Genomic DNA, 230,686 nt, shown 5'->3' with positions numbered 1-230,686 from the left:
CGGGTCGTTATCCAGATACCCCTGCTCCTGCATCATGCGTTCGGTATACACCGCCCAACCTTCGGCGAACATGCCCGAGCGCAGTACTGCGCGTAGCGTGGAGGGGAATTTGCCCGAGTGCCAGCCTTCCAGGTAATGGCCAGGGGTGCCTTCGTGAATGCTGAGCAGGTGGATCATGCGGCTGTTGTATTCGCGCAGGAAGGAATCGACCTGCTTCTCGTTCCAGTCGTCGGGAATCGGCGACACCGCATAAAAGGTCTTGAGATGCTTGTCGAGCGGGCCGGGCGAATCGCAGTACGCCACCGCCACTCCGCGCTGGAATTCCGGCATCAGGATGATGTCCACCGGCGAATCGGGTAGCGTCATCAAATCCTTCTGACGCACGAACTCGGTGGACTGCGCCAGTGCAGCCTTGGCAGCGTCCACCACCTTGTCGCGTGCCGGCTTGTCGGCATAGGCCAGTCCCAGCGCTGCTTCGATGGCGGCCTGCTGCTGATCGTCGCTGGGGGCAGCGGGCAGTTTCGGTGCGCCGGGCTTGTCCTTGAGCACCGTGCGGGCGATGCCGTACATCTCGCTGCGCACACGCTTGAGTTCGGACTCTGCGCGCTGCTTGATGTCGGCGCGCGACAGCGACGACAGCAGCGCGAATTTCAGCTTCTGATCGTAAATCTGCGCACCGACGCGGAAATCGCCCTTGGCATTGGGCACCAGCACGGTGTCCAGCCAGGTCTGCTGCTCGGCCACGGCCTTGCGCAGCTTGTCGATGGCCGCTTGCGCGCGCGCGGCTTCGATCGGGCCGAGCTGGCCGATGTTGGGTGCGATGAAGGTATCGACGATGCTGAGGATGCCCTTGTTCTGCTTGGCCACCGTCTCGGCGTGGATCTTCGGCACGCGGGCCGGGTCCAGGTTCTCGCGCGCCTGCGCAAAGATGCCGGGAATCTTCTCCATGCGCTGGGTGGCGGAGGTCAGCCGCTCGGGCAGCGGCGCGAACTCGCGCGCCATCAGGCCGTACAGCGCACTGCCGGCCAGTCCGTTGTAGACCTGCGGGTCCCAGGCCCAGCTCTGCAGCACCTCGGTGTTCCAGATTTCCGATTGCAGCTGATTGCGCAGGATCGCGGCATCGACCTGGTTCTCGCGCGACAGCTTGGCCACCTCGATGGCATCCAGCTCGGCCAGCAGTTGTTTGCCCGCATCCAGGCTGTGCTGACGGCCGGCGGTGCTCAGGTCGTCGATCTGGGTGTCGAAGCGGTGATCGCCGGTCTGGGTGGCGGTGACCGGCGACAGCTGCATCCAGGTGTCGAGTGCACGCTTGGGCAGTGCGGCAAAGCGCGCGTCCGGCGTCTGCGCCTCCTGGGTGCTGGCATCACTGGTGCCGGCGCGCGGTGATTCGGGCTGCTGCTGGCAGGCGCTGAGGCCGGCGAGCAGGGCGAGGACGAGCAGGCGTTGACGCATGGTGGATTCCGATCGAAGCAATCCGCCAGCATAGGCATGTGTGCGCTTGTCCGCATCCGCCATTGGTTTAGAGTGGCCTGATTCCAAGGAGGATCACCATGCACTACGCCGGTAGCTGTCATTGCGGACGCATCGCGTTCGATCTTCAGACCGATGCGCCGATCACCGAGGCGTACGACTGCAATTGTTCGCTGTGCCGTCGCCGCGGCGGCCTGCTGTGGTTCGGGACGCGCACGCAATTGCGTCTGCAGAGTGAGCCGGAGGCGCTGGGAACCTACCGCTTCAATCAACATCATCTCGACCATCATCATTGCCCGCACTGCGGCATTGCCCCGTTCAGCGAGGGCATGAATCCCCGAACCGGCGAGGCAAGTGTGGCGGTCAATGTGCGCTGCCTTCCCACTCTGGATCTGACCGCGTTGCAGGTACATGCGGTCGATGGAGCCAGCCGATGAGGCGCGGCGTGCAGCGTTACGCGGTCGGGTTGCTGCTGGGCTGGGCACTGAGTGGGTGCGCCAGGCACTCGGCGGAGATGGCCGCAGACGGCGGTGCTCCGGCGCCGGCACCGCCCGCCGCGCAAGGCAATGCATTGGCGTATGAGCATGATGTGCGCATCGAGCTGCCCGCCGACCAGATCGGCCAACGCATCGTGGCGGTGCGCAATGCCTGCCAGGCGGCACAGTTTGGCGACTGCGCGTTGCTGGCGGTCGAACAAACGGGTGGTCGCGACCCCAGCGGCAGCGTCAGCGTGCGGCTGGCGCCAGATGGCATCGAGCCGATGGTGCAACTGGCCGGCCAGCACGGCGATGTCGCTGCGCGCAGCACGCGCGCCGAGGACCTGGCGCAGCAGATCGCCGACACCGGCCTGGCGCAGGCGCGTTTGCAGAAAGAACACGCACGCTTGCTGGAATTGCAGCAACGCCGCGATCTGGCGGTGACCGATCTGCTGGCATTGTCCAAGCGCCTGGCCGAAATCGAAGCCGAGGCGCAACAGACGCAGCAAGAAGCGGCGCAGCAACAACGCCGTGTGCGCACGCAACTGCTCACGCTCAACTTCCGCAGCACCGGTGGCGAGCAGGGCAGGGGCGAGATTGCCGAAGCGGGCGCCGAGTTCGGCCAGGTGTTCGCGTCCAGCGTGGCCTTCGTGATACGCGCGGTTGCGGCATTGCTGCCGGTCGCCGTGGTCGCGGTGATTGCCGGCTGGTTGCTGCTGCAGGCCTGGCGCTGGCGTGCGCGGCGGCGCCGCATTGCGCGGTGACGTCGAGAAGCTGCCGGGCTCAGCGCAGCATTTTTGGTCCAGTGGTCAAGCTGGTCGGCGATGCTGCACCAGCTTGCACGTGCTCAGCTTTATTTAGAAAGCGAGAGTGCTTGTGCGCGCCGCCTGCCTGACGCAGGCGGCATTGCAGCGAACGCTGTGATGCAACACCGCTGAGCGAGGACCGCGCGTGCGCCATGGCCGCGCAGTCGTCGCTGCGGCGCGCTCAGCCTTCGTCGACTTCGTATTCGACAAACACGTCCAGTTGCAGCGCCAGTTCCTGCACGGCATCGCGCACCTTCTGCGCGGTGGCTTCGTTGCCGGCTTCCACTTCGAACTCGTGGCTGCCCGGACCTTCGTCGTCGGACAGACCGGCCGAGCTGGAATCGTCGTCGTCCAGATGCGGCATCAGATCGTCCACTTCCTCCACGTGCTCGATGCCTTCGATGCTTTGCAGCAGATTGGCAATGGCACGCGCGTCGTCGTCGGTGCCGGTGATACGCATGCGAAGAGTTGGCATGGGAATGTCCTAGGGGTTGGGGAGCTAAAGCCTAGGCATCGACAGGAAAAAACGAGGTGATGGTGCGCGTTAGAGGCTCCATCGACTGTGTAGCCCAACGAGCGCTTTCCCCGCTCGACATGAAGCCCCTCTCCCGTCGGGAGAGGGGTTGGGGTGAGGGTACGGGGCGAAGCCTCTGTGTCGTCTAACTGCACGAGGCTTCGCTCGTACCCTCATCCGCCCCTTCGGGGCACCTTCTCCCGGAGGGAGAAGGGACAGCCGATCCAGACTTCGCTGCTGCTGCTTCGGGCACCTTCTCCCATGAAGGAGGCAATGTCCCGGCGGCAGAAGGAGTGATCGCGCCGCGTTGTATGCGAAGACGATTCCTGCGCGACCTCATTCCGACGCCGACGCTTTGCGCGATCGTCGACCCACACGCGCCTCACTCAAGGTCTCGCTTTCCGGCAACGTCACCAACTCGGCCGGCAGCGCCGGCATCGGCGTGCGTTCGTCCAGTGCTTCGCGTTTGAGCCAGTCGATAAAGGCCGTCGCCGCAGGACTGGGAACGCGATGGCTGGGGTGCACGATGTAGTAGGCGTAGCGGGCCTTGAGGGTGGGGCCGGGCAGGCGCACCAGCTCGTAACGCTGCAGATACGGTTGCGCGATGTGCTTGCGCGCCAGCACTGCACCCAGGCCATAGACTGCGGCGCGCATGGCGTCGGTGCTGTCGTTGAAGGTGTGCATTGGCGGCAGCGTGGTGCCGCGCACCTGCGCGGCGCGGAACCAGTCGCGCCAGCCTTGCGGCGACATGTCGCTCAGCAGCGGCAATTGCGCGATCTGCGCCGGCATACGCAGTGCGGCGACCTCCGGCAAGGACGGCGACGCAACCGGAAACAGCTCGTCGTCCATCAGATGATGCGAGGTCAACCCGGGCCATGCGCCCTGGCCATAGCGGATGCCCAGATCCGGGCCGCCTTCTTCGAAGCGCGAAAACGCCGCGTCCGATTGCAGGTCCATGCGGATATGCGGGTGTGCGCGACAAAAGCGCGGCAGCCGCGGCAACAGCCAGCAATACGACAGCGAACGCAGTGTGGTCACGCGCAGCGGGATGGCGTCTTCGCGTGGATGCAGGTTGCCGGCCACCGCGGCGATCTCGGCCAGCGCGGCACTGGCGGCATCGGCCAGTTGACGCCCCTCGGCGGTGAGCTTGACCCCGCGTGGCAGTCGCTGGAACAAGGTTGCGCCAAGCAACGCTTCGAGCTTGCGTACGTGGTGGCTGACCGCACTGGCAGTGAGGTGCAGCTCTTCGGCGGCATGCGCGAAGTTCTGGTGGCGCGCAGCGGCGACAAACACGCCCAGCGCAGGTAACAGGGTCGGACGCAGATTCATCGAGGCATGAGTGAGATTTGTGGCTCGCCTCGATATTACGCGCTTGTCGTGCCTGCGGTTGCAACCGATGCTGCATTACCCCTTAGCGATGATCGTGCCATGTCCGTTTGCCTGCCTGGTGTTGTTTCCTGCGGTTTCAGCACATCAAGGCAGCGTCCGGAGGCACGTTCATGAGTGCGCAACCGTCGACACAGCCGGGAGCGGTAACACGCGAATGGCGCACCCCGCTGGAACTGGGTTTCCTCGGCATCGTCTGGGGCTGCTCGTTCCTGTTCATGCGCGTAGCCGCGCCCAAGTTCGGCACCGTGGTGTTGGTGGAAATTCGCCTGGCGCTGGGTGCGTTGGTGCTGTTGCCGTTCCTGTGGCTGGCGCGCGAGCGCTTCCCCTTGCAGCGCTGGCCGATGCTGGCAGCGATCGGCGTGCTCAACTCTGCATTGCCGTTTTTGTTGTTCGCCTGGGGTGCGCAACACGCGCCGGCCGCGGTCGGTGCGATCTGCAATGCAATGACGGTGTTGTTCACCGCATTGATCGCGTTTCTGTTTTTCGGCGAGAAGATCGGCACGCGTCGCGCGCTGGCGTTGCTGATCGGTTTCATCGGCGTGCTGGTGTTGGCCACCGGCAAGTCGGCTGGATTGAGCGTGGGGCCTGCGGCGCTGGCTGGCGCCACCGCGTCGCTGCTGTACGGCATCGGCTACAACCTGGTGAAGCGCCATATGGGCGATCTGCCACCTGCCGCATCGGCGGCATCCACGCTGGGCTGCAGCGCCTTGCTGCTGGCACCGCTGGCGTGGTGGCAGTGGCCGACCACGCCGGTGCCGGCGGTGGCCTGGGCCTGCGCCACCGCACTCGGTGTGGTGTGCACCGGGTTGGCGTTTTTGATGTATTACCGGTTGATCCAGCGCATCGGCCCGGCGCGCGCTTCCACGGTGACCTATCTGGTGCCGGTGTTCGGCGCATTACTGGCGTGGTCGCTGCTGGGCGAGCCGTTGACCTGGACCATGCTGGTGGCCGCGGTGCTGATCCTGGGCAGCGTGGCCTTCAGTCAGCGCGCCCGCTGAGCAAGCGCGGTGTCGCGGCCTGCTCTTTAAAGCTTTTGCGATTCCCGATTCCCGATTCCCGATTCAACTCGCCGGCGGCGCGCGCACCGGCAACGGCACATTGCACAGATCGATATGTCCGGCAGGGCGTTTGTAGAAATCGTCCTTGCGATTGCGGCGCGCTTCGGCCACATCGCGGAAGGTCTGGCTGTCGGTGCGCAACAACTGCAATGGCGTGCGCTCGGGCAGCGGCACTTCGCTGGCCAGGCGAATGGCACGGATCGGTGCGCGTTGCGCAGGGTCTTCGTAGAAACCCATCGGGTCCGGGCCGCGTGGCGTCACGCTCAATAATTCCATGCCTTTGACCACGCGGCCGACCACGGTGATGTTGCGGTCCAGTTGGCGCGGCGATTGCCCGGTGACCACGTACAACTCGGCGCCGATGCTGCTGTCTTCGTCGTTGTTGCGGCCTGCGCCCAGCGTGCCGTAGCAATGCGCCAGCCAGGTCTTGCCGGTGGCGCTGTCGCGCCCGACCGGAAAGCCATCGACAAAGCCCACCTGCGGCGCCCAGCCATCGCTGTCGGGCAGGCGCTGGAAATCCAGGCCCTGCGATGCGCGTTCGAACTCGGCCGGCAGATGCGTCTTCGCCGAGCCCAGCGATTTGGCCTTGGCCGGCGTTTCGCCATCCGGGTCGCCGAACTGCACCACGAAGTTGTCCTGCGAGCGATAGATGGTCAACCCGTCCCAGAAGCGCTCGTGCGCCAGGGTGTGGATGTTGCCCACATGCGCGGGCGCAAATTGCGGCGCCAGTTCGATGATCACCCGGCCTCCGTCCAGTTCCATGTACAGCGTGCGGTCCGGGTCGAGCACACGCCATGCGCTGGCCGGCGAGCTGTCCAGAATCTGTTGCGGGCTGCGATAGGCCGCATTGGCGGCAGCGGGCAACAACAACGCGAGCAGGCAGGCAGAAGCCAAGTTGCGCAGGAGCATGAAGGCAGCCAAGCGGAGAAGGTGACTGATTCTTGCCGACCACGCGCCAAGACGCAAAGCGCGTGCGCCACATAGCACGACGCCGGCGAGTGTGCCGGCGTCGTGTCATCGATCGATTGCCTACTGCAATGCGGAGTGAAAGTTGCGGGCATACAGCGGCATCTCAACGCTGCATGCCGGGTGGTGCACGCTTACGAATTACGCACGTGCGGGCTGGTGTGGTGATCGGTCGCGCTGTGGTCGTTGCGGAACAGCGGGACCAGCTGCCACAACGCAGAGACGCCGACCAGCGTGTAAACCACACGCGACAGCAGCGCGTCCTGCCCGCCAAACAGCGTGGCGACCAGATCGAACTGGAACAGGCCGACCAGGCCCCAGTTGATGCCGCCGATGATAAGAAGCACCAGGGTGATGACGTTGATCGCTTTCATGCAGGCAGTCCATGTGGGTTGAGAGCCCTCAGAATCTGCAGGCAGCGCGCAACAGCTCGTGAGCGTGCGCGCGGGGATGACGGTGTTACGCACGCCACGATCACATCGCGCGGACGCGCCTGGAACCGGTACGTGTGTTTGCGCCAGCCAGTGATGCGGTGGATGCGCGCTTCAGCGTGCCGGTTTGCGCTTGACGTACAACTGCTTGCGCACCCGCGCGACCACCTCGCCCGCACGGTTGTGCACGTCGTTTTCGAACCAGCGCAAATGTTTTTCGCCGCTGGCCGTGGCCTGGCGCACTTCGGCGAGCATGCTGTCGTCGATGACGAAATCCGCGCTCACCGTGCCGCGCCCGGGTTTGATGAACTCGATGCTGCCGGCCTTGTCCCAGACGTAGTAGTCGCGCCCCAGGTTCTGCATGGTCAGCAGCATCCAGAACGGGTCGGTCATTGCGAACAGGCTGCCGCCGAAATGGGTGCCGACGTAGTTGCGATTCCACGGGCGCTGGCGCAGCTCCACGCGTGCATAGCGGTAATCGGCCGACAGCACGGTGACGTGGATGCCGGCGAACAGATACGGCGGCCACAGGTTGATGCCGAGCTTGAACAGTGAAGCGCGCATGCGGACCAGGTTCCATGGCAAAGGCAGATGCGCAGCATAACATTCGCATGCGTATGGAGGCATGCCGCAGGTCGACATTGAAGTGGTCGTGTCCGTGCTGCGAGCCGATCCAGACGGCGCGTCATCGCCGGCCGAGCAGTCGCGCGGTGTGCCGGCTGCTTGGTGCACACCCGGGCAAGGGGCCCGCCGTTGCGGGGCACCCTTCGTAGGAGCGGACCTGGCCGAGACGGCGCGCTACCCGGGAACACCTTATCGGCGACTGGCGGGTAACGCCTCGTCGCGGCCGGGTCCGCTCCTACGTGTCCATGTGACGCCGCAGCGCCATCGGCTGTCAGAACACCAACGACGACATCTTGCGGCGATAGCGGCCAACCAGATCTTCGTCCTCGATCACGCGGAATGCATCAATCAGGCTGCGACGCGGCAGGTTGTCGTCGAAGGTGCGGTCCTGCCGCAGCATTTCCAGAAACTGCTCCAGCGCAGCTTCATCATTGCCGTCGAGCAGATGGCGCACGCCGAGCAAGTGGCGCGCACGCAGGTCGGCGCCGTTGGCGGCCACGGCGGCCTGCAGCGCGTCCGCATCCGGCGCGTCTTTCAGGACGTTGGCAAAGCTCAGCCGCGCCTTGGCACGCACCGCGCGGTCGTCGGTGGCCAGGTTGGCGGGCAGGGCGTCGATCAGCTGCTCGGCCTCGGCGGTGTCGCCGGTCTTGAGCAGTGCCAGCGCCAGGTCAAGCTTCAACTCGTCCTTGTCCGGCTCGGCGGCGATCGCCTCGCGCAGCGCGGCGGCCTGGTCCTGCGGGTCGAGCGGCACCGGCGGGAGTTCTTCGACCACCTGCGCCTCGGCCGGCAACACACCATGCTGGGTCAGGAATTCACGGATCTGGCCTTCCGGCATCGCGCCGGGGAAACCATCCACCAGCTCGCCGCCCTTGACCAGGAAGACCGTCGGCACCGAGCGGATCTGGAACGCGGCGGCGATCTGCTGTTCCTTGTCCACATCGACCTTGGCCAGCTCGAACGCACCGTTGTAGTCGGCGGCGAGCTTTTCCAGGATCGGCGTCAGCGACTTGCACGGGCCGCACCAGGTGGCCCAGAAATCCACCAGTACCGGTGTCGTCAACGATTTCTGCAGGACCTCGGTCTCGAAGGTGTCGGTGGTGGCATCGAATACGTGCGGCTTGTCGGACATGGGCTTCCTGAAAAGATGACGGCAACAGTGGGACGTAATGGTGGCAAACCCGGCCGACACAAGGCTGGCCGGGATCGGGCCTACCGGACCATGGTCGGTGATCGTCAGGCCGGTCATGACAAGGCTGGCCGAGGCCGGCGACAACCAAACCGCCAGCACTCGGGGCGGCCGATATCAGGCCTGCCGATATCAGGTAAGGGGTTCACGCCACCCGCCCCCGGCACCACAATGCCGCGTCATGGCGGCGCAACCTGCGCCCCGCGTTGGAGCAAGACAATGGCGAGCATCGATGGCACGCAGCGCTACCTGGGCCTGATCGCGGCAACCGTGTTCGTGCTGGCGGTGGCCGGCTTCGGGCTGGCATTGCCCGGCTATCTGCAGGCCAGCCACCCGGTGGCGTTATTGGGCGCAGAGGGCGTTCCGCACGCGCTGGGCTTCAATCTGCTGGCGTTCGCGCTGGTGGGTGGGTTGGGCATGGCCACCGGCATCAGTCTGCTGGCGCGCATGCCGGCAAAATCCGGCTGGAGCCTGCGCGTGGGCGGGCAGTTGATCGTGCTGGCAGGTTTGGCGTTCCTGGGCATGGGCCTGCTGCCGCTGGATCCCACCGACCTGGATGGCCGCGCCAGCCAGGCCCACGCCACCGCTTGGCTGCTGTGGGCGGTGGCGTTCGTGCCGGCCATGCTGTTGATCGCCGCCGCGCTGCTCAACCAGTCCGATACCCGCGCGTTGGCGTGGCTGAGTCTGGGCGCCGGGCTGCTGGTGGCGGTGCTGGCATTCGGGCCGCCGGGGTTACTGCGCCAGGCAATCGCCCAGCGTGTGGCGTTCCTGGCCTGGGTAGGCTGGCTGGCGGTTGCCGGCTGGAGCTGGCCGGCCAAACCCGCCTTCTGAGGCGCGCGTTTGGAGCGCCTGCTGCACTGCGGTACCCTGTGCCGCTTTGCACCGCCCGAGCATCCGCTCCCAATGTCCACCGTCGAACCGAACGTCTACGACCCGCAGCAGGTCGAAACCTCCGCCCAGCAGTTCTGGGATGCCACCCGCGCCTTTCAGGTCGATGAGAACTCGGACAAACCGAAGTTCTATTGCCTGTCGATGCTGCCGTACCCGTCCGGTGCGCTGCATATGGGCCATGTGCGCAACTACACCATTTCCGATGTGGTCAGCCGCTACAAGCGCATGACCGGCCACAACGTGATGCAGCCGATGGGCTGGGATGCGTTCGGGTTGCCGGCGGAAAACGCCGCGATCAAGAACAAGACCGCGCCGGCCAAGTGGACCTACGCCAACATCGAGCACATGCGCGGGCAGCTCAAGTCGCTGGGCTACGCCATCGACTGGTCGCGCGAGTTCGCCACCTGCTCGCCGGACTATTACGTGCACGAGCAGCGCATGTTCACCCGGCTGATGCGCAAGGGCCTGGCCTACCGTCGCAACGCGGTGGTGAACTGGGACCCGATCGACCAGACCGTGCTGGCCAACGAGCAGGTGATCGACGGCCGCGGCTGGCGCTCCGGCGCATTGGTGGAAAAACGCGAGATTCCGCAGTGGTTCCTGCGCATCACCGATTACGCGCAAGAGCTGCTCGACGGCCTGGATCAGCTGGACGGCTGGCCGGATTCGGTCAAGACCATGCAGCGCAACTGGATCGGCCGCTCGGAAGGGCTGGAGATCCAGTTCGACGTGCGCGATACCGATGGCGCGCCGCTGGATCCGCTGCGCGTGTTCACCACCCGCCCGGACACGCTGATGGGCGTGACCTTCGTGTCGATCGCCGCCGAGCATCCGCTGGCGTTGCATGCGGCCAAATCCAATCCGGAACTGGCCGCGCTGCTGGAAACGCTCAAGCACGGCGGCGTCTCCGAAGCCGAACTGGAAACCCAGGAAAAACGCGGCATGGCCACCGGCCTGACCGCAGTACATCCGATCAGCGGCGAGCAGGTGCCGGTGTGGGTGGCCAACTTCGTGCTGATGGGCTACGGCACCGGCGCGGTGATGGCCGTACCCGGCCACGACCAGCGCGATTTCGAATTCGCCAACAAGTACGCCTTGCCGATCGTGCAGGTGGTCAAGCTGCGCGAGCCGCGCAATGAAGACGAGCAGACCTGGGACGCCACCCAGTGGCGCGACTGGTACACCGACAAGAGCCGCGAACTGGAGCTGATCAATTCGGCCGAATTCGACGGGCTGGATTTCGGCGGCGCCTTCGAAGCGCTGGCCGAGCGCTTCGAGCGCAAGGGCCAGGGCCAGCGCCGGGTCAATTACCGCCTACGCGACTGGGGCGTGAGCCGCCAGCGCTACTGGGGCTGCCCGATTCCGGTGATCTATTGCGCCAAGTGCGGCGCGGTGCCGGTGCCGGAAGACCAGCTGCCGGTGGTGCTGCCGGAAAACGTGGAGTTTGCCGGTACCGGTTCGCCGATCAAGACCGACCCCACCTGGCGCCAGACCACCTGCCCGGAGTGCGGCGGCCCGGCCGAGCGCGAGACCGACACCTTCGACACCTTCATGGAGTCGAGCTGGTACGTGGCGCGCTACACCAGCCCCAACGCACGCGACATGGTCGACCGCCGCGCCAACTACTGGATGCCGGCCGACCTGTACGTGGGCGGCATCGAGCACGCGATCCTGCACCTGATGTATTTCCGCTTCTATCACAAGCTCATGCGCGACGCGCGGCTGGTGGACAGCGACGAGCCGGTGACCAACCTGCTGACCCAGGGCATGGTCATCGCCGACACCTTCTATCGCGATGCCGACAACGGCGGCAAGGACTGGATCAATCCGGCCGATGTCGAGATCCAGCGCGATGAGCGCGGCCGCGTCACCGGCGCGGTGCTGATCGCCGATGGCCAGCCGGTGCACATCGGCGGCACCGAGAAGATGTCCAAGTCCAAGAACAACGGCGTGGACCCGCAGTCGATGGTGGCCAAGTACGGCGCCGACACGGTGCGCCTGTTCTCGATGTTCGCCGCCCCGCCGGAGCAGTCGCTGGAATGGAACGAGGCCGGCGTCGATGGCATGGCGCGCTTCATGCGCCGGCTGTGGGTGCAGGTGCACAAGCATGTGGGCGAGGGCGCTGCCGCTGCATTGGATGTCGCCAGCCTGAGCGCCGAGCAGAAGGCGATCCGCCGCAAGACCCACGAAACCATCGGCAAGGTCAGCGACGACTACGGCCGCCGCCACAGCTTCAATACCGCCATTGCGGCGGTGATGGAGCTCTCCAACGCGCTGGCCAAGTTCGACGACGCCAGCGACCAGGGCAGGGCAGTGCGTCAGGAAGCGCTGGAAGCGATGGTGCTGCTGCTCAACCCGATCACCCCGCATGCCAGCCACGCGCTGTGGCAGGTGCTTGGCCGTGGCGAAACGTTGCTGGAAGATGTGGCGTTTCCGCAGGTCGATGCCGCCGCGCTGGTACGCGACGCGCTGACCCTGGCGGTGCAGATCAACGGCAAGTTGCGCGGCACCATCGAGGTGGCTGCCGATGCCGGGCGCGAGCAACTCGAAGCGCTGGCGCAGGCCGAGCCGAACGCGGCTAAGTTCCTGGAAGGGATGAGCGTGCGCAAGATCATCATCGTGCCCGGCAAGATCGTGAACATCGTGGCGGGGTGATGGGTTCTGATTGGTCGGGTCGCAGGCGCCGTTCCGGGTAGTTCGCCGGATCGGCGTGGCGGCGCGTAGGTTAGGTTGATGCGGCGGTTTCAGGTAATTCCTGCACTGGCGCAGGCTAAGGGCGCTGCGGTCGTTCTTGTCGATTCATTTCACTGGCGCGTGGCGACGCGTTTGTCATTACCGGCCGCCGCAGGTTTTCTGCGGCGCTCTCAAGCCCCATTCACGCGGTGTCGGTCAGGCTAGCCGCCTGTTGCCGCCGCCGGGGCGCTCATCCAGACTGTGCCCATGATTCGATTTCCTATTGCCTTCGCTGCGTCCCTCGTGCTCGTCTCGAGCCTCACCGCCTGCGGCTTCCATCTGCGCAATTCGCTGGCGTTGCCGCCGGACACGCCAGCGGTCAAGGTGCAGTCTGCAGTGCAGTACAGCGAGCTGGCCAAGTTGCTGCGGCGTGGCCTCAAGGCCGCCGGCGCCACCCTGGCCGACGAAGACGCCAAGACCGGCTTTGCGCAGGTGCAGGTGTTGTCCGAGCGCTGGGGCGATCTGCCGATCGCCATCGACAGCCAGGGCCGTGCGCAGGAATACAGCCTGCGCTACGCCGCCATCTTCACCGTCACCACCGCCAATGGCGCGGTGCTGGTGCCGCAGCAGGTGATCGAGCTCTCGCGCGACTACGTGTCGCCGCCGGTGGATGCCACCGGTACCGCGACCGAGCGCGAGATCCTCGCCGACGAATTGCGCAAGGACATGTCGGCCTCGATCCTGCGTCGCATCGACAGCGTGGTGCGCGCACGCGTGCAGCGTGGCGAGACGCTGGAAAGCACGCCGACCGCGCCGCTGCCGCAGGCTCCCACGCCGCCAGTGCAGCCGACCACGCCTGAGTCGAGCGTGCCGGCCTCGTTGCCGCCTGCGTCGAACAACTAAGCGTCGCGCGCTTTCGCAGTCATGGAACTCCGCCCCGAGCAGCTTGCCGGCCAGTCCAACCAGCCGTTGCAGCCGGTCTATCTGATCGCCGGCCCCGAGACGCTGCGCGTGCTGGAGGCGGCCGATGCGGTGCGCGCCCGAGCGCGCGCCGAAGGCATTAGCGAACGCGAAGTCTTCGACGCCGATGGCCGCGAGTTCGACTGGAACCAGCTGGATGCGACCTTCAACGCGCCTAGCCTGTTCAGTCCGCGCCGGCTGGTGGAAATACGCCTGCCTAGCGGCAAGCCAGGTAAGGACGGTGCCGATGTCATCACCCGCTTCTGCGCCAATCCGCCGCCGGACGTGGTGCTGCTGATCACCGCCAACGACTGGAGCAAGGCGCACCAGGGCAAGTGGGCCGATGCGGTCGGCCGCATCGGCACCATCTCGGTGGCCTGGGCGATCAAGCCGCACGAATTGTCCGACTGGATCGAGCGCCGCCTGCGCAGCCACGGCCTGCGTGCGGACGCTGCCGCGGTGCAGCGCCTCAGCGAGCGGGTGGAAGGCAATCTGCTCGCCGCCGCGCAGGAAATCGACAAGCTGGTACTACTGGCCGACGGCAAGGTGCTGGACCTGGAGGCGATGGAGTCACTGGTCGCCGATGCCGCCCGCTACGACGTGTTCCGCCTGGCCGAAACCACCTTCTCCGGGCAGCCGGCTGCGGTGATCCGCATGCTCGCCGGCTTGCGCGCCGAGGGTGAAGCGGTGGCCGCGCTGATGCCGATCCTGATCAAGGAGCTGCTGCGCACCGCATCGCTGGCGAAAGTGCAGGCCAACGGCGGCAACCTCGCTGCTGAAATGAAGGCGCAAGGCCTGTGGGAATCGCGCCAGGCCCCGTTCAAGCGCGCGCTGCAACGGCACCCCGAACCGCGCCGCTGGGAACGCTTCGTCGCCGAAGCCGGGCTGGTCGATCGCATGGCCAAAGGCCGCGCCGACGGCGACGCCTGGGTCGGCCTGGAACGCCTGCTGGTGGCAGTGGCCGAAGCGCGTGCGGTGAGATTGCTGGCGTGACGGCCGGCGATGCTGCCACCGGAGCCCATGCCTCCGCCAACAGCGACGCGCGATCGGCCTCCGGACACAGCGCAACACCCGGCCAGGCCGCGCAAGTGGTCGCCTCCATCAGCGGCGCTCCCACCGCGCCGAACCCTCGCTCTTTCCATTCCCCAATCCCGATTCCCGATTCCCGGCTCCACCTCTACTACGGCGGCACCTTCGACCCGATCCATCTGGGCCACCTCGCCATCGCCCGCGCCGCGCGCGATGAACTGGGCGCGCGCGTGCATCTGGTGCCAGCCGCAGACCCGCCGCATCGCACCGCACCCGGCGCCACTGCCGCGCAGCGCGCACGCATGCTGGAACTGGCGCTCGCCGACACGCCCGGGCTGGTGCTCGACACCCGCGAACTGCGCCGCGCCAGCCAGGGCGGCGCACCGTCCTACACCGTCGACACCTTGCGCGAACTGCGCGACGAACTCGGCCCTGCGACGCCGATCGCCTGGTTGCTGGGCGCCGATGCCTTTGTCGGTCTGAGCAACTGGCATCGGTGGGAGGCGCTGTTCGAGCTGGCGCATTTCGTCGTTGCCGAGCGTCCAGGCGTCCCGCTGGATCTGGCCGATATGCCGCAGCTTGCCCAGGCAGTGCAGGGCAGATGGGCTGCCAGCGCCAGCGAACTGGGCGCCGCCCCGGCCGGCCGCCTATGGCGGTTGCATCAATCGCTGCGTGGCGAATCGGCCAGCGCGGTGCGTTCGCGCATCGCCACCGGCGGCGACTGGCAGGTGCTGGTTCCGCCGTCGGTGGCAGCGTTTATCGCGCGCGAATGCCTTTACGGCAGCGTGCAGCCGTCTAGCTGAACACGCATCCGGCCGGACCGGCCTATAATTCACACTAATTCCATCGAGTTGCCCGCTTTGACCACCCAAGCCCAAGTCATCAAGACCTCCATTCCGAACCCGCCGCCGTCCGTGCCGGCCCTGTTGGCCACCGTGCGCGAGGCCGTGGAGGAGCTGAAAGCCAAGGACGTGGTCGAAATCGATGTGCGTGGCAAGTCCAGCGTCTGCGATTACATGGTGGTCGCCTCGGGCACCTCGACCCGCCACGTCAAGTCGATCGCCGAAGAAGTGGTCAAGTTCGCCAAGCGTCTGGACGTGATGCCGCTGGGCGTGGAAGGCGAGCGCGAAGCCGAATGGGTGCTGGTCGACCTGGGCGATGTGGTGGTGCACGTGATGCTGCCGCGCGTGCGCGAGTTCTACGCGTTGGAGCGCCTGTGGACTGTAGGCGACCAGCGTCCGGACGATGTGGATGCCGATCCCGAGGAATAACTGACCCACGGTATGGCCAGAAAATCCCAAGCCCAGACAGAGACACCTGCCTCGCCGGCGCTGCAGCAACTGCGCAGCCAGCCGGCGCAGGCCGCCGCGCAGCCGTTGTCGCCGGCGCGCAAACGCTTCGACCGCTTGCTGCGCGATCTGGAGCGTCATCGCAACGAACTGCAGGCCTGGCAAACAGCGCTCACGCGTTGGCGCGAGCGCTATCACACCGAACTGCAGCCCTTGCTCGATCATCGGCGCGCTGCCGATGTGGCGCTGGTCGAGGAACTCGATCGCGCGCATGCCACGGTCAAGTTGGGCAAGGCCGATCGCGAATTTCTGTCGGAGTTGCTGTGCGATATCGCCGGCCCGCTGATCGAATCGGGACATGAAGTGCTGCGGCCGATCTACGATCGCCATAGCGCCGTCGGCTACGACCAGGAAGTCTCCGAATCCGATGCGCTGATGAAGCAGATTCTCGGCCATGCCTATGGGCTGGATGCCGACGAACTGGACGGAATCGAATCGCCCGAAGAACTCTTCGACCGTGTCAGCGAGCGGCTCGAGCAGGAACACGCGCAACAACAACAGCGCAACACCCAGCGCCGCAAGCGTGCCGAGAAGAAAGCGGTTGCCGGGAATGCCGAGCCGCCACCGTTGCGCGAGTTGTACCGCAAGCTGGCCGGCAATCTGCATCCGGACCGCGCCAAGGACCCCGACGACCACGCCTCGCGCACCATCCTGATGCAACGGCTCAATGCGGCTTACAAGGCCGGCGATCTGCTCGGCCTGCTCGAACTGCAGGCCGAGATCGGTCTGCTGGATGCGCAAGGGGTGGATGCGATGAGCGCGGCGCGGCTGCAGGATTACAACCGCGAACTGGACCGGCAGTGCAAGGAGTTGCAACAGCAGGTGCAGGAGCAGTCGGAGAACTTTTGCGCAGAATATGCTCTGGACCTGCCGTCGCGGCTCAAGCCCGAGCGACTGGGTAAATTGATGGCCCAACTCAAGCGCGACGTCGAAGACGATCTGATGGAAGCGCGCCAGGGCCTGCGCGAACTGGCCGACCCGCAATCGCTCAAGCGCTGGCTGAAGCTGCAGCGCGCCATGTCGAGCGCGCAAGACGCGCCCTGGTTCTGATCACGGGACTGAGCGTGGTTTTCAGGTTGCACCCACGCCACTGCTGGTGAGCGCGCGTGCTGTGCGCAGTCTCGGTCGGAGACGCTGCCCGTTGTGCAGATGAGACGAGTGCATGCACGGCACTGTGCCGGCTGCTGGGTCGATGCCACTGCCGAACGGCTGCTTGTCCGTTCGGCTGCGGTGGCCTGGGCTAATTTCTTATATATGCCGGCTTATAAAAACCGGCCTACAACAGGCAGGCTCCCAATTGCAGGCCCACGACAGCAGGCTCACAACGGCCCGCGCTCCCACGGCCCGGTGATCGCCAACGTAATCCCCGGCGTCTGGATGTTGACGAACAAAGTGCGCGCCAATGGATCCCAGCACGCGCCGCAGAACTCGGTGCCGCGGTAATCGCCTTCGGCAATGGTCTTGCCGGCATCGGCGATCTGTTGCGACGTCAGCTGCACATTGTTCTTGGCCAGATAGAACGATTCGCCGCCACGGGTGAGCCCGAGCAGGCGCGCGCCGGGACCGTATTCGTCCGGACTCTCCCCGCCGTCTTCGCACAGCACCACGCCACCGCGTGCGCTGACGGTGACGTTGTCCGGGTTGTGCGCGGCCAGCTGGTTGCCGCTGACGAACAGTGCGCTCAAGCGTTGCGTAAACAGATCCAGCACCCATACCGCGCCGTTGCCGTAACCGCGCCGGCCCTGTGCATCCACGCCGGTGCTGTTGTCGACGATGAACAGTTTGCCGTAGCTGTACCAGATGCCTTCGCCACGGCTCATGCGCAGCGCGCCGTCGGCCCAGGCCTGCGCACACGGCCCGCTCAGGGTGTCGTTGGCGCCGATATCGGGAAAGCCGGCCGGTGCGGCGATGCCATCCAGATCGGGCTCGGAAATATCCACCCATTCCAGCTGGAACTGCTGGCCGATGCTGGCGACGGTGAGGTCGGCATTGCGCCGCCCACGCACGCGTGCGGCCTGCAGCCGGCCGCCATTTTCCAGTGAGCCATTGCGGCCGCGACGGTCGTTTGGGATGAAGCGATACAGGCCGGCCTTGTTGCGGTCGTCTTCGGTGAGATAGACGATGCCGGTGCGCGGATCGATCGCCACCGCTTCATGGCTGAAGCGGCCCAGCCCGACCAGCGGGCGGCCGGTGGTGCGCTGGCTGTCCGGGTCTACCTCGAACACGTAGCCGTGCTTGCGGCCTGTGCTGGAGACCGCATTGGTCTTGATCTCTTCGCAGCTCAGCCACGTGCCCCACGGCGTGGGGCCACCGGCGCAGTTGACCAGCGTGCCGCCCAGGCTCGGCTCCAGGCTGCCCCAACCGCGGCGACCGTAGCTCAAGGTGGTGGTGCCGCCACCGGCCAGTTGGGTGCCGCTGACGATGCCGGTGTCGTACATCGCTGGTGCGCGGAACGGCGTGGTAGCGCCGCGCTCGTGGTTGCGGATCAGCACATATTCCAGACCGCGCAGCGGGTCGCTGCCGGGGCGCCAGTCGGGCCGACGCAGGCCGACCACGGCCATGCCGTCATGACGGTCGGGGCAGGGCTGGCCATCGTCCATGCGATCGCCGCTCCAGCCGAACGAGCGGTAGCTGAAACCGCGCGGCAGCTGCAGCAGCGGCAGCCCGGTGCTCTGGTCGGCGACCGGGGCGAGCGGGCCATAGCGGCTGGGTACGGGTGCCAGCTGCAACGGTGGGGAGGTGCTGGTGGCGGCCTGGGCCTGGCGCGATTGCAGCGCGCTCAAGCTGCCAAGCGCACCGGCGGCCATGACGGCTGCGCTGCCCTTGAGCACCTGGCGGCGGGCGGGATCGAAAATCGGCATCGAACGACTCCTGCTGGCTGGGTAGTGCGCCGACGCTAGATGCCCGCTGTAACCGCACCATGACACCGCTGTGATCGACGTGGTTCCGATGCCCGGGCTGTGACGCGGATATCATGTCGTGATGAAATGCCGACTCATCGCTACCGGCGAGCGCGCACCGGCCTGGGTGGCGCAGGGCTTTGCCGAATATCAGAAACGTCTTTCGCACTGGATGCCGCTGGAGCTGGTCGAGATCGAACCCGGCCTGCGCGGCAAGGGCCGCGACGCGCAACGCGCCACCGACGACGAAGGCCGCCGCGTGCTCGCCGCGCTGCCCAAGAACGCCTACGTGGTGGCGCTCGATATCCCGGGTCGCCCGCTCAGTTCGGAGCAGCTCGCCCAACGCATGGAGCACTGGCGCGGGCAGGGTCGCGATCTGGCATTCCTGATCGGCGGCCCCGAAGGTCACTCCGCCGATGTGCTGAAAACAGCCAGCGAGAGCTGGTCGATCGGCCCGTTGACCCTGCCGCACATGCTGGTGCGCCTGATCGTCGCCGAGCAGCTGTATCGCGCTGCGGCGATGTTGGCCAATCATCCGTATCACCGCGCGTGAGTGGTGACCAAGATTTTGCGGTGTGCCAATAGCCGGTGCTGTTGCCTGTCGTGGTGACCAGCCGGTCAACGCTGCAATGGATCGTGTGTGCTGCTGATATTGCATCGCGAGCCCTCGTCAGGAGGCTGTGCCCGACAATTGGAAATCCATTGCACGAGCACCTGCTCCAAGAGCGCTTCCATGCCGGTCTGATGCGGCGCACTGCTTGAATGCGGCGACTCGAAGCCCGAGTCGCCGCACCCGAGTACCACTCAATTCAACGAAAAACTCACCGGCACCAGGCCATATGCCTGCACGGCCTGGCCATTCTGCATCGCCGGCTGGAAACGCCAACTGCGCAGCACCTGGCTACGTGCAGCCAGATCGAGTGCGCGATGGCCGCTGCTGGTCTGGACGCTCACTTCGGCCGGGCGCCCATCGGTACCGACCAACACGCGCAGCAGCACCGTGCCTTGCTGCCCGGCACGCAATGCGGCCACCGGGTAACCCGGCGCCGGTGAGCTCAGATACTGCAGTTGGCCTGCCTCGACCGGGCCGCTGGGTGCGGCAATGGCCGGAGCGCTGTCAGCTATCGCGTCGGAGACAGCGGGCAAGGCAAGCGCTGCGCTGTCCACCAACGGTGCCTGATTCACCACTGGTGTTTGCACCTGTACCTGCACCGGCACGGTGGTCGGCGGTGTCTGCGTCGCCTGTGGCTTGAACTTCACTTCGATTGGGAACACCGCTGGCGGGGCGGGTGGCGTTGGGACCGTCATCGGCATGACCCAACGCTCTTTGGGCGTAGGCTGCTGCGGAATCGCCCGGTACGAGAGCGGAATCAGCAACAGCCCGCCGGCCAGTAAATGCAACGCCACGGCCGTACTCATCGCCAGAACGCGCGAGCTGTCGATGCCTGTGGATCGGGAAGAAACCTTCGATTGCGTGAGAACCATCATCCACCTCCTCAACGGAACTGCGGAACGGACCAGCGCGACCCGGACGCACACCACCATCCGGTGACGTAGGTTTACCGCGACCTTTGTGTGGACACAAGTGATTTCGCAGCGCCGGCGATGGCTCGCTGATTGACTCCGGGCGTATCGATTCGGGCTGCTTGGCTGGTGCGGCAGACTCGCGTACGACGACAGGCCGTTGCAGGTGACACGGCAAGGCGAGGCAGCAGAATTTTCGGTTTTCCCAAAAAAAAACTGCCCTCAGGAGAGGGCAGTCAGAAAAACCAGATCACGCTCGGTTTCGATCCGGTCAACGCCCCAATTCGAACGTCACATCCAGGTTGATCGACAGCGTGCTTTCGCCCGGTGCGACCGGGGTGTCCATCTCGACCTTGGCCGAGCGCATCGAGGCGGCCATCATCATCGGGCGCACGCCGCCACCGCTGCGGCCTTCGGAGATGCTGACGATGCGGCGCACCTTCAGGCCGAGCGACTTGGCGTAGGTGTCGGCGCGGGCCTGGGCCTTCTTCAGTGCGGCCACGCGTGCTTCGTCGTAGACCGGCTCGGGCTGGTCGATCGAGAAGCTGGGGCCGTTGATGTCGTTGGCGCCCTGGGCGACCAGGGCGTCGAGCACCTTGCCCAGGCGGGTGATGTCGCGGACCTTGAGGTTGACCGTGTTGCTGGCCTGGTAGCCGTTGATCTTGGGCGCTTCGTTTTCTTTGTAGGTGTACTGCGGGCTGAGGTTGATGCCGCTGGTCTGCACATCCTTGTCGGCGATGCCGGCGGCCTTGACGGCGGCCAGCACCTTGTTCATCTGCTCGGCGTTCTGGCGCATGGCGGCGTTGCCGTCGGCAGCCTGGGTGACCACGCCGGCAGACAGCGTGGCGATGTCCGGCACGCGCTTGGCTTCTGCTTCGGCCGACACATTGAGCAAGGTGCCGTCGTTGGGAATGGTGTAACTCGACGCAGGTTGAGCATGGGCGGTCATGGCGGTTCCGGCAGCGATCGAGAGGGCCAGCAACAACGGCTTGAAGGTGGTACGCATGAGATCTCCTTGTCTGTGTGCAGAGCGTGTTGTGAGTTCGATGAACATGTTGTGAGTCGAACGCGACCACTGTGTCCCATGCAAGCAAGCGGGCGAGCATGGGCAACAGGTATGCTGGAAGGATGCTTTATCTCGCCTCCCGGTCGCCGCGCCGACAAGAACTCCTGCAACGCCTGGATGTGCCGTTCCAGACCTTGCAACTGGACATGCCCGAGCTGCGCGCGCCCGACGAATCGCCCGCGCACTACGTGCAACGCGTTGCGCTGGACAAGGCGCGCGCCGGGCTGGCGCAGGTGCAGGCCAGCGACCCCGATGCGATCGTGCTGGGCTCCGATACCGAGGTGGTGTTGGGCGAGCGGGTGTTCGGCAAGCCGGTCGATGTGGCCGATGCGATCGCGATGTTGAGCTTGCTGTCAGGGCGCACCCACCAGGTGCTCACGGCGGTGGTTCTAGTCTGCGCACAACGTGCCCCGGCACAGGCGTTGGTGGTATCGGAGGTCACGTTCGACACGCTCGATGCTGCGCAGATCGCCGCCTATGCGGCCTGCGGCGAGCCGATGGGCAAGGCCGGCGCTTACGCGATCCAGGGACGCGCCGAACGTTTTATCAGCCATCTGTCCGGTAGCTATTCCGGCGTGATGGGATTGCCCTTATTTCACACCTCGCAGTTGCTCACAGCCTTCGGAGCGCATTGATGTCGGAAGAGATTTTGGTCAACGTCACTCCGCGCGAGACCCGCGTGGCGGTGATCGAGAACGGCATGCTGCAGGAACTGCATATCGAGCGCGGTTGGCGCCGTGGCGTGGTCGGCAATATCTACAAGGGCAAGGTGCAGCGGGTGATGCCCGGCATGCAGGCGGCGTTCGTGGAACTGGGCCTGGAGCGCGCCGCGTTCCTGCACGCCAACGACGTGATCCGCCCGGCGCCGGCGCCGGCCAGCGTTGTCGATACCGAAGAGACCCCGATTCCGCCGCCGCCGGCGGCCTCGGTGCCGATCGTGGAGCTGTTGCGCGACGGCCAGGACATCGTGGTGCAGGTGGTCAAGGACCCGATCGGCACCAAGGGCGCGCGGCTGACCACCCAGATCAGCATTCCCTCGCGCTATCTGGTGCTGCTGCCGCAGTCAAAGATCGTCGGGGTGTCGGCGCGGATCGAAGACGAGGCCGAGCGGCTGCGCCTGAAGACCATCGTCAGCGAGGTCTCGGCCCAGCACGGCGGCTTTGGTTACATCATCCGTACCAATGCCGAAGGCCAGCCGGCCGAGGCGCTGGCCGAGGACATCGCCTATCTGTCGCGGGTCTGGAACGTGGTGGAGCGGCGCGGCCGCGAAGCGCCGCCGTGCAGCATCATCTATGAAGACCTGAGCCTGCCGCTGCGTGCGGTGCGCGATCTGATCCGCCGCGACGTGGAGAAGGTCAAGGTCGATTCCAACGAAACCTTCGTGCAGCTGCAGGCGTTCGTGGCCAAGTACATGCCGGTGCTGGCCGAGCGGCTGGAGCTGTATACCGGCGACCGGCCGATCTTCGACCTGTACGGGGTCGAGGACGAGATCGGGCGCGCGCTGAACAAGCAGGTGCCGCTCAAGTCCGGTGGCTATCTGGTGATCGACCAGACCGAGGCGATGACCACCATCGACGTCAACACCGGTTCGTTCGTCGGCCAGCGCAATCTCGAGGAAACCGTGTTCCGCACCAACCTGGAAGCCGCGCAAGCGGTGGCGCGGCAGCTGCGGCTGCGCCACCTGGGCGGGATCATCATCATCGACTTCATCGACATGGACGACGCCGAGCATCGCCGCCAGGTACTGCGCACGCTGGAAAAGGCGCTGGCACGCGATCACGCCAAGACCACGGTGTACGAATTCTCGCCGCTGGGCCTGGTCGAGATGACCCGCAAGCGCACCGTCGAAAGCCTGGAGCGGCAGCTGTCGGAAACCTGCGGCCAGTGCAGCGGGCGCGGCACCATCAAGACCGCCGAGACGGTGACCTACGAGATCTTCCGCGAGATCACCCGTGCGGTGCGCCAATTCGATGCGGCGCGGCTGCTGGTGATCGCCTCGTCCAAAGTGGTGGCGCGCATCACCGACGAAGAATCGGCGGCGGTGGCCGAGCTGGAGGAGTTTCTGGGCAAGAGCATCCGCTTCCAGTCCGACGACCAGTATCTGCAGGAGCAGTTCGATGTGGTGTTGCTGTGAGGCTGGGAATGGAGAGTCGGGAATCGGGAATGGGGATGGAGCGAAAGTCGCTCTGCGGGTTACTGCCGACATCTTTAGAATGGCGGCGCGCGCAAGTGGATGATCGTGCGTGTGGCGCGTTTTCTGCTCCTGCGATTCCCCATTTCCCACTCCCCATTCCCGGCCGTTAATGCCCACCCCGCTGCGCCGCCGTCTGCGTCTGTTTCGCCGCTATGCGATCACCGCCACCGCACTCGTGCTGGTGGCGATCGCATTGCTGGTGGGTGCGGCCAGCCAGGCGTTGCCGCTTGCTGAGCAGCGGCCGCAGCAGATCGCCGCGTGGCTGAGTCAGCGCGCCGGCCAGCCCATTGCCTTCGATCGCCTGCAGACCGAGTGGACCCGACGCGGTCCGCTGTTGCGGCTGGATGGGTTGCGGATCGGCCCGCATGGCGAAGTGCGCGTGGGCCAGGCCGAAATCCTGCTGGCGATGTACGCCGGCCTGTTGCCCGGCCATTCGCTGACCGAAGTCCGCCTGCGTGGTCTGGCACTGACGCTGCAGCGTAGCGATGACGGCCTGTGGTCGGTGCAGGGCTTGCCGGCCGCGCGACGTGCCGACCCCTTGGAAGCCTTGCGTCGCCTCGGCGAAATCCAGGTAGCCGAGGCGCGTTTGCATGTGACCGCGCCTTCGATCGGCCTGGACACCACGTTGCCGCGCATCGATCTGCGTCTGCGTGTCAGCGGTTCGACGGTGAAAGTCGGCAGCCACGCATGGATCGATGTGCAGCGCGCACCGTTGACCACCGTGCTGGAGTTCGATCGCAACAGCGGCGACGGCAGCGCCTATGCGCAAGCCGACCCCGCAGATCTGGCCGCGTGGGCCTCGTTGCTGCACGTCGGCGGCATGCGTGTGGATGGCGGCGGCGGACGGCTGCAGGCGTGGGCACAACTGCGTGCGCGCCGCATCACTGGTGTCACCGTGGATGCCGATCTTCAACAGGTGCGCTTGTCCGGTGCCGCACTACCGGATGAAACCGCACGCCGCACGCTGGTGTGGGAGCGGCTGCAGGCACGCGCGCGCTGGCAGACCATCGAAGGCGGCTGGCGGGTGGATGCGCCGCTGCTGCGGCTCGGCCAGGCGGCCAAATTGCAGCAGTTGGATGGGCTGAGCATCGCTGGCGGGCGCCGTTACGCGGTGGTCGGCAAACATGTGGATGTCTCCGGTCTGATCGCAGCGGCGGCATTGAGCGACCACCTGTCGCCCACCTTGCGGCGCTGGTTGAGTTTGTCCAAACCCCAGCTGCGCGTGACCGACCTGCAGGTTGCAGGCGAGCAGGGCGGTGCACTGCGCGCGCAGGGCCGGATCGAAGAATTGGCGTTTCTACCGGTGGGCAACGCGCCCGGCATCAGCGGTTTGCGCGGGCAGATCGATGGCGATGCGCAGGCGGTCGAGCTGGATACCGCGCCCGATGCCACGGTGCGTTTCGACTGGCCGACCGGCTTCGGGGTGGTGCATGAGATCCAGCTGGCCGGCAAGCTCGTCGGCTGGCGCGACGGCGCCGGCTGGCAGGTCGCCACGCCGGCCTTGCGGGTGCAGGCCAAGGATTACGGCGCCAATGTGCGCGGCGGGCTGTGGTTCCAGAACGATGGCAGCCGCCCGCGCATCCAGTTGGCGACGCAACTGGACGATGTCGCCTTGCCGGTGGCGCGCAAATTCTGGATCCGCTCGAAGATGAGCAAGCCCGCCATCGACTGGCTGGACAAGGCGGTGGCCGGCGGCGTGATCACCGGCGGCACCGGCCTGGTCAGCGGCGATCTGGACGACTGGCCGTTCGAAGGTAACGACGGGCGCTTCGAAGCGTTCGGCCATATTCGCGACGGCGTGATCCCCTTCAATCCCGAGTGGCCGGCGATGGAGCAGGTGCAGGCCGATCTGAGCTTCCTCGGCAACGGCTTCTCCCTGCAGGGAAGTGGCGAGCTGGCCGGTGCGCCAATCACCCGGCTTGAGGCCGGCATTCCCAATTTCGCCACCTCCGAACTCTATGTGCGCGCCTCCACCCAGGCCGACGCCACGCAGCTGCTGAGCATGCTGCGCAAAAGTCCGTTGGAGCGTCGCTACGGCGACACATTGCGCAATCTCACGGTGTCGGGCCCGGCAACGGTGACGTTCGATCTGCTGCGTCCGCTACGCAGCAAGGGCGTGGGCGGGCATCTGCAGGGCACGGTGGCACTGCAGGGCGCCAAGCTGGCCGATGCGCGCTGGAATCTGGCCTTCGACCAGGTCAGCGGCCAAGCCGACTACCGCGACACCGGCTTTGCCGCCGAGCAGTTGAGGGTGCAGCACCAGGGCCGCAGCGGCGAGTTGTCCTTGCGTGCCGGCGGCTTCGTGCAGGACCCGAAGCAGGCGTTCGAAGCGCGCTTTGCCGCGACGCTGGATGCCAAGGAGTTGTTCGACCGCGCGCCACAGATGGAATGGCTGCGCCCCTACGTGCACGGCAGCGCGCCCTGGCAGGTGGGCGTGGATGTGCCGCTGCCGCCGCCGGGCCAGACCGATGCGAAGGCGATGTTGAGCCTGCGCTCGGACCTGGTCGGCACCACCCTGGATCTGCCCGCGCCGCTGGACAAGGCGGCCACCCAGCCGCTGGACACCCAGGTCAAGGTGGCTTTGCCGGTCGGCGATGGCGATATCGATGTGGCGTTCGGCAAGCTGGTGGCGCTCAAGGCCAGCAGCCAGGGCAACCAGACCGGCGTGCGCGTGGTGATGGGCACCGACACGGTCAGCGAGCGCCCACCGGCCAACGGATTGATCGTCACCGGCCGCACCGCCTCGCTGGATGCGATCGACTGGATCAGCCTGGCCCGCGGCAGCGGCGAGCCGGAGATGCCGCCGCTGCCGGGCCAGCCGGAGACCAAACAGAGCACCGTGCCACTGCAGCAGGTGGACGTGCAGGCAGACAGACTGCTGATGATCGGCGGCGTGTTCCCGCAGACCCGGCTGCGGCTGCGCCCGACCCGCGACGCGGTGGCGGTGACACTGGACGGGCCGTCGCTGGCCGGCCAGCTCACGGTGCCCAATGCCGACGGCGCCGCCGTGCAGGGCAAGCTGCGCACCGTGCACTGGCAGCCGGTGGTGGTGGCGGCCGAACCGGCCGCGCCCGAGCCGGGCGACCCGCTGGCCGGCGCCCTACCCGAGCCGGCGCGCCGCGCGGTGGCCGAGTTCGACCCGGTGTCGATTCCGCCGTTGTCGCTGGATATCGATGACCTGCAGGTCGGCAAGATGACCCTGGGCGCCGCCATCCTGCGCAGCAGCCGGCTCAGCGACGGCATGCAGGTGGATCAGCTGCAACTGCGCTCCAACGATCAGAGCATTGGTCTGACCGGCGCCTGGCGCGGCAAGGGCGAATCCGCCAGCACCCGGCTATCGGCGCGCGTGGACAGCCGCAATCTCGGCAATCTGCTGCAAAACCTCACCCTGGGCGGTCAGTTGCGCGGCGGCGAAGGCCAGCTGGAACTCAACGCCGGCTGGCAGGGTTCGCCGACCGGCTTTGCGCTCGGTTCGCTGGACGGCGATCTCAAGATCGATGTGCGCAACGGCCAATTGCTGGAAGTGGACCCCGGTGCCGGCCGTGTGCTCGGCCTCCTCAGCGTGGCGCAGTTGCCGCGCCGGCTGATGTTCGACTTCCGCGACTTCTTCTCCAAGGGGCTGGCGTTCAACAAGCTGGCCGGCGAGGTGCGCTTCGGCGATGGTTTCGCGCGCACCGACGCCATCCGCATCGAAGGCCCGGCCGCCGACATCGCCATCCGCGGGCTGACCGACCTGCGTGCGCAGACCTTCGACCAGACCGTGGACGTGAATCCCAAGGCCGGCAACCTGCTGGCCGTTGTCGGCGCCGTGGCCGGTGGCCCGGTCGGCGCGGCGGTGGGCGCGGCCGCCAATGCGGTGCTGAGCAAACCGCTGGGCGCGATCGGTGCCAAGACCTATCACGTCACCGGCCCGTGGAAGGAGCCGCAGGTGGACGTGGTGGAACGCGAAGCGCGCGAGCGTGTGCCAAGCAAACCGAGTTCTTCAAGTGCGCCAGGTGCCAGTTCCAGCAAGCCTGGTGCAGCGCCGCGCTGAGGCGCCCAAACGTGCGGCGCGCCGCGGGTTAGTCGAATGCGCCTAGCCCGCCGAGCGCAATGCTTCCATTCAGTCCGCACACCGCACACCGCACACCGCACACCGTCGCGCTGAGGCGCTGAGGCGTTGAAGCGCCCGCCGGGCAAATCGAATACACCTAGCGCCTTCCAGCCAGCTCTGCACGTGGCGAGCCGCGCCCAGACGCTGACGTGCTCAGTCTGCTGGCGTCCCGTTATCCGCCTCGTCTTCGCTGGCAGCACGCGCGAACATCGGCAGGCGCAGCCGCGAACGGTGGCCCGGCGCCGGCGCTTGATCCGCGCCAGCCACGCCACGGAAATAGCCGCGCTGCCATTTCTCGCGTGCGGCGGCCGATTGCGCATCCGGCAATGCATCCAGAAACCGCGTGCGGCTGTGGGTCCAGTCGGCGTGCTGCCGCGCCAGTTCCGGCGCCTCGGACAGCGGCTGCCACTGCGGTTGCACTTGCTCGATCAGCCGGCGTGGCAGCGGAAACAGATGGCAGAACGGCTCGCCGGCGTCGAAGCGCACCCGCCCGGGCCGGGTGAACTTCCAGTTCATGGTGAAGGTGTACGGGCTCCAGTCGGTTTCGACCATGCCGCTCAAGGCGCCGATGCCGTCCTTGGGCCGGTTCAATGGCCCGGTGACGAACAGATCGATGCCTTCTTCGGTGCGGAACAGGCAGGGCACGTGGAAGGTCAGCACGCCATAGCCGAAGTGGCTGATCGCCGGTGATGCGCTGCCGCCATCGGCAACGATCTGAATGGCGTCCAGGCCATCGCCGCCGTTCCAGCTGGCCGCGAAACTGGCCTGGCACAGCAGCTCCCAGCCATGCGCATTGGCGATCGCCAGCGGCAGGCAACGGTAGGCATAGCGCTGGTCGGTGGCGTCCATCCAGTCGCGCTCGTGCGGGGCGGGGCGGATGTCCAGCGTGTGGCCATCCAGGACGTGGGCAGTGAGCTTCATGCGCGGGCGTCGGCAGGGCAGCGGGCCTGCGATGATAGCCGCGCCGCACGTTCAGCCGAACGACTTGTCTCCCCGGCGTGCGGGCCCCATCCTGATCGCATGACCGATAACGCTCTCACTCTGGCCGAAACCCGGCTGCTGCTTCCTTCCGGCCTGGACACCGGCCATCTCGACCGCACCTTCGGCGCCCTGTTGGGCCCGGGCATCGACTTCGGCGACCTGTATTTCCAGCATTCGCGACGCGAGAGCTGGAGCGTGGAAGACGGCATCGTCAAGGACGGTGCGCATTCCATCGAACAAGGCGTGGGCGTGCGTGCGATTTCCGGCGAAAAGACCGGCTTCGCCTATTCCGACGACATCCAGCGCGAGGCGCTGCTGGAAGCGGCGCAGTCGGCACGTGCGATCTCGCGCGACGGCGGTGCGCAATCCACTCGCACGCTGGTGCGCGGCAGTGGCCGTGCGCTGTACCCGGCCACCGACCCGATCGACGACATGGACAGCGCGACCAAGGTCGAGTTGTTGCGTCGCATCGACCAGTACGTGCGCGCGGCCGACCCGCGCGTCAAACAGGTGATGGTGAGCCTGTCCGGTGGCGTGGACACGGTACTGATCGCGCGCAGCGACGGCGTGCTGGCCGCCGATGTACGCCCGCTGGTGCGCATGAACGTGCAAGTGATCGTCGAACACGGCGGGCGCCGCGAATCCGGCTATTCCGGTGGCGGCGGGCGTTACGGCTATGCCGAGCTGTTCGCCGACGGCCGCCCGGAAGGCTTTGCGCGCGAAGCGCTGCGCCAGGCCCTGGTCAATCTGGATGCGATTCCGGCTCCGGCCGGCGTGATGCAGGTGGTACTCGGCCCCGGCTGGCCCGGCGTGCTGCTGCACGAGGCAGTCGGCCACGGTCTGGAAGGCGACTTCAACCGCAAGGGCACCAGCGTCTACGCCGGCCGCATCGGCGAGCGCGTGGCCTCGCCGGGTGTGACCATCGTCGATGACGGCACCCTGGACGGCCGTCGCGGCTCGCTCAATATCGACGACGAAGGCACGCCCACCCAGTGCACCACGCTGATCGAAGACGGTGTGCTGGTCGGCTACATGCAGGACACCCACAATGCGCGCCTGATGGGCGTGGCGCCGACCGGCAACGGCCGCCGCGAGTCGTTTGCGCACCTGACCATGCCGCGCATGACCAACACCTACATGCGCGCCGGGCAGCACGACCCGCAGGAAATGATCCGCTCGGTGAAGAAGGGCATTTACGCGGTCAACTTCGGCGGCGGCCAGGTCGACATCACCAGCGGCAAGTACGTGTTCTCGGCCACCGAGGCCTACCTGATCGAAGACGGCAAGGTCACCGCGCCGGTCAAGGGCGCCACGCTGATCGGCAACGGACCGGAGACCATGCAGAAGGTGCGCATGATCGGCAATGATCTGGCGCTGGACGAAGGCGTGGGCGTGTGCGGCAAGGACGGGCAGAGCGTGCCGGTCGGCGTCGGCCAGCCCTCGCTGCTGATCGACGGCATCACCGTTGGCGGAACGCAGGCCTGAGATGCGGGGATTCGGGAATGGGGATTCGGGAATCGCAACAGCGGGGGCGTCGGGGCGTGATGCGTCCCGCCTGTGTGGTTCCTCAGTCCTCGGTCCGCGTTTCTTCGCTGTCGGCGTCGTCGCTCTCGTTGAGATCGATGTCGTCGTCGCCGGCATCCACTTCTTCGCCCGCCTGCGTGGACAACTCGCGCAGCACCTGGAACAGCTCGCGGTAGGCGCGCGGCGGCTTGTTCTTGGCCCGCTCGCTGATGGCGTTGCGCACCAGCTGGCGCAGTTGCTGGCGGTCGGCGGCCGGGTAGGCTTCCAGCAATTCGGCCAGGGCCACGTCGCTCTCGGCCAGCAGCCGCTCGCGCCAACGCTCGACGCGGTGGATCGCAGCCACTTCGCGGCGCGCGGTGTCGCTATTGGCATCCAGCGCGTCGCGCAGCGCGTTCAGCGTGGTGTCGTCCTCGCGGCGCATGTGCTTGGCCAGAAACGCCAGCTGCCGCTTGTGCGCGATATGCGAGGTGATGCGCTTGCTCTCTTCGATATGCGGAATCAGCGATTCGGGCACCGGCAACTTGGCCAGCTGCGCCGGGGTGAGCGCCACCAGCTTTTCGCCCAGGTCGAAAATTTCCAGCGCCTCGCGCCGTTGCTGGCTGCGGCTGGCGCCGCGAAATTCACCGGTGTCTTCGTCGCGTCCGCGCATTGCCACTACATCCCGAAACTTGGTTGATAAAAACTCCGGCCTTGAACGGCCGGGCGCCGGCGGAACACTCCGCACTGAATTCAGACACTCCGGCCAACGATGGCCGAGCTTTTGCGGAAGGATCCGCGTTCCTAAGGATAAAGCATTGAACGCACTCTCCTCCGAAACACGTGTCCACGACGACAGCCTGCAGCGTCTTGACGCGCTCACCGACATCTCGCAGCGCCTGCTCGAGCGCGCCCGTGCGGCCGGCGCCACCCAGGCCGAAGTGAGCTGCAGCGAAGAGCGCGGCCTGGACGTCAACGTGCGGCTGGGTGACGTGGAAACGGTGGAATCCACCCGCGACCGCGGTATCGCGGTCACCGTCTACTTCGGCAAGCGCAAGGGCAGCGCCAGCACCGCCGACCTGCAGGATTCCAGCCTGGAATCCACCGTGGCCCAGGCCTGCGCGATCGCCCGCTACACCGAAGACGACGTGGCCGCCGGTCTGGCCGCCCCGGAGCTGATGGCGCGCGACTTTCCCGAACTGGACAGCTGGCACCCGTGGGCGCTGGACGCCGACACCGCGGTGGACCTGGCGCTGGCCTGCGAAACCGCAGGGCGCGATGCCGATGCCCGGATCAGCAATTCCGATGGCGCCTCGGCCAGCACCGGGCTCAGCCTGTCGGTGTATGCCAACTCGCATGGCTTCATCGGCCGCGAGCGCGGCACCCATCATTCGATCAGCTGCGCGCTGATCGCCGGGCAGGGCGACGGCATGCAGCGCGATGGGTGGTACAGCAGCGCGCTGGCACGCGAAGACCTGGAAGCCCCCGAGGCGATCGGCCGCCATGCTGCCGAGCGCACCCTGGCGCGGCTGCAACCGCGTTCACTGCCGACCGGCCAGCTGCCGGTGCTGTTTGCGCCGGAAGTGGCGCGCTCGCTGGTCGGCCATCTGCTTGGCGCGGTCTCCGGCGGCGCGCTGTATCGGCGTGCCAGCTTCCTGCTCGACAGTGTCGGCACCAAGCTGTTCCCGGACTGGTTCAACATCGAGGAGCTGCCGCATCTGCGCCGCGGGCTGCGCTCGGCCGCCTTCGATGGCGAGGGCGTGGCGACGCGGCGTTCGGCGCTGATCACCGATGGCGTGCTGCAGCGGTATGTACTCGGTAGCTATTCGGCACGCAAGCTGGGCCTGCAGACCACCGCCAACGCCGGCGGCGTCCACAACCTGCAGGTCACTGCGAATGCGGGCGATCTGGCCTCGATGATGTCCGGCATGTCGCGTGGTCTACTGGTCACCGAACTGATGGGCAACGGCGTCAATCCGGTGACCGGCGATTACTCGCGCGGCGCCGGTGGTTTCTGGATCGAGAATGGCGTGATCGCCTATCCGGTCGATGGTCTGACTATCGCCGGCAACCTGCGCGAGATGTTCGCCGGCATCGAGGCGGTAGGCAACGATGTGGATCCGCGTTCGCACGTCAAGATCGGTGCGGTGCTGCTCAACCGCATGACGGTGGCAGGCGATAGCTGAGCGCGTCGATCGCAACGACTGGGCTCACCGCTCCCGGCGACTGCCGCGGAGCATCGCGAACGAGACCATGTCTTCCCGCACTGGTGGCTGGCTGAAGGGTTGCTATAGTCCGCCGCACCACAACCATGCATGGGGAGACATAGATGAGCGACTTCGAGTCACACGCTGCACCGCCGCCACCGCCGATCGGCACCAGCTCGCCGTCGGAGGAGCGCACCCTGGCGCTTGCCGCGCATCTGCTCGGCATCCTGACGTCCTTCATCGGCGCGTTGGTGATCTGGCTGATCAGCAAGGACGCCAGCCCGTCCAAGCCGTTTGCCACCGACCAGGCCAAGGAAGCGCTGAATTTCCAGATCACCGTGATCATCGCCTATGTGGCTGCGGTGATCTTGACCATCGTGTCGTTCGGCATTCTGTTCTTTGTGCCGACGCTGGTGTGGATCGCCAATCTGGTGCTGTGCATCCTGGCCGCGGTAAAGGCCAACAACGGCGAGCATTACCGTTATCCGTTCACGCTGCGCCTGATCAAGTAACCGGTTGCAATGCGAAAAACAAAGGCCCGGCAGCGATGCCGGGCCTTTGGCGTTTCAGACGGACTGCTGGATCAGTTCTGCGCCGGGGTGTTTTCGGCGAAGTACTCGTGGCTGTCGGCATTGGTGATCGCCTGGGCCGGGTTGCTGATCGCCAGGCTGCGCGCGCCGGACTGACCGTAGACGCGGTCCTGGGTGCCGGCCACCACGGTGAAGTGGCTGGTCTCGTGCACCAGCGTGCCGGCCTTGGAGTCGGTACCGGTTGTCGACGCACTCCAGAAGGCGTTGCACACATGGATCTCGTACGGCTGGTTCGGATAGACGTAGGCGAAAGCGCTCCGCCAGATCCGCTTCGCAGCTGCAGTTGATCGTCAGCTGGCCGTTGTTCTGGTCCAGCGCGTTGTCGATGTTGACGAAGTTCGAGCTGACCCGGCTGTAGCGTGAGGCGTTGTAGGCGCCGAACCAGGTGGTGTAGCGCGCGCCGGTGCTGCCGCCGTTGAGCTAGGTACGCGCGTTCTGCGAATAATTACGCGCGGCAGTGACGGCACTGGCGGCCTGGTTGGTGCGGGTGGTGCTGCAGTTGAGATAGTTGATGCCGTTGACCACGGCGGTCGGGCCGACTGCGAGCTGGCGTTGCACGCCGCGCCGTGCGCCGTCCAGCCAGACGGTGAGCGGGGTGCTGGTGGCCACGGCCGGCTCGCCGTTGGCCGCCTTCATCAGGCTGCCATCGGACAGTGAGGCGTATTGCAGCGACGAACGGACCTGGATGGTGTAGTTGCCGCTGGTGGACAGATCGTAGGCGCCCGCCAGATCGACCTCGCCCTGCACGCTCTGGCCGGGCTTGAGGATGGTGAAGTCGGCCGCCTTGGGCAGGCCGCGCTTGACCAGGCGCCCGGTGTAGTTCACCGGCGTACCATCGCGGCTGACGTCCAGAATGCCGTTATCCAGTGACTTCAGCGGCAGTTGGTAGGTCGGGACGCGCGCGATCTGGCTGCCGTTGTTGGTAACGGTGACGGCGATCTTGCCTTGGTGCCGCCCTGCCTGATCGGCGACCGGCGCCAGTTCGATGGTCAACGGAACCGGGCCGCGCACGGACTGCGCCTGGGCCGATCCGAGCACGCCAACAACGGCCAACGTGCCTGCTGCAAACGATGCGAGAAAAACATTCTTCACCAGCAACTCTCCATGTGATCGGGGGATGTCCGCTGAACGCGGGCAGACCAACCTAGGCAGGGCGAGCGGGCACGACAAGACAATCGATTAGTGCTGTTTTTGGCCTGCTAATGGCGCTGGAATGGCAAATATGGATAGCGATGGCGACAATTTGGCTCCAAGGTGTGCGTCCATCCACATTTTTAACGCGCGCTGCATAAATTCCCTTGTGAAAATCTATGTAAAGAGAATTTACGTTTTGTGACGAAGAGCTCCGGTTATTCGAGGACGCTCTACGTCTCCACCGTGCGCTGGCGCACGGTGTGCGCAAATGGCGGCGCGATCGCATGATCGATGCATGCATCGCTGCCGCTGGGGAGTAACCACGCAGCGACGTCCGCGTTTGATCGCGTGGGCCGTTTGTATGACTGGGTGGTCGTTCTGAGCGTCGCGCTAGTGCGCGCGGTCCACCGCAAACCGGCCCAGCGTCGCCAGCGTTTCGCCGGGCTGGCCGTAGGGCTGCAGGATGTCCTGCATGCGCGTGGCCAGCTCTGCCAGCTTGGCCTTGGCGCCCTCCATCCCGAGCAGGGCGGGATAGGTGGATTTGGATTGCGCAGCGTCCTTGCCGGCGGTCTTGCCCAGCTGCGCCGAGCTCGATTCCACATCCAGAATGTCGTCGCGGACCTGGAACGCCAGGCCCAGCGCATCGGCAAAGGCGTCCAGGCGCAGCTGGTCGGCATGCGCGGCGCCACCGGTCAACGCGCCCATGCGCACCGCCGCGCGGATCAGCGCGCCGGTCTTGAGTGCGTGCATGCGTTCCAGGTCGCTTAGCGATTGCAGTTGGCCGGTGGCATCGATATCCAGTGCCTGGCCTCCGCACATGCCGGCAGCGCCTGCAGCGCTGGCAAGGCTCTGCAGCCAGCCGACCCGCAGGTCGGCACTCACCGATGCCGAAGCCAATAGTTCGAACGCGCGCGTCTGCAGCGCATCTCCGGCCAGAATCGCCGTGGCTTCATCGAAGGCGATATGTACGGTGGGCTGGCCGCGGCGCAGCGCGTCGTCGTCCATCGCCGGCAGATCGTCGTGCACCAGCGAATAGGCATGGATCAGCTCCACCGCCACGGCAGGGGTGTCCAGGCTGTCTTCGTCGGCGCCGAACAGCGCGCCGGTCGCATACACCAGCAAGGGACGCATGCGCTTGCCGCCGCCCAGTACCGCATGCCGCATGGCGGCGTGCAGGCGCTGCGGGGCCAGCGTGGGGCTGGGCAAGCACGCCTCCAGGCTGCGTTCGGTACGGGCGATCCAGTGATCGAACAACGCCGAACTCACCTCAGCCGCCGTCCGACGACGGCGGTTCGAAGGTTTCGGCCAGATCGGGGCGGGCGGGGTCGGTCAGCATGCGTACGCGCAGTTCGGCGTGTTCCAGTGCCTGCTGGCAATCGCGGTACAAGCCGATGCCACGCTCATAGGCCATGAGCGATTGCTCCAGGCTCTGGTCGCCGACTTCCATCTTCTGCACCAGTTGCTCGAGTTCTTCCAGCGACTGTTCGAAGCGGGCAACCGGGGATGTTTCGTTCAAGGACTTCTTGGCCATCGTTAAAGTGTGCGGCGCGCGCGCAGGCGGGTCAATTCGCAGCTGCATTGCTGCGCCATTGCAGATAGGCGCCATTGGCCTGCAGCCAGTCATTCAATGCGGCCGAGATGATGCGATCGCCGGCTGCGAGTACCTGGTCGCCGGCCCACAGGATCGGCAGGCGTTCGCGTTCCCAGGGAGGCAGATCCAGTTCCTGCAGCAGGTGCTTGAGTCGATGCGACTGTGGGCGTTGCGGCAACACGATGCGCTCGCCACCGTGGCGTGCTTGCACCAGCAACGGTGGTGCAAAGCGCAGGCCGGGGACGCCGTGTAACTGCAACTGCGCGCCATCGGGCAGGTGCAGCGGCGCCTGGCCATCCCAGTGCGTCTGCCACTGCGGCGGCCATGCGGTGTGTGGGCAAAGTAAATACAGACACTGGCGCCAGCGACGCACCTCGACCTGTTGCCAGGCAAAACAGGCTTGCCGGTCCGGGGCGTGGTTGTCGATTTCCTGCTCCAACGCGGCCACGCCGTGTGCGGGTAGCGGAGGTGCATTTGCAGCAGTCACCCAAGCGCGTAGCAGGCGTGGCTGGCGTGCTGCGGGCTGTGCACGCAGCCGCTGCAGATCCAGCGCGCCGGTTGCGGTCAGCATGCCGGGCAGCAGCGCGATGTCCTCTTGCAGCAGCAGGTCGCTGGCATCGGCGCTCAGGTGCGCGCTGCGTGCCAACGCCTCTGCGGCCTGTGGCCAGCGTTGCTGCAGCAAGGGCATCAGCTGGGTGCGCAGGAAGTTGCGGTCGTACCGTGTGTCGGTATTGCTGGGGTCTTCGATCCATTCCAGCCCATGTGCCTGCGCATAGGCCAGCAAGTCGGTGCGTGCATGGTCCAGCAATGGACGCCAGAGCATGCCGCCTGCGAACGGACGCTGCGCGCGCATGGCAGCCAAGCCGTCCGGGCCGGAAGCGCGCAGGGCACGCAGCAGGAAGGTTTCGGCCTGGTCATCGCGATGGTGCGCCAGCGTTAGCCATTCGCCGGGCGTAAGTGTTTCGGCAAACGCGGCGTGGCGCGCATGGCGTGCGGCCGCTTCCAGACCCAGGCCGCTATTGCGCGCGACCTGCACGCGCGCGATCTGCAAGGGAATCTGCAATGCATCGCATTGGCGCTGGCAATGCGCAGCCCATGCATCGGCATCGGCGTGCAAGCCGTGATGCACGTGCACCGCGCGCAAGCCGATGTCGCGATAGCGCGGCGCGGCTGCCAGCAGCTGCAGCAACACGCTCGAATCCATGCCGCCGCTGTAGGCGACAAGGATCGGGCCCGGCGGCGTCGCGGGGAGCGCCAGGGCAGTCATCTGTGCATGCCGATCAAGACAGCGCTGCGGCACGGTGCGACCGGTAGCGGATTGCCACCGCCTGCCAATCGCAACGGCGCAGCGCTGCACATCAACGTTTGGTCGCAGTCTCGAACGCCGCCGATGCCGGCAACTCCACCGGCACGCCGGCGCTGTCGCAGGTGCCGGCCTTGCACAGGCGCTCGCGCAGGCGCGGGGTGGCCTGCACGATGACGTGGTAGATCACGTTCTCTTCCAGCGTGCCGCGGAACGCCGCGCTGCCCGGGCCGGTGGCCCAGATGCCGACGTCTTCGCCGCCATGGCTTTCGGACTTGGTCGGTACCAGCGATTCCTGCATGTAGCTGGGTGCCTCGGTGTCGACGTGGGTCAGATCCGGGCGTCCGGAAGCCGGCTCGCTGCTGCTGGGTTCGTGCGGGTACTTCTTCGGTCCGGCCGGCTGCGCGTTGCTGGCGCCGGTGTGGCCGGGGCCGTTGGCGTAGCTCAGTGTGGTGTAGGGCTGGCCGGCCAGGTCGGTGGCCAGCTGGGTGCGGTCGCCTTCTTCGCCGCCGGTGCCGCGCACCTTGCCCAGTATCGGGTTGCCGCGCACCGGGTAGCCGACGAAGTTGAGCGTATGCGAGTGGTCGGCGGTGACGATGATCAGCGTGTCCGGCGGTGCGGTCTGCACGGCGGCGCGCACCGCTTCGGACAGCGACACCGTCTCGTCGAGCGCGCGGTAGGCGTTGCCGGCATGGTTGGCGTGATCGATACGGCCGCCTTCGACCATCAGCACAAAGCCGTTCGGGTCGCGCGACAGCGACTGGATCGCGGTGCGCGTCATCTCGGTCAGGCTGGGCTCGCCTTGCGGGCTGCGATTGCGGTCGTGGTCGAACTGCATGTGATCCGGCTCGAACAGGCCCAGCAGCGCGGGTGCGCCGGCGGCTGCTTTCAGTTGCTGTTCGTTCCAGACATAGGCGCCTTGCGGATGCGCCTGTTTCCATTCGGCGACCAGATCGCGGCCGTCCAGGCGCAGGCCCACCTTGTCGTCGTATTCCGGATCGCGCTCTTGCACGGTCTGGAACTGGCTGCGTCCGCCGCCCAGCACCACCTGCGGGCCGCGTCCGAAGCGCGCGGTGGACAGCAGTTGCTGGGCGATGTCCTGGCAGCCTGCAGTGCGCGCGGACTCGGGCAGGTCGGTGTCGTTTTCCCAGTTGCGGTCCGGCGAGTGCGCGTAGGTGGCCGCCGGGGTGGCGTGGGTGAGGCGGGTTGTGGTGACAATGCCGGTCGCCATGCCGGCGCTGTCGGCCAGTTGCAGCCAGCTCAGCAGCCCCTTGCCCAGGCTATCGGCGCAGTCGCTGCGGTTGCCGCTGCTGACGCCGATCGCGCCCATGTGCGATTTCACGCCAGTGGTGATCGCGGTCATGGTGCCGGCCGAATCGGGCGTTTGCGAATCGGTGTTGTAGGTCTTGCTGAAAGCGGTCGCCGGGAATTGCTCCCACGACAGCAGGTTCTCTTCGCCCGGCCCGCCCTTGCGCTGGCCATCCAGAATGCGCGCGGCGGCCACCGTGGTCAGGCTCATGCCATCGCCCAGGAACAGGATCACGTTGCGCGCGCGCCCGGCCATCGCGCCATTGCCGGCTGCGCGCGCGGCGCCCGAGCGGTACCACCATTGCGGCGTCTCACCGGCGGGGTGGGTCACCTGCGGCACCTCCACGCGCACGGCGGCAGGCGCGGACGCACTGGTGCCGGTGGTGGAAGCGCAGGCGGCGACACACATGGTGGTCAGGGCGGCGAGGGCAGGCAGGCGGTAACGCATCGGCATCGAACTCGTGACTGAATCAGCGCGCATTATGCCGGGATGCCTGGTGTCACACAGATGACACACCGCTGTTCCAGTCGTGGTCTCGCGGCCAGCGCGGGCCTGAGCTATCGTGCATGCACTCTCCCCCCGGATGATTCGACGCATGACATTGGTCTCGGCCTGGTTGCGCATTCCGTTCTGGCAACGCGTGGTGGCCGGCTTCGTGCTGGGTGCGATCGCCGGAGCGGCCATGGGCCCTGCAGCCGATGTGTGGTTCGGCCCACTCGGCGATCTGTACGTCACCCTGATCAAGATGATCGCGATCCCGCTGGTGTTCTTCGCGGTGATCAATGCGATCTCCTCGCTGCACGGGCAGAAATCCGTCGCCGCACTTGGCGGGCGTACCTTTCTGTGGTTTGTCATCACCGCCGCGCTGGCGGTGGGCGTGGGTCTGGCAGTGGGCACGCTGATGCAGCCCGGCGCCGGCCATTTCAGCCTGAGCGTGGACTCGGCCTGGAAGCCGTGCGATGTGCCCGGCCCGATCAAGGTGCTGCTGGACGTGGTGCCCTCCAACCCGTTCTACGCACTGACCGGCATCGGCACCAAGACCAATGCGGCCGGCGAGACGGTCTTGGCGGCCGGGCGTGGTTCGATCCTGCCGGTGATCTTCTTCGCCGCGCTGCTGGGCTTTGCGATGGTCAAGCTCGGCGAGCGCGTGGCCGTGGCGCGCAAGCTCACCGCGCAACTGAGCGACATCATGATCCAGGTCACCCGCTTCGTGCTGGAGATGACCCCGCTCGGCACCTTCGGGCTGATTGCCAGTCTGGTCGGCAGCTACGGTTTTGCGAAGTTGCTGCCGTTCGGCAATTTCGTACTGGCGCTGTATGTCGCCTGCGCGATTCATATCGTGGTGGTCTACAGCAGCCTGCTGTTGCTGCATGGATTGAATCCGTGGAAGTTCTTCCGTGGTGCGGCGCCGGGCATGCAGGTGGCGTTCGTCAGTTCGTCCAGCTTTGCCGCGATGCCGGTGGCGATGCGCTCGATCACGCATAACCTGGGCGTCAGCAAGGATTACGCCGCGTTCGCGGTGCCGCTGGGTGCCAGCATCAAGATGGATGGCTGCGGCGCGATCTTTCCGGCCTTGTGCGCAGTGTTCATTGCGCAATACACCGGCGTGCCGCTGACTGCCAATCAATACTTCGTGGTGTTGATCGCTTCTGTGCTCGGCAGCTTCGGCACGGCCGGCGTGCCCGGGACCGCGGTGATCATGGCCACGGTGGTGCTCAGTGCGGCCAACCTGCCGCTGGAAGTCATCGGCTATCTGTATGCGATCGACCGCATCCTCGACATGATGCGCACCATGACCAACGTCACCGGGCAGATGCTGGTGCCGGTGCTGGTGGCCAAGGAAACCGGTCTGCTCGATAGGGCCGTTTACGAATCCGCATCGACGAACGTGGGGCTGGAAGATCCGCTGACCGATCGCGCCAGCTCGCAACGCTGACCGCCACCGACCGATGACCGTTGGATTTCCCGCGCTGCGCGATCGGCTGCAGCAGTTGCCTGAGCTGGAAAGCATCGATGGTGTGTTCGTGCAACACGCGTTGCCCGACGATCCGTTCGAGCAGCAGTATCTGGAGATCCGCCGCAAGGAAGGCCGGCTCTATACCGATGCGCAGGTGCGCAGCCTGCCAAGGCCTACCGGCAAGCTCGGTACTACTCTGGAATGGCAGGTGCGCGCGCTGTCCAGCGCCTTGCTGGTGCAGCATCTGCAGGCGCGTGAAGGCGAGGGCGCCATTCTCGAACTGGGTTGCGGCAACGGCTGGCTGTCGCAGTTGCTGGCGCAATCGCTGCAGCGCGACGTCTGCGGTATTGACGTCAATCGCACCGAGCTGACCCAAGCCGCACGCGTGTTCGGCCACGACCAGCGCCTGAGTTTCATCGCCGCCGACATCCAGACCCTGGCGTTGCCGCGCGATCTCTTCGACGTCATCGTGCTACCGGCCTGCATCCAGTATTTCGCCGATCCCGCCGCATTGGTCATCCGTTTGCTCGCACAGCTACGCGACGGCGGCGAACTGCATATCCTGGACAGCCCGCTGTACAAAGACGCGCAACGCGCCAGCGAAAGTGCCGCGCGCAGCCTGCGCTACTTCACCGAGCTGGGTGTGCCCGCCCTGGCCGAGCACTACCATCAACACACTTACGCCACGTTCGATCGGTTTGCAGTGCAATTGCTATTCGACCCGCGATGGCCGAGTGCGCGCCTGCGGCGGATGTTCAAGTTAAAACAGCTGCATTTCCCTTGGTTGTGTTTGCGCAAGCAGGACAACATTGAAGCGATACGCGGTTGATCGAATACCGCGGAACCTCGAATGTCCCTGCGCGCTTCTGTCGCACCTGCATGGCACACTGCCAGCTCATCCATTGACGAGGGCGGGCGGTGATTGGCGAACAGCGTGATCTGACATTTCGTTTTCTGGCCGAACCCAGCGACGTCAACTTCGGCGGCAAGGTGCATGGCGGCGTGGTGATGAAGTGGATCGACCAGGTCGGCTTTGCCGCAGCCAGTGGCTGGAGCGGGCATTACTGCGTCACCGTGGCGGTGGGCGGCATTCGCTTCGTGGCGCCAGTGCGGATCGGGGATCTGGTTGCGGTGTCGGCCAAGCTGGTCTACACCGGGCGCACCAGCATGCATTTCGCCATCGATGTGCGTGCGCGCAGCCCCATGGGCGGCGACTCGCGGCTGTGCACGCATTGCATCATCGTGTTCGTGGCGATGGACCCGGACGGGATCACACCGGTGGCAGTGCCCTCGTGGCAGCCGGACACGCCTGGGGATCAGCGCCTGGCCGAGTACGCTCTCAAGGTGATGGAGCTGAGCAAGGGCATCGAGGACACCATGTCGCATTACAAAGCAGATACCGATCATTGACCCTGCTGCGGCAGCGAGCTGGCTTAGTCGCCATACATTACGTTCCCCGCGATGCATGATCCGCCACATCGCTACCGGCGCCTGGCGCCATCGTGTCTGCGCAGCGTGCGGGATGCGATGTTTTATCACGCCGGCAGGTCGCGCTTGTCGTTGGACCAGCCGGTGATCGGCAGGCGCAGCACCATGACTGCGCCGCCTTGTGGACTGTTATGGGCCTGGATGGAGCCGCGGTGCTCATCGACGATGCGCTGCACGATGGCCAGGCCCAGCCCCGTCCCCTTGCGGCGCCGGGTGAAGAATGGGTCGAACAGGAACGGCAGGTCCTCGGCGGCGAAGCCCGCGCCGCGATCCTGCACACGGCACTCCACCGCGCGATTCCCGTCGTCCTCGATCGTGCTGGCGGTGATGGTCACTTCGGTGCCGGCAGGCGCATGCTGGACCGCGTTCTCGATCAGGTTGACGAACACCTGCAGCAGGCGGCCATGGTTCATCGGCAGCACGCCGTCATAGGCGCTGGCCTGGTTGACGATGACAACGGTCGCTGCGTCGGCAGCCGGGCCGCAGATATGGCCGGCCTCGGCGATCACATTGCCCAGGCGTCCGCTAGTGAATTCCTCGGTTGACGGCCGGCCGTATTCGAGCAGGTCCGTCATCAGCTTGTTTAGTCGGCGTACCTCGCGGCGCAGCACTTCCCGGTGACGGCCGCTTCCGCCGCCGCCGTGGGAACTTGCCTCCATCGCATCCAGGGTCGATGAAATGCCGAACAACGGGTTGCGCACCTCGTGGGCAACGCCGGCCATCAGTGCGCCGATGGCCGCCATGGCCTCGCTACGGCGCAACTCGGCCTGCAGCTTCCCGCGTTCCCGCTCGGACCGTACGCGTTCTGCGATTTCCTGGCGCAGGTCCGCTACCGTCAGTCGCAGTTTCTGTTCGCTGTCTTCCAGCAGCGCTTTGGAGACGGTGCTTTCCTGCAGTCGCGCCACCATCAGGTTGAATTGCCGCGCCAGATCGTCGAACTCGTCCTTGCCGCGTTCGGCGATGCGGTAGCCAAGATTGCCGTCGCCAATGGCCTTGGTACCCGATGCCAGTTTTCGCAATGGCCTGACGACCGTCATGATCAGCAATGCACCCACCACCATCGCAACCAGCAGGTACAGCGGGATCGCATACCCCAGCATGTTCAGCACCCGTACCGCGATGCGGTCCGCTTCCTTCTGCGGTGCCGTCAGCCCCTTGGCTGCCAACGGTTCGATCTCATCGTCGGAGACATCGTCGAGATGATTCTGCAATCTGACAAATTGCCTCGCCAATGCCTCGATAGCGTCCTCGCCCACAAGCAGTTCATCGACACCGCGTCTGATCTGTACACGCAACGCCTCCGCATCATCGCCCAGCCGTCGCTCCTCCGGCGCCAGCGGCAAACGCCGATACTCGGAGATGGCATCGTCGAGGTCGGCGATTCTTTCCAGCAACTCCCGCGTCGTCAGCGCCGTCGTCCTGCGCTCATACGCCGACAGCCAGAATCCGAGTTTCGCTGCCTGTGCTTCCATGTTCGCTATCGCAGCCAGACTGCGCCTTCGCGCTGGTTCGATTGTCGGCGCAGCCGCCACCATGCGATGGTCTGCAAGCGCGTCGATGTCTTTCAACAGCCCGGTGACACGCTCGAACGTGGCGTCGAGTGCGTCTCTTTTATCCATCAGCGCAGCGCCGATACCCGAAAGATTCTTGAAGTCGGTAGCGAGGTGCCTGCCCAGCTCGATTTCCCTGTCGGTGCTGCTCAACTGCATGTAGTTGGCGTGGTAGCGGGAAAAGTCGGCGCTGTCGTTGACGGTTTCCGCGCGGGTATCCGCAAGCGGTTGTGCGATGTACTGCAGCACACCATAGGCATACTCACCGACATTCTTTTCCATCTCGAGGGCAGCGATGCTGAAGGGTGCGTCGATCTGCTCGAGTCTGGTCAGATGGCCGACGACGTCGTCGAGTCCGCGCTGGACGTAGAGCATAGACATCACGCCGAAGGCGACGATGATCGCGATGCCTGCATAGATCTTCGCCTTGACCATGTCGCACTCCTCATGCGCGTGCCAATCTCACCTGTTGAGCGCTCAACCCCGGCATGCGGGCTTAGCCGGTATCGTGTGATGCCGCGCCGATGCCATGCATCTTGATCTTTTGATAGAGAGTACTGCGTGGAATCCCCAGGCGCAGCGCAGCTTGCTCGACCTTGCCTCCCACATCACGCAGAACGCGCTGGATGTGTTGCCGTTCGAGCTGCTGAAGCGTGAGGTCCATCGTATTGGCCGGCACGTCCTGCGCCGCAGGCAGCTCGAAGCGCAGGTCGCGTCGGGTGATGGTGTCCTCATTGCAGAGCAATGCGGCGCGCTCCAGCACATTACGCAGTTCGCGGATATTGCCGGGCCATGCATAGTCGCGCAGCGCCTGTTGCGCGTCATCGGTCAGTTGCACCCGCCGCGCCGGGTCGGTGACTAGGCGTGCCAGCAGCGTGGAAGCGAGCGAGAGTATGTCCTGTTTGCGGTCGCGCAGTGCCGGCATCGTCAACGGAATGCTGCTGATCCGGAAATACAGGTCGCTGCGGAACGTGCCTTCCTTCACCTTGCTGGCAAGGTCGTGGTGGGTGGCGGCAATCAGCCGGATGTCCACTTCGCGCTCGCGCACCGCGCCCATCCGGCGAAAACGTTTTTCTTCCAGCACCTTGAGCAGTTTGGGCTGCACGCGTGGATCGACATCGCCGATCTCATCAAGGAAGACGGTGCCGCCATCGGCGATGTCGAGCATGCCCTGCTTGCTGGTGCTCGCCCCGGTGAACGCGCCTTTTTCGTGGCCGAACAATTCGGTTTCCAGAAACTCCGGCGACAGCCCGGCGCAATTGAGATCCACGAACGGCTCGTCGGCACGCGCGCTGTGGTGATGCAGCCACTTGGCGAGCATGCTCTTGCCGGTGCCGGTCTCTCCAAGAATCAGGATCGGGCTGTCGCTGCCCATCACCTTGCCTGCCTGCTCGGCCAGCATCCGGATGGCGGGGCTATCGCCCAGCAACGGATCCACCCGTTCACGCTGCTCGCGTTTGCTCACCACTTGCTGCTGTCTATGCAGCCGCCGATTGGTCAGCAGCCGCTTCACGATGGCGTGCAGCGCGGGCATCTCGATCGGCTTGGTCAGAAATTGTTCTGCCCCCTGTTTGATCGCCTGCACCGCCAGGTCGATCGATCCGTAGGCTGTCAGCACGATCATGGGCACGTCCGGGTCGATCTGCCTGAAATCGCGAAGCAGGTCGATCGCACTGCCGTCGTGCAGCCGGAAATCGATGACCGCGACATCCGGCGACGATGCCTGGAACAGCTCCCGCGCCCTGCGACAGCTATCGGCATCGATCACGTCGTAGCCACGGGATTCCAGGAAGTCGCGCATGCCAAAACGGATGCTGTCCTCGTCATCGACGATCAGGATTCGGGTTCTTGCCAATCTTTTGTCTCCGGCAGCGCCGCGCGCACGTCAGAACGATAGTTGCATGCGGGCCAACAAGATGTCGGGATTGTCAGTCCGGCCCCGGCGCTCGCTTCGCACATCAATGTAATTGAGCATGATACGCAAGCGATTGTTGACGTAATAGTTGACCCCGACGGTTACGTTGTTTTCCTCGCCCCCCCGTACCCGGCCGTCGTCCAGGTCCAGATGGCTATAGCGTGCGGTCAGTTCCCAGGCGCCGCGAGGCGGCTGTAGCGAAACGCTTCTGAACCTGCCGTTCTTGTACTGGCGCGACTGACCGGTGAGCACCCAGCTGCCCATCACGTACCAGCCTTGCAGCTGCGCATCGGCACTGCCGTGGCTGCGCCTGATGGCAGCACGCATCCATTCGGCCTGCACCGAAACCGGGCCGGCAGTGCCTGCGGCTTCCAGCCCGATGCGATCGATGCGATCGACGTTGTCCAGATCGCCGGTGTTCAAGAATCGGACATCCAGGGCCCTGGACTCCGGTCGCGCATTGAATTTCACCTCGCCGCTGGGACGTTCGATGACGACCGCCGCGCCCAGATGCAGCACTGTTCCGCCGTCGCCGGTGTCGACCGGCACGATGGTGGCTCGTAGCGCGGCGCCACGGCCCCTGTCGCGGCCATCGATGGATCCGCCGAACCCCATGGCAGACAGCGTGTAGCGCCGGCGATTGCGGCTCACGCCCACACCTAACCGCCGCGATGGCGCGAAGGCATCGCTGGCCAAGGCGCGTTCGATCAAGGTGATGTTATTGGAACTGTTCAACTCCTCCAGCCCAAACGGAACCTTGAACTGGCCAAGATCCAGATTGGCCTGCTTCCAGCCGTCGTATCGCAGCGCTACGCCATCGAAGCCTTCCTTGAATGCGCCCTGCTTGTGGGTGCCGCTGTCGGTGACGCTGTAGACGGCGGCGACGTCATAGGCGACCTCGAACGACCAATCGTCATTGAGCTTGCCATCGGCATCGAGCTTGGCACGCCGCAGCAGAAAGGCATCGTCGAGCTGCCTGACGTCGGCCCGGTAGGTCGCGTAATCCAGATGCAGGCGGCCGCCAAAGTGGATCTCGCGTGCGTGCGCCTCCTGCGTCGCTGCCAGGCAAGCCACCGACAGCCAGACAAGCAGCGGCGTGTTCATGCGAGGGTCCCGTGATGCGATTGACCGATGCTCATGGCCGCCGCACCAACACGAAGATGGTGTCCTGCGTCACCAGTGCCCCGTTATCGCTCACCAGCAGAATGTGCTGCGGGTCGATCACGGTCATGCCTTCGAAGTTCTCCGGCCCAGCCGGAAGCATCGCGACGGCGTCGGTCGCACAGCTGCCGTCGCTGCTGCAGGCGGCAAGGTCCAGCCGACGCACGCTGGCGGCGAAGCGGTCCTTGGCGCCTGCCTTGTCGCGTTCAAGCACCAGCAGGCTGCCGTCGGGCAGCACGTCCAGCCCCTTGAGGCGGCTGTCAGGGGAATGCCGCAGGAACGACCAACGCCGGTGTTTCGCGTACACCGTGTGGCGGTCTTCCCGTAGCTCCAGCAGAGGTGACTCGGGCGCTGTCAGAAGACCGTACGCAGGGTGGATCGCCACCGCCTCCAGGCCGCGTCCCTTTTTGCGATAGCGGCTCAGGTCGTCGGCCGGCGAGGGCACCGCCAGCTCGCCCAAAATGGTGCCGATCGGGCTGAAACGCACGATCCGGGAGGGCTTGTCTTCCAGCGCAATAACCAGTTCGGTGTCGCCCGTTACGCCGTTTGCGGCGTTGTTGAGCGCCAGTCCTTCCGCATTGAATGCATCGGACGTCAAACCCGCCTTTGCGTCCACCAGCGCCGCCGAGTGAACGGGCTCCACGCGCACGATCTCATCGCCATCCAGGGTGAGGCGGAAATGGAACACATAGCCGTTGTCGGACAGCGCATAGAGCCGCTGCTCGTCCGCGTCCCAGGCCAGCGCGGACAGCTCGGTGAGAGGAACGTTTCCCACCCGTGTTGTGGGCGGGAAGGTGAAGCGATGCCTATCCGATGGTGCATCGATCTGCGGTGGCGCGGTTTCGGTGTGTGCCGGAACCGCGATCCCGGTGGTGACGTGGGCGTCCTGTGTGCACGTTGTCAGCAGCCCCAGGGTGGCCAGGCCCGCAGTCAAAAGAAGGTTCAAGTGCATGGAAGGGTCCTGTCGGAAATGAGGGACGGTGTGATGCAGCGCGGATGTGCGCCGAGCGACGCGTACGTCATGCCGTCGGTGTCGCGTGCGTGGGAACCACAGCGAGCTTGCGCAGCGCAGGCAGCAACTTGTTGTACTTGGAGACCTGCCGCAGCGCGGCCAAGCTGACGCAGTACTTGGAAGCGCTATTGGTGGGGTGCTGGTGCAGGCGGCGCAGGATCTTGTCGGCGATGCCGTTGGCGTTGCCCGACTTGGTTTCGACGATCACCAGGTCATCGTCGATCCGGCAGGTGCCAGAGGCATCCATGAAGACCATGCCGCGGTCGATCGTCATCCGCTCGCCCCCTTCCTTGGCCACCAGCGTGGTTCTGCGATACCGCATCCAGCAGATGGGTTCGAGCGCCTGCGTCAGGTCGCGTGCGTAGAGGTCGCGATAGGCCGAACGGATCTGCGACTGGGCGCGCTCGCCGAGTACGCCGTACTGGTCCACTGGGCAGGCGATACGACGTTTCTCGGTCTGGCCGCGTTTGCCTTTGAGTTTGATCTCGGCAAAGCACAGGTGTGCATCGACATAGTTGCGCATGCGAATCTTGCAGCGCTGACGCCGGCCACGATGGTGGTCGAAGTAACTGGTATGGCCCGGATCGTCGAAATAGCAGGTGTCGTAGATGAAATCGCGCTTTCCATCGATTTCCAGGATGTCGAACTGGCCGATCAGCTCCGCCCATGCCGGTGCCAGCCGATCTTCGTGCACCACGTACTTGTTGTCGCGCCGTATCAACATCGATGCGGTGGCGTTGAGTCGCTCCAGACCAATGGCGCGGAACTGCTGCTCCGGGCACGTCATGGAGTTGGCGACGGGCGTTTGAGCGCGCGCGGTAATGGCCGCCGCATCACTGTGCGACAGCAAGAGCGGAACCCCATCGGCGAGCCGTTGACGCGGCAAAGCGGGTGGACAGGCAAATGTATTCATGGCGGCTTCCTCAAGGTTTGCGGTAAAAAATCCGCATGCTCACGGTGTCGTTGAGGTAATCGATGGCACGGACTTCGTAGGACACGACGTCCACGCCGAGCCGCTCGGCGATGCTGGCGTTCATCGCAGTCGGATCGGAGAGCGAGTGGATATGGATCTGGTCGAAGGTGATCTTGATGTTCTCGACCGAGCGCACGATCCGCGGGTGATCGAAGACATAGGCGCCCGCCAGCACCAGCACCACCGTGGCCGCAATCAGCGAAAGCGTGGTGCCCTGCACCGAACAGATCACCGCGATGGCAACGCTGCCGAAGAAGTAGGTGATCTCGATCTTGGTGATCGGCTCGGAGCGAAGCGTAAACAGCGCGAGGATGGCGAATAGGCCAAAACCGGCGGCCACACTGAACTGGACGCTCGACAGGATGGTGAGCACCGCAAACACGAAGATGTTGAACAGTGCTGCTGCGGTAACGAGTTCCTTGTCCTGATGGCGGCGGTAGTACATGGCGAAGATCAGCGCCAGCACTGCGGCAATATCGATGCAGAATCGCGAAATCAATTCAAACAACGGTGTGTGGATCAATGTGGATAGCAAGGCTCTACTCCGAGACGGGCGGAATGCCGCGTTTACAGAGTGCAAAGCAGAACGCATGCCAATCCGGTCCTTGGGCCTGAATCAATCCTCGGACGCTTTACAGATCAAGCAGATGCAGCTTTTCGCGGGAGTGTGCCGCGCGTCAGGCGAGCTGTGAGCTGACAGGTGGGGCGTTGGAAATTCCAGGATCTGGACTGGATTCTGGAATCCATAAAACCTGCGGCACTACGGACATGCAGAATCGATCGCTGCTTGTCCGGCGGCTACATCAGCGTGTTTGCAGAACGTTGCCGGCAGGCACCATTCAAGCAGGCCACATCCGCGTGCGTATCGCGAGAGACGCGCACGCGGACAGGGACTGCCTGTGGCGACCTTGCGCTACTGGTGTGGGGTGTTTGCGTTTCAGGGCTAGTAGCCTGCTGCCACTCAGTTAGATCGGGCACTGCACGCCGGGGCAGTGCCATCGCGCCGTGTTCGCCAGCCGTTGGCGAGGTCGTGTGTGTCTGCAAAGCGGGTGACGTGCCGACGTACCGGCAACTCGTCGAACGAGGTCGGCAGGCCGGTTGCAGAGCGGAGTCAGGCCAGGCTACAAAAAGCCCTGCGCTGTCCGTTGCCGCCTGTTGTCAGGCGGACCTGGCTGTGGTTTCCGGCAAATTGCCTAACCCATACCAACAAAAGAGCCGCGGCAATGCCGCGGCTCTTTTGCGCAATATGCTCGGCAATCACAGCACCCGACGCGCCTGGATGAACTTTTCGCTCCAGTAACCGCTGGCCAGCGAATCCACGCGCACGTCCTTGCCGCGGCTGGGCGCGTGCAGGAACTTGCCGTCGCCGACCACCAGGCCGACATGGTCGATGCGGCCACGCCGGCCAAAGAACACCAGATCGCCCGCCTTGAGCGCGGAGGGGTCCTTGATCAGTTCGGCCGATTCGTCGCGGGCGATATCGCGCGAGACGCGCGGCAGGTCGATGCCCAGTGCGGTCTTGAACACATAGCCGACCAGGCCGCTGCAATCGAAGCCTTCGGTGGACTCGCCGCCCCAGACGTAAGGGGTGCCGAGCAGGGCCATGGCGCGCTGCAGGATCACTTGGACACGGCTGTCGGCCACGGCGTTCTGGGCGGCGTTGGCCGCGCTCTGCGAAACGTCGTAATTGGCCAACAGGCGGCTGAGGTCGCCGGCGAACATCGCCGAACGGTCCATCAGCGGAATGGCGTCATTGGCGGCCAGATGCGGCAGCAGGGCGGCCAGGGTTGCGGTGGCAGCGGCGTCGGCGCGGCTGCGGGTTGCGGCTTTCTCGGCGGCGACGGCGCTGTCTGGCGTAGTCGTCTGCGGAACGGATGAAGGAGTGTTGGCGGTCTGTGCCAGAGCGGGAAGGGCTGCGAGCCAAAGAGCGGTGGCGCACAACAGGCGGAGCGGTTTCCGGGGCGGAAGCGGTGCGGCGCCAGGATTGATCTGTTCGTCGTTCGTCACGCGGGAATCACATTTCTGCTGTCGATGCGCGATGATGCCTTGGTGAAAGAATCGTTACGTTCAAAAAAGGTTAAATTTCCGTTCTGTGACTTGTGATGAGCGTCACGTTTCAATGTAAAACACGCTTTGAACCTGAATAATGGTCACGCCAGTAGGCTCCGTCCAGGAAATCCAAGCGGACTGTACCGCCGGTGCTGGGGGCATGCACAAAGCGGCCTTCACCGACATAAATGCCGACATGGGTGACGTTGCCGCTGGAGCCGAAAAACACCAGATCGCCGGTCGCCAACTTTTCGGGCGAAATTCTGGGTCCCTGGATGGCGGCCAGCTCGCGCGAGGTGCGTGGCAGCGCCAACGCCAATACATCCTTGTAGACATAGGCGACCAGGCCGCTGCAGTCGAAACCGGTTTCCGGCGTGTTGCCGCCAAACAGGTAGGGCGTGCCGACCAGGCCCAAGGCGCGCATCAGGATGTTGTTGGCGGCGGCCGGGTCTGCCGGCGGTACCTGCGGCCATACGCGCGCAGTCGGCGCTGGGGCGGCAGCCGAGCGACGCACCGGGGTCTGTGCGCAACCGCCCAACAGCACGAGCAGGCCCAGCAATACACTGGCCGCGACACGACGGGTGTGAGCGGCGAAAACTGGCGTGATAGGCATGGAGCCGGGATAATGGTCGGTTAGAACAGGTCGCCATGATGGCGGCGCACCCGGCGGCCGACAAGCCGTCCTCCACCGTCTGCCACCGGGCAGCCCATTCAGAGCCAGGCATGAAGATCGAAAAAGACAGCGTCGTCCGCTTCCACTACACCGTTTCGGAGATCGGCCAGGAGCCGATCGAGAGCTCCAAGGAACGTGACCCGTTGGCGATCATGATCGGCCACGGCAACATCATTCCGGGCCTGGAAGCGGCCATGATGGACAAAGAGGCCGGCGAGAGCTTCGGCGTGGACGTCAAGGCCACCGAGGCCTACGGCGAATACCGCGAAGGCCTGAGCCAGCGCGTGCCCAAGAAGCACTTCGGCGCCACCAAGCTGGCACCGGGCACCCAGGTGATGCTGCAGACCAACTTCGGCCCGCGCGCAGTGACGGTGCAGAAGGTCGGCATGAGCGTAGTCGACGTGGATCTCAACCACCCGATGGCCGGCAAGGATCTGCACTTCGATGTGGAAATCATCGACGTGCGTGAAGCCACCCAGGAAGAGCGCGACCACGGACATGTGCATGGCGAAGGCGGCCATCACCACTGAGAGCGGTGATTGACACGGTCGCGCTGCCCTCGGGCGGATGTGGCCGGTGTCTGAACTCTGCATGTGCCACGCAGACATGCCGGTTTCTAGACCGTCTCCGCTTCCAGCCAGCGAGGGCTTGCGACGTGTTGCCAGCCACTCCGGGTGACCGCTGTAGGTTAAACGGCCCGCCATCTCGGCGGGCTGTTTGCATTTTGTCGTGCACACCACGCTCCGAGCCTTGATGACACCACGCGATTTTCTGCAGCCCATTGCCGCAACCGAGCGCATCGTCGTGCTGGATGTGCTGCGCGGCTTTGCGCTGCTGGGCATCCTGCTGATGAATATCGAAGCCTTCGTCGGCCCGCTCGATCTGGCGCTCACCGGCGTGGATCCGCATTGGCATGGCATCGATCGTGTTGCCGATGCGCTGGTCTACTTCTTCGTGCAGGGCAAGTTCTACACCTTGTTCGCGTTGTTGTTCGGCATGGGCTTTGCGGTAATGGCGCAGCGCGCCGAGCAGGCCGGGCGCGCGTTTTTCGGCACGTATCTGCGGCGGACCCTTGGGTTGCTGGCGATCGGGCTGGCCCATGCATTGCTGCTGTGGTCCGGCGATATTCTGGTGACCTACGCCTTGCTGGCGTTGCTGTTGCTGGCCACCCGCTCGGTGCCAACGGTGACGCTGCCGTGGGTTGCGGCGCTGGTGTACTGCTGCGCGCCTGGCTTGATGCTGCTGTACGGCGCGGCAGGGACGTTGACGCAGGCCGATCCGGCAGCTGCGGTGGAGTGGAAGGCGGCGATGACCGATGCGGCGCAGCAGGCGGTCGCGAACGTGCAGGCGCAGCGCGCCGCGTACGGCAGCGGCACGTACCTGCAAGCGACGCTGCAGCGCTGGCATGACCTGCAGGAGGCGATGACCGGGCTGAGCATCAATGGCCCGGCGATGCTTGGCATGTTTCTGTTGGGCAGCTGGTTTGTGCGCAGCGGCGCGATTGCGGCGCCTGAGCGCTTTCCACGTCTGTTTCGCACGTTGCGTTATGGCGTGTTGCCGCTCGGGCTGGGCGTGATGCTGGTGAGTTATGCGTTGGAGCCATGGATGGATCCGGCGCGTCTGGACTTGCGTGTGTCGGGCGCCTTCGCGTTGTCGTTGATCGCCGGGCCGCTGATGAGCCTGGGTTACGCCGCATGGGTGGTGCGGCTTGCACCGCGCCTGGCGTGGCTCGCACCGGCCGGGCGCATGGCATTGACCAACTACCTGCTGCAGTCGTTGCTGTGCACGTGGGTGTTCTACGGTTACGGGCTTGGTTATTTCGAGCAGTTGCCGCGCACGTGGCAGCTGCCGTTTGCGCTGGGGTTGTTCGCGCTGCAGGTGGTGCTGAGTCAGCTGTGGCTGCGCTGGTTCCGTTTCGGGCCGATGGAGTGGCTGTGGCGTAGCGTGACCTATCTGCGTGTGCCGCCGATGCGGCGTGGCAGTGCGCGCCTGGAGTGACACGTGTCGTAGCACGCGTATTGCTGCGGGTTGCGCGGCATTGCACTGTGCGTAGTTGCCAGGCCAGGTCTGCAGGCCCAGCACGCAGTGGTGGGCAGGATCGTGACGTATTGCTCGTCACTGCCATGACGACTGGATCGCCGGTGACGGGTTGATTGCGGCCGATTGCGGCCGATAGACAAGCCATGCGCGACCTGCCGTCCGTCCTCACGTCTGGCTCGCGGCAGGGCATGGCATGCTCGCCATCAGCATGAGCACTGCAAGCGAACAACTGATGGCCGATCTGATCACGGGCCGCGCACCTGCGCTGGACCTGCCTGTTTACCGCGCGGAGCGATTCGCATGAGCGCCCGTTACGACTATGACGTGGTGATCCTGGGCGGCGGTTCCGGTGGATTGGCGGCGGCATTTCGCGCGGCAAAACACGGCGCCCGCGTGGCGATCATGGAGCCGAACGAGTTGGGTGGCACCTGCGTCAATCTGGGCTGCGTGCCGAAGAAGGCGATGTGGTTGGCAGCCGATCTTGCCGGAAAAATCGCACTGGCCAGCGCGCTCGGTTTCGATGTGCCGCGGCCGACATTGGCGTGGCAGGAACTGGTCACGCATCGGCAGGGCTACATCGCCAACATCCATGCCAGTTATCGGCGCCGGCTCGATGAGGATGGCGTGGTCGCGATTCCGCAACGCGGCGTGTTGCAGGACCGGCACACACTCATGGGCAGCGACGGCGTGCCTGTGACCGCCGAGCACATCGTGATCGCCACCGGTGCGCATCCACTGCGCCCGGATGTGGACGGTGCCGAGCACGGCGAAGTGTCCGACGATTTCTTCAATCTCTGTCACGCGCCCGCACAGGTGGCGATTGTCGGTGGCGGCTATATCGCGGTGGAAATCGCCGGCTTGCTGCAGGCGCTGGGTAGCCGCGTGCATCTGTTCGTGCAAGGCGAGCGGCTGCTGGAGCGTTTCGATGCCGAACTGACCTTGCAGCTGGCCGACAACCTGCGCCATCTCGGCGTGCGCCTGCATTTCGGATTTTGTACCACCGGCCTGGAGCGCGATGCCGACGGTGGGCTGCGTGTGCATGGACACCCGGCGCATACGAGCGAGCAGGGCAATGATGTCTTCGACAAGGTGTTTTTTGCCGTGGGTCGACGCGCCAATACCGCTGGGCTGGGTCTGGAGGCGGTTGGTATCGCGCTGGGCGAGAAAGGCGAAATCGTGGTGGACGAGGGTCAGACCACCAACGTGCCGAATATTCATGCGATCGGCGATGTCGGCGGCAAGGTCGGGCTGACGCCGGTGGCGATCACGGCCGGTCGCAAGCTGATGGATCGCTTGTTCGGCAATCAGCCGGATGCGCGCATGGATTACGAAGGCGTGCCGAGCGTGGTGTTCTCGCATCCGCCGCTCGGGCATGTTGGACTGACCGAAGAGCAGGCGCGCGAGCGTTACCACGGTGCAGTGCGCGTCTACCGCAGCAACTTCCGCCCGATGCTGCATGCACTGGCCGATTCACCCCAGCGCAGCCTGTTCAAACTGGTGTGCGTGGGCGAGGAAGAGCGCGTGGTCGGCGTGCACCTGCTGGGCGAGAGTGCGGACGAAATACTGCAGGGGTTTGCGGTGGCAGTGAAGATGGGCGCGACCAAGCGCGACTTCGACGAGACCGTGGCGATTCATCCCACTTCGTCCGAAGAGATTGTGTTGATGCATTGAGGTGGTGGTTGCGGCAGCTGTGGCGGTCGTAGCTGCGCGGACGAGAGAAGCAACTCAAAGCCCCTCTCCCCCGGGAGAGGGGTTGGGGTGAGGGTCGGTACAAGCGATGCATCGATCAACCTGGAGCTGGTGTTCAATGTCGGCAGTACCTCTTTCGGCATTGCGTAGCGTTTGACTGCCTTGCTTGTTCAGCCGTGCGTGGCTGCGCCCGTACCCTCACCCCAACCCCTCTCCCGGCGGGAGAGGGGCTTATCCTTAAGTGGCATCCTTGCGTGATGTCCAAGCCTCGCCAAGCAAGTCCTCGTCCGTCTGCCAAACCAGCTGCGCGTTCCGCGTCCAATGGTGCGGCGCTCTCCAGCGAGCAGGCACGACTGCGCATTTTTGAGGTGATCCGCGCGATTCCTTCCGGCCAGATTGCCGGTTACGGCGAAGTCGCGCTGCGTGCCGGCCTTCCTGGTCGGGCGCGGCTGGTGGCGCGCGTGCTCAGCGGCAACGACGATCCGCAGCTGCCCTGGCATCGCGTGCTGCGCAGCGATGGCCGGATTGCGTTGCCGGAAGGCTCGTCCGGCTATCGTGAGCAATGTCAGCGCCTACGTGCGGAAGGCGTGCCGGTGGAACGGGGGCGGGTGCGCCGTGCCAGTGCCGCGCAAACCCTGGATGCGGCTGTGTGGGGGCCTTCATAAGCCTGCCGTTATGATGGTTGGCATTCCGAAGGATGCCGCCATGCCCCAACTGCCGCCCGTCACCAAAGCGTTATTGATCGCCAATATCGGCTTGTTCCTGTTGCAGTGGGCATTGGGCGACCTGGGCGCCGGTGTGCTGCCCTCCGATGCCGCGCTGTCGTCATTGATGTTGTGGCCGATTTCCAACGGCTTCGACGCGTTCTCGCCCGGCGCCAGCTTCATGCCGTGGCAGTTGCTGACATATGCGTTCCTGCATGGCGGTTTCAACCATCTGTTCTTCAACATGCTGGCGCTTTTCATGTTCGGCGCGGCGCTGGAACAGACCTGGGGGCAGAAGCGCTTTCTCACCTATTACCTGGTGTGCGTGGCCGGTGCCGGCGTGTGTCAGCTGCTGATGGCCTGGTTCACCCAGAGTGGCGCGCCCGTGGTGGGTGCCTCGGGCGGTGTGTTCGGCCTGTTGCTGGCGTACGGCATGCTGTTTCCCAATCAGCGGGTGATGCTGCTGTTCCCGCCGATCCCGATGAAGGCGCGCACCTTCGTGATCGTGTTCGGCGCGATCGAGCTGTTTCTGGGCGCGACCGGCTGGCAGCCGGGTGTGGCGCACTTCGCGCATCTGGGCGGCATGCTGTTCGGCTGGTTGATGATCCGTTACTGGCGTGGCCAATCGCCGTTCGGCGGCAGCGGCGGCAAGGGTGGTCGCAAGCCGCCGTTGCGCGTGGTGCGTTGAGAGAGTGGCGGCGGATCAGATAGGCACTGAGCGGTAGGAGCGGCCTTGGCCGCGATGGGGCGTTATCGGTAACGCCTCATCGCGGCCAGGACCGCTCCTACGAAGAGCAGGCCGTGGTTCTTCGGGATGGAAGAACGCGAGTGACAGACAAAAAGAGCGCGGAATCCGCGCTCTTTTTGATTTCCAGTGACTGCGTGTTGATTGCCAGTGACGGGGTCTGGCGCTGAAATCAGCGCCAGATCTTCAACTGCTCGGTATCCACACGCTGCATCGGCTGGCCCGGCTTGCAGGTGAATGCTGCACCGAACTCGGGCAAGTTGGACAGCGGGCCGTTGGTACGCCACTGGCCCGGTGCACGGATATCGGCGCTTGCACGCTGCACTGCTTCGTTCGGCGACAGCTGCTGTGCCCACAGGCCGGCCCAGGCAGTGAAGAACGCCTGCTTGTCGGCCTCGGTGGCGGCCGGCTGGGCCTTGCTGAAGGCCTGCCAGGCCAGTTCGATACCGGCCAGGTCGGCCAGGTTTTCTTCGGCGGTCTGCGCGCCGTTGACCTTGACGTTGGGCACGCCCGGGTACGGATAAGCGGCGAACTGATTGGCCACCTTGCCGGTCAGCAACGTCCAGCTGGTCTTCTCGGCCGGCGTCCACCAGCTGCGCAACTCGCCCTTGGCATCCACCAGCGAGCCCTTGGCGTCGATGGCACGGGTGATTTCGTGTGCCACCAGCGCGCCGTAGGCGCCGTACTGCGCGGCCGGGGTGCTGCCGTTGGTTAGCACCGGTGCCTGCAATACGGCGGCGGTGATGATCAGACGGTTCTGCGCGATGTCGTAGGCCACTGCCGGCTGCTGCGGCAGTACGTCCCAACGGCGGTCGGCGTTGCCCTTGCCGATACGCTTCATTTCTTCGCGGTGACGCCAGGTCGAGGCGATCAGCATGTTGCCGCCGAAGCTGCCGCGGCCCATCGGCTGCACGGTGTAGTCCAGATCGCGACGCGGTGCGCCGACTTCGATCTTCATCGCCGACAGTTTGGCCTTGGCTTCGGCGATCACCTCGCCGTTGCCCCAGCCGGTGCGCTCCAGCGCGGCCAGCTGTGCATCGCGCACCTGGTCGGCAATGGCTTCGGCCTGACGGCGGGTGTCGCTGCTCAGGTAACGCGCCACGTATTCGCGACCGAGCATCGGGCCGGCGGCGATATTGATCGCGTCCAGCACCTGCTGCCAGCGCTGCGGCGGCAATGCATCGCCACGTAGCAGACGGCCGCGGAACTGGTATTCGGCATCGTGGAAGCTCTTGGACAGGTACGGCGCCATCGCATCGCCCACGCGCCAGCGCAGGTAGGCCTTCCACTGGTCCGGCTTGATGCTGACGATCATGCTGTCGAGCTGCTTGAACATGGCCGGGTCGGCCATCGACACCAGGTCGTCCTTGACGCCCTGCGCTTCCAGAAAGTCGGCCAGGCGCAGGTTCTTGTACTGCTTGGTCAGTTCCTTGGTGGCGATCGGGGCGTAGTTGTTGAACGGGTTGTTGATGCCCTGCACGGACCGCGCGCTGCGTGCCAGCGCGGTTTCGATCTGCAGCACCGACGCCGCATCGGCTTCGAGGCGGTCGGCCGGGGTGCCGGTCAGCGCCAGCATCTGCTTGACGTAGCTGCGGTAGCGGCCCATCAGCGCCTGGGTGTCGGCATCGGTGCGGGTGTAGAACGCCGGATCAGGCAGGCCCATGCCGCCTTGCATGAAGTAACCGATATGGCGATCCAGCGCCTTCAGATCCACGTCCGGGCCGAAGTTGAAGCCGACTGGGATACCGACCTGATGCAGCGCGGCGATGGAAGCGGGCACATCCTTGGCCTTCTTGATCGCGTCGATGCGCGCCAGCAAGGGGGCGATGGGGTTGGAGCCGTCCTTTTCGACCGAGGCTTCGTCCAGGCCACTGGCCCAGAAGTCGCCAAGCAGCTTCTGCACGTTGCCCTGCGGGGTCTTCATCGAAGCGTCCAGCAATTCGCGCTGCTGCTGCAGGGCGCGCTCGGACAACTGGCCCAGTGCGGTGACGGCGCCGGTCTGCGGCAACGGATTGGCCTTGAGCCAGCCGGCATTGGCGTAATCGTAGAAATCGGTACACGCCGCCGAGACGGCCGGGGCCTTGGGAGCGGCCTTCTTCTTGCGCGCGGCGTCGGCGTCGGGGGCGGACAGCAGCGTGATCAGGCTGAAGCCAAGAGCGAGGGCAAGCGGACGAATGGTGGGCATCGAGAAGAAGGGTGGCCAGATTGAAGTCGGCGGAGTTTAGCAAGGCTGCGCGTCGTGCAGGCGGGCGCGAGCTGCCGTTCGTCCCCGGTGCCGGCCGCTTGCATGAACGCGACAGGCCCGCGCGGGCGGGCCTGTGCGTGTTGCCGTCGTGTTGAAAGCGCTTGCAGGTGCGTCAGTCGATCCCTTACCAGATCACCACGCGGTCTTTCTCTGGACGCACCATCGCATCGCCTGGCTTGCATGCAAACGCGGTGGCGAACTGCGGCATGTTGGAGGGAGGCGCGATGGCGCGTAGTCTGCTAGGCGCGTGCGGGTTCGATGCCAGATAGACCATCTGCTGTTGATCGCGCATGCGCTGGCGCCAGCTTCGCGCAAAAGCAAGAAAGAAGCGTTGCTCGGGACCGTAGCTGTCGACCGTTTTTGCGCGTTCTGGATGTTGGTGCAGAGCAGTCTGCAAGGCGTCGTAGGCGACGTTGGTGCCGCCCAGATCGGCGATATTTTCGCCAAGGGTGAGCTTGCCATTGACGTGCAGGGTCGGGTGGTCTGGCAGTGGTGTATAGGCGTCGAACTGTTTGACCAACTGCTCGCTGCGTTGTTCGAACTTGCGTCGATCGTCGGCCGTCCACCAGTTGACGTTGTTGCCTGCTCCATCGAACTGGCTGCCCTGATCGTCGAAACCATGGGTGGCCTCGTGGCCGATCACCGCGCCAATGCCGCCGTAGTTCAGTGCATCGTCGGCGTTGGCGTCGAAGTACGGTGGCTGCAGGATCGCCGCCGGGAAATTGATGGAATTGGTGCTGGGGTCGTAATACGCGTTGACGGTCTGCGGAGTCATCTGCCAACGCTTGCGGTCAGTCGGTTTGCCGATCTGAGCGATGTCGTAGCGATAGTTGAATTTGGCGGCCGCCTGCAGATTGCGGTAATACGCGCCGGGGACGATCTCCAGCCCGGACCAGTCGCGCCAGGTATCCGGATAGCCGATCTTGGGCAGGAAGGTGTTCCACTTGGCGATGGCCTTGGCCTTGGTTTCCGCACTCATCCAATCAACGTTCTCGATGCGCGTCTTGAGCGCGGCGCGGACGTTGTCCACCAACTCGCTGGCACGCTGTTTGGCCTCGGGCGTAAACACTTTAGCGACGTAGAGTTGACCCACGCCTTCGCCCATTGCGCCATTGACCGCGCGCAGGACGCGCTTCCAGCGTGGCAGTTGCTCCGGTTGCCCGGAGAGGGTCTTGCCATAGAAGGCAAAGCGGTTGTCGACAAAGGCCTTGCTGAGCTGTGCGGATGCCTCATCGATCGCATGAAAGCGCAGGTAAGCCTGCCATTGCGCAATGGGCGCGTTGGCCAGTTCGTGATCGAACGCAGCGAAAAAGCGCGGCTGCGCCAGCGAGAAGCCCTTGCCGACGTCCACGCCCTGGGTGGCAAAGAAGTCTTTCCACGGAAAGTGCGGCGTGAGCTTGTCCGCTTCGGCGAGGCTGACCAAGTGATATTGGTTCTTGGGCTCACGCGCATCTACCGGCTTCAGCGACGCGGCAGCCAGGCGTGTTTCGAGTGCCAGTACATCCTTTGCCTGCGTCTTGGCCACGTCGGCGGAACTGCCGGTGAGTTCGAACGACTTGGCGATGTAATCGAGATAGGCGGCGCGGATGGATGCGTGCTCTGCGTCGCTGTAGTAGTCCTTGGTCGGCAGACCCAGGCCGCTTTCCTGGGTAAACGCGATCTGCATGTCGGCGTTATGGAAGTCTGCGCTGGCTCCGAAATTGAACACCTGGGCATCGCCTTCGCCATGGCGGCTGATGATGTAACCGGCGACATCCTTGCCTGACTTCAACGCGGCGATCGTGTCCAGCTGTGGCTGGATCGGCTGGGCGCCAGCCGCTTCGATCGCGGCTTCGTCCATGCCGGAGGCGTAGAGCGTACCGATCTTCTGCTCCAGCGAAGTTGTCTGCTTACCCGAGTGCGTAGCGGCAGTTTCAAGAATGTTGCGCTGGATCGCCATGCTTTTTTCGGACAGGATTTCGTCCACGCCCCAACTAGTGCGGTCGGGCGGAATCGGATTGGCTTTCGCCCAGCTGCCATTGACGAATTCGTCCAGGTTCTGACATGCGCCGCCCGCAGGGCCCAATTCGCTGATGTCGAACGCAGGCTTTGCGGCAGCAGCTGCTGCAGGTGTCGGGGCGGCCGCGTTTGCCGGCGCCTTGCTGTGGTCGGCTTCGCGCTTGCAGCCCGCCAGGGCTACAACCAGTGCCAGAGCGAGCGTAGAGGTCTTGATCGGTGACATGGAAGCCCAGTCGCATGAAAGGAAACCGAGCATAAGCGCGTGCGTCTTTGCGAGAGTACGCGTTGAGCTTTGTTGAGGCTTGGTGTTTATGCTCTCGATGGCTGAGTGACGAACTCACGCTTCAAGCACGGATAGATGCGCAGGCAATGCGTTTGTGTGTGCGCAGAAATCCCATCGAAAACGAAGTGGCTGCTGCCTGCGTTGCGTAAACAATCTCGCGCAGTCCGCACGCATCGCGAACGTGCGTTTCGGAAATGCCCAAAAAAACGGGCGACGATCAACCGATCGCCGCCCGCGTTGTTTACTGTTTTCTTGCGATCACGATTACCAGATCACGACCTGCTGATCGCCCTGACGCACCATCGCATCGCCGGCCTTGCACGAGAACGCGGCGGCGAATGCTGGCATGTTCGACGGCGCACCGATGGCGCGGAAGTTGGCCGGCGCGTGCGGGTCGGTCTTCAGGCGCACCACCAGTTCTTCCGGGGTGAAGTTGCGGCGCCACACCGTGGCCCAGTTGAGGAAGAAGCGCTGGTCGCGGGTGATGCCGTCGCTCTTGGGATCGTCCTTGCCGGCGGTGGCGGTCTTCATCGCGTCGTAGGCGGTGTTGAGGCCGCCCAGGTCGGCGATGTTTTCGCCCAGGGTCAGGTCGCCCTTGACCTTGTCGCCGGCCGGGGTGCGATAGCTGTCGAACTGCGCCACCAGCTTGCCGGTGCGCGCCTTGAACGCGTCCAGATCCTTCTGCGTCCACCAACCCGGATCGGCGATGAAGTTGCCATCGGCACCGAAGCGGCTGCCCTGGTCGTCGTAGCCGTGGGTCATCTCATGGCCGATCACCGCGCCGATGCCGCCGTAGTTCATTTCCTCCGGTGCATTCGGGTCGAAGAACGGCGGCTGCAGGATCGCCGCCGGGAACACGATCTCGTTCTGCAGCGGGTTGTAGTACGCATTGACCGTCTGCGGGCTCATGCCCCATTCGGTCTTGTCCACCGGCTTGCCGATCTTGGACAGGTTCCACTTGTAGTTGTATTCGGCCGCAGCCATTACGTTGCCCAGGTAGCTGTCACGGCTGGTGTTCAAGCCATTCCACTCGCGCCACTTTTCCGGGTAGCCGATCTTGGGCGTGAAGCTTTCCCACTTGGCGATCGCCTTGGTCTTGGTCTCCGGGCTCATCCAGTCGAGCTTTTCGATGCGGGCCTTCAGGGCGGTACGCAGATTGGTCACCAGCGTTTCCATCTTGGCCTTGGAATCGGCCGGGAACGCGACCTTGACGTACATCTGGCCCAAGGCTTCACCGGTCTGGCCGTTGATGGTTGCCAGCACGCGCTTCCAACGCGGCTTGATTTCCTTCTGGCCGCGCAGGGTCTTGTTGTAGAACGCGAAGTTCTCGTCCACGAACGGCTGGCTCAGGAACGGCGAGGCGCCATCGACGGTGTGGAAGCGCAGGTAGGCGCGCCAGATCGCCGGGTCGGTGTCGGCGATCATCTTGCTGACTTCCTGATGGAAGGCCGGGATCGCCAGCGAGAACATTTCCGGCGTGGTCACGCCCTGCGACTTGAAGAACTCGGTCCACGACCAGTTCGGAGTCAGCTTGTCGGCCTCGGCCGGCGAGATCGGGTTGTAGGCCAGCGAGGCATCGCGCGACATCTGGGTGCTGGTCTTGGAAACCTTGGCCAGACGGCTTTCGAACGCGACCACCTGCTTGGCCTGCGCAGCGGCATCGGCCGCAGCCACGCCCGACAGCTCCAGCACCTTGGCCACGTGCGCCTGATACGCCTCCAGCTTGGCCTTGTTGGTGGCGCTGGTGTAGTACTCCGGATCCGGCAAGCCCAGGCCGCCCTGCATGGCGTAGGCGATGTTCTGGCTGGACTTCTTGAAGTCCGCCTCGGCGCCGAAGCTGAAGAGTTCGTTGTTGCCCTTGGCCGCGCTGCTGCGCAGATAGTCGACCAGCTTGGCCTGGTCGCTGATGGCGTCGATCGCGGCCAGCTCCGGCTTCAGCGGCTCGATGCCTTGCGCGTTGATCTTGGCTTCGTCCATGCCGGTGGACCACAGGTCGCCGACGATCTTTTCCACGCCGCTGGCGCTGGTGTCGGCGGCGGCCTGTTCGACCAGCTGCTGCTGGACCGCATTGGAGCGCTCGTCGAGCATCTCGAACGCGCCCCAGCTGGTGCGATCGCTCGGCACCGGGTTGGCGGCCAGGAACTTGGCATTGGCATAGGCGTTGAGGTCGGTACAGGCGTTGCCATTGGCATCCAGATCGGCCGCGGTGAACTGGTTCACCGCCGGCAGCTTGCTCTGGTCCAGGGTCAGCGTCTTGGGTGCAGCGGGCGTGGTTGCCGCCGTGTCGGCCGCGGGGGCGGCAGGCGCGGCGTCTTCAGACTTCTTGCAAGCGCTCAGCGCGGTGGCCACGGCCAGGGTCAACGTCAATAAATGAGGTGTTCGAATCACAAAGGGCTCCAGAAGCAGCGGATTGGGAAGCCCCGTCGCCAGGGCCGTGGCCGGCACTCTACGCCTCGCCAGCCGGATGGCATGGTGTCGAAGGTCATGGGTGCGGCGTGTGTAGATGAGTTGGGCTGACGGCTGTTTGGCGTGCTGCTGCTGTTTAGCAGCGTGGCGTGCTTGCGGTGACGCGCTAGCTAGGGAGCCTGCGGCCTTCTCATTCTGCGTCGCGCGGGTGTTTAGTTCGTGTTCTTGGCGGACACGGCCCGCGTCGGCGGTGATGGTGAGCGCACATCGGTGGCGATGATCGCCACTGCGCGAATGGCCGGCCCGGGCAAGCGATGCTATATACGAGCGCATGCCCACCGCCTCCGAACCGTTGGACGCACTGATCATCGGCGCCGGCCACAACGGCCTGGTGTGCGCTGCGTATCTGGCCAAGGCAGGTAAGCGTGTGCTGGTACTGGAAGCGCGCGATGTGGTCGGCGGCGCAGCAGTCACCGAAGAATTTCATCCGGGATTTTGCAATTCAGTGGCGGCGTATACGGTGTCGTTGCTGCAGCCCAAGGTCATCACCGATCTTGCGTTGGAGCGACATGGCCTGCGCGTGGTTGCGCGCCGCATCAACAACTTTCTGCCGCTACCGGATGGTGAGTATCTGCTGGCCGGTGCTGGGCGCACCGCTGCGGAAGTCGCCAAATTCTCCGCACGCGATGCCGCTGCATTGCCTGCCTATGAAGCGCGCCTGGAGCAACTGGCCGATGTCTTGCGTGCGCTGGCATTACAGCCGCCGCCCGATGTCACTGATGGGGGCTGGGTGCAAGCGTTGCCGCAGTTGTGGCGAGCGGGAAAGGTGGGGCTGCAGCTGCAGGGCTTGTCGCTTACGTTACGTCAGGATCTGCTCGATTTATTCACGATTTCCGCAGCCGAGTATCTGGATCGCTGGTTCGAAAGCGCACCAATCAAGGCGCTATTTGGCTTCGACGGCATCGTCGGCAATTACGCCAGCCCGTACACGCCGGGTACGGCGTATGTGTTGCTGCATCACGTGTTCGGGCAGAGCAACGGCGTAAAGGGCGCCTGGGGCCACGCCATCGGTGGCATGGGCGCCATTACGCAGGCAATGGCCGCCAGTGCGCGCGAATCTGGTGCGGACATTCGCACTGGCTATGCGGTGGATCGCGTGCTGGTGGAGCAGGGGCGTGCGGTTGGTGTCCTCACCGCTCACGGAGAGACGATTCGAACGCGTGCAGTGGTTGCCAACGTCAATCCGAAACTGCTCTATCAACGCCTGATGCGTCCAGAAGATGTCCCTGTGCCCACACACGAACGCATGGAGCATTACCGCTGTGGATCAGGCACGTTCCGCATGAACGTGGCGCTCTCTCGCCTGCCGGAATTCACCGCATTGCCAGGTACGGGCGACCATCTCACCGCCGGCATCATTCTCGCGCCGAGTCTGGATTACATGGACCGTGCCTGGCAGGACGCGCGCGCATCCGGATGGTCGCGTGAGCCGGTGGTCGAACTGCTGATTCCCAGCACCTTGGACGACAGCCTGGCACCGCCTGGACAGCACGTGGCCAGCCTGTTTTGCCAGCATGTGGCGCCGCAACTACCCGATGGGCGGCATTGGGACGACCATCGCGACGAGGTCGCCGATCTGATTGCAACGGTGGAGCGCTACGCGCCAGGATTCGCCGCATCGGTGCTGGGCCGGCAGATCCTCAGCCCCCTCGATCTGGAACGCATCTTCGGCTTGATCGGCGGCGACATCTTCCACGGCGCCCTCAGCCTCAATCAGCTATTTTCCGCACGCCCGATGCTGGGGCAGGGCGCCTATCGCGGCGCGATTGCCGGGTTGTATCTGTGCGGCTCCGGTACGCATCCCGGCGGTGGTGTGACCGGCGCGCCTGGGCATAATGCGGCGCGGGTGATTTTGGACAGCTGACGCAGCCGCGTTGGCAGCCAAAAAAAAGCCCCGGAAAGACCGGGGCCGGAGACAGGACGCCTGCAGGGCGAAGGCGAGTGAATACACCTCGCCTTCGCTCGCAATCAAACGATCAGAAATCGTATGAGGCGGTCAGACGCATATAGCGCGGCTGGTTGTAGCTCCACGCTTCGGTGCCAAGTCCATATGTATTGGACACAGTCCGGCGAGTGACTTCGTTGGTGCTGGAGACGCGATTGACCGAACGGTCATTCAGCACATTGAACACATTGAGCGACAACGCCAATTTGTGATCGGCGAAGCCTGGACGATACGTGACGCCCAGATCCAGATTTTTGATCCATGGAGTCTCGCCAGCGCCGCCCGCAGATACAGGTTGACCATAGCAGTAGTGATACGACGAACCATAACCCACCGGATCGTAATTTACCGCTGCAGCGTCAGGGCCGGCGTAATAACCCAGGCACGACTTCGGTGTGCCCGACATCACCCTGACCGTGGCAGATGCCAGCCATTCTGGAGTGAATTGGTAGGCGCCGAACGCCTTCAACTGATGGCGACGATCGTTGGCCAGATTGCCACCGGCGTAGGACATTAGCTGGGCTGCGTCCCAATCCTGGGTTTTGGAAATATCGGCTTGCCCGAGGTCTGACTTCACCTGTCCTTCGGTGTTTCCGTAGAGATGCGACCATGTGTAATCGACGCGGCCATACCACTTTTCATCAAAAGGATGCTCGATAAACAGGTCCACCGCCACGTAGTTGCGCTTGGCCTTGTCCGTAAAGCCCCAATCGGACTGCGACATGCGCAGCTGGGTGTAGCCGGAGCCATCGGTGTTGGCAAGGTTGTAGGTATTGGTCTCGCCAGGGTTGAACATCACGCAACCAGGAATGCTCACGCTGCTGGCATCGCCGCCTGCTGCTTCGAGCGCATCGGACATACGACCGGGATCACAGACATCATCGATCGCGGTCTGCAATTTACGGTAGGTGACTTTGGCGCCTGAATTCCACTTCTCGCCAAGCGTCTTTTCGAAGCCGATCAGGAACTCGTCTTGATACTGCGACTTCAGATCGCTTGGTGCGAACGAGTTCGGATCCGGGGCTTGACCATATTCACCATTAGAGGAAACCGGGCCGGGACCCAGTGCAGTCAGACCGGTCGGCTCGCCGTTGGCGTCGATCCCCGAATACGTGAAATACTCGTTGGTGAACGTCGAGGCGGATGCTCCTCGGATCGCAACCTGATTGGGTAAGGCTAGATAGTAGCGACCGACATTGGCGAACACCTTGAAGGAAGAGTCGCCAAAGACATCCCAGCTCACCCCGACGCGCGGAGCCCACTGGTCACCACTGTCCACGTAAGCCACATGATCGCTGTTGTAGTTAGTGAACTTGTCGTTGCGGATACCCAGCGTGAGGAGCCAGTTATCGTTGACCTGCCACCGATCTTCCAAGTAGTAGGCCTTCTGCTCGACGGCCATGCTGGTAACTGTGGTTAAGATACGGCGGTTCACGAAGTAGCCATTACCTCCGGAGGCGCCGACGCCCAGAGCACCATTGATGGGTTCGCTGGGATCGTCCTGCCTGCCGTAGATCCAGCGATACCCTGGACCACTGGTAAAGACGCCTTCGTCGTAAGCATTGAAGTACATATTATCCACGCCGGCGGTCAAATCACGATTGCCCAGACGATAGTTCAGTTCCAGGCGCAGATTGCGGCTCTTATTGATCGGGTCTGCTGCCTTGACAGTCGTAGTGGCCTGCCCGTTGGTGATGCGCCGACCGCCGGTGATGGCAGGGTCCTGTAGAGTCGAACTGGCGATGTTGGGCAATGCCGAAGCACCGGGGTTGAACTGTTGGTTGTGCTGAGTATCGCGTCCCCACGTTGCATTGAGGGTCAGGTCGTCTGTGATGTAACTGGTGAACTTGACGATATCGACACTGTCTTTGAGCTTGTACGTATCCGTGAACAAGCCAGAAGGGCCCTGATCCGTAAGTGTTGCATAGTCGTAGTTGTTGTATACGCCAGAACGTCGGTCGTTATTTTCGATGCGCGTATATTCTAAAATATTGCTGTCATTAATATTCCAGTCCAGTTTTCCATAGAACTTCGGCGAACTGTTCTCATAATGGCTGCGCCCCTGGTCGCTGGCGGCCGTCGCAATATTGGTGGTTGCTCCGTCGACCTTGTCCGTTTCGCCGGCCACGAACAGGAATAGGCGATCCTCAATCAGCGGGCCACCCGCGTACGCGCTGTAAACGGTCCTGTTCTGCACGTCGCCCTTGCCGCGGCGATAGATCGTCCCGGGCAGGTCATCATCTTCATAACCATAATTCTCCGGAAGTTCGCTATTCGGATACCAAGCATCGCCGCGTGAGCTCGCCAGCGATTTCGGTTCCCATACCGCTTGCGCACCAAAATGCCACTCGTTGGTGCCGCGTTTACCCACTTGGCTGATGACGCCGCCGGTCGAGCGGCCGTACTTCGCGCTGTAGCCGCCCGTATATGTTTCCTGTTGGTCGATTGCGCCGTAGGGGAGGCTGAGCCCGCCGAGGTTGTTGAACGGATTAGTGACATTAACGCCGTTGATGTAATAGGCATTCTCCGTCACACCAGCGCCGCCGAACGAGATGGTGGACCGCGAGCCATTGTTGAAGGCGCCACTTCCGGAAATCGCACCTGGTGCAAGCAACGCAATCGCTTCGGCGCTGCGTCCCAGCGGCAGGGTTGCTAACTGCTCTGAGGTGATCACCGAGCGCGAACTGGTTGAACTGACATCGATCTTCGGCGCATTTGCGGCCGTCACAGTGATCGCGCCGAGCGTCGTTGCGTCGGTGCTGCCGCTGGCAGTTGCGCCAGCAAACGACACCTCTGTGCCGGACCCTACGCGCAGCTGCACATTTTTGCGGGTATCGACGACCTGATCGCCGCGCTTGAGGGTGACGGTATAGGCGCCCACCGGCAGCGAGCCAAGGTTGTAACGGCCATTGGCGTCGATGGTGATCGTGCGGCTGAGGCCGGTGTCGCTCTGCACGACTATGGTGCTGCCCGCTTCAGAGGGAGCGCTACCGTAGATGCTGCCGGTCGTGCTTTGTGCGTAGACCGCACCGTTGGCGAGACACGCGCCGAGCACAACAGCCAGAGCGGTGCGCTTGAGGGCGTGGCGACGAAATTGATTGCTCATTCCTAACCTTTCAACTGGGTATCGGGAGAAGTGGCGGTCATCGAAGAGTCAGATGGCCTTAACCCGAACGTAATGAATCTGTGGGCTGAGTCGCAAGCCTTTTGAATGATTCGTTAATGAAAAGGGCGAGATCCGCACCGAATATGCGGATCTGCGCACAAATTGCCTGGCATGCGAATACCGCCCAGCTTGGGTCACGCAAGTATTCATTTTTGTCAGTGCGCGATGCGGCGTGACATCGAGCGGCTCAACCGAACACTACCTTGCCGCCATATCAGTAACTGATTGTCGCGTGTTGCTGGCTGGTTTCATCTGAAACATGAATTCAAAAAGACCCCGTCAAACGGGGTCTTTTCGATGCATCGCCAACAGGCCTCAGAACCGGACTGTCGTGCCCAGATAAAAGAACCGCCTAACGTTGTCATACAGCGCAGAATTGAAGTCCGAGCCGAAGTAGTTGCGCGGCGGGTCCTTGTCGAAGGCGTTGTCGATGCCCAGGTAGACGTCGATCTTCGAGCCGGGGAACTGGTAGCCGAACTGGAAGTTGTGGTACGTGTACGAGCCGTTCTTGATCGGGCTGGCCGAGCCCGGGTTGCTGTTGTAGCTCTCCGGGGTCACGCGCAGATTGCCGTCCACGTAGTTCATGTCCCACGAGGCGCGCCATTCGTTCCAGTTGTACTTGGTCTGGAACTGCGCACGCCAGCGCGGGTCGGTCACGTAGGTCACGTACTCGTCGTATTCGGCCGGAAAGTCCTGGAACACCCATTCGCGCGACTGGATCAGGCGCGTGCCGACAAAGCGCAGCACCGTATTGCCTTGGCCAATCTGGAAGCGGTAGTCCATTTCCAGGTCCACGCCCACACGCCGCGAGCGCGCCAGGTTTTCGTTGAGCGCCTGCCAGCCGATGATGCTGTGTTCGGGATAGATGCGTCCCTGCGGGTCGGTGAATCCACCCAGCGGGGCGCGCTGCACGAAGCCGCAGAAGCTGTTGTCGATGCCGCCCGGATTGTCCACGCAGCGCGTTGCGTTGGTCTCTGCAGTCACCGTGCCGATTGCGTCCTGCAAGTCGATGCGCCAGTAGTCGATCGACATGCCGAAGCCTTCGAAGAACTCCGGTTGCCAGACCAGACCATACGACAGACTGCGCGCGCGTTCCGGCTTCAACTCCGGATTGCCCCCGCTCACGCCGGGACGGGTCGATGTAAAGGTGTCGATCCAACCGACCGGCACGCCCAGCGCGCTGCAGTTGGCCTGGCGCAATGCCACGTCGCCAGCGGTACCAGGACGATTGGAATTGGTCGGCAGGTAGTTGCAGGGGTCGGCGATGGTGGCGAAGTTTTCACTCTGCGAGTCGTATAGCTCGCCGATGCTGGGTGCACGCACAGCTTGCGCCACGGTGCCGCGCAGACGCAGCGACGGGATGATGGTCCAGTCCAGGCCCACGTTCCAGGTCTTGGTCGAGCCGATGCTGTTGTAGTCCGAATAGCGCCCTGCCACATCCAGCGCCAGTCGATCCACGCCCGGCAGGCCGGCCAGCAACGGAATGGTGCTTTCGACGAAGATTTCCTTGACGGTGTACTCGCCGCCGTTGTTGGGGATGGCGTTGAGGAAGGTCACGCCCGAGGCTGCCAACGGGTCGGTGACTTCCTCGCTCTGCTCCTTGCGGTATTCCACGCCACCGGCAAAACCGATGTCGCCGGCCGGCAGCGACAGCAGGTTGCTGTTGGCTACCGATGCGCTGAACACGGTTTGCTGGATCTTGGCCTGCGCGCGCGCGGTGGTGTTGAACCATGCGGCGGCTTCCGGCGTGACCGCGCCATTGCCGAACACGCTGAAGGGCACGCAGCCTTCGCGTGCCAGCGCCGAATACACGCGGTTGGTGTTGGGGTTGATCGCGGTCGGGTCTAGCGTGGTGCGGCAGACGATGTTGCCGCTGGCATCGCGCGCGGCATCGATACCGGCCTGCCAACGCTCGTTGATGCGGTTGTTGAGGTTGAGGCGGTCGACGGTGGTCTTGCCATAGTTGGCAGACACGTCGTAGGTCCAGTTGTCGGTGAAGTTGCCTTCTGCACCTAGCACGGCGCGATAGGTCTTGCGCTCGATATTTTCGCCGCGACGGCCGGCATCGACGTTGAAGCGGTTCATCAGGATCTGCGTGGCACCGCGCGAATCCATCAGCGCACCGAGTTCCGGGCTGACATACGGATTCTGGCGACGCACGCGCAGCGAACTGTCGAACGCCGGCTGGCCGAAGAATTCCGAATCGGTCTCGCTGTACTTGCCTTCGAAGAACAGGCGATGGTTCTCGCTGATCTCGAAGTTGATCATGGTGTTGACGCTCTTGCGATCGAAGCCGGGCTGCAGGTCGGCCACCGCGTTCAGATCGGCGAAATCGCAGTCCACACATGAGGTGTTGCTCACTACCGTGCCGTTGTAGCGATTGCGGCGGAAGCTGCCGTCGTCGTTGAACAGGTAGCGGTTGCCGTAGCTGGCCGGGTTGCGGAAATCGAACGTGCCCAGGTTGAAGGTGCCACCGTAGGACGTGGAATGGTTGCCGCCCGGGCCGCTGAGTACGTTCTGCGGATTGCTCTCGCTCGGAGGGCGGGTGGGATCGAAATTGGGGTTCTGCACCGACACCAGGTACTCGCGACCGATGGCGCGGTTGCCGCGGCCGAAGCGGTCCTGCTTGCTGTATTCGCCGGACACCGCGATGTTGCCGCGGCCCTCCGCAAAGTCGGTGCCTGCCGAGAAGCTGGCAAAGGAGCGGTTGTAGTTGCCCTCATCGGCCAGGCCGGTCTGCGCGCGCGTCTCGAAGCCGGTGAAGTTCTTCTTGAGGATGAAGTTGACCACGCCGGCCACTGCGTCGGCGCCGTACACGGCCGAGGCGCCACCGGTGATGACTTCGACACGTTCGACCCATTCCACCGGGATCGTGTTGACGTCCACAGCGGTCGAGCCCGGGCTGGAACCCACGTGGCGACGCCCGTTGACCAGCACCAGGGTGCGATCCACGCCCATGCCGCGCAGGTCGAGCAGGCCCAGACCGGCGGTGCCGATGAAGCGGGTGGAATTGCCCAGCGTGTAGCTCGGCGCCAGCGCCGGCATGCGTGCCATCAGGTCGCTGATGGTGGTCGCGCCGGTGGCGCGGATTTCTTCGGCGCTGATCGCGGTGACCGGCGAGGGCGTCACAAAGCCGGTACGCGCGATGCGCGAGCCGGTGACGGTGACCTTGTCCAGATCGGTGGTGCCGGGCGCGACACCGTTTTCTGATTGGGCGGCAGCATGGCCAGCAGAAGCGGCCAGCACGGCGAATAATGCGGTGCTCAAACGATGACGCTGTGCGTGTTGCGGAAGACGACTCGACATGACCTTGCAGATTCCTCGCGGGGAGTTGGCGAAACAGCTGTGCTCGCTGAGCGGCGGCTGAACTTAATCCCGAACGTAACAATTCCTTAATCATGTGTCTATATTTGTGAAATATGTCTTCGCTTGACACATTCGTGTCTGCTTGTGAATTTCTTCAGCGAAGTCGCCAGGGCGGATGTGTCTGGACGAGCCGGTACACTGACCACCTCCATGGCGCAGTACCCGGCGGCGTTTTTCGTCGCTGCCGCTGCGCCCACGACGAATTCAGGTAGGCAATGACGACGATGTTGGAAGGTGTTGTGAGCGTGACCATCGCCCCCGCGCAGGTGTGCCGCGCATGACCGGCGAGCGCAGAATCCCCGCGCATGCGGTACAGGGCGCGCTGGCGCCGCATCCGCGGATCCGCAATGTGATCGCGGTCGGCTCCGGCAAGGGCGGGGTGGGCAAGTCCACCACGGCTGTGAATCTGGCGCTGGCCTTGCGTCAGCAGGGCGCCCGCGTCGGTGTGCTGGACGCGGACATCTACGGACCGAGCGTGCCGGCGATGCTGGGCCTGAGCGGGCGGCCGGACAGCCCGGACAACAAGTCGATCGAGCCGCTGCGCGCGTTCGGCATCGAGGCGATGTCGATCGGCTTGCTGGTCGACCAGGACACGCCGATGATCTGGCGCGGGCCGATGGCGACCTCGGCGTTGACCCAGCTGTTCAACGACACGCTGTGGGACGACCTGGACTACCTGCTGATCGACCTACCGCCAGGCACCGGCGACATCCAGCTGACGCTGTCGCAGAAGATTCCGGTGGCCGGCGCGGTGATCGTCACCACGCCGCAGGACATCGCCACGCTGGATGCGCGCAAGGCCTTGAAGATGTTCGAAAAGGTGGAGGTGCCGGTACTTGGCATCGTGGAGAACATGGCAGTGCACACCTGTTCCAGTTGCGGCCACCGTGAGCATCTGTTCGGCGAAGGCGGCGGCGAGCGCATGGCGGCGCAGTACGGCGTGCCCTTGCTGGGGTCGTTGCCGTTGGAGATCGCGATCCGCGAGCAGGGCGATGCCGGCCAGCCGATTGTCGTTGCCGCGCCCGAGTCGGCAGCAGCCAAGGCCTATCTGGCCGCCGCTGCGCGCCTGACCGAGGAGCTGGGCAAGCGCCCGCGCGCCAGCATTCCGATTTCGGCCTCGTTGCTGTAGCGCGCGGCTCGGCCAGCAGTGCCGGCCGCTTGTTAGAATTCGCCGTCTTCGCGCGGGCCGCTGGGCCCGTCGCCTTCCGTCTTCAAGGAACATCACATGAGCATCAAGAGCGACCGCTGGATCAGGCGCATGGCCGAGCAGCAGGCGATGATCGAGCCGTTCGAACCCGGCCAGATCAAGCACGACGCCGCCGGCCAGCGCATCGTCAGTTTCGGCACTTCCAGCTACGGCTACGACGTGCGCTGCTCGCGCGAGTTCAAGATCTTCACCAACATCAACTCGACGATCGTCGATCCGAAGCATTTCGATCCGGGCAGCTTTGTCGATATCGAATCCGATGTCTGCATCATCCCGCCGAACAGCTTCGCACTGGCGCGCACGGTGGAATACTTCCGCATCCCGCGCGACACCCTGGTGGTGTGCCTGGGCAAAAGCACGTACGCCCGCTGCGGCATCATCGTCAACGTGACCCCGCTGGAGCCGGAGTGGGAAGGCCACGTGACCCTGGAATTCAGCAACACCACGCCGCTGCCGGCGCGCATCTACGCCAACGAAGGCGTGGCGCAGATGCTGTTCTTCCAGTCCGACGAAGTCTGCGAGACCTCGTACAAGGACCGCGGCGGCAAGTATCAGGGCCAGACCGGCGTGACCCTGCCGCGCACCTGATGGGTGGTGCGGCCGTGACCTTGCCTCAGCAGGTCGCGGTCGCGCGTGCGCTCCCAGTAGCGCAGCAGTTGGCGCACGCCAGCGGCGATCAGCAACGCCGGCCACCAGGTCGACACAAGGTTGCCAAGATCGAAACGGGCCAGCCCGAGGTTATCCAGCAGGAATAAGCTGCCCAACGTGATCAGAAACAGGGCAGGAATCAGGCGGTAGCGCATGGCGATGTCCTCGGTAGGTGTGAGCCATGCTGCGCGCGACGCGCGCGCCGATCAGGTGCCGGAAGTCAACAATTGCGGATGACAAAGGTCATGTTGGCAGGGCCGCAAGGCTCGCTGACTGGCTGCTGTGGCCATGTCGCCTGCGGTTGATCGCTAGCCATCAGGTCGTCGACATTTTCAGGGATGCTGGAACCCTGGTTCATACGGGTGCAGTTGGCTAGCGCATGAGGCTTCGCGCGTCCCCTCATCCGCCCCTTCGGGGCACCTTCTCCCGATGGGAGAAGGGATCTCGGCGCTCTGATGACGCGCTGGGCTGATCGACCGCTCACCCCATTCCCAAATCCCAGCTACTTTCCCCGCCCAAACAGCATGCCAACGCCGCAAGCGACCAATGCCGCCGGCCACCACGTGGCGATCAGCCGGCCAAGGCTGACATTGGTCCAGCCCAGGTTATTGGCCAGAAACAGCAGGCCGACGAGGATCAGGATCAGCGCGGCGACGACATTGGATTTCATGCGGAAGGGTGGTTGAAAGACGGGCGCCTATCGTAGCCGTTGCGCCCACGCAGCGACACGCTGTTGCAACGCATCGGGCGCGAAACGTTGCGCGCTGCCGCTGCCCCACACCGGGCCAGGCCAGGCCGCATCGCCCGGGTGCCGGCCGACCAGATGCACGTGCAGCTGCCGCACGATGTTGCCCAGCGCGCCGATATTGAGTTTGGACACCTCGGGCTCGACGCGCAGCAGCTGCGAGAGCTGATTGATCTCGGCCAGCAACAATCGTTGCTGACCACCTTCCAGATCGATCCATTCGCTGACATCGGCCACCTGCGGCACCAGCACGATCCACGGGAAGCGGCTGTCGTCCATCAGCCGCACCTGCGACAGCGGTCCGTCGGCGACGAATACGCTGTCGGCCGCAAGACGCGCATCGAGCTGGAAGCCGCTCGTTCCTGACCTGCTTGGGGCAGATTCGCTTGCTGCGGTCCCGCTCATCCCAGATGCGCTTCGAAGAAGCCCAGAGTGCGCTCCAACGCGCGCTCGGCGCTGTCGGTGTCGTAGTGGTTGGGATCGATGCTGCGGTTGAAGGCGTGGCCGGTCGGATACACGAAGGTTTCCATCTGCGGCAGCTTCTCGCGGTGGGCCTGGATCGCCTCGGGCGGAATGCTGGTATCGCGCTCGCCGAAGTGGAACATCACCGGCGCCTTCGGAGTTTCGTCCAGCAGCTGGGTGTTGCGGCCGCCGTAGTAGCTCACCGAGGGTAGGCCCAGGCGGATTGCCGACAGCAGCGCCACCGAGCCGCCCCAGCAATAGCCCACGGTGCCGACCTTGCCGGCGCGGCTGAGCAGGGTGGCGGCGGATTTGACCACCTCCACCGCGCGCTCCAGGCCGACCGCATTGGCCAGGGCCAGGCCGCGCTGCAGGCTTTCCTGGTCGTAGGGCAGCTGCACGTCTTTTTCTTCCAGATCGAAGAAGGCCGGTGCCAGCACTTCGTAGCCGCGTGCAGCGTAATCATCGGCCACCGCGCGGATATGTTCGTTAACGCCGAAGATCTCCTGGATCACCACCAAACCGCCGCGCGGGCTGGTGGTCGGAGTGGCGTGCCAGGCGGCGACCTGGCCGTCGGGGGTGTCGAGCGTGGTCCAGTGACCCATGAGAATTCCTGATGTGCAGCGAGGGAGGCGCGCATTATCGACCGGACCGGCATCGTGAAAAGTGAGGGTTTCGCAAAGCCGGCCGGGCTGGCGAGGCCCGGCGGTTCAGAGCGTTGCCCCGCACGCCGCTATAATTGCCGCACTCAGGCCCCAGGCCGCTCCGTTCCCCAGGCTCCTGCTTCCATGTCCCAGCTGAACCCCAAAGTCGGCTTCGTCAGCCTTGGCTGCCCGAAGGCGCTCGTCGATTCCGAACGCATCCTCACCCAGCTGCGGGTGGAGGGCTACGACATCGTGCCCAGTTACGACGCCGCCGACGTGGTAGTGGTCAACACGTGCGGCTTCATCGATTCGGCGGTGACCGAGTCGCTGGATGCGATCGGCGAGGCGATGAACGCCAACGGCAAGGTGATCGTCACCGGCTGCCTGGGCAAGCGCCCGGAGCAGATCCGCGAGGCCTATCCGCAGGTGCTGGCGGTGTCCGGCCCGCAGGACTACCAGAGCGTGATGGAGGCGGTGCACGCCGCGTTGCCGCCGCGCCACGACCCGTTCGTGGATCTGGTGCCCGACTACGGCATCAAACTGACCCCGCGCCATTACGCGTACTTGAAGATTTCCGAAGGCTGCAATCACCGTTGCAGCTTTTGCATCATTCCGTCCATGCGCGGCGATCTGGCCTCGCGCCCGGTCGATGAGGTACTGCGCGAAGCAGAGCGCCTGGTGCGCGGCGGGGTCAAGGAATTGCTGGTGGTCTCGCAGGACACCTCGGCCTATGGCGTGGACCTGAAGTACGCCGAGCGCCCGTGGCGCGACCGCATGTATCAGACCCGCATGAAGGCGCTATGCGAAGGTTTGTCGGAGCTGGGCGTGTGGACGCGCCTGCATTACGTCTATCCGTACCCGCACGTGGACGATGTGATTCCGCTGATGGCCGAAGGCAAGCTGCTGCCGTATCTGGACATCCCGTTCCAGCACGCCAGCCCGCGCATCCTCAAGCTGATGAAGCGGCCGGGCGCGGTGGAGAAGACGCTGGAGCGCGTGCAGCGCTGGAAGGCGATGTGCCCGGAGATCACGGTGCGCTCCACTTTCATCGTCGGCTTCCCCGGCGAGACCGATGCCGAGTTCGAATCCTTGCTCGATTTCCTGGACCAGGCGCAGCTCGATCGCGTCGGCGCGTTCGCGTACTCGCCAGTGGAAGGTGCCAGCGCCAACGCGCTGCCGGACCCGGTGCCGGAAGAACTCAAGCAGGAGCGGCTGGCGCGTTTCATGGCCAGGCAGGCGGAGATTTCCGCCGCGCGGCTGGAAGCCAAGATCGGCAGCGTGCAGCAATGCCTGGTCGATGTGATCGAAGACGATATCGCCGTGGCCCGTTCGCGCGCGGACGCACCGGAAATCGATGGGCTGGTGCATATCCAGAATGGCGGCGAGCTTGGATTGAAGATCGGCGATCTGGTCGATGTGGAGATCACCGACAGCGATGAGCACGATTTGTTCGGCGATGCGTTGCCGGCCAATGCCCCGATTCAGCAAGGACGGTCGTTGAATTTGCAGATGGTGTAACCGGTCAGGTGTCGGGACACCGCGGTCCGTAGGAGCGCACTTGTGCGCGACGAGGCGTTATCGATAGCGCCCTGTCGCGCACAAGTGCGCTCCTACAGGTCAGCAAATTCCGCGCGGCTACTGGCTGGCGTAATCAACCGACACCACCACGAAGGTGTGCTTGCCGGACGGCAGCTGCGCTTCGAATTCGTCATCCACGCGTTTTTCAGCAATGCGCGCGCCAGCGGCGAGTCGATGCTGATCCAGCCGCGCCCGGCGTCGGTTTCGTCCGGGCCGACGATGCGGTAGTGCAGCAGGTCGCCGCTGTCGGCGTCTTCCAGCTCGACTTGCGCGCCGAAGAACACCGCGCGCGGATCGGTCGGCGCGGTATCCACCACGCGCAGCGCTTCCAGCCGTTTGCTCAGGTAACGCACGCGTCGGTCGATCTCGCCGAGCTGCTTCTTGCGATAGGTGTATTCGGCATTCTCCGAGCGGTCGCCTTCGGCGGCAGCTGCAGCCAGCGCACGCACCACTTCGGGCCGACGCACGCGCCAAAGATCTTCCAGTTCGGCCTTGAGCCGGGCATGGCCTTCGGGCGTGATCAGCGCGGTGCTTTTTTCGGCAGGCGGGCGCCAGCGGCTCATGGGCGGTGTGTCGGTCGGCGGGGACGCGATGCTAGCGCGCATGACCTGCTTGCGCATCTGCCGCCGCACAGCGAAGCTTTGCGTTCTCGGACACGGACGCCGTCATGCTACTGATGCCGCTGCACAAACCTTGGTCGCGCCAGAACATTCCCTGGGTGACGCTGCTGCTGGTGCTGATCAATGCGGTGGTCTACCTGGGCTATCAGCGCAAGGACGACGCGCTGGTCGAAAACGCGGTGCGCTATTACGTCGATTCCGGGCTGGGTGCGTTGGAGGCGCAAGCCCATGTGCGCTATCTGGAGCAAACCGGCGACGCCAAGCTCCGCGCCGCGCGCAAAGCCAAATTGGACAGCGTGCCCACACGCCAACGCATTGCGTATCTGGCGCATTTGACGATAAACGATGTGGCATTCGCGCAGGCACTGCGCAGCGGCAAGCTCTTCGAGGACGAGGAACGTTTGCGCGAATGGCGCGCATTGCGTGCGCCCTACGATGCGCGCCTTTCCAAGGTGTTTACGCTGCGCCATCTGCAGCGCAGTTCGGAGTGGTCGCCAGCACGGATGCTGACGGCGATATTTCTGCATGGCAGTTTCGATCATTTGCTCGGAAATATACTGTTTCTGCTGGCGCTGGGCACCTTGCTGGAAGGGGCCATCGGCAGCGGCTGGTTTCTGCTGCTGTATCTGCTCGGCGGGTTCGGCGCCAGCGCGGCCAGCCTGTGGTGGCGCTGGGGCGAGCCGGGCGGTGGATTGGGTGCGTCGGGTGCGATTGCCGCATTGATGGGCGCGTTCTGCGTGGTCTGGGGGCGGCGCAAGGTGCGGTTTTTCTACTGGTTTTTCGTGGTGTTCAACTACGTGCGTGGCCCTGCGATTCTGTTGTTGCCGCTATGGTTGGGCTGGGAGCTGTACAGCCTGTTGTCGAGCGACAATGCTGCGGTCGCCTTCGAGGCGCATGCCGGCGGGTTGGTCAGTGGCGCGCTGCTCGGTGCCTTGCTGGTGCTGCTGCGGCGCACTCGTCCCGCCTTCATGGAAGAGAGCGATGCCGTGCTGGTGGACGATCGCTGGGAGCGTGCGCAGCGGCATCTGGGGCGCATGGAAAACGTGGAGGCTGAGCGCCTATTAGCCGAGTTGGCCTGCGAGCAGCCTCACAATCTGGAGGTGGCACTGGCGCGTTATCGCACCGCGCGCAATGCAGGCCATCGCCAGGACAGCTTGCGGCATGCGCAGACGCTGTTACAGCTGCAGACGCATCACGCCGAGCAGACGCGCATCCAGCTGGCGGTCGCTGCCGAGTTGAGCAAGGCCAAGATTGATTGCGCGCTGCCGGCACGGCTGGCCTTGATCGGTGCGTGCATGCGCAATGGGTTGCTGGCCGACGCCGAGCGGCTGTTGAAAGAATGCGAACCCAGTGCGTCGAGCGCGGAGTTGGCGCAGCACTGGTTCGTACTGGCCTTGCGCCACGGCGAGCTGCAGGATGGCGCGCAACGTACGCGCTTGTTGCAGCTGGTGCTGGAGCAGTTTCCGGAGCAAGGCCAAGCCAACAAGGCGCGCTTTCTGCTCGACAATGGGTGAGCCGGTTCGGTTTGCTGGCTTGCTGTGACAAACCGACCATTAGCGCCTATCGATTGCAGAGCGGGTGATCTGCGGTTTGGCTGCAGGGCCCTTGCCCGCCCACCGTCGCGGGACACGCCGCAAGTACGTCCGTGTAGGCTCTTACGCGGCATCCATGCCGCGTAAGGTCCCGCGACGGTGGGCGGGCAAGGACCAGTCAAGATGGTCGGTGTGCATGTTTTCAATAAAGCAGCCGACTAACTTTCTGGTGCGGTGTCCTCGCCGATTGCGGGACCGTGTGGCGGCATGGATGCCGCCACCGAGCCTCCAGGGATGGATTCACGGCGTGTCCCGCGAGCGGTGAGGGCACCGCGCCCTCGGTGATGCGGGTTTGCTGCAGGGCCCTTGCCCGCCCACCATCGCAGGACACGCCGTAAGTACGTCCTTGTAAGCTCTTACGCGGCATCCATGCCGCGTAAGGTCCCGCGACGGTGAGCGGACAAGGACCAATCAAAATGTTCGGCGTGCATGGTCGCGAGCAGTACACGCCGCGAGACTGTCCGATGACGGAAGATCCGATTAGCTCCGTCAAAAAATTTGCCAGCCACTCAAGCCGGTTGAATCGCCACCGCTTTCAGCGCGGCTTGCAGCTTCGCGCGTAGTGCATCGTTTTCGCCCTGATCAAGGGCGTTTTGCAGCACTACACGCGCCTGGTCATCGCGGCCGAAACGTTCGGCCAGTAGCAACCCTGCGTCGAGCGACCACACCGGTAGCATCGCGTCGCGCGGCCATGCGCCGATGGCTGCTAGCAGGCCGTCGGTCGCCAGCTGGAATTGCCCGGCCATCTTGGCGCGCTCGGCCAGCAGCGTGGCTTGCTCAGGCGTCAGCGGTGTAAATGCAGGATTGCTGTCCAGTGCTTCGCGCTGCAAGGCGAGTGCGCGGCGCTCCTGTTTTTCCTGCAGCAAGCGATTGATGTAGTGGCGCGTGTGTTCCTGCAGTTCGTCGTTGCGATGATGTTGGCGCAGCAGACGCTGATACAGCTCATGCACGGCAAGGCTCACCGCACGCGAGCGCACTGCACCACGCAACGCTTGAAAGGCTTCGTCGGCATGTCCGTCGCGCAGGTGCTGCTCTGCTTCGTCTAGCAGGCGTTGATCCGGATCTTCGCGCTCGACTCCCGCGCCACTGCTGGGCACATAGCCGAGTTCTTCGTGGTACTGGTAGACCAGATAGCCCATCAGATGGAAGCTGGCGAACAGGCTCCAGATCGACGCAATCACAACGGTCGCCTCGCGCACGACCGGTGGCAGATATTTCACCGCAATGAACACCGCTGCCGTGCCGCTGCCCTGGATCACATACAGCAGGCCGTAGGCGGCCAGGTACGGCCAGCCGATGCGCAGCGCCATGTCGATCGACACTGCCGGGTTGAGTGCGCGGCGCAGGCTGCCGTCGATGGCCAGCGCAATCATCATGCCGGGCAGCAATAGCTGGACCACCAGATACGCGATGGTCAAGCCGGGCTTGCCGGCCAGCACGCCGGCCGCACCAATGACGATGCCCAGCACAAGCGCCAGCAGGATCAGCCTGAGTACCGCGCTATCGAACGCGTTGTAGCCGAGTCGCGGTGCGTCGGCTTGCCCATCTGCGCTGTGGCGCAGGATGTCGAAGGCATAGGTGTAGGTCGCCATGCCCAGCACGCCGGCGATCAGCAGGCTCAGGATGCCTGGCAACACCAGCAGCGCGCTGCACAGGGTCAGCGCAATCAGCGCGTACAGCGCAGAGCCGCGTAGCGGATAAGTGGCGATGGCAGGAATGCGGGTCCAGAACGGTGCCGGCGCGGCCTGCGCCGCAACCTTGCGTGCGCGAAAACGGTCTTCCATGACGCTCCCCAGGCGTGTGATGTGAAGGGATTGTGCGGTGGCGCGCGTCGCCGTGCAATTGGGATGTAACGGCGCCTGCCTGTTGAGCCCGGTGGTGCACGGCAGCGGGTGGTGGCTTGGCGCGTAGCCGCATGTGGAACGACACGAACTGCCCAAGATCGGGCGTCGGTATCGATGCTTCAATGAGCCGTGCGTTATCGAAGAAAGCGTCTGGCTCGAGGAGCAAGTGATGGCAATTAGAGGGTTTGCAAAGCGATGCCGGCGTTGCGTATGGATATGTGGTCGCGACAAATTGCCGGTCACGCGAACGTTGCCGAAGTCGCGGTCGTGCGGTTCGTCATCCTGATGACGTACGCGCTCCGTGCTTCAGTCGACCGTGCAGCGTCGCGGTCTGAATGACCGGCAGCGTGGAGTCATTGGCCTAGTACGTACTGATCGCAATGCAGGCCTTTACATATCGATATGCGACACGTGCAGTGCTTTAGTAGATGACGTAATGCTCCGGATCTTGGTCATCGGTAGACTGTCGACCCGCCGCAGTCATTGCGGATCTTTCGAGCGACCAGACGCGCCACGTTCGTGGTACTACCGTCGCTCGCATCACAAGGAGTGTCGCTTGAATCCATCCGCCACCGGCAACCCGCAGGTTCGCATTCGCAGCATCGACGTGCTGTCGGACAACTGGTATGTGCTGCGCAAGGTCACCTTTGATTTTCAGCGCAAGGACGGCCGCTGGCAGACCCTGTCGCGCGAGGCCTACGATCGCGGCAATGGCGCTACGATCCTGCTCTACAGTCGCGCCAAGCAGACGGTGATGCTGACCCGCCAGTTCCGCCTGCCCACGCTGCTCAACGGCAATACGGACGGCATGCTGATCGAAGCTTGCGCCGGCTTGCTCGACCAGGACGATGCGCTGACCTGCATCCGCAAGGAAACCGAAGAAGAGACCGGCTACCGGATCGACAGCGTGCGCAAGGTATTCGAGGCGTTCATGAGCCCTGGCTCAGTCACTGAGCGCCTGTACTTTTTCGTCGGCGAATACTTCGATGGCGACAAGGTCAGTGACGGCGGCGGACTCGAAGAAGACGGCGAAGAGATCGAGGTGCTGGAACTGCCGCTCGATACAGCCCTGGCGATGATCGGTTCAGGCGACATCGCCGATGCCAAGACCATCATGTTGCTGCAATACGCCAAGTTGCATGGCGTGTTGGCTTAGCACGATCTCGTGCGCCGCGCGAACGTTTGTCTTTGGCGGTTCCTCAGCGTGTCGCTATTTGCATGCAATGCGCTTGCGCACAGATACGACGCTGCCGCAGACCTGAATTCTGCGGCCGTCGACGCAAGCGATTCTTGTTGCTTGCGTGGCAAAACGTGCCGAGTGCAGGTTCCGCTCTTGAGTAGTGCTGGGTGCAAAGGTGCGCAACTCACAGCATCATGAATCCATGCTCAAAGATCAGCGCACACGTCGCAGCACTTTGTCCTGATCCTCTGGCGGATTGCCGCTGTGGCAATTGTGGCCATCCTGGGCCAGGGCGTAGTCGGTGCGATGCGCATGGCGATCGGAGACGGTGTCTTGTTCGATGCGAAACCCGTAGATATTGGGTCCGATCATCGGATCATTGGGGTCTTCGAAGCTGAGCATTAGGCAGCTGCCGCCTATCTGGTCAACCCACCAGGATCCGACCATGGTTTTGGGTGCGGCATGTCGCGCGGCGCCAGCGATGCAGGTCGTCTTCAATGTGTAGCGTCGGCTGTTGTCGCTTGGTTTTCCTGTCTTGAGGAGAACAAGATCGGCGCGGACGGCTTGGCAGTCTTGCGTGTAGGGCTGCAGTTTGCCGGTATAGCGGCCGGTAAGCAGGTGCTGCTGTTGTAGCGGCCACGTGTCAGTTGGAACTGGTTGCCGGGCAGTGGCCGTTGCCGCCCAAATAACCGTGCTTGCAGTCAGACAGCGGAACAGCAGTGTTGTTGCGTCCTTGCTCATTTGGTGTTGTCTTGTCGTTTTGTGTGCGTGGCTACTCGGCGCTTCCCACCAAAAATACTGCCGAAAATACCGCGCACGATCTGCTGGCCGATCTTGTTGCCCACCGTGCGCGAGGTCTGCTTGGCCATCGCTTCGAGCATGCCCTGGCGGCGGCTGGTGCCGAAGACGGCGTCCTTGACCGCCTTGCCGAAGCCGCTGTCTTGCGCGTCGTCATCCTCGCGCGTACGCGCCGGTGGTGCGGCGTTGTGCTCGGCCACCTGTCCGACGCGGCGCGCGAGCAGTTCGGCGGCCGATTCTCGGTTGATCGCGGCGTCGTAGCGGGTGCCGACCGGGCTGGCGGCACGCACCTGCGCGCGTTCGGTCTCGCTGATGGCGCCCATGCGGCAGCGCGGTGGGGCAATCAGGGTCTGCTGCACCGGCGCGGGCACGCCCTTGCCTTGCAGCGGTGATACCAGCGCCTCGCCGGTGCCCAGGCTGGAGATCGCGGTCGCGACATCAAGCTTGGGATTGGCGACGAAGGTCTGCGCCGCGGTCCTGACCGCTTTCTGGTCACGCGGGGTGTAGGCGCGCAGCGCATGCTGCACGCGATTGCCGAGCTGGCCGAGGATGTTGTCCGGAATATCGTCGGGAAACTGCGAGCAGAAGTACACGCCCACGCCTTTGGAGCGGATCAGCCGCACCACCTGTTCGATACGCTGCACCAGCGCGGCGGGCGCGTCGTCGAACAGCAGATGCGCTTCGTCGAAGACGAACACCAGTTTGGGCTGTTCCAGATCGCCCACCTCGGGCAAATGCTCGAACAGTTCCGACAGCAGCCACAGCAAGAAGGTGGAATACAGCTTCGGCTTGAGCACCAGTTGGTTGGCCGCCAGTATGCCGATCACGCCGCGGCCGTCCGGCGCCACGCGCATCAGTTCGGCCAGCTCAAGTGCGGGTTCGCCAAAGAACTGCTCGCCGCCGTCCTGCGCCAGACGCAGCAAGGAACGCTGGATCGCGGCCACCGATTGGCTGGAGACCAGCCCGTAACTGGTGGACAGCTCCTTGCGTTCTTCCACCACCAACGCCAGCAGCGCGCGTAGGTCGTCCAGATCCAGCAACAGCAGTCCACGGTCGTCGGCCAGCTTGAACACGATATCCAGCACACCGGACTGGGTGTCGTTGAGTTCCAGAATGCGCGCGAGCAGGGTGGGGCCCATTTCGCTGACGGTGGTGCGCACCGGGTGGCCGAGCTTGCCGTACAGATCCCAGAACACCACCGGGTTGGCGGCCGGCGCGTAATCGGTGATGCCCACTTCCGTGGCGCGCTGCAACACGCCGGCTGCGCCGTCGCCTACCACTGCAAGACCGGCCACGTCGCCTTTCACGTCGGCCAGGAACACCGGCACGCCCAGCCGCGAGAAGCCTTCGGCCAGGGTCATCAAGGTGACGGTCTTGCCGGTACCGGTGGCGCCGGCGACCAAACCATGACGGTTGCCGAAGCGTCCTTCCAGCATCACCGCGATGTCGTCGGTGACGCCTTTGCCGAGCAGGAACGAGGCCATTGCGCAGATCCGGTGGGGAAAATGTGATTCTATCTGGCAATGCTCGCTGGCAATTCCGGTGGGGCATCGTGGTGGCACAGCGAGTCCGCATGCCGGCGCGAGACGTCAAAGAGCCATGCCGCCGGGCAACTCGCAGGAGCAACGGGCGCGAATCACGGGAACCAGCCAGCAGCCATTCCAACCACCTAATCCATCGATCAATCTAACGGCCCACTGACCCTGCCGGCGGTGCTGCCTTGCCCCGGTGTCGCCCCGGCAGCTACCCTGCCAGCCTTTCCGCTGTACTGCCTACGATGCCGCTCGCTCATTTTGCTTTGCGCCCATGGCCGGTTCTGGCACTGGTGGCGCTGATGTCTGTCGTCCCCGCTGCCCATGCCATCTCCAAACGCGACACGGAGAAAGCCGCCGTGCTCGATACCCGCATGGCCGCCGCCGAAAAGCGTTATCGCGATGCGCTGGTGCTGGTCAATAACTCCGACCCCAAGGGCAGTGCCGAAGGCGACGCGGCGCTGGAGGACATGGAGGACGTCATCGACGCCTGCATCAAGCAGCGTGGCTGTCTGGTCGCCAATCAACTGGCCACCTACAAGCGTCTGCTGAAGGCGCGCGCCGACGCCGAGGCCCCGGCCGCCGAAGATCCGGAAGACGACGACAGCTTGCTGCAAGCCGACCCGGATCATCTGGGCCCGGCGAACAACGGCGTGCCAGAAGCCGCACGTGCGGCCACGCTGCTCAACGACCAGCGCCACGATTTCGACAAGATGGTGCAGTACAACCCGGCGGTGCAGGCCGGTATCCGCCGCTGGCTGACCGACATGCGCCCGGCGCTGCTGACCAGCTACGAGAACTACAGCAACCTGCGTGGGGTGATGTGGCCGGAGTGGCAGAAGCGCGGCCTGCCCGAGGCGCTGCTGTTCGGCATCATGGCCAAGGAATCCAATGGCAAGGTGCACGCCAGCTCGCGTGCCGGCGCTGCCGGCTTGATGCAGTTCATGCCTGCTACCGGGCGTCGTTTCGGGCTGGGCCCGGACGGCACCGGGTTCGATACGCGTTTCGATGCACGCAGCGCCGCCGAAGCCAGCGCCGCGTATCTCAACGAGCGCATGGCCGGGCTCAACCGCAACATCGAGCTGGCGCTGGCCGCCTACAACGGTGGCGAAGGCCGTGCGGCGCGCGTGTTCTCGCAGAGCGGCGGGCGCGGGTTCTGGGAGCAGGACGTGTACAACCAGTTTCCTGCCGAAACCAAGGACTACGTGCCGATGGTGATCGCCGCGGCCTGGATCTTCCTGCACCCGCGCCAGTACGGCGTGGACTTCGCCAAGCTCGATGCGCAGCCGGCCACGCTCAAGCTGGCCAAGTCGACGACCATCTACGAGCTCACCATTTGCCTGGGCAGCATGGGTACGCGCGACGGCTACATGCGCGCGCTGCGCAACCTCAACCCGCGCTATGAATCCGATGGCTGGATTCCGGCCGGCACCGTCATCAATGCCACCAACCGCATCGCCAGCCTGTACACGCGCTACTGCGTCAGCGGCCCGCGTGCGGACCTGGCGCGCACGCTGATCACTGCCGATCTCAACAGCGCGATCGTGCGCAGCAGCAGCGCCCCCGAGTACGTGCCCAGCGTGGCAGTGGGCGATGTCAGCCCGATGGCGGGCGTGCCGACCACCGTGGCCACCGGCCAGCCGGTCGTCGCCAAGCCAAAGGCCAAGCAGGCGCGCAGCTACACCGTCGCCAAGGGCGACACGCTCGGCCGCGTGGCGAATAAGTACCAGTGCGAGATCAAGACGCTTGCCAAGGCCAATGGGCTGAAGGCGCCGTCGTACGCGCTCAAGCCGGGGCAGAGCATCAAGCTGGCTGGCTGCGATCGCTGACCAGCGCGGGCGGTATCGCGTCGGCGAGTCGCGCGCTGGACCTGGCTCCTGTAGGAGCGGCCCCGGCCGCGATGAAGCCGTCCCGGTAGCTCTAGGGTGGGTGGGCGCGCGCTAAATCGGAGGCTGGGAGTGCGAAACGCGCATGCGCACGAAACGCCATCGAGAACGCCTCATCGCGGCCAAGCCCGCTCCTACAACGGCATCGCTAGCCGCATTTGCTGATCGCTGCATCTGGAGTGCGGGCGGTATCGCGTCGGCGAGTCGCGCGCTGGCCTCGCTCCTGTAGGAGCGGCCCCGGCCGCGATGAAGCCGTCCCGGTAGCTCCGCGGCGGGCGAGAGCGCGCTAAATCGGAGGCTGGGAGTGCGAAACGCGCCTGTGCACGAAACGTCATCGAGAACGCCTCATCGCGGCCAAGCCCGCTCCTACAACGGCATCGCTAGCCGCATTTGCTGATCGCCGCGTTGGGTGTGAAGCCGGGATCGTCGGCGCGCCGCTGTGATCAGCTCACCTGGCGACGTGCGAGTGTCTGGCCTAGCCGCACCGATGTCTCTGCAGCAAGTGCGCCGTCGAGTTTTGCAACGCCTGGCGGGAGCAAGACAATGACGGTCGAGCCGTAATTGAAGCGCGCCATCTCCGCAAAACGCTCCAATACGATTCCCTTGCCGCAGTAATCCTTGCGCGTGATGCGATCGCCATAGCGCGGAATCTCCACGCCGCTCCACACCGTCTCCACGCCCGATACCAGCAGCGCGCCCACCATCACCGAGGCCATCGGGCCGAAGTCGGTGTCGAAGTGGCACACCAGGCGCTCGTTGCGGGCGAACAGGCGCGGCACGTTGCGTACCGCATCCGGGCCCACGCTGAACAAGCGGCCGGGCACGTGCACGGTTTCGCGCAAGGTGCCGGTCCATGGCATATGCACGCGGTGGTAGTCCTTGGGCGAGAGATAGACGGTTGCGAACAGGCCATCGTTGAACGGCAGTGCCGCTTCCGCGTCGCCAAGCAGTTCGGCAGCGGTAAACGACTGCCCCTTGGCCTGGAAAATTCGGCCGTTCTCGATCGGGCCGAGCTGGCTGATACGGCCATCGGCCGGCATCAGCACGGCTGCGAGGTCGGCATCGGGCACGCGTGCGCCCGCCTTCAAGGCGCGGGTGAAGAACGCATTGAAGGTGGGGTAGGCGCGCGGGTCGGGCTCCAGTGCCTCGCTCAGGTCTACGCCGAACTTGCGCGTCACCGTGTCGATCAACCATTGCTTGGTGGACGGCGTATCGGAATAGGCCAGTGCGCGCGCCATCGAGGACAACAGCCGGTGCGGCAGCACGTAGGTCAGGGAAGTGACGAGACTCACGGAGCGGTTACCTTGGTCAGCTGTTGGAGGTCGGCGGCGATCGCCTTGGGGTCGAGCGGGGGACGGATCAAGCCGGCCAGGCGGCCTTGCGGGTCGAGCACGGCGATGCCGGCCGAGTGATCCATGCTGTAGTCGTTGGGATTCTGCGCGAAGCCCTTGCCCGGCACCTTCTGAAACACGAAGCCCAGCGCGGTGGCGAAGCGCTCCAGCGACGGCACATCGGCGGTGGCCGCCAGCGTGTCTTTGTGGAAGGCATGCGCGTATTCGCCCAGGCGAGCGGGCGGATCGCGCTGCGGGTCTACCGAGACGAACAGCACGCGCGGGCGCAGGCCATCCGGAATGCTTGCCCACTGCTGCTGTGCCACCGCCAGATCGGTCAAGGTGGTGGGGCAGACGTCCGGGCAGAAGGTGAAGCCGAGGAACACCAGCGTCCAATGTCCCTTCAACTCACCGGGCACCAGCTGGGTACCATCGGACTGGCGCAGGCTGAACTGCGGCAGGGTGCGTGGCTGCGGATAAAACGTGATGGTCTTGGTGGGCGGCCACGGCGAGCTGGGCGCGGCGCCGAGGAACTTCTGGCCCAGCAACAGCCCCAGGCCGGCGGCCAGCGCCACCAGCAGCACGATGCCGGTATTGCGATTGAACATGGCGGTTTCCACTGCAACGGACGCTCATGATACCGATCCGACCTCTATAATCGTGGGCCGATTCCTCTTTAGTTGTTGCCATGACTGCCGCCGCGGCCGACGAACTGCACACCATCATCGACCTGATCCGCTACGGCACCAGCCGTTTCAATGCAGCCGGTCTGACCTTCGGCCACAGCTACGACAACGCGCTGGACGAGGCCACCCAGCTGGTGCTGCACAGCCTGCATCTGCCGCACGATCTGGGTCCGGCCTATGGCCAGGCGCGTCTGCTGCGCTCGGAAAAAGAGCAGGTACTGGGCTTGTTCGAGCGCCGCATCAGCGAGCGCGTGCCGGCGGCGTATCTGACTGGCGAGGCCTGGTTTGCCGGCCTGAGTTTCAAGAGCGATGCGCGCGCATTGGTGCCGCGCTCGCCGATCGCCGAGCTGATCGAAGCCGGCTTCGAGCCCTGGCTGGGCGGTCGCGAAGTCACCCGTGCGCTGGACCTGTGCACTGGCTCGGGCTGTATCGCGATCGCCATGGGCCACTACAACCCGCAGTGGGACGTGGACGGCGTGGACATCAGCGACGACGCGCTGGCACTGGCGGCCGAAAACAAGGCGCGCCTGCATGCCGACAACGTCACTTTGCTCAAGTCGGACCTGTTCACTGGGCTGGGCGGGCGCCAGTACGACCTGATCGTGACCAATCCGCCGTACGTCACCAACGACGAGACCGATGCGCTGCCGCAGGAGTATTCCTACGAGCCGGAATTGGGCCTGCGTGCGGGCGACGATGGCCTGGACCTGGTGCTGAAGATCCTGCGCGATGCGCCGCAGCACCTCAGCGAAGACGGCTTGCTGATCTGCGAAGTGGGCGAGTCCGAGCAGCATCTGATCAAGCTGCTGCCGGAAGTGGATTTCGCCTGGGTCGAATTCAAGGTCGGGCAGATGGGTATCTTTGCGGTGGAATGCCGCGAATTGATCGCCCACGGCGCACGCATCACCGAGTTGGCCAGTGCGCGCTGAGTCGTCCACACCGCGGCCGCAGCTGAGCGATCTCCTGTTGCTGGTGCCGGTGTCCATCTTCGGTGTGGGCATTCCGCTCGGCTTGCTCGACGTGGTGTACCGCTTGTTCGACCCGATGTACGGCAGCCCCTCGCCACAGCGCTGGTTGAGCGCGGCGGCGGAGATTGGTTTTGGCCTGATGGCGTTTTTCGGCCTTGTTTCGGCCTGGATCGTCGTTGTCAGTTCGGATGCGGCCTTGCGCGCGCATCGGCGCCGCACGCTGATCGTGGCACTCGGCCTGCTGGTCGGAATCGGCGTTGCGCTGTACCTGCTTGCCGATTGGCTGCTTAGCGGGCGTGACGAGCTGGATGTGTTTGTGCTGGTGTTCAGCGGTTTGTTGGCAGTGGCGCCGATGCTGGTGGCGGCACGTCATCTGCCGCGCATCTTGCGCGCCACGCCACCTGCTGCATTGTTGAGAGGATGCCGTCATGGGCAGTAACAGTTTTGGTCGCTTGTTGACGGTCAGTACCTTCGGCGAATCGCATGGGCCGGCGATCGGCTGCGTCATCGACGGCTGCCCTCCGGGCCTGGAGATCGCGCCGGAAGAATTCACCCACGATCTGCAGCGCCGTGCCAGCGGCAAGAGCCGGCACACCTCGGCCCGCCGCGAGGCCGACGAGATCGAGATCCTGTCCGGCGTTTACGAAGGCCGCACCACCGGCACGCCGATCGGCTTGCTGATCCGCAACACCGATCAGCGCAGCAAGGACTACAGCAACATCGCCCAGCAGTTTCGCCCCGGGCATGCGGATTACACCTATTGGCAGAAGTACGGCATCCGTGACCCGCGTGGCGGCGGGCGTTCGTCCGCGCGCGAGACCACCATGCGCGTGGCCGCCGGGGTGATCGCCAAAAAATGGCTCAAGCAGCGCTACGGCGTGCTGGTGCGCGGCTTTTTATCGCAGTTGGGCGAGATCCGTCCGACCGGTTTCGACTGGAATGCGGTCGAAGACAATCCGTTCTTCTGGCCGCATGCCGAGCAGGTGCCGGAGTTGGAAACCTATATGGATGCGCTGCGCAAATCCGGCGATTCGGTCGGCGCGCGCGTGGACGTGGTGGCCGGCGGCGTGCCGCCGGGTTGGGGCGAGCCGATCTACGGCAAGCTCGATGCCGAACTGGCTGCTGCGCTGATGAGCATCAATGCGGTCAAGGGCGTGGAGATCGGCGACGGCTTTGCCAGCGCCGCGCAAAAGGGCACCGAACACCGCGACCTGATCACCCCGGAAGGCTTTCTCAGCAACCATGCCGGCGGCATCCTGGGCGGCATTTCCACCGGCCAGGCGATCACCGCCTCGATGGTGCTCAAGCCGACCTCGAGCCTGCGCCTGCCCGGCGCGACGGTGGATGCCGAGGGCGCCGTGGTGGATGTGATCACCACCGGTCGCCATGACCCCTGTGTAGGCATTCGCGCCACCCCGATCGCCGAGGCGATGATGGCCTTGGTGTTGATGGATCAGGCATTGCGTCATCGCGCCCAGTGCGGCGATGTGGGTGAGGTGTCGCCACGGATTCCCGGTCAACTCGATGTCTGAGTCGCGGCGCGCCAAGGTGTGGGTCAGCCAGCCCCTGTTCGACGATGTCGTCGCGCAGTTGGGCGAGCATTTCGAGCTGATCACCACCGAGCGCGTCACTGCCTATTCGCCGGCCGATCTGGCTGCGCAGCTGGCATCGCTGGATGGTGCGTTGATTACCCTCAACGAGCGTATCGGTGCGGCGGAAATCGCCTCCGCACCGCAGCTGCGCGCGATCGCCAATGTCGGTATGGGCTACAACAATCTGGATCTCGACGCGCTGAGTGCGGCCGGCATCCTGGCCAGCAATACGCCGGACGTGCTGACCGAAACCACTGCCGATCTCGGCTTTGCATTGCTGATGGCCACCGCGCGTCGCATCACCGAATCCGAGCGCCGGTTGCGCGATGGGCAGTGGGGGCAGTGGTCGTTCAAGACCATGCTCGGCGCCGATATCCACGGCAGCACGCTTGGTGTTCTGGGCATGGGCCGGATCGGGCAGGGCATCGCCCGCCGCGGCGCGCACGGTTTCGGCATGCGCGTGCTGTATCACAACCGTAGCCAGTTGCCGGCCGAGACCGAACAAACGCTTGGCGCGCAGTATGTGGATTTCGACACCTTGCTGGCGCAGTCCGATCACCTAGTCCTGGTGCTGCCGTACACCAAGCGGTCGCACCACATCATCGATGCCGCAGCGCTGGGCAAGATGCGCGCCACCGCCACGCTGGTGAACATCGCGCGCGGTGGCCTGGTCGATGAAATCGCGTTGGCCGATGCGCTCGCCAACGGGCGGCTGGCCGGTGCCGGCCTGGATGTCTACGAAGGCGAGCCCGTAGTCCGTCCGGAACTGCTTGCTTTGCATAACGTGGTGCTGACTCCGCATATCGGCAGTGCCAGCCTGGCCACGCGCCGCGCCATGGTGCAGCTGGCGGTGGACAACCTGATTGCCGCGCTGGGCCACGGTCCGCATGCCGGCCATCCGCCAAGCGCACTCAATGCCGATGCGGTGGCCGCTGCCAAACAGGGCGGCGCGCGCGTGGGCGCGAGCGATGGCGAAGCGATCAAAGCCGGCGCGACCAAAACCACCACGACCAAACGATAGGGAACCTCCGCGGCCAGCTTTGGAGGTTCCCCGAACCCACTGCGCAAGCGCGTTCCCCTCTTTCCTCTTTCGATAAAGACAATCTCATGAGCAACGAAAACCGTCGTTTCAACGTCGCGGTCGTGGGCGCCACCGGCGCTGTCGGCGAGACCATGCTGAGCATCCTGGCCGAGCGCAATTTCCCGGTCGCCACCCTGTATGCGCTGGCGTCGTCGCGCTCGGCCGGCGGGCAGGTGGAGTTCAACGGCGGCAAGGTCGATGTGCTGGATCTGGCCGACTTCGATCCCACCGGCGTGGACATCGCACTGTTCTCTGCAGGCGGCAGCGTGTCCAAGGAATACGGCCCCAAGTTCGCCGCTGCCGGCGCGGTGGTGATCGATAATTCCTCCGCGTTCCGTTACGACGACGATGTGCCGTTGGTGGTGTCGGAGGTTAATCCCGAAGCGCTCAAGCAGCGCCCGCGCGGCATCATCGCCAACCCCAATTGCTCGACCATGCAGATGCTGGTCGCGCTGGGCCCGATCCACCGCAAGTACGGCATCGAGCGCATCAACGTGGCGACCTACCAGTCGGTCTCCGGTGGCGGGCGGTCGGCGATGGAAGAACTGGGCAAGCAGACCAGCGAACTGCTGGGCTTCCAGCAGATCGAACCGCAGCGTTTCCCGGTGCAGATCGCCTTCAATCTGATCCCGCACATCGACGACTTCCAGGACAACGGCTACACCAAGGAAGAGATGAAGCTGGTCTGGGAGACCCGCAAGATCCTGGGCGACGAGTCGATCATGGTGAATCCCACTGCGGTGCGTGTCCCGGTGTTCTACGGTCACTCCGAAGCGGTGGCGATCGAAACCCGCGACAAGATCACTGCCGAGCAAGCACGCGCGCTGCTGGAATCATCGCCCGGCATCGAAGTGGTGGATGAGCACAAGCCCGGTGGCTATCCGACCCCGGTCACGCACGCCTCCGGCAAGGACGCGGTATTCGTCGGACGTATCCGTGAGGACCTGTCGCATCCGCGCGGTCTGAATCTGTGGATCGTCTCGGACAACATCCGCAAGGGCGCCGCGCTCAACGCCGTGCAGCTGGCCGAGCTGGTCGCACAGGAAGGCTGAAGCACGGTCGTTCGGTAGGAGCGCACTGGCGCGCGACGGAGCTTTCCCAGTGATGCCTCATCGCGTCAGTAGGAGCGCGCTGGCGCGCGATGAAGCTTTCCCAGTGAAGCCTCATCGCGCACAAGTGCGCTCCTACCCATGCGCTGCCGATGGCCCGCTGCATGGATGCCGCATCGCGACGGCATGTGCACCCCGCGCGAGCTGGCCGACTTTTTCGCTCATTCAGCGGCTATATTGATGCCCATGAAACATAGGGGCGGGGGCGCGATGCGTCCGATACAAGCGATAGGTGCGTTGCTGCTGATGGTCTGCAGTGGCACCGCCATGGCGTTAGGGTTGGGCGATATCCGGGTGCTGTCCAAGCCTGGGCAACCGCTGGTGGCCGAGATTCCGGTCATCTCCAACGAACCGGGCGAACTCGACAACGCCCGTGTAGCGCTGGCATCGGCGACCACCTTTGCGCGGGTTGGCCTGGAGCGCCCGCAGGGATTGGTCAGCAGCCTGCAGTTCCAGTTCGCCCAGGACGCGCGCGGGCGTGCGGTGATCCGCGTGACCAGCAGCCAGGTGGTCGATCAACCGGCGATCAACTTCCTGATCGAAGTGGAGTGGGGCCAGGGTCGGCTGGTACGCGAGTATTCCGCGCTGGTCGATGCGCCCAACACCGCGGCTGCGATCGCAGGGCCGGCCATCGAAGCGCCGCGCGCCGGGGCCAACAACACGATCCCCCGCCAGTCCCCGGTGTCGGCGCCGGCTGCCGCCGGCACCGATCAAAACACTGCCGCTACCGCACCAACTGCACGCCGCAGTGCAAGCGCTGCCGCTGCCGCGCAGGCCGGCGATGCATTGCCTGCGGTGCGCTCCGGCCAGACCTTGTCGGAAATCGCCGCCGCGTGGCGCGCTCCAGCGGGCATTCGCTGGATCAGACCATGCTGGCGTTGTTGCGGACCAACCCCGATGCCTTCATCGGCGGCAACATCAATCGCCTGAAGCAGGGCGCAGTGTTGCGTACGCCGCAGGAAGAGGCGCTGGCACAGGTCGGTGCGGCCGAAGCGGCGGTGATGGTGCGCGAGCAGGCTGCGCAGTGGCGGCAGCCGCGCTCGGCGATTCCGCAGCCGGCCGAAGCCGGCGCGACTGCCGCAACACCGCCCACATCCGCAGCACCTGCTGCGCCCACCACTGCAGGGGCCGGCGCGCGGCTCGAGATCGCCCCGGCAGTGGCGATTCAGACCAACAAGGCCGGCGCCACGTCCGGCACCAGTGCCGAAGGCGAGGGCGAGATGGCGGCCAACCAACAGTTGCAACAGGCCAAGGAAGACATCGCCACCCGCGATGCCGAATTGCAGGATCTACGCACGCGCGTGGCCGATCTGGAAAAGCTCAAGCAGCAACAGCAAGCCTTGATCGCCATGAAGAACACCGATCTGGCGGCCGCGCAGAAGCGCCTGTCGGAGACGCCGGCTGCGGCAGAGCAGGGCGGCGGCTTCCCGCTGTGGTTGATCGGTGGGCTGGTGTTGATCGTTGCGGCCGTGGTCGCATGGCTGGCTGCGCGTCGCCGCAAACCCTCGCCGCTGCCGCCGTTGCCGCGTCGTCAGTTCGACTTCGTGCCTGTGGGTGCTGCAGCCGAGACGGCAGAGCCGCAGGATGCCGAGCTCGCCACGCAGCCCAGCGAATACGACGTGGTGCATGAGACCGAATTCGAGCAGGCCAATTTGCGCGAAGACGAGCGCGCTTACGATGCGCAGCAGCCGCTATCGGAGGTGTTGCGCCGCGAGCCGCTGCTGTCTGAGCCAGCGCCTGCGCCGGTCGTGGTCACCAGCGAGGATTGGCGGTCGTTGCGTGCAACGCCGCCGGCTCCGGCTCCAGTGGCTGTGCCGGAGTACGTCGAGCCTGACAGCGTCAGCGCCTGCGCCGGAACTGGAGCCGGAGCCGGAGCACGCAATCAGCGATCTTCCGCCAGTCGCACCGCCTGCATCGGTTGCCGCCCAGGACAGCCTGGATTTCGCGCAATCTCCGGTGGCTCCCATCGCTCCCGTCGCCGTGCCTGGCGTAGAGACGTACAGGGAATTCAAGTCCGCAGGCCGCGATCGCCTGGAGCTGGCAGTGGCCTATATGGATCTGGGCGACAAGGACACCGCACGCGGTCTGTTGCTGGAAGTCGCCGCCACCGGCGATGAGGCCACCCGTGCCGAAGCGGCCGAATTGCTGGAGCAGTTGACATGAGCCCGGCCATGGACAGCCTTGCTGCAGACAAGCGTGCCGCACGCGAGCGTCGCATCGATTACGTGGAGTTCGCCTCGATCGATCCGGAGGCCAGCCGCGCGTTTTTCGAACAGGTCTTCGGCTGGCAATTTCAGGCCTATGGCCCGGATTACCTGGCCTTCAACGACGGGCGCCTGGACGGTGGTTTCTACCGTGCCACTGCGCCGGCAGCGGCTGAAGCGGGCCCGCTGGTGGTGCTGTATGCCGACGACCTGGCACCAGTGCTCGAGCGCATACGTGCTGCCGGTGGCGAGATCGTCAAGCCGGTGTTCGGCTTCCCGGGTGGCAGCAGATTTCATTTCCGCGAGCCCGGTGGCACGACGCTGGCGGTGTGGTCCGAGCGCGCCGCCGCGCAGGGCGACTGACAAACCACTGCGCTCAGCGTCAGGCGCGCGCAGTTGGTTCTTGGTGCGGCATCGCCGCTCGTCACACTGCGGTGCTTGCGCGCGGTTTGCGCCTCACTGACGATCGCTCGCGACGCTTTGCCGGCCGCGCTTGGTCCGCACACTCAATCGATTCAACAACAGGCAGGTTCCGATGCGTTACGCGCTGGGCGTGGAGTACGACGGCAGCGAGTTTCAAGGCTGGCAGCAATTGGGCGAACACGGCGGGCCGACGGTGCAGGCCAGGTTGCAGGCGGCCCTGTCGTCGGTCGCCGATGCCCCGGTGCAGGTGATCTGCGCAGGCCGCACCGATGCCGGCGTCCACGGCGAATGCCAAGTAGTGCATTTCGACAGTGACGCACGCCGCGACCCGCGCAGCTGGACGTTGGGCACCACCGCGCGGCTGCCGCCCTCGATCGCGGTGCGCTGGTGCGTGCCGGCGGCGGCCGACTTCCATGCGCGGTTTTCCGCACGTGCCCGCCGTTATCGTTATCGTCTGCTCAATCGTCAGATACGCCCCGCGCTGTATCGGCAGACCTTGAGCTGGGAGCGGCGCCCGCTGGATGCAGATGCCATGCACACAGCGGCGCAGGCCTTGTTGGGCGAGAACGACTTCAACGCATTTCGCAGCGTGCAATGCCAGGCGCCGCATGCACGCCGCAACCTGCAGGCCATCAGCGTGCAGCGGATTGGCGAAGTGGTGGAGATGCAGGTCCAGGCCAATGCATTTCTTCATCACATGGTGCGGAATATTGTTGGTTCGCTGATCCTGGTCGGAACCGGAGAACAACCGGTCGACTGGATCGCGACATTGCTGGCCGGACGCGACCGCTCTGTGGCCGGGCCGACGGCGCCGCCACAAGGCCTGGTGTTTGTCGGGCCGTTGTATCCCGCAGAGTGGCATCTGCCTGCTGAGGTCACCCAATGAATCGATCGCTGTACCGCACCCGTATCAAGTTCTGTGGCATGACCCGCGCCGGCGATATTCGACTGGCCGGCGAGCTGGGTGTGGACGCGGTAGGTTTCATCTTTGCGCACGGCAGCCCGCGCCGCGTGGCACCGGCCGAGGCGCGCGCGATGCGCCAGGCCACCGCGCCGATGGTCGATGTGGTGGCGCTGTTCCGCAACAATTCCAAGGAAGAAGTGCGCGAGGTGGTGCGCACCGTGCGCCCGACCTTGCTGCAGTTCCATGGCGAAGAAGACGACGCGTTCTGTCGTAGTTTCAATCTTCCCTATCTCAAGGCCGTGCCGATGGGCAGCACTGGCGTCAATGGCGAAGATGCCAACGCGCGTACCTTGCAGTTGGCCTATCCCAACACTGCCGGCTTCCTGTTCGACAGCCATGCGCCCGGCGCAGGCGGCGGCACCGGCAAGACCTTCGACTGGTCGCGGTTGCCGACCGGCCTGCATCGCCCGTTCCTGCTGGCCGGCGGCATCACGGCCGACAACGTGTTCGACGCGATCGTGGCGACGCTGCCGTGGGGCGTGGACGTGTCCAGCGGCGTGGAGCTGGCGCCCGGCATCAAGGACGGCCACATGATGCGCAAGTTCGTTGAAGAAGTGCGCCGGGCCGATTGCCACGAGATGTCGTGAGATTCGGGATTGGGGAATCGAGATTAGGGATTAGGCAAGCGGAGCTTGGGCTTGTGCCGCTGTTTTGGAGCGCTCGTCGCCGCTACACATTGCTCTTGGTCGCTCGCCTTTCGGGCTAACCATCGCTCAGCCGCTTGCTTCTTGAACGACGCGGTTGCTTGATGGCTGCACTTAGCCGTGCGCGATATCTATTGCAGGTGTCTGCACCTGATCTTCAGTCAGTGCACCGCGTAGCCAACCAGCAAGCCGCTCGATCCGCGGATCCGGATTGCGTTTTGCGGCGCACAACACCCAGCGCCCGCGCGTTGGCGTGAATCCCCAGGGTGCCAGCAGGCGGCCGGCGGCCAGATCCGCTGCAACCAACGGTTGCGGTGCGATTGCGACCCCCAGACCGGCGGCAGCGGCTTCAAGTAAATAGACCAGGTGTTCGAACTCGGTACCGAAGTGCAGCGCCTCGGGTGCCACACCATGCGCCTGCGCCCATTCCGGCCAGGCCTGCGGGCGCGAGCGCGTGTGCAGCAAGGCGTGATCGAGCAGGGCGGCAGGGTCGTTTCCGTCGAGCTGCGTCGTGGATGCAAGCTGCGGGCTCAGCACCGGGCCGATCCATTCCACGCCCAGCTCGTGCACCTGCCAATCGCCGGGCCAGGGCGGTGTGTCCAGCAGCAGCGCCGCATCCAGGCCATCCAGCTCCGGGCCTGGCGCTTGTTCGCTGGCCGACAGATGCAGCCGCACATCCGGCAGGTCCTGCTGCAGCCGGCCCAGGTGCGGAATGACCCAGCGCGCCAGCAGACTGCCCGAACAGCCCAGCACCAGCGGCGTCTCGCTGCCAGGGCGCCTTAACAGCCCAGCCCAGGTCTCGCCGATCAAGGCGAAGCCTTCCCCGGTCGCATCGCGCAAACGCGTGCCCGCTGCCGTCAATACCAGGCCGCGGCCCTGGCGGGAAAACAGGGCAGTTCCAAGTGACTGCTCCAGGGTGCGCACATGCCGGCTGATGGCGCCATGGGTGACGTGTAGTTCCTGCGCAGCCCGGCTGACGCTTTGCAGGCGCGCGGCAGATTCGAAGGCGCGCAAGGCCGCCAGCGGCGGAAGCGGGTAACTCATTGTGTGAGTCCAGGTCACAGGTTGCGGCAATCTTATCGATTTATCGCACCGGCTGGCTGCGCTAAAGTGCGTGCTTCTCGTATGACCGCATTGCTGCAGAGGATTCCCATGTCGGCCCAGCCCATCAGTGACTTTTACGCCTATCCGGACGCTGCCGGCCACTTCGGCAAATTCGGCGGCCGGTTCGTCGCCGAGACCTTGATCGGCCCGTTGCAGGAATTGGCTGCCGCCTACGACCAGGCGCGCCAGGACCCGGCCTTCATCGCCGAATACGACAATGATCTCAAGCATTATGTCGGCCGGCCCAGCCCGATCTATCACGCCGAGCGCCTGAGCCGCGAAGTGGGCGGGGCGCAGATCCTGCTCAAGCGCGAAGACCTCAACCACACCGGCGCGCACAAGATCAACAACACCATCGGCCAGGCCCTGCTGGCCAGCCGCATGGGCAAGACCCGCATCATCGCCGAGACCGGCGCCGGCCAGCATGGCGTGGCCAGCGCCACGGTCGCTGCGCGGCTGGGCCTGGAGTGCGTGGTCTACATGGGCGCCACCGATATCGAACGGCAGAAGATCAACGTCTACCGCATGAAGCTGCTCGGCGCCACGGTGATCCCGGTGACCTCCGGCTCGGCCACGCTCAAAGACGCGCTCAACGAAGCGATGCGCGACTGGGTCACCAATGTGCAGGACACCTTCTACATCATCGGCACCGTCGCCGGCCCGGATCCGTATCCGCGCATGGTGCGCGACTTCAACGCGATTGTCGGCCGCGAAGCGCGCGCGCAGATGCTGGAAGACTACGGCCGTCTGCCGGATGCGCTCAGTGCCTGCGTCGGCGGCGGCAGCAATGCGATCGGCTTGTTCCATGCCTTCCTCAACGACCCGGGCGTCAAGATCTACGGCGCCGAAGCGGCCGGCGACGGTATCGCCACCGGTCGCCATGCCGCCTCGATCGCAGCCGGTCGCCCCGGTGTGCTGCACGGCAACCGCACCTATGTGATCTGCGACGACGACGGCCAGATCACCGAAACCCATTCGATCTCCGCCGGCCTGGATTACCCGGGCGTCGGTCCGGAGCATTCGTTCCTGTCCGACAGTGGCCGCGCGGTCTATCAGGGCATCACCGACGACGAAGCGATGGCCGCGTTCCATCTGCTGGCGCATACCGAGGGCATTCTGGCCGCGCTCGAATCCAGCCATGCGGTGGCGCAGTCGATCAAGCTCGCGCGCGAGATGCCCAAGGACGCATTGATCCTGTGCAACCTGTCCGGCCGTGGCGACAAGGACGTGCACACCATCGCCGCGCGCGAAGGCGTGCAAGTCTGATGCCGCTGCGGCGCGTCACCGTGACCGCGCTAGCCGACCAGCCAGGCGAACAGGACCTGCTGTTCGCCTGGCTCGACCGCTGGGCGCCGCAGATCCGCACGTGCTCGGAAAACACCGGCTGCGGGTGCTGCCTGGACAGTTTCGACGTCGAGGTGGACGCGCAAGCGTTGACCGAACTGCCCGCAGCCATGTACCAGGACATCCATTGATGCGGTCGCACCGCAGCTAATTACTTCAAGGTCTTTCAATGCGTCGTATCGACGAAACCTTCCAACATTTGCGTGCCGATGGCCGCAAGGCGCTCATCCCCTTCATCACCGCCGGCGATCCCTCGCTGGAAGCCACGGTCCCGGTGATGCACGCGCTGGTGCGCGCCGGTGCCGATGTGATCGAACTCGGTGTGCCGTTTTCCGACCCGATGGCCGACGGCCCCACCATCCAACGCAGCTCCGAACGCGCGCTGGGCCGCGGTGCCGGCCTGGCCTATGTGCTGGAAGCGGTGCACGAATTCCGCCGCGAAGACCCCACCACCCCGGTGGTGCTGATGGGCTACCTCAACCCGATCGAGATCCACGGCACCCGGCGCTTTGCCGAAGCCGCCGTCGCCGCCGGCGTGGATGGCTTGCTCTTGGTGGATCTGCCGCCCGAAGAGGCCGCCGAGACCCGCGCCATCTTCACCGAGGTGGGCCTGGCCCTGATCGCGCTGGCCTCGCCGACCACCAGCGAGCAACGTCTGGACATGCTGTGCAGCAGTGCCCAGGGGTATCTGTATTACGTCAGCTTCGCCGGCGTCACTGGCGCTTCGAATCTGCTCGACACCACCGCGGCGGGCGATCGCCTGCGCCAGCTGCGCCTGCGTGCCGGCGCCCCGGTGGTGGCCGGTTTTGGCATCAAGGACGCCGTCAGCGCCGCCGCAATGGCCGTGGATGCCGACGGCGTGGTGGTCGGCAGCGCCCTGGTCGCCGCCCTGGCCGAAGCCCCGGACGTCCGCACCGCCCGCGAATACGCCGAAGCGTTCCTGACCCCGCTGCGCCAGGCACTGGATCATCCCTGAAACCAGGCCAAAGCCCTTCTCGCGTCGATGCACGTGGCTTCGCCCGCACCCTCACCCCAACCCCTCTCGCCCCGCAGGAGAGGGGCTTTGATCCTTCTCCCGTCGGGAGAAGGTGCCCCGCAGGGGCGGATGAGGGTACGGGCGAAGCCACGTGCATCCCAACCACAAGTGCACGCCAACCAGAGTGAGGCGCAGCACAACAAACCGACCTTCACTCCAAACACCCGCGCAACCACCTAGAACCAAGCTCGCAGCTAGTCCTCCGAACTGCCACCAAGTCCCACATTCATCCCCCGCGCTACCTCGCTTTTCCCGCAGCGCGTTGGACTTACGCCCCTCTGCGGCCCGTAAGGCCGCCCTGCATGGATTGTCATACACGCATGAGCTGGCTCAGCAAATTGATGCCCTCCGGCATCCGCACCGAGAACACCCCGGCCAAGAAGCGCAGCGTCCCCGAGGGCCTGTGGGAAAAGTGCAGCAATTGCGGCAGCGCGCTGTACGGCCCCGAGCTCGAGGAAAACCTGGAGGTGTGTCCGAAATGCGACCACCACATGGCAATCCGCGCCCGCGCGCGCCTGGCCGCGTTGTTCGATGTGGATGCCCCGACCACCGAAATCGCCGCCCAGCTGGGCCCGGTCGACGTGCTCAAGTTCAAGGACCAGAAGCGCTACGGCGAGCGTATCAAGGCCAGCCAGAAGGCTAGCGGCGAGTACGACGCATTGATCGCCATGCGCGGCACGCTCAAGGGCAACCCGCTGGTCGCCGCCGCATTCGATTTCGCCTTCATGGGCGGTTCGATGGGCTCGGTGGTCGGCGAGCGCTTCGCGCGTGCCGCCGAAGTGGCGCTGGAAGTCGGCTGCCCGTTCGTATGCTTCTCCGCCAGTGGCGGGGCACGCATGCAGGAAGGCCTGTTCTCGCTGATGCAGATGGCCAAGACCTCCGCCGCGCTCGGCCGCCTGCGCGAAGCCGGCCTGCCGTACATCTCGGTGCTGACCCATCCCACCACCGGTGGCGTGTCGGCCTCGTTCGCGATGCTGGGCGACATCAACATCGCCGAGCCGCATGCCTTGATCGGCTTCGCCGGCCCGCGCGTGATCGAACAGACCGTGCGCGAGACCTTGCCGGAGGGCTTCCAGCGCTCTGAGTTCCTGCTCGACCATGGCGCCATCGATCAGATCTGCGACCGCCGCGACATGCGCGACCGCCTCGCCGATCTGACCGCGATGATGATGCGTCAGCCGCATCCGCAAGAGGCGGTGGCGTGAGGTTGGTATTCGTGCTGGCTGTCCCCGGGAAAAACGTGGTCTGCGACCTGTGGACTTCCGTCGATGGCTGCTCCTTCCAGGCCCCTGCTCCCTGGCCGCAGGTCCCGACGCTTCCGGTCACGGCTCCATGAGCGCCCGCAAGTATTTCGGCACCGACGGCATCCGCGGTCGGGTCGGGCAGGGCGTGATCTCGGCCGATTTCGTGCTGCGGCTGGGCAACGCGCTCGGTCGCGTGCTCACCCAGGGCCGCAGCAAGCGCCCACTGGTGTTGATCGGCAAGGACACCCGCATTTCCGGCTATATGTTCGAAGCCGCACTGGAAGCCGGCCTGGTCGCTGCCGGCGCAGACGTGCAGCTGATCGGTCCGATGCCGACCCCGGCCATCGCGTTCCTGACCAACACGCTGCGCGCCGATGCCGGCGTGGTGATCAGTGCCTCGCACAATCCGCATTACGACAACGGCATCAAGTTCTTTTCCGCCGAAGGCGAAAAGCTCGACGACGCCACCGAAGCGGCGATCGAAGCCGCGCTCGACGAGCCGTTCCACACCGTGGAATCGGAGCGTCTGGGCAAGGCGATCCGCACGCGCGATGCGATCGGCCGTTACATCGAATTCTGCAAGGCCAGCGTGGCGCGCGGCTTCACCCTGCATGGCTTGCGGATGGTGCTGGATTGCGCGCATGGGGCCACGTATCACATCGCGCCGATGCTGTTCCGCGAGCTGGGTGCGGACGTGGTGGTCATCGGTGCCGCACCGGACGGGCTCAATATCAATGACGGCGTCGGCTCCACGCATATCGATAATCTCGCCGCCAAGGTGCGCGAGAGCGGTGCGCAGTTGGGCATCGCCTTCGATGGCGACGGCGATCGCGTGCTGATGGCCGACGACCAGGGCAACCCGGTCGATGGCGACGATCTGCTCTATGTGCTTGCGCGTTCCTGGCAGGCCAGCGGCCGGCTCACCGGCACCGTGGTTGGCACGCTGATGACCAACTACGGCCTGGAACAGGCGCTGGCTGGATTGAGCATCCCGTTCCAGCGCGCCAAGGTCGGCGACCGTTACGTGCACCAGGCGTTGGTGGAAGGTGGCGGCACGCTGGGTGGCGAGACCTCCGGCCATCTGTTGTGCCTGGACCGCGCCACCACCGGCGATGGCATCGTCAGCGCGCTGCAGGTCCCTGAGGCACTGGGGCGCGATGGACAGAGCCTGCGCCAGGCCTTGAGCAGCCTGAGCAAGGTGCCGCAGAAAACAATCAACGTGCGTCTGGATGGCGGCGCTGCCAAAGCGATTGTGGAAGCCGCCGGTGTGCAGCAGGCGCTGCAGCAGGCGCAAGCCGCCGTGCAGGGGCGTGGCCGCGCGTTTCTGCGTCCTTCCGGCACCGAGCCGGTGGTGCGCGTGACGGTGGAAGCCGACGACGCTGGCCTGATGCAGGACACGCTGGACAGACTCTCTGGTGCCGTGCGTGACGCGGCGTGAGTCGCTGATCATTGGCGTGTGCGTGGTCTTTGCCAAGGCCGCGACGTTTTACCTGTTGTATCGCCTGCTGTCCTGAACAGCAGGCCTTCCTTTTGACTCCTCGACTTCGACTGCAGATATCCGTATGAGCGCCCGCATCCCGACCCTGGACATCACCCGTTTCGACAGCGACCGCGACGCCTTCGTCGCCGAGCTTGGTGCGGCCTATCGGCAGTGGGGCTTTGCCGGCATCCGCAATCACGGCATTGCGCAGGCCGATATCGATGGCGCCTACGAGGTGTTCAAGGCGTTCTTCGCACTGCCGGAAGAGGTAAAGCAGCGCTACCACGTCAAAGGCAGCGGTGGCGCGCGCGGCTACACCGCGTTCGGTGTGGAAACGGCCAAGGATTCCAAGCATTTCGATCTGAAGGAGTTCTGGCATATCGGCCGCGAGATTCCGGACGATTCGCCGTATCGCGAGGTAATGACGCCGAACCTGTGGCCCGAAGAGGTGCCCGGTTTCCGCGAACCCGGTTACCGCCTGTACCAGCAGCTCGATCACCTGGGCTCGCGCGTGCTGTCCTCGCTGGCGCTGCATATCGGCCTGCCGCAGGACTATTTCGTCGACAAGACCCACAACGGCAATTCGATCCTGCGGCCGATCCACTACCCGCCGATCACCAGCGACGACATCCCCAACGTGCGTGCCGGCGCGCATGGCGACATCAACTTCATCACCTTGCTGGTCGGTGCCAGCGCGGCCGGTCTAGAAGTGCGTTCCAACGATGGCGAGTGGGTGCCATTCACAGCGGATGCCGACACCATCGTGGTCAATATCGGCGACATGCTGCAACGCCTGACCAACCATGTGTACCCGTCCACCATCCATCGCGTGGTCAATCCGCCGGGCGAAGCAGCGCGCAAGCCGCGTTACTCGGTGCCGTTCTTTCTACACCCGAATCCGGACTTCCTGATCGACGTGCTGCCTTCGTGCATCACTGCCGAAAACCCGAGTCGCTATCCCGAGCCGATCACCGCACACGGCTTCCTGGAAGAGCGTCTGCGCGAGATCAAGCTGAAGTAATCCAGCACGCGGTCCCTATCAGCGCGCGCAGCGAATAGCCGCGCTCGCAACACGGGTAATGACGGACACCACAGTTCTGTTCAAAACATTCCGCTCGCGTCTGGTTAAAGCTTGCGTTCACCTCAGCCGATAACTCAGTCTGATCGCTAGCGCGACGTCGGATTCGCCTGGCGCCCGCTGCCGATTGCACTAGGCTGGGGGCAGCATGCGGACGAAATGGTTCAAACCGATAGGTGTCGTTTCGCTATTGCTGGCGTACTGCGCCGCAAGCGCTGTGGTGGCAACGCCGGTCAGCGTGACCGTGGCCGATGCCAACGGCATGTTGGTCGATGCGGTGGTCAGTCTGGAGCCGGCGCGCCCCGCGCCACCCACTGCTTCCAAGACTGCGGAAATGGATCAGGTCAATTCGCAGTTCGTGCCCGCCGTCCTAGCGGTGCGCACCGGCACCTTGGTGCGCTTTCCGAATAACGATCAGATCCGCCATCAGGTCTATTCTTTTTCGCCTGCCAAGCGTTTCGAATTGCCGCTGTTTCAGGGTACCAAGGCCACGCCGATCCGCTTCGATCAGGCGGGCCTGGTGACCATTGGCTGCAACATTCACGACTGGATGCTTGGCTATATCGTCGTGCTGGAGACGCCGTATTTCGGCAAGACCGGCAGCGACGGCCGCGTGCAACTGGATGCACCGGCAGGCACCTACACGCTGCGGGTCTGGCACCCGCGCATCAAGGGCGCCGTGGTCACCGAGCCGTTGCTGCTTGCGCGCGATGCAGTGCAGCGCCGCGTGACCCTGCAGACCACCGGCGCCGCGCCGATGGCGGCACCACCGGATGAGCGCGTGCGCGCGCTGCAGGACAAATTTCGTCGCGCCGACCCGAAGAAGCCGCATCCATGAAGGCGATGCGCCTGCATACCCGCATCGCGGCCTTGGTGGTGCTGGTCGTGCTCGCCACGCAAACGCTGACCTTCATCGCGGTGCAGGTCGCCACCGAGCGCAGCGTCAAGGCGCAGCTCGGCGAAGAACTGCAGATCGGCGAACGCGTCTGGCAACGCATCAATGTGCGCCGCGATGAGCAACTGCTGCAGTCGGCCTCGGTGCTGGCCGACGATTTCGGTTTCCGTGCGGCGGTGGCCAGTGGCGACGTGCCGACCATGCAGTCGGCATTGCGCAACCATGCCGCGCGCATGTCGGCGCAGACCGCGGTGCTGTTGTCGCCGGATGGCGAATTCCTGACCGGGCTGGCAGATCTGCCGCAAGCCGAGCAATTGCGCGCCGTGCAGGCCCTGCTGCAACAGGCACAGCGCGACGGGCACGCGGTCGGGGTGGTGGCACTGGATCAACGCATCGTGCGGCTGGCGGTGGTGCAGGTGCTGGCGCCGAACCGGGTGGGCTGGATCGCGATCGGCAACGAGTCCGGCGATGGGCTTGCGCAGGACTTTCGTACCACCACCGGGCTGGATGCGACCTTTTTCACCGATGGCCCGCCGGTGCGCGTACTGGCCTCCACCCTGGAGCCGGCTGCGCGCGCCGAGTTCCCGCAGCAGCTGCCCGCCGCCGAAGCGGGGCAGGGCGAAGCGATCCCGCTGACGCTGGCCGACGCACGTTACCTGGTCAAACTGCAATCGATCCAGGGCGACAGTCATGTGCGGGTCGCCTTGCAGGCCTCGCTGGATCGTGCGGTCGCACCGTACCGCATCCTCAAGCTGCGCATTCTGTTGTTGGCCGGTCTGGCCACGGCCGCCGCACTCGGTGTGGCGATTTTTCTCGCGCGCAGCGTCAGCAAGCCGGTCGCGCAGTTGGTGCAGGCAGCACGACGCATCCAGCGCGGCGATTACCACACCGCGGTGCAGGTGCCGCCCGGACGCGAACTGGCCGAGCTGGCCGACAGCTTCGGGCGCATGCAGCAGCAGATCGCCAGCCGCGAGCAGCACATCCTGCATCAGGCGCGCCACGATGCCTTGACCGGCCTGCCCAATCGCATCTGGCTGCTGGAGCGGCTGCAACAGGTGGTCGACCAGACCGTGGCCTCCGGCGGTACGGCCGCCGTGCTGATCCTGGATCTGGAGCGCTTCAAGGAACTCAACGACAGCCTGGGGCACGACTTCGCTGATCAGGTGCTGGTCGAAGCAGGGCGCCGCCTTGCCGAGGTCGTGCAGGAGCCCAATGTGGTCGGGCGGCTAGGCAGCGACGAATTCATGGTGGTGGTGGCGCAGGCCGATATGACCAGCGTGCAGCAGGATGCGCAACGATTGCTGCTGCAGCTGCGTCGCCCACTGGCGTTGCCGCAGGCGCGCATCCAGCTGGAAGCCAGCATCGGCATCGCCTTGATCCCCGAACACGGCGCCGATCCGGATACCTTGCTGCGGCGCGCCGATATCGCACGTCGCCAGGGCGGCAATGTCATCACCATCGGTGCCAGCAGCGTGTATCGCCTGGGCCAGGACGAGCAGCATCTGCGTCGTCTAAGGCTCACTGGCGATCTGCGCCAGGCGATTGCCAGCAACGAACTGACCTTGCGCTTCCAGCCCAAGATCTGCCTGCGCAGCGATCGCGTCGAACAGGTCGAGGTGCTGGTGCGCTGGCATCACCCGGTGCTGGGGCCGATCGGCCCGGACGAATTCATTCCGCTCGCCGAGCACTCCGGGGTGATCCACCCGCTGACCCGCTATGTGCTGGACGAGGCGCTGCGGTGCCAGGCGCAATGGCGCAGCCAGGGCCTGGAGCTGGGCATGGCGATCAATCTCTCTGCGCTCGATCTGTCCGACCCCGGCCTGCCGGATTATGTGCGCGGTCGTCTGGAGCATCACGCGGTGGCGGCCGAGCGGGTCACGCTGGAATTGACCGAAAGCGCCTTGATGCGCGATGTCGAATTCGCGCTGCACATGCTGCATCAGCTGCGCAGCGTCGGCGTGCGCCTGTCCATCGACGACTTCGGCACCGGCTATTCCTCGCTGGCGCAGCTCAAGCGCATGCCGGTCAACGAATTGAAGATCGACAAGAGTTTCGTCATGCAATTGGCCGAAGGCACCGACGATGCATTCATCGTGCGCAGCACGATCGATTTGGGGCATAACCTCGGCTTGAGCGTGATCGCCGAAGGCGTGGAAAACGCCACAGCGCTCGGGCTGCTGCGCAGTTATGGCTGCGACATGGTGCAGGGCTATCTTTACGCGCCGCCGCTGGAAGAAGTGCCGTTTGTGGCCTGGTGCATGCGTCAACTCGATCTGGGTCAACTCGATCTGGTGCCGGCCGCGCAAGCAGGAGCGCAACGATGAGCAAGTGGGTGCGGGCTGCGCGGTCTGCTGCAGTATTGGGTTGTTTGGCGCTCACGCCGACACTGGCGATCGCTGGAGAAGGGCGTCTGCTTGCCACCGGCGGCGTGTCGATGATCGAAGGCAGCAGCGGCGGAGGCATCGTGCCGTGGGCCACGCTATCGGGCTACGGCACGCGCGATGAACTTGCCACCGTCGTGTTCGCCACCCACGTGGACAGCGGCGATTACCGATTGGATGTGCAGGGCGCCGCGCTCACCGTCGGCAATCGGCTGGAACTCTCGCTCGCGCGGCAACGCCTGGATCTGGGCACGTTGCAGGACCGATTGGGCTTGCCATGGAATGCGCTGGGTCAGGACGTGTTCGGCGCAAAGCTGCGCTTGCAGGGCGACCTCGTGTACGGGAGCGCGCCGCAAGTCAGTCTGGGCATGCAATACAGGCGTTTGCGCAACGGCACGCTGCCCCTGGCGATCGGTGCGCGCGACGACCACGGCACCGATGTGTACGTCAGTGCCAGCCGGCTGTTTCTGCAAGGCGTTGGCGGTTATCAGCTGTTGCTCAACGGCACCCTGCGCGCCACCCGCGCCAATCAGACCGGCTTGCTCGGCTTCGGCGGCGATCGTCGCAACAGCTACCGGCTGGTGGCCGAGGCCAGCGCTGCGGTAATGCTGTTGCCCTCCCTGGCAGTGGGCGTGGAATACCGAGACAAACCCGATAACCTGGGCTTCGCGCGCGAACAGGCCTGGGCAGACGCATTCGTCGCCTGGTTTCCCAGCAAGCATGTGTCGTTCACCGCGGCCTGGGCAGACCTTGGCGACATCGCCACGCTCGCCGATCAACGTGGTCCCTATCTTTCCTTGCAGGTGGCGTTCTGATGAACCGATGGCTGCGCTGCTGCCTGCTTTGCGTGCTGGGCGTGGTGAGCGCCTGCGCCACCACGCAACCGCGCCAGACGCTCTACGACGAACTCGGCGGGCAAGCCGGGATCGAGGCGCTGGTGGAAACCATGCTCTCGCGCATTGCCGACGATCAACGCATCGTCGATCAATTCGCGCGCGTCAATATCGTCATGCTCAACGAGCGTCTGGTGCAGAAATTCTGCCAAGTCAGCGACGGGCCATGCCCGGATACCGCCAAGTCGATGAAACAGGCGCATGCGCATCTGGCCATTCGCGAAGGCGACTTCAATGCCTTGGTCGAGGATCTGAACTGGGCGATGGATCAGCGCAAGATTCCGCGCCGCACGCAGAATCGCTTGCTCGCACGACTGGCGGCAATGCACGGCGACATCGTCAATCACTGACATCCCGTGTGGGTATGGTCATGCGGTCGTGCAGAGCCGTACGCACCTACGCTGATCCACCGCCCAGTCGCCTCAATCCAGCGGGCGCACCCGATGCGATCCTCGCGCCATCAGGCGCAATGCAAGCGCATGCGGCAGCAATCGTAACCCGGCATTGGCCAGGCGATAGCGCCAGCCCGGCACTGCCAGCACCTGTCCGCGCTCCAGTGCTTCGATGCCGTATTCGGCCACGGCATCGGCCTGCAGCCACGCCCAGCGGGGCGGGGTGGACATCTGCTCGCGTGTGCCAGTGATGTCGTGAAATTCCGACCACGCAAAGCCCGGGCACAGCGCGCAGACCCTCACTGCACAATCGGCGTTTTCCAGCGCCAGCGATTCGCTGAAGCGCAGCAGGAAGCTCTTGCTTGCCGCATACAGCGTTTGCCCGTCTGCGCTGGGCGTCAGCGCGGCAAACGAGGCCACGTTGAGAATGCGGCCCTGGCCACTGGCGCGGATCATCGGCAACAACCGCCAGGTCAGCTCGCACACCGCGCCCACCATCACCTGCAGAAAGCGCGCATGCGTGGCCCAGTCGTTGTGCAGATAGCGGCCCGGCACACCGTAGCCGGCATTGTTGACCAGGGTGCTTACGGTCCAGCCATTACGCTGGATCTGCGCAACCAGCATCTCTACCGCCGCAGGGTTAGCCAGATCGGCAGGCAACACTTCCACCTGCACCGACGTCCTTAACTCGTCGGCCAGTGCTTCCAGCCTGTCCACCCGGCGCGCGGTCAGGATCAACGGCACGCCGCGCCTGGCGTAGGCGCGGGCAATCTCGCGGCCGATGCCGCTGGAGGCGCCGGTGACCAGCGCGAAGACAGGCGAAACGGACATGGCAGGTTCCTGCTGAAGAGGGGATGGGACAGGCAATGGACAGAAGTGTGCCGGCTGCCGACAGGGCATGGGCTATTCTGTCGCCTCTCTTCCACTCAGGAACCTGCGCCTGATGCGTCGAAAACTCGTTGCCGGAAATTGGAAGCTGCATGGCAGCCGCGCCTTCGCCACCGAACTGGTGGCCCAGATCGCCGCGCACATGCCCCTGGAGGGTGTCGATGTCGTCATCCTGCCGCCACTGCCTTACCTCGGCGATCTGATCGAGGATTTCGAGGAGCATCACCTGTGCTTTGGTGCGCAGGACGTCAGCAGTAACGAGAAGGGCGCCTACACCGGCGAGGTCTCGGCCACGATGTTGGTCGATGTCGGCGCCGAGTACGGGCTGGTCGGGCACTCCGAACGTCGCCAGTACCATCAAGAGAGCAGTGAGCTGGTGGCGCGTAAGTTCGCGGCCGCCATGCATGCCGGGTTGATCCCGGTGCTGTGCGTCGGCGAATCGTTGGAGCAGCGCGAAGCGGGCCAGACCGAGGCGGTGCTGCGCGCTCAGCTCGAGCCGGTGCTGGCCCTGGTCGGCAGCGAAGGCTTTACGCGCGCCGTGCTTGCGTATGAACCGATCTGGGCCATTGGTACCGGCCGCACTGCCAGCCCGGAGCAGGCCCAGGCTGTGCACGCCTTCCTGCGTGGCGAAGTCGCAAAGGCGGATGCTAGAATTGCTGATTCGCTGCCCATCGTGTACGGGGGCAGTGTCAAGCCCGACAACGCCAACGAGCTGTTCGCACAGCCCGATGTCGACGGCGGGCTGGTCGGAGGCGCATCACTGGTCGCCGAAGATTTCCTGGCCATCGCACGTGCGGCGGCCGCTTGTTAACCCATTAAGTTTTGTCCGGGGACGGATTTCGAAATGCTGATGTTGATCCTCAATGTGGTCTACGTGCTGGTCGCGCTGGCGATGATTGCGCTGATCCTGATGCAGCGTGGCGCGGGTGCGGCAGCGGGCTCCGGTTTCGGTGCTGGTGCCTCGGGTACCGTGTTTGGTTCGCAGGGTGCGTCGAACTTCCTGTCCAAGTCGACCAAATGGCTGGCGGTGGTGTTTTTCAGCATCAGCCTGTTCATGGCGTGGTATGCGACCCATGGCGCGCGTCCCACCGATCAGAATCTTGGCGTGATGTCGCAGTCGGCTACCCCGGCACCGGCCGCCGCCGGCGAGCTGACTCAGCCGTTGCCGCAGGCACCAGCCGCCGGCGCAGTGCCCACCGCTCCGTCGCAGCCATCGCCTGCCGCTGTTCCGGCCGCAGCGCCAGCGCAGTCCGCACCGGCGCAGCAAGCGCCCGCGGCACGCGAAGAAAACGCTTCAGAACCAGCACAAAAACGCTGAAGCCGGTTACAATACGCTGCGCACTGGGATGCCCAGCGGCGCAACGTATGCCCAGGTGGCGGAATTGGTAGACGCACTACCTTGAGGTGGTAGCGATTTAGGTCGTAGGGGTTCGAGTCCCCTCTTGGGCACCATTGTTTGGCTGCAGTTCCTGCGCATCGTGGTAATGCCACGCGCGGGTCCTGCTTATACCCCATGCCGGCACGCGGCGCGTGCGGGCAAAGGCAAGAGAGAATCGCTGTGCTGGCCGAATATTTGCCGAGTCTGCTGTTTCTGATCGTCGCCACCGGTATCGGCATCACATTGATGTTGATCGGCCGGTTCCTCGGTCCGCGTAGCCCCGATGCACGCAAGCTCTCGCCGTACGAGTGTGGCTTCGAGGCATTCGAAGACGCGCGCATGAAGTTCGACGTGCGCTACTACCTGATCGCGATCCAGTTCATCGTGTTCGATCTGGAAATCATCTTCATCGTGCCGTGGACGCAGGTGTTCATGGAGATCGGCGCACGTTCGTTGGTCACCATGGGGCTGTTCGTCGGCATGTTGTTCCTCGGTTTTATCTACGTCTGGAAGAAGGGAGCGTTGGAATGGGAGTGATTCAGACCCTCGATCGTCTGATGACCAATCCGATGCCGGAAGGTCGGTTGGACGACATCCTGCGCCCGGAAGGCGAGAACCCGCTGCTCGAAAAGGGCTACGTGACCACCAGCGTGGATGCGCTGTTGAATTGGGCGCGTACCGGTTCGATGTGGCCGATGACTTTCGGTCTGGCCTGCTGTGCGGTCGAGATGATGCATGCCGGCGCGGCGCGCCTGGATCTGGACCGTTACGGCGTGGTGTTTCGCCCGTCGCCGCGCCAGTCCGACGTGATGATCGTGGCCGGCACGCTGGTCAACAAGATGGCGCCAGCGCTGCGCAAGGTCTATGACCAGATGCCGGATCCCAAATGGGTCATCTCGATGGGCAGCTGCGCCAACGGCGGCGGCTATTACCATTATTCGTATTCGGTGGTGCGCGGTTGCGACCGCATCGTGCCGGTGGACATCTATGTCCCGGGCTGCCCGCCGACCGCCGAGGCGCTGGTCTACGGCATCTTGCAGCTGCAGAAGAAGATCTGGCGTACCCAGACGATCGCGCGCTGATACCCGTCTTCTTCTACCGAGAGCAGCCAAGCCCCCATGGCAGAGCAAGCATCCTCCTTCACTGACCGACTTGCGGCACGTTTCGCCGGTGCGCAGATTGCCGTGGCCTTGCCGCGCGGCGAAGTGACGCTGGAAGTCGCTGCGGCCGATTGGCACGCCACCTGTCTGGCCTTGCGCGACGAGCTCGGTTTCGAGCAGTTGAGCGACCTGTGCGGCGTCGATCATCTGGGCTATGGCAGCGACGAGTGGGATACCGCCGACGTGTCGTCGCAGGGTTTCAGCCGCGGTGTCGAAGGCAAGGCGGTCGGGCGTTTCGCCTGGGGTGAATTTCCCAGCCAGGAAAGCTCCGATGGCGCCCACCCGCAGCACATGCCCAAGCAGCGTTTTGCGGTGGTCGCCCAGCTGATGTCCTACCAGCACAACCAGCGTCTGCGCGTGCGTTGCTACGCCCCGGACGAGCAGGTGCCGGTGGTGGCCTCCTTGACCGATATCTGGCCGGGCGTGAACTGGTTCGAGCGCGAGGCGTTCGACCTGTTCGGCATCGTGTTCGACGGTCACCCGGATCTGCGCCGCATCCTGACTGACTACGGATTCGTCGGCCATCCGTTCCGCAAGGATTTCCCGCTGATCGGCAACGTCGAAGTACGTTACGACGAAGAGAAAAAGCGCGTGGTGTACGAGCCGGTCACCTCGGTCGAGCCGCGCGTCGGCGTGCCGCGCGTGATTCGCGACGATGCCCGTTATGAGACTGCCGCCGGTGAAGTGGGCAAGTCGGAGACTGCCAAGTGAGTGAGTTCCACCAGGCGACTGCCGCCTTCGCTAGCAATCCTGTCGAAAGCAAGCAGGAAATTCGCAATTACACGATGAACTTCGGCCCGCAGCATCCTGCGGCGCACGGCGTGCTGCGCTTGATCCTGGAAATGGACGGCGAAACCGTGGTGCGTGCCGATCCGCATATCGGCCTGCTGCACCGTGGCACCGAGAAGCTGGCCGAGTCCAAGCCGTTCAACCAGTCGGTTCCGTACATGGATCGTCTGGATTACGTGTCGATGATGTGCAACGAGCATGCTTACGTGCGCGCGATCGAGTCCCTGATGGGAATCGAAGTGCCCGAGCGTGCGCAGTACATCCGCACGATGTTCGACGAAATCACCCGCATCAAGAACCACCTGATGTGGCTCGGCTCCAACGCGCTCGATCTGGGTGCGATGGCGGTGATGCTGTATGCGTTCCGCGAGCGCGAAGAGTTGATGGACGTTTACGAGGCGGTCAGTGGCGCGCGCATGCACGCTGCCTACTATCGCCCCGGTGGCGTGTATCGCGATCTGCCCGATCGCATGCCCAAGTACAAGGAATCGCGTTGGCACAAGGGCGGGGCGCTGAAGAAGCTCAATGCCGCGCGCGAAGGCTCGATGCTGGATTTCCTCGAGGACTTCACCAATACGTTCCCGTCGCGTGTGGACGAGTACGAAACGCTGCTGACCGATAACCGTATCTGGAAGCAGCGCACCGTCGATGTCGGCATCATCAGCCCGGATCTGGCGCGTGCCTGGGGCATGACCGGCCCGATGCTGCGTGGCTCCGGTATCGAGTGGGATCTGCGCAAAAAGCAGCCGTATGCCAAGTACGACGCGGTGGATTTCGATATCCCGGTCGGCACCAACGGCGACTGCTACGACCGCTATCTGGTCCGTGTTGCCGAGATGCGTGAATCCAACCGCATCATCAAGCAGTGCGTGACCTGGCTGAAGGCCAATCCAGGCCCGGTGATGGTCACCAATTTCAAGGTCGCTCCGCCAAGCCGCGAAGGCATGAAGGACGACATGGAAGCGCTGATCCATCACTTCAAGCTGTTCAGTGAAGGCTATTGCGTGCCGGCTGGCGAGACCTATTGCGCCGTCGAAGCACCCAAGGGCGAGTTCGGCTGCTACCTGATGTCCGATGGCGCCAACAAGCCGTTCCGCCTGCATCTGCGCGCGCCGGGCTTTGCGCATCTGTCCTCGATGGACGCGGTGGTGCGGGGCTATTTGCTGGCCGACGTCGTGGCGATGATCGGTACTTACGATTTGGTTTTCGGTGAGGTTGACCGATGAAGGCGACGGGTAATTTCGAAGCGGCGCGCGACGTCGATCCGCAGGTAGTGCTGAGCGACAAGACGCGCGCGCACATCGATCATTGGCTGAGCAAGTTTCCGCCCGACCGCAAGCGGTCGGCGGTGCTGCAGGGCCTGCATGCTGCGCAAGAGCAGAACCAGGGCTGGCTCACCGATGAGTTGATCGTCGGCGTGGCCAAGTATCTGGAACTGCCGCCGGTGTGGGCCTACGAGGTCGCCAGCTTCTACTCGATGTTCGAGACTGAAAAGGTCGGCCGCCACAACGTGGCGTTCTGCACCAATATCAGCTGCTGGCTCAACGGCGCCGAGGATCTGCTGGCACACGCCGAGAAGAAACTGGGTTGCAAGCTGGGGCAGTCGACGGCCGATGGCCGGGTCTACCTCAAGCGCGAAGAAGAGTGCCTGGCGGCCTGCTCTGCAGCGCCGATGATGGTCATCAACGGCCATTACCACGAGCACCTGACGAAAGAGAAGGTCGACGCGCTGCTGGACGGGCTGGAGTAAGACATGGCACATCATCACGCACCCTCAGGCCCGGTCGGTCCGGCGCCGTTGCCGCATCAGGTCGTCTACACGACGCTGCACTACGACACCCCGTGGTCGTACGAGAGCTATCTCAAGACCGGTGGCTATGCCGCACTGCGCAAGATCCTCGAAGAGAAGATCGCGCCGGCCGACGTCATCGAGATGGTCAAGGCCTCCAATCTGCGTGGCCGTGGTGGCGCGGGCTTTCCGACCGGCTTGAAGTGGTCGTTCATGCCCAAGGGCACGATGCAGAAGTACATCCTGTGCAACTCGGACGAATCCGAGCCGGGCACCTGCAAGGACCGCGACATCCTGCGTTACAACCCGCATTCGGTGGTGGAAGGCATGGCAATCGCCTGCTACGCCACCGGTTCGACCGTGGGCTACAACTACCTGCGTGGCGAGTTCCATCACGAGCCGTTCGAAAACTTCGAGCTGGCGCTGGCCGATGCGTATGCCAATGGCTGGCTGGGCAAGAACATTCTCGGTAGCGGCGTGGATATCGATATCTACGGTGCGCTGGGTGCCGGCGCCTACATCTGCGGCGAAGAAACCGCATTGATGGAATCGCTGGAAGGCAAGAAGGGCCAGCCGCGTTACAAGCCGCCGTTCCCGGCGAACTTCGGCCTGTACGGCAAGCCGACCACCATCAACAACACCGAGACCTACGCGTCGGTGCCGGCGATCATTCGCAATGGCCCGGAGTGGTTTCTCGGTTTGAGCAAGACCAAGAACGGCGGCCCGAAGATCTTCTCGGTGTCCGGCTGCGTGCAGAAGGGCGGCAATTTCGAAGTGCCGCTCGGTACCACCTTCGACGAACTGCTGGAAATGGCCGGTGGCCTGCGTCCGGGCCGCACCCTCAAGGGCGTGGTGCCTGGCGGGGTGTCGATGCCGGTGCTGAAAGCCGACCAGGTCGCCGGCCTGCAGATGGATTACGACACCTTGCGCGCATTGGGGACCGGTCTGGGTTCGGGCGCGATCGTGGTGTTGGACGACAGTGTCTGCTGCGTGCGTTTTGCCTGCCGCATTTCGCAGTTCTTCCACAAGGAATCCTGCGGTCAGTGCACCCCGTGCCGCGAAGGCACCGGCTGGATGCACCGCGTGCTGGAGCGCATCGTCGCCGGCAAGGCCACGATGGAAGACCTGCACCAGTTGCGTACCGTTGCCGGCCAGATCGAAGGGCACACCATCTGTGCGTTCGGCGAAGCCGCGGCGTGGCCGATTCAAGGCTTCCTGCGCCAGTTCTGGGACGAGTTCGAGTACTACATCGTCAACGGTCGTTCGATCGTCGACACGCACGTCGGAGTGGCCGCATGAGCGCCCAACCAGTGAACCCGAACGTGCCACCGGATCACGTTACCGTCGAGATCGACGGGCAGAGTCTGGTGGTGCCGAAGGGTTCGATGATCATCCAGGCGGCCGACAAGGCCGGCATCCCGATCCCGCGCTTCTGCTATCACGAGAAGCTGCCGATCGCGGCCAACTGCCGCATGTGCCTGGTGGACGTCGAAAAATCCCCGAAGCCGTCGCCTGCTTGCGCCACTCCAGTGATGGACGGCATGAAGGTCACCACGCGTAGCGAAAAGGCGCTGAAGTACCAGCGCAGCGTGATGGAATTCTTGCTGATCAATCACCCGCTGGACTGTCCGATCTGCGATCAGGGCGGCGAGTGCGAGTTGCAGGACGTTTCGCTCGGTTACGGCCGTTCGGTCAGCCGCTTCAACGAGCGCAAGCGCGTGGTGCCCGACGAGGACATCGGTCCGCTGGTCGCCACCGAAATGACCCGCTGCATCCAGTGCACCCGTTGCGTGCGCTTCACTGCGGACATCGCCGGCACCTACGAGTTGGGTGGCATGTATCGCGGTGAAAACCTGCAGATCGGCACCTACGACGGCAAGCCGCTGACCACCGAAATTTCCGGCAATGTCATCGACGTGTGCCCGGTCGGCGCGCTGACCAACAAGGTGTTCCAATTCCGTGCCCGCCCGTGGGAGCTGATGGCGCGCGAATCGCTCGGCTATCACGATGCGATGGGCTCGAACCTGTTCCTGCACGTGCGTCGCGGCGAAGTGTTGCGTACCGTGCCGCGCGAGAACGAGGCGGTCAACGAGTGCTGGCTGTCCGATCGCGATCGTTATTCGCATCAGGGCCTGTATTCGGAAGACCGTGCGGTCAAGCCGCTGAAGAAGGTCAACGGTGAGTGGACCGAGGTGAGCTGGGCCGAAGGGCTGGCTGCCGCAACGCAAATCCTGCGTGACAATGCTGGAGATCAGCTCGGCGTACTGGTGCATCCGTCCACCTCCAACGAGGAAGGCGCGCTGCTCGCACGTCTGGCCGAAGGGCTGGGTAGCGGCAATCTGGATCACCGTTTGCTCAATCGCGATTTCTCCGATGCTGCGGTGGCCGAAGCGTTTGCTACGCCGTTGGCCGAGATCGAGCACGCCGATGTCGTGGTGCTGTTCGGCACCAACGTGCGTCACGAACTGCCGCTGCTGCATGCGCGTCTGCGCAAGGCCAGCATCCAGAACGGGACCAAGATCCATTCGGTCAACCCGGTCGATTTCGATTTTGCCTTTACCCAGGCGAGCCGCACCGTGGTCGCGCCGTCGAAACTGGCAGGTGCGCTCGACGATGCCGCGCTGCGCGATGCGGTCAAGGGCGCTACGCGTGCTGTGATCGTGGTTGGCGCACTGGCTGAAAATCATCCGCAGGCTGCCGCGTTGCGTGCCGCTGCACGCGATTTTGCCGCTGCAACTGGCGCTTCGCTGTGCCGTATTCCGCAGGGTGCCAATGCGGTCGGTCTGGTCTCGCAAGGTGTATTGCCGAGCGCACGCGATGTCGCCGGCATGCTGGCGCAGCCGCGTCAGGCGTATGTGTTGTACGGCATCGAGCCGGGTCTGGATTTCGCCGATGCAGCCGCCGCACGCAGCGCGCTGGCGGGTGCCAAAGTGGTGGCCTTCAGCCAGTTCGCCTGTGCTTCAACGCGCGATGTGGCCGATGTGATTTTGCCGATCGGCGCGTTGCCGGAAATCGACGCATCGCTGACCAATCTGGATGGTCGCGTGCAGACCGCCCGTGCCGCCGGCCGCTTGCCGGTGGAAGCGCGCGAAGGTTGGCGCGTGTTGCGTGCGCTCGGCGGCGAGCTGGGTCTGGCCGGTTTCGAATTCATCGATCTGGTCGGCCTGCGTGCCGGCATGCAGAACCGCAGCGTGACGCCTGCAGCATCGGCACAGTCGGCCGCAGCGAGCGACGGGCTGGAAGTGGCTGCGACCGCTGCGATCTATCGCACCGACGCCGTGGTACGTCGCGCCGCTGCACTGCAGTCGCATCCGCTCAACATCGCGCCATGCGTGGCGATGCATCCAGAGCAGGCTGCGCAGTTGCAGATTGGCGCAGGTCAGATGGTCAAGGTCGGTACCGATGCCGGTAAGGCAACGCTGCCGGTGGTGCTGGACAAGCGCGTCGCACCGGGCACGGTGTGGATCGAATCCGGCCATGGCGCGACCGCGCCGCTTGGTGCCGGTCGGGTAACGGTGGTGGCTGCATGAACGAATTGCTGTTGAATCTGGTCAATCCTTTGCACCAGTGGTTCGTCGGGCTGGGCGATGGTGGCGTGGTGTTGTGGACCGTGCTGAAGATCCTGCTGATCGCGGTGCCGGTGATCGTGGCGGTGGCGTTCTTTGTTGTCTGGGAGCGCAAGTTGATCGGTTGGATGCACGTACGCCACGGGCCGATGTACGTGGGCATGGGCATCTTTCAGGCCTTCGCCGACGTGTTCAAACTCCTGTTCAAGGAGATCGTGCAGCCGAGCAGCGCGCACAAGGCGATGTTCATCATCGCGCCGCTGCTGACGCTGGCGCCGGCCTTCGCGGCCTGGTCGGTGGTGCCGTTCGATGCACAGCTGGTGTTGTCCAACGCCAACGTCGGCTTGCTCTATCTGCTGGCGATGACCTCGCTGGGCGTGTACGGCATCATCCTGGCCGGCTGGGCCTCCAACTCCAAATACGCGTTTCTGGGTGCGATGCGCTCGGCCGCGCAGGTGGTCAGCTACGAAATCGCGATGGGCTTTGCGTTGGTCGGCGTGATGATCGCGTCGGGCAGCGTCAACCTGAGTCAGATCGTGTTTGCGCAGGGCGGTAGCTCGGGCGTAGGCGATTGGTTCCTGATCCCGCTGTTCCCGTTGTTCATCGTGTACTGGGTGTCCGGCGTCGCCGAGACCAATCGCGCGCCGTTCGACGTGGTGGAAGGCGAATCGGAAATCGTTGCCGGCCACATGGTGGAGTACTCGGGCGGTGCGTTCGCGCTGTTCTTCCTGGCCGAATACGCCAACATGATCCTGGTCAGCTTCCTGATCTCGATCTTCTTCCTTGGCGGCTGGTTGAGCCCATGGCCGCAGGCTTGGGGCAATCCGGATATCTCGCCGTGGATCGATTGGCTGTGGAAGGGCGGTTGGCCGTGGCTGCTGATGAAGGTGTTCTTCTTCGCCAGCGCCTATATCTGGTTCCGTGCCAGCTTCCCGCGCTATCGCTATGACCAGATCATGCGTCTGGGCTGGAAGGTGTTCATTCCGCTGACGATCGTGTGGATCGCAGTGACGGCGTTGATGGTGTTTTACGGCGTGATCCAGAAGGGCGTGTAATTGATGAACAAGATCACCCATTACTTCAAGAGCTTGCTGCTGCTCGAACTGCTCGGAGGGCTCTGGCTGACGTTGAAATACACGTTCAAGCCCAAGTACACCGTGCTGTATCCGATGGAGAAGTTCCCGCAGTCGCCTCGCTTCCGTGGCGTGCATGCATTGCGTCGCTATCCCAACGGCGAAGAGCGTTGCATCGCCTGCAAGCTGTGCGAAGCGGTGTGCCCGGCGCTGGCGATCACCATCGACTCGGCCAAGCGCGAGGACGGCTCGCGTCGTACCACCCGCTACGACATCGATCTGTTCAAGTGCATCTTCTGCGGCTTCTGCGAAGAAAGCTGCCCGGTGGATTCGATCGTCGAGACGCACCTCCTCGAGTACCACTTCGAGAAGCGCGGCGAAAATATTCTTAATAAGCCGCAGCTGCTGGCGATCGGAGACCGGTTCGAAACCGAGATCGCCGAGCGTCGCGCTGCCGATGCCGCCTTCCGTTGAGGTCATGATGGACTGGGTCAAAATTGCTTTCTACGCGTTCTCCGCCGTCGCGGTCGTCTCTGCGGGTGCGGTGATCAGCGTGCGCAATCCGGTGTACGCCGTGTTGTGCCTGATCCTCACCTTCTTCTCGATGGCGTGCATCTGGTTGCTGGTCGGCGCCGAGTTCCTTGGCGTGACGCTGGTGCTGGTCTACGTCGGCGCGGTGATGGTGCTGTTCCTGTTCGTGGTGATGATGCTGGACATCGATACCAGCCGCCTGCGCGAGGGTTGGGTCAAGTACATGCCGGTCGGCGTCATCGTGGCGGTCGCCATGTTCGCGCAGGTGGTCACCCTGATCGGCGTCAAGGCACGTAGCGCCACGCCGTTCCCGGCCGACAACGCTGCCGCGCAGGCTGCCGACGTGTCGAACCTGACCTGGTTGGCCAAGAGCCTGTACACCGAGTTCCTGCTGCCATTCGAATTTGCCGCAGTGATCCTGACCGTGGCGGTGGTGGCCGCAGTGATGCTGACCTTGCGCAAGCGCACCGGCATCAAGCTGCAGAACGCGGGTGATCAATCGCGGGTGAAGGCGGGTGATCGTCTGCGCATGGTCAAAATGGCGGTTGAAAAGCCGGTACAGGTCGCGCCGAAGCTCGATGCGGCTGACGGACAGGAGGCGAAGTCTTGATTACCTTGGGCCACCTGCTTGGACTGGGCGCGGTGCTGTTCTGCATCTCGCTGGCCGGCATCTTCCTCAATCGCAAGAACGTCATCGTGTTGCTGATGTCGATCGAGTTGATGCTGTTGTCGGTCAACGTCAACTTCATTGCGTTCTCCCGCGAGCTCGGCGATCCCGCAGGCCAGTTGTTCGTGTTTTTCATCCTGACCGTTGCCGCTGCGGAGGCTGCGATCGGCCTTGCGATTCTGGTGACTCTGTTCCGCACGCGCCGCACGATCAATGTGGCCGAAGTCGATACGTTGAAGGGCTGACCTGTAGATGGAAATCACTCTCTCCAAGAGTCTGTTGATCGCAGTGGTGCTTGCACCGCTGGTCGGCAGCATCATCGCCGGCCTGTTCGGTCGCCAGGTAGGGCGCAAGGGCGCGCAATACGTCACGATCCTGGGCGTGGCGGTCAGCTGCGTACTGTCGTGCCTGACGCTGTACCAACTGGTGGAGCAGGGCGCCAGCCCGTTCAACCAGAACCTGTACACCTTCTTCGACGTCGGTAACTACTCGGCGCATGTCGGCTTCATGGTCGACCGGCTGACCGCGATGATGATGGTGGTGGTGACCTTCGTGTCGCTGCTGGTGCACATCTACACCATCGGCTACATGGAAGAAGACCCGGGTTACCAGCGCTTCTTCAGCTACATCTCGTTGTTCACCTTCTCCATGCTGACGCTGGTGATGAGCAACAACTTCCTGCAGCTGTTCTTCGGCTGGGAAGCGGTGGGCCTGGTGTCCTACCTGCTGATCGGTTTCTGGTTCAAGCGCCCGACTGCCGTATTCGCCAACATGAAGGCGTTCCTGGTCAATCGCGTCGGCGACTTCGGTTTCATCCTCGGCATCGCCGGCGTTTTGTTGTGGTTCGGTTCGCTGGACTACTCCACCGTGTTTGCCAATGCGACCACCATGGCCAACGCCAAGGTGCAGCTGTTCGCAGGCCACGAATGGAGCGTGATGACGCTGATCTGCATCTGCCTGTTCATCGGTGCGATGGGCAAGTCGGCGCAGGTGCCGCTGCATGTGTGGCTGCCGGACTCGATGGAAGGACCGACGCCGATTTCGGCACTGATCCATGCCGCAACGATGGTGACTGCGGGCATCTTCATGGTCGCGCGCATGTCGCCGTTGTTCGAGCTGTCGGAAACCGCGCTCAACTTCATCCTGTTCATCGGTGCCACCACGGCCTTCTTTACTGGCCTGATCGGCATCGTGCAGAACGACATCAAGCGCGTGGTTGCGTATTCCACGCTGTCCCAGCTCGGCTACATGACCGTGGCGCTGGGCGTGTCTGCCTACTCGGCGGCCGTGTTCCATCTGATGACGCATGCCTTCTTCAAGGCGCTGCTATTCCTGGCAGCCGGCTCGGTCATCATCGGCATGCACCACGAGCAGGACATGCGCAAGATGGGCGGCCTGCGCAAGTACATGAAGGTGACCTACTGGACCAGCGTGATCGGTACCTTGGCGCTGGTCGGTACGCCGTTCTTCTCCGGCTTTTACTCGAAGGACACCATCATCGAGGCGGCTGCGCACCATGCCCACGAGTCGCACAGCTGGATCGCGACCTATGGTTACTGGGCAGTACTCGGCGGCGTGCTGGTGACCAGCTTCTACAGCTTCCGTCTGCTGTTCCTGACCTTCCACGGCAAGGAGCGCTTCCGCGACGCGCATGCGCATGACGCGCACGATCATCACGACACCGCGCATGCCGATGCGCACGACAGTCACGCGCACGACGCGCATGCACATGACACGCACGGTCATGACGACCATGGCCATGGACATCACGGTGCCCATGAGCCGCACGAATCAAGTGGGTGGTGACGCTGCCGCTGGTGTTGCTGGCGATTCCCTCGGTGGCGATCGGCTTCTTCACCATCGGCCCGATGTTGTTCGGCACCGATTGGCAAGGTCACCACGCGGCGCATGCCATCAAGGGGCAGGCGGTCTCGTTCTTCACCGGCATCGTCGATTTCTACGATCCGGCGCGCGACACCGTCGGTGCACTGGCCGAAGAGTTCCATGGTCCGGTGGCCTTCGCGCTGCACGGCATGATGGCTGCGCCGTTCTTCCTGACCGTTGCCGGTCTGCTGCTGGCTGCTCTGTTCTATCTCTGGAAGCCGGAGCTGGCCACCAAGTCGCGCAAGGCGTTCGCGCCGCTCGTGTGGCTGCTGGAAAACAAGTACGGTTTCGACAAGCTCTGGATCAATGGCTTCGCTGGTGGCGGCGTGGTCCTTGGCAAGGCGTCACGTGCCATCGATACCCATGTGGTCGACGGTGTCGTCGTCAATGGTTCTGCCCGACTGATCGACCTGGCTGCAAATCTGCTGCGTCGCACGCAATCCGGTTTCCTCTATCACTACGCCTTCGCAATGATCATCGGTTTGATCGCCTTGTTGGCGGTACTGATGCATTTCTGGCGTTGACCTGTACGGAATAAGAAAACGTGTCGAACTGGCCTTTACTGTCTATCTTGATCTGGCTGCCGATTATCGGTGGCGCCCTGATCCTTGCGTTGCGCAACGCCGAGACTGCCCGCTGGGCATCGCTGGCGGTGGCGGTGGCGACCTTTGTGCTGAGTCTGCCGCTGCTGGGCTACGACACCGCCAATGACGCCCTGCAATTCGTCGAACTGCATGCCTGGATTCCGGCCTACAACATCGGCTACAACCTGGGCGTGGACGGCATCGCGGTCGCGTTGATCGTGCTGACCACACTGGTGACGGTGCTGGCCCTGATCGGCGCCTGGCGCTCGATCGACAAGCGCGTCAACCAGTACGTTGCGGCGTTCCTGATCCTGGAAGGCGTCACGCTGGGCATCTTCGCCGCCACCGACGCGATGCTGTTCTATGTCTTCTTCGAAGCCATGCTGATACCGATGTTCCTGATCATCGGTGTCTGGGGCGGCCCGCGGCGTATCTACGCGGCGATGAAATTCTTCCTGTACACCTTCCTCGGCTCGGTGCTGATGCTGGTGGGCTTGGTCTACCTGTATCTGAAGGGCGGCAGCTTCCAGCTCGCCGACCTGTACGCGCTGCAGCTGACCGCCAAGGAGCAGACCTGGATATTCTTCGCGTTCCTGATCGCCTTCGCGGTCAAGGTGCCGATGTTCCCGGTGCATACCTGGCTGCCCGATGCGCACGTCGAGGCACCGACCGCCGGTTCGGTGATCCTGGCCGCGATCGCGCTGAAGATCGGTGGCTACGGCTTCCTGCGCTTCAACCTGCCGATCGTGCCGGACGCCAGCCATGAGTTCGCCTGGTTGGTGATCACGCTGTCGCTGATCGCGGTGATCTACGTCGGCCTGGTGGCATTGGTGCAGGACGACATGAAGAAGTTGGTGGCGTATTCGTCCATCGCGCACATGGGCTTCGTCACTCTCGGCACCTTTATCGCCTTCACCCTGGTGCGCGACTACGGCAGCACCGACGCCGCACGTCTGGGCCTGCAGGGCGCGATGGTGCAGATGATTTCGCACGGTTTCGTGTCCGGTGCGATGTTCTCCTGCATCGGCGTCTTGTACGACCGCATGCATACCCGCCGCATCGCCGATTACGGCGGCGTGGTCAACGTGATGCCGTGGTTTGCCACCTTCGCCATGCTGTTCTTCATGGCCAATGCCGGCCTGCCGGGTACCAGCGGTTTCGTCGGCGAGTTCATGGTGATCCTGGCCAGCTTTCAGAAGCATCCGTTGGTTGCCTTCGCCGCTGCCACCACGCTGGTGATCACCGCCGCTTACACGCTGTGGCTCTACAAGCGCGTGTTCTTTGGCGAAGTGGCCAACGCACACGTGGCCGAGCTGAAGGACATCAATGGCCGTGAGGCATTCGTGCTGGGGGTGTTCGCCGCTGGCGTGCTGGCCCTGGGCCTGTATCCGAAGCCGCTGACCGATCTGATGGAACCATCGATCGCCAAGCTGGCTACCCAGATTGCCGCGACCAAGCTGTAACTGCTTGCCGTACGTACCGATTTTCAGGATTTGATGATGACCACGCCAACGCTCGCGCCGTTGACCACCGCTGACCTGGCTCCGCTCGCACCGGAGCTGGTGCTGATCGGCGGCGCCTTTGCTCTGTTGATGCTCGATCTGTTTATGAGCCAGCGGCACGAGGTCTGGACCCACCTGTTCTCCGTGGCCGTGCTGGCCGTGGTGTTCGCGTTGCTGGCGACCGGAACGGGCGGGCAGGGCGAAGCCTTCCACGGCATGTTCGTCCGCGACACCGCAGCCGACGTCATGAAGACGGTGATCGTGCTGGTCAGTGGGTTGAGCCTGGTCTATGGCTGGACGTACCTGCGCGAACGCAATCTCTATCAGGGCGAAATCCCTGTGCTGGTGCTGTTCGCCACCGCCGGCATGATGCTGCTGGCCTCGGCAGGCAGCCTGCTGATGGTGTATCTGGGCCTGGAACTGCTGGCCCTGTGCTCGTACGCACTGGTCGCGTCCAATCGCGATAACGGCCTGGCCACCGAAGCGGCGATGAAGTATTTCGTGCTCGGTTCGCTGGCGTCGGGGCTGTTGCTGTACGGCATGTCGCTGGTCTACGGCGCTACCGGCATGTTGAGCCTGGCGGGTATCCATGACGCCATCGAAGGCTCCAACGAGCGCACCCTGCTGCTGACCGGCACCATTTTCATGATCGCCGGCGTGGCCTTCAAGCTGGGTGCGGCGCCGTTCCACATGTGGCTGCCCGACGTGTATCAGGGTGCGCCGGCACCGATCGCGTTGTTCATCAGTTCCGCGCCCAAGTTGGCTGCCTTTGGTATGGCCTATCGCCTGCTCGAAGTCGGCATGGGTCCGTTGTCGCCGCAGTGGCATCTGTTGATCGGCGGCCTGTCGGCACTGTCGCTGGTGATCGGCAACCTGATGGCGATTGCGCAGACCAATCTCAAGCGCATGCTCGCGTATTCGACTGTCTCGCATATCGGCTTTTTGTTGATGGGCGTGGCCGGCGGTGGCGAAGAGGGTTATGCCGCGGCGATGTTCTACGCAGTGAGCTACACCATCATGTCGACCGCTGCGTTCGGCGCCATCATCGCGTTGTCGCGTAATGGGTTTGAAGCCGAGAACATCGACGACTTCAAGGGGCTCAACGCACGCAATCCATGGATGGCCGGCTTGGTGCTGTGCATCATGGCCTCGCTTGCAGGCATCCCGCCGTTCCTTGGCTTCTGGACCAAGCTGGCCGTGTTGGGTGCTGCGGTGAAGGGCGATATGTTGTGGCTGGCGTTGGTCGGCGTGCTCTGCGCGGTGATCGGTGCGTACTACTATCTGCGCGTCATCAAGGTCATGTACTTCGATGAGCCGGTCGGTGAGCCGTTGCCGGCCAACAACGACCGTGTGCTTGGTACCGTCCTCGGCGTCAACGCGCTCGCACTGCTGGCACTCGGTCTGGCCTGGAGCCCGATCATGGTGTGGTGCCAGCGCGCATTTGCGGGCCTTGCGTAAGAATTACGTGCCTGCATACCGTTGTGGGCGCGTGCGTCAGGCGCGCCTTTGACGCGTTACTGAAATAAAGTCGTGATTGCTGTTTCGTTTTTGTTGCAATGCGGTTATCATTTGCCGCGACATTGAAGACCTCCAAGGTTTTCAATCGATGAAAAACTAGGGCTTGCAATTGCCGCTCAAGTTCTTCATAATTCCGCTTCTGCTGCGGGGTGGAGCAGTCTGGCAGCTCGTCGGGCTCATAACCCGAAGGTCGCAGGTTCAAATCCTGCCCCCGCTACCAAGTTTGAATTGCTGCTTTGATGCAGTTTGCCTTAGGGCAGCAGTTCATGTTCTTGGATCGCAAAGACGCATGTTCCCGTCTTTGCGCCGACCCTGAGAGGTCGGGCTTTTTTCACGCAAGGGGCCCATCGGGCCCCTTGTTTTTTCCGGAACCGGAAAGTTTGCTGCCGGTTGCCGGGGTTCTACTGGCAATCATTTGATCAGGGCAGTCTGTGAGCGAAAAAGCGACCGAAATCGCGAATCTGCTGAGTCCAACGGTTGAGTCCTTGGGCTTGGAACTACTGGGTGTGGAATATCTTCCCGCTCCAGGTGGCGCCACGTTGCGTCTGTATATCGATGTGCCGCTGGCCGAACAGCCCGAGCGTGTGATCAACGTCGATGACTGCGAGCGCGTGAGCCGCGAAGTCTCCGCCCAGCTCGATGTTGAAGATCCCATCACCGGCAACTACACGCTTGAAGTGTCTTCGCCAGGTGTGGACCGCCCCTTGTTTACGCTTGAACAGTTCGCACGTCATGTCGGCGAGTCCGCAAAGATCGTGCTGAAGCTGGCGCAGGATGGTCGGCGCCGCTTTCAGGGCAAGATCCTGCGGATCGAGGCGGAGGCCGACGCCGTGGTGTTTGCCATCGACGGCAAGGACGTGCAGATCGGCTTCGACAACATCGACAAGGCGCGCATCCTGCCGGATTGGGTCGCTTTGGGCCTGGCGCCGCAAAAACCGAATAAGCCCGGCCCGAAAAAACCCGGGCACGAGAAGAAGAAACCATCCAACGAGTCGGCGGCTGGCAAGCCGCGCGCGGAGTGACTAAATGAGCAAGGAACTTTTGCTGGTAGTGGATGCGGTGGCCAACGAAAAGGGCGTGCCGCGCGAAGTGATCTTCGATGCGATCGAGGCCGCGTTGGCTTCCGCAGCGAAGAAGCGCTATCCCGACCAGGACGTGCTGGCGCGCGTGACCATCGACCACAAGGACGGTAACTACGAAACCTACCGTCGTTGGGAAGTGGTTGCCGACGATGTGGTGATGGAGTCGCCGGATCGCCAGGTGCGTCTGATGGACGCCATCGACGAAGCCGACGGCGTGGATGTGGGCGACTACATCGAAGAACAGATCGAAAACCCGGATTTCGGCCGTATCTCTGCGCAGGCTGCCAAGCAGGTGATCGTGCAGCGTGTGCGCGAAGCCGAGCGTCAGCAGGTTGTGGACGCATGGAAGGATCGCGTCGGCGAGTTGATCACTGGTGTGGTTAAGCGTGCCGAGCGCGGCAATATCTTTGTCGATCTGGGCGGCAATGCCGAAGCCTTCATTCCGAAGGACAAGGGCATCCCGCGCGATGTGCTGCGTCCGGGCGACCGCGTGCGCGGTTATCTGGCCGAAGTGCGTTCCGAACCACGTGGCCCGCAGCTGTTCATCAGCCGTGCCGCGCCGGAATTCATGATCGAGCTGTTCAAGCTCGAGGTGCCGGAAGTGGGCCAGGGCCTGGTCGAGATCAAGGCCTGTGCCCGCGATCCGGGCGACCGCGCCAAGATCGCGGTGATCGCGCACGACACCCGCACCGATCCGATCGGCGCGTGCATCGGTATGCGTGGTTCGCGCGTGCAGGCGGTGTCCAACGAGCTCAATGGCGAGCGCGTGGACATCGTGTTGTGGAACGAGAACCCGGCCAACTTCGTCATCAATGCGATGGCGCCGGCCGAAGTGCAGTCGATCATCGTCGATGAAGACAAGCATTCGATGGACCTGGCCGTGGCAGAAGATCGCCTGGCCCAGGCGATCGGCAAGGGCGGCCAGAACGTACGTCTGGCCAGCCGCCTGACCGGTTGGCAGCTCAACGTGATGACCGCCGACCAGGTGGCCGCCAAGTCCGAAGCCGAGCAGACCTCCGCGCGCCAGTTGTTCATGGATCGCCTGGAAGTGGACGAAGAAATCGCAGCGATTCTGGTGACCGAAGGTTTCAATACGGTCGAAGAAATCGCCTACGTGCCGGTCGGCGAGTTGCTGGCGGTGGAAGGCTTCGACGAAGACATCGTCGAAGAGTTGCGTGCCCGTGCCCGCGATGCGTTGCTCAACGCCGCGCTGGCCGAGGAAGAAGGCCTGGAAGGAACTCAGCCCACCGAGGACCTGCTGGCGCTGGAGGGGATGGACGAGGAAACGGCCTTTGCTCTGGCCGAGCACGGCGTGCGCACCAGCGAGGACTTGTCCGACCTGGCAGCGGACGAGATCGTCGACTTCGGCATCGAGGGTTTGACCCAGGAGCGCGCCGCGGCGCTGATCCTGGCGGCCCGCGCCGAGGAGATCGCCCGTTTGGAGCGCGGCGAATGAGCCGGCAATGAACCGCGCCCTGACCCCATCAGGGCTTAGAATCAGCGCTTCCCTTGCTCTGGGCGAGGGGGCGCCAACCAGATCATAGGATCCGAATGTCGCAGCAAACCACCATCCGCAAGCTTGCCGAACTGGTCAATACGCCGGTCGATAAACTGCTGGTTCAACTGGCCGAGGCCGGAATGAAGTTCAGCGGTCCCGACCAGGTCGTGACCAGCACCGAGAAGATGAAACTGCTTGGCTTCCTGCGTCGCACGCATGGCAAGGCCGAGGCGCCTGCCGAAGCGGCGAGCGAAGCAGCCAAGAAGATCACGCTCAATCGGCGCAAGCTGCAGGAAGTCACGGTCAGCGCCGGCCGCACCAAGACCACGGTCAACGTGGAAGTGCGGCAGAAGCGGACCTACGTGAAATCCGAGAACGAAGTCGGCGGCCGTCCGGTGCCGATGACGCCGGACGAAGAGCGCGCCGACATCCTGGCCAAGCTCGCCGCATCGCGTCAGCGCAATCTCGACGAGCAGCAGGCGCTTGCCGAAAGCGACCGCGTGCGCGACGAAGCGATTCAGCGCAAGCGCGATGAAGAGCAGGCCGCGAAGGACCGCGTCGAAGCCGAGCGCAAGGCTGCCGAGGAAGCCGCTGCGGCTGCCAGTGCGCCGGCGCCGGTCGCCGCCGCGCCTGCGCCGTCTGCCGCTCCTGCAGCGCGTACGCCGTCGTCGCCGTCTTCTGCGCCGCGTCCGGCCCGTCCGGCTGGCGCATCGCCCGCCTCGCGTCCGGCCACGCCGGCACGTCCGGACGATCGCAATAACGCGGCCAAGCACAAGACGCGCGGTTCGCATGTCATGGTGGCCGGCGTCGAAGACGACGATGCGACCAAGCGCTTTGCCGGGCAGTTGCATCTGTCCGCTGCCGATCGCGCGCGTCGTTCCAATGTGCGTAGCAAGCCGACCGGTCGTCCGGGTTCGTCTTCTTCGCGCCGTGGCAACGACAGCGGGCGTGGCGGCAATCAGGGCAACAGTGGCCCGCACGGGTTCGAGCGTCCGACCGCCCCGGTGGTGCGTGAAGTGGCGATCGGCGAAACGATCACTGTGGCCGACTTGGCGCAGAAGCTCGCGCTCAAGGGCGGCGATGTGGTCAAGGCGCTGTTCAAGATGGGCGTCATGGCGACCATCACCCAGAGCATCGACCACGACACCGCGTCGCTGGTGACCGAAGAACTCGGCCACAAGGCCACGCGTGCCGACAATGCCGACTTCGAGGATGCGCTGCTGGCGCATGCCGAAGGTGCAGAAGGCGATGCCGTGCAGCGTCCGCCGGTGGTGACCATCATGGGTCACGTCGATCACGGCAAGACCTCGCTGCTGGATTACATCCGGCGCACCAAGATCGCCTCGGGCGAAGCCGGCGGCATTACCCAGCACATCGGCGCGTATCACGTCGAAACCGGTCGTGGCGTCATCAGCTTCCTGGATACGCCCGGCCATGCCGCGTTTACCTCGATGCGTGCACGTGGCGCCAAGATCACCGATATCGTGGTGCTGGTCGTCGCTGCCGATGACGGCGTGATGCCGCAGACCAAGGAAGCGGTGGCGCACGCCAGGGCGGCGGGCGTTCCGTTGATCGTGGCGGTGAACAAGATCGACAAGGCCGGCGCGGATCCGCTGCGGGTCAAGAACGAACTGCTGGCCGAAAACGTGGTGGCCGAAGACTTCGGTGGCGATACCCAGTTCATCGAGGTGTCGGCCAAGACCGGCGCCGGCGTGGACACGCTGCTGGACGCGATCTCGCTGCAGGCCGAAGTGCTGGAATTGAAGGCGCTGTCGGAAGGCCGCGCCAGCGGTACCGTCATCGAGTCGTCGCTGGACAAGGGCCGCGGCCCGGTCGCCACGGTGCTGGTGCAGCAGGGCGCGCTGAAGAAGGGCGATTACCTGGTCTGCGGTATCCAGTACGGCCGTGTGCGTGCGTTGTTCGACGAGACCGGTCATCAGCCGACCTCGGCGGGCCCGTCGATCCCGGTGCAGGTGCTCGGCCTGTCGGGCGTGCCGGAAGCCGGCGACGACTTCGTGGTCGTCGACGACGAGCGTCTGGCCAAGGACGTGGCGCAGCAGCGCGAAACCAAGCGTCGCGAATCGCGTCTGGTGGCTTCGGCAACCAACCGCATGGAAGACATCCTGGCGCAGATGGGCAAGGGCGAAGGTCAGCAGGTGTTGAACCTGGTGATCAAGGCCGACGTGCAGGGTTCTGTGGAAGCGCTCAAGCAGTCGCTGGTGGCGTTGTCCAACGACGACATCCGCATCAACGTTATCCACTCCGGCGTGGGCGGCATCACCGAATCCGATGCGAATTCGGCCGCCGCTTCCAAGGCGACGATGATCGGCTTCAACGTGCGTGCGGATGCATCGGCACGCAAGATCGTCGAATCCAACGGCGTGGATCTGCGTTACTTCTCGATCATCTATGACGTGATCGATCAGGTGAAGCAGGTCGCCTCCGGTCTGCTCGGCGTGGAAATCCGCGAAGAGATCATCGGTATCGCCCAGGTCCGCGACGTGTTCCGCAGCTCCAAGTTCGGTGCGGTTGCAGGCTGCATGATCATCGAAGGCACTGTGAAGCGCAGCAAGCCGATCCGCGTGCTTCGCGACAGCGTCGTGGTGTTCGAGGGCGAGCTGGAATCGCTGCGTCGCTTCAAGGAAAACGTCGAGGAAGTGCGCAACGGTACCGAGTGCGGTATCGGCGTGAAGGCCTATAACGACGTCAAGGCCGGCGATCAGATCGAGTGCTTCGAGCGTATCGAAGTCGCGCGTACGCTGTAACGGCTGCGGCTGTCATGGCTACCGGGGCCTGCGGGCTCCGGAGTCGGCAAGCTGGAGTCGGTAACGCCCGATTTTTGGACAGCACGTTTTGCAAGGCGAGGGCGGCATGGCCGCCCACGTTCGTTTTTGGCTTCGGTGCCATCTGGCCCTCCGAATCAACCAGGTCCACGACCATGCCAACCAAATCATTCCATCGCACCGACCGCGTCTCGGCGCAGGTGCGTCGCGACCTCGGCACGATCGTGCACGCGGCCGTGCGCGATCACGGCCTGCCGTCGGTCAGTGTGTCCGATGTCGAAGTCACCCGCGACCTTGCGCATGCCAAAGTGTTCGTCACCGCGCTGCAGCAGGAGCGCTCGGTCGAAGCGGTCAAGGGGCTCAAGGAAATCGCCGGTCAGCTGCGCACGCAGTTGGCGCGCGCGATGAAACTGCGCCACGTGCCCGAGCTGCACTTTCATTACGACGATTCGGTCGATCGCGGCGAACGCATCGACAACCTGCTGCGTGACCTGGACGACATCGGCCCCGAGGCTGCCTCCAGCGACGAAGACGCCGAGCAGCGCTGAGCGCTGTCTGGGACGGCCGCCTCTTTCTACGCGGCTCTGATTTCAACGGGCGCGCATGGCGCCCGATTCGAGCACTGATCTTTTGAAACCCCGCATCGTCTATCGCCCGTTGCACGGCATCCTGTTGCTCGACAAGCCGGCTGGAGTCAGCTCCAACACCGCATTGCAGTCCGCACGCCGTTTGCTGCGCGCCGAAAAGGGCGGCCACACCGGCAGCCTGGATCCGCTGGCCACCGGCTTGTTGCCGTTGTGTCTGGGCGAGGCCACCAAGATCGCCGGCGTGTTGCTTGGTTCGGCCAAGGCCTACGACGCCGAGGTCGTGCTGGGCGTCACCACCGATACCGACGATGCCGATGGCGAACCGCTGCGCGAGCGTGCGGTGCCCGAGTTGAGCGAAGACGCCCTGCGTGCGGCGCTGGCGCCATTTATCGGCCGTATCGCCCAACAGGCACCAATCTACTCGGCACTCAAGCAGGGCGGCGAGCCGCTGTATGCCAAGGCACGCCGCGGCGAGATCATCGAGGCACCGGTGCGCGAAGTCGATGTGCATGCGATCGAACTGATCGGATATGCCGCGCCACGCCTGCAACTGCGTGTGACCTGCGGTTCGGGCACGTATATCCGCAGCCTGGCGCGCGATCTGGGCGAAGTGCTTGGCTGCGGCGCGCATATCGCATCGTTGCGACGGCTCTGGGTCGAGCCGTTCCGCAGCCCGCAGATGATCACGCTGGAAGCGCTGTCTGCGGCGCTGGACGCCGGTACCGATGCGCAGGAATTGTTGCTGCCGATCCGCGCCGGATTGACCGATTTTGCGCGGATCACCCTGGACCAGGCACACACGGCCCGTTTCCGCATGGGTCAGCGCTTGCGCGATGCCGCATTTCCGGATGGCCAGGTGGCCGTGTTCGGACCGGACGGAATCCCCTTAGGTCTAGGCCTGGTGGACATGGAAGGGCGGTTGTCGCCCCAGCGATTGTTCAATGGACTGAACGAAGCCCAGGCTTGTTAAGTTTTAGTCAACTTGTCCCCGGGCTCGCACGACGTTACAATTTCGCGGCCCCGTTCGGGGCACCTCCAGCGCCAAGCGCGCTCATCCCAAGCAAACGGCGAGTCCGGCGGTGCGTCATGCACGTTCCTGTCGACCACGCATCTATCGAGAAAACACATGTCCGTCGACACCCAGAAAGTTATTGAAGACAACAAGCGCAGCGCCCAGGACACCGGCTCCCCGGAAGTGCAGGTCGCTCTGCTGACCGCCCGCATCGAACTGCTGAGCGGTCACTTCAAGACCCACAAGAAGGATCACCACAGCCGTCGTGGTCTGCTGCAGATGGTCAACCGTCGCCGCAGCCTGCTCGACTACCTGAAGAAGAAGGACAGCGAGCGTTACAAGTCGCTGATCGAAAAGCTCGGCCTGCGCCGCTAATCGAGTCCTACCACCGCGGTGCAGCGATGCGCCGCGGTTTTGTTTTGGTCGTTCGCATTCCGTTATTTGCACGATGTAATTCATGGGCCGGAGCCTCCCGGCCGCCCGTTCTCGGCATGGGTCGACGACGGTCCAACGAAGACAGCAACACCTAAGGGAAAAACCTCCGTGGCAAAAATCACCAAAACCTTCCAGTACGGCAAGCACACCGTCACCCTGGAGACGGGCGAAATCGCTCGCCAGGCAGGCGGCGCCGTCATCGTCAAATTCGACGACACCGTACTGCTGGTCACCGCCGTCGCCGCGAAAAGTGCGCGCGAAGGGCAGGACTTCTTCCCCCTGACGGTTGATTATCAGGAGAAGTTCTATGCCGGCGGCCGCATCCCGGGCGGCTTCTTCAAGCGCGAAGGACGTGCGACCGAGAAGGAAACGCTGATCTCGCGCCTGATCGACCGTCCGATCCGTCCGCTGTTCCCGGAGGACTACAAGAACGAAGTACAGATCATCGCCACGGTGATGTCGATGAACCCGGACATCGACGGCGATATCGCCGCGCTGATCGGCGCATCGGCCGCACTGTCGCTGGCCGGTACCCCCTTCAACGGCCCGATCGGCGCCGCCAAGGTGGGCTACAAGAACGGTGAGTACATCCTCAACCCGACCATCTCCGAGCTGAAGGATTCGCAGCTGGAGCTGGTGGTTGCCGGTACCGCCAATGCGGTGCTGATGGTGGAGTCGGAAGCGGCGCTGCTGTCCGAAGAAGTGATGCTGGGCGCGGTCACCTTCGGTCATCGCGAGCTGCAGAAGGTCATCAACGTCATCAACGAGCTGACCGTCGAAGCCGGCACCAAGCCCAGCACCTGGGTTGCGCCTGCCAAGAACACCGCGCTGATCAATGCACTGAAGGAAGCGGTCGGCGCGCAGCTGTCCGGCGCCTTCCAGGTGCGCGACAAGCTGCAGCGTCGCGACGCGATCTCCGCGATCAAGAAGGACGTGCTCGAGTCGCTGGCCGGCCGGGTTGCCTCGGAAGGCTGGAGCAACGCCGAGCTGTCGAAGGAATTCGGCGAGCTGGAATACCACACCATGCGCGACTCGGTCCTGGAGACCAAGGTGCGTATCGACGGTCGTGCACTGGATACCGTGCGTCCGATCTCGGTGCAGGCCGGCATCCTGCCACGTACCCACGGCTCGGCGCTGTTCACCCGCGGCGAGACGCAGGCGATCGTGGTCACCACGCTGGGCACCGCCCGCGACGGCCAGGTGATCGACGCGGTCAGCGGCGAGTACAAGGAAAACTTCCTGTTCCATTACAACTTCCCTCCGTACTCGGTGGGCGAGTGTGGTCGTTTCGGTGCGCCCAAGCGTCGCGAAATCGGTCACGGCCGTCTGGCCAAGCGCGGCGTGCTCGCGGTGATGCCGAGCCTGGAAGAATTCCCGTACACCATCCGCGTCGTCTCGGAAATCACCGAGTCCAACGGTTCTTCGTCGATGGCTTCGGTGTGCGGCAGCTCGCTGGCGCTGATGGACGCCGGCGTGCCGGTCAAGGCACCGGTGGCGGGTATCGCCATGGGCCTGGTGAAGGAAGACGATCGCTTCGTGGTGCTGTCCGACATCCTGGGTGACGAAGATCACCTGGGCGACATGGACTTCAAGGTGGCCGGTACGGCAGAAGGCGTGTCCGCGCTGCAGATGGACATCAAGATCGAAGGCATCACTGAAGAGATCATGAAGCAGGCATTGCAGCAGGCCAAGGCTGGCCGTCTGTACATCCTAGGCGAGATGTCCAAGGCGCTGACCACCCCGCGTCTGGAGCTGAGCGACTACGCGCCGCGTCTGCTGACCATCAAGATCCACCCGGACAAGATCCGCGAAGTGATCGGCAAGGGTGGCTCGACCATCCAGGCGATCACTAAGGAAACCGGTACGCAGATCGACATCCAGGACGATGGCACGATCATCATTGCCTCGGTGAACGCCATTGCCGCGCAAGCTGCGAAGTCGCGCATCGAACAGATCACCTCGGACGTGGAGCCGGGCCGCATCTACGAAGGCAAGGTCGCCAAGATCATGGACTTCGGTGCGTTCGTCACCATCCTGCCGGGCAAGGACGGCCTGGTGCACGTCTCGCAGATTTCCAGCGAGCGCGTGGAGAAGGTCGGCGACAAGTTGAAGGAAGGCGATCTGGTCCGCGTCAAGGTGCTGGAAGTGGACAAGCAGGGCCGCATCCGTCTGTCGATCAAGGCAGTGGAAGAAGGCGAGGGCTTACCGGCTTCGGCGGAGTAATCGCTGCGGGTTGATGCATCACGTGCGTGATGCATGACGAAAAAGCGGGCTTCGGCCCGCTTTTTTGTTGTCGGTTCGGAATAACCCGTGCTTTGTTCCTTCTCCCTGCGGGAGAAGGTGCCCCGCAGGGGCGGATGAGGGTACGGGCGAAGCCTCATGCAGTTGGAGCGACGCGAGGGCTTCGCCTCGTACCCTCACCCCAACCCCTCTCCCGGCGGGAGAGGGGCTCTGATCCCTTCTCCCTCCGGGAGAAGGTGCCCCGCAGGGGCGGATGAGGGTACGTGCGAAGCCTCGTGCAGTTGGAACGACGCGAGGGCTTCGCCTCGTACCCTCACCCCAACCCCTCTCCCGGCAGGAGAGGGGCTTTGACCCTTCTCCCTCCGGGAGAAGGTGCCCCGCAGGGGCGGATGAGGGTACGTGCGAAGCCTCGTGCAGTTGGAGCGACGCGAGGGCTTCGCCACGTACCCTCACCCCAACCCCTCTCCCGGCGGGAGAGGGGCTCTGATCCTTTTCACTGAGGCTGCTGCGTGGGCGCAGGCTGCGTTTCCGGGCGTGGCGGTACGACGCGCGGAAAACCCGGCGGCATTGTTTGATCTGCGGGCAAAACGGAAGGCGCAGGCAATGGCTCACTCGGTGCTGGCGCGGTCATTACCGCATCAGGACGCAGCTTCAACAAGGCAGCCCAGTCGCGTCGATTGAAATCGCACAGTTCTTCGTGCGCTGGCGTGCATTCGCTGGCGATGCCCAGGCTGTCTTCGTTCTGGTCCTGAGCAGTGTCGGACTGCGGCGTCGGCAACACCACGCGGCCAGCGCGATCCAGCGGCATCTTGCGCATCATCACCGTGTTGAACACATTGCCGCCGATCAGATACAGCGTGCGGTCGCCACCGACGTTGGCAGCCACCACCACATCGCAATGCGATTGCCACGGCATCGGTGCGCTACCGCCGAGCGCGGCCTTGAGGCCGGCATAGCCGAGCGACACAGTGCGTCCACGCAGCAGGCAGAGCATATCGCCAGGGGCGGGTTTTTCCACTGCAGGATCAGTGAACCGATACGGCCCGCTGGTGCCGTCGTTATAGGCGCTGCGGATGTAATCCAGATGGCGCGCGGAGCGATGGAAGCCGCTCAAGCCGGCTTGCGTCATCACCCATGAGATGAAGGCCGCCGACCACGGATTATCGACCACAAACGCGCGGCACTCGCTGGCGGTATAGCGCGTGCCATCCAACGCTGCGCAATTGGATGCGCCGGGGCGACCGCCCATCGATGCCAGCGTGCCGCTGTCGCGCCAGTAGCCTGCCACGCGTTGCCATGCGACCACGCCATGGTCGGCGAGATAGCCCGATTCGGCTTCGGTCACGCCAAGACTGGCCAGGCGACCTTTGGTATCGATGAAGGGGTGTTGCCACAAGCGGTGTTCGTTGCAGGCGCTGCGCACGATGGCGATCGCTGCCGGGCTGGTGCCGAACCGTGGCGGCATGTCGCACACTTCCGCAGCAGCCGCGCTGCCGCCCCATGCTGCCAGCAACACGCAGATCCACGGCCAAGGTTTTACAGTCATCGCAGATCCTGTACTGAACAATCGCAGCAGGCTGACAGAGCTGCCTGCGGGCACACGTGAAATCTAGTGTGGCGGCGGGCCGAGCTTGAGCGATAGATCCACCGCCTGCACGTGCTTGGTGAGGCCGCCGATGGAAATGCAGTCCACGCCATCGTTGGCAATCGCGGCAATGCCGGCCAGATCCACGCTGCCGGAGACTTCGAGCGGAATGCGTTGTGCCGCTGGCAAGGCCGCGACGATACGCACCGCTTCGCGGCGCATTGCCGGGTCGAAGTCGTCGATCAGGATGCGCGTGCAGCCCACCTGCAATGCTTCGCGCAGTTGCTCCAGCGTTTCCACTTCGACCACTAGGGGCAACTGCGGTTGCTGCGCACGCGCGGCATGCACGGCGGCGCTCAACGAGCCGGCGGCGCGGATATGGTTTTCCTTGAGCATCACCGTATCGAACAAGCCGATGCGGTGATTGTCGCCACCGCCGCAGCGCACCGCGTATTTCTGCGCGGCGCGCAGCCCCGGTAGCGTTTTGCGGGTGTCCAGGATGCGCGTGCCGGTGCCGGCCACCGCAGCGACATACGCAGCAGTGGTGGTCGCGGTAGCCGAGAGCGTCTGCATGAAATTGAGCGAGGTGCGCTCAGCGCTGACCAAGCTGCGGCTGTGACCATGCAGGAGGGCCAGCACGGTGCCGGCACGCACATGCTGGCCTTCGTGCACGTGCCAGTCGATGCGTACCTGCGGGTCGAGCGCACGATGCGTGGCGTTGAACCAGGGGCGCCCGGCGATCACCGCATCCTGCTTGCACAGCAGATACGCGCTGTCGGCCTGATCGGGCAACAGCGCGGCGGTGACATCGCCGGTGCCGATGTCCTCGGCCAGCGCGCGTGCCACATCGGCATCCACCAGCGCGGCGGGTGGCGCCTCCGGCACGGTCGTGCGCGCGGAAGAACTCACTTTTCGGGGAAGTCGGCGATCTGCGCGGTGCCGATGGCTTCCTCGGCCAGCAGCACCGGAATGCCGTCGTCGACGCGGAAGATCTGCTTGCGGTCGCGGGTGATCAGCGCCTCGCGCAACGGCTGTGCCTGCACGGTGCCGTCGGCACGCTGCAGGTTTCCGCCGGCGATGGCGGTGTTGAGTGCTTCCAGGCCCTTGCCGTCGAGCAGCGAGAGCGGTTGGCGGGTGTCGGGCGAGCACAGCAGGTCGAGCAGTTTGCGATCCATCGAAGTCTTGTCTTGCGTGGAGATTGGCTAGAATACGTCTTTAACGCAGGGCAGGGCCATGACCTCCAACCACTCCGCGCCGCTGGTCGGCATCGTGATGGGCTCCCGTTCGGATTGGGAGACCATGCAACACGCGGCTCAAAAGCTCGATGCGTTGGGCGTGCCTTACGAAGTCAAGGTGGTCTCGGCGCATCGCACCCCCGATGTGTTGTTCACCTATGCCGAGCAGGCGGGTGAACGCGGCCTGCGCGCGATCATTGCTGGTGCCGGCGGCGCAGCACACTTGCCGGGCATGTTGGCGGCCAAGACGGCGGTGCCGGTGCTGGGTGTGCCGGTGCAATCCAAGGCGCTCAACGGCATGGATTCGTTGTTGTCCATCGTGCAGATGCCGGCCGGGATTCCGGTTGCCACGTTTGCCATCGGCAATGCCGGCGCCGCCAATGCCGCATTGTTCGCAGCCGCGATGCTGGCGCCGGAGCAGGCGCAGATCGGCCTGGCATTGGCGCAGTTCCGCGCCAAGCAGACCGACGATGTGATGGCCAGCGACGACCCGCGCCAATGAGCACGGTTGGCATTCTGGGTGGCGGCCAACTGGCACGCATGCTGGTGTTGGCCGGCGCGCCGTTGGGGCTGCGCTTTGCGGTGTTCGACCCGTCCGCCGATGCCTGCGCAGGGCAGGTGGCAGCGCTGCAGGTCGGCGCATTCGACGAGACGGCTGCGCTTGCCGCGTTCGCCGCACAGGTGGATGTGATCACCTTCGATTTCGAAAACGTGCCGGCCGCCAGCGCGCAGCAGTTGGCCGAGCAGGTGCCGGTGTTTCCCAGTGCTGCCGCATTGGCGGTGGCGCAGGACCGGCTCAGCGAAAAAACCTTGTTCCGCGAGCTTGGCATTCCGGTTCCCGAGTTCGCTGCTATCGATGACCGTGCTGGACTCGATGCGGCATTGGCCCGCATCGGTACGCCTTGCGTGCTGAAGACGCGCCGCTTCGGCTACGACGGCAAGGGCCAGTTCCGCATCAGGACGCTGGCCGATGCCGATGCCGCGTGGGACGCGCTCGGTGCGCAGGCGGCGAAAGTAGGGCTGATCGTGGAAGCCTTCGTGCCGTTCCAGCGCGAAGTCAGCGTGGTGGCGGTACGCGGCCGCGATGGCGAGTTTCGCGCCTGGCCGCTGACCGAGAACTGGCATGTGAACGGCGTGCTGTCGGCCAGTCTGGCGCCGGCAACTGTGGATGCCGGATTGCAGGCTGCCGCAGAAGCGCATGCGCGCGCGATTGCCGAGCGCCTGGATTATGTGGGGGTGTTTGCGCTGGAACTCTTCGTGCGCGATGGCGAGCTGCTCGCCAACGAGATCGCGCCGCGCGTGCACAACTCCGGCCATTGGACCATTGAAGGCGCAGAGACCTCGCAATTCGAAAATCATGTGCGTGCGGTGCTTGGTTTGCCGCTCGGCAGCACCGCAATGCGCGGTCACGCCTGCATGCTCAACTGGCTGGGTGCGATGCCGGATGCGGTTGCGTTTCTTGCGGTGCCCGGTGGGCATTGGCACGACTACGGCAAGCAATCGCGTGCCGGCCGCAAGGTCGGCCATGCAACGCTACGCGCCGATACGCCGTCGCTGCTTGCGCGCGCACTGGTCAATGCGGGCAGTGCCTTGCAGCGTGAGACGCAGGTTGGGCCGGTGGTTGCACGCTTGAGCGAAGCGTAATCTTCAAGGCGTATGAGCGGTGACGCGGCGAAATAGCGTCAAAACGCGTGACTCGTAAGTAAGCTTTGTCGAACAGATCGATGGCCGCCACGCGCGGCTCTGCAGCAGTCGATCGATCTAGGGCCTGTTAACACTAATGGCCCGAGCGATTAAACTATTGGGCATGGAGATCACGCCAGCACAATTTTCTCTGATCGAACACTGCCTGCCGGCGCAGCGCGGCAATGTCAGCATGACCAACCTGCAAGTGGTCAACGCCATCCTTTACGTTGCCGAGCATGGCTGCAAATGGCGCGGCCTACCCAAGCGCTTTGGCAACTGGCATACGGTCTACACACGCATGAACCGTTGGGCCAAGGCGGGTGTGCTGGACCGGATGTTCGCCCAATTGCAGAAGTCCCAGATCGTGCGCATCAAGATCGAAGCAGTCTCGCTGGACTCCACCAGCGTCAAGCTCCATCCCGATGGCACGGGTGCATTAAAAAAACGGCCCGCAGGCCGTCGGCAAGTCTCGCGGTGGATGGAACACCAAGATTCATATGGTTGCCGCAGATGCTCGAACAGCCATCACCTTTGGATTGACGCCTGGCAACGTGCATGACGCACCTGCAGGCCGCGCGTTGCTTGAACACCTGGGGCCAGTGGAGCGGCCGATTCATTTGTTGATGGACCGTGCTTACGAAGGCAACGAAACCCGCCAGTTGGCGCTCGATCTTGGCTTCGTGCCGGTGGTCCCGCCGAAATCCAATCGGGTCGAGCCTTGGGAATACAACCGGGAGATGTACAAGCGGCGTAACGAAGTGGAGAGACTGTTCCGTCGCTTGAAAGGCTACCGCCGGATTTTCTCGCGCTTCGAGAAGCTGGATGTCATGTTCCTTGGATTCCTCAGCTTCGTCCTAGTCGTTGATGGGCTTCGGATGTGTTAACAGGCCCTAATAAACGCTGCGACTACTAATGAACGCCAAGACCAACTGCATGGCTAACCCAACCGGCTAGCCGCAAAATCCCAGTTGATCAGCTTCCAGAACGCGTCCAGGTAGTGCGCGCGATCCTGCTGATAATCCAGGTAGTACGCGTGTTCCCACAGGTCGCAGACGAGCAGTGGCGTGTCCGGCCCGGTCAGCGGCGTGGACGCATTGGGCGTGGCAACGACCGCCAAGGTGCTGTCCGGGCGCTGCACCAGCCACACCCAGCCCGAGCCGAACGTACCCAGCGCGACACGGCTGAATTCCTGCTTGAAGTGCGCAAAGTCGCCGAACGATCTGGCGATGCTGTCGGCCAGCCGGCCCAGTGGTTCGCCGCCGCCGCGTGGGCGCAGGCATTGCCAGTAGAAATTGTGGTTCCACACTTGCGCGGCCAGATGAAACAACGTGCCTTGCGCCTGCGCGATGATTTCTTCCAGCGTCAGCTCGGCGAACTCGCTGCCTTCAATGCGCGCATTGAGCCGTTCGACCTCGCTGCGATGACAGATGCCGTGGTGCGCTTCCAATGTTGCGGATGAGAGATGCGGCTCCAGAGCGGCGCGGGAGTAGGGCAGTGCAGCGTGTTCGATCGGCATGATGGCAAGGGCAGCGAAGGGAGTGCGGCGACAGGTCGCGCTGAAGGCTTACAATGCGCGCCTTTGCGGAAGTCTATCCGACCCGGCGGTCGGGCCTGCCGCTCCCAGTCAGGAGAGTCCAATGCCGGTGATGGAACGGATCCAGGCCGAAGTCGAACAACACCCGATCGTGTTGTTCATGAAAGGCACCCCGCAGTTCCCGATGTGCGGGTTTTCCAGTCGCGCGGTGCAGGCATTGGTTGCTGCCGGCGCCGACCAGCTGCGCACGGTCAACGTGCTGGAAGAACCCGAGGTACGCGCGAATCTGCCGCGCTATTCCAACTGGCCGACCTTCCCGCAATTGTTTATCCGCGGCGAGCTGATCGGTGGCTGCGACATCACGCTGGAGCTGTTCGAAGCCGGCGAACTCAAGCGCATCGTCAGTGAGGCCTATCAGCCGTGAGTGCGTTGCAGGGCCAGTCCGAGGCGTCTGCGCTGGCTGAGCGCGTGGTGCTGATTACCGGTGCCGCCGGCGGCCTGGGCGCTGCCGCTGCACAGGCCTGCGCATCTTCCGGTGCGACGGTGGTGCTGCTCGGTCGCAAGCTGCGCCCGCTGGAGCGCGTTTACGATACGGTTGCCAAGCTCGGTCCGGAGCCGTTGCTGTATCCGTTGGATCTGGCCGGTGCTACGCCAGACGATTACATCGCACTTGCGCAACGTCTGCAGTCCGAACTGGGTGGTTTGCATGGCCTGCTGCACTGCGCTGCCGACTTCGCCGGCTTGACCCCGGCCGAACTCGCGGCGCCTGCAGACTTCGCACGCAACCTGCATATCAACCTCACTGCGCGCGCCTGGTTGACCCAGGCCTGCCTGCCACTGCTGCGCCAGCAGGACGACGCAGCAGTGGTTTTCGTTGTGGACGATCCGGCGCGCGTTGGCCAGGCCTATTGGGGCGCTTATGGCGCTGCCCAGCATGCGCAGCGTGGCCTGCTTGCGAGTTTGCATCACGAAACTGCCGCAGGCCCGGTGCGCATTAGCGGCCTGCAGCCCGGACCGATGCGTACCGTGTTACGCGCACGCGCTTTTACGCATCAGGAAGACAGCGCCGCGGTCGAACCCGCACGCTACGCTCCCGCCTGCGTCACCTTGTTGTCCACGGCCGGTGGCGCGCACCGTGGTGCGATCTGGAGTCCTTCCGTATGACCATCCTGTCGGCAGCCTTGCTGCTATTCCTGATTCTCGACCCGCTGGGCAACATCCCGGTGTTTCTCAGTGTACTCAAGCCGCTGCCGCCGAAGCGCCAGCGTTTCGTGCTCGCGCGCGAGTTGCTGATCGCTTTGTTCGTGCTGATGGCATTTTTGTGGGGCGGCAAGTATGCGCTGGAGTTGATGCATCTGCGCCAGGAATCGGTGGCGATCGCCGGCGGCATCGTGCTGTTCCTGATCGGCATCCGCATGATCTTCCCGCGCCCGGAAGGCCTGATGGGCGAGATCCCCGATGGCGAACCCTTCATCGTGCCGCTGGCCATCCCGCTGGTGGCCGGCCCGTCGGGCATGGCTGCGGTGATGCTGATGGGCAGCAACGAACCGACTCGACTCTGGGACTGGAGCCTGGCGCTGATGATTGCCTGGATCGGTGCATCCACGATCCTGGCCTCGGCCCCGCTGCTGTACAAACTGCTCGGTCATCGCGCACTGACCGCGATCGAGCGGCTGATGGGCATGCTGCTGGTGGCCATTTCGGTGCAGATGTTCCTAGATGGGTTAGGGACCTACTTCAAGTTGCCGGTGTCGATTTGAGGCGAGCTGGGCCAGGGCAGGGCGGCTGTCACAGGTGGATGAAACGGGTTGCGGTGCCTGGCTGACTTGGCCCGGAATGCGATCGAGCCCAACCATTCCTGTTGTCTAATGCGCAAGCTGCGAACAGCTCGATCTGTGACGTCGCTCGTTTGGCTTGGCTTGACTAGGGCGCAGCGAAGAGCTGCGCGCACTCCTGCGGAGTGAACGCATAAGCATGGCGGGTGGCCTCACGTCACAGTCGATGGTCACAGCAGTAGCCTTCATTCGGCTTTCAGAGGTCGAAGCAGGGGCTCGTTTCATCCGAGAGCCACGTCTCGCTCACTCTGCAACTTTGCACAACATGGCGTTTGCGCCTTCACATGCGAAGTTCATGTTGCACTGCGCGAAGTTTGTCACGCCGCCGTCACAATCAGGCCTTAGCGTGTTAATCTGTTGTTAACCGTTGCGGCAGCAACCAGCCGCGCGGCGAGGGACCCCAGATCATCGGCAGCCCATCCCCGGGAACGGTTGGGCTGACTGCGCCTTTTTGTCACTGCCCAACCTGTATCGAGGCTACCGAAATGACCCACCCCCGTTGTCTTCGCATGTCCAAGCTGACGCTTGGCCTTGTTGCCGCACTTGCCGCTGCCCCCGTATTTGCCCAGAGCACCTCTGCCGGCGTCGCTGGTGTGGTCACCAGCAGCGGCGGTCAGCCGGTGCCGAATGCCGAAGTGACGATCACCCACGTCGAATCGGGCACCGTCAGCCGCGCCACTACCGATGCCAGCGGACGCTACAACGCGCGCGGCCTGCGTGTGGGTGGGCCGTACACGATCACTATCACCAAGTCGGGTGAAGGCACGAAGACGGAAGAGGGCGTTTACCTCAACCTCAATCAGGTCAACAGCGTCGATGCAGCTCTTGGCGGCGACGTCACCACGCTTGGCGCAGTGCAGGCCATCGGTGGCGATTACGGCTCGGCGCTGTTCAGTGCCAACAAGATGGGCACCGGCACCAATGTGACGCGGGAGCAGATCGAATCGCTGCCGTCGATCAATCGTAATCTGCAGGACTACGTACGTCTGGATCCGCGCGTGGCGCAGACCGACAAGGCACGTAACGAGATCTCGGTGGGTGGCCAGAACCCGCGCTTCAACTTGATCCGCGTCGACGGCATCAATACCAACGACGCCTTCGGCCTTGAGTCGAACGGTATGCCGACCCCGCGTCAGCCGTTCTCGATGGATGTCATCGACGAAATCTCGGTCGACGTCGCCAACTACGACGTCACCATCACCGGTGCCACCGGTGGCGTGATCAATGCGGTCACCAAGTCCGGTACCAACGAGTTTCATGGCTCGGTTTACAGCACCTACCGCGAAAACGATTGGTCGGGCAAGAACCAGAACGATATCCGCCCGCAGTTGTTCGACAACGAGACCGTTTACGGTCTGACGCTCGGCGGTCCGGTGATCAAGGACAAGCTGTTCTTCTTCGCCAACTATGAGAAGTACAAGGGCAAGGGCGTGTTCACCGGTGCGTCCGGCTACGGTCCGACCGGCTCGGGCGAGAGCAATATCGTTCCGATCTCGCAGGCACAGGTTAACGAGATCATCGACATCTCGCGCAATGTCTACGGGTTCGATCCGGGCACTCTTGCGCTGCCTGCACTGGACTCGGATTCCGAAGAGAAGGGCTTCAAGCTCGACTGGAATATCTCCGACAAGCATCGTGCTTCCTTCCGCTACGGTGAGAGCGAGCAGAGCACTGCCAACCTCAACGGTTTTGGTAATCAAGCGCTGTCGTTGAATTCATATCACTACGTTCGCGACTTCAGCCTCAAGACCTACACCGGTCAGCTGTTCAGCGATTGGACCGATACCTTCTCCACCGAAGCCAAGGTGTCGTACCGCGATTATTCTGCGGTGCGTACGGCAGCCTCGCAGCTGCCGGCCGTGGCCGTGCGTATCGGTAACAACACCGTCAATCTAGGCACCGAACAGAGCACGCAAGCCAACGAACTGCGCACCGAAACATGGAATGCATTCTTTGCCGGCACCCTGTTCCTGGACGACCACACCGTCAAGTTCGGTTTCGACTACGAAGATAACGACATCTTCAATCTGTTCGGCCAGCGTGTGTTTGGTTCCTACACCTTCAATTCGATCGCCGACTATCGCAATAATGTCGCGCAGAATTACCGCTACTCGCAGTCCAACAGCGGCAATATCGACGACATCGCTGCGCAATGGGGCATGCGCAACGTTGGCGTGTTCTTGCAGGACACCTGGGCGGTCAACAACAACCTGACTTTGACCTTCGGTCTGCGTTATGACGAACCCATGGTCAAGAACAGCCCGGTCTATAACGCCGCAGCATCTACGGCGTTCGGCTTCCGTAACGACCAGACCATCGATGGCAACGGTCTGTTCCAGCCGCGCTTTGGCTTCAACTACACCTTCGACAGTGATCGTCCAACCCAGGTGCGTGGTGGCGTCGGCTTGTTCCAGGGCGCTGCAGCGACCGTGTGGCTGTCCAACCCGTACTCTAATACCGGCCTGGCCTTTACCGATTACAACCTCTCCAGCCCGGCATTGGTGCGTGACAACGGCATTCGCTTCACTCCTGACATCAATAACCAGCCGACCGGCAATGGTACGGCGCGCGTCGGAACCCAGTCGGTTGACTTCGTTGATAGTGAACTGGGTCAGCCGTCCGTATGGAAGGCCAATCTCGCGTTCGACACCGAGCTGCCGTGGTACGGCATTGTGGCGTCGGCCGAAGCAGTGGTCACGCAGGTCAAAGAGGCGATCTACTATCAGCAGCTCAACCTGGGTGCGGTGAGCGCGGTTGGTCAGGATGGTCGCAACATTTACTGGAATGCCAATGGCCTGCGTCCGAGCAGCTGGAATGTGAACGGCTTGCAGCCGCCAGGTGTTTCGGTCGATGCGCGCGGCGGTCGTGATCCAGCTTACAACGATGCTTTCATAGCCCGTCCTACTGACAAGGGTGGCAGCGAGAGCTTCACCTTTGGTCTGAACAAGCCCTTCAACGGCGGGGACTGGTCCTGGGGTCTCTACTACACGTATACCGATGCTGACGAAGTCAGTGGCCTGACCAGTTCGACCTCGGGTTCGCAGCTGGGCAACAACGCGGTGTTCCAGGCGAACGAAAACGTGGCATCGACTGCTGCGTATGAGATCAAGAACAGCATCCTCGGTACGTTGAACTGGAAGCACGCGTTCTTCGGCGACTACGAGACCAAGGTCGGCTTGATCTACCAGGGTCGTAACGGCCGTCCCTATAGCTACACCTTCGACAACGATGCTAACGGCGATGGTCGTTTGAACGATCTGCTGTATGTCCCGAATGGCCCGGGCGATGTGCAGTTCGGCACAGCTGCGGAAGCGCAGGCGTTCTGGGCGTACGTGGAAGGCAACGAGTATTTGTCTGCACGCCGTGGCCAGGTTGCCGAACGCAACGGCGCACGCAACTCCTGGATCAACCAGTTCGATCTTCATATCGAACAGGAAGTGCCGGGCTTCTTCAAGGACAACAAGGCATCTGTGTGGCTCGACGTCATGAACGTCGGCAACCTGCTCAACAAGAAGTGGGGCCGCGTTGAAGAGTATGGCTTCCCGGGCATGCGCGGTGTCGTCGAGTACGGCGGTATCGATCAGACCACTGGAAAGTACGTCTACCGCTTCAACACCCCGGATCAGTCGACCGTTTACGACGATCGCGGCATCTCCCGCTGGGCGCTGCAGCTCGGCTTCCGCTACCAGTTCTGATCTGGTTAGCGTGTCGAATGTTGCAAAACGGCCGGGTCTTCCCGGCCGTTTTCTTTGTGCGGGTGAGTACGCTAAAGTTCTGAGATACGACAGGAGCAAGCTATGGAACTCAGCAGTACGGCAGCACGGGCGCTGCCGGTGGTGGATGCGCGGATCTATCCGCGTGGCGGTCTGGATGTGTTGTCCAGGGCGGAAGTGGCGCGCTTGCGCGATGCCTCCAGCGGCGGCATGCACGAGCTGTTGCGCCGTTGCGCGCTGGCCGTGCTCACCAGCGGTAGCGCTTCGGACGACCCGCGCGCCGCGCGCGATCTGTATCCGGATTTCGACATCCAGGTGAATCAGCAGGATCGCGGCATCCGCATCGATCTGAGCAATGCGCCGGCGATGGCGTTTGTCGATGGCGAGATCATCCGAGGTGTGGCTGAGCTGCTGTTCGCCGTTGTCCGTGATCTGGCCTACATGGCGATCGAGCTCGAAGCACAGCGCGCCGATCTCGATACCAGCGAGGGCATCACCAACGCAGTGTTTGGCCAGCTGCGCAACGCACGCATCCTGCAGCCGTCCGACCCGAATCTGGTCGTGTGCTGGGGTGGCCATTCCATCTCGCGCGACGAATATCTCTATACCAAGCAGGTGGGCTACGAGCTAGGCTTGCGCGGCCTGGACATCTGTACCGGATGTGGCCCGGGCGCGATGAAGGGGCCGATGAAGGGCGCCACCATCGCCCACGCCAAGCAGCGCAAGCACCAAACCCGCTACATCGGCGTCACCGAGCCAGGCATCATCGCCGCCGAGTCGCCGAACCCGATCGTCAACCACCTGGTGATCATGCCGGACATCGAGAAACGCCTGGAGGCTTTCGTCCGTATCGGCCACGGCATCCTGGTGTTCCCCGGTGGCGTCGGCACGGCGGAGGAAATCCTCTACCTGCTCGGCATCCTGTTGCGCGAAGAGAACGCCGATTTGCCGTTCCCGCTGATCCTGACCGGCCCGACCATCGCCGCGCCGTATTTCGAGCAGATCGACCGCTTCATCCGGCTCACCCTGGGCGAAGCTGTCGCTTCGCGCTACGAGATCATCGTCGGCGACCCGGTCGCGGTGGCGCGTCGCATGGCCGAAGGCATCCATGAGGTGCGCGCGCACCGCAAGGACCAGAAGGACTCGTACTACTTCAACTGGTCGGTGCACATCCCGCTCGAATACCAGCAACCGTTCGAACCCAGCCACGAGGCCATGGCCGCTCTGGACCTGCACCACGGCCGCCCAGCTCCCGCACTGGCCGCCGACCTGCGCCGCGCCTTCTCCGGCATCGTCGCCGGCAACGTCAAGGAAGACGGCATGCGTCGCATCGAAGAGTTCGGCCCCTTCGAGATCCACGGCGACCCGGACATCATGCAGGCGCTGGACGAACTGCTGCGCGGCTTTGTCGAGCAGCGCCGCATGAAGATCTCGGGGGATTACCGGCCTTGTTATCGGGTGGTGACTTGAGTAATGAGGCTGTGGTCGCGTTCGTCGTATAGACGCGACCGTTCGTCTGTCTTGCGATTGCCTCCCTTCCAGGGCGAGCGCATCATCAGGCATCAACGCTGGGGAGCGTCTTGATGGCAGTTCGTCATGAATCTGGTTTTACCTTGCTTGAGCTGATGGTCACTGTTGCCGTGGTCGGAATCTTGGCGGCGGTTGCTTTCCCCAGTTTCAAAGGTGTGATTCAGTCCAATCAGGTTGCTACTGCCGCCAACGAAATGTTGGCGGCGCTGTCGTTTGGCCGCAGCGAGGCAATACGCACTAACGCCGGTGCTGGCATGTGTCCTTCTGGTTCCGGGACAGGCTGCGGCGGAAGCTGGAACGCTGGATGGCTTGTCTGGCGGGACGAAAACGCCAACGGCGTGATGGATGGAGCCGAATCGGTCATTCGATATGGTCAAGGCAAAGGTGCCATCGTTTTCAAGGGCAACTCCGCAGAAAAATTTACCTTTGATCGTCGCGGGCGAGTGATCGGGACCGGAGCAGGTGGAACTGCAATCACTGGGCCGCAGACACTGTTGTTTCAGCCTGCTAGTTGCAAGGTTGGCGATGTTGGAATGGCGCGCACGCTTAGCATCAGTGTCACCGGGCAAGTACGAATTTCCAAGAGCAATTGCACATGAGCAAGGCAACGAACCGGTTGGGACGTCAGTTTTCCACCGTGCTGCCGCAAGCGGGATTTTCATTGATCGAAGTCATGGTTGCGGTTCTGGTTCTGGCTGTTGGCCTGCTCGGATTTGCGCTTCTACAGACTACCAGTGTGCGCATGTCCAAAAGCGCGAGCATGCGTACACAGGCGACAAATCTTGCGACAGAGTTGCTGGATCAAATGCGGGTCAATCGACTGAGCGCGGCGGCGTTCCCAGGGCAGGCGACTTTTTCCAGTGGATCTGTCAGCACCTCTGCGTGCGTCCCGACCATCGGCACCGCCAACGTATCGGTGATGGTTACGCTATGGAAATGCGACGTAGTGCGATCGCTGGGGGATCAAGCAAGCGCGACAGTGCTTTACAACGATGGTATTGCGACCGTCCAGCTGAGTTGGAGTGATCGTGGCGGCGATAGCACACGATTTGATGTGAGTACGCGACTATGAGATGTGCAGCTTCCGGCCGAACTCGCACGCGGGGTATCTCCCTGATCGAGCTCATGATCGCGCTGGTGATTGGCCTTGTGTTGTTGCTGGGTGTGATTCAAGTGTTTGCTGCCTCCAAGACTGCATACCGTTTGTCTGAAGGTTTGGCACGCACACAGGAAAATGCGCGCTTTGCAATGGACTACCTGCAGCGTGATCTGCGCATGGCGGGGCACTTCGGTTGCGTCAGCGATCAGGCGCACCTGCAGCGTGTGGGTGCTCTGCAATCCAACTTTTCCACAACGGCGGATCAGGCCTTGAATTTCATTGTTTCCATCCAGGGCTACGAGGCCAATGGAACCGCTCCTTCAGGTGTTGTGACCTTGGGTGCAGAAGTAGCAGGGTGGACGCCTGGCCTACCGGCCTCCATCACAGGCCTTGCGCCGTTGGCTGGAAGTGACATCGTCGTTCTGCGCTTTCTTTCTGCTCAAGGTGTCCCGGTTACAGCGGTTACACCAGGTACGAGCACTCGGTTCACTGTGTCGGCTGCCCGGTGGGGCGCGCTGACGCAGGATGGTGTGGCAACTCCACAGCTCTTCGGTGTCGCCGATTGCAGTTACGTCGATGTCTTTCAAGCTTCGGTCGTGGCTCCGTCCACAGGTGATGTGACGGTTGCAAGGTCAATCGATCGCTATGCAGGGCAACCTACCGGACAGGCTAGCCTGTATCGAGCCGAATCCCTTGTGTATTACGTTGGCAGAGGGGCCAGCGGAGAGCCTGCATTGTTCCGTGCGCGCTATAACGGCAGCGCGTACACGACTGAAGAACTTGTGGAAGGCGTCGAAAGTCTACAGTTCATTTATGGGCAAGACCGTGTTGCGGATCTTGCCGCAAATCCCCGAGCGGCTATGTGGATGTGCAGAACACCGCCGCATCCTTGGGAAATACGGCAGCAGAGTGGCGGCGCGTTGGAAGTGTCCAGGTGGGCCTGCTTGTTAGAAGCCCTGATAGCGCATCGGCAGCAGCGCCCGAAGCTGCGAATCGTCCCAGTGTGCTTGGTGTGCAGTTTGCTCCGCCGACTGCGCCGGATGGCAAGGTCAGAGGCGTGTACGACACGACGGTAGCCTTGAGGAATCGCTTATATGGCAACTAATCTATCCGGTAATGGCGCAATATCTGCGCGAGGTGCGTTGAGACGTCGCTATACGCAATCAGGGGCAGTGTTGTACGTCGCGCTGATCATGTTGATTTTGCTGGCGCTGCTGGGTATAGCCGGTATGCAGGTCACTGGTCTGCAGGAGCGCATGGCTTTTAATTATCGATCGTCTAACGTGGCATTCCAAAATGCCGAGCAATTTGCGCGCTCCACGGAATGCGGCATCGAAAATGCTGTCAATCGGACGAGTAACGCCGGTTGCGCAGTGGTCACCGACGTGAAGGAGTGCGCCCAACCCTTCGATCCAACTGGCTGGGCGATGAGTTTGAAGCCGAGTAACGGACCTGGTAGCAATGTGCGTTTGCTGGGGCCTTGCATCTCAGGCAATTCAAGTCTTGGGATGGGTGAGCCCGTCAACGAAGATCCAAACCCCGTCTATCAGATAACGGCATACAACGCCGACGGGGCAGACGGCGATGCCGCCGATGCCGCTGTCGATACTATCTTCCGCCCTTGAGGCATGTCCATGTCAGTTCGCCGCTATAAATTGAGATTCATCGTGTTCATCGCGGTGGTGGCCTTGTGCAGTTACGGAATTTACGTCGCGTTTTCCGCACAAGGGCAGGGTCGTCTAGCGCAAGCTCCGTTGAATACCCAGACGACCACGCGGCCAGCTTTTATCATGGCGGTTGATGACTCAAACTCGATGGGATTTGAAGTGCTGACGGCGGTCGGTGACTTGAATCTACGCTGGAATAACTGCTCTGCAAACTTCTTTTCAGGGTCTGGTGTTTTTTTCGGGCGGCACTACTTGTACCACTAATGTGGGTGGGCTGGTTTACCTTTTCCCCCACGCTGACTTTGATAAAGCATATGGTGGCGGCGCGATTGCTCCACTTGATCAGTTCGGCTTTGCACGTTCGCCTGTCTATAATAAAACCTATTTTGACCCGGCTGTCACGTACGACCCGTGGCGTAAGGCGGACGGGACTGAGGAAGCCGATGCTGTTATAACGGCTGCCCGCGCCGACCCACGCTCAGATAAGGCGGTACCCTATGGAGTTACATATAATTTAACGCAAAATCGAACTTCGACATCCGAAGGTTTTTATATTCCTGTCAATACTGTAGTGCCAAATCTGGCGGGCACCGGGGTGAGATATCGTTTTAACCAGAATTGGTCCACTGCTGCTAGAACTTTTGATGGAAATGTGGGGAACGCGAACTACGCATTTGATTATTTTCCTGCGACGTTCTATCTTCCGGCGACTAGCCCGGCGCCAGCGGGCTACAGAATCGCAAATGTAAATCGTCCGGTAGTCGTCGGAGGGTGCGGTCCTGGCTGTGATCTTCGGCGGTATCAGATCAAGCCTGAAAATTATAATGATAATATTTCATATAATCTAGCAATTCAAAATTTTGCTAATTGGTTTCAGTATCATCGTAACAGGACCTTGGCAATGATTGGGTCGATGACCCAGTCATTGATAAGCGTCAATACAATGAATATTGGTTATTTTACGATCAATGCGCGCAATAACGTTACCATGTATAAGATGCCCGATGAGCGGGCCAGTTTGTATGCCGCCATCACCACGTTGACGCTCAATGGTGGCACCCCCAATCGGTCTGCGGTTTCCTATCTCGGCGAGCAATTTAGGCGTGTGGACGCGGGTGCGCCTGTGATCAGCTCCTGTCAGAAAAACGCAGGCATGTTGTTTACTGATGGTTACACAAATAATACGGACGATTCGTCTGTTGCGAACGAAGATGAGCCACTTGGTTTGCCATTTGCTGACGTGTACTCTGGCACCATCGCAGACATTGCAGCTAGCTATTATAGCGGTACGGCGACTCCACTACGGACGGGTGGGCTATTTGCTGCCGGAAATGTCAAGGTTCCGGATGAATGCGCGACGCTTGCGCCGACCAGTGTGGAATGGAAACGGCTGGATTGCGAAACCGACTTGCATATGAACTTTTATGGTATTACGCTCGGTGCTCAAGGGCGTATCTATGAAGTCAATGCAGCAGCAACGGCGGATCCTTTTCTAAATCCGCCCAATTGGAGCGGGTTCCCTAATCCCAGTACTGTTGATGATGGCACTGTTGTTGATGAGCTGTGGCATGCCACGATCAATTCGCGGGGAGGCTTTGTCAATGCCAAGACACCCGATGAGGTGACTGCGGCAATGCGTACCATCTTGAATGGTGTTGCATCTGGCCTCACTCCGTCTGGTACTGTCGCGTTGACTGGTTCGCGTATAGGTGCGGGATCTTTTACTGTTGCGCCGTCTTATGATGCGCTGAACAATGGCACGGATTGGTTCGGAAGATTGAAAGCTCAGCGCGTGGCCAGCGCAAGCGACACTGGAGAGGTCAGCTACGCCGATCTTTGGGAGGCTAGTGCAGTCATTCCGGCAGCAGATGCACGTAACATCATTTACGGCACGCCCACAGGCGCAGCCGTCTTCAATGCTGACAACGTCAGCCTTTCGGCGCTGTGTAGTAACATTATATCGGGATTATCGAATTGTACTCCGGTAAGCATTGCTGCTCAGCTAAAAGTGTCGGCTGCCCAAGCTGTCGCTTATCTGCGTGGTGATCAGACATTGGAGATCTCCAATTTAACGCCATTACGTTCACGAACGACCCGGCTCGGCGATATTGTTAACTCTTCCCCGGTAATTGAAGCGGCAACCGATGACTTTGGTTATCGATCAATGTATGACGTCACTTCTGGTAAATTCGACCCTTACAATTACGCGGGATACTTGCTTAGTAAAGGGAGTGCTGGGCGCAGTATGGTGTATGCGGGCGCCAATGACGGCATGCTGCATGGGTTCAATGGCCGTACTGGCGTTGAACAGTTTGCATATATCCCCCAATCGGTGCTTGGTCATATGGGAAATCTGCTCTTCCCATACACAACGGTCAAACTGAACACGCAGTATGCGCATCGTTACTACGTGGATGGTCCCGTTGTTGTTTCGGACGTTGCGTCTGCCGCAGGTGCCTGGTCCACCGTGCTGGTCGGAACGACTGGTGCTGGCGGCAAGAGCGTTTTCGCTCTCGATGTGTCCAATCCTTCTGGGTTTAATGCCTCGCGCCGTCTTTGGGAGATCAATGATTCCAACGCAAATTTACTGTTGTCTGCCAATATCGGGAATGTATTAGGCAAGCCTGTGATCGTTCCGGTTCGCTCGTCCAGTGGCGTTGTAAGTTGGAAAGCAGTCTTCGGCAATGGTTACGGCAGCATCAATGGTCGCGCGGTGCTGTTCGTCGTCGATATCTTGAGTGGCCGGGTTAACTTGTTGCCTGCCGCGGAGTCAGGGGTAGTGGCGCCCAATGGGCTGGGTAATATCGTAGTAATTGACCGGTGGGCCGGCTCCTCTCTCAATACCAGCAATCGCGATGGTTTTGCAGATACCGTTTATGCGGCCGACCAACTTGGCGCAGTATGGAAATTTGATCTGCGTAATCTTGCAACCACTGCGGGTGCCCCCGAACTTGTTGCAACAGCGAACACCCCGCTATTCGTTGCCAGAGATGCGCAAGGGACGCGCCAGCCCATCTTGGGAGGGTTGCTGGCTTCCGCTGGAGCTGGCGGAAATGTAATGTTGTTCTTTGGGACTGGTGCGTTTTCGTTTGAGGGGGATGATTTGGATAGCTCGTCGCAGACACTGTATGCCGTGCTTGACCGTGGAGTTGCAGGTACGATTCAGCGGGGCAATCTGTTGCAACAAAGCGTCGTCTCTTCTACCCAGGATAGTCGGGTCACGACTGCAGTTGCGATGGCTGCTGGGCGATCGGGTTGGTATATCGATCTGCCAGGAGTGGGTGAGCGACTTGTTGGTACTCCGGCTATTGCTAATGGCATCGTCTTTTTCCCACATTTCAGCCTGGCTCTAGAGATGGTTGTTTGCCAGGCGGTACAAATTGGCTGTATGGGCTCGACGCATTGTCTGGGGCTGCGCAGTTGTCTGGCGTCCGAGCGGGGGCAGTGACAGGCGACGCTTATGCTACCGGGACGGGGGCGGTGCGGCTCAAAACAGCTGGAACCGGGCCGGTGAAGGATCTCTCCGTGATTACTTCTTCGCGGGCGACCCCGTTGCCCCCCAGTGCCTCTGGCGGCGAGCTTTCTGATGCGCTCAGCAAGCAGTGTTCAATGATGATTCGAGGTGGCGATTCGCAGCCGCTGTTCATTCCGCGGGCGTGCGGACGCCAGTCCTGGAGGCAAATCAAATGATCATCAATAAAAGGTGTGCAGAGTAGCTGCGCACACATCCGTGAGAGGCTTCACGCTGATCGAGTTGATGATAACAGTCGCTGTTGTTGCGATACTTGCCGCTGTCGCCTACCCCTCGTACACAGAACATATACGAAAGTCTCGCCGCGCCCAAGCCAAGGCTGATCTGATGGAATTGGCGAACCTTGCGGAGCGCTTTCATACAGCCAACGGCACGTTTGCGAACTTCAAGCTCAGTGGCGGAGGTGCATTTACTCAGTCGCCCAGAGAGGGCGGTACTGCGCGTTACTTGCTGTCCCTTCAAGCTGCGCCCACGGCCTCCACCTTCACCGTGGTTGCAACGCCTCAGGGCGATCAGGTGAAGGATAAGTGCGGGACGCTCTCGCTCAACCAGGCTGGCATCAAGACGGCTGGTACAGGAACCACTGCCGACTGCTGGTGACGACAAGGCGCGTGCGCCGGGTGTTGCATTATCGTGAGGCAGCGTCTAAAATTTGGCTCCCCGCCCGAATAGCTCAGCCGGTTAGAGCACTTGACTGTTAATCAGGGGGTCGTTGGTTCGAGTCCAACTTCGGGCGCCAAAACATCAAGGGCTTGCGATCAATTCGCAAGCCCTTTTTGTTGCACCGGGAAAATTACCGGGAAAATTCGCAGCTCTCACGACTCTGAGGGCTTAACCAGGTCGACGAACGCTAACGCCTCTGCCGACGCTTCGTCAGTAGGCAACGTTGGTGGCTCTATCACCTGCAACTCGTGATCGTAGCGGTGCGTCATCTGCGGCGTGATATGGCCTGCAGCATCTTGCTTGTGCGCTCGCGTACCGCGCGTGTCAGTGATGCCGCGATGCTTGAGGCCATGCAGCGTGAAGCGTGCTTCTTCCTCGATCACGCCGGCCTCGATCGCTGCCGTGATCAAGCGCTGCCAGGCCGTTTTCAATGTTGATCGCGCCAAGCGCGTGCCGGTCTGGGTGACCAACAGGCCGCGTTGCTCGGGGCGCAGGGGAACCGGTCGTTTGTGTGCATGGATTCGTTGAGCACGGTAGTCCCGCAGCCAGATCCATGCCCACCGCAGATCGTCGTTCCAGGCGGTGATGTTGTCGCGAGAACCCTTGCGGCGCGTACAGCGCACTCCCTGTTGGAGCGCGTCCGCGTCCGTCAGGTCGGTCACCTCGACACCGCGCAGACGTGCGTTGTAGGCCAGCACCATCACCGCCGGCATGTATGGCGGGACCGCTCCCTTTGTGTGCAGCGGCAATGCAGCGCGTGACTTGGCGAACTCAAGCACCGCCGTGAACGATTGCGGATCCGGCATCTTGGCGTCCGCGCGCTCTTTCGCACCGCGCACGCCGCTGGCCGGGTTGGTCTTGCAATGGCCGATGCGTATGCCCCAGGCAAACAGCCGGTGCAGGTACCGCAGCGTGTGATTGGCCGTGGACGGACGGGCCAGCAACGCGGGCTGCACGGCGCTTGCCTCCCGCCCCTTGGCGAGCGCTTCGACCAGACGCTGCACCAGGGGAACGGACAGACGGTCCACCTGCAGGCTCCCGAACAGACTGCCGTCCTTCAGCACGTAACCGCAGGCCACCTCTGCATGGCGATCGTAGTCATCGCGGGTGCTGCGAGACAGGTCGCGGTACTCGGTGGAGAGCTTGAACGCGTTGGCCAGGTACTGCAGTGAGCCCACCAGGCCGGCACCACGGGATGCCTCCCTGGCCGCGTGGAGGTCGGAAAGTCTCGCATCCACGTAGGCAATGGTGCGCTTCCTCGTGGGACCGCCCTCGGGATGCGGTTCGATGATGTACCAGCGCCCATCGGCCCAGTAGACGCCCTTTGGGAGGGCGTCTTGGTCGATGTGCCTGGGGATATCCGGGTTGAACTTGCGCTTCCTGCCGCGTCCCATCAGATCAGCTCCTTGTTGTGTAGCTCAGCGGCGTTTTGGGCCAGTCCCACTGCAGCGTTGAGCGCGTCCAGGGTTGTCCAGATTCCGCCCCTTCCGTCGTACTTGTAGAGAATTCCCTGCTCGCGCGCCCACCGCACTACCGTCGATGCACGCGGAGCAGGACCGACCGGCGCACAAAGGCGACGCAGATCCTCGAACGTAATCACCGGATTGCTCACGCGCCTTGTCCCTCAATCCACTCCCGCCTGCGCAGCCATTGCTCGCGCATTTCCTCGACGAGCAACTCAGCAGCGGCGTAGCCGCGCTGAGCGGCGATGCGGAGCCGTAGTTCTCGCACCTTGGCCGCATCCACGTAGCCCTGCCGGAGCCAGTGGCGCGCCTCGCAAGCCCTGCGAAACGCTTCCATATTTGCGCCATCGATCATCGCTGCCGCGTGCCAATGAAGCGCAGGCCAAGCTGCACGACGTTTGGCGCGCGGGGATGTGGCTGACGCGGTGCGCGTATCCGATGAGCTCGGCGCCACTCGGTCATGGCCAGCTCGTAACTGGGATGCTTCTGCGTGCGCCCACACACGCACTCGATGAAATGCCCGCCGCCCGCCTCGGGGCGGCGGGCGTCGAGCATATGGCGAGCCAGGTGGCCGTTCGTGCAAGGCGGCAAAGGACTGTCGTGGTTGACCTGACGTTGCGTCACGGTACCTCCACGCGCAACGCGCGTTCGGCATCCCGCAGATGCTGCACGGTGTCGGTGTCGATCCGGTCTAGCGCCTCGGCGATGGTGTAGTCCATCTCGGCCAGCCAATCGTGGCGATTCAGCACCAGAGCGGCGGTCAGCGCCTCTCCCGTGGACAAAGGGCCAGGCCCACCCATACGCGCGGCGGCGCGAGCAACCTCGATCGTGCGCTGCAGGTTCATGGCTGCGTCCTCCACGCGGCGCCGAGCTGGGCGCGTGCTTCCTCGACACGCATGAGGCGCAGGCCCCAGCGCACCGACCAGGTGCGAGCCTGCTGCTCGTCGCAGGTCAGGATCAGTTGCCCGAAAGACTCCAGGCGATCAGCGCGAAACGTGAACAACATTTCGTCCAGCTCAATGACCTTCTGCAGGCCGAGTTTCTGACAGAGAGCCTCGGCGTTGAGAGATTTGGCGCTGCCTTGCGGGCCGAGAAGGATGACGGACTCAGCCATGTGCAGCCTCCCGCCGCACAGCCATGCGAGCACGGCGCCGCAGGCGCTGCGGCACCTGTCCAACGGCCAGGCCGGTCTGGGTGAGGCGCGGACGGCGCGACGTCCACAGCTTGTAGACCAGCGCGCCGCCGGCGGCCGGCGCCAGGACCACCACCAGAGCGAGCAACTCAACCATCGGCCACCTCCCGTGCGGCCTGTGCGACTGCTGCAGCTGCAGCCGCAGCTGGCCTGCGCGGCAGCATGTTGGCGAGGTCAAATGGGAAATCCAGGCCGTCCATAAACTCAGCCAACTCGGTGCTAATGCGGTCTTCTGCCGTCGTCCACAGGCGAGGCCCGTCGATGAGTTTCCAGCCGGTGCCAGTGCCACGCCGCCGCTCCCACGTTTGGCGAGCCTCGCGAAGCGGTCCCATGTTCAGGATGGCAGTGACCACGACCGCACCATGCGTGACGTGCATGGTGATGGTCGCTGAGCAGTCGCCCATGCTGCGGTCGTAGGCGTCAACGATCGGCGTGGTAGCCTCCGGGCCGGGTCCGGTGCCCAAAGCCAGCAGACGTGTTGCCGTGGCTGGACGTGTTCCAGTTTGCTGTTGCATATCGACTCTCCTGAGTTGCGTTGGTGGAGGGCCTTGGGGCGGTGTTACAGCACCGCCCGCCGGCCCGCTGTTGCGGGGTTAGATCAGGTCGGCGCCAGATGGCGAAATGCTGGGATCAAGCTCGCGCAGGCGCTGCGCGCCGCCGAGGACATCAAGCAGTTCGTGGCGGATGTACTCGGCCACTGCCGCCGGTCCGTCGTGATTGATGCCTGCCTCGATCGCGATGTCGTTGGTCAGCGCGGCAAGCAATGCCGCCGCGTGATACGCGCGCCAGAGTCGGAATTGTTCCTCTTCACTGATCGAGAAATCAGCGTCCTCCGGCAGCTGTGTGTTCGGATGAGTGGCGTCCATCAAGCCACCTCCAATGCAGGCATTCGCTCTATCACCCATTCCTGCAGCGCGGCGGCATCGGCTTCCGGCATGACCACGTGCAACGAGCCGATGACCAAGCCGGTGCCGTCATCGACAAGAAACAACGCGCTCGGCTCATCGATCGCGCTGCAGGCGAACATCACCGGTGGGCTGTCATGCAGACCGTCGGCGTACAGTTCGGCCAGCACGTCGGTCGCCCGGATCTGCAGGAGCAGGTAGACGCCGGGAGCCACGCGCAGCGCTTGTGCAGGTCGCGGTGGCTCACTGGCGCACCTCGGCCAGGTCGGCATTGATGCTGGAAATGGCGGCCTCGACGTCGGCCAAGGTCAGCGCCTCGGGTGCCTTGCCCATGGCCTGCAGCTTCGCCTGCAGGGCGAGCCAAGCGGTGTGGTTCCAGTCGAGGGTGTCGGCGATCAGGCCGAAGTAATGGGCGATCTGACGCCGGCGTTGGCCGGCGCTTCTTGAGCGTCGTAGGGCATGGTGGATTCCTTGAGTTGACTGGAATCCGCCGCCCCGACGCCAATCGGGGTGGCGGACGGTGCGGGTTGGCGTACCGGACTCAAGGAACCGGCGGGCCTTACGGCCCCCACGCACCGCCCGCCATAGAACTGGCAGGCTCGCGCCCGAGCGAACGCCGGGCGAGAAAAAGCGCCAGGCATCGATCGATGGGCGCTGTTGCGCCTTGAGAAGTCGGGACGCCAATCCCGGTCGCCGATTTTGCGGCGACGCGGCAATGGTTGCTCCGCTCCTGGGTAGAAGTCAACGAAAATTTCTCAAAATTTCCCACATGTGCAAGCGCGCTCATTTGGCGAACACCCAGCACTTCACGGTGGTGCCGACGCCAGTCAGATCGTCCTTGAGGACGGCGCTGTTGACGGCCACGTTCGCGCCGATGAACTTGTGCCGGCGCGAGTCCCCGAGCAACGCACGCAGCACCTTGAGATCGGGTACTGGCTGACTGAACTGCGAAGCACGCGCAGCGAAGTGATTGAGGTTGATCGCAATCCTCTGAGCGTCGCGGCTGTGGTTGACCACAGCTTTGCCGTGGCCGGTCGCTTCGAGGTATTCGTAGACCTCCCAGAATTCGTTGACCATCGCGTGGTCTGCGCTGATCGCCTTTTGTCGTTCCAGCGCCATGTCCAACAACGCGAGCCGCGTCTGCTCGACCATGTCGTCAGGTAGAGCGACAACGAGGCGCAGACAGTCGAACAGCGCCAGCATCTGCGCGTGGTTCTTGATAACGCGCTCGAGGCGGAGATCCTGCTGAGCGCGAAGCTTGGCCTCAAACACCTTCACCCGCTCAGCGAACAGATCGAGGATTGCGCGCTCTTGGCGAATGGCACGCACGAGGAAGTGGCTCACCTCTTCGACCTGCAGCGCATTGAGGTTGTCGGCCGCGATGCGGCTTTCGGTGGTGACCTGCGGCCGCTTGAAATGCAGCTTCACGATGCGCGTGAGGATCGCCTCGCTGGCGTCCACTGCGGCGTTCTGGGTGATCACGATCGTGCCGCGAAACGGCGGCTCGTAGGTCTCGTTGCCGCCATTGCGCATGCCACGCGTTGCCAGCGTGCCGCCGCCGAAGAAGTCCTTCAGCTCATCCCACTCGAACGTCTTTGAATGGGCTTTGTCTGGCTCGCTGCGATCGGCCTCCAACAGGACGACGGGCATGCCGGACACCTGGCCCATGGCGCGTGCACGGCCGGCCTTGGACGATTTGGCCGGGTCGAAGCCCTCGTAGTCCGAGCGGCCCAGCAGCTTCCACAGGAACGTCAGCAGCGTGGTCTTGCCGGCGCCGGCTTCACCGGTGGCTTCAAGGAACGGAAAGCTCTTGTGCCCGGCGCGGATCTGCTCGGCGAACAACGAGCCAAACCAGAACGTCATGGCGACCATGCCGTGCGTGCCGAAGCACTGCCACAGCCATGGCAGCCAATCCACGCGGAACGCCTCGGCGTCGCGCTGGATCTCCAATCGGATGGACTTCTGCGTGGTCTTCAAACGCAGCTTGTCGAACTCGAAGTAGTCCTCCTCGTTGGCCGTCACCAACTCGCCGTCGCGCACCGCCATATCGCCGAGCAGGTAGGCGCGGTGTTCCCTGCTGTAGCCCACGAAATCGATGGCGTCGACCGTCTTGATTGCCTCGGTCTGCTCTTCGATCAGACGGTCCAGCTGGTGGCCGGTGCCGGTGAACATGGCGCCGGCCGCCAGCGAGATCAGGCGCTTCTTGAACTCGGACGCGCTGGCGACATGACCACCGGTAAAGGTGCCCTTCACGCTGGGACCGTCGTGCGGAAAATCGACGCGGAAGTAGTACCAGCTCTCATCCGTTACCTCTTAGCGCTGGAAATACAGCGCCTCCGGGTAGCAGTTGGCGATCTTCTGGACGGAGCACGCGGCGCGCTTGATCTTCTTCAGATCCTCGGCCGCAACCTCGTCGCCGTCGTCGGCATCAATGTCACCCAGCTTCTCCTTGCGCAGCTTGTCGAAGCGCTGAGTATCGAAATCGAACCAATACAGGCGGGAGCGATACTCCAGCCAGAAGTCGTTGCGGCCGTCGTGTTCGAACATCAGCAGGCCTTTGTCCACCGCCGAGCGGGCCACAAGCAGGTCGCCTTGGTAGCGGGCTTCCTTGACGTCGTTGTCCCATTGCTTGGCATCATCGGACGCGATAGCGCGCAGATGCAGGTCGTTCCAGTCGGTCTTCTTGCCATCGCGCTGGACGATCTGCGCTGCGCGCGAGTTGAAGCCCAGCGCCGCTGCGCGCTTGATGTGCTTGTGCGTGTAAGCACGGGCGCCTGGCTCGTTGTCCAGTGCCCACACGAGCGTCGGAAGGTCGGCCATGCGTGCCTTGGCCAGCTCGCGCAGTGATTCCTCCGGAAATGCGTTGGAGGACATGGCCGACACTGCGCACATGCCGTGCTGCAGGAGTGCGATCGCATCAAAGATGCCCTCAACGATCCACACCTCGCGCGCCGTCTGCATGGCTGTCAGCGCGGAAGGCGCCGCCCACCACACACCCGCATAGCTCTGGCCTGGCGCAAAGCGCGCCTTCTGCTTGCCGAAGCGATGCGGACGATCAATCAGGCGCTCCCACCAGCCGCCCTTGACCAGCGCAAAGCGCACGGTCGCGGTGCCGGCGGTGATCTTGCGATCGTAGTGGCTGTCCTGGGAGTAGAGACCTTTCAGCGGTGCCAGGTCAAAGCCACGCGAGAACTGCAGGTATGCATCGGCCGCAGCGTTGGGGGCCGCAGCCGTTGGCTGGAAGCGTTTGGACCAATCGTCGAACAGGTCGTCGTACAAATCCTTGACGTGCAGCTCGCGCCCGCACTTGGATTGACGGCCGCACTTCACCACCCATGGCTTGAGATGGTTGGTGTAGAGCTCTTTCTTGCTGCACGACGGGCACTTGCCACCGCGCATGTACTCGGTACCACTCCGGTGCTTGAGTCCGTAATCCCGTTCTAGTCGGGACAGCACCTGTTGTCGCAGATCCTCTTGCATCGAAACTTCCTTAGACGCCGAGCCGGCGCTGAGGCGCGAGCGAAGCTGTAGCGTTGTCGATCACGACATAGGTGCCGCCGGCACGGCGGTGTGCGTCAACGGCGGCTGCGAGCAGGCGTGCCTCTTCGTGCTTGGCGTGTGGCGCGATGCGCTGCGGCACATTGCTTGCCGCATCTACGAATCGCGGCTCCTGTGCTGTGAACTAGCTGTTGGCGTGCATCACGAGCCGACCTCACTGTCTGCGAGTTGGAGATGGAACAAAACGGCGGCGGCATCGGTCAGCACGACAAGGCGTTCATTGGCGCTGTCAGACGTTGCAAGTCCTTCGCGCATGAGGGTGGCCACCACGACCGCACCGAAGCGCTGCGCGGTCTGCGCAGGCGCAGTGCGGCCGATGTAACCGTGCTCGGTTTTCAACAGGCCGCCATGAACTAGCGCGACTTCCAGGCAAAGCTTCGCCGTGGGCGGCAATGCCGCCCAATCAAGGGTCTTTCGCATTAGGGGTGCCTCAGAGGTGAGGGAAGAACGGCTCGCCGCTCACGGGAATCAGATCCAGCTGGCGGTCGCCTAGCGATTCGCGATAAGCCTGCAGCGCTTGGGCGCGCTCATACGCTGGTGTCGGTGGAAGCTCGCTGTGTGAGGTGGGTACGCCGCTGGGGCTGGCAATACCCGTTAACTCCGAATGGCCGGTGTAGGTCGCACCGCACATCGGGTTCTCACACACATAGGAGTCGTGGCGAAGGAACTTATGCGCGAGAAAGCTTGTGCGTTTGATGAGCCTTGCACTACACGCCTCGCAGCGGAAAACGATTTTTTCGACCGAACATGCTCACCCCCTTGAGCTTTTGGCGGTTGGGATTTCTGTGGCACTATTGGGTGGTGCCTTGAGACCCAAGGCGATTGCTGCCTTGTGGGACTCGCCGTATTTGCCTTGAGAACGGCCACGGAGCAGGTCATGCACGACTGACCTGTCCACGCCGTTCTGCCGGGCGAATGCCGAGACCGTGATGCCATTCGCTTCAAGCCACTGTCGCGCCTGTTCCGGGCTGCGGGGCGTGAACTGCTGCATTTGACTCTGACGGGGCATGTGGCGGTTCCGTTTACTTTGGGAATTTTGTGGACTTAACTCAACATTGTCAAGTAAGGAAATGCCTGAATGACCGTAGGGAAACGCCTGAAGGATGAGCGCAAGCGTCTTGGATTGACGCAGGAAGAGATGGCCGTGCAGCTCGGCCTCACGCGCTATGCGCAGTTGAACTTCGAGAAAGACATCAATCTGCCGGGTGGAGCGTACCTACTGGCCGCTTTAGACCGTGGCGTCGATGTTTTGTATGTGCTGTCTGGACATCGCGCGCAGTTGGATCCCGCTGATAGGCTCCTGCTGTCTGCCTTCAAAGATGCATCACCAGCTGCCCGCAACGCTGTGCTTGCTGCATTGGGCTTGGTAAGCGATGCCTCGTCTTCCAAGGCTAGTGCTGGCCCGGTCCTGTCGTTCAACAACAACGAAATCGGCTCGGTGGTTTCTACCACCGCATCGATCGATCAAAGCAACATGCAGATCGTTGTTGGTGGACGCAAAAAGAGCAAGTGATCAGCATCGCGATTGGACAGCTGCTCGTGGGAAATTTGCCGTTATCGGCTATATCAGCCCGAACTGTAGAGTTCGCTTGTGATCAACAACAAAAAAGCCGCCAGTCTATGACCGGCGGCTTTCCCAGGTGTCGGCGCATAGCTCCTTGCGATCCATTCGCCGCCATCCTGGCAGCGCGAGTTGACCTGACAACCGAAATCAGAATGCCTAATCGCCCGCGTGCCAGCTGTAAGAAATCTCCGCTTGTGTGTGTAGGCGGTGCGCCCGATAAGCGATGAAAGGCAGCTGTCAAAATTAGTTATAGATTTGGTGCTTGGGGATGGCGCCCTGCCTGCATCAATGAGTTACTACGATGCCATCCTCAATGCCTATCTGCAGCAGTTTTCATAGATCGCCTCAGCCTGCTCATGTGCTGCGCGCATCTGGTCTCGTGAAAGGGTGCTGGAGTAGTTATCCACGATTTTATCGAGGTAGACGTTCGATCCAGTTTTTGAGCTGCCATGTAGTATGCGAATGACTTCACAGGGTCTTTTGGCGCCATGATTCCACGCTGACTGTCGCCCGCAATCGCGAGAAGAGCGTCAACACTACCTTGCTGTGCGGCTCCTTCAAGGAATCGTGCAGCATCCTTCTTGTATTGAACTAATTTCTCGGGATCCTTTAGGTAATCCTGCCTTGATCCGATGATGGAAGTGGTGTCTCTGGCGTACATCAACTGCGCCTCCAGAGAACCTTGTTCGGCTGCCTTCTTTAGCCACTCACCGTTCAGAAGCTCTGGGCGATTTGCCAAATTAGCGCAATCATCTAGGCTTGACTCTGCGCTCTTCAGATAGCCTTCGCCGGTCGCCGACGCCTGGTGCGCAAGCGCACTTCTGCTAGCAGACCCACTCAAAGTGTTCTTGCACTCAAGTGCAGCGAGATATATTGAGTAGGTAGCAACAGCATCACCTGATTCTGAACGTTGAAGAAGAGAGTCGATGTACTTCGCAACATCTCCAGGAGGCCGCTTCTTATTCCTTACAATGCTGAAAGCCTTTGGACCTTGTCGTTTGACAACATCGCTATCTATTTTTCTGTCCGCTATCAGAGTTGCCACTGGTGCTGAAACTCTAGGCTGTGCCCTCTGTTTCGCCCCCTCTGTGTTGTCGTCCACCGTCGACCCTGGTGAACGGGTGGGACTGTAAAAGACGTAGGTGAATACGCCTGCGATAACCAATAACGCGGCAGCAGAAAAAAGTACTTATTTTTTTAGATTTATTCAATTAAAAAACTCCGCCGCAGCACTATGGTGTTCATGCCACTTCTCAGGCACGACCTTAAATGGATTCAAGCGCACAGGCAACGCCATGCGCTTGACCCAAATTTAGTTTTCTTGGGTGGGAGGACCAACGATGACCACGCCGCCGCCGCCGCCGCCGCCAATACCGCCGCCACCGCCACCGCCACCACTACCGCCGCCACCAGTGCCAGGTTCAGGCGGATACGTTGTGATCGGTGTGGCGGTTCCGCCCATAACATTTCCGCTGTCAGTGCCTGTGTAAGTCACACATGCGCCCCCGTTGCAGATTGTGATTGTGTGTCCGGGTTGGAGATCGTATGTGTATCGAAAGAACCCAGGTCTCGACATCTCAGACCGCCAAGTGTCAATGAACACCTGAGTAATGGGATCGGGCATTGGAGTGCCCAACAAACATGTATCGCAGTTGAAAGGTCCCCAGATCTCATTCACCGCTTCCTGTGCGTAGGCATAGCCTCCAATTGCCAAGAGCAAGCCAGTACCAAGAGCAAGGCGTTGCTTCTGTTTTGTGGATAGCTTGGGTGAGAGCTTAAATCCATTCATGTGATACGCCCAGGGTTCCGTAGACACTCAAGACCCTCGTTGCGCGTAGCGCCGTTCAAACTCTACAGGGGACAAGTCGCCAGTTGAACCGTGGCGGCGGTTGGGGTTGTAGAACATCTCGATGTAGTCGAATACCTCGGCGCGAGCGGCGTCCTTGGTGGGATAGGTCCGCCGCCTGATCCGCTCGCGTTTGAGCAGGCCGAAGAAGCTCTCTACGGGTGCGTTGTCGTGGCAGTTGCCACGCCGACTCATGCTGCACACCAAGCCATGGGACGCCAGGAAACTGCGCCAGTCATCGCTGGTGTAGACAGACCCTTGGTCCGAGTGAACCAAGCAACCAGTGTTGGGTTTGCGCCGCCACACCGCAGACAACAAGGCCTGCACGACCAACTCGGTGTCGGCCCGATCGCGCATCGCCCAGCCGACGACCTGCCTGGAAAACAGATCGATCACAACAGCCAGGTACATCCAGCCTTCATGCGTGCGGATGAAGGTGAAATCGCTCGCCCAGGCCGTGTCCGGCTCCGTCACGTCGAACTGTCGGTCAAGCAGATTGGCAGCCGCCTTGCACTGCATCCCTCCATGGAAGCGCGGTTTGCGACCATAGCCCACCTGGGCACGCAGTCCCTCGGTGCGCATCAGCCGATGCACCCGATGGCGACTACAACGCTCACCCAGATCGCGCAGATCCGTGGTGATCTTGCGATGCCCATAGACACTGCCGCTGGCCAGCCAGTGGTGCTTGATTAGTCCAAGCAAGCGATCATCTTCCTTGGCGCGCTCACTGTTGGGCGAGCACAACCAGGCGTAATAACCCGACCGGTTGACCCGCAATACCCGGCACATCGCACACACCCTGAATTCCCTGCAGTGGGCTTGCATGAAGGCGTACTTTGCCTTTACCCCTTGGCAAAGTACGCGGCGGCCTTTTTTAGGATGTCGCGCTCCTCGGTCACTCGACGCAACTCTGCCTTCAGCCGCCGAACCTCGGCGCTCTGGTCCACCTCGGCGCGATGCACCACGCCAGACTTGCCGAACGTGCGCAGCCAGGCGTACAGGCTGTGCGTCGTGACACCCAGCCGCTCGGCGACTTCTGCCACCTTGAACCCACGATCAGTCACTTGCCGGACCGCCTCGATCTTGAACTCATCCGTATACCGCTTGCTGCTCATAGACACCTCCGAATCGACCATTTTCCATGGCCTTGAGATGTCTAGGAAACCCTGGGCGTATCAATCGGGCTTGGCGGCTCTGAAACGCACGCCCCAGAAATCGCCCACCTTGCCGATGTCGTCAACATATAGCTGAGCGACCTCGTTGACCCGAGCACCGGTCGCAAATCCCAACAGCGTGCCAAACCATCGGTGCGGATACTTTTTGGCCCAAGAGGTGAATGCATTCAGTTCGAGCAGCGCTTCAAGCTCGGCTTGGCTAAACGGATCACGACTCGGCTCATCGGTGAGCGACTTGGCACGATTGAGGATGGCTTTGTGAGGCGCCTTGCTAATCAGGTCTTCGTTCGCCAAGGCGTTGAAGAAGGAGGCAATACGATCCCGATGCTTTTCCTTGGTGCGCATGCTCAGCAGTTCATGACCACCTTGCCGTGCCTTGCTCAGGATTTCGACAGGGGTGAGGCCGGCGAACACCGCCTTCTTGGTGGCGTTGCTCGGGTAGTGCTCAAGCGCATCCAGGAACTGTCGGACGTCATCGGTCTTGTAGTCCTCGACCGGTTTGTCGCCGACAAGTGCCACAAACAGACCCAGGCTGTGTTCGGTATCGAGCACGTTTTTGGCGCTTCGCCCCACGCGCCGCATTTCACTGATGTGGATGGTGGCGCGCTCTGACAGCAGCGGTCCGGCGCTTTTCACAGAAGCCAGTTGCTGAAAGGGGAGGTGTTTCAGTGCGTCCAGCAGCCGGGCGTGATCGTCTGCTCCGTTGGCAGAGAGCTCCACGCCACCGACCTTGATGGTGTAGGGGCGTGCTTCGTTCCCTTGCAACGCGGCCAGAGCCTGGCTCAGCAAATCGTCCTGCATGCCCGTTCCTTGCCGCATCTGATCGAATGCTTGCGAGAGTGCCACAGCAGTTCGTGCCACGGCCAGACGGGCAGCATCGCCCAGGGACAAGCGAACGGGACGGACAAGGTAGCGCGAGCCAATGATGGCTTGCAGGTCGGTCGGGACGAAGAAGCGCACATAAAGCCCAGCAGGGCGGCGCAGAAAATAAGGCTTCGGCACGGGGTTTGATACCTCGTTTGATACCTAACGCAGGCTCAAACTGAACATCAAACCCCGGGCCTAACCTTCGCAGAATCAAGCACTTACTGCTCTTTTCCGCGATCAGATGGTGGAGGTGGGCGGAATCGAACCGCCGTCCGGAAGCACTCCATCCCCAGCACTACATGCTTAGCCCTCCGTTAGATCTCATTTCCAGGCAGCACGGTTGGCAAAGCGCACCTGGAAACCAGCCTGCTTTATCTAACCGGTAGCTGACAGGCAGCCACTACCGACGGTTCCGTGATAATGACCCTACATCTACGAGCACGGGCACAAGTAGGTTCGGGGGTTCGCCTTAGGCGGCTGTAGAACTAAAACTAAAGCCAGTTAAGCGGCGATAGCGTAGTCCGAACCGTAGTTGTCATCGTTGGCAACTAAAAGTTTGCTGCTGGATTAACGAGGAAAGCTGCCCCCTCGGCATGCGCCAAGCGACTTCGCGACCCCCGTCGAAACCAGTGCACCCCCGGGGAAAGCATCAAAACGCTGACCTGCCCAGTGTAGGGATCGGCGCGCCCTGTCACAAGTAGTGAGATACGCAGCGCTTACAGTGGCTTCAGTCCCGTACCGAACGGAACAATCTGTAAACGAAGGAGCGAAGCGATGGCGACCAGCAAGCCCCCACGTCCACGGCCTGCGCGTGCAGCGCCCCGCAAACCAGCGGCCACTGCCGATCAACCCGTGCGCAAACGTGCAGCGCGCAGCGCGCAGCCGCAGACCACGGCGAAGAGCCGCGTGCAGGACAAGGCGCGCACGGTGATCTACATCCATGGCATCGGCAACAAGCCGCCGGCCGAGGTGTTGCGCTGCCAATGGGACAAGGCCTTGTTCGGGCGGCCGATGGGCGAGCGCACGCGCCTGGCGTACTGGGTCAATCGCGAGCGGTATCCGGTCGCCGAGCCCGGCAGTTGCGATGCGCGCGATGTCGGCCCTGCGCTCAATCAGAGTGTGCAGCGCGCCTTGAGTACGCTTGGGTTGGTGCCGGGCGAGCAGGATCTGCATCTGCTCGCCGATGCGTTGGCGCAGAGCGAGCAGGAACGCAGCGATCTGCATCGCTTGCTGGACGAGCTGGACACTGCGTCCGCCACGCCTGCCGTTGGTGACGTGCAGGCGAAAGGCCCGATCGATGCGATCAACCGCGTGCTGCTGCGCTTGATCTCTGCCGCGCTGCTGCAGGACGTGCACGATCTGTTCTTCGTGCCCGAGCGTGCGGCGTTGATGCGCGAAAGCCTGGCGCAGCGCTTGCGGTCGGGCGGCGGGCCGTTCGTGGTGGTCGCGCACAGCCAGGGCTCGATGATCGCCTTCGATGTGCTGCGCCAGCTGCAGGCCGCCGAGTGCGAGGTCAGCTTGTTCCTTACCTTGGGCTCGCCCCTGGGCTTGCCGCAAGTGCGCAGCATGTTCAAACGCTGGACCGGCACGCGCAAGCTGCCGTTTCCCGAGTGCGTGCGGCGCTGGATCAACGTGGCCGAAACACGCGACCCGATCGCGCTGGATCCGGATCTCAGCGACGACATCGCCAATGCCAAGGGACGTTTTGAAAACCTCTCGGACGCACGCTTGAATCCGGATTGGCAGCACAACCCCCATTCGGGCTCCGGCTATCTGTCGATTCCGCAGGTGCGTGCGGCGGTGCGCGAGGCCGTCGGCGTGGGCTTCGATCAGCCGGTGTCCAACGCAGTGCTGATCAAGGATCTCAGCGAGCAGCTGGAAGCGCATGGGTCCGAGCATCGGCACGAAGTGCTGATCGAACTGGATCGTCGCCTGCTCGGCAACGACCCGGCCGCCACGCGTGCGCTGCTGCTGGCGCAGCTGCGCGAGACCGCTGCACGCAGCACCGGCTTGAGCGGCGACGCGTTGGATGAGGCGATCGAACTGGAAGACGGCTTGCAGCGTTTCGTCTCGGCGCGGCTGACACGCTTCGAGATCGAGTCGCTGCAGGATCGCTACCGTGCACTCGGATTCCGGCGCGTGTGGCGCGATGCCGGCAAGCGCGCGCTGATCAACGTCTCCGGCAACGTCTTGCATGCCGATGCTGCGCGCACCGCGTATCGCGCGCGTGGGCAGCAGATCGGCTGGGCGGTGCTGGACACCGGCATCGCGGCCAGTCATCCGCATTTCTTCGTGAAAGGCGAGCGTGACAGCGTGGTGGCGCAATGGGATTGCACGCGGCGTGGCGCGCCTAAACGATTGACGCGCGCAGATGGCGATGCATTCGCCAGACTCGATCGGCATGGGCACGGCACCCATATCGCCGGCATCATCGCCGGCCAATCTCGGGCTGTGATCGCGGACGTGGAGGACAATCCCGGTAAACCACAGGAGTTCGCCGGCATGGCGCCGGACACGCAGTTGTATGGATTCAAGGTGCTGGACGACGCCGGAAACGGCCGCGATTCCTGGATGATCAAGGCGGTGCAGCAAGTGGCTGCGATCAACGAGCGCGCAGGCGAGTTGGTCATCCACGGGGTCAACCTGAGCCTGGGCGGCTACTTCGACCCGGAAAGTTACGGCTGCGGTTTTACGCCGTTGTGCAACGAGTTGCGCCGGCTATGGCGGCAAGGCGTACTGGTTGTCGTTGCCGCTGGCAACGAGGGCATGGCCTGGCTGATGCGTAACGATGGCGATGCGTATCCGGCCAACATGGATCTGTCGATCAGCGACCCGGGCAATCTGGAAGACGCCATCGTGGTCGGCTCGGTGCACAAGAGCAGCCCGCACAATTACGGCGTGTCGTATTTTTCGTCGCGCGGGCCGACCGCCGACGGGCGCGGCAAGCCCGACGTGGTCGCACCAGGCGAAAAGATCCTGTCGGCCTACTACGACTTCGACCCGAACGATGCGGCCAGCCTGATGGTGGAGATGAGCGGCACCAGCATGGCGGCACCGCATGTCTCCGGCGTACTGGCCGGCTTTCTCTCGGCGCGCCGCGAGTTCATCGGCTTTCCGGATCGGGTCAAGCAACTGCTGCTGGAGACCAGTACCGACCTGCAACGCGATCGCTATGTGCAGGGCAGGGGGGTGCCGAATCTGATGCGGATGCTTGGGAAGACGTGAGGAATCGGGAATCGGGAGTGGGGAATCGTAAAAGCGCGATGCTTCTCGATGATCCGGCAATGCCCGCGGCGTGAACTAACGTGAGGTCAACGCAGCAAGCCTACCCAGCTCTTGCGATTCCCGATTCCCGATTCACGCATCTCGGTTATGCCGCCGCATCACGCGCTGCTTGTCGCGCTGCCAGTCGCGGTCCTTGGCGGCGTCGCGCTTGTCGTGATTCTGCTTGCCCTTGGCCAGTGCGATTTCCAGCTTGACCTTGTTGTTGCTCCAGTACAGCGCAGTTGGCACCAGGGTGTAGCCATCGCGTTCGACGCTGCTCAGCACCTTGTCGATTTCCCGACGATGCAGCAGCAGCTTGCGGTCGCGGCGTTCCACCGGCACGGTGTGACTGGAGGCCTGGATCAGCGGTGTGATCTGCGCGCCGATCAGGAAAATCTCGCCGGAGCGCACATACGCGTAGCCGTCGATGATATTGGCGCGGCCGGCGCGAATCGCCTTGACCTCCCAGCCCTGCAGGGCCAGGCCGGCTTCGTAGCGCTCTTCCAGGTGGTATTCGTGGCGCGCACGCTTGTTCAGCGCGATGGTTTTCGTGGCCGTCGCGCCGTTTGCTTTATCCTTGGCTGGTTTCTTGCTCATGCCGCTATTGTCGCCGATTCGGTGTCTTCAAACGATCTTCTGTCTTTCACAAGTTAGAGAATGCCTACCATCCGTCGCAGCGCACTGGTCGAACACAGCGCCACCCGCATGTTCGATCTGGTCAATGATGTCGCCGCCTATCCGCGCCGTTTCGGCTGGTGCGATGCTGCCCATGTGCTTGAGCAGGACCAGGCGCATATCGTGGCGCGCCTGGATCTGGGGCTGGGGTCGTTCCGCACCTGGTTCACTACCGAAAATCGGCTTGAGCGCCCGGAACGTATCGTCATGCATCTGCGCGACGGCCCGTTCAAGCGTCTGGAAGGCCTGTGGGAATTTCAGTCGCTCGGCGAAAACGCCTGCAAGGTCAGTTTGACGATGGAAGTGGAGACCAGCTCGCGGCTGCTGGGTCCGGCGCTGGCGCTGGGCTTTCAGGGGCTGGCCGATCGCATGGTCAACGATTTCGTGCGGGTCGCCGATCGCGGCGACGTGTAAGCCATGCAGGTCGAAGTGGTGCTGGCCTGGCCGGATCGCTACAGCTCTATGCAACTGGATCTGCCTGACGGCGCCACGGTAGCCGAGGCGATTGCCGCCTCTGGTCTAGCGGTGGATCAGCCACTCGCAGCGCAGGCGATTCATGGGGTAATTGCGCGACCGGATCAGGTGCTGCGCGATGGCGACCGGGTCGAATTGCTCAGGCCGCTGCTGCTGGATCCGAAAGAGGCGCGTCGTCGCCGTGCCGGACCCAGCAAAAGGCCGGTCCCAACGCCTAGTCGTTTGACAGCGCTGCGACGCACGTGCGCGTGCGGCACAGCGAACTCTTCCGGTAACTGTCCCGAGAAGCCGAACGTAGCCGTTGGTTCGGACAAGCGCTTGTGGACACGACGCAGCCGACAGAAAACGCGCAGTCGGTGTCAGGGCCCGCGCTGCAGTCCTTGATCGAACACGTCTTTCCGACCAGCCAAAACTAAAAAACGCATCCGTTTAAAGGGATGCGTTCTCTGGTCCTGCCAACACTCAGACGATCGCAAAATCGCCGAGCAGCCGCATCAACGGCCGCGCTGCTTCTTCTTGTCGCGCGCCAGATTGCGGCCGAATTGCTTGGGTGCCGACTTGGCAAGCTGCTCGTCCTGGGCCGGGAAATAATCGCCCTCCCAACGGGTAACCTGCTCGTTTTCGAAGTACACGACGAAGTTCTTGACCTCGGTGTGCGCCAGACGGTCTACGCGCTGGGTGGACGTGTAGTCCCAACGCTGCGCATGGAACGGGTCGGGGATCGAAGGAGTGCCCAGCAACGCGCTGACCTGCTGCTTGCTCTGGCCGACCTGGAGTTGCTCCACGGCATTCTGTTTGATCAGATTGCCTTGGTAGATCGGCTGCTTGTAGATGATGCCGCAGCCAGCGGTGGAAAGAGCAACGGCGGCGACCAGCAGGAGATTGCGCATCGGGGATTAAGTGCTGAGGAAATCACGCCGATGATACACTCCCCCCGGTCGCCGCGACCCGTTTGAAGGCAGCTGGCGCTAAATCGCCAATGAACGGAGAACGTATGGAAACCCACGACCTGCGCAAAGTCGGGCTCAAGGTGACCCATCCGCGGATGCGGATACTGGAATTGCTCGAACAAAAGAGCAATCACCATCACCTCAGCGCAGAAGACATCTATCGCCAGCTACTCGACCACGGCGACGAAATCGGTCTGGCCACGGTGTATCGGGTGCTGACCCAGTTCGAGGCTGCCGGCCTGGTGCTGAAGCACAATTTCGAAGGCGGCCAGGCTGTCTATGAGCTGGATCGCGGTGGCCACCACGACCATATGGTCGATGTGGACACCGGCCACGTGATCGAATTCGAAAGCGAAGAGATCGAGGCGTTGCAGCGCCAGATCGCCGCCCAGCACGGTTACGAGCTGGAAGAGCATTCGCTGGTGCTGTACGTGCGTAAGAAGCGCGTGCGCTAAACCCGGCGCGCAGCACGGCGGCAACGACAAGGCGGCTTCGGCCGCCTTGTGCATTTGCAGACGGTAGCCGCCTCGACAACGCCGAGCGTGTCGCCCGGCAATCGAGCCGATTACGCGCTCTGCAGCAGCTTGCGTGCGGCCGCGCGAGCCTCTTTGCTGACTTCCACGCCGCCCAGCATGCGCGCCAGTTCTTCCTGACGGGCCTGCGGGCCGAGCAGTTCGACCGCGCTCTGGGTCATGCCGTCCACCGGCGCCTTGCTGACCCGGTAATGCGCGTGGCCCTTGGCGGCGACCTGCGGCAAGTGGGTGACGCACAGCACCTGGCGCTCTTCGCCCAGGGCGCGCAGCTTCTGCCCGACGATGTCGGCCACCGCGCCGCCGATGCCGGAATCCACTTCGTCGAAGACCATGGTCGGCACGCTGTCCAGCCCCAGTGCAGCCACTTCGATCGCCAGCGAAATCCGCGACAGCTCGCCGCCGGAGGCGACCTTGCGCAACGCGCGCGGCGGTTGTCCGGCGTTGGCGGCGACCAGGAATTCGACCCGCTCGGCGCCGTTCGGGTCAGGGCGCAGGGTGTCCTGCGGCTGCAATTGGATCAGGAACTGCCCGCCGCCCATGCCCAGCTCGCCGATCAGCGTGGTGGTGGCGGCCGACAAGGAGTCTGCCGCGGTGGTACGGCTGGCGCTGAGGGCGGCGGCGGCGTTGCGCCAGACGTCGGTTGCGGTGGCGATGTGCTTGTCCAGCTGCTGCAGGCGTTCGTCTGCGCCGCGTAGGCTTTCCACTTCCTGGCTCATGCGGTCGCGCTGCGCGGCCAGTTCGTCCGGGGTCACGCGGTGCTTGCGCGCCAGATCGTGCAGGCGGCCGAGCCGGCGTTCCATCGCTTCGAACTGGGCCGGGTCGGCGTCCAGGTCGTCGCGTACGCGGTCGAGCAGGGCCAGCGCTTCGTCGATCTGGATTGCTGCACTGTCCAGCAGTGCGTCCACCTCCGCAAGGCGCGGCTCGTGTTCGGCGACGCGGGCCAGGTCGTGGCGGCTGCCCTGCAGCAGGCCCAGCGCCGATGCGCCATCGTCGCCGTTGAGCTGCTGGACGACGCTTTCACAGGCGCCGATCAGCGCGGTGGCGTGCGCCTGACGACGATGATTGACGTCCAGCGCGGCAATTGCGGCCGGGTCCAGGTCTTCGCGTTCGAGTTCGCCCAACTGGTGTTCGAGAAAGCCGATGCGGTCGGAAACATCGCCCTGCGCCGAGAGCGCATCGCGCTCGTCCAGCAGCGCCTGCCACTGCCGGCTGGCCTGGCGCACCTGTTCGCGCTGCGCGCTGTTGCGCGCGTAGGCGTCGAGCAGGGTGAGCTGGCTGTGGCGGGCCATCAAGGCCTGGTGCTCGTGCTGGCCGTGGATTTCCACCAGCCGTGACGCCAGCTCGGACAGTTGCGAAGAGGTGACCGGGCGGCCGTTGATCCAGGCGCGCGAGCCGCCATCGGCGCGGATGATGCGGCGCAGTTGGCATTGCGCGTCGTCGTCCAACTCGTTGTCGGCCAGCCAGGTCAGGCCGGGATGTTCGCTGGGCAGCTGGAATTCGGCCGACAGCTCGGCGCGGTCGGCACCGTGGCGCACCACGCCGCTATCGGCGCGCAGGCCGGACAGAAAGCCCAGCGCATCCACCATCAGCGACTTGCCGGCGCCGGTTTCGCCAGAGACCACGGTCATGCCCGGCCCGAATTCCAGTTCGGTGGCGCGGACGACGGCGAAATCCTTGATGGAGAGGTGTCTGAGCATGGGATCGAGTGTGAACGCTTTGGGCAAGCTTAGGGTGGGAGGGGCGGCGAGGGAATGAGACCCTTGCCAATCACGGGGCCAGAGATTATCTATGCCCAGTCTCACCGGATGATCCCATGCGCGCGTCACAGTCCCCAACGCTCGACCCCCGCGCACGCCAGTTGCTACGGACGCTGATTGCCCGCTACATCCGCGACGGCGAGCCGGTGGGCTCCAAGACGCTGGCCCAGCATGCGGGGCTGGATGTCAGCCCGGCCACCATCCGCAATATTCTGGCCGACCTGGAAGATGTGGGGCTGCTCAGCTCTCCGCACACCTCGGCCGGGCGTATTCCTACCGCACACGGCTACCGCGTGTTCGTCGATAGCCTGGTGCAGATGCAGCCGCCGGGCGAGGAAGAAGTGCGCCGCCTGCGCGCCGAGCTTGCCAGCGGCAACGGGACTCAATCGTTGCTGGGCAGCGCCTCGCAGATGCTGTCGGCGATGAGCCACTTCGTCGGCGTGGTCAGCGCGCCGCGGCGCGAGCAGTTCGCCTTCCGGCATATCGATTTCGTGCCGCTGGATGCGCGGCGGGTGCTGGCGATTCTGGTGTTTGCCGACAACGAGGTGCAGAACCGGGTGATCGAGCCGCGCCGCGCCTACGAGCCGGCCGAGCTGGAGCGGGTGGCCAATTACCTCAATGCGCAGTTTGCCGGGCGCGCGCTATCGGATATCCGCGCCTCGCTGCTGCGCGAGCTGCGCGTGGCCAAGAACGAGATGGAGCAGCTGCTGGCGCACAGCGTGGACCTGGCCAGCGAGGCGCTGGTGCCGGCCGAGGCCGATGACATGGTGATGGCCGGGCAGACCCGGCTGATGGGCGTGCAGGACCTGTCCGACCTGGATCGCCTGCGCGAGCTGTTCGAGGCTTTCGCCAGCAAGCGCGAGATCCTGCAACTGCTCGAACGCACCATCCAGGCGCCTGGCGTGCGCATCTTCATCGGCGAGGAGACCGGCATGGTGTCGCTGGAAGACGTCTCGCTGGTCACCGCACCGTATGCCGCCAATGGCCAGGTGCTGGGCGTGCTGGGGGTGATCGGGCCCAAACGCATGGCCTACGACCGCCTGATTCCGCTGGTGCAGACCGCAGCCCAGGTGCTGGGCGCGGCCATGGAACCGCCCGCGACGCGATAACCGGAGTCGATCGGGGCGATCGTTTTGCTTGAAACTCGCGCGGGCGCCCACATACGGGGTGACGTTGGGGCGGGCGTTCCGCCGGCCCGGGAACTGTGCACATGAACCAAGACCACTCCGAATTCGACTCCGAAGACCTGTCCCAGAACCCACCCGAGACCGATCCGCTCAAGGCTGAGATCGAATCGCTGCGCAGCGAGATCGCGCTGGTCAAGGCCGACGCCCTGCGCGAGCGCGCCGATCTGGAAAACCAGCGCAAGCGCATCGCCCGCGATGTCGACAATGCGCGCAAGTTCGCCAACGAGAAGCTGCTGGGCGAGCTGCTGCCGGTGTTCGACAGCCTGGATGCGGGCCTGACCGCCGCCGGCAGCCAGCCCAGCCCGCTGCGCGACGGTCTGGACATGACCTACAAGCAACTGCTCAAGGTGGCCGCCGACAATGGCCTGACCCTGCTCGATCCGGTCGGCCAGCCGTTCAACCCGGACCAGCACCAGGCGATCAGCCAGGGCGAGGCCGAGGGCATCGCACCGGGCCACGTGGTGCAGGTGTTCCAGAAAGGCTATCTGCTCAACGATCGCCTGCTGCGCCCGGCCCTGGTGGTCGTGGCCAATCACGACTGAAGGCTGCTGCCGGCTGAACTGGCCGGCGCGGACGCGGAACGCAGATTCGTACAGGTGGCTTGAACACCTGCGCACCACCCCCACATCTCAGCCAGACCCGGCGTCGCCGGAAACAGCTACAGAATCATCAGGAGCGTATCCATGGGCAAGATCATTGGTATTGACCTCGGCACCACGAACTCGTGCGTGTCGATCATGGACGGCGGCAAGGCCCGCGTCATCGAAAATTCCGAGGGCGATCGCACCACGCCTTCGATCGTCGCCTACACCAAGGACGGCGAAGTGCTGGTCGGTGCCTCGGCCAAGCGCCAGGCGGTCACCAACCCGAAGAACACCTTCTACGCGGTGAAGCGCCTGATCGGCCGCAAGTTCACAGACGCCGAAGTGCAGAAGGACATCTCGCACGTGCCGTACGGCATCCTCGCCCACGACAATGGCGATGCCTGGGTGCAGACCAGCGATGCCAAGCGTATGGCGCCGCAGGAAATCTCTGCGCGCGTGCTGGAAAAGATGAAGAAGACCGCCGAGGACTTCCTGGGCGAGAAGGTCACCGAGGCCGTGATCACGGTGCCGGCCTACTTCAACGACAGCCAGCGTCAGGCCACCAAGGACGCCGGCCGCATCGCCGGTCTGGACGTCAAGCGCATCATCAACGAGCCGACCGCTGCAGCCCTGGCCTATGGCCTGGACAAAAACGGCGGCGACCGCAAGATCGCCGTGTACGACCTGGGCGGCGGCACCTTCGACGTGTCGATCATCGAAATCGCCGAAGTCGATGGCGAGAAGCAGTTCGAAGTGCTGGCCACCAATGGCGACACCTTCCTGGGCGGCGAAGACTTCGACAACCGCGTCATCGAGTATCTGGTCGACGAATTCAACAAGGATCAGGGCATCGATCTGCGTAAGGATCCGTTGGCGCTGCAGCGCCTGAAGGACGCCGCAGAGCGCGCCAAGATCGAGCTGTCGACCAGCCAGCAGACCGAAGTGAACCTGCCGTACGTCACCGCCGATGCCTCGGGCCCGAAGCACCTCAACATCAAGTTGACCCGTGCCAAGCTCGAAGCGCTGGTGGAAGACCTGGTCAAGAAGTCGATCGAGCCGTGCCGCACCGCGTTGAACGATGCCGGCCTGCGCGCCAGCGATGTCAACGAAGTGATCCTGGTCGGCGGTCAGACCCGCATGCCGAAGGTGCAGCAGGCGGTTGCCGATTTCTTCGGCAAGGAACCGCGCAAGGACGTCAACCCGGACGAAGCTGTGGCCGTCGGTGCCGCGATTCAGGGCGGCGTGCTGGCTGGCGACGTCAAGGACGTGCTGCTGCTGGACGTGACCCCGCTGTCGCTGGGTATCGAAACCATGGGCGGCGTGTTCACCAAGATCATCGAAAAGAACACAACCATCCCGACCAAGGCCTCGCAGACCTTCTCCACCGCCGAAGACAACCAGTCGGCCGTGACCGTGCACGTGTTGCAGGGTGAGCGCGAGCAGGCCCGCTTCAACAAGTCGCTGGCCAAGTTCGACCTGTCCGGCATCGAGCCGGCGCCGCGCGGCATGCCGCAGGTGGAGGTGTCCTTCGACATCGACGCCAACGGCATCCTGCACGTGTCGGCCAAGGACAAGAAGACCAACAAGGAACAGAAGGTCGAGATCAAAGCCGGTTCGGGTCTGTCGGACGAAGAGATCCAGCGCATGGTCGCCGACGCGGAAGCCAACCGCGAAGAAGACAAGAAGTTCCAGGAGCTGGTGCAGACCCGCAACCAGGCCGATGGCCTGATCCACGCCACCCGCAGCGCGATCACCGAGCATGGCAGCAAGGTTGGCGGCGATGTGATCGGCAAGGTGGAAGCGGCGCTGTCGGATCTGGAAAAAGCCATGAAGGGCGACGACAAGGCGCAGATCGAAGCGCGCAGCAAGACCCTGGAAGAAGCCGGCCAGTCGCTGTACGCGGCAGCCGCCGCGGCAGAGCAGGGCGGCAACGCCGATCCAGCCAGCGGCAATGCGCAGGCGTCGAAGGCGGCCGATGACGTGGTGGACGCCGAGTTCACCGAGGTCAAGGACGACAAGAAGGCGTGAGTGGGGAATAGGGAATCGAGAATGGGAGGAGCGGTGCTGCGGCATCGCTCCTTCCCGTTGTCTGACCCTTCCACTTTCGATTGCGATTTACTGAGGATGTGCGCTTTGAACGATTCCCGTCTCCCGATTCCCGATTCCCTGTCGTGAGCAAACGCGATTACTACGAAGTGCTGGGCGTGGCCCGTGGCGCCAGCGACGAGGAGCTGAAGAAGGCGTATCGGCGCTGTGCGATGAAGCACCATCCGGACCGCAATCCGGGCGACGCTGCTGCCGAGGCGATGTTCAAGGAGTGCAAGGAAGCCTATGAAGTGTTGTCGGACGGCAACAAGCGCCGCGCCTACGATGCGCATGGCCACGCTGCGTTCGAGCACGGCATGGGCGGTGGTGGCGGTGGGCCGGGTGGCCCGGACATGGGAGATATCTTTGGCGATATCTTCGGCAATATTTTCGGCGGTGGCGCCGCCGGTCCGCGCGCTGCGCGACGTGGCGCCGACGTCGGTTACGTGCTGGAACTGGATCTGGAAGAAGCCGTTGCCGGCATCGAGCGACGCATCGAGATTCCGACCTTGATCGAATGCGATCCCTGCCACGGCAGCGGGTCGGAAGACGGCAAGGTGGAGGTGTGCGGGACCTGTCACGGACGTGGCCAGGTGCGCATCCAGCGCGGCATCTTTGCGATGCAGCAGAGCTGCCCGCATTGCGATGGGCGCGGCACGCTGATCCAGAATCCGTGCAAGGTCTGTCACGGCGCAGGCCGTGTGGAAGAAGACAAGGTGTTGTCGATCAAGGTGCCTGCCGGTGTGGATACCGGCGACCGCATCCGTCTGGCAGGCGAGGGCGAAGCCGGCCCCGCCGGTACACCGCCGGGCGATCTGTATGTGGAAGTGCGCGTGCGCGAGCATGCGATCTTCCAGCGCGATGGCGACGACCTGCATTGCGAGGTGCCGATCCGCATTTCGCAGGCGGCACTCGGTGACACCGTGCGTGTGGCAACGCTGGGGGGCGAGGCGGAAATCCGTATTCCGGCCGAGACCCAGACCGGCAAGCTGTTCCGTCTGCGTGGCAAGGGCGTGCGTTCGGTGCGCAGTCGCACCGAAGGCGATCTTTACTGCCGCGTGGTGGTCGAAACGCCGGTCAATCTGACCGCCGATCAGCGCGAGTTGCTGCAGCAGTTCGAGTCCACCTTCACCGGCGAGGATGCACGCAAGCATTCGCCCAAGTCGGCCACATTCATCGATGGCGTCAAGGGCTTCTGGGATCGGATGACGTCCTGAGTCAGGTGTTCTGATGCAACGAGAGCCGGGCGCGCGGACCACTGCGTGCCCGGCTTTTTTTGTACCTTATGCCCGTAGTGCACGTGTACTGCACTGATCCGCTGCGTTGGCATCGCACTGTCGATGTCGTGTCTCGTCTTGCAGCATGCAGTTGTGCTGCGCGTTGCCTCCGCGACGTGCTGCATCTACAGCATGCCGTATCTACAGCATGCTTCCGGTGTTGCGCGGATAATGGCGCCATCTCCTTCGACGATGGCCGCCCCTATGAGCGATGCAACCGACAGCCACCTCGTCCACGGTCGCCGCCAGCGCCCGGATGGTCCTTCGCCGATCGATGTGATCTCGGTGCAATCGCAACTGGTCTATGGGCATGCCGGCAACAGCGCGGCGGTACCGCCGTTGCGTGCGCTGGGGCTACGGGTGGCGGAAGTGCCCACCACGCTGCTGAGCAATGCGCCGTTTTACGCGACCTTACGCGGGCGCATTCTGCCGGCCGATTGGCTGGCCGATCTGTTGCTGGGTGCGAGCGAACGTGGGCTGCCGCAACGCGCGCGCATTCTGGTATCGGGCTATTTCGGCAGTCTGGCCAATGGCGAAGTCTTTGCCGACTGGCTGGAGCAGACCTTGCCGCAGGCGCCGCAGCTGCGTTATTGCCTGGATCCGGTCATCGGCGACACGCACACCGGCCCGTATGTCGAACCCGGATTGGAACGCGTATTCGCCGAGCGGCTATTGCCGCATGCCTGGCTGGTGACGCCGAATGCCTTCGAGCTTGGGCGGTTGACCGGTTTGCCGAGTCTGGAACAGGACGATGCCGTCGTTGCCGCGCGCGCATTGCTGGCGCGCGGCCCGCAATGGGTGCTTGCGCACAGCGTGGCCGGCGCGGCCGGCGAGCTGGTGACGTTGGCGGTCAGCAACGAGGCGGTGTATCGCTGGGCCACGCCGCATTTGCCGGTGGATGTGGCCGGTACCGGCGATGTGTTGATGGCGTTGCTGATCGGTTTCCTGCTGCGCGATGTGGCGTTCGAGCAGGCGGTGGGGCATGCGCTCAGCGGTGTGCATAGCGCACTGGAAGCGACGCTGTCTGCAGGGTATGAAGAGTTCGATGTGCTGGCCGCCGCTCCGGCCGCGCTGGTGGATGCACCGCGCTTTGCCGTCGAGCGCTTGGCATGATCGCGCAGCCGGTGGTCGGCATCGTCGGCATTGCCGGCGCCTACGGTCGATGGCTGGCGCAGTTTCTTCGCATGCGCATGGGGCTGGAGGTGATCGGCTTCGATCCGGCCGAGGTCGGCGGCATGGACGAGGCGAGCCTGGCGCAGCGTGCCGATGTGCTGATTTTTTCTGCGCCGATTCGCCACACCGCCGCATTGATCGAGCGCTATGTCGAACTTGCCGGGCCGCGCGCGGCATCGCAGTTGTGGATGGATGTCACCTCGATCAAGCAGGCACCGGTTGCCGCGATGCTGGCATCGCAGGCCGAGGTGGTCGGTCTGCATCCGATGACCGCACCGCCCAAGTCGCCGACCTTGAAGGGGCGGGTGATGGTGGTTTGCGAGGCGCGTCTGCAGCATTGGTCGGCGTGGGTGCAGACGCTCTACAGCGCGCTGCAGGCCGAATGCGTGTACGCCACGCCCGAGCACCACGACCGCGTGATGGCCCTGGTGCAGGCGATGGTGCACGCCACCCATCTGGCGCAGGCCGGCACCTTGCGTGACTACGCGCCGCTGCTCGGCGAACTGCGCGCGCTGATGCCGTATCGCTCGGCCTCGTTCGAGCTGGATACCGCGGTGATCGCGCGCATTCTCTCGCTCAATCCGTCGATCTACGAAGACATCCAGTTCGGTAATCCGTACGTGGGCGAGATGCTCGATCGCCTGCTGGCGCAATTGCAGCAGTTGCGCGCCTTGGTCGCGCAAGGTGACGACGGGGCGCGTGCGCAGTTTCGCAGTCGATTTCTGGACGACAACGCACAGGCATTGCAACGCGAGTCGCTTGCGGCGGGCAACTACACCTACGAGCGTGTTGGCTACCTGTTGGCCGATCTCACCGAGCCGCTGACGCTGAGCGTGTATCTGCCGGAGGATCAACCCGGCTCGCTACGCGCGCTGCTGCATGTGTTCGAGCAGCACGGTGTGAATCTGTCGTCGATCCACTCCTCGCGCACGCCGGTGGGCGAGCTGCATTTCCGGATTGGGTTCGAGCCGAACAGCGATCGCGCAGCGTTGGCGCAGGCTGCCAGCGAGATCGACCGCAGCGGGATCGGGCGGGTGCTGGAGCGCTCCGATCGCGTTGGGTAACGGTAGGGCAGGCGCGCGCTTGGTCGATGTCGATGTTGGTATCGGGCTGCCGGGATGTGAGCAGCAACCATGTGTGGTTTGACTGCAGTCGTAGGCGAGGAGTCGACGTCGCGAGTGATTGTCGCCTGGCTGATGGTCGCTTGGCGTAATGCCGCGCACTCACAACATATATTTCATCCACACAGGGTGTGGATGAAATCTGCACAAGCATGTGGATAACTGCGCGCAGCCATTGCGCTGCAACGGCTGCGGCTGCTGTGGTCAAAAAATGACCAGCTCCATCTCAGGACGTCGAAAGCCGCAACTCGCCACCCTGGGTGACGAAGCGTTGGCCTTGCCGTTGCAGGTGGCGGCCATCGGGGAGTTCGTAACGTGGCGCAGCGTGCGCGTTCGTGCGGGATTGCTGCGCGGTGGGGGATTCGAGCTCGTCGCGGAATTCGATGATGACGTAAGACTCGCCATCTGCACCGACTGCGGGAAATTGCCGAAAAGACATACGCACCTCCGAAAGATTCCAAGGTCGCAGTGCGAACCGCCAGGGACCGCACGACCGGCGTCGGGCCGGTGAAGGCGAGCATGCGCAGGCACGTGTTACCCGGGCGTCATTGCGCGATGCGGAAAAGTTCGAACGACGCCGGCTCAACGACTCAGCTGCAACGCATCCCGATCAGCCGTCGCGGCCGCCAGTTCGGCGCGCGCAGAGGCAATGCGCGCCTGAGCATCGATCAAACGCACGCGTGCGTCGTTGGCGGTTTCTTCGCGCTGATTGACCAGGAAGAAGTCGCCCGACCCAAGCTCGAAGCGGCGCCGCTCCGCCGCGGCGAGACGGTCGGCCAGGCTGCGTTCTTCGTCGGCGATCTTGGCCAGGCGTTCGGCGGCGTTGAGCGAGATGACCACCGACTCGACCTCCACCGAGATCTGGTCGCGCAGGTAACGGCTGCGTTGATCCAGCGCTTCGATCTCGGCGCGCGCTTCGGCAACGCGGCCCTTGGCGGCACGGTTTTCCAGCGGCACGCTGAAACGGAAGCCGATGATGGCATCGGTGGGCGAGCGGTTCGGGCCGCCGACGCCGGGTTCGCCAAGATCCTTGCTGACTTCCAGGCTCACATCCAGGCGGGGTTTGAGATCGTTCTGCGCCAGCATCAGCCGCGCGGTGGCCTGGTCGATGCGGGTCAGCACGGCGCGGTAATCCGGGCGCTCCACCGGTGCGGTGATCTTGCTGGCGCCGGCCAGGCCTTCCAGTGCGGAGGTGTCGGCCGGCAGGCGTTCGCTGGAGACGATCAGCGGCATGCCGGTGTCGTCGCGCAGATACAGCGACAAGGCATTGGCCGCATTGGCGAAGTCCTGCTCCGAACGCACCACCAGCGCACGTCGGCGTACCAGGTTCTGGTCGTTTTCGGTCAGCAGGATGGTCGGCCGTGCGCCCAGCGTCACCTGCCGCGAAATCGCATTGCGGCGTTGCTCGGCCAGTTGCAGCAGGTCGTTGTACGCGCGCCGTTTCAGTCCGGCCGCAACCCAGCTCTGGTAAGCATCCACCGCGCGTCGCTGCACGCCAATGGCCACCATTTCGGCTTCGTACTGGGCGACATTGATGTCGGCGCTGGCAACGCTGCGCTTGGTGCGGCGCTCGTCGACCACGCGGTCGCGCAGCAGCGCGTACAGCGCGCCCACTTTCACTTCGCCGCCGCGGTCGGTGTAGGACTTGTCTTCGTAGACCGGGAACGAACCACGCGAGGAGCGGTAACCACCGTAGTAATAGCCGCCGTTGTTATCGAACGGTCGCTTGACCGTGCTTTCGATCGCGCTGCCGTCGTAATACCCGGCCTCGCGCGAATGGCCGTCGATATCGAACACGGTATCGAACGCGCCATCGGCCGAGATGCCCTTGCCTTCGGCCTGACGGACCTTGGCCAGCGATTCGACAATCTGCGGCGCAGAGCGAGCCGAGGACTGCAGCACTTCGTCCAGGGTCAGCGCAGTGGTTTGGGCCGCCGCCGCGCCCGGCGCGAGCGCGATCAGCAAGAAGACAAGACGGCGGATCATTTTTTGCCGGTCTCGTCGTCTTCGGCCTTGGACGCTGCCGGTTTGGCTTTGCCCTCATCCTGCGTCGCCGCTGCCGGGCGCCGGCCGAATTCCAGTGGGAAGTTGTTGAGCTGGCGCCACAATTCGTAGCCGACCTTTACCGTTTCGCCCTGCACCCAGCCGCGCACCTTGCCGCCCTGGCGGGCGAACTCGCGTGCCGGCCAGGCCGGCTTGCCTGGCTGCGGTTCGACCAGGATGCGGAACAAGCCATCGGGCGCGGCGTTGGGGTCGATCGCGCGCACGCGGCCGTCGAACATGCCATGCGCCACCGACGGCCAGCCGCTGAACTGGATCGCCGGCCATCCTTCGAACTCCAACCGCACCGGGCGACCGGGGCGGATCAGCGGCACGTCGCGGCCGTCGATGTACAGCTCGACCGCGCGCTCCACCCGCTCCGGCGCGATCACCGCCAGCACCGTGCCGGGCGAGACCATCGCGCTGCCGCTGGCGGCGTTGAGCTGCTGCACGCGGCCGTCGCGCGGCGCGCGCACCAATTGCGCGGACTGACGATTCAACTGGATATCGATGCGGGTCAGCTTGGCGCGCGATTCGGCCAGCTTGGCGTCGGCCTCGGCGACTTTGATCTGGGTCAGCTCAAAGTCGCGGCGGCCGGCCAGCCCTTCGGCAAGCAATTGCCTGCTACGTGCCACGTCGATGCTGGCAACCGCGCGCGATTGCTGGATCGCGGCAATTTCGGCCTGCACCTGCGCACGTTCGCTGGCCAAGCGAGTGAGCAGGTCCGGATCCAGATCGCCGACGCGCGCGATCGGATCGCCGCGCGAGACATGCTGGCCGTCGTGCACATACCAACGCTCGACCCGGCCGGGCACGAAGGCGGTGACCTGTTGCTGGCGGTCGCCCGGATCCAGCGCCACCACCTGGCCCTTGCCGCTGGCGGTCTGCACCCACGGCGCCAGCGCCAGGATCGCGCTGGCAATGGCAATGCCGATCAGCAGCATCCATGCCAGCGCCTTGGCGATGCTGGGTGGGCGCATTGCCGCCAGGGTGGGGAAGTGCGTGTTGCGATCAGGAGCGTGCTGCATCGTTCGCCTCCTGCGTCGAGGCGATCAATTCGGCGCGCGTGGCAAAGCGCTGCTGCCGCTCGGGTTGCAGGTGGAACCAGCCATCCAGGGTGATGTCTTCCGGCCTGCCGGTGCACAGCAGCACCGTGGTGCCGGCCTCTTTCAGGCGACGCAAGACATCGGTCAGCCGATCGGCGGGAATCAGATCGTACAACTGCGCCAGCATCAGCACGCGCGGGCGCACCAGCAGCGCATTGGCCAGCTTCAACGCCATCACTTCGCCGATCCACAACGGGTAGCCCGATGCGGCCAGGCGCGTATCCAGACCTTGCGGAAGTGCGGCAATGCGGCTGCGCAGCCCCACCGCATCGATCGCTTCCAGCATCGCTTCCGAAGTCACATCGGCAGACGCCAGCGCCAGATATTCGCGGATGGTGACCTCGACAATGGTCGGCCGGTCGAGCACCGTCACTTCCGAGCGCAGCAGGTACATGTCGAAGGTGGCCATGTCTGCGCCGCCCACCATCACCAGCCCGCGATCGGGCACCATGTGGCGCTTGAGGATCATCGCCAGCAGCCGCTCCGCACCGCCATCGGCGATCGTCACCAGCTGCTCGCCGGCGGCCAGCGAAAAATCGAAACGTGCGCCGTCGATCATCACGCCATCCAGGCGCACCGCGCTGTTGCCGGGCGTTTTGCCACGTGCAACGACGGCGCGTTCCTGCGGGATCGCAAACAGCAGCGAGAGTTCTTCCGAGCTCGCTACCAGATCGTAGAACGCATCCAGATAGCCACCGAGTTGCGAGATGCCGTAGAAGACCGCGCTGAGGATCAGTTCGGCGGCGACCAGTTGGCCGATCGACAGCTCGCCGCGTAGGATCAGATTGCCGCCCAGCGCCAGCAACGCGGCGCTGGCCACCGCGTAGACCAGCAAAAACGCCACCGTCTGGGTGAAGCTGTAGCGGAAATGGCGCCGGTGCCGGTCGACATAAGCTGCAGTGACGGCTTCGGAGCGGTCCATCGCGAAATTGAGATGGCGGCTGGATTTATAGAAACCGTTCGAGCCGCCGACACTTTCCAGCCAGCGTGCGGCCTCGTGCTTGGCATGGCTCAGATCGACCGCGGTGCGGATCGAACCGCGCGACCAGATCATCCAGATGCTGAAGATGACCAGCAGCAACAATGCGTTGAAACCGAGAAAGAACGGATGGTAGAAACTGGTGAGTATCAGCCCCACCGCCGATTGCAGCACGATGGTGAAGGCGCCGATCGCCAGACTCGGCACGGCTTTCTGCACCACCACCAGATCGAAGTAACGATTGAACATGTCGCCGCGGTTCTGATCGGCGAAGAACGGATTTTGCGCATGCACCGCGCGCACCGTGATTTCGGAGACCACGCGCGCAAACAGGCGGCGCTCGAACAGCGCCATGACCCACACCCGCATCGCGCTCAGGCCGGCCACCAGCAGCAACAGCCCCAGCAGCAGGCTCGACAGCGTCCACAGCGGTGCGGGCAGCGCGGTGTTGGCCACGCTGTTGATCAGCAACTGCACCGAGATCGGCGTGGCCAGCGACAGCAGGCTGATCGCCACGCCATACACCATGGCCAGACGCACATACGGCATGTCCGGCCCGACGATCTCCGCCAGCCAGGCTCCCGCTTCCCGCCATCCGATCTGCTTGCCCGCCATTCGATTTCCGTTGATGAGTTCAATGAAGCATTGACGAGTTGCAGGTAACGAACAAGGCCGCAGCGCTTATTCGACGCATAGGATTTTCCTATGCGGCCACCGCACGCAGGAGATCGGCGATCAGGCCGAAGGCCGGCGCGCGTCCTGCGCCTTGCCGCCACAACAGCCCGATCTCCCTATAGTAGCGTCCGCCTTTGATCGGCCGAACGACGACGTCGTCGCCCTCGCGGATTTCCTGGCGCACATACAGGTCTGGCAATAGTGCAAGACCCATGCCCATCCCGGCCATCTGGCGGATCGCATCCAGGCTGGTGCCTTCGTAATCGCGCAGGACAGTGGCGCCGACGTCCATGGCGATCGCGGCGATCTGTTCGGCCAGCCGGTATTCCGGCATCAACGTCAGCAGGTTGGCACCGCGCAGATCGGCCGGTGTGATGAAGGTTTTGGCACGCAACGGGTGATCGGCGGCCATGGTCACGTGCAGCGGTTCGCGGAACAGCCGCTCGCTATGCAGGCCGCGCCCGGCGACCGGCAATTGCGCAAGGATCACGTCATGCAGACCGCTGGCCAGGCCTGCGGCCAGCACCGTCGGCAAGCCTTCGCGCACATGCACGCGCAGCGCCGGGTGCTCGCGGTGCAGGCGCGCGACCAGGCTCGGCATCAGGTACGCGCCGAGCGTGGGCGACACGCCGAGCCGGATGGTGCCGATCAGCGTGTCGGCCGAGGTGGCGCGCACTTCTTCCAGGTCGGTGATGTCGAGCAGGATGCTGCGTGCGCGGTCGAGCAGATCGCGTCCCAGCGGCGTCAGGATCGCCGGCACGCCGCGTTCGAACAGCGCTGCACCGATGATGGTTTCGAAGGCGCGAATCTGCTGCGACAGCGAGGGTTGCGACACGCCCATCTGCTCGGCGGCGCGGGTGAAGCTGCCGGTGTCGGCGAGCGCGACAAAATAACTGAGCTGGCGGATGGTGGTTCTAGGGCGAGGCATGTGTCACTTGGTTACCGTCACAGCGTTACTTCCAGAGTGCTCAAAGCGCACCACCGGCAATGCGCCGGTGAGCGAAACGTACCGCCATGTCACTCAGGCAACAGCGCATCCAGGCGTCACTGATCGATGAACTGTAGCCGCGCCAGCTCTGCATACAGGCCGCCTTCGGCAATCAATTGCGCATGCGTGCCCTGTGCGACGATGCGGCCGGCATCCATCACCACGATGCGGTCGGCCTTGAGCACGGTGGCCAGGCGATGGGCGATGACCAGCGTGGTGCGGCCTTCCATCAGCCGGTCCAGCGCCTGCTGCACGGCACGCTCGCTCTGCGCGTCCAGCGCGCTGGTGGCCTCGTCCAGCAGCAGGATCGGCGCGTCCTTGAGCAATGCACGTGCGATCGCCACACGCTGCTGCTGGCCGCCGGACAGGCGTGCGCCGCGTTCGCCCAGTTCGCTGGCATAGCCCTGCGGCAGGGCGCGAATGAAGACATCGGCTTCGGCGGCAACGGCAGCGGCTTCCACTTGCGCATCGCTCGCTTCCAGGCGCCCATAACGGATGTTGTCGGCGGCGCTGGCGGCAAACAGCGTGGGTTGCTGCGGCACCAAGGCAATGCGTTCGCGCAGCAGCACCGGGTCGGTGTCGCGCAGATCCACATCGTCGACGCGCAGCTTGCCGCTGACCGGGTCGTGGAAACGCAGCAACATCGACAGCACCGTGCTCTTGCCGGCGCCGGAGGGCCCGACCAGCGCCACGGTTTCGCCCGGAAGGACATGCAGATCGAAGTGATCCAGGGCAGGCGCATCGGGGCGCTGCGGATAATGAAACACCACCTGATCGAAATGGATCGCACCGCGCAACGGCTGCGGCAATGGCTGCGGCGTGGCCGGCGCGACGATGGCCGGTTGCTCGTCGAGCAATTCGCCAACGCGGCCCATGCCGCCGGCCGCGCGCTGCAACTCGTTCCAGACCTCGGCCAATGCGCCGACCGAACCACCGCCGATCAACGCGTACAACACGAATTGCCCCAGCGTGCCGGGCGTCATGCGCCCGCCGATCACATCGTGCGCACCCAGCCACAGCACCCCGACGATCGCGCCGAAAATCAGCATGATCGCCACCGCAGTGACGGTGGCCTGGGTACGGATGCGCAGCCGCGCGGTTTCGATCGCCGCCAACAAGGCCTGGCTGAAACGGTGGCTTTCGTAGCCTTCGCGCGCATGCGCCTGCACGGTGCGCACCGCGCCCAGCGTTTCGGCGGCCAGCGTGTTGGCGTCGGCCACACGGTCCTGGCTCGCGCGCGAGATCTTCTGCAGGCGGCGTGCGCCCAGCACGATCGGCAGCACTGCCAGCGGGATGCCGATCAGCGTGAACCCGGCCAGCCGCGGGCTGGTGACGAACAGCATCACCATGCTGCCGATCACCGTCACCGAGCTGCGCAACGCCACCGACATGGTGGTGCCGATCACCCCACGCAGCAGCTCGCTGTCGGCCGACAGGCGCGAGACCAGCTCGCCGCTGCGGCTGCGATCATGAAAGCCGGCGTCCAGCCCGATCAGATGCGCGTACAACCGGCCACGCAGATCGGCGACGACTTTTTCGCCCAGCAACGCGACGAAGTAAAAGCGCGCGGCCGTGGCCAATGCCAGCACCACCGCCACCGCAAACAACAGCGCGAAGGCCTGATTGATCTGCGAACCGCCGGAGAAACCGTGGTCGATCATCTGCTTGACCGCCGCCGGCAGGCTCAAGGTGGCGGCCGAGGAAATGGCCAGTGCGATCAGCCAGGCGGCGAACAGGCCACGCTGGCGCTGCACGAACGGCCACAAGGTGCGCAGGCTGCCAAGCTTCCGCAATGGGCTGGGCCTGGCGGCGGCTGGCTGGTTCATGCGGCTTCCGGTGTTGAGAGGTGGACACGACTGCGAATGGCGTTGCACGGCCCCTTTTTCAAGCGTGTGCGAGCCCACAGGGCAAGTGTAGGGTAACCAGTGCGCGGTGCATCAGGATGTGTGACGCACCTCGGGTAAATGAGAAGGAGGGACTCTGCATCAAAAGCATCGCTTCTCTAAAAGCACTGCAACTTCGGTATTGGTCGTTGAAGGTAGCACCAGCCACGTCAAAATTAAAAAAGTAGAGCTGCTGCAGATGAAAACGACTCGGCGAAAATTTTTGGAACCGCCACTGGCGGCGCAGCGCTGATGCTGGCGTCGTTCGGACTTGCTGCACGTGCGCGCGTCGGCGCGCGGGGAGTGCAGGCCCGTGCTGTACAAGGTCAGTCTCGTCCGGTACCTGCGCTCAACGCAGGTGACAAGGTCGCCATTGTTGCACCGGCCTCCCCATCGGGCGATGCGGAAAAGGCCGCCCAGTGGCTTCGAGCCCACGGATTTTCCGCGGAGATCATGCCTTCGGCAATGGAGAAGCTGGCGCCTCCGTTCGATTATCTGGCTGGAACCGACAGTGCGCGTGTAGACGATATCCACTATGCCTTTCTCTCCAGCGACATAAAGGCCGTCTGGTGCCTACGTGGTGGTTTTGGTGCCACCCGCTTACTCGATAAGCTCGACTACGCGCTGATAGGTGCCAATCCCAAGCCGTTCATTGGCTACAGCGATATCACCGCGTTGCACCTCGCGCTGCAAAAATACGCGGGTCTGGTGACATTTCATGGTCCCATGCTGGCTTCTGACCTGGTACAAGAAAAACTTCCACCCACTGCTTCGCTCATCCTTGATCTGTTGTCCGGACGTCTGCCATCGGGCAGTTTGATCCTTCCCCGCCGATGTACCCGGTCGCTACGCTTGTGGATGGAACTGCACAGGGGAGGCTGGTGGGAGGCAACCTGTCGCTGCTGTGCAGCACCCTCGGTACGCCCTACGAGGTGGACTCCACGGATGCCATCCTCTTTCTCGAAGACACCGAGATCGCATTGCCTCGGCTGGATCGTTTGCTCACGCAATTGCGGTTGGCTGGCAAGCTGCGCTCGATCAGAGGGCTCTTGTTAGGCAGGTTCGTGATCGCCGGCGAAACTCCGGCGGCAACGCCCTCCAGTATGGCCAACGCCTTATTCAATGAGTTTTTTTGCCGCTCAAGATTCCGGTGATGGTCAATTGGTCAAGCGGCCACGTCGATCCCAATCTTGCATTGCCGCTGGGAGCTACGGTGTCGCTAGATACCGCGCAAGGTGCGATACGTTTGCTGAGCCAGGCAGTGGTCCAATAGCAGCCATGTGCACGCAATCCGCACGGTGGCTGATGTGTCAGCAGGTTTCCGCGCCAGTTAGTCGAGCCCGATTGCCTGTCGCATCGCGCAGTCGCTCTTTCAGGCCGAGAAGTTGATCGGCCGCTATGTGGATGTCTAGCAGGGCACCAGTTGCATCGAAACGCTCGTTGAGTTTAGTGGCGTGGAACGCATTGAGTGCGACGTGCACCACGCCAAGATCATCGAACCGGCATTGCAGTTCAAGCGCGCACAGCGTCATCAGTGGACGACGAGTGGCCATGCGCAGGCATTCCGCTGCCGTCCCGCCGTAGGCGCGCATCAATCCACCCGCGCCGAGCTTGATGCCGCCGTACCAACGCGTGACCACCACCACCACGCGGTCGTAGCCCTGGCCATCGATGGCCGCCAGAATCGGCCGGCCGGCGGTGCCGCTGGGCTCGCCATCGTCGCTGGAGCGGTATTCCTGCCCGAATCGGTACGCCCAGCAGTTGTGGGTGGCATCGGGCACGGACATGCGCTGCACGATCGCCAGCGCGTGCGCGGGCGATTCCAATGCAGCAGCGTTGGCCAGAAAGCGACTGTGCTTGATGTCCAGGCTGTGGTGCGCGTCAGCGGCGAGGGTATCGAGCATCGTCGCCATTCTATGCGAGCCGCTGGTGCCGGACGCTGCAGCCATCGTGCCGTTGCAAGCTTGCAGATCGGCAGGGTGTTCGGCGGCGCATTGCGACGGGTCGGATGCGCGATGGGTTCGCGCAGGCCGGGGGCGGTGACGCGCAGGCGCTGTGGTTGCGCTGTCGACCTGTCGGACAACATGCCACACGGTCCGCCGTGGCAGGGGCCGGGGTGTGCGGCATCGCGCTGGAGCCATTGCCGCATCAGTGAGATATGGCCCGGTGTGTCGCTGCGCCCCGCGCAGCTGACGTGTGACTACAACGCTGCTGCGTGCTTGCTGGTGCGCCTGCCCGACGCCGGACCTGGCAGGCGATGGGGCAGGGAGCGTGCGTCGCCTGGCATCACACCAGGGTGGAGCGGCGCTTCTCGTCGATCCACTTGGAAGCCTGCGCCGGCGTGTAGTGCTGCATCCACTCCAGCATCTGCGCCAGATCGTTGCCGTACCACAGGTCGGTGCGCTGGTCCGGATGCAGGAAGCGCTCTTCCACCATGCGATCGATCATGCCGATCAGCGGTGCGTAAAAGCCTTCGATATCCAGGAATGCGCAGGGCTTGTTGCCGATGCCCAGCTGGCGCCAGGTCAGCATCTCGAAGATCTCTTCCATGGTGCCGAAGCCGCCGGGCAGGGCGACGAAGGCATCGGACAGCTCGAACATGCGCATCTTGCGCTCATGCATGGAGCCGACGATTTCCAGCGTGGTCAGCCCGCGATGGGCCACTTCCCAATCGGCCAGCTGCTGCGGAATCACCCCGGTCACCTCGCCACCGGCCGCCAGCACCGCATTGGCCATCGTGCCCATCAGACCCACGTTGCCGCCGCCATAGACCAGGCGCAAGCCCTGCTCGGCGATGCGCTGACCCAGCGCGGTGGCACGCTCGGCGTAGGCGGGTTTGTTGCCGACATTGGAACCGCAGTAGACGCAGATCGATTTCATGGGATTCGGGAGTTGGGATTGGGAATTGGTAAAAACGCAGGCGGTGCTGATTGCACATGGTGCTGTCGGCAGAGCCCGCGCTGATGTGCCTGAAGTTCTTGCCAGGCTTGAAAAACATAACGCCGGGTTTTCACCCGGCGCCATGTCATTGCCGGAAGGGGGCGGGACCGGGAGCCGCCGTCGCGAATCCCCAATCCCGAATCCACCACTCCCGATCAGTTCGCCTTATGGATCGCGCGCTTGCTCACTGCCATTGCGGCATCGTGGATCGCTTCGGACAGCGTCGGATGCGCATGGCAGATGCGGGCCAGATCGTCGGCCGAGCCGTTGAACTCCATCGTCAGCACACCTTCGTGCACCAGTTCGGACACGCCCACGCCGACCAGGTGCATGCCCAGCACGCGGTCGGTTTCGGCATCGGCGATCACCTTGACGAAGCCGGCCGGCTCGCCCATGGCCACCGCACGGCCGATCGCCGCGAACGGGAAGCTGCCGGCCTTGTAGGCGACGCCCTCGGCCTTCAACTGCTGCTCGGTCTTGCCGACCCAGGCAATCTCCGGCTCGGTGTAGATGACCCACGGAATGGTGTCGAAGTTGACGTGGCCCGGCAGGCCAGCGATCAGTTCGGCAACCGCAATGCCTTCTTCGAAGCCCTTGTGCGCCAGCATCGGGCCGCGCACGCAGTCGCCGACCGCCCACACGCCATCGACGCCGGTGTGGCAATGCCCGTCCACTTCGATCTGGCCACGCTCGTTGAGCTTGACGCCGGTACCGTCGGCCAGCAGATTCTTGGTCGCAGCCTTGCGGCCCACGGCCACCAGCAACTTGTCCACGGTGAGGGTCTGCTCGCCGGCGGCGTCGGTGTAGCTGACCACCACCTGCTTGGCATCGCCGCTGCCGGTGATTTCGGTCTTGCTGACCTTGGCGCCGAGCTTGATATCCAGGCCCTGCTTCTTGAATTCCTTCAGTGCGGTCTTTGCCACTTCGGCATCGGCCAGGGCCAGGAAGTCCGGCAGCGCTTCGAGGATGGTGACCTCGGCGCCCAGACGCTTCCACACGCTGCCCAGTTCCAGGCCGATCACGCCGGCCCCGATCACTGCCATGCGCTTGGGCACGGCGGTGAAGTCCAGGCCGCCGACGTTGTCGACGATGGTGTCGCCTTCGAACTTGGCGAACGGCAGCTCGATCGACTCCGAGCCCGGAGCCAGGATCACATTGGTGCCCTTGAGCTCGATCTCGCCGCCTTCGTGCTGGGCGACCTTGACGATGTTGCCCGGCAGCAGCTGGCCGAAGCCGTAGTACGGCGTGATCTTGTTCGCCTTGAACAGCATCGCGATGCCGCCGGTGAACTGCTTCACGATCTTGTCCTTGCGGCCGATCATGGTGGGCACGTCCATCTTGGCGTCGTTGAAGCTGATGCCGTGGTCGCCGAACAGATGGCCCATGTTCCAGAACTGGCGCGAGGAATCCAGCAGCGCCTTGGACGGAATGCAGCCCACGCGCAGGCAGGTCCCGCCCAGGGCGGGCTTGCCGTCCTTGCCGAGTGCCGCGTCGATGCAGGCGACCTTCATGCCCAGCTGGGCCGCGCGAATCGCAGCGTGATAACCGGCCGGACCGGCACCGATGACGACGACGTCGAATTGTTCGCTCATTTCATTTGCTCACGGGAATGGGGAATAGGGAATGGAGAATCGCAAGAGCGCATGCGTGCGCCTGCCGCGTCCCATCCAGGTCCAGGCGGGAATGGAGCGGTCGATGGGCGCTTGTCCCATTCCCGAATCTCCATTCCCGATTCCCGGCTCTTACAGACCGAACAACATCCGGCCCGGGTTTTCCAGCTGGTTCTTGATGTCCACCAGGAACTGCACTGAATCCTTGCCGTCGATGATGCGGTGGTCGTAGGACAGCGCCAGATACATCATCGGCGCGATCACGACCTGGCCGTTCTCGGCGATCGGACGTTCCTTGATCGCGTGCATGCCCAGGATCGCGCTCTGCGGCGGGTTGATGATCGGGGTGGACAGCAGCGAGCCGAAGGTGCCGCCGTTGGTGATGGTGAAGGTACCGCCCTGCAGGTCGTCCAGGCCTAGCTTGCCGGCGCGCGCCTTGGCGGCGTAGTCGGCGATGCCCTGTTCGACTTCAGCGAACGACTGGCGCTCGACGTTACGCAGCACCGGCGTGACCAGGCCCTTCTCAGTCGACACCGCAATCGAGATGTCGCTGTAGCCGTGGTAGATGATGTCATCGCCGTCGATCGAGGCATTGACCAGCGGGAAGCGCTGCAGCGCGTTGGCGGCGGCCTTGACGAAGAAGCTCATGAAACCGAGCTTGATGCCGTGTGCCTTCTGGAATTCGTCCTGCAGTTCCTTGCGCGCGGCCGACACCTTGGCGAGGTTGACCTCGTTGAAGGTGGTCAGCATCGCGGTGGAGTTCTTGGACTCCATCAGGCGCTTGGCGATGGTCTTGCGCACGCGGGTCATCGGCACGCGCTCTTCCGGACGGGCGCCAGAGGCCTTGCCCACGCCGCCGGCTTTGGCGAAGTTGACGATGTCTTCCTTGGTCACCGCGCCGCGACGGCCGGTGCCGTCGACCTGCGCCGGATCCACGCCCTGGGTGATCGCGGCAAAACGCGCACCCGGGGGCAGTGCGTCGGCAGACGACTTGGAAGCAGGGGCGGGTGCAGCGGCGGCAGCTGCCGGAGCGGCAGCCGGTGCAGCAGCGGCAGGTGCCGGTGCCTCGGCCTTCTTCTCGTCGGCCGGTGCGGCCGCAGCCACCGCGCCCTCTTCGATGATCGCCAGGATCTGGTTGCTTGTGACCGTGCTGCCGGCTTCGAACTTGATTTCCTTCAGCACGCCGTCGACGGGCGAAGGAACTTCCAACACGACCTTGTCGGTTTCCAGGTCGACCAGATTCTCGTCGCGCTTGACCGCTTCGCCGGCCTTCTTGTGCCAGCTGGCGATGGTGGCGTCGGAAACGGATTCGGGCAGTACCGGAACTTTGACTTCGGTGGCCATTCGGGGAGCGTCCTAGTGTGTGCGTTCTTTGGGGAAGAGGAGTTATTCAGCGACTTGGTCGTTGAACGGATTGAGGAGCGCATCGGCGACCAGCTTCTGCTGTTCGACGATGTGGTCGGCCATGTGGCCGGCGGCAGGCGAGGGCGAGCGGGCACGGCCGGCGTAATGCAGGCTCTGGGCGCCGGTCAGGCAGAAGTTCAGATGGTGGCGAATCTGGTACCACGCACCCTGGTTCTGCGGTTCTTCCTGACACCACACCACATCGGTGGCGTTGGCATAGGCCTTGAGCTCGGCCGCCAGCTGCGCACGCGGGAACGGATACAGCTGCTCCACGCGCAGGATGGCGACGTCGTCCTGGCCGCGCTTGGTCTGGTCTTCGAGCAGGTCGTAATAGACCTTGCCCGAGCACAGCACCACGCGCTTGACCTTGCCGGCATCGGCCTTGGCATCGGGGATCAGATGCTGGAATTCGCCCTCGGCCAGTTCTTCCAGGCTCGACACTGCCAGCTTGTGGCGCAGCAGTGACTTGGGCGTCATCACCACCAGCGGCTTGCGGGTGGTCATGCGCATCTGCCGGCGGATCATGTGGAAGCACTGCGCCGGGGTGGTCGGCACGCACACCAGCATGTTCTCCAGCGCGCACAGCTGCAGGAAACGTTCCAGACGCGCGGAGCTGTGCTCCGGGCCCTGGCCTTCGTAGCCGTGCGGCAGGAACAGCGACAGGCCCGCGATGCGGCCCCACTTGGCTTCGCCGGCGGCGATGAACTGGTCGATCACCACCTGCGCGCCGTTGGCGAAGTCGCCGAACTGCGCTTCCCACACGCACAGCGCGTTCGGGTCGGTGGTGGAGTAGCCGTATTCGAAGCCCATCACTGCTTCTTCGCTGAGCAGCGAGTCGATCACGGTGGCGTCCTCGGGGTTCTCGACCAACTGGCGCAGCGGCATGTAATAGCTGTCGCTCTTCTGGTCGTGCAGGATCGCGTGACGGTGGAAGAACGTGCCACGACCGGCATCCTGGCCGACCAGGCGCAGCTTGTGGCCTTCGGCCAGCAGCGTTGCGTAGGCCAGGTTCTCGGCAAAGCCCCAGTCGCCGGCCTGCTGGCCGGCGGCCATCTTGACGCGATCGTCGTAGATCTTGGCCACACGTGCGTGCAGCTCCACGCCTTCCGGAATCGTGGTGATCAGCTTGGCCAGGCGGTCCAGCTGCTCGCGCTTGACGCGGGTGTCGACCGGATCAGCCGCAGTGCCGACCAGATACTTGGACCAGTCGATGGCGAATTCGTCCGGCTTGCGCGTGGCCAGTTCGGTAGTGTACTCGCCCGAATCGAGCTTGTTGCGGTAACCGTCGACCAGCGCCTTGGCTTCGTCGGCGCTCAGCACGCCGTCGCTTTCCAGCTTGTTGGCGTACAGCTCGCGGGTGGTCTTGTGCTTGCGGATGGTCTGGTACATCACCGGCTGGGTCGCTGCCGGTTCGTCGGCCTCGTTATGGCCCCAACGGCGGTAGCAGACCAGGTCGATGACCACGTCCTTCTTGAACTGCTGGCGGAACTCATAGGCCAGCTTGGACACGAACATCACCGCGTCCGGGTCGTCGCCATTCACGTGGAAGACCGGTGCGCCGATCATCTTGGCCACGTCGGTGCAGTACAGCGTGGAACGGGCGTCGTCGCGGGCGCTGGTGGTGAAGCCGATCTGGTTGTTGATGACGATGTGCACGGTGCCGCCAACGGCGAAACCGCGCGCCTGCGACATCTGGAACAGCTCCATCACCACGCCCTGGCCGGCAAATGCGGCATCGCCGTGGATCAGGATCGGCAGCACGGTCTTGCGCTCGGCATCGCCGAAGCGCTCCTGACGCGACCGCACGCTGCCGACCACGACCGGGTCGACGATTTCCAGATGCGAGGGGTTGAACGCCAGCGCCAGATGTACCTGCTTGTCGCTACCAACGGCGATGTCGGCCGAGAAGCCCATGTGGTACTTGACGTCGCCGGTGTGCGCGCGGTCGTCGTGGGCGTGCTCGAACTTGCCTTCGAACTCGTCGAACAGCTTGCGCGGGTTCTTGCCCAGCGTATTGACCAGCACGTTGAGGCGGCCGCGGTGGGCCATGCCGATCACGATGTCCTTGACCTGATCGTTGCCGGACTGGCGAATGATCTCGTCCATCATCGGGATCAGCGCATCGCCGCCTTCCAGCGAGAAGCGCTTCTGACCGACGTACTTGGTGTGCAGGTAGCGCTCCAGGCCTTCGGCGGCGGTGAGCCGCTCCAGCGTGCGCTTGCGGCTGGCCGCGTCGCCGGCGATCTTGCCGCCGGCATCTTCCAGGCGCTTGTAGATCCACTGGCGCTGGTCGAATTCCTGGATGTGCATGAACTCCGCGCCGATGGTGCTGGCGTAGGTCGCCTTCAGGCGGGCCAGCAGGTCCTTCAGCTTCATGCGCGGCTGACCACCGACACCGCCGGTGCTGAATTCGCTGTCCATATCGGCCTGCGAGAGGCTATGGAACGGCAGATCCAGATCGGGCGGATTGACCGGCGGGGTGAGGCCGAGCGGGTCGAGCTGCGCGCCGAGGTGACCACGCGCACGGTAGGCAGTGATCAGGCGGCCGACGTTGCGCTCGCGCTCGTCACTGGCACCCGCGCCGGTTCCGGCATTGGCTGCCTGCTTGGAGGCAGTGAGGATGTGGGCGATGGCGGCCGAGTGCGGCACATCCCCGGCATCGCGACCGTTGAAGTCGTCGAAATAGCTCTTCCACTTCGGATCGACACTGTCCGGGGCGACGAGGTACTGCTCGTACAGATCCTCGATATAGGCGGCGTTGCCGCCGGCGAGCTGCGATGACTGTGCGAACTGCTTTAGGAGATTATCCACGATGGTAAGTCGGGTCTGCTGTGAGGGATGATTGTGCGGAAGCGGCAGGGCAAGATGCCCTATCGGTCGGTATCAAATCTCGAAAAATTATACCCCCTTGCGCTAATGACAGGGCGTCTGCGAGCTGACCGGACGGGTAGGTCGACCGGCCTCGCACCTACGTGCGAAGGGCGCTGCGGCGTCAGATGCCGAGCGCGCGCGGTTCGCTCCAAAGCGCGCTGCGCTCCCATATCTGCGCGAATTCGCGCTCCAGCTGACGACTGCGCGCGGCGCCCGACAGCCAAGTTTCGCCGTCGTCGAAGCGGTGGCCTGTTGGACGAAAGTAGTAGGCATCATCGCCTACCACGTAGGCCGACGCGTAGCTGCCATCGACCGGATCGCTGACCGCACGGAAGCGAAACACGCTGGGCAGGCGCTGGGCCAGCCGCAACAGCGCGCTGCCACTGGCGTTGGCGCTTGCGGTGTCCTGCACCAGTACATGCACGCGTTTGTCATGCCGGGCGGTGGCGAAGCGACGCAGCGCATCGAGTGCCGCAACGTTGTCGAACAGCGGCGGATCCAGTGCACGCGTATAGATCAGCACCTGACGGCGCGCCGCACACAGCAGGCCGGTGGTGGCAGCCAGGGCTGCGCTCAGATGCTCGACTGCCATCGGGCCGTCGAGGCGGCGGTGCAGGGCAGTGCCTGCTGCGCCCGCCGTATCGAAGGCGCGGTCAGGACGAAACTCGGGGAGGCTTCGGGCAGAAAGCCGAGACGTGCGAACACCGCTTCGGCATGTGAGTTAACGCGTGCGCTCAGGCTGGGCCAGCCGCGTTGGCGGGCGGTGTCCACTGCGGCGGCGAGCAATTGGTCGGCAATGCCACGGCGGCGCCAGTCGGGGAGCACGCCGAGCCGGTCGATGCGTCGGTCGGGTGTGAGCCGCACCGCGGCGATCAGCTGGCCGTCGTCGGTACGCATGGCCAATTGCAGGCTGAGGGGATCCAGTGCGTCCCATTCGGCATCGCTGGTGGTGCCAGCGGTGCCGGTGGTGCACGCCAGGCGCAGCACACGCAGGGCCGCGGCGTCGAGCGCCGGATCCAGCGAGACGGTCTGCGGCCTGGCGTGGTGGTTCATGCGCGCTTGGGCGACGCGTCGGTGTCGCCAGCGTCCGATGCCTCGTCGTCGTCGCTGTCGTCGTTCTGAGCGGCGTCTTCGCCTTGCCCGGCGTCACCGGCTTCGTCCGGGCCGTCTGCGGCGTCTGCGACCTGCTCGACGTCGGCCTCGGCGTCGATCTCCTCGTCTGCATCCTGCGTATCGGTCTCGGCATCGTCGTGGTCGGCCGACAGGCTCAGCACGTGTGCCTGGTCGTCGTCGATGTCCTCGAAATCGTCGTCGTTCTCTTCGTGGGCGCGCTGATAATGGCCCTGCGCCAGCAGTTCCAGCACCACCTCGCGGCCGCGCACCGACAACTGCGCATACAGCGCGCCGTCGATTTCTTCGGCGGCGGCCAGGCGCGCGGCGTCCTTGGCCGACAACGCAAATTCCAGCCCGCTGCAGAACAGCGTGGCGCCACGCTTGGCACGCCGCCAGGCCGGTCGCGACCATGGATGGCGATGCAGCAACACGCCTTCTTCCAGGGCCTGCTCGACCGCCTCGCGCGGGATGGGTTCTGGCGCCGGTACCACGTCGCCGGAGGCGCGGTAAGTGGTCATGAAGCGGCCGAACCAGTCGCCCAGGCGATCCGGGTCGTTCATGCGCAGCGCGTTGAGCGCTGCGACCACGCGGTTCATCGCGGTGACGTCGATCTCGTACGGATCGGTGGGCACCTTGAGGTCTGCGTCCTGATAGCGCACGGCCTCGTCGGCGTCGGCGATCAAGGTGTCCAGATAGTCGCCGATCAGCTCGGCCGAGGACGGCGCGCGGGTGCCGATGGAGAAGGTCAGGCAGGCGTCTTCGGCCACGCCGTGGTGCGGCACCAGCGGCGGCAGATACAGCATGTCGCCCGGCCCCAGCACCCAATCGTGGGTGGGCTTGAAGGTGCTGAGCAGCTTGAGCTCGACATCGTCGCGGAATGCCAGCGGCGCGGCCTTGCGCCCCTGTTGCGCACGCGCGTCGATCTGCCAGCGGCGGTGGCCCTGGCCCTGCAGCAGGAACACGTCGTAATGGTCGACATGCGCGCCGACCGAGCCACCGGTGGCAGCGAAGCTGATCATGATGTCGTCGATACGCCAGCGCGGCAGGAAGCGGAACTGCTCCAGCAAGGCGCGTACGTCGGTGTCCCACTTGTCCACGTCCTGCACCAGCAAGGTCCAGTCGTGGTCGGGCAGGCCGGGGAAGTCGGTTTCCTGGAACGGGCCGGTGCGCACATTCCAGTCGTCGGTGGCGCGGTCGTGGCTGATCAGTCGCGCCAGCACGCCGTCTTCGCAGGCCAGGCCGGCCAGATCTTCGGGCTGCAGCGGCGACTGGAAGTCCGGGAACGCGTTACGGATCAACAGCGGGTGCTTGTGCCAGTAGTTGCGCAGGAAGCGCTCGACCGGCATGCCCAGCGGCTGGTCGCGGGTGGCATGGATCTCGAAAGGCAGCGGCGCGCCCTTTCTGGCGACGGTCTTTTTTGCGGCGGTCTTTTTCATGGTGTGACGGGTCCGACTGGGAAAAGCCGGCGCTGTGCGGCCGGCGAAGTGGCCTATTGTCGCCCAGCCCGCTGCGCGATGCCTTGCTGGCGTGTGTCGCAGAGGGGCCGGTGCACGTCCCGGCCACGCAGGCATGGCTGGGGATGCGCTGCTCGCGCCAGGTGTTTGCGGGCGTCGACGGCTTAGAGTGGCTAACAAAACAGAATGAGCCGTTGCCAGGTGGGTGCGGGCAGGGCTGGGCTGGGCAACCGATGCATACGCTTGCTGCACGATGAGTTCGAGCGCCGGCCGTGCCCGGCACGGCGGTGAGCGTCGTCGTCTTGTTAGCCTTTCTTAGCGGGTGGAGAGCTGGTTATCGCTACCGTAATCGTTGACGACCGCAGTGCCGGACTGTTGGGTGATGCGGTTGCCACGGCCGTGCAACGTGGCTGCAGCGATCGCCTGCGCCTGCACCTGATTGTCGTCGCCAGGCACCCGCAGCGTGTCGATGCGTCCGGCCTTGAGCGTGGATTTGCGGCCGAATAGCTCGACGGTCTTGGCATCGCTGGCCAGGGTGACCTGGGCAGCCTCGCCAACGATGCGCACCGCTTCGGCGCGCTCGATCTGGACGATCGCATGCTCACCCAGCACCGCGATCGTGCCGCAATCGCCCTTGAAGGTCAGATTGGCGTTCTGTCCGGTCAGGTCGACGTTATGCCCGTCGCAGCTGACCGTGCCGCTGGTCGAGGTGACCATCAGCGTCGGCCGCTCGCCCGTGCTGGCGACCTGGGTGGCGCCGTCCATGCTCGGGACCGATGGCACGGAAGGCACCGATGGCACCGGTGCGATCGACGTGGGGGCCGGCGCTTGCGGCGCGGCAGCGGCGGGCTCGGGAGCGGCCTGCTTTCCGCAGGCCACCAACGCGAGCAGGGACACATACAGCAGCGAGCGCAATGCCATGGCAATACTCCTGACAGCTGGATACAACGCAATGATGCGGGTCGCCGCAATGCGGCCAGATCGGGTGCGGCAGTCAGGTCAGATGGCGCGCGCCAGCTGTTCGGCCAGGCCGGTATAGGCGCCGGGCGTCAACGCGCGCAGACGCTGCTTGTCTTCTTCGGGCAACTGCAGGCTTTCCACAAACGCCTGCATCGAGGCGGCGGTGATGCCCTGGCCGCGGGTTAGGGCCTTCAATTGTTCGTACGGATTGGGCAGGCCGTGGCGGCGCATCACCGTCTGCACGGCTTCGGCCAGCACTTCCCAGGCGGCGTCCAGATCGGCGTTCAAACGCTCCGGGTTGACGGTCAGCTTGCCCAGGCCCTTGGCCAGCGAATCCAGCGCGACCTGGGTGTGGCCGAACGCGGTGCCGAGTGCGCGCAGCACGGTGGAGTCGGTGAGGTCGCGCTGCCAGCGGCTGATCGGCAGCTTGGCGGAAAAATGCTCGAACAATGCATTGGCAATGCCGAAATTGCCTTCGGCATTTTCGAAGTCGATCGGGTTGACCTTGTGCGGCATGGTCGAGGAGCCGACTTCGCCTTCTTTGAGCTTCTGCTTGAAGTAGCCCAGCGAGATGTAGCCCCAGATGTCGCGCGACAGATCGATCAGGATGGTGTTGACGCGACGGCTGGCGTCGCCGATTTCGGCCACGTTGTCGTGCGGCTCGATCTGGGTGGTGTAGGGGTTGAACACCAGCCCCAGGCTTTCGACGAAGCGCTGCGCGAATGCGGCCCAATCCAGGTCCGGGTACGACACCAGGTGCGCGTTGTAATTGCCGACCGCGCCATTGATCTTGCCGGTCAGTTCGACCGCGGCGATTTGCTTGCGCTGGCGCTCCAGGCGCGCGACCACGTTGGCGATCTCCTTGCCCAGCGTGGTGGGCGAGGCGGTCTGGCCATGCGTGCGCGACAGCATCGGCTGGCCGGCCTGTGCATGGGCCAGCGTGCGCAACGACGCAGTGATGCCATCCAGCGTCGGCAGCAGCACCTCGCGGCGTGCCTGGTCCAGCATCAGGCCGTAGCTGAGGTTGTTGATGTCCTCGCTGGTGCAGGCGAAATGCACGAATTCCAGCGCCGGGCCCAGCTCGGCATCGTCCTTGAGCTGTTCCTTGATGAAGTATTCCACCGCCTTGACGTCATGGTTGGTGGTGCGCTCGATCTGCTTGACGCGTGCGGCGTGGGTCACGCTGAAGTCGTCGGCCAGGCGGCGCAGGGTTTGCGTGGCGGCCGCCGAGAACGGCGCCAGCTCGGCAATGCCCGGCTCGGCGGCCAGTGCCAGCAGCCATTCGATCTCGACCTTGACCCGTGCCTTGATCAGGCCGTATTCGGAAAAGATCGGGCGCAGCGCATCCACCTTGGAGGCGTAACGGCCGTCGAGCGGGGACAGGGCGAGCAGGGCGGAATCCGACATGGGCAGGGCACTGGGAGGCTGGCGGGGGTGAGTATTCTACGCCGCCCCGGCGCTCGCTTCGCCGATCGGGCGGACGGTGATGGCCTGGATCCGGTGCCCGTCCATCCGCCGCACGGTCAGCGCGTGGCCGTCCAGCTGCAGGGTTTCGCCTTCTTCCGGCAGCCGCTGCAGCCTGTGCACGATCAGCCCGCCGACCGAATTGACGTGGTCCGGCGCGCTCAGATCCCGGCCGAGCAGGCGTTCCAGGCGGAAGATCGAGGTGCTGCCGGCCACCAGCAGCGAACCGTCCTGGCTGCGGATCGGGGCATCGCGCACCACGTGGCGGTGCTCGTCCTCGATCTCGCCGACCACCACTTCCAGCAGGTCTTCCAGGGTGAAGAAGCCCAGGATGCGGCCCTGGTCCTCTACGCACAGCGCCAGATGGGTGGCACCGGTGCGGAACTGTTCCAGCGCGCTGGGGATCGGGGTTTCCAGGGTCAGCAGGGTGGCCGGGCGCAGCAGCGGGCGCAGATCGTCCAGGTCCTGGCCGCGCGCCATCGCCACCAGCAGGTCCTTGGTATGCAGGATGCCCAAGACCTGCTCGCCCTCGGCATCGAACCACGGGTAGCGGCTGTAGCGCGACTCGCTGAACTCGGCCAGCACCGATTCCAGCGTCATGCCTTCGCGCAGGCTGCGCATGTGCTCGCGCGGGCGCATCAGGTCGCCGGCGACCAGGTCGGGCAATTCCAGCGCGTGGCTCATCAAGGCCAGCCCGTGATCGGGCGTGGCCGCGTTGGGATCCTGGCGGCCGACGATCAGCATCAATTCTTCGCGCGAATAGCGATGCGATTGATGCTCCACCTCGCCCCAGCCGAGCACGCGCAGCAACCGATTGGCGCTGGTATTGAGCACCCAGATCGCCGGGTACATGACCCAGTAAAAGACGTAGAGCGGCGCAGCGGTCCACAGCGACATCAGCTCCGGACGGCGAATGGCCATGGTCTTGGGCGCCAGTTCGCCCAGCACGATGTGCAAAAACGAAATCAGGCTGAAGGCAATGGCCAGTGCAGTGAATTGCGCCGCTTCCGGCGACAGGCCGAGCAGGTCGAACAGCGGCTGCAGCAGATGCGCAAACGCAGGCTCGCCGACCCAGCCCAAGCCGAGCGAGGCCAGGGTAATACCGAGCTGGCATGCCGACAGGTACGCATCCAGATGCGCATGCACCCCCAGCAGCAAACGCCCGCGCCAACCGTTGTTTTGCGCCAGACCCACCGCCTGGGTGTGGCGCAGTTTGACCAGCGCGAATTCGGCGGCAACGAAGAAGCCATTCAACAGCACCAGCAACAATGCGACCAACAGCAGCAGCACATTACCGAGCATGGCGTACGCCTGCGTGCTGTGCATCGGCGATAGGTCGAGGCGTTAGTTGCTGCGCTTGCGCGATGCTGCGGTATGCAAAGAGTAAGACGCAGGTGCTGCGTTTCTACAGTCAGGGTCGTCGCCCATGGCGGCGTGGTACCTCGTATTGATCGATGGGCAGTCTAGCCCACGGGTTGCGACGACATGGCCGCAACGCTGCGAGCGAGTATCGTAGGTAGCCTCGCCAGCCCGGGTACGCCCGCTGCCAGCCCTTCCTTGACCACAAATCCAACGATGTGCGGAGAGTGCAGATGAGCGAACGTTTCAGGACCGAACACGACAGCATGGGCGAATTGCAGGTACCCGCCGATGCATTGTGGGGCGCGCAAACCCAGCGTGCCGTGCAGAATTTCCCGGTGTCAGGTCAGCCGATGCCGCGTGGCTTCATTCGCGCGCTGGGCTTGATCAAGGCCGCCGCAGCCGACGTCAATGCAGAACTGGGATTGCTGCCCAAGTCGATCGCCAAGACGGTGCAGGACGCCGCCTTGCAGGTGGCCGAGGGCACCTTCGATGCGCAATTTCCGATCGATGTCTATCAGACCGGCTCGGGCACCTCATCCAACATGAATGCCAACGAGGTGATCGCCACGCTGGCCACGCGTGCCGGCAAGGACGCGGTGCATCCCAACGATCACGTCAATCTCGGGCAGAGTTCCAACGACGTGATCCCGACCGCCATCCGCGTGTCTGCGTTGCTTGCGGTGCAGGAGCACTTGCAGCCCGCGCTCAAGCATCTGCGCAAGACCATCGACAAACGCGCCAAGGGGCTGCGCAAGGTGGTCAAGACCGGGCGCACGCATCTGATGGATGCGATGCCGCTGACCTTCGGCCAGGAATTCGGCGCATGGTCGGCGCAGCTGAGTTCGGCGCAGGAGCGCATCGACGACGCGCTCAAGCGTTTGCGGCGTCTGCCGCTGGGCGGCACCGCGATCGGCACCGGCATCAATGCCGATCCGCGTTTCGGCGGCAAGGTGGCCAAGGCCTTGTCGAGCCTGAGCAAATTCAAGTTCGAGAGTGCCGACAACAAGTTCGAAGGCCTGGCCGCGCAGGACGATGCGGTGGAACTCTCCGGCCAGCTCAATGCGCTGGCAGTGGCCTTGATCAAGATCGCCAATGATCTGCGCTGGATGAATGCCGGCCCGTTGGCGGGGCTGGGCGAGATCGAATTGCCGGCGCTGCAGCCGGGTAGCTCGATCATGCCGGGCAAGGTCAATCCGGTGATTCCCGAAGCCACCGTGATGGCCTGCGCGCAGGTCATCGGCCACCACACCGCGATTACCGTGGCCGGGCAGACCGGCAACTTCCAGTTGAATGTGACCCTGCCGCTGATCGCCTACAACCTGCTGGATTCGATCACCCTGCTGGGCAATGTGTCGCGTCTGCTGGCCGATACCGCAATCGCCGGGCTGAAAGTGCGTCAGGAACGCGTGCGCGAGGCGCTGGATCGCAATCCGATCCTGGTCACTGCACTCAACCCGATCATCGGCTACGAGAAGGCCGCTGCGATCGCCAAGCGCGCCTACAAGGAGCAGCGCCCGGTGCTGGACGTGGCCCTGGAAGACAGCGGGCTCAGCGAAGCGGATCTGCGGCGTTTGCTGGATCCGGCCGCGCTGACGCTTGGCGGCATCCAGGCGGGCAGCAGTGGGAGCGGTGGCTGATCCCTACTGTGTGTGTGTAGGAGCGCACTTGTGCGCGATGGGGACTTCCCGATGAAGCCACATCGCGCACAAGTGCGCTCCTACGCAAGGTTCTTGCCAATCTACGGTCTTCGCGCAACTTCGCTACTCAGTGCCGCTCGGCCTGCACGTTGCCGAAGCTCTCGCGATACGGCTGCAGCGACGGGATCTCATTGAGTAATTCGCCGCTGATCTTCTGTATTTCCGGGGTGACCGTCAGCTTGATCGATTTGTACTCCGGGTCCGCCCCGGCATCATTGACCGCCTGCTGACGCAGCATCTGCAGATGCCCGAACAACAGCTGCAGCTTGGCGCGCGTCGGCTCTTTCTGCGGTAGCGCAATATCGTCGATCTTCAGTGTGCCGTCCGGGGTGATTTCCGCATTGGCAGCCGGTGGGCGGCGGATCATCACCGATTGTGTGGTGATCGCAACGCGCGGCTTGCCACGTTCGGCGCGCCGGGACGACTGGTCGCCGCAGGCGGCGAGAGTGCACAGCAGCAGCGCCATGCAGAGCATCACGAACTTGTTCATGGGGTCGATGGGTTGAGGGGAGCGCACTAGTGTAATCCCGCCCGGTCAGGCGATCCGGGCCGATGGCACATCGCTTGGCTGACAAAATGTCGCAGGCCAAGGTGGCGCTCAACTTGCGCGCGCAGGAATCGGCGTGGTCATACGCTCCATCCGATTCGGGAAGCCGCTGCGCCTGCCAACGCTTGCGCAGCGGCTGTTACTGCCGCACTTACTTGCGGCAGTCGTCGACGTCGTGTTGCGTGAGGGGTGGAGTAGGGCGCAAACGCCGGCACCAGTTGCGCGGCGGCGTCTTGTGCGTTGCGCAGCTTGGCCAGCTGATCGCAGATCTGCATGGCGTTGTGCTTGAAGGTTTCCGCCTGCGCCTCGATCTTGTCGCCGATCTGGTCGGTGTTGCCGCTGAGCACGCCCTTGAGCGCTTCGCCCGCCGCATGCGCGCCGAACGCTGCGCCTTGGGTGCCGATGTCGATGCCTTTTTCGGCCACGCCCTGAATCTGCGTGTAGAAGCCGCGCATCGCCTGCTGCTGCGCATCGTTCAAGGCCACTGGCTTGCCATCAATGCTCAGTGCGCCATCCACACCGATGGTGGCTGCAGGCAGGCCGTCACGCTTGAGCGTCACGCTCTTGCCGTTGAAGATCACGCCACTCCCGTTGGCCTGTCCCGATACGTCGACCGTGGGCTCGGACTTGCCACAACCGACCAACAGCGCGCTCGCCAATACCGCAGAAATCAACAGTTTCATCAGCAGTTCCCCCTCGAATCATCAATGAGTGATCAGTTGTCGGTTGGCACGCGCGTGCTGCCGGTGACATCGCTGACGTCGATATCGCCGCTACCCTTGCGCGCCACGCTGACGTTGCCGCGCACCTTGCGCACGCTCAGTGCGCCGGAGTTGACCGCGTCCACGCCTACATCGCCTTGCACATCGTCGATGTCGACATCGCCTGAGCCGATCGTGCCGGGTTTGACGTTGCCCGCAACGCCACGCAGTTTGACGTCGCCCGAGCCGACCTTGCCGACCTCCGCCGCGCCACGCACGTGCGTGGCCTTGAGATCGCCCGAGCCCACTGCCAAGACACGCAACGCGCCCATGTCTTCCAGCTCGATGTCGCCGGAGCCGACCTTGGCGGTGACGCGGGCCTTGGTGCGACGAATCGCCATGTCGCCAGAGCCGACGTCGGCACTGACCGCTGCCGCACCGGAGATCTCCGCATCGCCGGAACCCACGTCGAACTGCACCAGCAGCGTGTCGGGCACGCTGCCGCGCAGATCCAGGTACGCGTAGCTGTCGCCGACGGAGATGCGCATGCTGCGGTCGTCGTCCAGCGTCACCACCAACTTGTCGCCGACGCGCTTCTGGGTGACGGTCAGGCCTTTGAGCAGATCGGCGCGTGCTGCACAGGCGCGGCCGCTCAGACGCCCGCTAATGCCCGGTGAGGCGTCCAGATGCAGGTCGTTGGAGGCGACCTCGAACAACACCGACTTCACTCCGCTCAGTTTCAGCTCTAGGTTGCGCGGTTCGGAGAATTTGCATTGCTCCTGGGCAAACGCAGCGCCGGGCAACGCGAACAAGATGGCCAGACTCAGATGCAGGTGCGAACGCATGGGATGTCCTTTACTCAGGCTTCGGAGCGCCGACGGCGCAGATAGATGGAGGCGGCGATCAGTACCACGCCGATGGCGGCGCCGATCCAGATGTCGGGGTTGCCATAAACCAGCCTGCTATCGGTGTGCTGCAGCACCCACTGCACCAGATCGCTGGGGTTCTGCATCGCGCTGCTATCGAGGTTGCCGCTGACCGCACGCGGCGACCAGGTGCCGGGCAGGGCGCTGAGCAGACCGCGGTAGCCGACGATGTACCAGATCCAGCCGATTGGCAGCGACACGCCCGGCATCGCCGAGAGGATGCTCAGCATCACGCAGGCCAGCAACGGAAACAGCACTGCCCACAGGAACGGCTTGCTGGTGGCCCAGGCCGAGCAGAACATCAGCCAGCCCACGGTCGGCAGCGACCACAGCAAGCTCATCGGCACGGTCTGCAGCATCAGCCACAACAACGAGAACGGATGCGAGTGGGTGGCCAAGCCCCATGGATTGGGCACACCGGCGATCAACCACAGCGCCAGGCCGACCAGTACGCCGATCACGATGGCGATCAGCGGCGCCAGCAACAGCGCCCAGGCGGCTTTGGACAACACCGTTTGCACATCCGACACTGGCAGCGATTTCCAGAACAGCACGCTGCGGTCGCGGCGGTCGTCGTACAGGCTGCCCAGCGCATAGAAGAACACCACGAACGCCAGCACGACCGAGGCGATCCCGATGCCGCCCAGCAGCAGGCCGTCGCCGACCTGACCGAGGGTGCGGCTGTACTCGGCCATGTCCGACATCGTCATGCTGTCGCCGACCATGTTGCGGCGTGCGCTGATCGCACCGATCACCGCGCCCAGCAGTGCGAAGAACACCGCAATGCCGCCAGTGATGATCTGCGCCCAGACGAAGCCGCCACGGTGTTCCCAGTATTCGCGTTTCAGCAGCCAGCCGAACGTACGTGCGGGAGAAGCTTGGTGGGTGAGTGCATTCATGCGTAGGTCCCCTTCATGACCGCAACGAACAGGTCGGCAAGGCCGGGATTGCGGGTTTCGCCAAAGCGGGCGAGCTGTTCTTTCGGCACGCCATCGAACAGCATCACGGTCTTGCCGAACGGCAGGCTGCGCTCGTCGATCGGCTTGATGGCTCTGGCGGCCTCGAGATGCTCGGCATTGACCAGCACTTCGGTGTAGCGCTCGGCCACGTTTTCCATGTCGGCGGTCAGCACGATGCGGCCGTCGCGGATGAACATCACATCGGTGAGGATGTGTTCGATCTCTTCCACCTGGTGGGTGGTGACGATGATGGTTTTTTGCTCATCGAAATAGTCTTCCAGCAGGCGCTGGTAGAACTGCTTGCGATACAGGATGTCCAGGCCCAGGGTGGGCTCGTCCAGCACCAGGATGCGCGCGTCGATGGCCATCACCAGCGCCAGATGCAGCTGCACGATCATGCCCTTGGACAATTCGCGCACCCGCGATTTGCGGTTGAGCTGCGTATTGGCCAAAAAGCGCTCGCACTTGGCGCGATCGAAGCGCGGATGCACGCCGGCAACGAAATCGATCGCCTCGCCAACCCGCAGCCAGCGCGGCAGCACCGCCACGTCGGCGATGAAGCAGACCTCGTTCATCAGTGCGTTGCGCTGGGTGCGCGGATCCATGCCGAGCACGCTCAACTCGCCGTCGAAATCGGTCAGCCCCAGCACCGCCTTGAGCGCGGTGGTCTTGCCGGCGCCGTTGGGGCCGATCAATCCAACGATGCGCCCGGTGGCAATGGTGAAACTGGTGTTGTCCAGCGCGAGCCGATGCTTGTAGGCCTTGCGCAGGCCACGTGCGTCGACCACATGGTCGGAGGAGACGGCGGTCATGGTGTTTTTCCCTGTGGCAACAGATCGTCGATGGACAGTCCCAGGCGCTGGATGCGTTCCAGCACCGCGGGCCATTCTTCATTCAAGAAACGCTCGCGTTCGCTGCCGCGCAATTTCTGTGCGGCTTCCGGGGTCATGAACATGCCCAGGCCGCGGCGTTTTTCCACCAGGTTCTCGTCGGCCAACTCCTGGTAGGCGCGCGAGACGGTGATGGGATTGAGTTGGTAGTCCGCCGCCACCTGGCGCACCGAGGGCAGGGCGTCGCCAGGTTTGAGGATTCCATCGAGCATCATGGCAATGACCCGTTCCTTGAGTTGGCGGTAGATGGGAGCGCCGTCGCTCCATTGGATGTCGTTCATGATCAGCTCCGTGGGCGCAGAACCTGCGCGAAGGAGAAATAGGGCATCGACAGCGAAGCGCGCAGGTGCCGGCTGGGCCGGGTGCGCTCCTCGGGGGGAGTTGTCGCGTTTTCCGTAACCGCCTCCGACACGCCATAATCGGCGCCGGACTCCGTAACCAGACTGGAAGCGGCTCCCAGGCAACCAATGGCGAACAGGGTGCTGCCGAGCAGCAGCAATGGAGCTGGTCGCGTGAAGCGTGTGCTGTTCATGCTTTCCCCTGCGTTGGATGACTGGTGTTGTATCTAACTATAACACCGACACGCAGGCAGTCAACTGTCTGTCATACCCAACTGATGGCACCCCGCATCTGCGAGGGGCCGGAACCTATTCAAGGGGATCGCGCATGTTGCTCAACCGTTTGCTTGTCGTTGTATTTGCTGGCTTTTTTTCCGCCTCCGCGCTGGCGGCAGGCACCCCGGTGCTGGATCTGGACTATCGGCCGCTGGCCGGCAAGGCACCAATCAACCTGAACCGTACGTACGGCGGCAAGGTGGTGATGGTGGTCAACACCGCCAGCAAATGCGGCTACACCCCGCAGTACGAAGGACTGGAAGCGCTGAACAAGCGCTTCGGTAGCCGCGGTTTTTCGGTGCTGGGCTTTCCGTCCAACGATTTTCAGGGGCAGGAACCCGGATCTGAGAAGCAGATCCAGGAATTCTGCACGCTGACCTATGGCGTCAAGTTCCCGATGTTTGAGAAGGTGCATGTGCTGGGCAAGGATGCGACGCCGTTGTATCAGCGGTTGACGCAAGCCACGGGCGTTGCGCCGGGTTGGAACTTCCACAAGTATTTGATTAGTCGCGATGGACGCGTGGTGGCGCAGTTCCCCAGCCAGATCAAACCGGACGATCCGAGCGTGCTGGCGGCAATCGAACGCGAGCTCAAGGCACCGTCGCGCTGAGCGCGGCTCTCGCAACGCCGCGCGCACATGCGACAATGCGCATTCAGCGCCGGCGTCGGCGTGTCTTTTCACTTTCGGGAAGTGCATCGAATGAAGATGGGAAAGCGCGGCGCGGCGGCGTCGCTACTGATGGTGGCACTGTCGGCATCGATGCCGGCGATGTCGCAGCAACCGGCCGCAGCGGCCACCAAGGAGAAGCCAGTTGTGAATGCATCGTCTGAGAAGAGCACCCGCGACAACGTCAGCTACGCCATCGGTATGGATGTGGCGCGCTCGTTCGAGCCGATTGCCCAGGACATCGATGTAAGCGCACTGCAACGCGCCATCGAAAATGCATTCAAGGGCGGCAAGCCGTTGTTGTCCGATGAGCAGACCCAGGCCACCGATACCGCCCTGCGCACTGCGCTGGCAGCGCGTAACGGCCAGCAGGTTCCGGGCATGGCGCCGGGTAGCGCGCCTGCAGCGCCGTCCAAGGAAAACGTCGGCCTGATGCTGGGCGATCGCGCGGTCGGCCCGTCGTTGGCCGGCATCAAGGACGAGATCGATCTGAGCATCCTGATGGAAGCGGTGCGTACCGTGTTCGCCAAGGGCACCACGCGTCTGACCCAGCAGGAAGCCGCAGCGACGATGCAGGCCTTCGCCTCTGCCAAGCAGGGCGCTGCCGGTGCCAAGAATCGCGAAGAGGGCAATGCCTTTCTCGCCAAGAACAAGACCGAAAAAGGCGTGATCACCACGGCCTCGGGCTTGCAGTACACGGTGTTGCGCCAGGGTAGCGGCGAGCGTCCGATGCCCACCAACACGGTGCGCGTGAACTACGAAGGCAAGCTGCTCAACGGGCAGGTGTTCGACAGTTCCTACCAGCGCGGCCAGCCGGCCGAGTTCGGTCTGAATCAAGTCATTGCAGGTTGGACCGAGGGCGTTGCGTTGATGCCGGTCGGTTCGAAATATCGTTTCTGGATTCCATCCAACTTGGCCTATGGCCCGAACGGCACGCAGGGGGGGCCGATCGGACCAGACGCAACGTTGACGTTCGATGTCGAACTGATGGGTATCCTTCCCTGATCCCCCACAGGAGTATCCCCCCCCATGCGAGTTGCGATCTTTGGTACCGGCTATGTTGGTCTAGTCACCGGTACCTGTCTGGCCGAAGTAGGTCATCACGTTATCTGCGTGGATATCGACCAGGCGAAAGTTGATGGTCTCAATCGAGGGGTGATCCCCATCTATGAACCCGGCCTGGAGCCGATGGTGAAAGCCAACCACGCCTCTGGCCGGTTGCGCTTCACCAGCGATGCTGCCGAGGCGATTGCGCATGGCGAAATCACCTTCATCGCCGTGGGCACGCCGCCGGATGAGGATGGCAGTGCCGACCTGCAGTACGTGCTGGCAGTTGCGCGTACCGTCGGTCGTCATATCGATGGCCCGTCGGTGGTCGTCAACAAGTCCACGGTGCCGGTTGGTACCGCTGACAAGGTGCGCGTGGCGATCCAGGAAGAACTGGATGCACGTGGCGTGGAGCATGAGTTCGACGTCGTCTCCAATCCGGAATTCCTGAAGGAAGGCGACGCCGTTGCCGACTGCATGCGTCCGGATCGCATCGTGATCGGTGCGACCAAGCCGGCTGCGATTGCACGCATGCGCCGTCTGTATGCACCGTTCAATCGCAACCGCGATCGCATCGTCGAAATGGACGTGCGTTCGGCCGAGCTGACCAAGTACGCGGCCAACGCGATGCTGGCGACCAAGATCAGTTTCATGAACGAGATCGCCAACATTGCCGAGCGTGTCGGTGCGGACGTGGAGCACGTGCGTAACGGTATCGGTTCGGATCCGCGCATCGGCTGGCACTTCATCTATCCCGGTGCCGGTTACGGCGGCTCGTGCTTCCCCAAGGACGTGCAGGCGCTGGCCAAGACCGCCGAGCAGTACGGCATGCAGCCGACCCTCCTCAACGCGGTGGAAAGCGTCAACAACGCGCAGAAGGGTCATTTGTTCGAACTGGTGCAGCGTCACTACGGCAGCGAAGCCGGCGGCAGCCTTGCCGGCAAGACTTTCGCGGTGTGGGGCCTGGCGTTCAAGCCCAATACCGACGACATGCGTGCGGCCTCCAGCCGTCGTTTGCTGGCGCAGTTGTGGGAAGCCGGCGCCACGGTGCGTGCCTACGATCCGGAAGCTACCCACGAAGCCAAGCGCATCTTCGGTGAGCGCGACGATCTGACCTTCTGCGATGAAGCCTTCGCGGCCCTGGAAGGCGCCGATGCGCTGGTCGTGGTCACCGAGTGGAAGCAGTTCCGCAGCCCGGATTTCGGCAAGATCAAGCAGGCCCTGAAGGACGACGTCGTATTCGACGGTCGCAACCTTTACGACCCGCAGGAAATCGAAGCTGCCGGGCTGGCTTACTACGCCATCGGACGAGGCCGTTCGTTGCATGCATGAGCAACTCTCGCCGCGCGACCAGGAACTGGACGCGCGGTTGGTTGAACTGGAAACGCGGCTCTCCTTTCAGGAGCACGCGCTCAATGAACTGAGTGAAGCACTTGCGGACGCCCGTTTGACGGGCGCCCGCAATGCCGAACTGATCCGCCACCTGCTCGAGGATCTGGGCAAGGTGCGCTCCACGTTGTTTGCCGATGCAGCGGACGAACCGCCGCCTCCGCACTATTGATTGCAGATTGCCACCGCCATGAGCGATACCTTACGTGACCAGTTGCTTGGGTTGGGCTTCAAGTCCGCCCCCAAGCCCGAACGCAAACCCGACGCACGGCCTGCCGCGCGTCACCATGGCAACGGTGGCAGGCCCGCGCCCGGCGGCAACACGCCGGGTGGCCAGGGCAGGGGACCGCAGCGGCCGCACGCCGCTGTGGCGACCGACGGCAAGCATGAGCGCACAAGTAACGGCAGGCCTGATCGTCGCAACGATGGCAAGCCTGCAGCTTCGCCACGTCCGCAGCATGCCAACGCAGAGCGTCGCGGCCTCAAACCGGCACGCACGCGCGAAGACATCGATCTGGCCAAGGCCTATGCGATCCGTGCGCAGCGCGAGAAAGACGAACGGATCGAAGCCGAGCGACTGAAGCAGGAAGAAGCACGCCTGCGTCGCGAAGCCAAGGCCAAGCTCGAAGAATTGCTCAAGGACAAGGGCCTGAATCATGCCGATGCCGATATCGCCCGGCATTTTCCGTATGGCGGCAAGATCAAGCGCATCTACGTGACCGCCGATCAGCTCAAGGCGCTCAATGCCGGCGAGCTGGGTGTGTTGCAGCTCAACGGGCGTTATCTGCTGGTCACCGCCGAGTTGCTGGCCGAAGCCGAAGCGGTGTTCGCACCTTCGGTCGCATTGAAGGTGGATCCGAATGCACCGACAAGCGACGACCCGTATGCGGACCCCCAGTATCAGGTGCCCGACGACCTGGTCTGGTAACGCTGCACGACACGCTTTTGTTGTTACGTGGGCACCTGATGGGTGCCCATGTATTTTGGCGCATGCCTTGGCGTTGCGCAGCTGGATCCCTGCTTGCCCGCATGCGTGTTGAGCGGTGCAGCAAACGCGCGACTGGCGATACACAAGCCGGTCACGGCACGCGCGGCACCATGCGCGGCGTTGTTGGTCGACGTATGCGGGCATGGTGTCCGCGGCGTCGCAGCTCACTTCCTGCCGATGGTGTCGTGTATGTCCATGTCTTCGAATTCCCTGCCATCGTGTGCCGATGCATCAGTGCGCTCAGCCGTGCGCCATGTTCCGTGCATGCGTCCGCGTCGCAACGCTGTGTCGGTTGGATTATTGGGACTCGTGCTCTGCGCGCTTAGTCAGCAGGCAGCCGCACAGGCAGACGAGGCGCCGGCATTCGATCGCCCCGGAATTCCGTTCGCTGCCGAAACGCTGCAGCCGGGTGCGTTTGCCTGGGAGCAGGGCTTGCCGGATGCCAGCACCGACCGCGCCGATGGGCAGCGGACCACGCAGTACACCGCCGATACGGTGCTGCGTCTGGGGCTGCTGCAGAACGTGGAGCTGCAGCTTGGCAGCGACAGTTACAACTGGCAGCACGGCGGTGGCGCGCGCGTGCATGGCGGTGGCGACAGCCATATCGGTTTGAAGGTGGCACTGCCGTCGCGTTCGGACAGCTTTCATTGGGCCGCGCTCGGCAGCTACAGCGTGCCGACCGGCAGTCCTGATTTCAGCGATGGCTACGCACGCGAGCTGGGCGTGACCGCGTCGTGGGATCTGGCGCAGGAGCGCGCGCTGGCGCTGTACGTCAACTATGCGCGCGATAACGACGGTCACACCTGGACCTTCTCGCCCAACTACACGTTCTTTTCCGGCGAGCGCTTCAGCAGCTATGTGGAAGCGGGCTTCGACACCGGCAGCGAGCATTCGCGCGTGGCTGGTGCCGGCGGCGCCTGGCAGCTGCCGCATGCGATGCAACTGGATGTATCGGTGCTGCGCGGGCTGACCTCGGAGAGCCCGGATTGGCAGGGCGGGATCGGCTTGTCGATCGCGTTTCAGTGATGGAGGTTTGTGGGGCGACGGCCAGGCCGTGCCCGCCGAATTGCCGCGAAAGCCAGGCACAGGGCTTGCAGCTTAGGTAACACGATGCCCGCCAGTCCAGCCCGCACGAACTAACTATGCTGCACTGCCGCATGCATTGATTGGCCGGAAAAGGCCTAATTGGATCGATCCAATCAACGCCAGATACATGCGCATTTCTTCCACTGCAAAGCCGGCTACATGAGGCGTGCCAAGCCAATGCCGGCCGCCCCGGATGACGACGATGCGCGCCGTATTCGACGCGGTGCAGTGACGTTGCGCGATATCGCCAATGCCATCGGCGTATCGCGCGCGACCGTGTCTTTGGTGTTGCGCGGCAGCCCGCTGGTGCATGCGACGACGCGCGCACGCGTGGAGGCCGAGCTGGATCGGCAAAACTACGTCTACAACCGTGCCGCCGCCAATCTGCGCTGCCGCACCTCATCCAGCATTGCGCTGGTCATCAACGATCTGTCCAATCCATTCTTCGCCGAGTTCGCTGCAGGCGTGGATGAGGCCTTGGGTGCCGCCGGCTACGTCACCCTGCTCGGCAGCACCGGCGAATCCACGCAGCGCCAGCAGGCGGTGCTGACCTCGCTGATGGAGCACACGCCCGCCGGCATCATCCTGTCGCCGGCCGAAGGCAGCCAGGCCCAGGCACTGACCCAGGTGCTGGGGCGCCAGCACAACGTGGTGTTGTTCAACCGCGAAGTGGAGGGCGCGCAGTGGGATCTGCTGGCGCTGGATAACGAACAGGGTGCGTTTCTGGCCTGCGAACATCTGATCGCGCAGGGCCATCGGCGCATCGTGTTTTTCGGTGGCCATGCCGAATCCAGTTCCTGCCGCCAGCGCCGCGCCGGCTACACCCGCGCGATGACGAATGCTGGCTTTACCGTGCACTACGTAGAATCCGCACCGAATCGTCAGGACGCTGCGCTGTGCGGCGCGCGCATGCTCGATGGCGCCGACCACGCTGCAACCGCTGCGGTTTGCTACAACGACAGCGTTGCGCTGGGCTTGATGGCCGCGCTGGCGATGCACGGCATCGTGCCGGGCCGCGATTTTGCAGTGACCGGCTTCGACGACATCGCCGAAGCCGCCTTGTTTACACCGGCATTGACTACGTTGGCCGCAGATCCGCGTGCGCGCGGCAGGCAAGCCGCGCAGCTGGTGCTGCAACGTATTGGCAGCCCGGAGCGCGCATCGCAGCGCTTGACGGCCGCAGTCGCATTGAACATCCGCGCGAGCAGCGCCTGCTCGCCATCCATGCTAACGCGTCATCCCCCAAGCGATTCCCCCGCGCATTCCCCCACCAAGGCCTCAGGCCGCTGACCAGGCAATTCCTATGGTTTCCCTTTCCACGCAATCCACTGTGCCAAGCGGCAACAAGGCGCCGGTCAACAACGGCGTAGCGTTGTCGGTCGTCACCACGATCTTTTTCATGTGGGGCTTTCTTACCTGCCTCAACGACATTCTGATTCCGCATCTGAAAGCGGTGTTCGAACTCAACTTCGCGCAGGCGATGCTGGTGCAGTTCACCTTCTTCGGCGCGTATTTCCTGATGTCGCTGCCGGCCGGTTGGCTGGTGGCCAGGCTCGGCTACAAGCAAGGCATCGTTGCCGGTCTGGCGGTTGCTGCGGTCGGTGCATTGGGCTTCTGGCCTGCGGCGGAACTGCGCGTCTATGGCGCATTTCTCGGCGCGCTGTTCGTGCTTGCCACCGGCATCACCATCTTGCAGGTGGCGGCCAATCCGTATGTGGCGTTGCTGGGTCCGGAGCGTAGTGCGTCCAGCCGTTTGACCCTGGCGCAGGCGCTCAATTCGTTGGGCACCGCAATCGCGCCGCTTTTCGGCGGCTGGCTGATCCTGTCCAACACCGTGATGAGCGGCGACCGGCTCAAGGTGCTGCCGGAAGCCGAGCAGCTGGCCTATCGCGTGCAGGAAGCGCAGGCGGTGCAGGGGCCTTACATCGGCCTTGGCATTGTGCTGTTTCTGCTGGCGATCTTCGTGTTTCTGTTCCGTCTGCCGGCACTGACCGATGCGGGCGCGCAGAAGGACGAGAGCAAGCATTCGCTGCTGGATGCCTTGCGTCACCCGCATGTGCGCTTCGGTGTGCTGGCGATCTTTTTCTATGTCGGCGCGGAAGTGGCGATCGGCAGCCTGATGGTCAACTACTTCTCGTTGCCGCAGATCGGTGGTTTCACCGAGCGTGAGGCGACCAACTACGTGTCGGCGTACTGGACGCTGGCGATGATCGGCCGCTTCATCGGTTCGGCCTTGCTGGCCAAGTTGTCGCCGCGTGTGTTGTTGTCGGTGTTCGCTGCAATCAATGCACTGCTGCTGGGCCTGACCATGGCCAGCGGCGGCATGCTGGCGGTGTATGCATTGGTGGCGATCGGCTTGTTCAATTCGATCATGTTCCCGACCATCTTTACGCTGGGCATCGAGCGTCTTGGTCCATTGACCGGCCGCGCATCGAGCCTGTTGATCATGGCCATTGTCGGCGGCGCCATCGTGCCGTATCTGCAAGGTCTGCTGGCCGACAGCATCGGCTTGCATGAGTCGTTCGTGCTGCCGCTGGTGTGCTACCTGTACATCGTGTTTTACGGCATCTGGGGCTCGCGTCTGCGCGGCGCACTGGCGGAGGCGCGCGCATGAGTGCTGCGAAGAACCAGGTGGTCTGTTTCGGCGAGGCCTTGATCGACATGCTGGCGTTGCCGCCGGCTGGTGCCGATGAGGCGCGCACGTTTGCGCAATACGCTGGTGGTGCGCCGGCCAACGTCGCCGTTGCGGTGGCGCGGCTGGGCGGTGCGGCGCATTTTATCGGCATGCTGGGGCGCGATATGTTCGGCGATTTTCTGCTGCAGAGTCTGCAGCAGGCCGGCGTCGCCACCGATGGCATCGTGCGCACCGATCAAGCCAAGACTGCGCTGGCCTTCGTGGCACTGGATGAAGCCGGCGAGCGCAGTTTCAGTTTCTATCGTCCGCCTGCAGCGGATCTGTTGTTCCGTCCGGAGCACTTCGCTGCCGACGGTTTCAAGCAAGCCGCCGTGCTGCATGTGTGCTCCAACAGCATGACCGAGCCTGCGATTGCGCAGTGCACACTCGATGGCATGCGCCGCGCGCGCGCCGATGGCGCCATCGTCAGCCTGGATCTCAATCTGCGCCCGATGTTGTGGCCGCAGGATGTAGACCCGGCAGCGTTGCTGTGGGAGGCGTTGGCGTTGGCCGATGTGGTCAAGCTCTCGCGCGAAGAACTCGATTACCTGGCCGGCACGCTCGATGGCGATGCCAGCACGGTCACCCAGAAGCTGTGGCAGGGCCAGGCCAGCTGGTTGCTGGTGACCGATAGTGGCGGGCCGGTGCATTGGCAGACACGCACCGATTCCGGCCAGGTGCCGGCGTTCCATGTGCAGGTGCGCGACAGCACCGCGGCTGGCGATGCGTTCGTCGGTGGGCTGCTCTTTCAGCTGGCGGCGCGTGCGTCCACGCTGGAGCAGCTGTGTGGCGATGCGGCCGCGATCACCGAGGTGATCCGTTTTGCCGCGGCGGTCGGTGCGCTGGCGGTAACGCGCAAAGGCGCGTTCGCCGCGATGCCGAGCGTCGATGAAGTCCATTCTTTGATCCAGGAACAATCATGAGCCGTTTGCCTGCGACCCCCGCACCCGATTTCCGCTCGGCCGATGTGCTGCGTCAGCATATTGCCGACACCATGGCGTTCTACCACCCGCGCGCGATCGATCCGGCGGGCGGGTTTTTCCAGTATTTCCGCGACGATGGTGCGATCTACGACGCCGGGCATCGGCATCTGGTCAGCAGCACGCGCTTTGTCTTCAACTACGCGATGGCGTATCGCGAATTCGGCGATGCGCAGTATCTGGAGGCGGTACGTCACGGCCTGGATTATCTGCGCAACGTGCATCGCAATGCGGCCACCGGCGGCTATGCGTGGACCTTGCGCGATGGCGTGGTCGAAGATGACATGAATCACTGCTACGGCGTGGCGTTCGTGCTGCTGGCGTATTCGTGCGGCCTGAAGGCCGGTATCGAGGAGGCGCGCGCGTGGATGGACGAAACCTGGCAGTTGCTGGAAAACCATTTCTGGGAGCCGGAATTCGGGCTGTATCGCGACGAAGCCGATGCGCAGTTCAACTTCACCAGCTACCGCGGCCAGAACGCCAATATGCATATGTGCGAGGCGATGATTGCCGCGTACGAAGCCAGTGGCGAGCAACGCTATCTGGACCGCGCACTGTCGCTGGCCGACACCATGACCCGGCGTCAGGCTGCCAAGGCCGACGGCCTGGTCTGGGAACATTACGATCTGCAGTGGAACATCGACTGGGACTACAACCGCGACAATCCCAAGCACCTGTTCCGCCCCTGGGGCTTTCAGCCGGGTCACCAGACCGAGTGGGCCAAGCTGTTGATGCTGCTGGATCGTTACGCGCCGACCGATTGGTTGTTGCCGACCGCACAACATCTGTTCGATGTGGCCGTAGAGCGCTCATGGGATGCGCAGCGTGGCGGGCTGTATTACGGCTTCGACCCCGATGGCAAGGTCTGCGACGACGACAAGTATTTCTGGGTGCAGGCCGAGTCGCTGGCGGCCGCGGCGTTGCTGGCGCAGCGCAGCGGCGAAGCGCGTTATTGGCAGTGGTACGACAAGCTCTGGGACTATTCCTGGAAGCACATGATCGACCATCGCTATGGCGCCTGGTATCGCATTCTGGACGCGGACAATCGCAAGTACAGCGATGAGAAGAGTCCAGCCGGCAAGACCGATTACCACACCATGGGTGCGTGCTATGAAGTCTTGAACGTGTTGCGGCCGGCTGCGTGATGCGACACGGTCGGTGAGGTGTGCCGACCGTTCAATGACTTCAAGACGTCGAGATATCGACTCGGTCTTCGTTTAGATGCAGTCAGACGCTGAGGTTAGAAGCCTGGTCGGTCGAGGGCGCGGTGCCCTCACCGCTTGCGGGACACGCCGTGAATCCGTCCGTGGAGGCTCGGTGGCGGCATCCATGCCGCCACACGGTCCCGCAAGCGGTGAGGACACCGCACCAGAAAGTTTGCTGATTGCTTTGTTGAAAGCCATGCTCACCGACCATCTCGACTGGTCTTTGCCGGCCCACCGTCGCGGGACCTTACGCGGCATGGATGCCGCGTAAGAGCCTACACGGACGTACTTGCGGCGTGTCCCGCGACGGTGGGCGGGCAAGGGCCCTGCAGCCAGGCGGCAGAGCATCCAGGCGGCAGATCAGCTGCCATCACTCCGGGTCGTAATCCAGATTCGATGCCAACCAGCGTTCGGCCAGCGCAAGTGTGATGCCCTTGCGTTTGGCGTAATCGGCAACCTGTTCCTTGCCCACTCGCCCGACCACGAAGTACTGGCTTTTCGGGTGGCTGAAGTAATAACCCGAGACCGCCGCGGTAGGCAGCATTGCGAAACTTTCGGTCAGCGTCATCGTGGTGTTGCGCTCGGCGTCGAGCAGATCGAACAAGGTGCGTTTTTCGCTATGTTCCGGGCATGCAGGGTAGCCGGGTGCAGGACGGATGCCGCGATAGCGCTCGGCGATCAGTGCCTCGTTGTCCAAGCCCTCGTCTTCGATGTACCCCCAGAACTCGGTACGCACACGCTGATGCAAACGCTCGGCGAGCGCTTCGGCCAGACGGTCGGCCAAGGCCTTGAGCAGGATCGCGTTGTAGTCGTCGTGCGCCGCTTCGAAACGGGCCACATACGGGTCGATACCAATGCCGGCAGTCACCGCGAACGCACCGATCCAGTCCTGCTTGCCGCTGCTCTTGGGTGCGATGAAATCGGCCAGACAGAAGTCGGGGCGGTCGGCGGGTTTGTCGACCTGCTGGCGCAGGAAGTGCAGGGAATGGGGAATGGAGAATCGGGAATGGTCAGGCGCCGATGGATCGCTTTGCGATTCCCGATTCCCGATTCCCGATTCCGCAGGCTCGGTGAGCAACACAACATCATCGCCCACACTATTCGCCGGCCACAGCCCGAACACGGCCTTCGCGGTCAGCCACTTCTCGGCGACGATCGTGCGCAGCATCTTGCGTGCATCGCGATACAACTCGTTGGCCTGCGGACCGACCACTTCATCGCTGAGAATTGCCGGGAACTTGCCGGCCAGTTCCCAGGCCTGGAAGAACGGGGTCCAGTCGATCAGCTCGATCAACTCCTGCAGCGGATAGTCGTCGAACACATGCACGCCCGGCTGACGCGGGGTAGGCGGCACATAGTTGTCCCAATCGCCATCGAAACGCTGTGCGCGTGCCTTTTCCAGCGAGACCAGGCGTTTTGCATCGCCGCGATTTCTGTGGCGGGTGCGGATCTCCGCGTAGTCGGCATCGTTGGCGGCCACGAAGGCCTGGCGCAGATCGCGCGAGATCAGCGACTGCGCAACGCCCACTGCGCGCGAGGCGTCCTTCACCCACACGGTGGGCGCCTTGTAATGCGGGTCGATCTTCAGTGCGGTGTGCGCGCGCGAGGTGGTGGCGCCACCGATCAACAACGGAATCTCGAATCCCTGTCGCTGCATCTCGCGCGCAACATGCGACATTTCTTCCAGCGACGGTGTGATCAAGCCGGATAGCCCGATCAGATCGGCATTCTCCGCACGCGCCCGGTCCAGGATCACCTGCGCCGAGACCATCACGCCCAGATCCACCACGTCGAAGTTGTTGCACGCCAGCACCACCCCGACGATGTTCTTGCCGATGTCGTGCACATCGCCCTTGACGGTGGCCATGATGATCTTGCCGTTGGACTTGCCGACATCGCCGGTGCGCAGTTTTTCCGCCTCGATGTACGGCAACAGATACGCCACCGCTTTCTTCATCACACGTGCGGATTTGACCACCTGCGGCAGGAACATCTTGCCGGCGCCGAACAGGTCGCCGACCACGTTCATGCCGTCCATCAGCGGGCCTTCGATCACATCCAGCGGGCGTGTGGACTGTTGCCGCGCTTCTTCGGTATCGGTCTCCACGAACGCATCGATGCCATGCACCAGCGCATGCGCCAGGCGTGCGCGCACCGGCTTCTCGCGCCACGCCAGGTCTTCGACCTTGGCGGCGCCCTTGCTGCCTTTGTAGCGCTCTGCAATTTCCAGCAAGCGTTCGGTGCCGTCCTTGCGGCGGTTGAGGATCACATCCTCCACGCGCTCGCGCAGCTCCGGGTCCAGCTCGTCGTAGATCGGCATGCCGCCGGCGTTGACGATGCCCATGTCCATGCCGGCCTTGATCGCATGGAACAGGAACACCGAATGGATCGCCTGGCGCACCATCTCGTTGCCGCGGAACGAGAACGACACGTTGGAAACGCCACCGGAAATATGGCAATGCGGCAACGTGCGCTTAATCTCGCGGGTGGCTTCGATGAAGTCCACCGCGTAGTTGTCGTGCTCCTCGATACCGGTGGCGACGGCAAAGATATTCGGGTCAAAGATGATGTCTTCCGGCGGAAATCCCACCTGCTCGGTCAGCACCTTGTAGGCGCGCGTGCAGATCTCGACCTTGCGTGCACAGGTGTCGGCCTGGCCCACTTCATCGAAAGCCATCACCACTGCGGCTGCGCCATAGCGCAGCACCTTGCGCGCCTGTTCGATGAATTGCGCTTCGCCTTCCTTGAGCGAGATCGAGTTGACTACGCTCTTGCCCTGCAGGCACTTCAAGCCGGCTTCGATCACGCTCCACTTGGACGAATCCACCATCACCGGAATGCGTGCGATATCCGGCTCGGACATGATCAGGTTGAGAAAGCGCGTCATCGCTTTTTCGGAATCGATCAGGCCCTCGTCCATGTTGACGTCGAGGATCTGCGCGCCGCTGGCGACCTGCTGGCGCGCCACCTCCACCGCTTCTTCGTAGCGTTCTTCCTTGATCAGCTTGCGGAACTGCGCGCTGCCGGTGACATTGGTGCGCTCGCCTACGTTGACGAACAGCAGGTCCGGCGTAATGACCAACGGCTCCAGGCCGGACAGGCGGGTGTAGCGGGGAGTGCTCATGCGATGCTCTGAAGAAGGGCGGCCGCGTTGCTAGCCCGAATCGGAAAGGGAAGTGGCGGGACGCAGTCGTCCGTACTCATCCGGCGCTGCACGCCTGCTTCCCCCGCATGCGGAAGAAGGGGCCCGAAGGACGGATAAGCGTCATCGCTCTGCATCACGCTGCCAGCTCCTGCGCGCCAGGCAATCGGCGCGGCGGCAGATTGGCCACCGCTTCGGCGATCGCGCGGATGTGATCCGGCGAGGTGCCGCAGCAACCGCCGACCAAATTGAGCAGGCCGGCTTGCGCGAATTCGCGCAAGGTCTCGGCCATTTCTTCCGGCGTTTCGTCGTACTCGCCGAACGCATTCGGCAGACCGGCATTGGGATGCGCGCTGACGTACGCATCGGCAATCTGCGCCAGCGTTTCTACATGCGGGCGCAGATCGCTGGCGCCGAGTGCGCAGTTCAGGCCCACCGACAGCGGCCGCCCGTGCGCGACCGAGGCATAGAACGCTTCTGCAGTTTGGCCGGATAACGTGCGCCCTGAGGCGTCGGTGATGGTGCCGGAGATCATCACCGGCAAGCGCCCGCCGCGGGCTTCGAACACTTCTTCGATCGCGTACAGCGCGGCCTTGGCGTTGAGCGTGTCGAAGATGGTTTCCACCATCAGCGTATCGGCGCCGCCGTCGATCAGGCCGTCGATGGCTTCGCGGTAAGTCTCGCGTAGCGCATCGAAACTGGTATTGCGATATCCGGGGTCGTTGACGTCCGGGCTGATCGATGCGGTGCGACTGGTGGGGCCGAGCACGCCGATCACGAAGCGCGGCTTGTGCGGCGTCAGGGCTTCGACCTCGTCGCAGCAAGCACGTGCAACCTGTGCGCCGGCCTTGTTCAATTCGTACACCAAGTGTTCGAGGTGATAGTCGGCCTGGCTCACCGAGGTCGCATTGAAGGTGTTGGTTTCCAGCAGATCGGCCCCGGCATCCAGATAGGCGCGATGGATGCCGGCGATGATCTCCGGGCGCGACAGCAGTAACAAGTCGTTGTTGCCTTTCAGGTCGTGGCCTTCGGGAGCGTGGGCGTGATCGCAGCCCGGCCCGTGCACATGCACCTGCGCGCTGTCGTAGCCGTCGGCAAAGCGGGTGCCACGATAGTCCGGTTCCTGCAGATCATGGCGCTGGATCATGGTGCCCATCGCGCCATCGATGATGAGGATGCGCTCGCGTAGCGCAGCGCCGAGTTTTTCAGCGCGCTCCGGATGCAGCCAGGGCAGCGAGAACGAGAGTGGGGATTGGGGATTAGGGATTGGCGTAGGCGTCATGACCCAGTTCTCCGCGAAGCTAAGCTCTTGCCTTCATCCAATCCCGAATCCCGACTCACCACTCCCGGCTTCATCGCAATCAACGAAATCACTTCGAAATGCGGCGGGCGCTTCTCGCGCGTCACCGTCTCCAGGCTGGAGACGTCCAGCCCGGCTTTCTCGGCGAACTTGCGCAATTCCTTGGACGCAAAACCGAGATTGACGTGGCCATAGGCATGCACCGCCGCGCGATGTTCGTGTTTGGCAAGGCTGCACAGCAGCAAGCGGCCACCGGGGCGCAGCACGCGCGCGGATTCGGCCACCGCCTGCGTCGGCTTGGCCGCGTAGGTGAGCGCATGCATCAGCACCACCAGATCGAAGCTGGCATCGGGGAATGGCAGCGCATGCATGTCGCCTTCGCGCACTTCCACGTTGCGCAGCTTGCGCAGGCGCTCGCTGGCGGCGGCGACCACGCGCGCGCTGGTGTCGATGCAGATGTAGCGGGTGGCGTGCGGGGCCACCAACTCGGCCAGCACGCCGTCGCCGGAGGCGATGTCGAGCACGTCGCCGGTTTCCAGCAAGGGTAGGGCGGTGCGCGCCAGTGCTTCCCAGGTGCGCCCGGGCGAGTAATGCCGCTCCATGTCGCCGGCCACCGAATCGGCCCAGTTCTGGTCGGCGGCGCGGTTGGCCAGCACGGCGGCCACGCGTTCGGCGTCCTGGCGCAACAGCGGGTCGTCGCTGCCGGTGCTCAGCGCCAGCCACAAGGCGCGCTGCGCCGGGTCCAGCGACACCTCGTCGAAACGGTAATAGGCCGACACGCCGGCGCGACGGTCGCGTACCAGCCCGGCTTCCTTAAGCTTGGCCAGGTGGGTGGACACGCGCGGCTGGGCCAGACGGGTGATGGCCGACAGCTCGGCCACGGTGAGTTCTTCCTGCTCGAGCAAGGTCAGCAGGCGCACTCGGGTGGCGTCGGCAAACACCTTCAGGCGCGCCGACCAGTCTTCCAGATCCATGAATATCTCTATATCGCGATATGGAGATATTTTCGGCCCGGCAGGGTGTGGGGTCAACTACATACGCATGCGAATGGTTGTGGCTACAATGGGCGCTCAGCCTAGGCCTGGAGGGATGCGACGTGGATTTCAGCTTTACCGAAGAACAATTGATGATCCAGGATGTGGCGCGCCGCATCGCCCGGGAAAAGATCGCGCCCAGCGCCGAACAGTTCGACCGCAGTGGCGAGTTCCCGCTGGACAACATCCGCCTGCTCGGCGAAAACGGCCTGATGGGCATCGAAGTGCCGGCCGAGTACGGTGGCGCCGGCATGGACCCGATCAGCTACGCGCTGGCGATGATCGAAATTGCTGCAGCCGACGGTGCGCATTCCACCATCATGTCGGTCAACAACTCGCTGTTCTGCACCGGTATTTTGAAGAATGGCAGCGAGGCGCAGAAGCAGCTGTACGTGCGTGCGATTGCCGAAGGTGCGCAGATCGGTGCGTTCGCGCTGACCGAGCCGCAGTCCGGTTCGGATGCCTCGGCGATGCGTTGCCGCGCGGTGAAGCAAGCCGATGGCAGCTTCGTGATCAACGGCAAGAAGAGCTGGATCACCTCCGGCCCGGTCGCCAAGTACATCGTGCTGTTTGCGGTGACCGAGCCGGACAAGGGCTCGCGCGGCATCACCGCCTTCATGGTCGATGCCGATCGGGCCGGCTTCCATCGCGGCAAGACCGAGCCCAAGCTCGGCATCCGTGCGTCGGCCACCTGCGAGATCGAGTTTGCCGATTACATCGCGCAGCCTGACGAGGTGCTGGGCTTGGAGGGCGAGGGCTTCAAGACCGCGATGAGCGTGCTCGACGCCGGGCGCATCGGCATCGCCTCGCAGGCGGTCGGCATCGCGCGTGCGGCGTACGAGGCCACGCTGGCTTACGTGAAAGAGCGCAAGGCGTTTGGCGCGGCCATCGGCACCTTCCAGATGACCCAGGCCAAGATCGCCGACATGAAGTGCAAGCTGGATGCAGCGCTGCTGCTGACGCTGCGCGCGGCCTGGTTGAAGGGGCAGGGGCGCAAGTTCGGTACCGAAGCGGCCGTGGCCAAGCTCACCGCCTCGGAGGCGGCGATGTGGATCACCCATCAAGCGGTGCAGATCCATGGCGGCATGGGCTACTCGAAGGAAATGCCGCTGGAGCGTTACTTCCGCGATGCCAAGATCACTGAGATTTATGAAGGTACTTCGGAGATCCAAAGGCTGGTGATTGCGCGCGCCGAGACGGGCTTGCGCTGACGCCGGCCGCATCCAGCGCTGCCGCTGGATGCGGCAACGCCGCCGGCCCAAGGTGGGCAGCGGTCGATCGGGCAACTTGGTGTAGGCGATTGCTTCGCACCGCTGCGTAGGAGCGCGCTTGCGCGCGATGAAGCATTACCGATAATGCTTCATCGCGCGCAAGCGCGCTCCTACGCAAACGTGAGCGGCCTGGCATCACAGGTGCGTCGTGTCAGTGGCCTGGCGCCGGCACACGGCAAGCACGTCACAGCGCCACTCACAGCGCGACATCGCGGATGGCTGCGTCCGCGCTTGTCGTGCGCGGCGCGCGCGGATCACAATCGCTGCTTCTCCAGCCTGTGGTGCGCGCATGCTCCGGTCTTCGCACGCTGTGTTTCCTTGCTTTTCGCTGTCTGCCATTGCGTCCGTGCTGGTGTGCTGGGGGATGTTGCTGGTCTGCGCCGTGGCAAGTGCACAAACGCCACCGCCCTCGATCGTGCCTACCGACCGCTTGCAGGAAGCCTGGTGGGCGCAGCGCCACGCGCAGGTGCTGGAGCAGGTGAAGCAGCATCCGGACACGCCGCTGTTGTTGATCGGCGATTCGATCACCCAAAACTACGAAAAATCCAAGGCGCCGGACGAAGAGTTTCAGCCGACCTGGCAGACCTTCTACGGCAGCCGTGGCGCGCTCAATCTGGGCTTCAGCGGCGACGGCACCGAGAACGTGTTGTGGCGGCTGGCCAATGGCGAGGTCGACGGTCTGCAGCCCAAGGTCGCGCTGGTATTGATCGGTACCAACAACACCGGCCATCTCGGCCAGACCGCCGAGCAGACCCAGCTGGGCATCGATGCGGTGGTGGCGGCGATCGAGCAGAAGCTGCCGC

The 230,686-nt window shown here is 63.7% G+C and carries 195 protein-coding genes, 3 tRNA genes, 1 other RNA gene and 16 pseudogenes (2 of these 215 only partly in view); 121 read left to right on the top strand and 94 right to left on the bottom strand.

Annotated elements, in window-relative coordinates; all coding sequences use genetic code 11:
• A protein-coding gene (locus tag NDY25_RS02045) for a DUF885 domain-containing protein (protein ID WP_168957778.1) crosses the window boundary here: on the bottom strand, positions 1-1,452 show its 5' portion. It extends 354 nt beyond the left edge of the window; only the first 1,452 of its 1,806 coding nucleotides appear in the window; the start codon lies at positions 1,450-1,452; its stop codon lies beyond the left edge, outside the window.
• Between the two features lie 98 nt (positions 1,453-1,550).
• Here NDY25_RS02045 and NDY25_RS02040 point away from each other — a divergent pair, with 98 nt between their 5' ends.
• Positions 1,551-1,907 carry a GFA family protein gene (locus NDY25_RS02040; RefSeq protein WP_168957777.1) on the top strand — a complete coding sequence of 119 codons (357 nt, stop codon included), beginning with the start codon at positions 1,551-1,553 and terminating at the stop codon, positions 1,905-1,907.
• Complete coding sequence (locus tag NDY25_RS02035; RefSeq protein WP_168957776.1) at positions 1,904-2,710, top strand: DUF4349 domain-containing protein; 807 nt, start codon at positions 1,904-1,906, stop codon at positions 2,708-2,710. Before NDY25_RS02040 ends, NDY25_RS02035 begins: the two co-directional genes overlap by 4 nt.
• Before the next feature lie 223 nt (positions 2,711-2,933).
• Here the strand turns inward: NDY25_RS02035 and NDY25_RS02030 are convergent, their stop codons facing one another.
• Positions 2,934-3,227 carry a hypothetical protein gene (locus NDY25_RS02030; RefSeq protein ID WP_023903350.1) on the bottom strand — a complete coding sequence of 98 codons (294 nt, stop codon included), beginning with the start codon at positions 3,225-3,227 and terminating at the stop codon, positions 2,934-2,936.
• 375 nt (positions 3,228-3,602) lie between these two features.
• Positions 3,603-4,595, bottom strand: a complete 993-nt coding sequence (locus NDY25_RS02025) for a LysR substrate-binding domain-containing protein (RefSeq protein WP_168957775.1) — start codon at positions 4,593-4,595, stop codon at positions 3,603-3,605.
• Positions 4,596-4,765: 170 nt separating this feature from the next.
• Between NDY25_RS02025 and NDY25_RS02020 the strand changes: the two genes are divergently transcribed.
• Positions 4,766-5,653: a DMT family transporter gene (locus NDY25_RS02020; RefSeq protein WP_115040495.1), complete on the top strand. Its 888-nt coding sequence runs from the start codon at positions 4,766-4,768 to the stop codon at positions 5,651-5,653.
• 63 nt (positions 5,654-5,716) lie between these two features.
• On the opposite strand, the gene NDY25_RS02015 is transcribed toward NDY25_RS02020, so the two are convergent.
• The 4 genes from NDY25_RS02015 to trxA form a co-directional block, all read right to left on the bottom strand.
• Positions 5,717-6,622 carry a peptidylprolyl isomerase gene (locus tag NDY25_RS02015; protein WP_233366407.1) on the bottom strand — a complete coding sequence of 302 codons (906 nt, stop codon included), beginning with the start codon at positions 6,620-6,622 and terminating at the stop codon, positions 5,717-5,719.
• A gap of 191 nt (positions 6,623-6,813) precedes the next feature.
• Positions 6,814-7,053, bottom strand: coding sequence for a DUF378 domain-containing protein (locus tag NDY25_RS02010; protein ID WP_168957773.1), 240 nt, complete (start codon positions 7,051-7,053; stop codon positions 6,814-6,816).
• A gap of 171 nt (positions 7,054-7,224) precedes the next feature.
• Entirely contained in the window at positions 7,225-7,674 is a 450-nt protein-coding gene (locus NDY25_RS02005; RefSeq protein ID WP_104549671.1) for a DUF4442 domain-containing protein, read from the bottom strand.
• Positions 7,675-8,005: 331 nt separating this feature from the next.
• Complete coding sequence (gene trxA, locus NDY25_RS02000; protein WP_168957772.1) at positions 8,006-8,863, bottom strand: thioredoxin; 858 nt, start codon at positions 8,861-8,863, stop codon at positions 8,006-8,008.
• A 276-nt stretch (positions 8,864-9,139) separates the two neighbouring features.
• On the opposite strand from trxA, the gene NDY25_RS01995 reads away from it, so the two are divergent.
• The 7 genes from NDY25_RS01995 to NDY25_RS01965 all read left to right on the top strand — a co-directional run bounded on the left by NDY25_RS01995 (position 9,140) and on the right by NDY25_RS01965 (position 16,872).
• A complete protein-coding gene (locus NDY25_RS01995; protein WP_168957771.1) occupies positions 9,140-9,751 on the top strand; it encodes a DUF998 domain-containing protein in 612 nt (203 codons plus the stop codon).
• A gap of 72 nt (positions 9,752-9,823) precedes the next feature.
• Positions 9,824-12,466 carry a leucine--tRNA ligase gene (gene leuS / locus NDY25_RS01990; protein WP_168957770.1) on the top strand — a complete coding sequence of 881 codons (2,643 nt, stop codon included), beginning with the start codon at positions 9,824-9,826 and terminating at the stop codon, positions 12,464-12,466.
• Between the two features lie 285 nt (positions 12,467-12,751).
• Positions 12,752-13,387, top strand: coding sequence for an LPS-assembly lipoprotein LptE (locus NDY25_RS01985; RefSeq protein WP_168957769.1), 636 nt, complete (start codon positions 12,752-12,754; stop codon positions 13,385-13,387).
• A gap of 21 nt (positions 13,388-13,408) precedes the next feature.
• Complete coding sequence (gene holA / locus NDY25_RS01980; RefSeq protein WP_168957768.1) at positions 13,409-14,437, top strand: DNA polymerase III subunit delta; 1,029 nt, start codon at positions 13,409-13,411, stop codon at positions 14,435-14,437.
• Between the two features lie 107 nt (positions 14,438-14,544).
• On the top strand, positions 14,545-15,276 hold the full coding sequence (nadD, locus tag NDY25_RS01975; protein ID WP_256627962.1) for a nicotinate-nucleotide adenylyltransferase: 732 nt from the start codon (positions 14,545-14,547) through the stop codon (positions 15,274-15,276).
• Between the two features lie 57 nt (positions 15,277-15,333).
• Complete coding sequence (gene rsfS / locus NDY25_RS01970; RefSeq protein ID WP_006449944.1) at positions 15,334-15,744, top strand: ribosome silencing factor; 411 nt, start codon at positions 15,334-15,336, stop codon at positions 15,742-15,744.
• 12 nt (positions 15,745-15,756) lie between these two features.
• Positions 15,757-16,872: a J domain-containing protein gene (locus tag NDY25_RS01965; protein ID WP_168957767.1), complete on the top strand. Its 1,116-nt coding sequence runs from the start codon at positions 15,757-15,759 to the stop codon at positions 16,870-16,872.
• A gap of 269 nt (positions 16,873-17,141) precedes the next feature.
• On the opposite strand, the gene NDY25_RS01960 is transcribed toward NDY25_RS01965, so the two are convergent.
• Positions 17,142-18,683 (bottom strand): alkaline phosphatase PhoX, encoded by a 1,542-nt coding sequence (locus NDY25_RS01960; RefSeq protein ID WP_168957766.1) that lies wholly within the window; start codon positions 18,681-18,683, stop codon positions 17,142-17,144.
• A gap of 121 nt (positions 18,684-18,804) precedes the next feature.
• Between NDY25_RS01960 and rlmH the strand changes: the two genes are divergently transcribed.
• Positions 18,805-19,275, top strand: coding sequence for a 23S rRNA (pseudouridine(1915)-N(3))-methyltransferase RlmH (gene rlmH, locus NDY25_RS01955; protein ID WP_168957765.1), 471 nt, complete (start codon positions 18,805-18,807; stop codon positions 19,273-19,275).
• Positions 19,276-19,526: 251 nt separating this feature from the next.
• Here rlmH and NDY25_RS01950 read toward each other — a convergent pair whose 3' ends face one another.
• Positions 19,527-20,210, bottom strand: coding sequence for an energy transducer TonB (locus tag NDY25_RS01950; RefSeq protein ID WP_168957764.1), 684 nt, complete (start codon positions 20,208-20,210; stop codon positions 19,527-19,529).
• A 307-nt stretch (positions 20,211-20,517) separates the two neighbouring features.
• Positions 20,518-21,252 (bottom strand): SIMPL domain-containing protein, encoded by a 735-nt coding sequence (locus NDY25_RS01945; protein WP_006449949.1) that lies wholly within the window; start codon positions 21,250-21,252, stop codon positions 20,518-20,520.
• 122 nt (positions 21,253-21,374) lie between these two features.
• On the opposite strand from NDY25_RS01945, the gene NDY25_RS01940 reads away from it, so the two are divergent.
• From NDY25_RS01940 to NDY25_RS01930, 3 genes are all read left to right on the top strand, one after another.
• Positions 21,375-21,947, top strand: a complete 573-nt coding sequence (locus NDY25_RS01940; protein ID WP_168957763.1) for a Maf-like protein — start codon at positions 21,375-21,377, stop codon at positions 21,945-21,947.
• The gene (gene rng / locus NDY25_RS01935) at positions 21,947-23,446 is read left to right on the top strand and encodes a ribonuclease G (protein ID WP_251754762.1); all 1,500 of its coding nucleotides are present in this window, start codon (positions 21,947-21,949) and stop codon (positions 23,444-23,446) included. The genes NDY25_RS01940 and rng overlap by 1 nt, the downstream gene beginning before the upstream one ends.
• 169 nt (positions 23,447-23,615) lie before the next feature.
• Entirely contained in the window at positions 23,616-27,539 is a 3,924-nt protein-coding gene (locus NDY25_RS01930; protein WP_256627737.1) for a YhdP family protein, read from the top strand.
• A gap of 213 nt (positions 27,540-27,752) precedes the next feature.
• Here the strand turns inward: NDY25_RS01930 and NDY25_RS01925 are convergent, their stop codons facing one another.
• Positions 27,753-28,520, bottom strand: coding sequence for a DUF6065 family protein (locus NDY25_RS01925; protein WP_168957761.1), 768 nt, complete (start codon positions 28,518-28,520; stop codon positions 27,753-27,755).
• 99 nt (positions 28,521-28,619) lie between these two features.
• Here NDY25_RS01925 and tldD point away from each other — a divergent pair, with 99 nt between their 5' ends.
• Positions 28,620-30,065, top strand: coding sequence for a metalloprotease TldD (gene tldD, locus NDY25_RS01920; protein WP_043889082.1), 1,446 nt, complete (start codon positions 28,620-28,622; stop codon positions 30,063-30,065).
• 82 nt (positions 30,066-30,147) lie between these two features.
• On the opposite strand, the gene yjgA is transcribed toward tldD, so the two are convergent.
• Entirely contained in the window at positions 30,148-30,753 is a 606-nt protein-coding gene (gene yjgA, locus NDY25_RS01915) for a ribosome biogenesis factor YjgA (RefSeq protein WP_168957760.1), read from the bottom strand.
• Positions 30,754-30,898: 145 nt separating this feature from the next.
• On the opposite strand from yjgA, the gene pmbA reads away from it, so the two are divergent.
• A complete protein-coding gene (pmbA, locus tag NDY25_RS01910; RefSeq protein ID WP_168957759.1) occupies positions 30,899-32,266 on the top strand; it encodes a metalloprotease PmbA in 1,368 nt (455 codons plus the stop codon).
• Positions 32,267-32,409: 143 nt separating this feature from the next.
• Complete coding sequence (locus NDY25_RS01905) at positions 32,410-32,799, top strand: DUF4870 domain-containing protein (RefSeq protein ID WP_006449957.1); 390 nt, start codon at positions 32,410-32,412, stop codon at positions 32,797-32,799.
• A 71-nt stretch (positions 32,800-32,870) separates the two neighbouring features.
• On the opposite strand, the pseudogene NDY25_RS01900 reads toward NDY25_RS01905, so the two are convergent.
• From NDY25_RS01900 to NDY25_RS01880, 5 genes and pseudogenes are all read right to left on the bottom strand, one after another.
• A pseudogene (locus tag NDY25_RS01900) lies at positions 32,871-33,969 on the bottom strand (M35 family metalloendopeptidase).
• A gap of 432 nt (positions 33,970-34,401) precedes the next feature.
• Entirely contained in the window at positions 34,402-35,277 is an 876-nt protein-coding gene (locus tag NDY25_RS01895) for a polyprenyl synthetase family protein (RefSeq protein ID WP_168957758.1), read from the bottom strand.
• Between the two features lies 1 nt (position 35,278).
• Positions 35,279-35,542: an exodeoxyribonuclease VII small subunit gene (locus NDY25_RS01890; protein WP_023903381.1), complete on the bottom strand. Its 264-nt coding sequence runs from the start codon at positions 35,540-35,542 to the stop codon at positions 35,279-35,281.
• Positions 35,543-35,573: 31 nt separating this feature from the next.
• Entirely contained in the window at positions 35,574-36,869 is a 1,296-nt protein-coding gene (tilS, locus tag NDY25_RS01885) for a tRNA lysidine(34) synthetase TilS (protein ID WP_168957757.1), read from the bottom strand.
• A 91-nt stretch (positions 36,870-36,960) separates the two neighbouring features.
• Positions 36,961-38,667, bottom strand: a complete 1,707-nt coding sequence (locus NDY25_RS01880; protein ID WP_168957756.1) for an alkaline phosphatase — start codon at positions 38,665-38,667, stop codon at positions 36,961-36,963.
• 142 nt (positions 38,668-38,809) lie between these two features.
• Here NDY25_RS01880 and NDY25_RS01875 point away from each other — a divergent pair, with 142 nt between their 5' ends.
• The 3 genes from NDY25_RS01875 to NDY25_RS01865 all read left to right on the top strand — a co-directional run bounded on the left by NDY25_RS01875 (position 38,810) and on the right by NDY25_RS01865 (position 41,581).
• Positions 38,810-40,150 (top strand): dicarboxylate/amino acid:cation symporter, encoded by a 1,341-nt coding sequence (locus NDY25_RS01875; RefSeq protein WP_168957755.1) that lies wholly within the window; start codon positions 38,810-38,812, stop codon positions 40,148-40,150.
• Between the two features lie 13 nt (positions 40,151-40,163).
• Positions 40,164-41,000 carry a class I SAM-dependent methyltransferase gene (locus tag NDY25_RS01870; protein WP_168957754.1) on the top strand — a complete coding sequence of 279 codons (837 nt, stop codon included), beginning with the start codon at positions 40,164-40,166 and terminating at the stop codon, positions 40,998-41,000.
• An 89-nt stretch (positions 41,001-41,089) separates the two neighbouring features.
• Positions 41,090-41,581: an acyl-CoA thioesterase gene (locus tag NDY25_RS01865; protein ID WP_168957753.1), complete on the top strand. Its 492-nt coding sequence runs from the start codon at positions 41,090-41,092 to the stop codon at positions 41,579-41,581.
• A 125-nt stretch (positions 41,582-41,706) separates the two neighbouring features.
• Here NDY25_RS01865 and NDY25_RS01860 read toward each other — a convergent pair whose 3' ends face one another.
• The 8 genes and pseudogenes from NDY25_RS01860 to NDY25_RS01825 all read right to left on the bottom strand — a co-directional run bounded on the left by NDY25_RS01860 (position 41,707) and on the right by NDY25_RS01825 (position 51,044).
• Positions 41,707-43,644 carry a sensor histidine kinase gene (locus NDY25_RS01860; protein ID WP_168957752.1) on the bottom strand — a complete coding sequence of 646 codons (1,938 nt, stop codon included), beginning with the start codon at positions 43,642-43,644 and terminating at the stop codon, positions 41,707-41,709.
• Positions 43,645-43,705: 61 nt separating this feature from the next.
• Complete coding sequence (locus tag NDY25_RS01855; RefSeq protein ID WP_168957751.1) at positions 43,706-45,064, bottom strand: sigma-54-dependent transcriptional regulator; 1,359 nt, start codon at positions 45,062-45,064, stop codon at positions 43,706-43,708.
• Positions 45,065-45,094: 30 nt separating this feature from the next.
• Entirely contained in the window at positions 45,095-46,228 is a 1,134-nt protein-coding gene (locus NDY25_RS01850; protein ID WP_168957750.1) for an OprO/OprP family phosphate-selective porin, read from the bottom strand.
• A 31-nt stretch (positions 46,229-46,259) separates the two neighbouring features.
• Positions 46,260-47,237, bottom strand: a complete 978-nt coding sequence (locus NDY25_RS01845) for an esterase-like activity of phytase family protein (protein ID WP_168957749.1) — start codon at positions 47,235-47,237, stop codon at positions 46,260-46,262.
• A 67-nt stretch (positions 47,238-47,304) separates the two neighbouring features.
• Complete coding sequence (locus tag NDY25_RS01840) at positions 47,305-48,084, bottom strand: polyphosphate polymerase domain-containing protein (RefSeq protein WP_081418483.1); 780 nt, start codon at positions 48,082-48,084, stop codon at positions 47,305-47,307.
• Between the two features lie 136 nt (positions 48,085-48,220).
• Positions 48,221-48,736, bottom strand: coding sequence for a DUF4956 domain-containing protein (locus NDY25_RS01835; RefSeq protein ID WP_168957748.1), 516 nt, complete (start codon positions 48,734-48,736; stop codon positions 48,221-48,223).
• A gap of 791 nt (positions 48,737-49,527) precedes the next feature.
• Positions 49,528-50,277, bottom strand: a complete 750-nt coding sequence (locus NDY25_RS01830) for a C40 family peptidase (RefSeq protein ID WP_074057100.1) — start codon at positions 50,275-50,277, stop codon at positions 49,528-49,530.
• Positions 50,278-50,386: 109 nt separating this feature from the next.
• Positions 50,387-51,044 (bottom strand): annotated as a pseudogene (locus NDY25_RS01825) (C40 family peptidase).
• Here NDY25_RS01825 and NDY25_RS01820 point away from each other — a divergent pair.
• The 6 genes and pseudogenes from NDY25_RS01820 (at position 51,043) to NDY25_RS01795 (ending at position 56,113) form a co-directional block, all read left to right on the top strand.
• On the top strand, positions 51,043-51,522 hold the full coding sequence (locus tag NDY25_RS01820; protein ID WP_006449968.1) for an FKBP-type peptidyl-prolyl cis-trans isomerase: 480 nt from the start codon (positions 51,043-51,045) through the stop codon (positions 51,520-51,522). The pseudogene NDY25_RS01825 and the gene NDY25_RS01820 sit on opposite strands and share 2 nt — an antisense overlap.
• Before the next feature lie 223 nt (positions 51,523-51,745).
• On the top strand, positions 51,746-52,990 hold the full coding sequence (locus NDY25_RS01815; protein WP_256627736.1) for a DUF418 domain-containing protein: 1,245 nt from the start codon (positions 51,746-51,748) through the stop codon (positions 52,988-52,990).
• A 205-nt stretch (positions 52,991-53,195) separates the two neighbouring features.
• Positions 53,196-53,336 (top strand): annotated as a pseudogene (locus tag NDY25_RS01810) (amino acid dehydrogenase); the annotation flags it as partial.
• Positions 53,333-54,703, top strand: a complete 1,371-nt coding sequence (gorA, locus tag NDY25_RS01805) for a glutathione-disulfide reductase (protein ID WP_256627735.1) — start codon at positions 53,333-53,335, stop codon at positions 54,701-54,703. The pseudogene NDY25_RS01810 and the gene gorA, both read left to right, overlap by 4 nt.
• A 275-nt stretch (positions 54,704-54,978) precedes the next feature.
• A complete protein-coding gene (locus NDY25_RS01800; RefSeq protein ID WP_168957744.1) occupies positions 54,979-55,386 on the top strand; it encodes an MGMT family protein in 408 nt (135 codons plus the stop codon).
• A 40-nt stretch (positions 55,387-55,426) separates the two neighbouring features.
• The gene (locus NDY25_RS01795) at positions 55,427-56,113 is read left to right on the top strand and encodes a rhomboid family intramembrane serine protease (protein ID WP_168957743.1); all 687 of its coding nucleotides are present in this window, start codon (positions 55,427-55,429) and stop codon (positions 56,111-56,113) included.
• Between the two features lie 229 nt (positions 56,114-56,342).
• Here NDY25_RS01795 and NDY25_RS01790 read toward each other — a convergent pair whose 3' ends face one another.
• The 3 genes from NDY25_RS01790 to NDY25_RS01780 all read right to left on the bottom strand — a co-directional run bounded on the left by NDY25_RS01790 (position 56,343) and on the right by NDY25_RS01780 (position 63,063).
• The gene (locus NDY25_RS01790; RefSeq protein ID WP_256627734.1) at positions 56,343-58,355 is read right to left on the bottom strand and encodes a M13 family metallopeptidase; all 2,013 of its coding nucleotides are present in this window, start codon (positions 58,353-58,355) and stop codon (positions 56,343-56,345) included.
• A 184-nt stretch (positions 58,356-58,539) separates the two neighbouring features.
• Positions 58,540-60,636, bottom strand: coding sequence for a M13 family metallopeptidase (locus NDY25_RS01785; RefSeq protein ID WP_256627733.1), 2,097 nt, complete (start codon positions 60,634-60,636; stop codon positions 58,540-58,542).
• Between the two features lie 324 nt (positions 60,637-60,960).
• On the bottom strand, positions 60,961-63,063 hold the full coding sequence (locus tag NDY25_RS01780) for a M13 family metallopeptidase (protein ID WP_168957810.1): 2,103 nt from the start codon (positions 63,061-63,063) through the stop codon (positions 60,961-60,963).
• 370 nt (positions 63,064-63,433) lie between these two features.
• Between NDY25_RS01780 and NDY25_RS01775 the strand changes: the two genes are divergently transcribed.
• Entirely contained in the window at positions 63,434-65,026 is a 1,593-nt protein-coding gene (locus NDY25_RS01775) for a phytoene desaturase family protein (RefSeq protein ID WP_168957740.1), read from the top strand.
• Positions 65,027-65,138: 112 nt separating this feature from the next.
• On the opposite strand, the gene NDY25_RS01770 is transcribed toward NDY25_RS01775, so the two are convergent.
• Both NDY25_RS01770 and NDY25_RS01765 read right to left on the bottom strand, forming a co-directional pair.
• A complete protein-coding gene (locus NDY25_RS01770) occupies positions 65,139-68,213 on the bottom strand; it encodes a TonB-dependent receptor (RefSeq protein ID WP_256627732.1) in 3,075 nt (1,024 codons plus the stop codon).
• 375 nt (positions 68,214-68,588) lie between these two features.
• Positions 68,589-71,579 carry a TonB-dependent receptor plug domain-containing protein gene (locus tag NDY25_RS01765; RefSeq protein WP_256627731.1) on the bottom strand — a complete coding sequence of 997 codons (2,991 nt, stop codon included), beginning with the start codon at positions 71,577-71,579 and terminating at the stop codon, positions 68,589-68,591.
• A gap of 337 nt (positions 71,580-71,916) precedes the next feature.
• On the opposite strand from NDY25_RS01765, the gene apbC reads away from it, so the two are divergent.
• On the top strand, positions 71,917-72,768 hold the full coding sequence (gene apbC, locus NDY25_RS01760; protein ID WP_055827655.1) for an iron-sulfur cluster carrier protein ApbC: 852 nt from the start codon (positions 71,917-71,919) through the stop codon (positions 72,766-72,768).
• 96 nt (positions 72,769-72,864) lie between these two features.
• Positions 72,865-73,434: a dCTP deaminase gene (gene dcd / locus NDY25_RS01755; protein WP_006452354.1), complete on the top strand. Its 570-nt coding sequence runs from the start codon at positions 72,865-72,867 to the stop codon at positions 73,432-73,434.
• Between the two features lie 47 nt (positions 73,435-73,481).
• Here dcd and NDY25_RS01750 read toward each other — a convergent pair.
• The 4 genes and pseudogenes from NDY25_RS01750 to NDY25_RS01735 form a co-directional block, all read right to left on the bottom strand.
• Positions 73,482-73,649: pseudogene (locus NDY25_RS01750) on the bottom strand (LiaI-LiaF-like domain-containing protein); the annotation flags it as partial.
• A 347-nt stretch (positions 73,650-73,996) separates the two neighbouring features.
• Positions 73,997-74,164: a LiaI-LiaF-like domain-containing protein gene (locus NDY25_RS01745; RefSeq protein ID WP_006452352.1), complete on the bottom strand. Its 168-nt coding sequence runs from the start codon at positions 74,162-74,164 to the stop codon at positions 73,997-73,999.
• Between the two features lie 27 nt (positions 74,165-74,191).
• Positions 74,192-74,644, bottom strand: a complete 453-nt coding sequence (locus tag NDY25_RS01740) for an HIT domain-containing protein (protein ID WP_168957738.1) — start codon at positions 74,642-74,644, stop codon at positions 74,192-74,194.
• The gene (locus tag NDY25_RS01735) at positions 74,641-75,303 is read right to left on the bottom strand and encodes a dienelactone hydrolase family protein (RefSeq protein WP_168957737.1); all 663 of its coding nucleotides are present in this window, start codon (positions 75,301-75,303) and stop codon (positions 74,641-74,643) included. Before NDY25_RS01735 ends, NDY25_RS01740 begins: the two co-directional genes overlap by 4 nt.
• A 183-nt stretch (positions 75,304-75,486) precedes the next feature.
• On the opposite strand from NDY25_RS01735, the gene rimO reads away from it, so the two are divergent.
• Positions 75,487-76,860, top strand: coding sequence for a 30S ribosomal protein S12 methylthiotransferase RimO (gene rimO, locus NDY25_RS01730; protein ID WP_168957736.1), 1,374 nt, complete (start codon positions 75,487-75,489; stop codon positions 76,858-76,860).
• 117 nt (positions 76,861-76,977) lie between these two features.
• On the opposite strand, the pseudogene greB reads toward rimO, so the two are convergent.
• Positions 76,978-77,483, bottom strand: a pseudogene (gene greB, locus NDY25_RS01725) (transcription elongation factor GreB).
• A 104-nt stretch (positions 77,484-77,587) separates the two neighbouring features.
• Here greB and NDY25_RS01720 point away from each other — a divergent pair.
• Positions 77,588-79,054: a rhomboid family intramembrane serine protease gene (locus NDY25_RS01720; protein WP_168957734.1), complete on the top strand. Its 1,467-nt coding sequence runs from the start codon at positions 77,588-77,590 to the stop codon at positions 79,052-79,054.
• A gap of 587 nt (positions 79,055-79,641) precedes the next feature.
• On the opposite strand, the gene NDY25_RS01715 is transcribed toward NDY25_RS01720, so the two are convergent.
• Positions 79,642-80,916, bottom strand: a complete 1,275-nt coding sequence (locus NDY25_RS01715; protein ID WP_168957733.1) for a hypothetical protein — start codon at positions 80,914-80,916, stop codon at positions 79,642-79,644.
• A 616-nt stretch (positions 80,917-81,532) separates the two neighbouring features.
• Between NDY25_RS01715 and nudK the strand changes: the two genes are divergently transcribed.
• Positions 81,533-82,132 carry a GDP-mannose pyrophosphatase NudK gene (gene nudK / locus NDY25_RS01710; RefSeq protein WP_168957732.1) on the top strand — a complete coding sequence of 200 codons (600 nt, stop codon included), beginning with the start codon at positions 81,533-81,535 and terminating at the stop codon, positions 82,130-82,132.
• Positions 82,133-82,369: 237 nt separating this feature from the next.
• On the opposite strand, the gene NDY25_RS01705 is transcribed toward nudK, so the two are convergent.
• Positions 82,370-82,897 carry a hypothetical protein gene (locus tag NDY25_RS01705; protein WP_115040462.1) on the bottom strand — a complete coding sequence of 176 codons (528 nt, stop codon included), beginning with the start codon at positions 82,895-82,897 and terminating at the stop codon, positions 82,370-82,372.
• The gene (locus NDY25_RS01700; RefSeq protein WP_168957731.1) at positions 82,894-84,438 is read right to left on the bottom strand and encodes a helicase HerA-like domain-containing protein; all 1,545 of its coding nucleotides are present in this window, start codon (positions 84,436-84,438) and stop codon (positions 82,894-82,896) included. The genes NDY25_RS01705 and NDY25_RS01700 overlap by 4 nt, the downstream gene beginning before the upstream one ends.
• Before the next feature lie 293 nt (positions 84,439-84,731).
• Here NDY25_RS01700 and NDY25_RS01695 point away from each other — a divergent pair, with 293 nt between their 5' ends.
• Entirely contained in the window at positions 84,732-86,315 is a 1,584-nt protein-coding gene (locus NDY25_RS01695) for a transglycosylase SLT domain-containing protein (protein WP_256627730.1), read from the top strand.
• Between the two features lie 500 nt (positions 86,316-86,815).
• Here NDY25_RS01695 and asd read toward each other — a convergent pair whose 3' ends face one another.
• Together asd and NDY25_RS01685 are read right to left on the bottom strand one after the other, a co-directional pair.
• A complete protein-coding gene (gene asd, locus NDY25_RS01690; protein WP_256627729.1) occupies positions 86,816-87,664 on the bottom strand; it encodes an archaetidylserine decarboxylase in 849 nt (282 codons plus the stop codon).
• Entirely contained in the window at positions 87,661-88,311 is a 651-nt protein-coding gene (locus NDY25_RS01685) for an SCO family protein (protein ID WP_104551453.1), read from the bottom strand. The genes asd and NDY25_RS01685 overlap by 4 nt, the downstream gene beginning before the upstream one ends.
• An 80-nt stretch (positions 88,312-88,391) precedes the next feature.
• Here NDY25_RS01685 and prmB point away from each other — a divergent pair, with 80 nt between their 5' ends.
• The 9 genes and pseudogenes from prmB to NDY25_RS01640 all read left to right on the top strand — a co-directional run bounded on the left by prmB (position 88,392) and on the right by NDY25_RS01640 (position 97,317).
• Entirely contained in the window at positions 88,392-89,318 is a 927-nt protein-coding gene (prmB, locus tag NDY25_RS01680; protein ID WP_168957728.1) for a 50S ribosomal protein L3 N(5)-glutamine methyltransferase, read from the top strand.
• The gene (locus tag NDY25_RS01675; RefSeq protein WP_168957727.1) at positions 89,308-89,796 is read left to right on the top strand and encodes a hypothetical protein; all 489 of its coding nucleotides are present in this window, start codon (positions 89,308-89,310) and stop codon (positions 89,794-89,796) included. The genes prmB and NDY25_RS01675 overlap by 11 nt, the downstream gene beginning before the upstream one ends.
• The gene (aroC, locus tag NDY25_RS01670; RefSeq protein WP_074057116.1) at positions 89,786-90,889 is read left to right on the top strand and encodes a chorismate synthase; all 1,104 of its coding nucleotides are present in this window, start codon (positions 89,786-89,788) and stop codon (positions 90,887-90,889) included. The genes NDY25_RS01675 and aroC overlap by 11 nt, the downstream gene beginning before the upstream one ends.
• Positions 90,882-91,970, top strand: a complete 1,089-nt coding sequence (locus tag NDY25_RS01665) for a 2-hydroxyacid dehydrogenase (protein WP_256627728.1) — start codon at positions 90,882-90,884, stop codon at positions 91,968-91,970. The genes aroC and NDY25_RS01665 overlap by 8 nt, the downstream gene beginning before the upstream one ends.
• 86 nt (positions 91,971-92,056) lie before the next feature.
• Positions 92,057-93,082 (top strand): aspartate-semialdehyde dehydrogenase, encoded by a 1,026-nt coding sequence (locus tag NDY25_RS01660; protein ID WP_168957725.1) that lies wholly within the window; start codon positions 92,057-92,059, stop codon positions 93,080-93,082.
• 267 nt (positions 93,083-93,349) lie between these two features.
• Positions 93,350-95,302, top strand: a pseudogene (locus tag NDY25_RS01655) (motility hub landmark protein FimV).
• A complete protein-coding gene (locus NDY25_RS01650; RefSeq protein ID WP_168957724.1) occupies positions 95,299-95,706 on the top strand; it encodes a VOC family protein in 408 nt (135 codons plus the stop codon). Before NDY25_RS01655 ends, NDY25_RS01650 begins: the two are co-directional and overlap by 4 nt.
• Positions 95,707-95,878: 172 nt before the next feature.
• Entirely contained in the window at positions 95,879-96,652 is a 774-nt protein-coding gene (truA, locus tag NDY25_RS01645) for a tRNA pseudouridine(38-40) synthase TruA (protein ID WP_104551445.1), read from the top strand.
• Positions 96,649-97,317: a phosphoribosylanthranilate isomerase gene (locus tag NDY25_RS01640; protein WP_168957723.1), complete on the top strand. Its 669-nt coding sequence runs from the start codon at positions 96,649-96,651 to the stop codon at positions 97,315-97,317. The genes truA and NDY25_RS01640 overlap by 4 nt, the downstream gene beginning before the upstream one ends.
• A gap of 171 nt (positions 97,318-97,488) precedes the next feature.
• On the opposite strand, the gene NDY25_RS01635 is transcribed toward NDY25_RS01640, so the two are convergent.
• Entirely contained in the window at positions 97,489-98,418 is a 930-nt protein-coding gene (locus NDY25_RS01635) for a LysR family transcriptional regulator (protein WP_168957722.1), read from the bottom strand.
• Between the two features lie 108 nt (positions 98,419-98,526).
• Between NDY25_RS01635 and trpB the strand changes: the two genes are divergently transcribed.
• The 10 genes from trpB to NDY25_RS01585 all read left to right on the top strand — a co-directional run bounded on the left by trpB (position 98,527) and on the right by NDY25_RS01585 (position 109,179).
• Entirely contained in the window at positions 98,527-99,744 is a 1,218-nt protein-coding gene (gene trpB / locus NDY25_RS01630) for a tryptophan synthase subunit beta (RefSeq protein WP_168957721.1), read from the top strand.
• On the top strand, positions 99,744-99,953 hold the full coding sequence (locus tag NDY25_RS01625; RefSeq protein WP_023904473.1) for a hypothetical protein: 210 nt from the start codon (positions 99,744-99,746) through the stop codon (positions 99,951-99,953). The genes trpB and NDY25_RS01625 overlap by 1 nt, the downstream gene beginning before the upstream one ends.
• 38 nt (positions 99,954-99,991) lie before the next feature.
• On the top strand, positions 99,992-100,798 hold the full coding sequence (trpA, locus tag NDY25_RS01620; protein ID WP_168957720.1) for a tryptophan synthase subunit alpha: 807 nt from the start codon (positions 99,992-99,994) through the stop codon (positions 100,796-100,798).
• A 380-nt stretch (positions 100,799-101,178) separates the two neighbouring features.
• Complete coding sequence (gene accD, locus NDY25_RS01615; RefSeq protein ID WP_006450578.1) at positions 101,179-102,063, top strand: acetyl-CoA carboxylase, carboxyltransferase subunit beta; 885 nt, start codon at positions 101,179-101,181, stop codon at positions 102,061-102,063.
• A gap of 127 nt (positions 102,064-102,190) precedes the next feature.
• Positions 102,191-103,540, top strand: coding sequence for a phosphoglucosamine mutase (gene glmM, locus NDY25_RS01610; protein ID WP_256627726.1), 1,350 nt, complete (start codon positions 102,191-102,193; stop codon positions 103,538-103,540).
• A 124-nt stretch (positions 103,541-103,664) separates the two neighbouring features.
• Entirely contained in the window at positions 103,665-104,603 is a 939-nt protein-coding gene (locus NDY25_RS01605) for an isopenicillin N synthase family dioxygenase (RefSeq protein WP_168957718.1), read from the top strand.
• Between the two features lie 205 nt (positions 104,604-104,808).
• Positions 104,809-105,498, top strand: coding sequence for a methylamine utilization protein (locus NDY25_RS01600; protein ID WP_168957717.1), 690 nt, complete (start codon positions 104,809-104,811; stop codon positions 105,496-105,498).
• On the top strand, positions 105,495-107,879 hold the full coding sequence (locus NDY25_RS01595; RefSeq protein ID WP_168957716.1) for a putative bifunctional diguanylate cyclase/phosphodiesterase: 2,385 nt from the start codon (positions 105,495-105,497) through the stop codon (positions 107,877-107,879). Before NDY25_RS01600 ends, NDY25_RS01595 begins: the two co-directional genes overlap by 4 nt.
• Positions 107,876-108,751: a DUF3034 family protein gene (locus tag NDY25_RS01590; RefSeq protein WP_168957715.1), complete on the top strand. Its 876-nt coding sequence runs from the start codon at positions 107,876-107,878 to the stop codon at positions 108,749-108,751. The genes NDY25_RS01595 and NDY25_RS01590 overlap by 4 nt, the downstream gene beginning before the upstream one ends.
• The gene (locus NDY25_RS01585; RefSeq protein ID WP_168957714.1) at positions 108,751-109,179 is read left to right on the top strand and encodes a group I truncated hemoglobin; all 429 of its coding nucleotides are present in this window, start codon (positions 108,751-108,753) and stop codon (positions 109,177-109,179) included. The genes NDY25_RS01590 and NDY25_RS01585 overlap by 1 nt, the downstream gene beginning before the upstream one ends.
• A 72-nt stretch (positions 109,180-109,251) precedes the next feature.
• Here the strand turns inward: NDY25_RS01585 and NDY25_RS01580 are convergent, their stop codons facing one another.
• Positions 109,252-110,052: an SDR family NAD(P)-dependent oxidoreductase gene (locus NDY25_RS01580; protein WP_256627725.1), complete on the bottom strand. Its 801-nt coding sequence runs from the start codon at positions 110,050-110,052 to the stop codon at positions 109,252-109,254.
• A gap of 112 nt (positions 110,053-110,164) precedes the next feature.
• Between NDY25_RS01580 and tpiA the strand changes: the two genes are divergently transcribed.
• The 25 genes and pseudogenes from tpiA (at position 110,165) to pnp (ending at position 136,170) form a co-directional block, all read left to right on the top strand.
• A complete protein-coding gene (gene tpiA, locus NDY25_RS01575) occupies positions 110,165-110,920 on the top strand; it encodes a triose-phosphate isomerase (protein ID WP_168957712.1) in 756 nt (251 codons plus the stop codon).
• 33 nt (positions 110,921-110,953) lie between these two features.
• On the top strand, positions 110,954-111,427 hold the full coding sequence (gene secG, locus NDY25_RS01570; RefSeq protein WP_023904461.1) for a preprotein translocase subunit SecG: 474 nt from the start codon (positions 110,954-110,956) through the stop codon (positions 111,425-111,427).
• Positions 111,428-111,476: 49 nt separating this feature from the next.
• Positions 111,477-111,561 (top strand) — tRNA-Leu (locus NDY25_RS01565).
• Positions 111,562-111,667: 106 nt separating this feature from the next.
• On the top strand, positions 111,668-112,024 hold the full coding sequence (locus tag NDY25_RS01560) for an NADH-quinone oxidoreductase subunit A (RefSeq protein WP_006450567.1): 357 nt from the start codon (positions 111,668-111,670) through the stop codon (positions 112,022-112,024).
• Positions 112,015-112,569 carry a NuoB/complex I 20 kDa subunit family protein gene (locus NDY25_RS01555; RefSeq protein ID WP_006450566.1) on the top strand — a complete coding sequence of 185 codons (555 nt, stop codon included), beginning with the start codon at positions 112,015-112,017 and terminating at the stop codon, positions 112,567-112,569. Before NDY25_RS01560 ends, NDY25_RS01555 begins: the two co-directional genes overlap by 10 nt.
• A 36-nt stretch (positions 112,570-112,605) precedes the next feature.
• Entirely contained in the window at positions 112,606-113,358 is a 753-nt protein-coding gene (locus tag NDY25_RS01550) for an NADH-quinone oxidoreductase subunit C (protein ID WP_168957711.1), read from the top strand.
• Positions 113,355-114,662, top strand: a complete 1,308-nt coding sequence (locus NDY25_RS01545) for an NADH-quinone oxidoreductase subunit D (protein ID WP_023904458.1) — start codon at positions 113,355-113,357, stop codon at positions 114,660-114,662. The genes NDY25_RS01550 and NDY25_RS01545 overlap by 4 nt, the downstream gene beginning before the upstream one ends.
• On the top strand, positions 114,659-115,186 hold the full coding sequence (gene nuoE / locus NDY25_RS01540) for an NADH-quinone oxidoreductase subunit NuoE (RefSeq protein WP_011037655.1): 528 nt from the start codon (positions 114,659-114,661) through the stop codon (positions 115,184-115,186). Before NDY25_RS01545 ends, nuoE begins: the two co-directional genes overlap by 4 nt.
• Positions 115,187-115,189: 3 nt before the next feature.
• A complete protein-coding gene (gene nuoF / locus NDY25_RS01535) occupies positions 115,190-116,524 on the top strand; it encodes an NADH-quinone oxidoreductase subunit NuoF (RefSeq protein WP_023904457.1) in 1,335 nt (444 codons plus the stop codon).
• Entirely contained in the window at positions 116,521-118,755 is a 2,235-nt protein-coding gene (gene nuoG, locus NDY25_RS01530) for an NADH-quinone oxidoreductase subunit NuoG (RefSeq protein ID WP_168957710.1), read from the top strand. The genes nuoF and nuoG overlap by 4 nt, the downstream gene beginning before the upstream one ends.
• Positions 118,752-119,846, top strand: a complete 1,095-nt coding sequence (nuoH, locus tag NDY25_RS01525; RefSeq protein ID WP_168957709.1) for an NADH-quinone oxidoreductase subunit NuoH — start codon at positions 118,752-118,754, stop codon at positions 119,844-119,846. Before nuoG ends, nuoH begins: the two co-directional genes overlap by 4 nt.
• A gap of 3 nt (positions 119,847-119,849) precedes the next feature.
• The gene (gene nuoI, locus NDY25_RS01520) at positions 119,850-120,338 is read left to right on the top strand and encodes an NADH-quinone oxidoreductase subunit NuoI (protein ID WP_006450559.1); all 489 of its coding nucleotides are present in this window, start codon (positions 119,850-119,852) and stop codon (positions 120,336-120,338) included.
• Between the two features lie 4 nt (positions 120,339-120,342).
• Positions 120,343-121,005, top strand: a complete 663-nt coding sequence (locus NDY25_RS01515; protein ID WP_180336527.1) for an NADH-quinone oxidoreductase subunit J — start codon at positions 120,343-120,345, stop codon at positions 121,003-121,005.
• Positions 121,002-121,307 carry an NADH-quinone oxidoreductase subunit NuoK gene (nuoK, locus tag NDY25_RS01510; RefSeq protein WP_006450557.1) on the top strand — a complete coding sequence of 102 codons (306 nt, stop codon included), beginning with the start codon at positions 121,002-121,004 and terminating at the stop codon, positions 121,305-121,307. The genes NDY25_RS01515 and nuoK overlap by 4 nt, the downstream gene beginning before the upstream one ends.
• Positions 121,308-121,314: 7 nt before the next feature.
• Positions 121,315-123,470: pseudogene (gene nuoL / locus NDY25_RS01505) on the top strand (NADH-quinone oxidoreductase subunit L).
• 20 nt (positions 123,471-123,490) lie between these two features.
• The gene (locus NDY25_RS01500) at positions 123,491-124,993 is read left to right on the top strand and encodes an NADH-quinone oxidoreductase subunit M (RefSeq protein WP_168957707.1); all 1,503 of its coding nucleotides are present in this window, start codon (positions 123,491-123,493) and stop codon (positions 124,991-124,993) included.
• A 36-nt stretch (positions 124,994-125,029) separates the two neighbouring features.
• A complete protein-coding gene (nuoN, locus tag NDY25_RS01495) occupies positions 125,030-126,490 on the top strand; it encodes an NADH-quinone oxidoreductase subunit NuoN (protein ID WP_256627723.1) in 1,461 nt (486 codons plus the stop codon).
• A 203-nt stretch (positions 126,491-126,693) separates the two neighbouring features.
• A tRNA-Met gene (locus NDY25_RS01490) sits at positions 126,694-126,770 on the top strand.
• 211 nt (positions 126,771-126,981) lie between these two features.
• Positions 126,982-127,572, top strand: a complete 591-nt coding sequence (rimP, locus tag NDY25_RS01485; protein ID WP_006450553.1) for a ribosome maturation factor RimP — start codon at positions 126,982-126,984, stop codon at positions 127,570-127,572.
• Between the two features lie 4 nt (positions 127,573-127,576).
• The gene (gene nusA, locus NDY25_RS01480; protein WP_168957705.1) at positions 127,577-129,088 is read left to right on the top strand and encodes a transcription termination factor NusA; all 1,512 of its coding nucleotides are present in this window, start codon (positions 127,577-127,579) and stop codon (positions 129,086-129,088) included.
• A gap of 95 nt (positions 129,089-129,183) precedes the next feature.
• The gene (gene infB, locus NDY25_RS01475; RefSeq protein WP_168957704.1) at positions 129,184-131,895 is read left to right on the top strand and encodes a translation initiation factor IF-2; all 2,712 of its coding nucleotides are present in this window, start codon (positions 129,184-129,186) and stop codon (positions 131,893-131,895) included.
• Between the two features lie 173 nt (positions 131,896-132,068).
• Entirely contained in the window at positions 132,069-132,461 is a 393-nt protein-coding gene (gene rbfA, locus NDY25_RS01470) for a 30S ribosome-binding factor RbfA (RefSeq protein ID WP_006450550.1), read from the top strand.
• 82 nt (positions 132,462-132,543) lie between these two features.
• Positions 132,544-133,470, top strand: coding sequence for a tRNA pseudouridine(55) synthase TruB (gene truB, locus NDY25_RS01465; protein ID WP_168957703.1), 927 nt, complete (start codon positions 132,544-132,546; stop codon positions 133,468-133,470).
• Positions 133,471-133,626: 156 nt separating this feature from the next.
• Positions 133,627-133,887: a 30S ribosomal protein S15 gene (gene rpsO, locus NDY25_RS01460; protein ID WP_006450548.1), complete on the top strand. Its 261-nt coding sequence runs from the start codon at positions 133,627-133,629 to the stop codon at positions 133,885-133,887.
• A gap of 168 nt (positions 133,888-134,055) precedes the next feature.
• The gene (gene pnp, locus NDY25_RS01455; RefSeq protein WP_168957702.1) at positions 134,056-136,170 is read left to right on the top strand and encodes a polyribonucleotide nucleotidyltransferase; all 2,115 of its coding nucleotides are present in this window, start codon (positions 134,056-134,058) and stop codon (positions 136,168-136,170) included.
• A 511-nt stretch (positions 136,171-136,681) separates the two neighbouring features.
• On the opposite strand, the gene NDY25_RS01450 is transcribed toward pnp, so the two are convergent.
• The 3 genes from NDY25_RS01450 to NDY25_RS01440 all read right to left on the bottom strand — a co-directional run bounded on the left by NDY25_RS01450 (position 136,682) and on the right by NDY25_RS01440 (position 138,948).
• Positions 136,682-137,734: a DUF2272 domain-containing protein gene (locus NDY25_RS01450; RefSeq protein WP_168957701.1), complete on the bottom strand. Its 1,053-nt coding sequence runs from the start codon at positions 137,732-137,734 to the stop codon at positions 136,682-136,684.
• A 63-nt stretch (positions 137,735-137,797) separates the two neighbouring features.
• Positions 137,798-138,682, bottom strand: coding sequence for a carboxylating nicotinate-nucleotide diphosphorylase (nadC, locus tag NDY25_RS01445; RefSeq protein ID WP_168957700.1), 885 nt, complete (start codon positions 138,680-138,682; stop codon positions 137,798-137,800).
• Positions 138,679-138,948 (bottom strand): Trm112 family protein, encoded by a 270-nt coding sequence (locus tag NDY25_RS01440; RefSeq protein ID WP_023904445.1) that lies wholly within the window; start codon positions 138,946-138,948, stop codon positions 138,679-138,681. The genes nadC and NDY25_RS01440 overlap by 4 nt, the downstream gene beginning before the upstream one ends.
• Positions 138,949-139,006: 58 nt before the next feature.
• Here NDY25_RS01440 and purE point away from each other — a divergent pair, with 58 nt between their 5' ends.
• The 3 genes from purE (at position 139,007) to NDY25_RS01425 (ending at position 141,578) form a co-directional block, all read left to right on the top strand.
• A complete protein-coding gene (purE, locus tag NDY25_RS01435) occupies positions 139,007-139,510 on the top strand; it encodes a 5-(carboxyamino)imidazole ribonucleotide mutase (protein ID WP_006450542.1) in 504 nt (167 codons plus the stop codon).
• Positions 139,507-140,652 (top strand): 5-(carboxyamino)imidazole ribonucleotide synthase, encoded by a 1,146-nt coding sequence (locus tag NDY25_RS01430; protein ID WP_168957699.1) that lies wholly within the window; start codon positions 139,507-139,509, stop codon positions 140,650-140,652. Before purE ends, NDY25_RS01430 begins: the two co-directional genes overlap by 4 nt.
• A 163-nt stretch (positions 140,653-140,815) precedes the next feature.
• Positions 140,816-141,578 (top strand): IS5 family transposase gene (locus NDY25_RS01425; protein WP_256627961.1). Its coding sequence is split into 2 segments (ribosomal slippage): positions 140,816-141,135 and positions 141,134-141,578, totalling 765 coding nucleotides; the frame shifts between segments, so codons are not numbered across the junction.
• Between the two features lie 53 nt (positions 141,579-141,631).
• Here the strand turns inward: NDY25_RS01425 and NDY25_RS01420 are convergent.
• The gene (locus NDY25_RS01420) at positions 141,632-142,210 is read right to left on the bottom strand and encodes a superoxide dismutase (RefSeq protein ID WP_168959995.1); all 579 of its coding nucleotides are present in this window, start codon (positions 142,208-142,210) and stop codon (positions 141,632-141,634) included.
• A gap of 121 nt (positions 142,211-142,331) precedes the next feature.
• Between NDY25_RS01420 and grxD the strand changes: the two genes are divergently transcribed.
• The 14 genes and pseudogenes from grxD to NDY25_RS01355 all read left to right on the top strand — a co-directional run bounded on the left by grxD (position 142,332) and on the right by NDY25_RS01355 (position 156,343).
• Positions 142,332-142,652: a Grx4 family monothiol glutaredoxin gene (gene grxD, locus NDY25_RS01415; RefSeq protein ID WP_168959996.1), complete on the top strand. Its 321-nt coding sequence runs from the start codon at positions 142,332-142,334 to the stop codon at positions 142,650-142,652.
• Positions 142,649-143,392 (top strand): SDR family NAD(P)-dependent oxidoreductase, encoded by a 744-nt coding sequence (locus NDY25_RS01410; RefSeq protein WP_168959997.1) that lies wholly within the window; start codon positions 142,649-142,651, stop codon positions 143,390-143,392. Before grxD ends, NDY25_RS01410 begins: the two co-directional genes overlap by 4 nt.
• On the top strand, positions 143,389-143,988 hold the full coding sequence (locus NDY25_RS01405; protein WP_006450537.1) for a YhgN family NAAT transporter: 600 nt from the start codon (positions 143,389-143,391) through the stop codon (positions 143,986-143,988). Before NDY25_RS01410 ends, NDY25_RS01405 begins: the two co-directional genes overlap by 4 nt.
• A gap of 560 nt (positions 143,989-144,548) precedes the next feature.
• Entirely contained in the window at positions 144,549-147,758 is a 3,210-nt protein-coding gene (locus NDY25_RS01400; RefSeq protein WP_168959998.1) for a TonB-dependent receptor, read from the top strand.
• A gap of 102 nt (positions 147,759-147,860) precedes the next feature.
• Positions 147,861-149,246, top strand: coding sequence for a nucleotide 5'-monophosphate nucleosidase PpnN (gene ppnN, locus NDY25_RS01395; RefSeq protein ID WP_168959999.1), 1,386 nt, complete (start codon positions 147,861-147,863; stop codon positions 149,244-149,246).
• A 113-nt stretch (positions 149,247-149,359) separates the two neighbouring features.
• Positions 149,360-149,905, top strand: a complete 546-nt coding sequence (locus NDY25_RS01390; RefSeq protein ID WP_168960000.1) for a GspH/FimT family pseudopilin — start codon at positions 149,360-149,362, stop codon at positions 149,903-149,905.
• Positions 149,902-150,378, top strand: coding sequence for a type IV pilus modification protein PilV (pilV, locus tag NDY25_RS01385; RefSeq protein WP_168960001.1), 477 nt, complete (start codon positions 149,902-149,904; stop codon positions 150,376-150,378). The genes NDY25_RS01390 and pilV overlap by 4 nt, the downstream gene beginning before the upstream one ends.
• Positions 150,375-151,178: pseudogene (locus tag NDY25_RS01380) on the top strand (PilW family protein); the annotation flags it as partial. The gene pilV and the pseudogene NDY25_RS01380, both read left to right, overlap by 4 nt.
• Positions 151,179-151,267: 89 nt before the next feature.
• Positions 151,268-151,510, top strand: a complete 243-nt coding sequence (locus NDY25_RS23085) for a PilW family protein (protein WP_425526356.1) — start codon at positions 151,268-151,270, stop codon at positions 151,508-151,510.
• Positions 151,500-152,030 carry a pilus assembly PilX family protein gene (locus tag NDY25_RS01375; RefSeq protein ID WP_168960003.1) on the top strand — a complete coding sequence of 177 codons (531 nt, stop codon included), beginning with the start codon at positions 151,500-151,502 and terminating at the stop codon, positions 152,028-152,030. Before NDY25_RS23085 ends, NDY25_RS01375 begins: the two co-directional genes overlap by 11 nt.
• A 9-nt stretch (positions 152,031-152,039) precedes the next feature.
• Complete coding sequence (locus NDY25_RS01370; protein WP_256627722.1) at positions 152,040-152,336, top strand: hypothetical protein; 297 nt, start codon at positions 152,040-152,042, stop codon at positions 152,334-152,336.
• A complete protein-coding gene (locus NDY25_RS01365) occupies positions 152,302-155,520 on the top strand; it encodes a pilus assembly protein (protein ID WP_256627721.1) in 3,219 nt (1,072 codons plus the stop codon). Before NDY25_RS01370 ends, NDY25_RS01365 begins: the two co-directional genes overlap by 35 nt.
• Before the next feature lie 309 nt (positions 155,521-155,829).
• Positions 155,830-156,204 carry a type IV pilin protein gene (locus tag NDY25_RS01360; protein WP_256627960.1) on the top strand — a complete coding sequence of 125 codons (375 nt, stop codon included), beginning with the start codon at positions 155,830-155,832 and terminating at the stop codon, positions 156,202-156,204.
• Between the two features lie 62 nt (positions 156,205-156,266).
• Positions 156,267-156,343: transfer RNA gene (locus tag NDY25_RS01355), tRNA-Asn, on the top strand.
• A 76-nt stretch (positions 156,344-156,419) separates the two neighbouring features.
• Here NDY25_RS01355 and NDY25_RS01350 read toward each other — a convergent pair.
• The 15 genes and pseudogenes from NDY25_RS01350 to NDY25_RS01285 form a co-directional block, all read right to left on the bottom strand.
• Positions 156,420-157,661 carry a site-specific integrase gene (locus NDY25_RS01350; protein WP_168960006.1) on the bottom strand — a complete coding sequence of 414 codons (1,242 nt, stop codon included), beginning with the start codon at positions 157,659-157,661 and terminating at the stop codon, positions 156,420-156,422.
• Positions 157,661-157,879, bottom strand: coding sequence for a hypothetical protein (locus NDY25_RS01345; protein ID WP_168960007.1), 219 nt, complete (start codon positions 157,877-157,879; stop codon positions 157,661-157,663). Before NDY25_RS01345 ends, NDY25_RS01350 begins: the two co-directional genes overlap by 1 nt.
• The gene (locus tag NDY25_RS01340; RefSeq protein WP_168960008.1) at positions 157,876-158,085 is read right to left on the bottom strand and encodes a DUF7696 family protein; all 210 of its coding nucleotides are present in this window, start codon (positions 158,083-158,085) and stop codon (positions 157,876-157,878) included. Before NDY25_RS01340 ends, NDY25_RS01345 begins: the two co-directional genes overlap by 4 nt.
• 265 nt (positions 158,086-158,350) lie before the next feature.
• Positions 158,351-158,575 carry a hypothetical protein gene (locus tag NDY25_RS01335; RefSeq protein WP_168960009.1) on the bottom strand — a complete coding sequence of 75 codons (225 nt, stop codon included), beginning with the start codon at positions 158,573-158,575 and terminating at the stop codon, positions 158,351-158,353.
• Positions 158,572-158,844 carry a hypothetical protein gene (locus tag NDY25_RS01330; protein WP_168960010.1) on the bottom strand — a complete coding sequence of 91 codons (273 nt, stop codon included), beginning with the start codon at positions 158,842-158,844 and terminating at the stop codon, positions 158,572-158,574. The genes NDY25_RS01335 and NDY25_RS01330 overlap by 4 nt, the downstream gene beginning before the upstream one ends.
• Positions 158,837-159,019, bottom strand: a complete 183-nt coding sequence (locus NDY25_RS01325; RefSeq protein WP_168960011.1) for a hypothetical protein — start codon at positions 159,017-159,019, stop codon at positions 158,837-158,839. The genes NDY25_RS01330 and NDY25_RS01325 overlap by 8 nt, the downstream gene beginning before the upstream one ends.
• The gene (locus tag NDY25_RS01320; protein WP_256627720.1) at positions 159,012-159,437 is read right to left on the bottom strand and encodes a hypothetical protein; all 426 of its coding nucleotides are present in this window, start codon (positions 159,435-159,437) and stop codon (positions 159,012-159,014) included. Before NDY25_RS01320 ends, NDY25_RS01325 begins: the two co-directional genes overlap by 8 nt.
• Before the next feature lie 78 nt (positions 159,438-159,515).
• A complete protein-coding gene (locus tag NDY25_RS01315) occupies positions 159,516-159,788 on the bottom strand; it encodes a hypothetical protein (RefSeq protein ID WP_057672057.1) in 273 nt (90 codons plus the stop codon).
• On the bottom strand, positions 159,788-160,042 hold the full coding sequence (locus NDY25_RS01310) for a hypothetical protein (RefSeq protein ID WP_256627719.1): 255 nt from the start codon (positions 160,040-160,042) through the stop codon (positions 159,788-159,790). The genes NDY25_RS01315 and NDY25_RS01310 overlap by 1 nt, the downstream gene beginning before the upstream one ends.
• A 28-nt stretch (positions 160,043-160,070) precedes the next feature.
• Positions 160,071-160,288 (bottom strand): annotated as a pseudogene (locus NDY25_RS01305) (hypothetical protein).
• A 322-nt stretch (positions 160,289-160,610) separates the two neighbouring features.
• Positions 160,611-163,307 (bottom strand): annotated as a pseudogene (locus NDY25_RS01300) (toprim domain-containing protein).
• A 10-nt stretch (positions 163,308-163,317) separates the two neighbouring features.
• A pseudogene (locus NDY25_RS22905) lies at positions 163,318-163,530 on the bottom strand (hypothetical protein).
• Positions 163,527-163,805: a hypothetical protein gene (locus NDY25_RS01295; protein ID WP_256627718.1), complete on the bottom strand. Its 279-nt coding sequence runs from the start codon at positions 163,803-163,805 to the stop codon at positions 163,527-163,529. The pseudogene NDY25_RS22905 and the gene NDY25_RS01295 overlap by 4 nt, the downstream one beginning before the upstream one ends.
• Positions 163,806-163,815: 10 nt before the next feature.
• Entirely contained in the window at positions 163,816-164,082 is a 267-nt protein-coding gene (locus tag NDY25_RS01290; protein WP_256627959.1) for a hypothetical protein, read from the bottom strand.
• Positions 164,083-164,136: 54 nt separating this feature from the next.
• The gene (locus tag NDY25_RS01285; RefSeq protein ID WP_040237455.1) at positions 164,137-164,376 is read right to left on the bottom strand and encodes a DNA-binding protein; all 240 of its coding nucleotides are present in this window, start codon (positions 164,374-164,376) and stop codon (positions 164,137-164,139) included.
• Between the two features lie 87 nt (positions 164,377-164,463).
• Between NDY25_RS01285 and NDY25_RS01280 the strand changes: the two genes are divergently transcribed.
• Positions 164,464-164,898: a helix-turn-helix domain-containing protein gene (locus tag NDY25_RS01280; RefSeq protein ID WP_256627717.1), complete on the top strand. Its 435-nt coding sequence runs from the start codon at positions 164,464-164,466 to the stop codon at positions 164,896-164,898.
• Between the two features lie 361 nt (positions 164,899-165,259).
• On the opposite strand, the gene NDY25_RS01275 is transcribed toward NDY25_RS01280, so the two are convergent.
• The 4 genes and pseudogenes from NDY25_RS01275 to ssrA form a co-directional block, all read right to left on the bottom strand.
• Entirely contained in the window at positions 165,260-166,051 is a 792-nt protein-coding gene (locus tag NDY25_RS01275) for an SEL1-like repeat protein (RefSeq protein WP_256627716.1), read from the bottom strand.
• 714 nt (positions 166,052-166,765) lie between these two features.
• A protein-coding gene (locus NDY25_RS01270) for an IS3 family transposase (RefSeq protein ID WP_256627573.1) occupies positions 166,766-167,910 on the bottom strand; the annotation gives its coding sequence in 2 pieces (ribosomal slippage) (positions 166,766-167,673 and positions 167,673-167,910; 1,146 coding nt in all).
• Positions 167,911-167,973: 63 nt separating this feature from the next.
• Positions 167,974-168,972 (bottom strand): annotated as a pseudogene (locus tag NDY25_RS01265) (integrase); the annotation flags it as partial.
• Between the two features lie 107 nt (positions 168,973-169,079).
• Positions 169,080-169,476, bottom strand: a transfer-messenger RNA (tmRNA) gene (gene ssrA / locus NDY25_RS01260).
• 135 nt (positions 169,477-169,611) lie between these two features.
• On the opposite strand from ssrA, the gene NDY25_RS01255 reads away from it, so the two are divergent.
• Positions 169,612-172,062: a S8 family serine peptidase gene (locus NDY25_RS01255; RefSeq protein WP_168958542.1), complete on the top strand. Its 2,451-nt coding sequence runs from the start codon at positions 169,612-169,614 to the stop codon at positions 172,060-172,062.
• Between the two features lie 132 nt (positions 172,063-172,194).
• Here the strand turns inward: NDY25_RS01255 and smpB are convergent, their stop codons facing one another.
• Entirely contained in the window at positions 172,195-172,698 is a 504-nt protein-coding gene (gene smpB, locus NDY25_RS01250; protein ID WP_006449452.1) for an SsrA-binding protein SmpB, read from the bottom strand.
• 60 nt (positions 172,699-172,758) lie between these two features.
• Between smpB and NDY25_RS01245 the strand changes: the two genes are divergently transcribed.
• Positions 172,759-173,190, top strand: a complete 432-nt coding sequence (locus tag NDY25_RS01245; protein ID WP_006449453.1) for a type II toxin-antitoxin system RatA family toxin — start codon at positions 172,759-172,761, stop codon at positions 173,188-173,190.
• Positions 173,191-173,193: 3 nt separating this feature from the next.
• Positions 173,194-173,451: pseudogene (locus NDY25_RS01240) on the top strand (RnfH family protein); the annotation flags it as partial.
• A gap of 293 nt (positions 173,452-173,744) precedes the next feature.
• Here NDY25_RS01240 and NDY25_RS01235 read toward each other — a convergent pair.
• Complete coding sequence (locus tag NDY25_RS01235) at positions 173,745-174,140, bottom strand: outer membrane protein assembly factor BamE (protein ID WP_006449455.1); 396 nt, start codon at positions 174,138-174,140, stop codon at positions 173,745-173,747.
• A gap of 104 nt (positions 174,141-174,244) precedes the next feature.
• Between NDY25_RS01235 and fur the strand changes: the two genes are divergently transcribed.
• Positions 174,245-174,655 (top strand): ferric iron uptake transcriptional regulator, encoded by a 411-nt coding sequence (gene fur / locus NDY25_RS01230; RefSeq protein ID WP_006449456.1) that lies wholly within the window; start codon positions 174,245-174,247, stop codon positions 174,653-174,655.
• A 110-nt stretch (positions 174,656-174,765) separates the two neighbouring features.
• Here fur and recN read toward each other — a convergent pair whose 3' ends face one another.
• Complete coding sequence (gene recN, locus NDY25_RS01225; RefSeq protein ID WP_168958540.1) at positions 174,766-176,430, bottom strand: DNA repair protein RecN; 1,665 nt, start codon at positions 176,428-176,430, stop codon at positions 174,766-174,768.
• Between the two features lie 116 nt (positions 176,431-176,546).
• On the opposite strand from recN, the gene hrcA reads away from it, so the two are divergent.
• The 6 genes from hrcA to NDY25_RS01195 all read left to right on the top strand — a co-directional run bounded on the left by hrcA (position 176,547) and on the right by NDY25_RS01195 (position 183,860).
• Complete coding sequence (hrcA, locus tag NDY25_RS01220; RefSeq protein WP_023903538.1) at positions 176,547-177,599, top strand: heat-inducible transcriptional repressor HrcA; 1,053 nt, start codon at positions 176,547-176,549, stop codon at positions 177,597-177,599.
• 101 nt (positions 177,600-177,700) lie between these two features.
• Positions 177,701-178,219, top strand: coding sequence for a nucleotide exchange factor GrpE (gene grpE, locus NDY25_RS01215; protein WP_168958539.1), 519 nt, complete (start codon positions 177,701-177,703; stop codon positions 178,217-178,219).
• Positions 178,220-178,360: 141 nt separating this feature from the next.
• Entirely contained in the window at positions 178,361-180,289 is a 1,929-nt protein-coding gene (gene dnaK / locus NDY25_RS01210; RefSeq protein ID WP_168958538.1) for a molecular chaperone DnaK, read from the top strand.
• A gap of 143 nt (positions 180,290-180,432) precedes the next feature.
• Entirely contained in the window at positions 180,433-181,563 is a 1,131-nt protein-coding gene (gene dnaJ, locus NDY25_RS01205; protein ID WP_006449461.1) for a molecular chaperone DnaJ, read from the top strand.
• 264 nt (positions 181,564-181,827) lie between these two features.
• Entirely contained in the window at positions 181,828-182,736 is a 909-nt protein-coding gene (gene pdxY, locus NDY25_RS01200; protein WP_168958537.1) for a pyridoxal kinase, read from the top strand.
• Positions 182,733-183,860, top strand: a complete 1,128-nt coding sequence (locus tag NDY25_RS01195) for a prephenate dehydrogenase (RefSeq protein ID WP_168958536.1) — start codon at positions 182,733-182,735, stop codon at positions 183,858-183,860. The genes pdxY and NDY25_RS01195 overlap by 4 nt, the downstream gene beginning before the upstream one ends.
• A 283-nt stretch (positions 183,861-184,143) precedes the next feature.
• Here the strand turns inward: NDY25_RS01195 and NDY25_RS01190 are convergent, their stop codons facing one another.
• The 6 genes from NDY25_RS01190 to NDY25_RS01165 all read right to left on the bottom strand — a co-directional run bounded on the left by NDY25_RS01190 (position 184,144) and on the right by NDY25_RS01165 (position 191,531).
• The gene (locus NDY25_RS01190; RefSeq protein ID WP_168958535.1) at positions 184,144-184,356 is read right to left on the bottom strand and encodes a hypothetical protein; all 213 of its coding nucleotides are present in this window, start codon (positions 184,354-184,356) and stop codon (positions 184,144-184,146) included.
• Between the two features lie 143 nt (positions 184,357-184,499).
• Positions 184,500-185,903, bottom strand: coding sequence for a TolC family protein (locus NDY25_RS01185; protein WP_168958534.1), 1,404 nt, complete (start codon positions 185,901-185,903; stop codon positions 184,500-184,502).
• Positions 185,900-186,985 (bottom strand): efflux RND transporter periplasmic adaptor subunit, encoded by a 1,086-nt coding sequence (locus NDY25_RS01180; RefSeq protein ID WP_115036654.1) that lies wholly within the window; start codon positions 186,983-186,985, stop codon positions 185,900-185,902. The genes NDY25_RS01185 and NDY25_RS01180 overlap by 4 nt, the downstream gene beginning before the upstream one ends.
• The gene (locus tag NDY25_RS01175; protein ID WP_168958533.1) at positions 186,969-188,657 is read right to left on the bottom strand and encodes an ATP-binding cassette domain-containing protein; all 1,689 of its coding nucleotides are present in this window, start codon (positions 188,655-188,657) and stop codon (positions 186,969-186,971) included. The genes NDY25_RS01180 and NDY25_RS01175 overlap by 17 nt, the downstream gene beginning before the upstream one ends.
• 88 nt (positions 188,658-188,745) lie before the next feature.
• Positions 188,746-189,645 carry a hydrogen peroxide-inducible genes activator gene (locus tag NDY25_RS01170; protein WP_006449468.1) on the bottom strand — a complete coding sequence of 300 codons (900 nt, stop codon included), beginning with the start codon at positions 189,643-189,645 and terminating at the stop codon, positions 188,746-188,748.
• Between the two features lie 116 nt (positions 189,646-189,761).
• Positions 189,762-191,531, bottom strand: a complete 1,770-nt coding sequence (locus tag NDY25_RS01165) for an ABC transporter transmembrane domain-containing protein (RefSeq protein ID WP_256627715.1) — start codon at positions 191,529-191,531, stop codon at positions 189,762-189,764.
• Positions 191,532-191,840: 309 nt separating this feature from the next.
• On the opposite strand from NDY25_RS01165, the pseudogene NDY25_RS01160 reads away from it, so the two are divergent.
• From NDY25_RS01160 to NDY25_RS23080, 3 genes and pseudogenes are all read left to right on the top strand, one after another.
• Positions 191,841-192,251, top strand: a pseudogene (locus NDY25_RS01160) (LD-carboxypeptidase); the annotation flags it as partial.
• Positions 192,252-192,469: 218 nt separating this feature from the next.
• Complete coding sequence (locus NDY25_RS01155) at positions 192,470-192,742, top strand: hypothetical protein (protein ID WP_256627714.1); 273 nt, start codon at positions 192,470-192,472, stop codon at positions 192,740-192,742.
• Positions 192,742-192,861, top strand: coding sequence for a hypothetical protein (locus NDY25_RS23080; RefSeq protein ID WP_425526355.1), 120 nt, complete (start codon positions 192,742-192,744; stop codon positions 192,859-192,861). Before NDY25_RS01155 ends, NDY25_RS23080 begins: the two co-directional genes overlap by 1 nt.
• A 37-nt stretch (positions 192,862-192,898) precedes the next feature.
• On the opposite strand, the gene NDY25_RS01150 is transcribed toward NDY25_RS23080, so the two are convergent.
• The 10 genes and pseudogenes from NDY25_RS01150 to NDY25_RS01105 form a co-directional block, all read right to left on the bottom strand.
• On the bottom strand, positions 192,899-193,501 hold the full coding sequence (locus NDY25_RS01150; RefSeq protein WP_168958549.1) for an IMPACT family protein: 603 nt from the start codon (positions 193,499-193,501) through the stop codon (positions 192,899-192,901).
• A gap of 373 nt (positions 193,502-193,874) precedes the next feature.
• On the bottom strand, positions 193,875-194,468 hold the full coding sequence (locus tag NDY25_RS01145; protein ID WP_168958531.1) for an LOG family protein: 594 nt from the start codon (positions 194,466-194,468) through the stop codon (positions 193,875-193,877).
• A 215-nt stretch (positions 194,469-194,683) separates the two neighbouring features.
• Entirely contained in the window at positions 194,684-196,120 is a 1,437-nt protein-coding gene (lpdA, locus tag NDY25_RS01140) for a dihydrolipoyl dehydrogenase (protein ID WP_168958530.1), read from the bottom strand.
• A 150-nt stretch (positions 196,121-196,270) separates the two neighbouring features.
• Positions 196,271-197,482, bottom strand: coding sequence for a dihydrolipoyllysine-residue succinyltransferase (gene sucB / locus NDY25_RS01135; RefSeq protein ID WP_256627713.1), 1,212 nt, complete (start codon positions 197,480-197,482; stop codon positions 196,271-196,273).
• 42 nt (positions 197,483-197,524) lie between these two features.
• Positions 197,525-200,353 (bottom strand): 2-oxoglutarate dehydrogenase E1 component, encoded by a 2,829-nt coding sequence (locus NDY25_RS01130; protein ID WP_168958528.1) that lies wholly within the window; start codon positions 200,351-200,353, stop codon positions 197,525-197,527.
• Between the two features lie 181 nt (positions 200,354-200,534).
• Positions 200,535-201,466 (bottom strand): annotated as a pseudogene (locus NDY25_RS01125) (GNAT family N-acetyltransferase).
• Positions 201,463-202,962: a ribosomal protein uL16 3-hydroxylase gene (locus NDY25_RS01120; RefSeq protein ID WP_256627712.1), complete on the bottom strand. Its 1,500-nt coding sequence runs from the start codon at positions 202,960-202,962 to the stop codon at positions 201,463-201,465. The pseudogene NDY25_RS01125 and the gene NDY25_RS01120 overlap by 4 nt, the downstream one beginning before the upstream one ends.
• Positions 202,963-203,295: 333 nt before the next feature.
• The gene (locus NDY25_RS01115; RefSeq protein WP_168958526.1) at positions 203,296-203,901 is read right to left on the bottom strand and encodes a DUF3060 domain-containing protein; all 606 of its coding nucleotides are present in this window, start codon (positions 203,899-203,901) and stop codon (positions 203,296-203,298) included.
• Between the two features lie 78 nt (positions 203,902-203,979).
• Complete coding sequence (gene purB, locus NDY25_RS01110; protein WP_168958525.1) at positions 203,980-205,347, bottom strand: adenylosuccinate lyase; 1,368 nt, start codon at positions 205,345-205,347, stop codon at positions 203,980-203,982.
• 36 nt (positions 205,348-205,383) lie between these two features.
• Complete coding sequence (locus tag NDY25_RS01105) at positions 205,384-206,730, bottom strand: hemolysin family protein (RefSeq protein ID WP_168958524.1); 1,347 nt, start codon at positions 206,728-206,730, stop codon at positions 205,384-205,386.
• Positions 206,731-206,996: 266 nt separating this feature from the next.
• On the opposite strand from NDY25_RS01105, the gene NDY25_RS01100 reads away from it, so the two are divergent.
• Positions 206,997-208,403, top strand: a complete 1,407-nt coding sequence (locus NDY25_RS01100) for a class II fumarate hydratase (RefSeq protein ID WP_168958523.1) — start codon at positions 206,997-206,999, stop codon at positions 208,401-208,403.
• Between the two features lie 127 nt (positions 208,404-208,530).
• Here NDY25_RS01100 and NDY25_RS01095 read toward each other — a convergent pair whose 3' ends face one another.
• The 7 genes and pseudogenes from NDY25_RS01095 to NDY25_RS01065 all read right to left on the bottom strand — a co-directional run bounded on the left by NDY25_RS01095 (position 208,531) and on the right by NDY25_RS01065 (position 213,018).
• On the bottom strand, positions 208,531-208,953 hold the full coding sequence (locus tag NDY25_RS01095) for a hypothetical protein (protein ID WP_104550555.1): 423 nt from the start codon (positions 208,951-208,953) through the stop codon (positions 208,531-208,533).
• A 208-nt stretch (positions 208,954-209,161) separates the two neighbouring features.
• Positions 209,162-209,693 (bottom strand): annotated as a pseudogene (locus NDY25_RS01090) (DUF2884 family protein).
• A 32-nt stretch (positions 209,694-209,725) separates the two neighbouring features.
• Positions 209,726-210,556 carry a DUF4097 family beta strand repeat-containing protein gene (locus NDY25_RS01085; protein WP_256627711.1) on the bottom strand — a complete coding sequence of 277 codons (831 nt, stop codon included), beginning with the start codon at positions 210,554-210,556 and terminating at the stop codon, positions 209,726-209,728.
• Between the two features lie 14 nt (positions 210,557-210,570).
• Positions 210,571-211,536 (bottom strand): ABC transporter permease, encoded by a 966-nt coding sequence (locus NDY25_RS01080; RefSeq protein ID WP_251754814.1) that lies wholly within the window; start codon positions 211,534-211,536, stop codon positions 210,571-210,573.
• Positions 211,533-212,408, bottom strand: coding sequence for an ABC transporter ATP-binding protein (locus tag NDY25_RS01075; RefSeq protein WP_104550552.1), 876 nt, complete (start codon positions 212,406-212,408; stop codon positions 211,533-211,535). The genes NDY25_RS01080 and NDY25_RS01075 overlap by 4 nt, the downstream gene beginning before the upstream one ends.
• Positions 212,405-212,767, bottom strand: coding sequence for a GntR family transcriptional regulator (locus NDY25_RS01070; protein ID WP_003483692.1), 363 nt, complete (start codon positions 212,765-212,767; stop codon positions 212,405-212,407). Before NDY25_RS01070 ends, NDY25_RS01075 begins: the two co-directional genes overlap by 4 nt.
• A gap of 2 nt (positions 212,768-212,769) precedes the next feature.
• Complete coding sequence (locus NDY25_RS01065; protein ID WP_043889124.1) at positions 212,770-213,018, bottom strand: hypothetical protein; 249 nt, start codon at positions 213,016-213,018, stop codon at positions 212,770-212,772.
• A 134-nt stretch (positions 213,019-213,152) separates the two neighbouring features.
• On the opposite strand from NDY25_RS01065, the gene NDY25_RS01060 reads away from it, so the two are divergent.
• The 10 genes from NDY25_RS01060 (at position 213,153) to NDY25_RS01015 (ending at position 223,076) form a co-directional block, all read left to right on the top strand.
• Entirely contained in the window at positions 213,153-213,710 is a 558-nt protein-coding gene (locus tag NDY25_RS01060) for a glutathione peroxidase (RefSeq protein ID WP_168958519.1), read from the top strand.
• A gap of 90 nt (positions 213,711-213,800) precedes the next feature.
• The gene (locus NDY25_RS01055; protein WP_168958518.1) at positions 213,801-214,772 is read left to right on the top strand and encodes an FKBP-type peptidyl-prolyl cis-trans isomerase; all 972 of its coding nucleotides are present in this window, start codon (positions 213,801-213,803) and stop codon (positions 214,770-214,772) included.
• 24 nt (positions 214,773-214,796) lie between these two features.
• Positions 214,797-216,146, top strand: a complete 1,350-nt coding sequence (locus NDY25_RS01050) for a UDP-glucose dehydrogenase family protein (protein WP_104550550.1) — start codon at positions 214,797-214,799, stop codon at positions 216,144-216,146.
• The gene (locus tag NDY25_RS01045) at positions 216,139-216,375 is read left to right on the top strand and encodes a SlyX family protein (RefSeq protein WP_006448709.1); all 237 of its coding nucleotides are present in this window, start codon (positions 216,139-216,141) and stop codon (positions 216,373-216,375) included. Before NDY25_RS01050 ends, NDY25_RS01045 begins: the two co-directional genes overlap by 8 nt.
• Before the next feature lie 18 nt (positions 216,376-216,393).
• Complete coding sequence (locus NDY25_RS01040; RefSeq protein WP_323699535.1) at positions 216,394-217,131, top strand: DUF2058 domain-containing protein; 738 nt, start codon at positions 216,394-216,396, stop codon at positions 217,129-217,131.
• Between the two features lie 237 nt (positions 217,132-217,368).
• Complete coding sequence (locus tag NDY25_RS01035) at positions 217,369-218,217, top strand: transporter (protein ID WP_425526346.1); 849 nt, start codon at positions 217,369-217,371, stop codon at positions 218,215-218,217.
• A 219-nt stretch (positions 218,218-218,436) separates the two neighbouring features.
• The gene (locus NDY25_RS01030; protein ID WP_168958515.1) at positions 218,437-219,567 is read left to right on the top strand and encodes a LacI family DNA-binding transcriptional regulator; all 1,131 of its coding nucleotides are present in this window, start codon (positions 218,437-218,439) and stop codon (positions 219,565-219,567) included.
• Between the two features lie 13 nt (positions 219,568-219,580).
• Positions 219,581-220,891 (top strand): L-fucose:H+ symporter permease, encoded by a 1,311-nt coding sequence (fucP, locus tag NDY25_RS01025; RefSeq protein WP_168958514.1) that lies wholly within the window; start codon positions 219,581-219,583, stop codon positions 220,889-220,891.
• Complete coding sequence (locus NDY25_RS01020) at positions 220,888-221,874, top strand: carbohydrate kinase family protein (protein WP_168958513.1); 987 nt, start codon at positions 220,888-220,890, stop codon at positions 221,872-221,874. The genes fucP and NDY25_RS01020 overlap by 4 nt, the downstream gene beginning before the upstream one ends.
• Positions 221,871-223,076, top strand: a complete 1,206-nt coding sequence (locus tag NDY25_RS01015; protein ID WP_168958512.1) for an AGE family epimerase/isomerase — start codon at positions 221,871-221,873, stop codon at positions 223,074-223,076. Before NDY25_RS01020 ends, NDY25_RS01015 begins: the two co-directional genes overlap by 4 nt.
• 430 nt (positions 223,077-223,506) lie before the next feature.
• Here the strand turns inward: NDY25_RS01015 and metH are convergent, their stop codons facing one another.
• The 3 genes from metH to NDY25_RS01000 all read right to left on the bottom strand — a co-directional run bounded on the left by metH (position 223,507) and on the right by NDY25_RS01000 (position 228,552).
• Complete coding sequence (gene metH / locus NDY25_RS01010; RefSeq protein WP_168958511.1) at positions 223,507-226,260, bottom strand: methionine synthase; 2,754 nt, start codon at positions 226,258-226,260, stop codon at positions 223,507-223,509.
• A gap of 154 nt (positions 226,261-226,414) precedes the next feature.
• Entirely contained in the window at positions 226,415-227,560 is a 1,146-nt protein-coding gene (locus tag NDY25_RS01005) for a homocysteine S-methyltransferase family protein (RefSeq protein ID WP_256627710.1), read from the bottom strand.
• Positions 227,557-228,552: an ArsR/SmtB family transcription factor gene (locus NDY25_RS01000; RefSeq protein ID WP_168958509.1), complete on the bottom strand. Its 996-nt coding sequence runs from the start codon at positions 228,550-228,552 to the stop codon at positions 227,557-227,559. The genes NDY25_RS01005 and NDY25_RS01000 overlap by 4 nt, the downstream gene beginning before the upstream one ends.
• 122 nt (positions 228,553-228,674) lie before the next feature.
• On the opposite strand from NDY25_RS01000, the gene NDY25_RS00995 reads away from it, so the two are divergent.
• Together NDY25_RS00995 and NDY25_RS00990 are read left to right on the top strand one after the other, a co-directional pair.
• Positions 228,675-229,823 carry an acyl-CoA dehydrogenase family protein gene (locus NDY25_RS00995; protein ID WP_168958508.1) on the top strand — a complete coding sequence of 383 codons (1,149 nt, stop codon included), beginning with the start codon at positions 228,675-228,677 and terminating at the stop codon, positions 229,821-229,823.
• A 349-nt stretch (positions 229,824-230,172) separates the two neighbouring features.
• A protein-coding gene (locus NDY25_RS00990) for a platelet-activating factor acetylhydrolase IB subunit (protein ID WP_180336553.1) crosses the window boundary here: on the top strand, positions 230,173-230,686 show its 5' end (the start). 1,010 nt of this gene lie beyond the right edge of the window; only the first 514 of its 1,524 coding nucleotides appear in the window; it begins with the start codon at positions 230,173-230,175; the stop codon falls past the right edge of the window.

The organism is Xanthomonas hortorum pv. pelargonii (assembly GCF_024499015.1).
Lineage (GTDB): Bacteria > Pseudomonadota > Gammaproteobacteria > Xanthomonadales > Xanthomonadaceae > Xanthomonas > Xanthomonas hortorum_B.
This window is presented reverse-complemented; position numbering and strand designations above follow the sequence as displayed.

What these genes read in the sequence shown, in the direction of transcription:
- NDY25_RS01190 (WP_168958535.1), bottom strand. Translation starts at nt 184,356, where the DNA reads ATGTCTTTTCGGCAATTTCCCGCAGTCGGTGCAGATGGCGAGTCTTAC.
- NDY25_RS02005 (WP_104549671.1), bottom strand. Translation starts at nt 7,674, where the DNA reads ATGCGCGCTTCACTGTTCAAGCTCGGCATCAACCTGTGGCCGCCGTAT.
- NDY25_RS01960 (WP_168957766.1), bottom strand. Translation starts at nt 18,683, where the DNA reads ATGCCGATTTTCGATCCCGCCCGCCGCCAGGTGCTCAAGGGCAGCGCA.
- NDY25_RS01150 (WP_168958549.1), bottom strand. Translation starts at nt 193,501, where the DNA reads ATGGCGACGATGCTCGATACCCTCGCCGCTGACGCGCACCACAGCCTG.
- NDY25_RS01580 (WP_256627725.1), bottom strand. Translation starts at nt 110,052, where the DNA reads ATGTCCGTTTCGCCTGTCTTCGCGCTGGTCACCGGCGCCTCCAGCGGC.
- NDY25_RS01045 (WP_006448709.1), top strand. Translation starts at nt 216,139, where the DNA reads ATGCATGAGCAACTCTCGCCGCGCGACCAGGAACTGGACGCGCGGTTG.
- NDY25_RS01015 (WP_168958512.1), top strand. Translation starts at nt 221,871, where the DNA reads ATGAGCCGTTTGCCTGCGACCCCCGCACCCGATTTCCGCTCGGCCGAT.
- NDY25_RS01930 (WP_256627737.1), top strand. Translation starts at nt 23,616, where the DNA reads ATGCCCACCCCGCTGCGCCGCCGTCTGCGTCTGTTTCGCCGCTATGCG.
- NDY25_RS01640 (WP_168957723.1), top strand. Translation starts at nt 96,649, where the DNA reads ATGAATCGATCGCTGTACCGCACCCGTATCAAGTTCTGTGGCATGACC.
- NDY25_RS01625 (WP_023904473.1), top strand. Translation starts at nt 99,744, where the DNA reads ATGCCGCTGCGGCGCGTCACCGTGACCGCGCTAGCCGACCAGCCAGGC.
- NDY25_RS01745 (WP_006452352.1), bottom strand. Translation starts at nt 74,164, where the DNA reads ATGAAATCCAATGTCGTCGCCGCGCTGATCCTGATCCTCGTCGGCCTG.
- NDY25_RS01665 (WP_256627728.1), top strand. Translation starts at nt 90,882, where the DNA reads ATGTCTGAGTCGCGGCGCGCCAAGGTGTGGGTCAGCCAGCCCCTGTTC.
- NDY25_RS01925 (WP_168957761.1), bottom strand. Translation starts at nt 28,520, where the DNA reads ATGAAGCTCACTGCCCACGTCCTGGATGGCCACACGCTGGACATCCGC.
- NDY25_RS02010 (WP_168957773.1), bottom strand. Translation starts at nt 7,053, where the DNA reads ATGAAAGCGATCAACGTCATCACCCTGGTGCTTCTTATCATCGGCGGC.
- rimO (WP_168957736.1), top strand. Translation starts at nt 75,487, where the DNA reads ATGTCCCAGCTGAACCCCAAAGTCGGCTTCGTCAGCCTTGGCTGCCCG.
- NDY25_RS01820 (WP_006449968.1), top strand. Translation starts at nt 51,043, where the DNA reads ATGAAGATCGAAAAAGACAGCGTCGTCCGCTTCCACTACACCGTTTCG.
- NDY25_RS01950 (WP_168957764.1), bottom strand. Translation starts at nt 20,210, where the DNA reads ATGATGGTTCTCACGCAATCGAAGGTTTCTTCCCGATCCACAGGCATC.
- NDY25_RS02025 (WP_168957775.1), bottom strand. Translation starts at nt 4,595, where the DNA reads ATGAATCTGCGTCCGACCCTGTTACCTGCGCTGGGCGTGTTTGTCGCC.
- leuS (WP_168957770.1), top strand. Translation starts at nt 9,824, where the DNA reads ATGTCCACCGTCGAACCGAACGTCTACGACCCGCAGCAGGTCGAAACC.
- NDY25_RS01440 (WP_023904445.1), bottom strand. Translation starts at nt 138,948, where the DNA reads ATGGATCGCAAACTGCTCGACCTGCTGTGCTCGCCCGACACCCGCCAA.
- NDY25_RS01325 (WP_168960011.1), bottom strand. Translation starts at nt 159,019, where the DNA reads ATGGTTGAGTTGCTCGCTCTGGTGGTGGTCCTGGCGCCGGCCGCCGGC.
- fucP (WP_168958514.1), top strand. Translation starts at nt 219,581, where the DNA reads ATGGTTTCCCTTTCCACGCAATCCACTGTGCCAAGCGGCAACAAGGCG.
- NDY25_RS01875 (WP_168957755.1), top strand. Translation starts at nt 38,810, where the DNA reads ATGACATTGGTCTCGGCCTGGTTGCGCATTCCGTTCTGGCAACGCGTG.
- nuoI (WP_006450559.1), top strand. Translation starts at nt 119,850, where the DNA reads ATGAACAAGATCACCCATTACTTCAAGAGCTTGCTGCTGCTCGAACTG.
- NDY25_RS01790 (WP_256627734.1), bottom strand. Translation starts at nt 58,355, where the DNA reads ATGCCCACCATTCGTCCGCTTGCCCTCGCTCTTGGCTTCAGCCTGATC.
- aroC (WP_074057116.1), top strand. Translation starts at nt 89,786, where the DNA reads ATGGGCAGTAACAGTTTTGGTCGCTTGTTGACGGTCAGTACCTTCGGC.
- NDY25_RS01845 (WP_168957749.1), bottom strand. Translation starts at nt 47,237, where the DNA reads ATGCACTTGAACCTTCTTTTGACTGCGGGCCTGGCCACCCTGGGGCTG.
- NDY25_RS01315 (WP_057672057.1), bottom strand. Translation starts at nt 159,788, where the DNA reads ATGGACGCCACTCATCCGAACACACAGCTGCCGGAGGACGCTGATTTC.
- NDY25_RS01600 (WP_168957717.1), top strand. Translation starts at nt 104,809, where the DNA reads ATGCGGACGAAATGGTTCAAACCGATAGGTGTCGTTTCGCTATTGCTG.
- NDY25_RS01995 (WP_168957771.1), top strand. Translation starts at nt 9,140, where the DNA reads ATGGCGAGCATCGATGGCACGCAGCGCTACCTGGGCCTGATCGCGGCA.
- purE (WP_006450542.1), top strand. Translation starts at nt 139,007, where the DNA reads ATGACCTCCAACCACTCCGCGCCGCTGGTCGGCATCGTGATGGGCTCC.
- rlmH (WP_168957765.1), top strand. Translation starts at nt 18,805, where the DNA reads ATGAAATGCCGACTCATCGCTACCGGCGAGCGCGCACCGGCCTGGGTG.
- tpiA (WP_168957712.1), top strand. Translation starts at nt 110,165, where the DNA reads ATGCGTCGAAAACTCGTTGCCGGAAATTGGAAGCTGCATGGCAGCCGC.
- NDY25_RS01605 (WP_168957718.1), top strand. Translation starts at nt 103,665, where the DNA reads ATGAGCGCCCGCATCCCGACCCTGGACATCACCCGTTTCGACAGCGAC.
- nusA (WP_168957705.1), top strand. Translation starts at nt 127,577, where the DNA reads ATGAGCAAGGAACTTTTGCTGGTAGTGGATGCGGTGGCCAACGAAAAG.
- NDY25_RS01285 (WP_040237455.1), bottom strand. Translation starts at nt 164,376, where the DNA reads ATGCAGCAGTTCACGCCCCGCAGCCCGGAACAGGCGCGACAGTGGCTT.
- NDY25_RS02040 (WP_168957777.1), top strand. Translation starts at nt 1,551, where the DNA reads ATGCACTACGCCGGTAGCTGTCATTGCGGACGCATCGCGTTCGATCTT.
- NDY25_RS01180 (WP_115036654.1), bottom strand. Translation starts at nt 186,985, where the DNA reads ATGCAGCACGCTCCTGATCGCAACACGCACTTCCCCACCCTGGCGGCA.
- NDY25_RS01295 (WP_256627718.1), bottom strand. Translation starts at nt 163,805, where the DNA reads ATGCGAAAGACCCTTGATTGGGCGGCATTGCCGCCCACGGCGAAGCTT.
- pilV (WP_168960001.1), top strand. Translation starts at nt 149,902, where the DNA reads ATGAGCAAGGCAACGAACCGGTTGGGACGTCAGTTTTCCACCGTGCTG.
- NDY25_RS01100 (WP_168958523.1), top strand. Translation starts at nt 206,997, where the DNA reads ATGAGCGAACGTTTCAGGACCGAACACGACAGCATGGGCGAATTGCAG.
- NDY25_RS02035 (WP_168957776.1), top strand. Translation starts at nt 1,904, where the DNA reads ATGAGGCGCGGCGTGCAGCGTTACGCGGTCGGGTTGCTGCTGGGCTGG.
- NDY25_RS02030 (WP_023903350.1), bottom strand. Translation starts at nt 3,227, where the DNA reads ATGCCAACTCTTCGCATGCGTATCACCGGCACCGACGACGACGCGCGT.
- NDY25_RS01650 (WP_168957724.1), top strand. Translation starts at nt 95,299, where the DNA reads ATGAGCCCGGCCATGGACAGCCTTGCTGCAGACAAGCGTGCCGCACGC.
- NDY25_RS01770 (WP_256627732.1), bottom strand. Translation starts at nt 68,213, where the DNA reads ATGAGCAATCAATTTCGTCGCCACGCCCTCAAGCGCACCGCTCTGGCT.
- NDY25_RS01400 (WP_168959998.1), top strand. Translation starts at nt 144,549, where the DNA reads ATGACCCACCCCCGTTGTCTTCGCATGTCCAAGCTGACGCTTGGCCTT.
- NDY25_RS01685 (WP_104551453.1), bottom strand. Translation starts at nt 88,311, where the DNA reads ATGTTCAATCGCAATACCGGCATCGTGCTGCTGGTGGCGCTGGCCGCC.
- NDY25_RS01420 (WP_168959995.1), bottom strand. Translation starts at nt 142,210, where the DNA reads ATGCCGATCGAACACGCTGCACTGCCCTACTCCCGCGCCGCTCTGGAG.
- tldD (WP_043889082.1), top strand. Translation starts at nt 28,620, where the DNA reads ATGACCGATAACGCTCTCACTCTGGCCGAAACCCGGCTGCTGCTTCCT.
- NDY25_RS01085 (WP_256627711.1), bottom strand. Translation starts at nt 210,556, where the DNA reads ATGCGTTCGCACCTGCATCTGAGTCTGGCCATCTTGTTCGCGTTGCCC.
- NDY25_RS01060 (WP_168958519.1), top strand. Translation starts at nt 213,153, where the DNA reads ATGTTGCTCAACCGTTTGCTTGTCGTTGTATTTGCTGGCTTTTTTTCC.
- NDY25_RS01660 (WP_168957725.1), top strand. Translation starts at nt 92,057, where the DNA reads ATGAGCAACGAAAACCGTCGTTTCAACGTCGCGGTCGTGGGCGCCACC.
- NDY25_RS01330 (WP_168960010.1), bottom strand. Translation starts at nt 158,844, where the DNA reads ATGGCTGAGTCCGTCATCCTTCTCGGCCCGCAAGGCAGCGCCAAATCT.
- NDY25_RS01715 (WP_168957733.1), bottom strand. Translation starts at nt 80,916, where the DNA reads ATGGAAGACCGTTTTCGCGCACGCAAGGTTGCGGCGCAGGCCGCGCCG.
- NDY25_RS01550 (WP_168957711.1), top strand. Translation starts at nt 112,606, where the DNA reads ATGGCAGAGCAAGCATCCTCCTTCACTGACCGACTTGCGGCACGTTTC.
- nuoN (WP_256627723.1), top strand. Translation starts at nt 125,030, where the DNA reads ATGACCACGCCAACGCTCGCGCCGTTGACCACCGCTGACCTGGCTCCG.
- truA (WP_104551445.1), top strand. Translation starts at nt 95,879, where the DNA reads ATGCGTTACGCGCTGGGCGTGGAGTACGACGGCAGCGAGTTTCAAGGC.
- NDY25_RS01080 (WP_251754814.1), bottom strand. Translation starts at nt 211,536, where the DNA reads ATGAATGCACTCACCCACCAAGCTTCTCCCGCACGTACGTTCGGCTGG.
- dcd (WP_006452354.1), top strand. Translation starts at nt 72,865, where the DNA reads ATGAGCATCAAGAGCGACCGCTGGATCAGGCGCATGGCCGAGCAGCAG.
- trxA (WP_168957772.1), bottom strand. Translation starts at nt 8,863, where the DNA reads ATGTCCGACAAGCCGCACGTATTCGATGCCACCACCGACACCTTCGAG.
- nuoH (WP_168957709.1), top strand. Translation starts at nt 118,752, where the DNA reads ATGAACGAATTGCTGTTGAATCTGGTCAATCCTTTGCACCAGTGGTTC.
- NDY25_RS01880 (WP_168957756.1), bottom strand. Translation starts at nt 38,667, where the DNA reads ATGCCGATGCGTTACCGCCTGCCTGCCCTCGCCGCCCTGACCACCATG.
- NDY25_RS01375 (WP_168960003.1), top strand. Translation starts at nt 151,500, where the DNA reads ATGGCAACTAATCTATCCGGTAATGGCGCAATATCTGCGCGAGGTGCG.
- lpdA (WP_168958530.1), bottom strand. Translation starts at nt 196,120, where the DNA reads ATGAGCGAACAATTCGACGTCGTCGTCATCGGTGCCGGTCCGGCCGGT.
- recN (WP_168958540.1), bottom strand. Translation starts at nt 176,430, where the DNA reads ATGCTCAGACACCTCTCCATCAAGGATTTCGCCGTCGTCCGCGCCACC.
- NDY25_RS01800 (WP_168957744.1), top strand. Translation starts at nt 54,979, where the DNA reads ATGTCCAAGCCTCGCCAAGCAAGTCCTCGTCCGTCTGCCAAACCAGCT.
- NDY25_RS01000 (WP_168958509.1), bottom strand. Translation starts at nt 228,552, where the DNA reads ATGGATCTGGAAGACTGGTCGGCGCGCCTGAAGGTGTTTGCCGACGCC.
- NDY25_RS01340 (WP_168960008.1), bottom strand. Translation starts at nt 158,085, where the DNA reads ATGATCGATGGCGCAAATATGGAAGCGTTTCGCAGGGCTTGCGAGGCG.
- NDY25_RS01195 (WP_168958536.1), top strand. Translation starts at nt 182,733, where the DNA reads ATGATCGCGCAGCCGGTGGTCGGCATCGTCGGCATTGCCGGCGCCTAC.
- NDY25_RS01775 (WP_168957740.1), top strand. Translation starts at nt 63,434, where the DNA reads ATGCCCACCGCCTCCGAACCGTTGGACGCACTGATCATCGGCGCCGGC.
- NDY25_RS01840 (WP_081418483.1), bottom strand. Translation starts at nt 48,084, where the DNA reads ATGACGTGCCCGGAGCAGCAGTTCCGCGCCATTGGTCTGGAGCGACTC.
- NDY25_RS01120 (WP_256627712.1), bottom strand. Translation starts at nt 202,962, where the DNA reads ATGAAAAAGACCGCCGCAAAAAAGACCGTCGCCAGAAAGGGCGCGCCG.
- NDY25_RS01515 (WP_180336527.1), top strand. Translation starts at nt 120,343, where the DNA reads ATGATGGACTGGGTCAAAATTGCTTTCTACGCGTTCTCCGCCGTCGCG.
- NDY25_RS01055 (WP_168958518.1), top strand. Translation starts at nt 213,801, where the DNA reads ATGAAGATGGGAAAGCGCGGCGCGGCGGCGTCGCTACTGATGGTGGCA.
- grxD (WP_168959996.1), top strand. Translation starts at nt 142,332, where the DNA reads ATGCCGGTGATGGAACGGATCCAGGCCGAAGTCGAACAACACCCGATC.
- NDY25_RS01815 (WP_256627736.1), top strand. Translation starts at nt 51,746, where the DNA reads ATGACACCACGCGATTTTCTGCAGCCCATTGCCGCAACCGAGCGCATC.
- NDY25_RS01145 (WP_168958531.1), bottom strand. Translation starts at nt 194,468, where the DNA reads ATGAAATCGATCTGCGTCTACTGCGGTTCCAATGTCGGCAACAAACCC.
- holA (WP_168957768.1), top strand. Translation starts at nt 13,409, where the DNA reads ATGGAACTCCGCCCCGAGCAGCTTGCCGGCCAGTCCAACCAGCCGTTG.
- nuoG (WP_168957710.1), top strand. Translation starts at nt 116,521, where the DNA reads ATGAGCGCCCAACCAGTGAACCCGAACGTGCCACCGGATCACGTTACC.
- ppnN (WP_168959999.1), top strand. Translation starts at nt 147,861, where the DNA reads ATGGAACTCAGCAGTACGGCAGCACGGGCGCTGCCGGTGGTGGATGCG.
- hrcA (WP_023903538.1), top strand. Translation starts at nt 176,547, where the DNA reads ATGCGCGCGTCACAGTCCCCAACGCTCGACCCCCGCGCACGCCAGTTG.
- NDY25_RS01765 (WP_256627731.1), bottom strand. Translation starts at nt 71,579, where the DNA reads ATGTCGAGTCGTCTTCCGCAACACGCACAGCGTCATCGTTTGAGCACC.
- NDY25_RS01050 (WP_104550550.1), top strand. Translation starts at nt 214,797, where the DNA reads ATGCGAGTTGCGATCTTTGGTACCGGCTATGTTGGTCTAGTCACCGGT.
- NDY25_RS01035 (WP_425526346.1), top strand. Translation starts at nt 217,369, where the DNA reads ATGGTGTCGTGTATGTCCATGTCTTCGAATTCCCTGCCATCGTGTGCC.
- NDY25_RS01785 (WP_256627733.1), bottom strand. Translation starts at nt 60,636, where the DNA reads ATGTCACCGATCAAGACCTCTACGCTCGCTCTGGCACTGGTTGTAGCC.
- NDY25_RS01965 (WP_168957767.1), top strand. Translation starts at nt 15,757, where the DNA reads ATGGCCAGAAAATCCCAAGCCCAGACAGAGACACCTGCCTCGCCGGCG.
- NDY25_RS01320 (WP_256627720.1), bottom strand. Translation starts at nt 159,437, where the DNA reads ATGCAACAGCAAACTGGAACACGTCCAGCCACGGCAACACGTCTGCTG.
- NDY25_RS01005 (WP_256627710.1), bottom strand. Translation starts at nt 227,560, where the DNA reads ATGACGCCTACGCCAATCCCTAATCCCCAATCCCCACTCTCGTTCTCG.
- apbC (WP_055827655.1), top strand. Translation starts at nt 71,917, where the DNA reads ATGACCGGCGAGCGCAGAATCCCCGCGCATGCGGTACAGGGCGCGCTG.
- trpB (WP_168957721.1), top strand. Translation starts at nt 98,527, where the DNA reads ATGTCGGCCCAGCCCATCAGTGACTTTTACGCCTATCCGGACGCTGCC.
- NDY25_RS01075 (WP_104550552.1), bottom strand. Translation starts at nt 212,408, where the DNA reads ATGACCGCCGTCTCCTCCGACCATGTGGTCGACGCACGTGGCCTGCGC.
- NDY25_RS01070 (WP_003483692.1), bottom strand. Translation starts at nt 212,767, where the DNA reads ATGAACGACATCCAATGGAGCGACGGCGCTCCCATCTACCGCCAACTC.
- NDY25_RS02020 (WP_115040495.1), top strand. Translation starts at nt 4,766, where the DNA reads ATGAGTGCGCAACCGTCGACACAGCCGGGAGCGGTAACACGCGAATGG.
- gorA (WP_256627735.1), top strand. Translation starts at nt 53,333, where the DNA reads ATGAGCGCCCGTTACGACTATGACGTGGTGATCCTGGGCGGCGGTTCC.
- NDY25_RS01850 (WP_168957750.1), bottom strand. Translation starts at nt 46,228, where the DNA reads ATGAACACGCCGCTGCTTGTCTGGCTGTCGGTGGCTTGCCTGGCAGCG.
- NDY25_RS23080 (WP_425526355.1), top strand. Translation starts at nt 192,742, where the DNA reads ATGGTCAATTGGTCAAGCGGCCACGTCGATCCCAATCTTGCATTGCCG.
- yjgA (WP_168957760.1), bottom strand. Translation starts at nt 30,753, where the DNA reads ATGCGCGGACGCGACGAAGACACCGGTGAATTTCGCGGCGCCAGCCGC.
- NDY25_RS01695 (WP_256627730.1), top strand. Translation starts at nt 84,732, where the DNA reads ATGCCGCTCGCTCATTTTGCTTTGCGCCCATGGCCGGTTCTGGCACTG.
- NDY25_RS01390 (WP_168960000.1), top strand. Translation starts at nt 149,360, where the DNA reads ATGGCAGTTCGTCATGAATCTGGTTTTACCTTGCTTGAGCTGATGGTC.
- NDY25_RS01405 (WP_006450537.1), top strand. Translation starts at nt 143,389, where the DNA reads ATGACCATCCTGTCGGCAGCCTTGCTGCTATTCCTGATTCTCGACCCG.
- NDY25_RS01945 (WP_006449949.1), bottom strand. Translation starts at nt 21,252, where the DNA reads ATGCGTACCACCTTCAAGCCGTTGTTGCTGGCCCTCTCGATCGCTGCC.
- nuoF (WP_023904457.1), top strand. Translation starts at nt 115,190, where the DNA reads ATGGCACATCATCACGCACCCTCAGGCCCGGTCGGTCCGGCGCCGTTG.
- pdxY (WP_168958537.1), top strand. Translation starts at nt 181,828, where the DNA reads ATGAGCGATGCAACCGACAGCCACCTCGTCCACGGTCGCCGCCAGCGC.
- NDY25_RS01165 (WP_256627715.1), bottom strand. Translation starts at nt 191,531, where the DNA reads ATGAACCAGCCAGCCGCCGCCAGGCCCAGCCCATTGCGGAAGCTTGGC.
- NDY25_RS01985 (WP_168957769.1), top strand. Translation starts at nt 12,752, where the DNA reads ATGATTCGATTTCCTATTGCCTTCGCTGCGTCCCTCGTGCTCGTCTCG.
- NDY25_RS01555 (WP_006450566.1), top strand. Translation starts at nt 112,015, where the DNA reads ATGGGAGTGATTCAGACCCTCGATCGTCTGATGACCAATCCGATGCCG.
- nuoE (WP_011037655.1), top strand. Translation starts at nt 114,659, where the DNA reads ATGAAGGCGACGGGTAATTTCGAAGCGGCGCGCGACGTCGATCCGCAG.
- NDY25_RS01020 (WP_168958513.1), top strand. Translation starts at nt 220,888, where the DNA reads ATGAGTGCTGCGAAGAACCAGGTGGTCTGTTTCGGCGAGGCCTTGATC.
- NDY25_RS01030 (WP_168958515.1), top strand. Translation starts at nt 218,437, where the DNA reads ATGAGGCGTGCCAAGCCAATGCCGGCCGCCCCGGATGACGACGATGCG.
- NDY25_RS01065 (WP_043889124.1), bottom strand. Translation starts at nt 213,018, where the DNA reads ATGAACAGCACACGCTTCACGCGACCAGCTCCATTGCTGCTGCTCGGC.
- NDY25_RS01040 (WP_323699535.1), top strand. Translation starts at nt 216,394, where the DNA reads ATGAGCGATACCTTACGTGACCAGTTGCTTGGGTTGGGCTTCAAGTCC.
- sucB (WP_256627713.1), bottom strand. Translation starts at nt 197,482, where the DNA reads ATGGCCACCGAAGTCAAAGTTCCGGTACTGCCCGAATCCGTTTCCGAC.
- NDY25_RS01105 (WP_168958524.1), bottom strand. Translation starts at nt 206,730, where the DNA reads ATGCACAGCACGCAGGCGTACGCCATGCTCGGTAATGTGCTGCTGCTG.
- NDY25_RS01860 (WP_168957752.1), bottom strand. Translation starts at nt 43,644, where the DNA reads ATGGTCAAGGCGAAGATCTATGCAGGCATCGCGATCATCGTCGCCTTC.
- tilS (WP_168957757.1), bottom strand. Translation starts at nt 36,869, where the DNA reads ATGACTGCCCTGGCGCTCCCCGCGACGCCGCCGGGCCCGATCCTTGTC.
- secG (WP_023904461.1), top strand. Translation starts at nt 110,954, where the DNA reads ATGCTGATGTTGATCCTCAATGTGGTCTACGTGCTGGTCGCGCTGGCG.
- NDY25_RS01940 (WP_168957763.1), top strand. Translation starts at nt 21,375, where the DNA reads ATGCTTTATCTCGCCTCCCGGTCGCCGCGCCGACAAGAACTCCTGCAA.
- accD (WP_006450578.1), top strand. Translation starts at nt 101,179, where the DNA reads ATGAGCTGGCTCAGCAAATTGATGCCCTCCGGCATCCGCACCGAGAAC.
- NDY25_RS01700 (WP_168957731.1), bottom strand. Translation starts at nt 84,438, where the DNA reads ATGGCCTCGTTCCTGCTCGGCAAAGGCGTCACCGACGACATCGCGGTG.
- prmB (WP_168957728.1), top strand. Translation starts at nt 88,392, where the DNA reads ATGACTGCCGCCGCGGCCGACGAACTGCACACCATCATCGACCTGATC.
- NDY25_RS01905 (WP_006449957.1), top strand. Translation starts at nt 32,410, where the DNA reads ATGAGCGACTTCGAGTCACACGCTGCACCGCCGCCACCGCCGATCGGC.
- NDY25_RS02015 (WP_233366407.1), bottom strand. Translation starts at nt 6,622, where the DNA reads ATGCTCCTGCGCAACTTGGCTTCTGCCTGCCTGCTCGCGTTGTTGTTG.
- NDY25_RS01585 (WP_168957714.1), top strand. Translation starts at nt 108,751, where the DNA reads ATGAACCGATGGCTGCGCTGCTGCCTGCTTTGCGTGCTGGGCGTGGTG.
- NDY25_RS01890 (WP_023903381.1), bottom strand. Translation starts at nt 35,542, where the DNA reads ATGGCCAAGAAGTCCTTGAACGAAACATCCCCGGTTGCCCGCTTCGAA.
- purB (WP_168958525.1), bottom strand. Translation starts at nt 205,347, where the DNA reads ATGTCGGATTCCGCCCTGCTCGCCCTGTCCCCGCTCGACGGCCGTTAC.
- metH (WP_168958511.1), bottom strand. Translation starts at nt 226,260, where the DNA reads ATGAGCACTCCCCGCTACACCCGCCTGTCCGGCCTGGAGCCGTTGGTC.
- NDY25_RS01740 (WP_168957738.1), bottom strand. Translation starts at nt 74,644, where the DNA reads ATGAGCGGGACCGCAGCAAGCGAATCTGCCCCAAGCAGGTCAGGAACG.
- infB (WP_168957704.1), top strand. Translation starts at nt 129,184, where the DNA reads ATGTCGCAGCAAACCACCATCCGCAAGCTTGCCGAACTGGTCAATACG.
- NDY25_RS01720 (WP_168957734.1), top strand. Translation starts at nt 77,588, where the DNA reads ATGCTACTGATGCCGCTGCACAAACCTTGGTCGCGCCAGAACATTCCC.
- NDY25_RS01795 (WP_168957743.1), top strand. Translation starts at nt 55,427, where the DNA reads ATGCCCCAACTGCCGCCCGTCACCAAAGCGTTATTGATCGCCAATATC.
- NDY25_RS01185 (WP_168958534.1), bottom strand. Translation starts at nt 185,903, where the DNA reads ATGATCCGCCGTCTTGTCTTCTTGCTGATCGCGCTCGCGCCGGGCGCG.
- rng (WP_251754762.1), top strand. Translation starts at nt 21,947, where the DNA reads ATGTCGGAAGAGATTTTGGTCAACGTCACTCCGCGCGAGACCCGCGTG.
- NDY25_RS01590 (WP_168957715.1), top strand. Translation starts at nt 107,876, where the DNA reads ATGAGCAAGTGGGTGCGGGCTGCGCGGTCTGCTGCAGTATTGGGTTGT.
- NDY25_RS01235 (WP_006449455.1), bottom strand. Translation starts at nt 174,140, where the DNA reads ATGCGCAATCTCCTGCTGGTCGCCGCCGTTGCTCTTTCCACCGCTGGC.
- NDY25_RS01370 (WP_256627722.1), top strand. Translation starts at nt 152,040, where the DNA reads ATGTCAGTTCGCCGCTATAAATTGAGATTCATCGTGTTCATCGCGGTG.
- NDY25_RS01705 (WP_115040462.1), bottom strand. Translation starts at nt 82,897, where the DNA reads ATGAGCAAGGACGCAACAACACTGCTGTTCCGCTGTCTGACTGCAAGC.
- trpA (WP_168957720.1), top strand. Translation starts at nt 99,992, where the DNA reads ATGCGTCGTATCGACGAAACCTTCCAACATTTGCGTGCCGATGGCCGC.
- grpE (WP_168958539.1), top strand. Translation starts at nt 177,701, where the DNA reads ATGAACCAAGACCACTCCGAATTCGACTCCGAAGACCTGTCCCAGAAC.
- NDY25_RS01450 (WP_168957701.1), bottom strand. Translation starts at nt 137,734, where the DNA reads ATGACTGTAAAACCTTGGCCGTGGATCTGCGTGTTGCTGGCAGCATGG.
- smpB (WP_006449452.1), bottom strand. Translation starts at nt 172,698, where the DNA reads ATGAGCAAGAAACCAGCCAAGGATAAAGCAAACGGCGCGACGGCCACG.
- NDY25_RS01115 (WP_168958526.1), bottom strand. Translation starts at nt 203,901, where the DNA reads ATGGCATTGCGCTCGCTGCTGTATGTGTCCCTGCTCGCGTTGGTGGCC.
- NDY25_RS01095 (WP_104550555.1), bottom strand. Translation starts at nt 208,953, where the DNA reads ATGAACAAGTTCGTGATGCTCTGCATGGCGCTGCTGCTGTGCACTCTC.
- NDY25_RS01350 (WP_168960006.1), bottom strand. Translation starts at nt 157,661, where the DNA reads ATGGGACGCGGCAGGAAGCGCAAGTTCAACCCGGATATCCCCAGGCAC.
- NDY25_RS01280 (WP_256627717.1), top strand. Translation starts at nt 164,464, where the DNA reads ATGACCGTAGGGAAACGCCTGAAGGATGAGCGCAAGCGTCTTGGATTG.
- glmM (WP_256627726.1), top strand. Translation starts at nt 102,191, where the DNA reads ATGAGCGCCCGCAAGTATTTCGGCACCGACGGCATCCGCGGTCGGGTC.
- NDY25_RS01735 (WP_168957737.1), bottom strand. Translation starts at nt 75,303, where the DNA reads ATGGGTCACTGGACCACGCTCGACACCCCCGACGGCCAGGTCGCCGCC.
- NDY25_RS01255 (WP_168958542.1), top strand. Translation starts at nt 169,612, where the DNA reads ATGGCGACCAGCAAGCCCCCACGTCCACGGCCTGCGCGTGCAGCGCCC.
- NDY25_RS01430 (WP_168957699.1), top strand. Translation starts at nt 139,507, where the DNA reads ATGAGCACGGTTGGCATTCTGGGTGGCGGCCAACTGGCACGCATGCTG.
- NDY25_RS01170 (WP_006449468.1), bottom strand. Translation starts at nt 189,645, where the DNA reads ATGCCTCGCCCTAGAACCACCATCCGCCAGCTCAGTTATTTTGTCGCG.
- fur (WP_006449456.1), top strand. Translation starts at nt 174,245, where the DNA reads ATGGAAACCCACGACCTGCGCAAAGTCGGGCTCAAGGTGACCCATCCG.
- NDY25_RS01870 (WP_168957754.1), top strand. Translation starts at nt 40,164, where the DNA reads ATGACCGTTGGATTTCCCGCGCTGCGCGATCGGCTGCAGCAGTTGCCT.
- NDY25_RS01175 (WP_168958533.1), bottom strand. Translation starts at nt 188,657, where the DNA reads ATGGCGGGCAAGCAGATCGGATGGCGGGAAGCGGGAGCCTGGCTGGCG.
- rpsO (WP_006450548.1), top strand. Translation starts at nt 133,627, where the DNA reads ATGTCCGTCGACACCCAGAAAGTTATTGAAGACAACAAGCGCAGCGCC.
- NDY25_RS01335 (WP_168960009.1), bottom strand. Translation starts at nt 158,575, where the DNA reads ATGAACCTGCAGCGCACGATCGAGGTTGCTCGCGCCGCCGCGCGTATG.
- NDY25_RS01245 (WP_006449453.1), top strand. Translation starts at nt 172,759, where the DNA reads ATGCCTACCATCCGTCGCAGCGCACTGGTCGAACACAGCGCCACCCGC.
- NDY25_RS01595 (WP_168957716.1), top strand. Translation starts at nt 105,495, where the DNA reads ATGAAGGCGATGCGCCTGCATACCCGCATCGCGGCCTTGGTGGTGCTG.
- rbfA (WP_006450550.1), top strand. Translation starts at nt 132,069, where the DNA reads ATGCCAACCAAATCATTCCATCGCACCGACCGCGTCTCGGCGCAGGTG.
- dnaK (WP_168958538.1), top strand. Translation starts at nt 178,361, where the DNA reads ATGGGCAAGATCATTGGTATTGACCTCGGCACCACGAACTCGTGCGTG.
- NDY25_RS01635 (WP_168957722.1), bottom strand. Translation starts at nt 98,418, where the DNA reads ATGAGTTACCCGCTTCCGCCGCTGGCGGCCTTGCGCGCCTTCGAATCT.
- NDY25_RS01360 (WP_256627960.1), top strand. Translation starts at nt 155,830, where the DNA reads ATGATAACAGTCGCTGTTGTTGCGATACTTGCCGCTGTCGCCTACCCC.